This is a genomic window from Streptomyces sp. NPDC044106 (assembly GCF_056433985.1).
Genome location: NZ_JBWKFZ010000008.1, coordinates 1 through 225,860, shown reverse-complemented (window position 1 = coordinate 225,860; position 225,860 = coordinate 1). Strand labels below are relative to the sequence as shown.

General features: G+C 72.0%; 198 protein-coding genes and 2 pseudogenes (1 of these 200 running past the window's edge). 97 read left to right on the top strand and 103 right to left on the bottom strand.

What is annotated here, in order from left to right:
• The 5 genes from AC07DI_RS16465 to AC07DI_RS16445 all read left to right on the top strand — a co-directional run.
• A protein-coding gene (locus tag AC07DI_RS16465; RefSeq protein ID WP_478904975.1) for a VWA domain-containing protein crosses the window boundary here: on the top strand, nt 1–911 show its 3' portion. The gene continues 385 nt to the left of window position 1, outside the view; the window shows 911 of its 1,296 coding nt (coding positions 386–1,296); its start codon lies beyond the left edge, outside the window; its stop codon occupies nt 909–911.
• Entirely contained in the window at nt 911–1,708 is a 798-nt protein-coding gene (locus tag AC07DI_RS16460) for a hypothetical protein (protein WP_478904974.1), read from the top strand. Before AC07DI_RS16465 ends, AC07DI_RS16460 begins: the two co-directional genes overlap by 1 nt.
• 125 nt (nt 1,709–1,833) lie before the next feature.
• Entirely contained in the window at nt 1,834–2,439 is a 606-nt protein-coding gene (locus AC07DI_RS16455; RefSeq protein WP_384248257.1) for a histidine phosphatase family protein, read from the top strand.
• 108 nt (nt 2,440–2,547) lie between these two features.
• Nucleotides 2,548–3,453: a TIGR03619 family F420-dependent LLM class oxidoreductase gene (locus AC07DI_RS16450; protein WP_478904973.1), complete on the top strand. Its 906-nt coding sequence runs from the start codon at nt 2,548–2,550 to the stop codon at nt 3,451–3,453.
• A gap of 55 nt (nt 3,454–3,508) precedes the next feature.
• Entirely contained in the window at nt 3,509–4,138 is a 630-nt protein-coding gene (locus AC07DI_RS16445; RefSeq protein ID WP_478904972.1) for a hypothetical protein, read from the top strand.
• 139 nt (nt 4,139–4,277) lie between these two features.
• On the opposite strand, the gene AC07DI_RS16440 is transcribed toward AC07DI_RS16445, so the two are convergent.
• Nucleotides 4,278–5,771 (bottom strand): MFS transporter, encoded by a 1,494-nt coding sequence (locus AC07DI_RS16440; protein ID WP_478904971.1) that lies wholly within the window; start codon nt 5,769–5,771, stop codon nt 4,278–4,280.
• 279 nt (nt 5,772–6,050) lie between these two features.
• Here AC07DI_RS16440 and AC07DI_RS16435 point away from each other — a divergent pair, with 279 nt between their 5' ends.
• Complete coding sequence (locus tag AC07DI_RS16435) at nt 6,051–6,872, top strand: endonuclease I family protein (RefSeq protein WP_478904970.1); 822 nt, start codon at nt 6,051–6,053, stop codon at nt 6,870–6,872.
• On the opposite strand, the gene AC07DI_RS16430 is transcribed toward AC07DI_RS16435, so the two are convergent.
• A complete protein-coding gene (locus AC07DI_RS16430; RefSeq protein WP_478904969.1) occupies nt 6,842–7,798 on the bottom strand; it encodes an aldo/keto reductase in 957 nt (318 codons plus the stop codon). The genes AC07DI_RS16435 and AC07DI_RS16430 overlap by 31 nt on opposite strands.
• Before the next feature lie 98 nt (nt 7,799–7,896).
• On the opposite strand from AC07DI_RS16430, the gene AC07DI_RS16425 reads away from it, so the two are divergent.
• Nucleotides 7,897–8,592: a helix-turn-helix transcriptional regulator gene (locus AC07DI_RS16425; protein WP_478904968.1), complete on the top strand. Its 696-nt coding sequence runs from the start codon at nt 7,897–7,899 to the stop codon at nt 8,590–8,592.
• Between the two features lie 86 nt (nt 8,593–8,678).
• On the opposite strand, the gene AC07DI_RS16420 is transcribed toward AC07DI_RS16425, so the two are convergent.
• Nucleotides 8,679–9,074, bottom strand: a complete 396-nt coding sequence (locus AC07DI_RS16420) for a winged helix-turn-helix transcriptional regulator (protein WP_384248267.1) — start codon at nt 9,072–9,074, stop codon at nt 8,679–8,681.
• A gap of 103 nt (nt 9,075–9,177) precedes the next feature.
• On the opposite strand from AC07DI_RS16420, the gene AC07DI_RS16415 reads away from it, so the two are divergent.
• Nucleotides 9,178–10,626 carry an MFS transporter gene (locus tag AC07DI_RS16415; protein ID WP_478904967.1) on the top strand — a complete coding sequence of 483 codons (1,449 nt, stop codon included), beginning with the start codon at nt 9,178–9,180 and terminating at the stop codon, nt 10,624–10,626.
• 19 nt (nt 10,627–10,645) lie between these two features.
• Here AC07DI_RS16415 and AC07DI_RS16410 read toward each other — a convergent pair whose 3' ends face one another.
• From AC07DI_RS16410 to AC07DI_RS16400, 3 genes are all read right to left on the bottom strand, one after another.
• Complete coding sequence (locus AC07DI_RS16410; protein WP_478904966.1) at nt 10,646–12,097, bottom strand: S41 family peptidase; 1,452 nt, start codon at nt 12,095–12,097, stop codon at nt 10,646–10,648.
• Between the two features lie 158 nt (nt 12,098–12,255).
• Nucleotides 12,256–13,557 (bottom strand): phytase, encoded by a 1,302-nt coding sequence (locus tag AC07DI_RS16405; RefSeq protein WP_478904965.1) that lies wholly within the window; start codon nt 13,555–13,557, stop codon nt 12,256–12,258.
• A 151-nt stretch (nt 13,558–13,708) separates the two neighbouring features.
• On the bottom strand, nt 13,709–14,140 hold the full coding sequence (locus tag AC07DI_RS16400; RefSeq protein ID WP_478904964.1) for an ATP-binding protein: 432 nt from the start codon (nt 14,138–14,140) through the stop codon (nt 13,709–13,711).
• 156 nt (nt 14,141–14,296) lie between these two features.
• Here AC07DI_RS16400 and AC07DI_RS16395 point away from each other — a divergent pair, with 156 nt between their 5' ends.
• From AC07DI_RS16395 to AC07DI_RS16380, 4 genes are all read left to right on the top strand, one after another.
• On the top strand, nt 14,297–15,130 hold the full coding sequence (locus AC07DI_RS16395; RefSeq protein ID WP_478904963.1) for a helix-turn-helix domain-containing protein: 834 nt from the start codon (nt 14,297–14,299) through the stop codon (nt 15,128–15,130).
• Nucleotides 15,127–15,384, top strand: coding sequence for a DUF397 domain-containing protein (locus tag AC07DI_RS16390; protein ID WP_478904962.1), 258 nt, complete (start codon nt 15,127–15,129; stop codon nt 15,382–15,384). The genes AC07DI_RS16395 and AC07DI_RS16390 overlap by 4 nt, the downstream gene beginning before the upstream one ends.
• A complete protein-coding gene (locus AC07DI_RS16385) occupies nt 15,381–15,635 on the top strand; it encodes a DUF397 domain-containing protein (RefSeq protein WP_478904961.1) in 255 nt (84 codons plus the stop codon). Before AC07DI_RS16390 ends, AC07DI_RS16385 begins: the two co-directional genes overlap by 4 nt.
• Nucleotides 15,636–15,800: 165 nt before the next feature.
• Entirely contained in the window at nt 15,801–16,400 is a 600-nt protein-coding gene (locus tag AC07DI_RS16380) for a hypothetical protein (protein ID WP_478904960.1), read from the top strand.
• Between the two features lie 221 nt (nt 16,401–16,621).
• Here the strand turns inward: AC07DI_RS16380 and proP are convergent, their stop codons facing one another.
• On the bottom strand, nt 16,622–18,100 hold the full coding sequence (proP, locus tag AC07DI_RS16375) for a glycine betaine/L-proline transporter ProP (protein ID WP_478904959.1): 1,479 nt from the start codon (nt 18,098–18,100) through the stop codon (nt 16,622–16,624).
• 564 nt (nt 18,101–18,664) lie between these two features.
• Between proP and AC07DI_RS16370 the strand changes: the two genes are divergently transcribed.
• Complete coding sequence (locus tag AC07DI_RS16370; RefSeq protein WP_478904958.1) at nt 18,665–19,207, top strand: TetR/AcrR family transcriptional regulator; 543 nt, start codon at nt 18,665–18,667, stop codon at nt 19,205–19,207.
• Between the two features lie 130 nt (nt 19,208–19,337).
• On the opposite strand, the gene AC07DI_RS16365 is transcribed toward AC07DI_RS16370, so the two are convergent.
• Both AC07DI_RS16365 and AC07DI_RS16360 read right to left on the bottom strand, forming a co-directional pair.
• Entirely contained in the window at nt 19,338–19,700 is a 363-nt protein-coding gene (locus tag AC07DI_RS16365) for a hypothetical protein (protein WP_478904957.1), read from the bottom strand.
• A 171-nt stretch (nt 19,701–19,871) separates the two neighbouring features.
• A complete protein-coding gene (locus AC07DI_RS16360; RefSeq protein WP_478904956.1) occupies nt 19,872–20,627 on the bottom strand; it encodes an IclR family transcriptional regulator in 756 nt (251 codons plus the stop codon).
• A 328-nt stretch (nt 20,628–20,955) separates the two neighbouring features.
• Between AC07DI_RS16360 and AC07DI_RS16355 the strand changes: the two genes are divergently transcribed.
• On the top strand, nt 20,956–23,238 hold the full coding sequence (locus tag AC07DI_RS16355) for an alpha-N-acetylglucosaminidase (RefSeq protein WP_478904955.1): 2,283 nt from the start codon (nt 20,956–20,958) through the stop codon (nt 23,236–23,238).
• 20 nt (nt 23,239–23,258) lie between these two features.
• Here AC07DI_RS16355 and AC07DI_RS16350 read toward each other — a convergent pair whose 3' ends face one another.
• A complete protein-coding gene (locus tag AC07DI_RS16350; RefSeq protein WP_478904954.1) occupies nt 23,259–23,906 on the bottom strand; it encodes a DUF4360 domain-containing protein in 648 nt (215 codons plus the stop codon).
• A gap of 253 nt (nt 23,907–24,159) precedes the next feature.
• Here AC07DI_RS16350 and AC07DI_RS16345 point away from each other — a divergent pair, with 253 nt between their 5' ends.
• From AC07DI_RS16345 to AC07DI_RS16335, 3 genes are all read left to right on the top strand, one after another.
• Nucleotides 24,160–25,056: a chitosanase gene (locus tag AC07DI_RS16345; RefSeq protein WP_478904953.1), complete on the top strand. Its 897-nt coding sequence runs from the start codon at nt 24,160–24,162 to the stop codon at nt 25,054–25,056.
• Nucleotides 25,057–25,242: 186 nt separating this feature from the next.
• Nucleotides 25,243–26,199 (top strand): hypothetical protein, encoded by a 957-nt coding sequence (locus tag AC07DI_RS16340; RefSeq protein WP_478904952.1) that lies wholly within the window; start codon nt 25,243–25,245, stop codon nt 26,197–26,199.
• A gap of 18 nt (nt 26,200–26,217) precedes the next feature.
• Entirely contained in the window at nt 26,218–26,646 is a 429-nt protein-coding gene (locus AC07DI_RS16335; protein ID WP_478904951.1) for a nuclear transport factor 2 family protein, read from the top strand.
• A 10-nt stretch (nt 26,647–26,656) separates the two neighbouring features.
• Here the strand turns inward: AC07DI_RS16335 and AC07DI_RS16330 are convergent, their stop codons facing one another.
• Nucleotides 26,657–26,782, bottom strand: a complete 126-nt coding sequence (locus AC07DI_RS16330) for a hypothetical protein (protein ID WP_478904950.1) — start codon at nt 26,780–26,782, stop codon at nt 26,657–26,659.
• Between the two features lie 234 nt (nt 26,783–27,016).
• Here AC07DI_RS16330 and AC07DI_RS16325 point away from each other — a divergent pair, with 234 nt between their 5' ends.
• A complete protein-coding gene (locus tag AC07DI_RS16325) occupies nt 27,017–27,949 on the top strand; it encodes a scabin-related ADP-ribosyltransferase (RefSeq protein WP_478904949.1) in 933 nt (310 codons plus the stop codon).
• An 81-nt stretch (nt 27,950–28,030) separates the two neighbouring features.
• Here the strand turns inward: AC07DI_RS16325 and AC07DI_RS16320 are convergent, their stop codons facing one another.
• From AC07DI_RS16320 to AC07DI_RS16285, 8 genes are all read right to left on the bottom strand, one after another.
• Complete coding sequence (locus AC07DI_RS16320) at nt 28,031–29,386, bottom strand: nucleobase:cation symporter-2 family protein (RefSeq protein ID WP_478905098.1); 1,356 nt, start codon at nt 29,384–29,386, stop codon at nt 28,031–28,033.
• Nucleotides 29,387–29,725: 339 nt separating this feature from the next.
• The gene (locus tag AC07DI_RS16315; protein WP_478904948.1) at nt 29,726–31,129 is read right to left on the bottom strand and encodes an 8-oxoguanine deaminase; all 1,404 of its coding nucleotides are present in this window, start codon (nt 31,127–31,129) and stop codon (nt 29,726–29,728) included.
• A gap of 49 nt (nt 31,130–31,178) precedes the next feature.
• Nucleotides 31,179–32,606 carry a nucleobase:cation symporter-2 family protein gene (locus AC07DI_RS16310; RefSeq protein ID WP_478904947.1) on the bottom strand — a complete coding sequence of 476 codons (1,428 nt, stop codon included), beginning with the start codon at nt 32,604–32,606 and terminating at the stop codon, nt 31,179–31,181.
• Between the two features lie 64 nt (nt 32,607–32,670).
• Entirely contained in the window at nt 32,671–33,603 is a 933-nt protein-coding gene (pucL, locus tag AC07DI_RS16305; protein ID WP_306337172.1) for a factor-independent urate hydroxylase, read from the bottom strand.
• A 5-nt stretch (nt 33,604–33,608) separates the two neighbouring features.
• A complete protein-coding gene (gene uraH, locus AC07DI_RS16300) occupies nt 33,609–34,016 on the bottom strand; it encodes a hydroxyisourate hydrolase (RefSeq protein ID WP_384248298.1) in 408 nt (135 codons plus the stop codon).
• The gene (gene uraD / locus AC07DI_RS16295) at nt 34,013–34,555 is read right to left on the bottom strand and encodes a 2-oxo-4-hydroxy-4-carboxy-5-ureidoimidazoline decarboxylase (protein ID WP_478904946.1); all 543 of its coding nucleotides are present in this window, start codon (nt 34,553–34,555) and stop codon (nt 34,013–34,015) included. Before uraD ends, uraH begins: the two co-directional genes overlap by 4 nt.
• Before the next feature lie 179 nt (nt 34,556–34,734).
• A complete protein-coding gene (locus tag AC07DI_RS16290; protein WP_478904945.1) occupies nt 34,735–35,112 on the bottom strand; it encodes a helix-turn-helix domain-containing protein in 378 nt (125 codons plus the stop codon).
• Nucleotides 35,109–35,387 carry a YkoF family thiamine-binding protein gene (locus AC07DI_RS16285; RefSeq protein ID WP_355805625.1) on the bottom strand — a complete coding sequence of 93 codons (279 nt, stop codon included), beginning with the start codon at nt 35,385–35,387 and terminating at the stop codon, nt 35,109–35,111. Before AC07DI_RS16285 ends, AC07DI_RS16290 begins: the two co-directional genes overlap by 4 nt.
• Before the next feature lie 126 nt (nt 35,388–35,513).
• Here AC07DI_RS16285 and AC07DI_RS16280 point away from each other — a divergent pair, with 126 nt between their 5' ends.
• From AC07DI_RS16280 to AC07DI_RS16270, 3 genes are all read left to right on the top strand, one after another.
• Nucleotides 35,514–36,353, top strand: a complete 840-nt coding sequence (locus AC07DI_RS16280) for a TIM barrel protein (protein WP_384248303.1) — start codon at nt 35,514–35,516, stop codon at nt 36,351–36,353.
• Between the two features lie 44 nt (nt 36,354–36,397).
• Nucleotides 36,398–37,288 carry a 2-hydroxy-3-oxopropionate reductase gene (locus AC07DI_RS16275; RefSeq protein ID WP_384248304.1) on the top strand — a complete coding sequence of 297 codons (891 nt, stop codon included), beginning with the start codon at nt 36,398–36,400 and terminating at the stop codon, nt 37,286–37,288.
• 246 nt (nt 37,289–37,534) lie between these two features.
• A complete protein-coding gene (locus AC07DI_RS16270) occupies nt 37,535–38,992 on the top strand; it encodes a catalase (protein WP_478904944.1) in 1,458 nt (485 codons plus the stop codon).
• 700 nt (nt 38,993–39,692) lie between these two features.
• On the opposite strand, the gene gcl is transcribed toward AC07DI_RS16270, so the two are convergent.
• Nucleotides 39,693–41,480 (bottom strand): glyoxylate carboligase, encoded by a 1,788-nt coding sequence (gene gcl, locus AC07DI_RS16265; protein ID WP_478905097.1) that lies wholly within the window; start codon nt 41,478–41,480, stop codon nt 39,693–39,695.
• Nucleotides 41,481–41,786: 306 nt separating this feature from the next.
• Here gcl and AC07DI_RS16260 point away from each other — a divergent pair, with 306 nt between their 5' ends.
• Entirely contained in the window at nt 41,787–42,572 is a 786-nt protein-coding gene (locus AC07DI_RS16260; RefSeq protein ID WP_478904943.1) for a hypothetical protein, read from the top strand.
• On the opposite strand, the gene AC07DI_RS16255 is transcribed toward AC07DI_RS16260, so the two are convergent.
• Nucleotides 42,532–43,884 carry an MFS transporter gene (locus tag AC07DI_RS16255; protein ID WP_478904942.1) on the bottom strand — a complete coding sequence of 451 codons (1,353 nt, stop codon included), beginning with the start codon at nt 43,882–43,884 and terminating at the stop codon, nt 42,532–42,534. The genes AC07DI_RS16260 and AC07DI_RS16255 overlap by 41 nt on opposite strands.
• A 92-nt stretch (nt 43,885–43,976) precedes the next feature.
• Here AC07DI_RS16255 and AC07DI_RS16250 point away from each other — a divergent pair, with 92 nt between their 5' ends.
• Nucleotides 43,977–44,654, top strand: coding sequence for a GNAT family N-acetyltransferase (locus AC07DI_RS16250; RefSeq protein ID WP_478904941.1), 678 nt, complete (start codon nt 43,977–43,979; stop codon nt 44,652–44,654).
• Here AC07DI_RS16250 and AC07DI_RS16245 read toward each other — a convergent pair.
• Nucleotides 44,632–46,239, bottom strand: a complete 1,608-nt coding sequence (locus AC07DI_RS16245) for an AMP-binding protein (RefSeq protein ID WP_478904940.1) — start codon at nt 46,237–46,239, stop codon at nt 44,632–44,634. The genes AC07DI_RS16250 and AC07DI_RS16245 overlap by 23 nt on opposite strands.
• Nucleotides 46,236–47,936: an AMP-binding protein gene (locus AC07DI_RS16240; protein ID WP_478905096.1), complete on the bottom strand. Its 1,701-nt coding sequence runs from the start codon at nt 47,934–47,936 to the stop codon at nt 46,236–46,238. The genes AC07DI_RS16245 and AC07DI_RS16240 overlap by 4 nt, the downstream gene beginning before the upstream one ends.
• 189 nt (nt 47,937–48,125) lie before the next feature.
• On the opposite strand from AC07DI_RS16240, the gene AC07DI_RS16235 reads away from it, so the two are divergent.
• The gene (locus AC07DI_RS16235; protein ID WP_478905095.1) at nt 48,126–48,932 is read left to right on the top strand and encodes a response regulator transcription factor; all 807 of its coding nucleotides are present in this window, start codon (nt 48,126–48,128) and stop codon (nt 48,930–48,932) included.
• Between the two features lie 375 nt (nt 48,933–49,307).
• Here the strand turns inward: AC07DI_RS16235 and AC07DI_RS16230 are convergent, their stop codons facing one another.
• Entirely contained in the window at nt 49,308–49,814 is a 507-nt protein-coding gene (locus tag AC07DI_RS16230) for a carboxymuconolactone decarboxylase family protein (protein WP_384248312.1), read from the bottom strand.
• 307 nt (nt 49,815–50,121) lie between these two features.
• Between AC07DI_RS16230 and AC07DI_RS16225 the strand changes: the two genes are divergently transcribed.
• Complete coding sequence (locus tag AC07DI_RS16225; RefSeq protein WP_478904939.1) at nt 50,122–50,931, top strand: SDR family oxidoreductase; 810 nt, start codon at nt 50,122–50,124, stop codon at nt 50,929–50,931.
• Nucleotides 50,932–51,042: 111 nt separating this feature from the next.
• Here the strand turns inward: AC07DI_RS16225 and AC07DI_RS16220 are convergent, their stop codons facing one another.
• Both AC07DI_RS16220 and AC07DI_RS16215 read right to left on the bottom strand, forming a co-directional pair.
• Entirely contained in the window at nt 51,043–51,600 is a 558-nt protein-coding gene (locus AC07DI_RS16220; RefSeq protein ID WP_478904938.1) for a cytidine/deoxycytidylate deaminase family protein, read from the bottom strand.
• A 98-nt stretch (nt 51,601–51,698) separates the two neighbouring features.
• Nucleotides 51,699–52,880, bottom strand: coding sequence for a winged helix DNA-binding domain-containing protein (locus AC07DI_RS16215; RefSeq protein ID WP_478904937.1), 1,182 nt, complete (start codon nt 52,878–52,880; stop codon nt 51,699–51,701).
• A 384-nt stretch (nt 52,881–53,264) separates the two neighbouring features.
• Here AC07DI_RS16215 and AC07DI_RS16210 point away from each other — a divergent pair, with 384 nt between their 5' ends.
• Together AC07DI_RS16210 and AC07DI_RS16205 are read left to right on the top strand one after the other, a co-directional pair.
• Nucleotides 53,265–54,512 carry a magnesium and cobalt transport protein CorA gene (locus AC07DI_RS16210; RefSeq protein WP_478904936.1) on the top strand — a complete coding sequence of 416 codons (1,248 nt, stop codon included), beginning with the start codon at nt 53,265–53,267 and terminating at the stop codon, nt 54,510–54,512.
• A 218-nt stretch (nt 54,513–54,730) separates the two neighbouring features.
• A complete protein-coding gene (locus AC07DI_RS16205; RefSeq protein ID WP_478904935.1) occupies nt 54,731–55,045 on the top strand; it encodes a TetR/AcrR family transcriptional regulator C-terminal domain-containing protein in 315 nt (104 codons plus the stop codon).
• 131 nt (nt 55,046–55,176) lie between these two features.
• On the opposite strand, the gene AC07DI_RS16200 is transcribed toward AC07DI_RS16205, so the two are convergent.
• Entirely contained in the window at nt 55,177–55,665 is a 489-nt protein-coding gene (locus tag AC07DI_RS16200) for a hypothetical protein (protein WP_384248322.1), read from the bottom strand.
• 406 nt (nt 55,666–56,071) lie between these two features.
• Between AC07DI_RS16200 and AC07DI_RS16195 the strand changes: the two genes are divergently transcribed.
• On the top strand, nt 56,072–56,596 hold the full coding sequence (locus AC07DI_RS16195) for a hypothetical protein (protein WP_478904934.1): 525 nt from the start codon (nt 56,072–56,074) through the stop codon (nt 56,594–56,596).
• Between the two features lie 478 nt (nt 56,597–57,074).
• Here the strand turns inward: AC07DI_RS16195 and AC07DI_RS16190 are convergent, their stop codons facing one another.
• Nucleotides 57,075–57,725 carry a hypothetical protein gene (locus AC07DI_RS16190; RefSeq protein WP_478904933.1) on the bottom strand — a complete coding sequence of 217 codons (651 nt, stop codon included), beginning with the start codon at nt 57,723–57,725 and terminating at the stop codon, nt 57,075–57,077.
• A 722-nt stretch (nt 57,726–58,447) separates the two neighbouring features.
• Here AC07DI_RS16190 and AC07DI_RS16185 point away from each other — a divergent pair.
• The 6 genes from AC07DI_RS16185 to AC07DI_RS16160 all read left to right on the top strand — a co-directional run bounded on the left by AC07DI_RS16185 (nt 58,448) and on the right by AC07DI_RS16160 (nt 65,384).
• Complete coding sequence (locus AC07DI_RS16185) at nt 58,448–59,347, top strand: hypothetical protein (protein WP_478904932.1); 900 nt, start codon at nt 58,448–58,450, stop codon at nt 59,345–59,347.
• Nucleotides 59,348–59,582: 235 nt separating this feature from the next.
• The gene (locus tag AC07DI_RS16180) at nt 59,583–60,515 is read left to right on the top strand and encodes a LysR family transcriptional regulator (protein ID WP_478904931.1); all 933 of its coding nucleotides are present in this window, start codon (nt 59,583–59,585) and stop codon (nt 60,513–60,515) included.
• 212 nt (nt 60,516–60,727) lie between these two features.
• The gene (locus AC07DI_RS16175; RefSeq protein WP_478905094.1) at nt 60,728–62,284 is read left to right on the top strand and encodes an APC family permease; all 1,557 of its coding nucleotides are present in this window, start codon (nt 60,728–60,730) and stop codon (nt 62,282–62,284) included.
• Nucleotides 62,285–62,679: 395 nt separating this feature from the next.
• A complete protein-coding gene (locus AC07DI_RS16170) occupies nt 62,680–63,969 on the top strand; it encodes a cytochrome P450 (RefSeq protein ID WP_478904930.1) in 1,290 nt (429 codons plus the stop codon).
• 5 nt (nt 63,970–63,974) lie between these two features.
• Nucleotides 63,975–64,070 carry a hyalucidin A family RiPP precursor gene (locus AC07DI_RS16165; RefSeq protein WP_459178541.1) on the top strand — a complete coding sequence of 32 codons (96 nt, stop codon included), beginning with the start codon at nt 63,975–63,977 and terminating at the stop codon, nt 64,068–64,070.
• A 66-nt stretch (nt 64,071–64,136) separates the two neighbouring features.
• Entirely contained in the window at nt 64,137–65,384 is a 1,248-nt protein-coding gene (locus AC07DI_RS16160; RefSeq protein ID WP_478904929.1) for a cytochrome P450, read from the top strand.
• Here AC07DI_RS16160 and AC07DI_RS16155 read toward each other — a convergent pair.
• On the bottom strand, nt 65,356–66,216 hold the full coding sequence (locus AC07DI_RS16155) for an ArsR/SmtB family transcription factor (protein WP_384248337.1): 861 nt from the start codon (nt 66,214–66,216) through the stop codon (nt 65,356–65,358). The genes AC07DI_RS16160 and AC07DI_RS16155 overlap by 29 nt on opposite strands.
• A 184-nt stretch (nt 66,217–66,400) precedes the next feature.
• Between AC07DI_RS16155 and AC07DI_RS16150 the strand changes: the two genes are divergently transcribed.
• Entirely contained in the window at nt 66,401–67,294 is an 894-nt protein-coding gene (locus AC07DI_RS16150; protein WP_478904928.1) for a PhzF family phenazine biosynthesis protein, read from the top strand.
• Nucleotides 67,295–67,437: 143 nt separating this feature from the next.
• Here the strand turns inward: AC07DI_RS16150 and AC07DI_RS16145 are convergent, their stop codons facing one another.
• Complete coding sequence (locus tag AC07DI_RS16145; protein WP_478904927.1) at nt 67,438–69,744, bottom strand: tetratricopeptide repeat protein; 2,307 nt, start codon at nt 69,742–69,744, stop codon at nt 67,438–67,440.
• Nucleotides 69,745–69,770: 26 nt separating this feature from the next.
• Nucleotides 69,771–70,256 carry a hypothetical protein gene (locus AC07DI_RS16140; RefSeq protein WP_478904926.1) on the bottom strand — a complete coding sequence of 162 codons (486 nt, stop codon included), beginning with the start codon at nt 70,254–70,256 and terminating at the stop codon, nt 69,771–69,773.
• A 165-nt stretch (nt 70,257–70,421) separates the two neighbouring features.
• On the opposite strand from AC07DI_RS16140, the gene AC07DI_RS16135 reads away from it, so the two are divergent.
• The 3 genes from AC07DI_RS16135 (at nt 70,422) to AC07DI_RS16125 (ending at nt 77,740) form a co-directional block, all read left to right on the top strand.
• Entirely contained in the window at nt 70,422–74,351 is a 3,930-nt protein-coding gene (locus tag AC07DI_RS16135; RefSeq protein ID WP_478904925.1) for a wHTH domain-containing protein, read from the top strand.
• Nucleotides 74,352–74,662: 311 nt separating this feature from the next.
• Nucleotides 74,663–76,186: a glycosyl hydrolase family 18 protein gene (locus tag AC07DI_RS16130; RefSeq protein ID WP_478904924.1), complete on the top strand. Its 1,524-nt coding sequence runs from the start codon at nt 74,663–74,665 to the stop codon at nt 76,184–76,186.
• Nucleotides 76,187–76,438: 252 nt separating this feature from the next.
• Nucleotides 76,439–77,740, top strand: a complete 1,302-nt coding sequence (locus tag AC07DI_RS16125) for a phosphatase PAP2 family protein (protein ID WP_478904923.1) — start codon at nt 76,439–76,441, stop codon at nt 77,738–77,740.
• 26 nt (nt 77,741–77,766) lie between these two features.
• On the opposite strand, the gene AC07DI_RS16120 is transcribed toward AC07DI_RS16125, so the two are convergent.
• Entirely contained in the window at nt 77,767–78,792 is a 1,026-nt protein-coding gene (locus AC07DI_RS16120; RefSeq protein WP_478904922.1) for a DNA topoisomerase IB, read from the bottom strand.
• 144 nt (nt 78,793–78,936) lie between these two features.
• Here AC07DI_RS16120 and AC07DI_RS16115 point away from each other — a divergent pair, with 144 nt between their 5' ends.
• Both AC07DI_RS16115 and AC07DI_RS16110 read left to right on the top strand, forming a co-directional pair.
• Nucleotides 78,937–79,425, top strand: coding sequence for a DUF5709 domain-containing protein (locus AC07DI_RS16115; RefSeq protein ID WP_478904921.1), 489 nt, complete (start codon nt 78,937–78,939; stop codon nt 79,423–79,425).
• Nucleotides 79,426–79,512: 87 nt separating this feature from the next.
• Nucleotides 79,513–82,038 carry an ATP-dependent Clp protease ATP-binding subunit gene (locus tag AC07DI_RS16110; RefSeq protein WP_478904920.1) on the top strand — a complete coding sequence of 842 codons (2,526 nt, stop codon included), beginning with the start codon at nt 79,513–79,515 and terminating at the stop codon, nt 82,036–82,038.
• Between the two features lie 37 nt (nt 82,039–82,075).
• Here AC07DI_RS16110 and AC07DI_RS16105 read toward each other — a convergent pair whose 3' ends face one another.
• A complete protein-coding gene (locus tag AC07DI_RS16105; RefSeq protein WP_384248355.1) occupies nt 82,076–82,384 on the bottom strand; it encodes a hypothetical protein in 309 nt (102 codons plus the stop codon).
• A gap of 9 nt (nt 82,385–82,393) precedes the next feature.
• Nucleotides 82,394–82,783 (bottom strand): DUF3140 domain-containing protein, encoded by a 390-nt coding sequence (locus tag AC07DI_RS16100; RefSeq protein ID WP_478904919.1) that lies wholly within the window; start codon nt 82,781–82,783, stop codon nt 82,394–82,396.
• Nucleotides 82,784–82,861: 78 nt separating this feature from the next.
• Here AC07DI_RS16100 and AC07DI_RS16095 point away from each other — a divergent pair, with 78 nt between their 5' ends.
• Nucleotides 82,862–83,362, top strand: a complete 501-nt coding sequence (locus AC07DI_RS16095) for a DUF1360 domain-containing protein (RefSeq protein WP_478904918.1) — start codon at nt 82,862–82,864, stop codon at nt 83,360–83,362.
• A gap of 62 nt (nt 83,363–83,424) precedes the next feature.
• Here the strand turns inward: AC07DI_RS16095 and AC07DI_RS16090 are convergent, their stop codons facing one another.
• Nucleotides 83,425–85,083 (bottom strand): catalase, encoded by a 1,659-nt coding sequence (locus AC07DI_RS16090; RefSeq protein WP_478904917.1) that lies wholly within the window; start codon nt 85,081–85,083, stop codon nt 83,425–83,427.
• Between the two features lie 159 nt (nt 85,084–85,242).
• Nucleotides 85,243–85,512 (bottom strand): DUF6480 family protein, encoded by a 270-nt coding sequence (locus AC07DI_RS16085; protein WP_478904916.1) that lies wholly within the window; start codon nt 85,510–85,512, stop codon nt 85,243–85,245.
• Between the two features lie 208 nt (nt 85,513–85,720).
• Here AC07DI_RS16085 and AC07DI_RS16080 point away from each other — a divergent pair, with 208 nt between their 5' ends.
• Nucleotides 85,721–86,530 carry an SDR family oxidoreductase gene (locus AC07DI_RS16080; protein WP_478904915.1) on the top strand — a complete coding sequence of 270 codons (810 nt, stop codon included), beginning with the start codon at nt 85,721–85,723 and terminating at the stop codon, nt 86,528–86,530.
• Between the two features lie 19 nt (nt 86,531–86,549).
• Here the strand turns inward: AC07DI_RS16080 and AC07DI_RS16075 are convergent.
• From AC07DI_RS16075 to AC07DI_RS16055, 5 genes and pseudogenes are all read right to left on the bottom strand, one after another.
• Nucleotides 86,550–87,307, bottom strand: a pseudogene (locus AC07DI_RS16075) (glycosyltransferase family 2 protein); the annotation flags it as partial.
• A 44-nt stretch (nt 87,308–87,351) separates the two neighbouring features.
• Nucleotides 87,352–88,245: a glycosyltransferase family 2 protein gene (locus AC07DI_RS16070; RefSeq protein WP_478904914.1), complete on the bottom strand. Its 894-nt coding sequence runs from the start codon at nt 88,243–88,245 to the stop codon at nt 87,352–87,354.
• Nucleotides 88,242–89,276 (bottom strand): glycosyltransferase family 9 protein, encoded by a 1,035-nt coding sequence (locus AC07DI_RS16065; protein WP_478904913.1) that lies wholly within the window; start codon nt 89,274–89,276, stop codon nt 88,242–88,244. Before AC07DI_RS16065 ends, AC07DI_RS16070 begins: the two co-directional genes overlap by 4 nt.
• Entirely contained in the window at nt 89,260–90,297 is a 1,038-nt protein-coding gene (locus AC07DI_RS16060; RefSeq protein ID WP_478904912.1) for an NAD-dependent epimerase/dehydratase family protein, read from the bottom strand. The genes AC07DI_RS16065 and AC07DI_RS16060 overlap by 17 nt, the downstream gene beginning before the upstream one ends.
• A 175-nt stretch (nt 90,298–90,472) precedes the next feature.
• Nucleotides 90,473–91,219, bottom strand: a complete 747-nt coding sequence (locus AC07DI_RS16055; RefSeq protein ID WP_478904911.1) for an SDR family oxidoreductase — start codon at nt 91,217–91,219, stop codon at nt 90,473–90,475.
• A gap of 628 nt (nt 91,220–91,847) precedes the next feature.
• Between AC07DI_RS16055 and AC07DI_RS16050 the strand changes: the two genes are divergently transcribed.
• Nucleotides 91,848–93,146, top strand: coding sequence for an MFS transporter (locus AC07DI_RS16050; protein ID WP_384248702.1), 1,299 nt, complete (start codon nt 91,848–91,850; stop codon nt 93,144–93,146).
• 9 nt (nt 93,147–93,155) lie between these two features.
• On the opposite strand, the gene AC07DI_RS16045 is transcribed toward AC07DI_RS16050, so the two are convergent.
• The 12 genes from AC07DI_RS16045 to AC07DI_RS15990 form a co-directional block, all read right to left on the bottom strand.
• Nucleotides 93,156–94,208 (bottom strand): glycosyltransferase family 9 protein, encoded by a 1,053-nt coding sequence (locus AC07DI_RS16045; RefSeq protein WP_478904910.1) that lies wholly within the window; start codon nt 94,206–94,208, stop codon nt 93,156–93,158.
• A gap of 19 nt (nt 94,209–94,227) precedes the next feature.
• Nucleotides 94,228–95,640 (bottom strand): D-glycero-beta-D-manno-heptose 1-phosphate adenylyltransferase, encoded by a 1,413-nt coding sequence (gene rfaE2, locus AC07DI_RS16040; RefSeq protein ID WP_478904909.1) that lies wholly within the window; start codon nt 95,638–95,640, stop codon nt 94,228–94,230.
• Nucleotides 95,637–96,287, bottom strand: coding sequence for a D-sedoheptulose-7-phosphate isomerase (locus AC07DI_RS16035; RefSeq protein WP_478904908.1), 651 nt, complete (start codon nt 96,285–96,287; stop codon nt 95,637–95,639). Before AC07DI_RS16035 ends, rfaE2 begins: the two co-directional genes overlap by 4 nt.
• Nucleotides 96,288–96,453: 166 nt before the next feature.
• Nucleotides 96,454–97,740, bottom strand: a complete 1,287-nt coding sequence (locus AC07DI_RS16030) for a glycosyltransferase (protein WP_478904907.1) — start codon at nt 97,738–97,740, stop codon at nt 96,454–96,456.
• The gene (locus AC07DI_RS16025; RefSeq protein WP_478904906.1) at nt 97,737–98,702 is read right to left on the bottom strand and encodes a glycosyltransferase; all 966 of its coding nucleotides are present in this window, start codon (nt 98,700–98,702) and stop codon (nt 97,737–97,739) included. Before AC07DI_RS16025 ends, AC07DI_RS16030 begins: the two co-directional genes overlap by 4 nt.
• Nucleotides 98,699–99,856 carry a glycosyltransferase family 9 protein gene (locus AC07DI_RS16020; RefSeq protein ID WP_478904905.1) on the bottom strand — a complete coding sequence of 386 codons (1,158 nt, stop codon included), beginning with the start codon at nt 99,854–99,856 and terminating at the stop codon, nt 98,699–98,701. Before AC07DI_RS16020 ends, AC07DI_RS16025 begins: the two co-directional genes overlap by 4 nt.
• Nucleotides 99,853–100,578 (bottom strand): D-glycero-alpha-D-manno-heptose-1,7-bisphosphate 7-phosphatase, encoded by a 726-nt coding sequence (locus tag AC07DI_RS16015; RefSeq protein ID WP_478904904.1) that lies wholly within the window; start codon nt 100,576–100,578, stop codon nt 99,853–99,855. The genes AC07DI_RS16020 and AC07DI_RS16015 overlap by 4 nt, the downstream gene beginning before the upstream one ends.
• Nucleotides 100,575–101,675, bottom strand: coding sequence for a glycosyltransferase family 2 protein (locus tag AC07DI_RS16010; protein ID WP_478904903.1), 1,101 nt, complete (start codon nt 101,673–101,675; stop codon nt 100,575–100,577). Before AC07DI_RS16010 ends, AC07DI_RS16015 begins: the two co-directional genes overlap by 4 nt.
• The gene (locus tag AC07DI_RS16005; RefSeq protein ID WP_478904902.1) at nt 101,675–103,336 is read right to left on the bottom strand and encodes a carbamoyltransferase family protein; all 1,662 of its coding nucleotides are present in this window, start codon (nt 103,334–103,336) and stop codon (nt 101,675–101,677) included. Before AC07DI_RS16005 ends, AC07DI_RS16010 begins: the two co-directional genes overlap by 1 nt.
• Before the next feature lie 148 nt (nt 103,337–103,484).
• On the bottom strand, nt 103,485–104,486 hold the full coding sequence (locus tag AC07DI_RS16000) for an NAD-dependent epimerase/dehydratase family protein (protein WP_384248387.1): 1,002 nt from the start codon (nt 104,484–104,486) through the stop codon (nt 103,485–103,487).
• A 456-nt stretch (nt 104,487–104,942) separates the two neighbouring features.
• Complete coding sequence (locus AC07DI_RS15995; protein ID WP_478904901.1) at nt 104,943–105,311, bottom strand: DUF6479 family protein; 369 nt, start codon at nt 105,309–105,311, stop codon at nt 104,943–104,945.
• 289 nt (nt 105,312–105,600) lie between these two features.
• Nucleotides 105,601–106,317 carry a phosphodiesterase gene (locus AC07DI_RS15990; RefSeq protein WP_478904900.1) on the bottom strand — a complete coding sequence of 239 codons (717 nt, stop codon included), beginning with the start codon at nt 106,315–106,317 and terminating at the stop codon, nt 105,601–105,603.
• Between the two features lie 168 nt (nt 106,318–106,485).
• On the opposite strand from AC07DI_RS15990, the gene AC07DI_RS15985 reads away from it, so the two are divergent.
• From AC07DI_RS15985 to AC07DI_RS15960, 6 genes are all read left to right on the top strand, one after another.
• Nucleotides 106,486–106,746: a hypothetical protein gene (locus AC07DI_RS15985; RefSeq protein WP_384248391.1), complete on the top strand. Its 261-nt coding sequence runs from the start codon at nt 106,486–106,488 to the stop codon at nt 106,744–106,746.
• Entirely contained in the window at nt 106,733–107,209 is a 477-nt protein-coding gene (locus AC07DI_RS15980; RefSeq protein WP_384248393.1) for a Clp protease N-terminal domain-containing protein, read from the top strand. Before AC07DI_RS15985 ends, AC07DI_RS15980 begins: the two co-directional genes overlap by 14 nt.
• A gap of 73 nt (nt 107,210–107,282) precedes the next feature.
• Nucleotides 107,283–108,389: a serine hydrolase domain-containing protein gene (locus AC07DI_RS15975; protein ID WP_478904899.1), complete on the top strand. Its 1,107-nt coding sequence runs from the start codon at nt 107,283–107,285 to the stop codon at nt 108,387–108,389.
• A 283-nt stretch (nt 108,390–108,672) separates the two neighbouring features.
• Complete coding sequence (locus AC07DI_RS15970) at nt 108,673–109,887, top strand: S1 family peptidase (RefSeq protein WP_478904898.1); 1,215 nt, start codon at nt 108,673–108,675, stop codon at nt 109,885–109,887.
• Nucleotides 109,888–110,043: 156 nt separating this feature from the next.
• Complete coding sequence (locus AC07DI_RS15965) at nt 110,044–111,006, top strand: hypothetical protein (RefSeq protein WP_478904897.1); 963 nt, start codon at nt 110,044–110,046, stop codon at nt 111,004–111,006.
• A gap of 68 nt (nt 111,007–111,074) precedes the next feature.
• On the top strand, nt 111,075–112,139 hold the full coding sequence (locus AC07DI_RS15960; protein WP_478904896.1) for a PucR family transcriptional regulator: 1,065 nt from the start codon (nt 111,075–111,077) through the stop codon (nt 112,137–112,139).
• 32 nt (nt 112,140–112,171) lie between these two features.
• Here the strand turns inward: AC07DI_RS15960 and AC07DI_RS15955 are convergent, their stop codons facing one another.
• Nucleotides 112,172–112,624 (bottom strand): hypothetical protein, encoded by a 453-nt coding sequence (locus AC07DI_RS15955; RefSeq protein ID WP_384248400.1) that lies wholly within the window; start codon nt 112,622–112,624, stop codon nt 112,172–112,174.
• 380 nt (nt 112,625–113,004) lie between these two features.
• Between AC07DI_RS15955 and AC07DI_RS15950 the strand changes: the two genes are divergently transcribed.
• Nucleotides 113,005–113,802: a class I SAM-dependent methyltransferase gene (locus AC07DI_RS15950; protein ID WP_478904895.1), complete on the top strand. Its 798-nt coding sequence runs from the start codon at nt 113,005–113,007 to the stop codon at nt 113,800–113,802.
• Between the two features lie 24 nt (nt 113,803–113,826).
• Here the strand turns inward: AC07DI_RS15950 and AC07DI_RS15945 are convergent, their stop codons facing one another.
• Nucleotides 113,827–114,036 carry a hypothetical protein gene (locus tag AC07DI_RS15945; RefSeq protein ID WP_384248402.1) on the bottom strand — a complete coding sequence of 70 codons (210 nt, stop codon included), beginning with the start codon at nt 114,034–114,036 and terminating at the stop codon, nt 113,827–113,829.
• Nucleotides 114,037–114,619: 583 nt separating this feature from the next.
• On the opposite strand from AC07DI_RS15945, the gene AC07DI_RS15940 reads away from it, so the two are divergent.
• From AC07DI_RS15940 to AC07DI_RS15930, 3 genes are all read left to right on the top strand, one after another.
• Nucleotides 114,620–115,564, top strand: coding sequence for a YihY/virulence factor BrkB family protein (locus AC07DI_RS15940; protein WP_384248404.1), 945 nt, complete (start codon nt 114,620–114,622; stop codon nt 115,562–115,564).
• A gap of 118 nt (nt 115,565–115,682) precedes the next feature.
• Nucleotides 115,683–116,078: a DUF2267 domain-containing protein gene (locus AC07DI_RS15935; protein WP_478904894.1), complete on the top strand. Its 396-nt coding sequence runs from the start codon at nt 115,683–115,685 to the stop codon at nt 116,076–116,078.
• A 54-nt stretch (nt 116,079–116,132) separates the two neighbouring features.
• Entirely contained in the window at nt 116,133–116,738 is a 606-nt protein-coding gene (locus AC07DI_RS15930; RefSeq protein ID WP_478904893.1) for a VanZ family protein, read from the top strand.
• Between the two features lie 39 nt (nt 116,739–116,777).
• Here the strand turns inward: AC07DI_RS15930 and AC07DI_RS15925 are convergent, their stop codons facing one another.
• Nucleotides 116,778–118,283, bottom strand: a complete 1,506-nt coding sequence (locus tag AC07DI_RS15925; RefSeq protein ID WP_478904892.1) for a SulP family inorganic anion transporter — start codon at nt 118,281–118,283, stop codon at nt 116,778–116,780.
• 737 nt (nt 118,284–119,020) lie between these two features.
• Here AC07DI_RS15925 and AC07DI_RS15920 point away from each other — a divergent pair.
• Both AC07DI_RS15920 and AC07DI_RS15915 read left to right on the top strand, forming a co-directional pair.
• Complete coding sequence (locus tag AC07DI_RS15920; protein WP_478904891.1) at nt 119,021–119,902, top strand: YVTN family beta-propeller repeat protein; 882 nt, start codon at nt 119,021–119,023, stop codon at nt 119,900–119,902.
• Nucleotides 119,903–119,942: 40 nt separating this feature from the next.
• Complete coding sequence (locus tag AC07DI_RS15915) at nt 119,943–120,197, top strand: DUF6332 family protein (RefSeq protein WP_384248411.1); 255 nt, start codon at nt 119,943–119,945, stop codon at nt 120,195–120,197.
• On the opposite strand, the gene AC07DI_RS15910 is transcribed toward AC07DI_RS15915, so the two are convergent.
• Both AC07DI_RS15910 and AC07DI_RS15905 read right to left on the bottom strand, forming a co-directional pair.
• The gene (locus AC07DI_RS15910) at nt 120,078–121,403 is read right to left on the bottom strand and encodes an MraY family glycosyltransferase (RefSeq protein ID WP_478904890.1); all 1,326 of its coding nucleotides are present in this window, start codon (nt 121,401–121,403) and stop codon (nt 120,078–120,080) included. The genes AC07DI_RS15915 and AC07DI_RS15910 overlap by 120 nt on opposite strands.
• A gap of 134 nt (nt 121,404–121,537) precedes the next feature.
• Nucleotides 121,538–122,575 carry a hydroxyacid dehydrogenase gene (locus tag AC07DI_RS15905; RefSeq protein WP_478904889.1) on the bottom strand — a complete coding sequence of 346 codons (1,038 nt, stop codon included), beginning with the start codon at nt 122,573–122,575 and terminating at the stop codon, nt 121,538–121,540.
• A gap of 151 nt (nt 122,576–122,726) precedes the next feature.
• Between AC07DI_RS15905 and AC07DI_RS15900 the strand changes: the two genes are divergently transcribed.
• On the top strand, nt 122,727–123,536 hold the full coding sequence (locus tag AC07DI_RS15900; RefSeq protein ID WP_478904888.1) for a polysaccharide deacetylase family protein: 810 nt from the start codon (nt 122,727–122,729) through the stop codon (nt 123,534–123,536).
• An 80-nt stretch (nt 123,537–123,616) separates the two neighbouring features.
• Here the strand turns inward: AC07DI_RS15900 and AC07DI_RS15895 are convergent, their stop codons facing one another.
• The 6 genes from AC07DI_RS15895 to AC07DI_RS15870 all read right to left on the bottom strand — a co-directional run bounded on the left by AC07DI_RS15895 (nt 123,617) and on the right by AC07DI_RS15870 (nt 130,157).
• Nucleotides 123,617–125,482 (bottom strand): ABC transporter ATP-binding protein, encoded by a 1,866-nt coding sequence (locus AC07DI_RS15895; RefSeq protein ID WP_478904887.1) that lies wholly within the window; start codon nt 125,480–125,482, stop codon nt 123,617–123,619.
• 4 nt (nt 125,483–125,486) lie between these two features.
• Entirely contained in the window at nt 125,487–125,903 is a 417-nt protein-coding gene (locus AC07DI_RS15890; protein ID WP_384248418.1) for a lasso peptide biosynthesis B2 protein, read from the bottom strand.
• Nucleotides 125,904–126,019: 116 nt separating this feature from the next.
• A complete protein-coding gene (locus AC07DI_RS15885; RefSeq protein WP_478904886.1) occupies nt 126,020–126,283 on the bottom strand; it encodes a lasso peptide biosynthesis PqqD family chaperone in 264 nt (87 codons plus the stop codon).
• A gap of 14 nt (nt 126,284–126,297) precedes the next feature.
• Nucleotides 126,298–128,178, bottom strand: coding sequence for a lasso peptide isopeptide bond-forming cyclase (locus tag AC07DI_RS15880; protein ID WP_478904885.1), 1,881 nt, complete (start codon nt 128,176–128,178; stop codon nt 126,298–126,300).
• A 148-nt stretch (nt 128,179–128,326) separates the two neighbouring features.
• Nucleotides 128,327–128,434 (bottom strand): keywimysin-related RiPP, encoded by a 108-nt coding sequence (locus AC07DI_RS15875; protein ID WP_478904884.1) that lies wholly within the window; start codon nt 128,432–128,434, stop codon nt 128,327–128,329.
• 493 nt (nt 128,435–128,927) lie between these two features.
• Nucleotides 128,928–130,157, bottom strand: coding sequence for a cytochrome P450 (locus AC07DI_RS15870; RefSeq protein ID WP_478904883.1), 1,230 nt, complete (start codon nt 130,155–130,157; stop codon nt 128,928–128,930).
• A gap of 105 nt (nt 130,158–130,262) precedes the next feature.
• Between AC07DI_RS15870 and AC07DI_RS15865 the strand changes: the two genes are divergently transcribed.
• Entirely contained in the window at nt 130,263–130,694 is a 432-nt protein-coding gene (locus tag AC07DI_RS15865) for an SRPBCC family protein (RefSeq protein WP_478904882.1), read from the top strand.
• Between the two features lie 140 nt (nt 130,695–130,834).
• On the opposite strand, the gene AC07DI_RS15860 is transcribed toward AC07DI_RS15865, so the two are convergent.
• From AC07DI_RS15860 to AC07DI_RS15840, 5 genes are all read right to left on the bottom strand, one after another.
• Nucleotides 130,835–131,995 carry an XdhC family protein gene (locus tag AC07DI_RS15860; RefSeq protein ID WP_478904881.1) on the bottom strand — a complete coding sequence of 387 codons (1,161 nt, stop codon included), beginning with the start codon at nt 131,993–131,995 and terminating at the stop codon, nt 130,835–130,837.
• A gap of 46 nt (nt 131,996–132,041) precedes the next feature.
• Nucleotides 132,042–133,499 carry an NCS2 family permease gene (locus AC07DI_RS15855; RefSeq protein WP_384248430.1) on the bottom strand — a complete coding sequence of 486 codons (1,458 nt, stop codon included), beginning with the start codon at nt 133,497–133,499 and terminating at the stop codon, nt 132,042–132,044.
• Nucleotides 133,500–133,735: 236 nt separating this feature from the next.
• Nucleotides 133,736–136,117, bottom strand: a complete 2,382-nt coding sequence (locus AC07DI_RS15850; RefSeq protein ID WP_478904880.1) for a xanthine dehydrogenase family protein molybdopterin-binding subunit — start codon at nt 136,115–136,117, stop codon at nt 133,736–133,738.
• A 4-nt stretch (nt 136,118–136,121) separates the two neighbouring features.
• Entirely contained in the window at nt 136,122–136,745 is a 624-nt protein-coding gene (locus AC07DI_RS15845; protein WP_478904879.1) for a (2Fe-2S)-binding protein, read from the bottom strand.
• Nucleotides 136,745–137,635, bottom strand: coding sequence for an FAD binding domain-containing protein (locus tag AC07DI_RS15840; RefSeq protein WP_478904878.1), 891 nt, complete (start codon nt 137,633–137,635; stop codon nt 136,745–136,747). The genes AC07DI_RS15845 and AC07DI_RS15840 overlap by 1 nt, the downstream gene beginning before the upstream one ends.
• Before the next feature lie 387 nt (nt 137,636–138,022).
• Between AC07DI_RS15840 and AC07DI_RS15835 the strand changes: the two genes are divergently transcribed.
• Nucleotides 138,023–139,738, top strand: a complete 1,716-nt coding sequence (locus tag AC07DI_RS15835; protein WP_384248436.1) for a PucR family transcriptional regulator — start codon at nt 138,023–138,025, stop codon at nt 139,736–139,738.
• Nucleotides 139,739–139,924: 186 nt separating this feature from the next.
• The gene (locus AC07DI_RS15830; protein ID WP_384248438.1) at nt 139,925–140,686 is read left to right on the top strand and encodes a hypothetical protein; all 762 of its coding nucleotides are present in this window, start codon (nt 139,925–139,927) and stop codon (nt 140,684–140,686) included.
• An 18-nt stretch (nt 140,687–140,704) separates the two neighbouring features.
• On the opposite strand, the gene AC07DI_RS15825 is transcribed toward AC07DI_RS15830, so the two are convergent.
• Complete coding sequence (locus AC07DI_RS15825; RefSeq protein ID WP_478904877.1) at nt 140,705–141,472, bottom strand: GntR family transcriptional regulator; 768 nt, start codon at nt 141,470–141,472, stop codon at nt 140,705–140,707.
• Nucleotides 141,473–141,607: 135 nt separating this feature from the next.
• On the opposite strand from AC07DI_RS15825, the gene AC07DI_RS15820 reads away from it, so the two are divergent.
• Nucleotides 141,608–142,471, top strand: a complete 864-nt coding sequence (locus tag AC07DI_RS15820) for a (2Fe-2S)-binding protein (protein WP_384248441.1) — start codon at nt 141,608–141,610, stop codon at nt 142,469–142,471.
• Between the two features lie 179 nt (nt 142,472–142,650).
• Nucleotides 142,651–143,727, top strand: a complete 1,077-nt coding sequence (locus AC07DI_RS15815; protein WP_478904876.1) for a DUF2637 domain-containing protein — start codon at nt 142,651–142,653, stop codon at nt 143,725–143,727.
• Between the two features lie 86 nt (nt 143,728–143,813).
• Here the strand turns inward: AC07DI_RS15815 and AC07DI_RS15810 are convergent, their stop codons facing one another.
• On the bottom strand, nt 143,814–144,299 hold the full coding sequence (locus AC07DI_RS15810) for an ATP-binding protein (protein WP_384248444.1): 486 nt from the start codon (nt 144,297–144,299) through the stop codon (nt 143,814–143,816).
• A 177-nt stretch (nt 144,300–144,476) separates the two neighbouring features.
• Here AC07DI_RS15810 and AC07DI_RS15805 point away from each other — a divergent pair, with 177 nt between their 5' ends.
• On the top strand, nt 144,477–147,524 hold the full coding sequence (locus AC07DI_RS15805; protein WP_478904875.1) for an alpha-mannosidase: 3,048 nt from the start codon (nt 144,477–144,479) through the stop codon (nt 147,522–147,524).
• A 47-nt stretch (nt 147,525–147,571) separates the two neighbouring features.
• Here AC07DI_RS15805 and AC07DI_RS15800 read toward each other — a convergent pair whose 3' ends face one another.
• From AC07DI_RS15800 to AC07DI_RS15790, 3 genes are all read right to left on the bottom strand, one after another.
• Entirely contained in the window at nt 147,572–149,314 is a 1,743-nt protein-coding gene (locus tag AC07DI_RS15800) for a pyruvate dehydrogenase (protein ID WP_384248447.1), read from the bottom strand.
• A gap of 70 nt (nt 149,315–149,384) precedes the next feature.
• The gene (locus AC07DI_RS15795) at nt 149,385–151,520 is read right to left on the bottom strand and encodes a protein phosphatase 2C domain-containing protein (protein ID WP_478904874.1); all 2,136 of its coding nucleotides are present in this window, start codon (nt 151,518–151,520) and stop codon (nt 149,385–149,387) included.
• Nucleotides 151,521–151,604: 84 nt separating this feature from the next.
• The gene (locus AC07DI_RS15790) at nt 151,605–155,366 is read right to left on the bottom strand and encodes a S8 family peptidase (RefSeq protein ID WP_478904873.1); all 3,762 of its coding nucleotides are present in this window, start codon (nt 155,364–155,366) and stop codon (nt 151,605–151,607) included.
• A 239-nt stretch (nt 155,367–155,605) separates the two neighbouring features.
• Here AC07DI_RS15790 and AC07DI_RS15785 point away from each other — a divergent pair, with 239 nt between their 5' ends.
• Both AC07DI_RS15785 and AC07DI_RS15780 read left to right on the top strand, forming a co-directional pair.
• A complete protein-coding gene (locus AC07DI_RS15785; protein WP_478904872.1) occupies nt 155,606–156,610 on the top strand; it encodes a helix-turn-helix domain-containing protein in 1,005 nt (334 codons plus the stop codon).
• Nucleotides 156,611–156,651: 41 nt separating this feature from the next.
• Entirely contained in the window at nt 156,652–157,134 is a 483-nt protein-coding gene (locus AC07DI_RS15780; protein WP_384248453.1) for a DUF456 domain-containing protein, read from the top strand.
• Here the strand turns inward: AC07DI_RS15780 and AC07DI_RS15775 are convergent.
• The 3 genes from AC07DI_RS15775 to rsgA form a co-directional block, all read right to left on the bottom strand.
• Complete coding sequence (locus AC07DI_RS15775) at nt 157,111–157,395, bottom strand: hypothetical protein (RefSeq protein WP_478904871.1); 285 nt, start codon at nt 157,393–157,395, stop codon at nt 157,111–157,113. The two genes, AC07DI_RS15780 and AC07DI_RS15775, sit on opposite strands and share 24 nt — an antisense overlap.
• 226 nt (nt 157,396–157,621) lie before the next feature.
• Complete coding sequence (locus AC07DI_RS15770; protein ID WP_478905093.1) at nt 157,622–159,028, bottom strand: DNA-3-methyladenine glycosylase 2 family protein; 1,407 nt, start codon at nt 159,026–159,028, stop codon at nt 157,622–157,624.
• A 209-nt stretch (nt 159,029–159,237) separates the two neighbouring features.
• On the bottom strand, nt 159,238–160,368 hold the full coding sequence (rsgA, locus tag AC07DI_RS15765; protein ID WP_478904870.1) for a ribosome small subunit-dependent GTPase A: 1,131 nt from the start codon (nt 160,366–160,368) through the stop codon (nt 159,238–159,240).
• 19 nt (nt 160,369–160,387) lie between these two features.
• Here rsgA and AC07DI_RS15760 point away from each other — a divergent pair, with 19 nt between their 5' ends.
• The 3 genes from AC07DI_RS15760 to AC07DI_RS15750 all read left to right on the top strand — a co-directional run bounded on the left by AC07DI_RS15760 (nt 160,388) and on the right by AC07DI_RS15750 (nt 162,623).
• Nucleotides 160,388–160,873: a hypothetical protein gene (locus AC07DI_RS15760; protein WP_478904869.1), complete on the top strand. Its 486-nt coding sequence runs from the start codon at nt 160,388–160,390 to the stop codon at nt 160,871–160,873.
• 319 nt (nt 160,874–161,192) lie between these two features.
• Entirely contained in the window at nt 161,193–162,410 is a 1,218-nt protein-coding gene (locus tag AC07DI_RS15755) for a cytochrome P450 (protein ID WP_478904868.1), read from the top strand.
• Between the two features lie 9 nt (nt 162,411–162,419).
• Nucleotides 162,420–162,623 carry a ferredoxin gene (locus tag AC07DI_RS15750; RefSeq protein ID WP_478904867.1) on the top strand — a complete coding sequence of 68 codons (204 nt, stop codon included), beginning with the start codon at nt 162,420–162,422 and terminating at the stop codon, nt 162,621–162,623.
• Nucleotides 162,624–162,656: 33 nt separating this feature from the next.
• Here the strand turns inward: AC07DI_RS15750 and AC07DI_RS15745 are convergent, their stop codons facing one another.
• Complete coding sequence (locus AC07DI_RS15745) at nt 162,657–165,242, bottom strand: polysaccharide lyase family 8 super-sandwich domain-containing protein (RefSeq protein ID WP_478904866.1); 2,586 nt, start codon at nt 165,240–165,242, stop codon at nt 162,657–162,659.
• 163 nt (nt 165,243–165,405) lie between these two features.
• Complete coding sequence (locus AC07DI_RS15740; protein ID WP_478905092.1) at nt 165,406–166,086, bottom strand: pyridoxamine 5'-phosphate oxidase family protein; 681 nt, start codon at nt 166,084–166,086, stop codon at nt 165,406–165,408.
• Between the two features lie 272 nt (nt 166,087–166,358).
• Between AC07DI_RS15740 and AC07DI_RS15735 the strand changes: the two genes are divergently transcribed.
• A complete protein-coding gene (locus AC07DI_RS15735) occupies nt 166,359–169,238 on the top strand; it encodes a glycoside hydrolase family 2 TIM barrel-domain containing protein (RefSeq protein ID WP_478904865.1) in 2,880 nt (959 codons plus the stop codon).
• 23 nt (nt 169,239–169,261) lie between these two features.
• Here AC07DI_RS15735 and AC07DI_RS15730 read toward each other — a convergent pair whose 3' ends face one another.
• Complete coding sequence (locus AC07DI_RS15730; RefSeq protein WP_478904864.1) at nt 169,262–170,074, bottom strand: dienelactone hydrolase family protein; 813 nt, start codon at nt 170,072–170,074, stop codon at nt 169,262–169,264.
• A 63-nt stretch (nt 170,075–170,137) separates the two neighbouring features.
• On the opposite strand from AC07DI_RS15730, the gene AC07DI_RS15725 reads away from it, so the two are divergent.
• Nucleotides 170,138–171,565 (top strand): prenyltransferase/squalene oxidase repeat-containing protein, encoded by a 1,428-nt coding sequence (locus AC07DI_RS15725; protein ID WP_478904863.1) that lies wholly within the window; start codon nt 170,138–170,140, stop codon nt 171,563–171,565.
• A gap of 42 nt (nt 171,566–171,607) precedes the next feature.
• Nucleotides 171,608–172,366, top strand: coding sequence for a cupin domain-containing protein (locus tag AC07DI_RS15720; RefSeq protein ID WP_478904862.1), 759 nt, complete (start codon nt 171,608–171,610; stop codon nt 172,364–172,366).
• Between the two features lie 34 nt (nt 172,367–172,400).
• Here AC07DI_RS15720 and AC07DI_RS15715 read toward each other — a convergent pair whose 3' ends face one another.
• Entirely contained in the window at nt 172,401–172,811 is a 411-nt protein-coding gene (locus AC07DI_RS15715) for an NUDIX hydrolase (RefSeq protein WP_384248474.1), read from the bottom strand.
• 258 nt (nt 172,812–173,069) lie between these two features.
• Here AC07DI_RS15715 and AC07DI_RS15710 point away from each other — a divergent pair, with 258 nt between their 5' ends.
• On the top strand, nt 173,070–173,510 hold the full coding sequence (locus tag AC07DI_RS15710) for a VOC family protein (protein ID WP_478904861.1): 441 nt from the start codon (nt 173,070–173,072) through the stop codon (nt 173,508–173,510).
• Here AC07DI_RS15710 and AC07DI_RS15705 read toward each other — a convergent pair.
• Both AC07DI_RS15705 and AC07DI_RS15700 read right to left on the bottom strand, forming a co-directional pair.
• Nucleotides 173,499–174,233, bottom strand: a complete 735-nt coding sequence (locus tag AC07DI_RS15705; RefSeq protein ID WP_478904860.1) for a helix-turn-helix domain-containing protein — start codon at nt 174,231–174,233, stop codon at nt 173,499–173,501. The genes AC07DI_RS15710 and AC07DI_RS15705 overlap by 12 nt on opposite strands.
• Nucleotides 174,230–174,721: pseudogene (locus AC07DI_RS15700) on the bottom strand (helix-turn-helix transcriptional regulator); the annotation flags it as partial. The pseudogene AC07DI_RS15700 and the gene AC07DI_RS15705, both read right to left, overlap by 4 nt.
• Before the next feature lie 112 nt (nt 174,722–174,833).
• Between AC07DI_RS15700 and AC07DI_RS15695 the strand changes: the two are divergent.
• Entirely contained in the window at nt 174,834–175,337 is a 504-nt protein-coding gene (locus AC07DI_RS15695; protein WP_478904859.1) for a Rossmann-fold NAD(P)-binding domain-containing protein, read from the top strand.
• A 47-nt stretch (nt 175,338–175,384) separates the two neighbouring features.
• Here AC07DI_RS15695 and AC07DI_RS15690 read toward each other — a convergent pair whose 3' ends face one another.
• Entirely contained in the window at nt 175,385–176,575 is a 1,191-nt protein-coding gene (locus AC07DI_RS15690; RefSeq protein WP_384248482.1) for a YihY/virulence factor BrkB family protein, read from the bottom strand.
• 17 nt (nt 176,576–176,592) lie between these two features.
• Here AC07DI_RS15690 and AC07DI_RS15685 point away from each other — a divergent pair, with 17 nt between their 5' ends.
• From AC07DI_RS15685 to AC07DI_RS15615, 15 genes are all read left to right on the top strand, one after another.
• On the top strand, nt 176,593–178,227 hold the full coding sequence (locus tag AC07DI_RS15685) for an acyl-CoA dehydrogenase family protein (RefSeq protein WP_478904858.1): 1,635 nt from the start codon (nt 176,593–176,595) through the stop codon (nt 178,225–178,227).
• 267 nt (nt 178,228–178,494) lie between these two features.
• Nucleotides 178,495–179,793, top strand: a complete 1,299-nt coding sequence (locus AC07DI_RS15680) for a GAF domain-containing protein (protein ID WP_478904857.1) — start codon at nt 178,495–178,497, stop codon at nt 179,791–179,793.
• 99 nt (nt 179,794–179,892) lie between these two features.
• Nucleotides 179,893–180,480, top strand: a complete 588-nt coding sequence (locus AC07DI_RS15675; RefSeq protein WP_478904856.1) for a GNAT family N-acetyltransferase — start codon at nt 179,893–179,895, stop codon at nt 180,478–180,480.
• A 124-nt stretch (nt 180,481–180,604) separates the two neighbouring features.
• On the top strand, nt 180,605–180,688 hold the full coding sequence (locus AC07DI_RS15670; protein WP_317850486.1) for a putative leader peptide: 84 nt from the start codon (nt 180,605–180,607) through the stop codon (nt 180,686–180,688).
• A 147-nt stretch (nt 180,689–180,835) separates the two neighbouring features.
• Nucleotides 180,836–182,533: a nitrite/sulfite reductase gene (locus AC07DI_RS15665; RefSeq protein WP_478904855.1), complete on the top strand. Its 1,698-nt coding sequence runs from the start codon at nt 180,836–180,838 to the stop codon at nt 182,531–182,533.
• The gene (locus AC07DI_RS15660; RefSeq protein ID WP_478904854.1) at nt 182,530–182,709 is read left to right on the top strand and encodes a hypothetical protein; all 180 of its coding nucleotides are present in this window, start codon (nt 182,530–182,532) and stop codon (nt 182,707–182,709) included. Before AC07DI_RS15665 ends, AC07DI_RS15660 begins: the two co-directional genes overlap by 4 nt.
• On the top strand, nt 182,706–183,422 hold the full coding sequence (locus AC07DI_RS15655; RefSeq protein ID WP_478904853.1) for a phosphoadenylyl-sulfate reductase: 717 nt from the start codon (nt 182,706–182,708) through the stop codon (nt 183,420–183,422). The genes AC07DI_RS15660 and AC07DI_RS15655 overlap by 4 nt, the downstream gene beginning before the upstream one ends.
• The gene (gene cysC, locus AC07DI_RS15650) at nt 183,419–183,991 is read left to right on the top strand and encodes an adenylyl-sulfate kinase (RefSeq protein WP_478904852.1); all 573 of its coding nucleotides are present in this window, start codon (nt 183,419–183,421) and stop codon (nt 183,989–183,991) included. The genes AC07DI_RS15655 and cysC overlap by 4 nt, the downstream gene beginning before the upstream one ends.
• Nucleotides 183,988–184,923, top strand: a complete 936-nt coding sequence (gene cysD / locus AC07DI_RS15645; RefSeq protein ID WP_478904851.1) for a sulfate adenylyltransferase subunit CysD — start codon at nt 183,988–183,990, stop codon at nt 184,921–184,923. Before cysC ends, cysD begins: the two co-directional genes overlap by 4 nt.
• A gap of 2 nt (nt 184,924–184,925) precedes the next feature.
• Nucleotides 184,926–186,296, top strand: a complete 1,371-nt coding sequence (locus AC07DI_RS15640) for a sulfate adenylyltransferase subunit 1 (RefSeq protein WP_478904850.1) — start codon at nt 184,926–184,928, stop codon at nt 186,294–186,296.
• A gap of 238 nt (nt 186,297–186,534) precedes the next feature.
• Nucleotides 186,535–187,641 (top strand): ABC transporter substrate-binding protein, encoded by a 1,107-nt coding sequence (locus AC07DI_RS15635; protein ID WP_478904849.1) that lies wholly within the window; start codon nt 186,535–186,537, stop codon nt 187,639–187,641.
• Nucleotides 187,642–187,676: 35 nt separating this feature from the next.
• Nucleotides 187,677–188,468 carry an ABC transporter ATP-binding protein gene (locus tag AC07DI_RS15630; RefSeq protein ID WP_478904848.1) on the top strand — a complete coding sequence of 264 codons (792 nt, stop codon included), beginning with the start codon at nt 187,677–187,679 and terminating at the stop codon, nt 188,466–188,468.
• Complete coding sequence (locus tag AC07DI_RS15625; RefSeq protein WP_478904847.1) at nt 188,455–189,363, top strand: ABC transporter permease; 909 nt, start codon at nt 188,455–188,457, stop codon at nt 189,361–189,363. The genes AC07DI_RS15630 and AC07DI_RS15625 overlap by 14 nt, the downstream gene beginning before the upstream one ends.
• A 6-nt stretch (nt 189,364–189,369) precedes the next feature.
• On the top strand, nt 189,370–190,134 hold the full coding sequence (locus AC07DI_RS15620; RefSeq protein ID WP_478904846.1) for a sirohydrochlorin chelatase: 765 nt from the start codon (nt 189,370–189,372) through the stop codon (nt 190,132–190,134).
• Between the two features lie 11 nt (nt 190,135–190,145).
• Complete coding sequence (locus tag AC07DI_RS15615) at nt 190,146–191,003, top strand: SCO6745 family protein (RefSeq protein ID WP_384248506.1); 858 nt, start codon at nt 190,146–190,148, stop codon at nt 191,001–191,003.
• A gap of 91 nt (nt 191,004–191,094) precedes the next feature.
• Here the strand turns inward: AC07DI_RS15615 and AC07DI_RS15610 are convergent, their stop codons facing one another.
• The 7 genes from AC07DI_RS15610 to AC07DI_RS15580 form a co-directional block, all read right to left on the bottom strand.
• On the bottom strand, nt 191,095–192,105 hold the full coding sequence (locus tag AC07DI_RS15610; protein ID WP_478904845.1) for an aldo/keto reductase: 1,011 nt from the start codon (nt 192,103–192,105) through the stop codon (nt 191,095–191,097).
• Between the two features lie 104 nt (nt 192,106–192,209).
• Entirely contained in the window at nt 192,210–192,854 is a 645-nt protein-coding gene (locus AC07DI_RS15605; RefSeq protein ID WP_478904844.1) for a mycothiol-dependent nitroreductase Rv2466c family protein, read from the bottom strand.
• Between the two features lie 107 nt (nt 192,855–192,961).
• Nucleotides 192,962–193,357: a nuclear transport factor 2 family protein gene (locus tag AC07DI_RS15600; protein WP_478904843.1), complete on the bottom strand. Its 396-nt coding sequence runs from the start codon at nt 193,355–193,357 to the stop codon at nt 192,962–192,964.
• Entirely contained in the window at nt 193,350–193,901 is a 552-nt protein-coding gene (locus AC07DI_RS15595) for a DUF1697 domain-containing protein (RefSeq protein ID WP_478904842.1), read from the bottom strand. The genes AC07DI_RS15600 and AC07DI_RS15595 overlap by 8 nt, the downstream gene beginning before the upstream one ends.
• 73 nt (nt 193,902–193,974) lie before the next feature.
• Nucleotides 193,975–195,183 carry a S8 family peptidase gene (locus AC07DI_RS15590; RefSeq protein ID WP_478904841.1) on the bottom strand — a complete coding sequence of 403 codons (1,209 nt, stop codon included), beginning with the start codon at nt 195,181–195,183 and terminating at the stop codon, nt 193,975–193,977.
• Nucleotides 195,184–195,544: 361 nt separating this feature from the next.
• The gene (locus tag AC07DI_RS15585; protein ID WP_384248513.1) at nt 195,545–196,537 is read right to left on the bottom strand and encodes a CDP-alcohol phosphatidyltransferase family protein; all 993 of its coding nucleotides are present in this window, start codon (nt 196,535–196,537) and stop codon (nt 195,545–195,547) included.
• A 203-nt stretch (nt 196,538–196,740) separates the two neighbouring features.
• Nucleotides 196,741–197,193 carry a MarR family winged helix-turn-helix transcriptional regulator gene (locus AC07DI_RS15580; protein WP_478905091.1) on the bottom strand — a complete coding sequence of 151 codons (453 nt, stop codon included), beginning with the start codon at nt 197,191–197,193 and terminating at the stop codon, nt 196,741–196,743.
• A gap of 190 nt (nt 197,194–197,383) precedes the next feature.
• On the opposite strand from AC07DI_RS15580, the gene AC07DI_RS15575 reads away from it, so the two are divergent.
• The 3 genes from AC07DI_RS15575 (at nt 197,384) to AC07DI_RS15565 (ending at nt 199,368) form a co-directional block, all read left to right on the top strand.
• Nucleotides 197,384–198,457, top strand: a complete 1,074-nt coding sequence (locus AC07DI_RS15575; protein WP_478904840.1) for a hypothetical protein — start codon at nt 197,384–197,386, stop codon at nt 198,455–198,457.
• A 93-nt stretch (nt 198,458–198,550) separates the two neighbouring features.
• Nucleotides 198,551–199,135 (top strand): DUF2975 domain-containing protein, encoded by a 585-nt coding sequence (locus AC07DI_RS15570; RefSeq protein WP_478904839.1) that lies wholly within the window; start codon nt 198,551–198,553, stop codon nt 199,133–199,135.
• Nucleotides 199,135–199,368: a helix-turn-helix domain-containing protein gene (locus tag AC07DI_RS15565; protein ID WP_478904838.1), complete on the top strand. Its 234-nt coding sequence runs from the start codon at nt 199,135–199,137 to the stop codon at nt 199,366–199,368. Before AC07DI_RS15570 ends, AC07DI_RS15565 begins: the two co-directional genes overlap by 1 nt.
• Here AC07DI_RS15565 and AC07DI_RS15560 read toward each other — a convergent pair.
• On the bottom strand, nt 199,340–201,589 hold the full coding sequence (locus tag AC07DI_RS15560; protein ID WP_478904837.1) for an MMPL family transporter: 2,250 nt from the start codon (nt 201,587–201,589) through the stop codon (nt 199,340–199,342). The genes AC07DI_RS15565 and AC07DI_RS15560 overlap by 29 nt on opposite strands.
• A gap of 275 nt (nt 201,590–201,864) precedes the next feature.
• On the opposite strand from AC07DI_RS15560, the gene AC07DI_RS15555 reads away from it, so the two are divergent.
• Entirely contained in the window at nt 201,865–203,073 is a 1,209-nt protein-coding gene (locus tag AC07DI_RS15555) for a sensor histidine kinase (RefSeq protein WP_478904836.1), read from the top strand.
• Complete coding sequence (locus tag AC07DI_RS15550; protein ID WP_384248521.1) at nt 203,070–203,810, top strand: response regulator; 741 nt, start codon at nt 203,070–203,072, stop codon at nt 203,808–203,810. Before AC07DI_RS15555 ends, AC07DI_RS15550 begins: the two co-directional genes overlap by 4 nt.
• A 21-nt stretch (nt 203,811–203,831) precedes the next feature.
• Here AC07DI_RS15550 and AC07DI_RS15545 read toward each other — a convergent pair whose 3' ends face one another.
• The 3 genes from AC07DI_RS15545 to AC07DI_RS15535 are packed head-to-tail and all read right to left on the bottom strand — an operon-like array spanning nt 203,832 to nt 206,973.
• The gene (locus tag AC07DI_RS15545) at nt 203,832–205,151 is read right to left on the bottom strand and encodes an ABC transporter substrate-binding protein (RefSeq protein WP_478904835.1); all 1,320 of its coding nucleotides are present in this window, start codon (nt 205,149–205,151) and stop codon (nt 203,832–203,834) included.
• A complete protein-coding gene (locus AC07DI_RS15540) occupies nt 205,151–205,987 on the bottom strand; it encodes a carbohydrate ABC transporter permease (RefSeq protein WP_478904834.1) in 837 nt (278 codons plus the stop codon). Before AC07DI_RS15540 ends, AC07DI_RS15545 begins: the two co-directional genes overlap by 1 nt.
• Complete coding sequence (locus AC07DI_RS15535) at nt 205,984–206,973, bottom strand: carbohydrate ABC transporter permease (RefSeq protein ID WP_478904833.1); 990 nt, start codon at nt 206,971–206,973, stop codon at nt 205,984–205,986. The genes AC07DI_RS15540 and AC07DI_RS15535 overlap by 4 nt, the downstream gene beginning before the upstream one ends.
• A gap of 111 nt (nt 206,974–207,084) precedes the next feature.
• Here AC07DI_RS15535 and AC07DI_RS15530 point away from each other — a divergent pair, with 111 nt between their 5' ends.
• Complete coding sequence (locus AC07DI_RS15530; RefSeq protein ID WP_384248525.1) at nt 207,085–207,948, top strand: phosphotransferase enzyme family protein; 864 nt, start codon at nt 207,085–207,087, stop codon at nt 207,946–207,948.
• 47 nt (nt 207,949–207,995) lie between these two features.
• Here the strand turns inward: AC07DI_RS15530 and AC07DI_RS15525 are convergent, their stop codons facing one another.
• From AC07DI_RS15525 to AC07DI_RS15510, 4 genes are all read right to left on the bottom strand, one after another.
• A complete protein-coding gene (locus tag AC07DI_RS15525) occupies nt 207,996–208,700 on the bottom strand; it encodes a 3'-5' exonuclease (RefSeq protein WP_384248527.1) in 705 nt (234 codons plus the stop codon).
• 103 nt (nt 208,701–208,803) lie between these two features.
• Entirely contained in the window at nt 208,804–210,045 is a 1,242-nt protein-coding gene (locus AC07DI_RS15520; RefSeq protein ID WP_478904832.1) for an SAV2148 family HEPN domain-containing protein, read from the bottom strand.
• A 101-nt stretch (nt 210,046–210,146) separates the two neighbouring features.
• Complete coding sequence (locus tag AC07DI_RS15515) at nt 210,147–211,469, bottom strand: copper amine oxidase (protein WP_384248531.1); 1,323 nt, start codon at nt 211,467–211,469, stop codon at nt 210,147–210,149.
• Nucleotides 211,470–211,533: 64 nt separating this feature from the next.
• Complete coding sequence (locus AC07DI_RS15510; protein ID WP_478904831.1) at nt 211,534–212,325, bottom strand: Tat pathway signal sequence domain protein; 792 nt, start codon at nt 212,323–212,325, stop codon at nt 211,534–211,536.
• A gap of 158 nt (nt 212,326–212,483) precedes the next feature.
• Here AC07DI_RS15510 and glgX point away from each other — a divergent pair, with 158 nt between their 5' ends.
• Nucleotides 212,484–214,592 carry a glycogen debranching protein GlgX gene (gene glgX / locus AC07DI_RS15505; protein ID WP_478904830.1) on the top strand — a complete coding sequence of 703 codons (2,109 nt, stop codon included), beginning with the start codon at nt 212,484–212,486 and terminating at the stop codon, nt 214,590–214,592.
• Here the strand turns inward: glgX and AC07DI_RS15500 are convergent.
• Nucleotides 214,567–215,925 carry an MFS transporter gene (locus AC07DI_RS15500; protein ID WP_478904829.1) on the bottom strand — a complete coding sequence of 453 codons (1,359 nt, stop codon included), beginning with the start codon at nt 215,923–215,925 and terminating at the stop codon, nt 214,567–214,569. The genes glgX and AC07DI_RS15500 overlap by 26 nt on opposite strands.
• 90 nt (nt 215,926–216,015) lie before the next feature.
• Here AC07DI_RS15500 and treY point away from each other — a divergent pair, with 90 nt between their 5' ends.
• Together treY and AC07DI_RS15490 are read left to right on the top strand one after the other, a co-directional pair.
• On the top strand, nt 216,016–218,484 hold the full coding sequence (treY, locus tag AC07DI_RS15495; protein ID WP_478905090.1) for a malto-oligosyltrehalose synthase: 2,469 nt from the start codon (nt 216,016–216,018) through the stop codon (nt 218,482–218,484).
• 895 nt (nt 218,485–219,379) lie between these two features.
• Nucleotides 219,380–220,633, top strand: a complete 1,254-nt coding sequence (locus tag AC07DI_RS15490) for a M14 family zinc carboxypeptidase (protein WP_478905089.1) — start codon at nt 219,380–219,382, stop codon at nt 220,631–220,633.
• A 14-nt stretch (nt 220,634–220,647) separates the two neighbouring features.
• Here AC07DI_RS15490 and AC07DI_RS15485 read toward each other — a convergent pair whose 3' ends face one another.
• The gene (locus tag AC07DI_RS15485) at nt 220,648–221,199 is read right to left on the bottom strand and encodes an FHA domain-containing protein (RefSeq protein WP_478904828.1); all 552 of its coding nucleotides are present in this window, start codon (nt 221,197–221,199) and stop codon (nt 220,648–220,650) included.
• Between the two features lie 144 nt (nt 221,200–221,343).
• Here AC07DI_RS15485 and treZ point away from each other — a divergent pair, with 144 nt between their 5' ends.
• Entirely contained in the window at nt 221,344–223,089 is a 1,746-nt protein-coding gene (gene treZ / locus AC07DI_RS15480; RefSeq protein WP_478904827.1) for a malto-oligosyltrehalose trehalohydrolase, read from the top strand.
• 464 nt (nt 223,090–223,553) lie between these two features.
• On the opposite strand, the gene AC07DI_RS15475 is transcribed toward treZ, so the two are convergent.
• Both AC07DI_RS15475 and AC07DI_RS15470 read right to left on the bottom strand, forming a co-directional pair.
• The gene (locus AC07DI_RS15475; protein WP_478904826.1) at nt 223,554–224,690 is read right to left on the bottom strand and encodes a M24 family metallopeptidase; all 1,137 of its coding nucleotides are present in this window, start codon (nt 224,688–224,690) and stop codon (nt 223,554–223,556) included.
• A 118-nt stretch (nt 224,691–224,808) separates the two neighbouring features.
• A complete protein-coding gene (locus AC07DI_RS15470) occupies nt 224,809–225,612 on the bottom strand; it encodes a PDZ domain-containing protein (RefSeq protein ID WP_478904825.1) in 804 nt (267 codons plus the stop codon).
• Between the last annotated feature and the right edge of the window lie 248 nt (nt 225,613–225,860).

Below are 225,860 nucleotides of genomic sequence, written 5' to 3'. Positions count from 1 at the left end.
CGCCGACCGGCTGGACCCCGATCGGCCCGACGCTCCTCAAGGCCGCCGACGACCTGACGAAGGGCGACGACGCCGAGCGCAGCCGCCGCATCGTGCTGATCTCCGACGGCGAGGACACCTGCCAGCCGCTCGACCCGTGCGTGGTCGCCCGCGACATCTCCGCCAAGGGCATCCACCTCACCATCGACACCCTCGGCCTGGTGCCCGACGCGAAGACCCGCGACCAGCTGAGCTGCATCGCGGAGGCCACCGGCGGAACGTACACGTCGGTCCGCCACACCGATGAACTCTCCGGGCGCGTGAAGCAGTTGGTGGACCGCGCGGCCGATCCGGTCGTCACGCCCGTCGAGGCGAAGGGCGCCGCGCAGTGCACCGACGCCCCCGAGCTGAAGTCGGGCCTCTACACCGACCGCGAGAAGTTCGGCGAGCACCGCTGGTACCGCGTGAACGTCCCGGCGGGCAAGGAGCTGCGCGCCTCCGTGAGCGTGTCCGCGGACCGCGCCGTCAACCAGGACTACGGCGTGCTGCTGCGCGCCGAGACGCCGCAGGGCCGCGAGCTGGTGCGCGGCCAGGAGTCCGGCGACGGGCGCACCGACGTGATCTCGACCGGCCTGCGCCATCCGACGCCGGAGGCGGACGACGATGACGACGAGAACACCGCCGCCGAGACCGTCTGTCTGCGCGTCAGCAACTCGTTCTCCGCGCCCGCTTCCGTGAAGACGACGCCGGGCCTGCCGGTCGAACTCGCCGTCGACCTGGTCGACTCGCCCGACGAGGCGTCGGACGTCGCCTTCTTCGGGCTCGGCCACGGCTGGTGGCTGCTCGGCCTGCTCGTCCTCGTCGGCTTCCTCGCCGGTCTGGTCTGGGGCTGGATCTCACGCTGGCGCTTCGCGGTCTGGAGGACCAACTGATGCGTACGACACGTGTGACGGGGCGCTTCGCCGCCGTGGCCGGTGCCGCCCTGCTGGCCCTCTCCTGCGCCGCGGGGGTCGCGACGGCCGACGACGACGAACCCGCCGAGAAGGTCACGGAGGCGGGCACGTCCTTCCGTACCGCGACCGCGCTCCGCATCGACCAGGAGGCCTCGGCACAGGCCTCCACGGGCGACTACCTCTACTGGGCGTTCCCCGTGGACACCGGGCAGCGCGCCACCGTGCACGCGACGGTGAAGCTCCCCGACGCCGCGGCCCGGCACGCCGCGTCGACCTGGCGGGTCGACGTGTACGACGGGCTGCGGCGCCGCCAGGCCTGCCGGCTCGGCACGCCCGCGAAGACGGCCGCGCAGGACGCCGCGTCGGTGTCGCTCTCCTGCACGCTGCGTACCGTCAGGGCCTGGTCGGAGCAGTGGGCCAACGACCCGCTGCCGGGCACCTACTACCTGCGGCTCACGGTCGGCGACCTCAAGGCCGACGACCTGGGCCTTCCGGTGCGGGCCGAGGCGAAGGTCACCACGACCGACGCGGGCGGCGCGCAGGCGGTGGACGGCTCGCTCGGTGAGCCGCTGGTGCCGGGCGCGGGATCGGACGACGCGGGCAAGCGGCAGGCCGCGGCCGCCGTTGAGCCCGAGGACGGCTGGTCGGGCGGCTGGTGGTCCTCGCGCTGGCTGTGGACGGCGGCCGGCGGCGTCCTCGCGGCGCTCGCTGGCGTCGGCGGCTACGCCCTGACGCGCGGCTCCGGGCGTCCGGCGCGGGTGCCGCAGGGCAGGTAGCAGGGCAGGTCGGGGGACCCGCTTGCCGGGTCCCGCCGGGCGCGTGGTCCCCGGGGCGTGGCAGGCTCGGTGGTGGCGGTGCCGGACGGTTCCGCCACCACCGGAAGAACAGGAACGGCGCGACCATGGGTGATCTGCTCCTCGTCCGGCACGGCGAGACGGAGTGGTCCCTTTCGGGGCAGCACACCAGCTGGACGGACATCCCCCTCACGGACAACGGCAGGGAGCAGGCCCGCTCGCTCGCCCCGCTCATCGGCAGGTTCCGGATCGGGGCGGCGTTCACCAGTCCCCGCCTTCGCTCGCGGGAGACCGCGGAGCTGGCCGGCTTCGCGCACGCCCGGGTCGACCCGGATCTGAGCGAGTGGGACTACGGCGCGTACGAGGGCGTCACGACCGTCGAGATCCACCGCACCCGTCCCGACTGGTACCTCTTCACGGACGGCGTCGCCCCCGGCCCGCCGGAGCATCCCGGCGAGAGCCCGGAGCAGGTGGGCGAGCGCGCCGACCGCATGCTGGCCAAGGTCGACGCGGCGCTCGCCGACAACGAGGGCAGTGTCGTCCTCTTCGCCCACAGCCACTTCCTGCGCGTCCTCGCGGCCCGCCGCCTCGGCCTGCCCGCGTCGGGCGGCTCGATGTTCCTGCTCGCCACCGGCACGGTGAGCCGGCTGAGCACGGAGCACCGGCGGCATGTGGTGGCGAGCTGGAACCTGCGGCCGCAGCTGGTGAAGTGAACTGAGAGCGGCGGGGTTCCGCTTCCCGCGGGCCCCGCCGTATCCGACAGCCGCGATTCGACAGCCGCGCATTCGACAGCCTCGCCGATGATCATCAAGACTGCGCTCATGCGATACGGCGTGAACCTCCTCAACTTCGGCTCCGGCACCACCCCCGACTCCCTCCTGCGCCAGGCGGCCGACGCCCACGACCTCGGCCTCGAATTCGCGATGATCTCCGACCACATCGCGGTGACGCCCGACGTCCACGAGGTCTATCCGGCGCCGTTCTACGACCAGTTCGTGCTCGCCGCGTACCTCGCGGGCCGCGTACCGGGGCTGCGGCTCGGCACGACCATCACCGTCATCCCGTACCGGCACCCCCTGCAGACCGCGCGCATGGCCGCGAACATCGACCGGCTGAACGACGCGGGGTTCATCCTCGGCGCCGGGGTGGGCTGGTCCGCCGCGGAGTACGAGGTGCTCGGCGTCCCCTTCCGGGAGCGCGGCGCGATCACCGACGAGTACCTCGCGGCGATCCGGGCCGCGTGGAGCGAGGACCCGACGTCCTTCGACGGCACGTACGTCTCGTACGCCGGTGTCCGCACCGCCCCCGCCCCCGCGACCCGTCCCCGCCTGCCCGTCTGGGTCGGCGGCAACTCCCCCGCCGCGCAGCGCCGTGCGGCGCGCCTCGGTGAGGGCTGGCACCCGTTCATGCCGAGCCGGGAGCTGCTGCGTACGGCGCTTCCGCGCATGACGGCCGTGGCGGAGGCGGCGGGCCGTCCCGTGCCGGACCTGGTGCCGCGTCTGCAGATCCGGCTCGGGCAGCAGCAGGACACTCCGGAGCGTCCGCTCGGTCACGGCAGCGTGGACCAGATCCGGGGCGACCTGGAGACGCTGGCGGGTCTCGGCGCCACGGATGTCCTGCTTGACACGTACCCCGGGAGCCCCGGGGAGCGGGGGGACGCGGACGACGACCGGCGGGTCCTCGAACTCGTGATGTCAGTGGCACAGTGCACCATCACCAGTAGTTGACGGGACGAGTCGTCGGACAGGTCGACGGAACCGGCACCGGGGAAGGGAGCGTGCGATGAAGCCTCCGACAGCCGCGCAGCTACGGGTCATCGAGGCGGCGGACCCGGAGACCGGGCGCCTGACCGGCACCGAGAGCCAGCTCGCGGGCCTGGTGCGGGCACGCCTGGCCTTCCGCCATCCCCGGCCCCCGCACGCCTGCTTCCTGACGCCGGCCGGTCATCGCGTACGGGAGGAGGGCACCGCGCCCGCGCCCGTGGAGCCGCCGCGCCCGGCGTCCGACGGCGCCTTCGCCGCGCGCACCGGCACGGAGACGGAGCCGCCCGCCGCCGAGGGCCCCGCCCGCGCGCGGGAGGTGCGCAGCGCCTGGGAGGGCCTGGTAGAACTGCGCCGCATGACGAACCACGACGGCGCGCGGGACCGCCCCTGCGCCTGGGAGCGGTCGCATCTGGTGCAGGCGGCGGCGCTGGCCCTCGAAGCGGCGGGCTGCCGCCCGGCGGGCCCCGGCGGCGAGGGCTACCGGGTCACGGAGACACCGCAGCCGGAGGCCGTCGCCGTGCGGGACCCGACGCCGGAGGGGCTGCGCGGGTGCGTGGCCGCGCTGGAGCGGGCGGGCTGGCAGACCGGCGAACACGCCGAGCCGCGCAGGGGCGGTCGGTACGTTCTCGCATCGCCGCGCAGGAAGTGACGGGCGGCGCCGCCGTGGTGGAGGGAACGTAGGTTCGGGCCCGCGAGCCGCGCGCCGGTCGAAGGGCCTCGCGCCCCGCGCAGGTGCCCGAGCGCCCGGTCCCGCGCCGCGCCCCAGCCGCAAGATCACCTTGTCCCCGTCACCCTCCGGCCTCCGCCTCCGCCCCAGCCCCCGCTCCCGCGGCCGTGCGGCGCATGATCAGCCAGCACATGCACAGGACCGCCGCCACCAGCACCACGTCGATCAGCGCTGATGCCGTCATGGCGCGTGCGTAGTCCTGGGCGTCCGGTGCCCCGCCGAGCATGACGAAGAATGTGGCGCCGACCACCGCGACGCCCGCGGAACTCGCGAACTGCTGTGTGGTGGTGAGCACTCCGGAGGCTGCCCCCGCCTTCTCCGGCCGCACCTGGACGAGCGCGGCGCCGATCAGCGCGGGCAGCACGAGCCCGTTTCCCGCCCCGACCAGGCAGAGGCAGAGACAGAGGCAGGGCACGACCCAGGGGGCCTCGACGGACGGGCCGGACCCGTGGAGCAGCAGGGTCAGCGAGAGCAGTCCGCACGCCGTTGTCGCGCTGCCGACGAGGAGGATCCGCATCCCGTACCGGCCGATGAGCCTTCTGCCCAGCAGTGAGCTTGCGCCGAAGAGGATCCCCATGGGTGCGAAGACCAGTCCGGCGGCGAGCGGGCGGAGGCCGAGTCCGGACTGGAGCAGCAGCGTCAGGGTGAACATGAAGCTGCCGAAGTAGAGCTGGAAGGCGATTCCGGCGACCATCCCGGAGCTGAAGGAGCGGCTGCGGAACAGGGTGAGATCGAGGACGGGGCTGCCCGAGCGGCGGGTCAGGGCGCGTTCCCAGAGCAGCGTGCCGACCGTCACCGGCACGGCCGCCGCCATGCAGATCCAGGACCAGACCGGCCATCCCGAGGTCCTGCCCAGCGTGAGCGGCAGCAGGACGAGTACGAGTGCGAGGCAGACCCCGACGGCGCCCACCGGGTCGAGACCGGCGTTCCTGCCGGGAACCGGGGCGGGCAGGTAGCGGGCCGCAAGCACCGCGGCGACCGCGCAGACCGGCACGTTGATCAGGAAGATCAGCCGCCAGCCCGGCACGGACAGCCGCGGTTCGAGGAGCGCGCCGCCGAGTACCTGCCCGGCGATGGAGCCCAGACCGCTCGCCATGCCGTAGCCGGCGAGGGCCCGGGGCTTGGACGCCGCCGGAAAGTGGGCGGTGATCACGGCGAGCACCTGCGGAACCATCAGCGCCCCCGCGGCGCCCTGCAGGAGCCGCGCCGCCACGAGCTGCCCCGCGGTGGCCGTGACGCCGCACAGCAGGGAGGCGACGCCGAACGCGGCCATACCGATGACGAAGAGACGGCGGTGTCCGTAGATGTCACCGAGCCGCCCGCCCGTGATCATCCCGCTGGCGAAGGCGAACGCGTAGCCGCCAACGACGAGTTCGAGCATTCCCGCACCGGCGTGGAGGTCGCGTGCCAGTGAGGGCGCGGCCACGTTGACGACGAAGAAGTCGAACTGAACGATGAACATCGCCGACAGCAGCACGCCGAGCATCAGCCCGCTGCCGGGCGGCGCCGACGACCTGCCGCCTCGTCCGGTGGCAGAGGGGGCGTCAAGCAACATGGCTCCTCGGGGCGGAGGGAACTGGCGTCAGGGCGCGGCGACCAGGCAGCACGCAGCGTGCAGCACGCTAAGCCGATTCGATGGCCCACGCAACCAACTTCCACCCGACTGTGTACATGACATCGTCACCCAACCACCCCACACCGTTCACACGGCCGTACGCGCATCCGTGCGACTCTCCCGATGGTTGATTAGTCAACTCGCGTAGACCGCCCGCCGAATGGCCCCGAGCCCGGCGGACGGCACCCGCGAGGCCTCCGGGAAAGGACACACCCCCACATGCCCCTCCCGCGTGTACACCGCTGGAAACCACTGGCCCTGACCGCCGCCGCGGTGCTCGCCGGCATCACCCTGCCGGCCACCGCGACGGCCACGCCCTCCCCCACACCGGCGGCCGTCGGCGCCCACGCCACGTACGACGACACGTACTACAAGGACGCGCTCGGCAAGACGGGCCCCGAGCTCAAGGCCGCGCTGCACACGATCATCAGCGAGCAGACCAAACTCTCGTACGACCAGGTCTGGGACGCTCTCAAGACCACCGACGAGGACCCCGCCAACCGCTCGAACGTGATCCTGCTCTACAGCGGCACCTCTCGGAGCAAGAGCGCGAGCGGCGGTGACCAGGGCGACTGGAACCGCGAGCACGTCTGGGCCAAGTCGCACGGCGACTTCGGCACGGCGACGGGGCCCGGCACCGACGTCCACCACCTGCGCCCCGAGGATGTCACGGTCAACAGCATCCGCGGCAACAAGGACTTCGACAACGGCGGCAGCGCGGTCGAAGGAGCCCCCGGCAGCCTCACCGACGGCGACTCCTTCGAGCCGCGTGACGCCGTCAAGGGCGATGTGGCCCGGATGATCCTCTACATGGCCGTGCGGTACGACGGCGAGAACGGCTTCCCCGACCTGGAGCCCAACGACAAGGTGGACAACGGCAGCGCGCCCGCCATCGGCCGCCTCTCGGTCCTGAAGCAGTGGAGCGACGACGACCCGCCGGACGCGTTCGAGAAGAACCGGAACCAGGTCATCTTCGACAGGTTCCAGCACAACCGGAACCCGTTCATCGATCACCCGGAGTGGGTGGAAGCGGTCTGGTAGGAGAGTGCGGTGAGCTCGGCGAGGTCGTCGGCGCCGAGCCGCAGCCCGGCCGCCGCCACGTTCTCCTCCAGGTGGTCCGGCGACGACGTTCCCGGGATCACCAGCATCGCCGGGGAGATGCCGAGCAGCCAGGCCAGCGAGATCTGGGCCGGCGTGACCCCGTGCCGGTCGGCGACGCGTCGGAGCACCTGAAGATCGGGGGCCCCGACGCCGCCGAACGGGAAGTACGGGACGTACGCGATGTCCCGCCGCTCGCACAGGCCGACCAGTTCGTCGTGCTCGCGCGTCAGCGGGCTGAACCTGTTCTGCACGGCGGCCACCGGCGCGATCTCCTGGGCCTCGGCGAGCTGTTCCGGCGTGGCGCTGCTGACGCCGAGGTGGCGGATGAGCCCCTCATCGCGCAGCGCCGCCAGCGTGGCGAAGCGGTCCCCGCCGGGGCCGTCGCTCCGCAGGAACCGGAGGTAGACCAGGTCGAGGTGGTCGCGGCCCAGCTCGCGCAGGTTGCGGTGCACGGCCGCGCGCAGCTCCGCCGGGTCCGCCGGGTCCGTCCAGCTGCCGTCGGGAAGGCGCCCGGGGCCCACCTTCGTGGCGATGACGAGGTCGTCGGAGTAGGGGTGCAGGGCCTTGCGGATCAGGTCGTTGGCCGCGATGTCCTCGAAGAAGTAGAAGGCCGCGGTGTCGATGTGGTTCACGCCGAGCTCGACGGCGCGGCGCAGCACGGCGATGCTCCGCTCCGGGTCGTGGGCGGGCCCGTCCCACTGGGGCGCGGGCAGCCGCATCGCGCCGAAGCCCATGCGGTGGACGGGGAGGTCGCCGCCGATACGGAAACCCCCGGCGGACGCGGCCGGAAGGGGGTTGGTGCCCGCACTCGTATTGGTACTGGTGCTGGCACTCGTACTGCTGCTGGTGCTGTTCGTCGTCGCCATGGGGCAGATCCTCCGGCGTAGGCGTTTCACAAGCGAACGCATGGCCACTTGCTGCCAGCGTTGACCGCTTCCGCCGGGCACCGCAGACTGTCGCCACCATGGCGAGCACATCGAATGACGATCAGATCGTGTCCCTGCGGGGCGAGCGGGAACTGGTACGCCGAGCGGGCTCCCTGTTCACCGGGGCCCGCGAGGAGTTCCTGTGCGCGGCGGCGGACCTGGTGACCTTCTCCGCCGGGGTGAACGCCGCGTTCGCCGGCGGCAGGCGGCCACCGCTCACCCCCGGCGGCCTGGCGATGCGCAAGCTGTACACGCCGCGGGCGCTCGCCGACCAGGGGTCCGAGGAGCGGCTGCTGAGGATCGCCGAGTCGGGCGCGCAGGTACGCATCTCGGCGGCGCCGCTGGCCCACGAGGCGATTGTCATCGACCGGCGCGTCGCGATCCTGGCCGGCGCCCCGGTCCGGGGCGTGCGGACCTTCACGGTGATCCGGTCCCAGGTCGCGGTCGAGGGAGTCAGGGCACTCGTGTACGCCGCGTGGGAAACGGCCACCGACCTCGCGGAGTTCCGCCGCACGCGGCCCCCGGCGCTGGACGACGAGGCGCGCCGGGTCCTGCGGGCGCTGGGCGCCGGCCACACGGACGAGGTGGCGGCACGCGAGCTGGGCATGTCCCTGCGCACGTACCGCAGGCGCGTGGCCGACCTGATGACGACACTGGGCGCGACGTCGCGCTTCCAGGCGGGTTTGCGGGCGCGGGAGCTGGCGTTCGATGGGCAGACGGGCACGGGCGGCTGAGCGGAACGCTCGCGCCGCCGCGGCGCCGAGTGCGTCGGACCTCACCCGGAGAGCACCCGGCGCGACTCCGCCCACGAACGCCCGCTCTACGACTCCACCAGCTCCCGTCTCTCGTCGTACGCCGCCCGGGATTCCGCGATCGTCACCCGGTGCCGCTCCGCCCAGCCGGTGAGCTGCAGCAGTGTGCCGTGCAGTTCGAGGGCGACGGGTGTCAGTTCGTACTCGACCTTCGGCGGGACCGTGGGGTGCACGGTCCGTACGAGGAGGCCGTCGCGCTCCAGGTTGCGCAGGGTCAGGGTCAGCATGCGGCGGCTGATGCCCTCGATGGCGCGCTCCAGTTCCGTGAAGCGGATGGGGCCGTGGGCCGCCGCGATGAGGATCGGCACGCTCCATTTGCCGACCACCCTGTCAAGAACCTCGCGGACCGGGCACGCCTGCGCGTTCACCACCTGGGCGGTAACACGCGTGTTCCCCTGGGACATCAAAGTGCCTCCTTCTGCCGGCCCACCCGGTCACCCACGATGAGCCCCGTTACAAGTCGTGCACCTTTGCAGGTCAAGGGTGCCAAGTGCGGAGGTCGTCACCATGTCCCAGGTCCTGTCCGAGGTCAACACCCCGGCGCCGGCCGCGCCGTCGTCCCGTCGGCGCGCGTCCCCCTGGGCGTCGCTCGCCGTGCTGTCGTCCGGCGCCCTGATGACCATCATCGACGGCAACATCGTCACGGTGGCGATGCCCGCCGTCCAGGCCGACCTGGGCTTCACGGCCGCCGGGCTCGCCTGGGTCGTCAACGCCTACCTCATCGCCTTCGGCGGGCTGCTGCTGCTCGCCGGGCGGCTCGGGGATCTGGTCGGACGCAAGCGGATGTTCGTGTCGGGGCTCGCCGTCTTCACGACCGCGTCCGTGCTGTGCGGCGTCGCCACCGATCAGGGGATGCTGATCGCGGCCCGCGCGCTGCAAGGTGTCGGCGGCGCGATGACGTCGGCGGTCGTGCTCGGCATGCTCGTCGCGCTCTTTCCCGAGCCGCGCGAACAGGCCGGAGCCATCGCGGTGTTCAGCGCGGTCGGGGCGGCGGGCGGCGCGATCGGCACGTTCCTCGGCGGGGCGCTGACCGAGACCCTGAACTGGCACTGGATCTTCCTCATCAACCTGCCCATCGGCGTCGTCGCGCTGATCGCGGCGGTGCGCGTACTGGAGGGTGACCGCGGGACCGGTCTCGGCGGCGGCGCGGACTACCTCGGCGCCGCGCTCATCACCGGCGCGCTCATGCTCACCGTCTACACCATCGTCACCGCCGCCGAGCACGGCACGGTCGCGACGGCCGCACTCGCCGTCGGCGCCCTCCTCCTCCACGCCGCCTTCGCCGCCCGGCAGGCCCGCGCCGCCCGGCCCCTCCTCCGGCTGCGCCTCTTCCGCTCACGCGTCCTGACGGGCGCCAACGCCGTGCAGATGCTGATGATCGCCGGGATGTACGGCTTCCAGTACATCGGCGCGCTCTACCTCCAACGCGTCCTGGGCCTTGGTGAGTTGATGACCGGCGTGGCCTTCCTGCCCGCGCCCGTCGTGATCGGCGTCCTGATGCTGACCCTCTCGGCCCGGCTCATCGGCCGCTACGGCGCGTACCGCACGCTCCTCGTCGGCCTCGCCCTGATCACCCTCGGCCTCGCCCTCCTCGGCCGCCTGCCCGCCGACGGTTCGTACGCCGTCGACGTCCTGCCCGCGATGCTGCTGCTCGGCGCGGGGTTCGCGGCGGCGCTGCCCGCCGTGACGGGGCTCGCGATGGGCGGCGCGTCCGAGGAGGACGCGGGTCTGGCCTCCGGCCTCTTCAACACCACGCAGGTGGTGGGCGGTTCACTGGGCCTCGCGATCCTGACGACCCTGGCGGCGGGCCGCACCGAGTCCCTGACCGGCCGGGGCACGGAAACGCTCGCCGCCACGGCCGACGGCTACCGGCTCGCCTTCTGGGTGGCCGCGGCCATCGCGGCAGTGGGCTTGGTCCTCGCGGCGGCGATCCTGCGGCCGGGCAGCAGCAAGTGAACCCGGGCCGGGCCGCCGCTCAGGGCTGGTGAGGCTGGTGCTGGTGTCGAAGAACCGCGACCGCCTTGTCGAACGCCGAGTCGCGGTTCTTCTCGAACTCCTCCTTGGTGAAGACCGGCGTACGCAGGTGGGGCGGGATACCCGCGCCGTCGAAGGTCCGGCCCGTGCGGGTCAGGAATTCCTCGTTCGGGAGCCAGGCCTCCATGCCGTTCGGGAGCTTGCGGGTCATGACGTCCGAGAAGACGCCCTGCGTGGGCTCCCCGATGCGGACCGTCGTGCCGGGGCGGTCCAGCAGGGCCTGGGTGAAGGTCTCCCCCGCGCTGACCGTCGAGCCGCCGGTCAGCAGGGCGACCGGGCCCGTGTAGCGGGGAGTGTTCTCGGCGGGCCGTACGGGGACGGGCCGCGGGCGCGTGTACTGGGTGCGCTTGCGGTAGGCGACGTACGCCTTGTCGGTCAGGCGCCCGGCGATGTGCAGGCCGAGCGCGTCGGAACCGCCGCCGTTGACTCGCAGGTCGATCATCAGACCGGCGAGGGAGGTGGTGCGTTCGGGGGTGAGGACGGCGTCCAGGGCCTTGTCGAGTCCGGCGAGCTGGGCGGCGTACGCGGGGTCCTTCGCGTCGTACCCGGCGAAACCGGAGATGCGGAGGTATCCCAGCTTGCCGGAGCCGGAGCCGGAACCTGAGCCGGAGGCGGCGCCGTGACCGGACGCGGACCCGGAGGCGGGCAGGTCCGCGTAGCTGATGCGGCCATTGGCGAACTCCTGCGGCTTCTCGCCCTTGAGGTCGCGCCGCACCACGTACTTCTTGACCTTGGTGTCCAGCTTCTCGCTGGGCGCGGTCGTCCCCGGGCGGACCCGGTAGAACCTGCGCTCGCCGTCGAAAACGGCGACATGCGCGTCGTACAGCGGCTCCACCATCTCGCTGAACACGGCGAAGAGTTCGCGCCTCGTCGTGTCGGCGTGCACCCTGGGCCGGTAGGTGGCGCGCACGGCATGCCAGTCGATTCCCTTGGCGGCGAAGAACGGGTAGTTCTCCTCGAAGGACTGCCAGAAGACGTCGAACGCCGTCACCGGGTCCTTGGGCCTTGGCCGGTCGCGGTCGCAGGTCGCGGGGAGCGCCTGGACGCGCCGCAGCTGCCGGTCGCCCGCCGACCCGGACACGTGCAGCGACATGCGCGAAGACCCGGTCGGCCGGACGGTGAGGACCGTCTTGTCGGCACCGCGGTACGTGCCCGGCCCCGTCCGCTTCGCGGAGTCGCCCTTCATGCAGCTGATCCGTGTCGTCTGGTACTCCCGCAGCCGTCCGCCCTCGATCGTCAGGACGGCACCGTAGCCCGCCACGCGCCAGACGCCGTCGACGGACGCCGGTGCCCGCCCCGTCGACCGCTGGGCCGCCGCGGCGGGCGCCAGCACCCCGCCCGTGATGGCCAGCGCCACGGCCACCGTCGCGGCTTTGGAGCTCCTGTGTCGCACTGTCTTCCCTTCCCCGTACGCGCCTTGCGCCAGGGAATCGACGATCCCCGACCGGCCCGCCAGGGGCCATGCGGCAGGCCGGAAGATCAACAGGGGGGTTATCCCGACCAACGCTCGCAACCGTCAGCCGTCAGCCGACGACCGACAGCCGACGACCGTCAGTCGTCCAAGGCCGTCATGACCTTCCCGAGGTCGACGAACTTGAAGTTCGTGGACGGGCGGTCACCCTCTCCGGGAGCGTCATGCCCGTCCTGGACGACCAGCAGGCCGTGCGGGTACTTCGGCCCCAGCGGCTCGTTCAGCGCGGCTGCGCCGTCGCACTCCTCGGAGCCGTCGAGCGCGCCACCCGCGGGCGTGACGCGGAAACCGCCCTCGTACTCGTTGTGGTCGCTCAGTTCGCGGTCGTACGCGGCGAAGGTGTTGTCGCCCTGGCTGGAGGCGAGGAGGTAGCCGTCCCCGTCTGCTTCGTTGACGAGGGTGAGGCCCTCGACGTCGGCCGTGATCCGCTTGCCGCCGTACCCGGGGTCGGCGCCGGGCTCGCACTCCTCGGTCTCCTCGTCATAGACGCCGGGAACGCCGTACTCCCGTACCTTGTCGACGAGTTCGGGCTTGCCGGTCAGGTCGGCACGCAGGCGCCAGATGCCGACGTCCTCCTGCCCCGCGTAGAGCGTGCCGTTGGACGGGTCGACGACCATGCCCTCGACCTGCGGCAGTTCGCCGGGCTCGGCGCACGGCGTCCACGAGGTGCCGTTGGGCAGCCTGAACGACGACGGCAGGTCCAGCGTGCGGACCTTGCGGTACGTGACCTTGCCGCCCGCGGCCGGGAGGAGTTCGAGGAGCGCGACGCTGGAGCGCTCGCGTTGGCTGACCAGGGCGTACGAGCGGCCGCTCGACTTGTCCTGCCAGGTCGCGAGGCCGTACGCGGTGCGCTGCTCGTTGATCTCTGCCTGGTCGGCGGAGAAGACGGGCGGGACCGCCGGGTCCGTGACGTCGGTGAGCGGGCCGCCGGTGCGCTCGCGGTCGATGCGGTAGAAGCGCAGTCGGTCGTTGCCCCGGTCGCTGGTGACGGCGAGGTCGGCGCGGCCGGACGACAGCTTGAGGCCGTCCACCAGGTCGACGTTGTTGAAGCGGCCCGGCGCGTCGTCGGGCCCCTTCGCGGGCGGGGCGGCGACGGACTGGACGGGGCGGGCGTCCAGGTCGTAGGCCCTCAGCCCGCCCTCCTTGGCGGTGGCGATCACCAGGCTGCGCGCCGGGTCGGCGGTGTTGCGCCAGATCGCCGGGTCGTCGGCGTCGGCGTTGCCGCCCGCGTCGTCATCGTGCAGGACGGGAGTCTCGGCCCGCGGGGATATCCCCGGCAGCGGGTCGGCGGCGCCGGCCGTGGCGGAGGTCGCCGCGAGGACGGTGGTCAGTGCGAGCACGACCGAACCGATCGTTCGACGGGTCGGACAGTGTCTGGTCACGCGATGTCTCCTCGTTCCGGGAACGGATGGATCTTGCGTGAGACTGGGGCCCGACGGTGTCCGCGTGGCGTACGCAGCACGTCGGGTAACACCCCGCTCGAATGCACACAGGGTGAACTCCGGTTGTGATCCGGCGGGTTGAGGGCGGCGCTCATCGCTCCACGGGAAGCTCCGCCCACACCGTCTTGCCGACCTCGCGCCCGGCCACGCCCCACTCGGCGGCGAGCGCGGCGACGATCACGAGCCCCCGCCCCGACTCCCCTTCGAGACCCGGGGATTTGCGCGCGACGTGGGAGCCGACGTCCGAGCGCGCGTCGGCGACCTCGATACGCAGCGTGTCGGTACGCAGCGTCAGGCCGAGCTCGAAGTCGCGGCCCGGTACGCGGCCGTGGGTCACGGCGTTCGCCGCGAACTCGGCGACGATCGCCTCGGCGGCGTCGGAGAGCTCGGTGTCGTACGCGATTCCCCAGCCGTCCAGGTGATACCTGGTCAGCCTCCTCGCGAGGCGGGCACCCCGGGGCGTGGCACTGAAGCGTTGCGCGAAGGTACGGGGTGCGGCGGCGGGGCGCGCTTGCGTCGACATGGCGGCAACGGTGGCCGTACGCGGCCGGGGACACCAGGCACGAAACTCGTACGCTGCGTAAGTGTACGAGTGCGAAGGGTGGACAGTACGGGTAACCGAACGTGACCATGGGCGCGTTGGCGCAGACCGATAGCCGAGCGTCAGGGGATACCCGTGATGTCGTCAAGTACGACGGGCAGCAATGAGCCCGAACCGACCGATGGGCTCAAGGCCTTCGGCGCGGTCCTGAAGAGCTTCCGCAAACGCGCCGGGTACACGCAGGAGTCCCTGGCGCCCGAGATCGGCTACTCGGCCCATTTCATCGCCTCCGTCGAACAGGGCCGCCGCTTTCCGCCGCCGCGCTTCGTCGACCAGTGCGAGGTGGCGCTGGACGCGTTCGGGACGCTGCGGCTGGCGGCGAATCAGCTGTCGCGACAGCGGGGTCTGGCGTCCTGGTTCCGCCAGTGGGCGCAGTTGGAGCAGGAGGCGGTGGCGCTCTCCACGTACGAGTGCCGGTTGATTCCGGGCTTGTTGCAGACCAGGGCCTATGCGCGGACGCTCTTCGTCAATCAGCTTCCGCCGCTGGGCGACGACCAGATCGAGGCGCAGCTGGAGGCGCGTATCGAGCGCCAACAACTCCTCACGGAGCGGCCGAACACGGCGTACAGCTTCATCCTTGAGGAACACTTGTTCCTGCGCGGCATGGGCGGGCATGAAGTCACCATGGAACTCATCGACCATGTTCTCGGGCTTGCCGAGCGCCGGAACATCGAAGTTCAAGTCATGCCGGTGGTACGGACGAACCATGCGGGGATGGGCGGCCCGATGCAGTTGCTGGAAACACCGGAGAACCGTTGGTTCGCTTACGCCGAGGGGCAACGGAGCGGTCAGTTGATCTCCCAACCCAAGGAGATCAGCGTTCTCCAGATGCGGTATGCCAGGATGCGCGCACAGGCTCTCACGTTCGAGGACTCGGTGAGCCTGCTGGAGCGGATGCGAGGAGCGGCATGAGCACCCCCGAACTGGCCTGGTACAAGAGCAGCTACAGCAGCGGCGGCGACGGAGACTGTCTCGAAGTCGCACTCAGCTGGCGCAAGTCCAGCTACTCCAGCAGCGGGGACGGTGACTGCGTAGAGATCGCGTCCTGCCCCACTACCCTCCACGTACGCGACTCCAAGAACCCCGACGGCCCCCAACTCGCCCTGGCACCCCGCGCCTGGACGCAGTTCGTGGCACAGCTGGAGCGAACCCCGGGAGCGCCATGAACACCCCGAAACGGGCCTGGTTCAAGAGCAGCTACAGCAGCGGCAGCTCTGGCGACTGTCTCGAAGTCGCACTCAGCTGGCGCAAGTCCAGCTACAGCAGCGGGGACGGAGACGACTGCGTAGAGATCGCGTCCTGCCCCAGCGTCATCCACATCCGCGACTCCAAGCGCCCCGAAGGACCGCGGCTCGCTCTGGGCTCCCGCGCCTGGACGGAGTTCGTGGCGCACACCGGCGCCGATACACACTCGTAGGCTCACCAGAATTTGGACTTTGGAGCCAAAGTTTGATGATTCGGGCCATTAAAGGCATTTGATCAACCTTTGGAGTATGCAGCGCGTCGTACTTCCCTACGTTGGGACTGTCAGGCGGAGTATCTCTCCGCCTGAACAAGCGAAGGAAGTAACACCATGCGCACCATGCGCACGACCACTGCCAGGACATTCCTCATCGCCACGATCGCCGTGGCCGGTCTCGCCTTCACTCCCGCTCTCGCCTCCGCCCAGCCCGGTACGGGCGGCGGTCCTGCGCAGAGCCTCGCCGGGGCCCCCGGCAGCAACGGGGCGAACGGCGTCGGGACGCTCGGTGGCCTCGGTGGCCTCGGCGGCACCGGTGGCGCCGCGGGTGCCAATGGCAACGGCGGCAACGGAGGGGCCGGAGGCAATGCCAGTGGCCTTGCCAGCGTCGGCGGCCTCGGCGGCACGGGCGGAGCGGGCGGCGGCAACGGGAACGGCGGTAACGGCGGCTACGGCGGCGAGGCGAAACTCGGCGGCACCGGCGGCCAGGGCGGCGTGGGCGGCGTCGGCGATGCCGGTACCGGTATCAACGGCGGCAAGGGCGGCAACGGCGGAGCGGCTGTCGTCATGGGCGGCCACACGGGCGGCAAGGGCGGGGCCGGCGGCGCGGCCAGTCCGGTGTGCCCGGGCAAGCCCGGCGGCAACGGAACCGACGCCACGGCGTTCGCGAACGGCACCACCGGCGCCACCGGCGCCGCGGGCAAGACCACTCTCCCCTGCTGATCACCTTTGGTGAGCAGGGCACGACAGCAGGACCCAAGAGCGCCCGGCCGGAAATATCCCGGCCGGGCGCTTTCCGTCGTACGCGATCCCAGCAGTGGAGTTGCCTTGTCAGCGAGCAGTTGACCTCCGTCCGCACCAACTCCCTCGGTACCGACAAGAAGCACACGCCCCGGGCCACGCCCCTGCTGAACGGTCAGTCGAAGCAACCCGGAGGTCGCCTTTCACGCACCCTGACCGCGCTGCGCCTCCACCAGTTCCCGCGCCTCCTCGTCCGTCGCGACGGACGGCGGCGAGCCCTCCAGCGGCTTGCGGGCCGTCTCCTTCATCGCGGTGACCGCGATGATGCCGACCAGACCGGCGAGCATCGTGTAGAACGCGGGCATCAGGTCGTTGCCGGTGGCGCCGATCAGGGCGGCGACGACCAGCGGGGTCGTACCGCCGAAGAGGGAGACGGAGATGTTGAAGCCGATGGAGAGGGAGCCGTAGCGCACGTCTGTCGGGAAGAGGGCGGGCAGCGATGAGGACATGGCGCCCAGGTAGCAGACCAGGGCCAGGCCGAGGATGAGCAGGCCCGAGAAGACGGGCAGCGTGCCGCCCTGCTTGATGAGGAGGAAGGCGGGGAGGGCGAGCACGAAGAAGCCGATCGAGCCCGCCATCAGGACGGGCTTGCGGCCGATGCGGTCGGAGAGGCGGCCGACCGAGTTGATCAGCGCCATCAGGATCAGCATCACGACGACGATGGACATCAGGCCGCCGGTCTCGCCGAAGCCGAGCTGCGTGAGGTACGTCGGCATGTACGAGAGCAGCATGTAGTCGGTGACGTTGAACGCGGCGACGAGCGCGATGCAGAGCAGCATCGCGCGCCACTGGCCGAAGAAGGACTCCTTGAGGGACTTCTTCTGGCGTTCGGCGGCGGGCCCGTCGCCCTCCTCCATCTTCTGGAACGCGGGCGACTCGTCGAGCTTCATCCGCAGGTAGAGACCGATGAGGCCGAGCGGCGCCGCAACGAGGAACGGGATGCGCCAGCCCCAGGACTGCATGGCGTCGTCGCTGAGCCCCGCGGTGAGGGCGGTGACGAGGACCGCGGCGACCGTGTAGCCGATCAGCGTGCCGAACTCCAGGAACGAGCCCCAGAAGCCGCGGCGCTTGTCGGGCGCGTACTCCGCGATGAACGTCGCGGCGCCCCCGTACTCACCGCCCGTCGAGAAGCCCTGCACCATGCGGCAGAGGACGAGGAGGACCGGCGCCCAGACGCCGATCGAGGTGTAGCTGGGGATCAGGCCGATCGCGAGCGTCGCCGTCGACATCATGATCATAGTGAGGGCGAGGATCTTCTTGCGGCCCACGCGGTCGCCGAGCGGGCCGAAGAACATGCCGCCGATGGGGCGCACCAGGAAGGCAGCCGCGAAGGTCGCGAGGGAGGAGAGGGTCTGCGCGGTCTCGTTCCCGGAGGGGAAGAACTCCTTGCCGATGATGACGGCGAGGTAGGCGTAGACGCCGAAGTCGTACCACTCCATGGCGTTGCCCAGCGCGGTCGCCTTCACCGCGCGCTTGACCTGGGCCTCCTCCGTGACGGTGATGTCCGACTGGCGCAGGCGCGGGTTCTTGCGGCGGTGGATCGCCCGGAAGAGCGCCCGGTGCCGTGCAACGGCTTCGGGAGCCGGCGGTGCCGGTGCTTCAGGGGCTTCGGGCGCGCTCACTGGTCAGTCACTCTCTCTGTCGGCCGTGGGTCCGTGGGACGGACGTCGATCGTCGATCATTGATCGTCAACCGTCGATCAACATTGCCAATCCCAGGTCAGGGAACGTGCCCGCTGATGGTCCTCACGAACATGGCCTCAGGTCCCTGATCTCAGGGACCTGAGGCCCGTTTCACCACATATTCACCGGGTAGAAGCCACCGGGCGTACAACTGCGACCGCGGAATGACCTGCTGCTCCTGGCCCGGACTCGACCACAGCAGCTTCAGGTGCGCCTCACCCGTCCGCTCCGCGTACTCCACCATGATGGAGTGCCGCTTGCCCGCGGTGCGGATGCAGGACGCCGGCTTCTCGCCGTCCTGCGGGGCCCTGGGCGTCGAGGGCCCTACAGGCGGCAGCTGATCTCCATTCCGTCCTCCACGGGGAACGTGACGCTCTGGTAGCCGTTCCGGGGGTCGCGGACGTAGTCGAGGTAGGGCGCGAGGTCCGCCAGGTCGACGTCGTCGGCGACGACGAGGGTACCGGGCGCGAGGCGCGGTTCGAGGAGTCGCAGGACCGGCAGGCAGTGCTGGAGGCGGCCGACGATCTCTTGGTCGAGAAGGGTTTCACCGGCGTCACCATCGAGGGCATCGCCGCCCGGGCGGGCGTCGCCAAGCAGACCGTCTACCGCTGGTGGAAGTCCAAGACCGACATCCTCCTGGACGCCTTCCTCCAGGACGCGGCCGAAGCCCTGACCCCGCCCGACCACGGCGACCTGGCCCGGGACCTACGCGCCCACCTGCGCCAACTGGCTCTCTTCCTCACCCGGTCCGACGCGGGCGCCGTCTTCAAGGCCCTCGTCGGACACGCCCAGCACGATCCCGCGTTCGCCGCCGCCCTGCGCTCCGGATACCTCGACGAACAGCGCCGCCGCGACCGGCTCCCGCTGGAACGCGCGGTGGCACGCGGCCGGCTCGCCGCCGGACTCGACATGGCGGCGGAGATCGACCAACTCGTGGGGCCGGTCTACCACCGCGTCCTGGTGACGGCGGAACCCGTCGGCGAGGCTTTCACCGACCGACTGGTCGAGGCGTTCCTGCACCGCGTGGACGTCGGAACCCGGTCCTGAGTCGCCCCGGAAAGAGTTCGCCGCCGCCGTGGCGCGCGTGAGCGGCACACGGCGGCGGCATGTGGTGGCGGCACCGGCTACTCCGGGTGGCGTACTGCCCCAGAGCCCCGGGCCTCGCCCGTGGGACCCCTCAGTCGAAGACGAGTACGTCCGTACGCATCGGGATGGCGCTCCCCCAGCCGATATTGATCTTGAATACCACTTGGCCGGCCTGAGGGGCGATGCTCGACACGTCGAACGGTGCCGAGCCGACGAACCTCGTGCCGTTGCCGTCGACCTCGGAAGCCGTGATGACGACGGTCGAGTTCGCGTTGATCACGCTCCAGGGGATCGTCAGGTTCCAGGTCCCGTTCCCCGGGCCCCACCACCAGACGCCCCGCCACACCGCGCCGACGTTGCCGCCGACCGCCTCGGCGCTCGCGCCCCGGGCAGCATCCTGCTTGCTCCTGGTGACCCGGGGGGTGACGGCGTCGGCCGCCTTGACTGTGCTCATAGCTGTTCTCCGATTCGCGCTCGCGATGCAAGGACCGCCAACTCGCCTACACAGCCGCCGAGTTGGCGCCACACCCAGTGTTCTGGATGCGGCTCGTCCAGCGTTACGCCCCGGTGGCCGAACCCCCAGATTCCGGTCCACCCAGCGGAACACGCCCCGGAACGAGCCCTTTCAGAGCTCTCGGGCACGGGGCCGGCGTGCCAGGTTGGCGCTGAGCATCCGCGCCGCCCTCCGCGTCGCATCGACCATGTTGGCCGACGGCAGGCGGTGCCCCGGGAAGCGCACGCCGATGGCCCCCACGACCCCGCCCGAAGGGGCATGGACCGGTGCCACCAGACAGGACGCGGGCTCCTCGTCCTCGCAGTGGTGCAGGTCCACACCGTGCTCACGCACCTTGCGCAGGCGACGGGCCCACTCGCCCGGGGAGCGTTCCGGCGGCAGCGCCGTGACCGGCCGGTACGCGGACATGACGGCCTCGGCCGCGTTGCCGGGCGGCAGGACCATGCCGGGCATGTGGGGGAACGCCTCGTCCCCGGGACCGGGCATTCCGCTGACGACCACCATGCTGCCGCCGACAGGAGCCGCCAGGGCCACAGCGGCCCCGGTCGCTGCCGACAGGCGCCGCAGAGGCTGCACGGCGGCCCTGCCCAGCGGGTGACTGGCACCCCATGACCGCGCCAGGCGGGCCAACGCCGCGCCCATGTGGTAGCGGCCGGACGCGCGCTCGACCGCGCCGACCGCGGCGAGTTGGTCCAGGAGCCGGTGCGCGGTGGCCTTCGGCAGACCGGCGCCCGCCGCGAGGTCGGTCAGTCCCGCCTCGCCCTTTCTGGCGAGCTCGTCCAGCAGCAGGAACGCCCCTTCCAGTACGCCCCGGCCTGCCGGGATGTCGGTGCTGCTCTCGTGCGTGGGTGCGCGTCCGCGTTTCATGGTCTCCCCCGTTGGTTGGTACACGTTGCCCGTGGGCTGTTGCCGTTGCCCGGTGGTCGATACCCCGTTACCCGTGGGCTGTTGCCGTCGCCCCTTGCCTGCTGCCGGTCCCAGTCTGCTCCGCCGCACGGGGGTGGGGCAGGCCCATTTCCCGGCTCGATGCCCCCGCGAGCGCGTCTCCAGGAAGGCGTGGCCAAGGATCGGGCTGGGGAAGAGACACCTCGGGAACGCCCCGCGCCCCATGCCCCGCGTACCGCGCACTGGGGCTCGCGCCCGCATCCGCACCCGCATACGCACCGCACGCACCCCTCCCGACCCCGGAGCCCGTATGCCTCTCCCCCGCCGCACTCTCCTCACCGGTCTCGCCGGTACGGCCGGTGCCGCAGCCGCAGCCGTCGCCTGCTCCGGCAGCACGGCCGACGGCGCGCCCGCTCCGCGCCGGACGGCCGCCGCCGAGGCGACCCGGCGCCTGCTCCCCCGCCACTGGGACCAGATCACGTACAGGACCGTCCCCAAGGAATCCGGCGCCGACGACTCCTTCCGGATCACCGGACACCGCGGCCGCATCACGATCACGGCGACCGGCCCTGCCACCCAACTCACCGGTTTGCACCACTACTTGAAGCACGTCGGGCACGCCAACATCACCTGGGCGGGGAGCCGCACCGACCACCTCCCCGACCGCCTCCCGGCCCCTCCCCGCCCGCTCACCGGCGCCGCCAACACCCCCCACCGCTTCGTCCTCAACGACACCAACGACGGCTACACCGGCGCGTACCACGACTGGGACTACTGGGAGCACGAGATCGACGTGCTCGCCCTGCACGGCTACAACGAAGTCCTCGTCTACGCGGGCGCGGACGCCGTCCACCACCGCGCCTTCCAGGAGTTCGGCTACCCGGGCGACGAGCTGCGGGCGTGGATCCCCGCCCCCGCCCACCAGCCGTGGTGGCTCCTGCAGAACATGTCGTCGTTCCCGTACCCGGTCTCCCGGCAGCTGCTCGACGCCCGCGCGCGTCTCGGCCGCCGCATCTGCGACCGGCTCCGCGAGCTCGGCATGACGCCGGTCCTGCCCGGCTACTACGGCACCGTGCCGGACGGTTTCGCCGACAGGAACCCCGGCGCGGAAACGGTTCCGCAGGGTGACTGGGTGGGCTTCGGGCGACCGGACTGGCTGGATCCGCGCACCGGCCATTTCGCGCGCGTCGCCGCGGCGTTCTACCGCGTGCAGGACGAGCTGTTCGGACCGACCACGATGTACAAGATGGACCTTCTCCACGAAGGCGGAAGGCCCGGCGACGTGCCCGTGGGCGAGGCCGCCAAGGGGGTCGAGAAGGCCCTGCGGACCGCACACCCCGGCGCTACCTGGGTCATCCTCGGCTGGCAGCACAATCCACCGAAGGCCATCACCGACGCCGTCGACAAGCAGCGGATGCTCGTCGTCGACGGCCTCTCCGACCGCTTCCCGCACATCACCGACCGCGAGTCGGACTGGGGCTCGACGCCGTACACCTTCGGCTCGATCTGGAACTTCGGCGGCCATACGGCTCTCGGCGCCAACACCCCGGACTGGGCCGACCTCTTCGAGAAGTGGCGCACCAAGGACGGCAGCGCCTTGCGCGGCATCTCACTCATGCCGGAGGCCGCCGACAACAACCCCGCCGCTTTCGAGCTCTTCTCCGAACTGGCTTGGCGGGTGAGCGGCTTGGATCTCTCCGCCTGGTTCGCCGAGTGGTCGGCCTACCGTTACGGAGCCGCCGATCCGCACGCGTCGGCCGCCTGGGACGTGCTGCGCCGCACCGCCTACGGCACGACCCGCGCCGACGGGTGGGCCGAGGGCGCCGACGGACTCTTCGGGGCGCGGCCCGACCTCGCCGCGAAGTCGGCGGCGGCCTGGTCACCGAAGTCCCTGCGCTACGACCCGGACGACTTCGAACCCGCGCTCGGCGAACTCCTCGCGGTACGGCGGGATCTGCGGCGCTCGTCGGCGTACCGGCGCGACCTGCTCGACGTCGCCCGGCAGGCCCTCTCCCATCGCAGCCGCGTCCTGCTGCCGCACATCGAGGAGGCGTACGACGCCGGCAACACCGCCCGCTTCCACACGCTCACCCGCGACTGGCTCTCCCTCATGACCTTGCTCGACCGGCTCCTGGCGACCGACTCCCGTCATCTGCTGGGCCGTTGGGTCGCGGACGCACGTATGTGGGGCGTGGGCGAGGAGGAGCGGGATCGGCTGGCGTACGACCAGCTCTCCCTGCTGACGGTGTGGGGCGACCGCGCGGCCAGTAAGGCGGGGCTGCACGATTACGCCAACCGGGAGTGGGCGGGTCTGGTCGGCGGCCTCTACCGCCACCGCTGGTCCCTCTACTTCGACAAACTCAGCACCGCCCTCGCGGAGGGCCGCGCGCCCGCCGAGATCGACTGGTTCACCGTCGACAACACCTGGGCCCACCACCCGGGCCACCTGGCGACCCGCCCTTCGGGCAGCACGTACGCGGTCGCCGCGGTGGTGCGGGGGCGGCTCTCGGGCGGCGCCGTGCGTGGGGCCCGCAGGCCGGTTCACGACCCGCGGGCCCATCGTGGCCGAGAGCGCAGTTCCCCGCGCCCCTGAAGGGGCGCCGCGCTCAGGACTCAGGCGCGCGGGCACTCCTTCCACGCCAGGTGGTACACCGTGCTGATGTCCCCGTCCGTCGAGTCCATCGTCATGAAGCTCGACTTCGCCGGATCGGATGTCCCGCCGTCCACCCGCAGCTCGGTGTTGATGTTGAAGTTCCGCTTCACCCCGCACGGAGCCCAGACGAGCTGCGCCCAGTCCGTCGAGTCCGTCGCCTGCCAGTTGTCGCTGTAGGCGCCCTTGAACTCATGGCTGATGGACGTCGTCTGGGGTGAGCCCTGGAAGTAGTACGAGGCCTTCTCCTTACCCTTGGCGCCCGCCTGGAGCGAGGCGTAGCCGCGATAGTCGGCGCTGGCGATCGCGTACGTGAAGCCCTGCGGGACATGCACGATGAGGTTGAGCTGGCAGTTGCGACGGAAGGCCGTGGGGTCGGCCCCCGCACCCGTACGGGCGAGGTAGTCGCTGTAGGTGACCGTGAAGGCCGTGTTGTCCTGGGAGACGGCGACGGCCGCGGTGCCCAGCGGGCACCCGGAACCGTTCACCGTGGCGACCTCGATCACGATCTTGTCCGGGGGAGGGTCCAGGATCGTGGACGTGTCCTGAGCGGGGAGCGTCGAGCCGAAAAGCGCCACGAGGGCGCCGCTCAGCAGCAGTGCACCGGCCATGGTTCTCCATTCCATTTCTGAGGAGGGGGGTTGGAGAGCTGCCTGTGATGCGTGGAACGCATTGCGGTGCCTGGAGCGGATTGCGTGAGCGAGGGGGAGCGTACGGACCCGTGGGGCCGGCGGCCAGAGCGAGGTCCGGCCATTCGGTGCCGCGGACTCATCGTCGCTTGACGGGTATACGTCATCCCCAATCTCTGGTAGGAAACCTTCCTAACAGACGCGGAACCGTGAACTCCCTTATCTGGAGGCCCTCGTGGAGACCCCCCACATACGCCCGCGCACCACCGACACCCCCCGTAACAGCTCCCGCCGCAAGCTGCTCGCCTTCATGGGCGCCGCGGCCGTCGCGGGCCCGCTCCTCGCCACGCAGACGGCGAACGCGACCCAGACCTCGTCCCGGTCCACCTCGCCCCGGCCCACCGCCCCGCGGATCTCCGCGGGCGGGCTCGACGACCCGGCGAAGAAGGAGATCGCGATGCAGATCGTCTGCAGCGCGGAGAACTCCTCCCTCGACTGGAAGAAGCAGTATCGATACTGCGAGGACATCGACGACGGCCGCGGCTACACCGCGGGCATCATCGGCTTCTGTTCCGGCACCGGCGACATGCTCGACCTGGTCGAGCTCTACACGCAGCGCAAGCCGGGGAACGTCCTGGCCAAGTACCTCCCGGCGCTGCGCCGGGTCGACGGCACCGACTCGCACGACGGCCTCGACCCGAACTTCAAGCGCGACTGGGAGCGGGCCGCCGACACCGACGCGGAGTTCCGCAAGGCGCAGAACGACGAGCGCGACCGCGTCTACTTCAACCCCGCGGTCAAGCAGGGCAAGACGGACGGCATCGGCGTCCTCGGCCAGTTCTGCTACTACGACGCGATCGTCATGCACGGCGACGGCGGCGACTCCACCAGCTTCCGCAACATCCGCAAGCGCGCCCTGCGTTCGGCCAAGCCGCCGGCCCAGGGCGGCGACGAGGTGACGTACCTGAACGCCTTCCTCGACGCGCGCGTCTGGGCGATGAAGCAGGAGGAGGCCCACGAGGACACCAGCCGGGTCGACACCGCGCAGCGGGTGTTCCTGAAGAAGCGGAACCTCAACCTGGACACGCCGCTCGACTGGAAGGTCTACGGGGACCCGTACCACATCGGATGAGTCGGACGCGCGGGGCGCCCTCGGCGTCCCGCGCGCCCGCGCCCCCCTCTTGCCTCTTCCCTCTCACCTCTTGCCTCGCGGTGGTTGAACTGGGTACGGTCCCCGCCAACTTCCCGTCTACGCGCGTCATCACAGCCGTCCCTGCGTTCGACCTGCGCTCGATCCGCACCGAGGTGAGAGATCTCCATGTTCCTCCGTACGGCCACGACCGTGCTGACCGCGACAGCCGCCCTCCTGTCGGCGGGCGGCCTCACGGCGTCCGCGGCGCACGCCCCGAGCGGCGGCTGGCAGAAGGTCGGCGACGACATCAGGTCCGGCATCAGCGGGCTCGCCGTCACGAGCGGCGGCCACCGGCACGGGCGGACGGACGCCGTCGTCGTGCGCGACAACAAGAAGCCCGGCGAGAACCGCGTCGCCCGGCTGACCTACCGCCCCGGCGCCGACGGCGACCGCTCCACCGCCACCCACGTCACACCGCTCGCCTGGGCGGGCACCGCGGAGCCCGTCGACCTGGAGGCGATCGAGGCGGTGCCGGGCGCCCACGACGAGTACGTGGCCCTGGCCAGCCGCGGCCTGGTCTACCACCTCAAGGTGTCCGGGTCCGGGGTCGAGGTCCTCGACACCTCCCCGCTCCCCGGGATAGCCGACGGCGACAACTACGAGAGCTTCGCGCTGACCTCGCGGCACGGAGAGATGGCCGCGGTCTGGGCGGACCGGGGCGCGGGCAAGAAGCGTCCTGCGACGCTGCACGCCGCGCCCTTCTCCTTCAACCGGTACGGCGAGGCCGACTTCGGCCCGGTCGCCACGGCCCGGCTCCGCGCCCCCTACCCGACCGGTGACGTCCGGCACGCCTCGGACATCTCCGTCACGCCCTCGGGCCGCCTCGTGATCAGCTCGGCGTCCGACGCGGGCGACGACGGCCCCTTCGCCTCGGCGGTCCTGAACGCGGGCAAGCTTTCCGTGAGCCGCTCCGGCACGGTGCGGCTGTCCGTCGCCAAGTCCCCCGAGGTCGTACGGAAGTTCAAGGGCGTCAAGATCGAGGCGGTCGAGTGCGCGCCGGGCGCCGGCGGCAGGGCCGTGCTCGGCACGGACGACGAGAACGCGGGTGGCTCGGTCAACTCCGCGCCGGTGTGCGGGAAATAGGGGTGTTACGGTCCCGGCATGTCCGAGATCGAGATACCCGAGGCCGAGCACCCCAAGGCCGAAATCGACGCACTGACCGCCGAGTTCTTCGGGGCCTTCGACAACCGCGGCGGCAAGGCCGCGGACGTCGCCAGGATCCGACGGCTCATGCTGCCCGGCGGCGTGATCGTCGTGACGGGACCGCAGTACGCGGCCTACACCGTGGAGGAGTTCATCGAGCCCCGCGAGCGGCTGCTCACCGAAGGACGTCTCGTCGAGTTCGCCGAGTGGGAGGTCTCGGAACGCACCGACATCGCCGGCGACATCGCGTGCCGGTTCGGCGAGTACGCCAAGGCGGGCGTCATGGACGGCGAGCCGTTCGAGGGCGGCGGCACGAAGACGATGCAGTTCGTCCGCACGCCGGAAGGCTGGCGGATCGCCGCGTTCTCCTGGTACGACCACCCCTGAAGGCGGCCGTTCAGCCGAGGCTCGGGGTGGTCCGGGAGGACGTGATCCGCCAGGTCCCGTCCTCCTTCACCAGCACGTGCGTGAGGCGTCCCGCGGAGGCGGGCAACGGGGTCACCGCCTCAAGACGGGTGGCCACGTCGGCGAACGGTGACGTCCGTGCCTGACGCATCGCTACGCATGACGGCTCCCCGTGGCGGTCTGGAGCGGGACGCCCCCTGCGGGCTTCCCCGCTCCGCATCCTCGGACCTCAGGAACACGTGAGGTCAAGCGATCGGACCACGAGGACTGCACGCGATGCTGCCCTTCGGTTCCTGGCCCCGACGGGGGTCCTGAGGGCAGAGTGGGTCGCTCTGTACCTGGAGGAGTCCCGTTGCGCGACCATGACCACGCCGCAAAGCACGACGCCGCGAAGGCGCGGACCGCGGCCCGCAGACCCGCGGCCCCGGCCGACGCCCCGCTCCACGGGCTCCTCGCCCTGCAAGGGGCGGCGGGCAACGCGGCCGTCGTCCAGATGCTCCGCAAGGACGGCCGCGCCGGGGAGCAGGAGCAGCACCGGCACGGGGCGGGCTGCGGCCACCAGCAGGAGGAGCGGCCCGCGGTGCAGCGCGCGCCCGGCCGGGACCCCAACGCGATGGACGTCGACGCGCGGGACTTCTCCGACGCCGAGGAGCTGTCGGACGGCGGGATGGACTCGGAGGCGGACGAGTACGACTACGCGACGTTCATGGCGGAGCGCGGCAAGTACCCGCGCGAGACCACGCCGACGCCGCAGCCCGCGGTGGGGTTCGGGGAGAGTACGTACGGCCCTGATCCCGGCAAGGTGAAGTCGATGCGCGAGGACAGGAAGCAGGGGCGCCCGCTCCCGCCGTTGCGCTACCGCAAGGACAACGAGCTGCTTTACCGGTGGGACAAGCGGACGCCCGACGAGATCCTCGGCAAGGGGTTCGACGCCTGGAACGAGAAGCTGCCCGCCAGCCTGCGGCACTACCAGAAGCTGCTCCAGAAGACCGGTTTCGTCAGCACCACCCGATCGCCGGGCGGGTACGTGCCCGACTGGGCACGGCAGCCCGACGGCAGCGGCTACCGCTATGTGATCAGTGCTCCCGGCGGCATCGACCTGGTGGACACGCTGGGCACCACGGCCTTCGTCCAGCAGCAGGAGGTCATCTTCTGGCGTGGCATGCAGGCCGGCCACATCCTGCGTGCGGAGTTGTGCGACAAGAACGGCAACATCCTCAAGGTGATCCCGGCCGGTGGCGGTGCGGCGCCGGATCAGGCGGACGCCATGGACATCGACAGCTGAACAGCGGCCCCTCGCACGGCACTTGACCGCGCGAGGGGCCACCGCCCCGGAGGAGTTCGGACCGGGTAGGTCGCCGGTGGCTCAGTGCGCCACGGCCTGCCCCGGCACGCGCGTCTCGGCGATCTCCCTGCCGGGCTCCATCGGAGCCGTCACGTCGTCCTCCTCGCGGCCCTTGCCGATGTGGTTGAAGACCAGGTTCAGGAGCACGGCGGCCACGCAGCCCGTCGAGATGCCCGAGTCCAGGATGATCTTCGCGGTCTCCGGGAACGCGTGGTAGAACTCCGGCGCGGCGATCGGGATCAGGCCGACGGCCAGCGAGACGGCGACTATGAGGACGTTGTTGTCCCGCTCCAGGTTGGCCTTGACCAGCGTCTGGATGCCGCTCGCCGCGACCGAGCCGAAGAGCACGACGCCCGCGCCGCCGAGGACCGGGCGCGGCACGACCGCGATCAGCGAGGCGGCCATCGGGCACAGGCCCATCAGGACCAGGAAGCCACCGCCGGCGGCGACCACGTAACGGCTGCGGATCTTCGTCATCGCGACCAGGCCGATGTTCTGCGCGAAGGCGCTGCACATGAAGCCGTTGAAGAGCGGGCTGAGCGCGGAGCCGAGGGTGTCGGCGCGCAGTCCGGCCGCGATGGTCTTCTCGTCGGCGGGCCGCTCCACGATCTCGCCGAGGGCCAGCATGTCGGCCGTCGACTCCGTCATGGAGACGACCATGACGACGCAGAGGGAGACGATCGCGGCGGCTGCGAACTGGGGGGCGCCGAAGTGGAACGGCGTCGGGAAGCCCACGACGTCCGCGTCGCCGATCGGGCCGAAGTCGGTGGCGTCGAAGGGGATCGCGATGACGGTGCCGATGACGAGGCCGAGCAGGACCGCGATCTGCTTGACGAAGCCGGTGGTGAAGCGGCGAAGGAGCAGGACGACGACGAGGGTGATGCCCGCGAGGCCCAGGTTCTTCATGGAGCCGTAGTCGTGGGCGCCGGGGACGGGTCCCTGTGCCCAGCCGAAGGCGACCGGCATCAGTGAGATGCCGATGAGGGTGATGACCGTGCCGGTCACCACGGGTGGGAAGAAGCGGACCAGCTTCGAGAAGAACGGGGCGGCGATGAAGCCGAGCACGCCCGCCACGATCACCGCGCCGAAGATGAGCGGCAGCGCGTCGTCCTTGTTGTCGGTCGATTCGACGACCGCGAGCATGGGCGCGACACCGGCGAAGGTGACGCCGTTGACGAAGGGCAGCCGGGCGCCGATCTTCCAGAACCCGAGGGTCTGCAGGAAGGTCGCGAGGCCCGCGGTGAAGAGGCAGGCACCGGTGAGGAAGGTGAGTTCCTTGGGCGAGAGGCCGATCGCGGCACCCACGATGAGCGGCGGCGCGACGACGCCCGCGTACATGGCGGCGACGTGCTGGAGGCCGGTGGTCGCCATCTTCATCGCGGGGAGCTTCTCGTCGACCGGATGTATGGCGGTTCCGCCGTCGCTTCCGGGTGGCTCAGGGGTGGTGCCTTGCTTGGTGAACCTGGGCTGAGTGGCCACTGTGGCTCCTCCGGTTGTTTTCCGGTCCCGGCGGGGCCGCCGGCACTTTTCGCTTCTGGGAGGTGGTGCGTGGTGCAAGGACTTGCTCGGTGTGCAGTTGTGGGAAATGCGCCCAGGTAGTACTGACCGCCCCGGGAACGCGAAGCTTTGGGCCGCGTTCCGGGGCGGCACTTGAGCAGCCCGCTCGGCTGCTCAAGTCCGGTCAGGGGCCGTCCCCCCTGACCGGAGTTCTCGGTGTCAGCTCCCGGCGGCGATCCGCGCGAGTCGCTGCGCCTGGTCCCGCGTGGAGCGGGCGATGGCGTCCTCGTCGGCGTGCAGCAGGCGGCCGTCCTCGACGACCGGCCTGCCGTTGACGAGGGAGAGCGTGACCGGGGCCGCCGCGCCGAAGACGATGGCGGTCACCGGGTCGGCGATGGACGAGTGTCCGATGCCGTCGATCTTCCAGAGGACGAGGTCGGCGAGCTTGCCGGCCTCAAGCGAGCCGATCTGCGCGGCACGGCCGAGGACCTGCGCGCCGCCGTACGTGCCGAGGCGCAGCGCCTGACGGGCGGTCAGGGCGGCCTCGCGGTGGGCGCCGAGGCGGTTGATCAGCAGCGCGTTGCGCAGCTCGGTGTGGAGTTCGCCGGACTCGTTGGACGCGGTGCCGTCGACACCGAGGCCGACCGGGACGCCCGCCTTCAGCATGTCGGGCACCCGGGCGATGCCGGCCGCGAGGCGGGCGTTGGAGGACGGGCAGTGCGCGACGCCCGTGCCGGTGCGGGCGAACGCGGCGATGTCGGAGTCGTTCATGTGGACGCAGTGCGCCATCCACACGTCCTCACCGAGCCAGCCGGTCGACTCGAAGTAGTCGGTCGGGCCCTTGCCGAAGAGCTCGTGGCAGAACTTCTCCTCCTCGACCGTCTCGCTGCCGTGGGTGTGCAGGCGTACCCCCAGGCGGCGGGCCAACTCGGCGCCCTGCTGCATGAGTTCGGTCGAGACGGAGAACGGCGAGCAGGGCGCGACGGCGACCTGGGTCATCGCGTCGAAGGAGGCGTCGTGGTGCTTCTTGACGGTCTCCTCGGTCGCGGCGAGCGCGCCCTCCAGGGTCTCGACGGCGAAGTCCGGCGGCAGGCCGCCGTCCTTCTCGCTGCGGTCCATGGAGCCGCGGGCCAGGGTGAAGCGGACGCCCATCTCGGAGGCGGCGCGGATGATGGAGCCGGAGAGGTCGCCGGAGCCCCGCGGGAAGACGTAGTGGTGGTCCATGGCGGTGGTGACACCGCCGCGGGCCATCATGCCGAGGGAGCCCTGCGCGGCCGTGTACGTCATCTGCTCGTCGATGCGCGCCCAGGTCGGGTAGAGCGCCACCAGCCAGTTGAACAGGTTGTGGTCGGTGGCCAGGCCCCGGGTGATCCACTGGTAGAAGTGGTGGTGCGTGTTGATCAGGCCGGGGGTGACCAGGTGGCCGGTGGCGTCGACACGGCGCACCACGTTCGCCAGGCCCTCGGGGGCCTTGCCCGCGCCGATCGACTCGATCTTGTTGCCGGCGACGACGACGTATCCCGAGGCGTACTCGGTGTCGTTGGCGTCGACCGTCGCGATGGCGGCGTTCTCGATGACGATGCGCTCTACGGCGCCTTCCCGGGTTGCCGATGCTGCAGCCATGGTGCTTCCTTCTCTACTGGTGGCGATGCGATGTGGGCACGGCATGACCCTAGGAAGATTTGAGTGCCGCGGCCGCGCTCCGCGCGCCGCCACGGGTGCCGAGATGGTGGAAGAACAGGTTGAGCGAGACCGCCACGAGCGCACCGGCGCTGATGCCGGAGCCGAGCACGGTCTGGGCCCACGCGGGGAAGTCCGCGTAGAAGGTGGGCGCGGCGAGCGGGATGATGCCCGCCCCGAGCGACACGGCCACCAGGATGATGTTGGAGCTGTCGTCGAGGCCCGCCTCGGAGAGCGTACGGATGCCGCTGACCGCGATGGAGCCGAAGAGGACGATGCCCGCGCCGCCGAGGACCGGCATGGGGACCACGTTGACGACCGCGCCGAGCACCGGGAAGGCGCCGAGGACGATGAGCGCGCCACCGGCGACGGCGACGACGTACCGGCTGCGCACCCGGGTCAGCGAGACCACACCGACGTTCTGCGCGAAGGCGGAGGTCGGGAAGCCGCCGAAGACGGGGCCCACCAGGGTGGCGATGCCGTCGGTGCGCAGGCCACGGGTGATCGTCCTCCCGTCGGTCTTGCGCTCGCAGATCTCGCCGAGGGCGAGCATGCCGGCCGCGGACTCGGTCATCAGGACGAGCATCACGATGCAGAGCGAGAGGATCGCGGCGGGCTGGAAGACGGGCGCGCCGGAGGCGAACGGCGTGGGCAGGGCGGCGAGCGGGGCCGTCTGCACCGATGTGAAGTCGGCCATGCCGAAAGGGATCGCGGCGAGCGTGCCGATGAACAGCCCGGCGAGCAGGGCGACTTGCTTGAAAAAGCCGCGGCCGAAGCGCTGGAAGAGCAGGATCACGACGAGCGTGAAGGCGGCGAGCGCCAGGTACCTCATGTTGCCGAACGTCGGGTCACTCTCGTCGCCGCCCTGGGCCCACTTCACGGGCACCGGCATCAGTGTGACGCCGATGAGGGTGATGACGACGCCGGTGACCAGCGGCGGGAAGAAGCGCAGCAGCTTGCCGAAGAAGGGGCCGACGGCGAGGCAGAAGACGCCGGCGACCATCACCGCGCCGTAGATCGCGGGGAGTTGGTCGCCCTTGGCGTTGGTCTCGGCGATGGCGAGGATCGGCGCGATACCGGCCGAGGAGGCGGCGTTCACGAACGGCAGGCGGTTGCCGACGAAGCCCTTGACGCCGAGGGTCTGCAGGATGGTGGCGAGACCGGCGATCAGCAGACCGGCGGCGATCAGCCGGGTCTGGGCCACGGTCTCCAGGCCGCAGGCCTGGCCGATGATGAGCGGAGGGGTGACGACACCCGCGTACATGGCGGCGATGTGCTGGAGCGCGGCGGGGACGAGCCGCGAGGGGTGGAGCTTCTCATCCACCGGGTGACAGGGGGCAGTTGCTGCGCTGTCAGCTACGTCCGGTGGGGTGGAACACGGGCCTTCGGCTGGTGCCGGCCCCTTTGCAGGCTGTGCCATTGCTGTTCCCTCCGGTGTGGCGCGCCCCCGCCCACTGCGGTGGAGCGGGGGCGCGCATCCCGCGTCAGAGGTTGGTCATGTCGACCGGGATCTTCGGCTCGACGCCGTCCCGCAGGATCGTGGCCTCGATGAGGCCGTACGGGCGGTCGGCGGCGTAGTAGACGGCTCCGTCCTTGGCGGCGTTGTCGAGGCCGAAGGGCGAGAGGTCCTGACGGAAGTGGTGCTTGTTGGGCGCGGAGAAGCGGATCTCGTCGATCTCGCTGCGGTTGTTGATGACCCGCGAACCCATCTGGTACAGCGTCTGCTGAAGCGACAGCGAGTAGGTCTCCACGAAGGCGTGCAGGATGTGCTTCTTCGCCTGCTCGTAACTCCGCTCCCAACTCGGCATGCGCTGCTCGTCGTTGGTCCAGTTGTGCCGCCACCAGGTGGACAGGGAGGTGGCGAGGATGCGGTCGTAGTCTTCCTGGAGCGTCGTGTACTTGTCCTTGATGTAGCCCCAGAACTCGGAGTTCGTGGAGTTCATCACGGTCAGGTCCTTCAGACCCGAGAGGACCTCGAAGTTCTCGCCGTCATAGGTAATCTGGGCGAGCCGCGTCTCCTGGCCCTTGCGGACGAAGGAGTGCTTGACCTCGTCGGCGCCTATGAACTTGGAGTTGCTGTCGGAGCCGCCGATGCGCTCCCAGCTGTACTCCTCGATGCGGATGCGCGCGCGGTGGATCGAGGGCTGGCTGTCCACGAAGTGCCGGGCGAGGTGGATGCCGTACTGCTCGGCGGACTCGATGCCGTATTCCTTGGCGAACGCGAAGCAGGTGTTCTTCGTCGTGTCCGTCGGCAGGCAGTTGGCGTTCGAGCCGTTGTAGTGCACGTCGTCCAGGTCGCCGGAGAGGGCGACGGAGACGTTCAGGTCCTTGATGTGATGGGTGTCGCCGTCCCGCGTGATCTTTACGACCCGGTTCTCAGCCTTGCCGTACTGGTTCTGTCCCAGAATGGTGGGCATGTCTGCTAGCTCCCTCGGTAAACGGAGTAGCCGAACGGGTTGAGCAGCAGCGGTACGTGGTAGTGCTCGCCCGGCGTGACGGCGAACGTGATCGCCACCTCCGGGAAGAACGCTCCGGTCGCACCGCTGTCCCGATTCGCGGGGGCGTCCTGCTGCGCCTCGGCTTGCTGGTTGTTCTTGGTCAGGAAGTACGCCTCGGTCTCGAAGTCGAGACGTACGTGTGTGACACCTTCCGGCAGCGCCGGGAGGTCCTTGCAGCGCCCGTCCGCGTCGGTCGCGCTGCCGCCGAGCGCCAGCCACTCGGCGTCCGGGCCGCTGCGGGCGCACAGCGAGATGGCGACGCCCTCGGCGGGGCGTCCGACGCTGGTGTCCAGGATGTGCGTGGACACCGAGGCGGTCGTTTCCGTGCTCATGCGGCTTCCTCTTCCAGGAGGCGGGTCAGGCGGATGCGGTTGATCTTGCCCAGCTCGGAGCGGACGATCTCCCGCTCCTGTTCGGGCGAGTTGCCGATCCGCTCCTTGACCGCGTCCCGCATCTGCTCACCGGTGCGACCGGTGGCGCAGATCAGGAAGACGTGTCCGAACTTGTCCTGGTAGGCCAGATTCAGTTCGAGCATCTCGGCCTGGAGTTCCGCCGAGGCGCCCGCCATGCCCCGCTGCTCGCGGGACGAGGTCGGGTCCCCGGGCTTCGGGCGGCCGATCGGCGGGTGCCCCGCCATCGCCTCGGCGAGATCCTCCGCGGTGAGCTCGGCCATGGCGGCGTCGCTCGCGGCGAAGAGGGCTTCGGCGGTGGCGTAGGGGCGCCGGGAGAGCAGTTTGCTTCCCCAGGCCGAGGAGGCGCAGGCCTCGTGGAGCGCGGCGGTGGCCGCGGCCTCCTCCAAGGCGTTGAACCGGGTGAGACCCGCGGGGGGTGTGGGGGCTTCCCCCGCAAAGCGCTGTGTACTCGAAGTCACGGGGAGCCTCCGTGGCCTTGTGCTGGACGGGCTGCGGAACAGCTAAGACCTTCAACAACGCAGCGTCAACACTTTGTTGAAATAACTTGAACAAAGAAGCCGCCACCCGGCAATACGGGTGACGGCTCGGCTGCACAGCGTGACTCGCGGCAGAGGGGCAGCGGGGCAACTGGGGGCGGTCAGTCGCCCTTCGCGGCATTTTCCCTGTTCAGGTAGTTGTACACGGTGAAACGCGAGACGCCCAGGGCGCCCGCCACCGTCTCCACGCCGTGCCGGACGGAGAACGCGCCGCGCGCCTCCAGGATCCGTACGACCTCCTGCTTGGACTTGCGGTCAAGCTCAGAGAGGGGACGGCCCTGCTTGCGCTCAAGGGCGAGCAGGATGTGGTCGAGGGAGTCGGCGAGCTGCGGCAGCCGCACGGCCACCACGTCCTCGCCCTCCCAGCTGAGCACCACATCGTCGGTCCCCGCCTCGTCGGGCGGCACCATCTCGCCGCCCATGGCGTCCACCAGCGGCTTCACCGCGGCGACGAAGGGGTCGTCCCCGAAACCGGTCACTTATCCGCCTCCCCCGGGTCCGCCGGACCGCCCGGCTCGCCGATCACGTTGACCTGGAGCGAGACGCGAGTGGCGCCGGCACCCAGGGACCGGCGCAGCATGGCGTCGACGGCGGTCAGCACCGCGTCGACGTCCCCCTCCGCCGTATTGCCGAAGGGACCTACGTCCACGGCGTCCAGCGGGGCTCCCTGTATGACCTCGCGGGCCACCAGCGCATGCGCGGGTGCCTCGTCGAGATCGAAGGGTTCGGTTGTGAACTCCACTCTCAATCGCACGCTCAACAACCTAGCGCCGCCGCTCGAATTTTCGGCAGTCCCCTCTTGACAGCTTCCGCAGATCGCAGGCAGTCTTCCATCAAGCAGAAATGAACTTCCGCAATACGGAAGGAGCGCGGAAGCCCCATGGGATACTCCGACCAGCGCTTCAATGTGAACCTGTCGATCCTCTTCACCGAGCTCCCGCTCCTGGAGCGCCCCGCGGCCGCCGCGAAGGCGGGCTTCGGCGCGGTCGAGCTGTGGTGGCCCTGGGTCGACGCCCCCACCCCCGAGCAGTCCGAGCTCGACGCCCTGAAGAAGGCGATCGAGGACGCGGGCGTGCGGCTCGTGGGCCTGAACTTCTACGCCGGGCAGCTGCCGGGCCCGGACCGCGGCGCCCTGTCGATCCCCGGCGAGGAGAGCGAGAAGTTCCGCGCCAACCTCGCGGTGGCGGCGGACTTCGCGAAGTCCCTCGGCTGCACGGCGCTGAACGCGCTGTACGGCAACCGCGTCGACGGCGTGGACCCGGCCGTCCAGGACGAACTCGCCCTGGAGAACCTGGTGCTCGCGGCCCGCGAGGCCGACCGCGTCGGCGCGATCCTGCTGATCGAGGCGCTGAACGCCCCCGAGTCGCCCAAGTGCCCGATCGTGAGCGCCCCCAAGGCGATCGAGATCGTGGACAAGGTGAACGCGGCCACCGGCCTCGGCAACGCCAAGTTCCTGATGGACCTGTACCACCTGTCCATGAACGGCGAGGACCTCCCCGCGGTCATCGAGCAGTACGCGGCCAGGACCGGCCATGTGCAGATCGCGGACAACCCCGGCCGCGGCGCCCCCGGCACCGGCTCGCTCCCCCTCGAGGGCCTTCTCGACCAGCTCAAGAAGGCGGGTTACGACGGGTGGGTCGGCCTGGAGTACAAGGCAGGCGACCGCCCGAGCGCCGAGGCCTTCGACTGGCTGCCCGCCGAGGCCCGCGCCGCGCGCTGAGCGCCAACACCCCGACGTACGACAGCAGTTAGAGAGGCACCCTCATGAGCAACCTTCCCAAGATCGCGTGGATCGGCCTCGGCATCATGGGCTCCCCCATGTCCGAGAACCTGATCAAGGCGGGTTACTCCGTCACCGGCTACACCCTGGAGCAGGACAAGCTGGACCGGCTCTCGGCCGCCGGCGGCACCGCCGCGAAGTCGATCGCGGAAGCCGTCAGGGACGCCGACGTGATCGTCACGATGGTGCCCGCGTCCCCGCAGGTCGAGGCCATCGCGTACGGTCCTGACGGCATCCTGGAGAACGCGAGGTCGGGCGCGCTGATCGTCGACATGTCGTCGATCACCCCGCAGACCTCCGTGGACCTGGCCAAGGCCGCCAAGGAGAAGGGCCTGCGCGTCCTGGACGCCCCGGTGTCCGGCGGCGAGGCCGGTGCCATCGAGGCCGTGCTCTCCATCATGGTCGGCGGCGAGCAGGCCGACTTCGACGAGGCCAAGCCGCTCCTCGACGCCCTGGGCAAGACCATCGTGCTGTGCGGCCCGCACGGCTCGGGCCAGACCGTGAAGGCCGCCAACCAGCTCATCGTCGCCGTCAACATCCAGGCGTGCGCCGAGGCCGTGGTCTTCCTGGAGAAGTCCGGCGTGGACCTGAAGGCCGCGCTCGACGTCCTCAACGGCGGTCTCGCCGGCTCGACCGTGCTGACCCGCAAGAAGGACAACTTCCTGAACCGCGACTTCAAGCCCGGTTTCCGGATCGACCTGCACCACAAGGACATGGGCATCGTCACCGACGCCGCCCGCAACGTCGGCGCCGCCCTGCCGGTCGGCGCGGTCGTCGCCCAGCTCGTCGCCTCGCTGCGTGCGCAGGGTGACGGCGGCCTGGACCACTCCGCCCTGCTGCGCTCCGTCGAGCGCCTCTCGGGCGCCGAGCTCTAACCACCCGGAGCTCTCCCACGAACTTCCGGGCCGCGGTGGCGCTGACACCTGTCCTGTCGCGCCCAGGCGTCGCCGCGGCCCGGAACCCTCTGCCATGCCTCACGCCTCATCCTCACGCCCCATGCCGTGAACAAGACCCACCCAAAAACTTCAACAAACTGTTGACGTAGCTGCTCAGGGCTCCATACGCTCCCGAACACCGTCGTCAGTCGAAGCAGTTCCGTACGGAAGGTCAACCCCGCCACCATGTCGAAGCGTGTGCTCACGACCGAGTCCGGCGCCCCCGTCGCCGACAATCAGAACTCCGCCACCGCCGGCGTCGGTGGCCCGATCCTCCTCCAGGACCAGCACCTCCTGGAGAAGCTGGCCCGCTTCAACCGTGAGCGCATCCCGGAGCGCGTCGTGCACGCCCGTGGCTCCGGCGCGTACGGCTACTTCGAGGTGACCGACGACGTCACCGGCTTCACGCACGCCGACTTCCTCGGCGAGATCGGCAAGCGCACCGAGGTCTTCCTGCGCTTCTCGACCGTGGCCGACAACCTCGGCGGCGCGGACGCCGTCCGTGACCCACGCGGCTTCGCGGTGAAGTTCTACACCGAAGAGGGCAACTACGACCTCGTCGGCAACAACACCCCGGTGTTCTTCATCAAGGACCCGCTGAAGTTCCCCGACTTCATCCACTCCCAGAAGCGCGACCCCTTCACGGGCAAGCAGGAGCCGGACAACGTCTGGGACTTCTGGGCGCACGCCCCCGAGGCCACGCACCAGGTCACCTGGCTGATGGGCGACCGCGGCATCCCCGCCTCGTACCGCCACATGAACGGCTACGGCTCGCACACCTACCAGTGGACGAACGCCAAGGGCGAGGCCTTCTTCGTCAAGTACCACTTCAAGACGAACCAGGGCATCCGCTGCCTCTCCGCCGAGCAGGGCGCCGAGATCGCGGGCAAGGACCCCAACTCGCACCAGACGGACCTGCTCCAGGCCATCGAGCGCGGCGTGAACCCGTCCTGGACGCTGCACGTGCAGGTCATGCCGGCGGCCGACGCGGCGGACTACCGCTTCAACCCGTTCGACCTCACCAAGGTGTGGCCGCACGCGGACTACCCGCTGCAGCGCGTGGGCCGACTGGTCCTCGACCGCAACCCCGACAACGTCTTCGCCGAGGTCGAGCAGGCCGCCTTCTCCCCGAACAACTTCGTTCCCGGCATCGGCCCCTCCCCCGACAAGATGCTCCAGGGCCGCCTGTTCGCCTACGCGGACGCGCACCGCTACCGCCTGGGCGTCAACCACACCCAGCTCGCGGTCAACGCCCCCAAGGCGACCAAGGCCGACAACTACGGCCGCGACGGCCTGATGGCGTCCAACGCCTACGGCCGCGACCGCAAGAACTACGAGCCCAACTCGTACGACGGCCCCGCCGAGACCGGCCGGCCGCTGTCCGCGCCGCTCGCGGTCGCCGGCTACACCGGCACGCACGCGGCCGCGACCCACACCAAGGACGACGACTTCTTCCAGGCGGGCGAGCTCTACCGCCTGATGTCCGAGGACGAGAAGTCGCGCCTGGTGGCGAACATCGCCGGCGGCCTGTCCCAGGTCTCCCGCGACGACGTCATCGAGAAGAACCTCGCCCACTTCCACGCCGCCGACGCCGACTACGGCAAGCGCGTCGAGGAGGCCGTCCGCGCCCTGCGCGAGGACTGAGCGAGTAACTCCCAGGCTGCGCCGGTGAGTTGACGGGAGGTCGACTCACCGGCGCTGAGCCCGAGCCGATGTCACGGACCCGGATGAGGGGTGGTACGTGACGCGGCCGGGCAGGCACGGTCCGCGGCGGCTCTGCGAGCCAGTGCGGTGGTCAAGGTCCGACGGCTTCCTTCTCGACCTGAGGGGAGGAAACCCCCGGTCCAATCGCAGCCGCCGCGGTCCCGGCCGACGCCCCCTTCGGGGCCCACAGACTCCGCCCGGCAGCGCGTATGCATGTTCCGCCAGTCGCGCGCGGTCGGGCGGTCACAACTCAAGAGCTCATGGCCAGAGCGCCGAGTACGGACGGTCCCGTACTCGGCGCTCTTCTTTGTGTGCGGTACGGGTGTGCGGTCCGGGCGCACGGTAACAGGTGTGCGGTAGCGGTGAGTTGCTCGCTGGGGATGTCGTAGGCGTCGCGGGTGTCGGACGGCCGCCATGGCTACGGAGTCGGCCCTGTAGGCCTGCTGCGACCCATGGGCGGATGCCTGCGTGTAGATGTGCGTGTGCGTGTGGGCGCGGAGGCGTGTGTCGCAGCCGCTGTCGGTGCCGTACCGCTCTCCTGGCGCCCCGGAGCCCCCGGAGAGCCCTCGGAGCCTCCGCACGCCAAAGGGGCGGCCCACCCCCCACGGGTGGGCCGCCCCAGTCGGTGGGCAGGCCGGTGTCAGACCTTCAGCGGGCGGATCGCCGTGGGCGCGTGGCCCGGCTCCGTGGCGAGTTCCTCGAACTCCTTGACCGCGCTGATGTCGGCCGTGGGGCTCATCGCGATGTTCGTGATGCGCTCCAGGATCGCCTCGACGACGACCGGCACCTGGTGCTCCTGGGCGAGCTTCTTGGCCTGCTCGAAGGCGGCCGCCAGCTCGTTCGGGTCGGTGACGCGGATCGCCTTGCAGCCCAGGCCCTCGGCGACCTTGACGTGGTCGACGCCGTAGACGCCGAGCTCGGGGCTGTTCTGGTTCTCGAACTCCAGGTTGACCTGGAAGTTGATGTCCAGGCCGATCTGCGCCTGGCGGATCAGGCCCAAGTAGGCGTTGTTCACCAGGACATGGACGTACGGGATGCGGTGCTGCGCGCCGACCGCCAGCTCCTCGATCATGAACTGGAAGTCGTAGTCCCCGGAGAGGGCGACGACCTGCGTGTCCGGGTCGGCCTTCGCGACGCCGAGCGCGGCCGGGATGGTCCAGCCGAGCGGGCCCGCCTGGCCGCAGTTGATCCAGTGGCGGGGCTTGTAGACGTGCAGCATCTGCGCGCCCGCGATCTGCGAGAGGCCGATCGTCGTGACGTAGCGCGTGTCCTTGCCGAAGGCCTTGTTCATCTCCTCGTAGACGCGCTGCGGCTTCATAGGGATGTTGTCGAAGTGCGTGCGGCGCTGGAGGGTCTCCTTGCGCTCCAGGTGCGAGGCGACCCACGCGGAGCGGTCGGGCAGCTCACCGGCCGCCTTCAGCTCCTTGGCGACCTCGACGAAGAGTTCGAGGGCGGCCTTGGCGTCGGAGGCGATCCCGTAGTCCGGGGCGAAGATCTTGCCGATCTGGGTCGGCTCGATGTCGACGTGCACGAACTTGCGGCCCTCGGTGTACACGTCCAGCGCGTACCCGGTGTGGCGGTTGGCCCAGCGGTTGCCGATGCCGAGGACGAAGTCCGACTCCAGGAACGTCGCGTTGCCGTAGCGGTGGCCGGTCTGCTGGCCCACCATGCCGGCGTTCAGGTCGTGGTCGTCGGGGATCGTGCCCCAGCCCATCAGGGTCGGCACGACAGGCGTGTCGGTCAGCTCGGCGAACTCGACAAGCAGGTCGGACGCGTCGGCGTTGATGATGCCGCCGCCCGCGACGATCAGCGGGCGCTCGGACTCGACCAGGAAGCGGATCGCCTTCTCGATCTGGGCGCGGGTCGCGGTCGGCTTGTAGACCGGCAGCGGCTCGTACGTCTCCGGGTCGAACTCGATCTCGGTCTGCTGGACGTCGATCGGCAGGTCGATGAGGACCGGGCCCGGACGGCCCGAGCGCATCAGGTGGAAAGCCTGCTGGAAGACGCCGGGGACCTGCGCGGCCTCCAGGACCGTGACGGCCATCTTCGTGACCGGCTTGGCGATCGTCGCGATGTCGACGGCCTGAAAGTCCTCCTTGTGCAGGAGGTGCGTCGGCGCCTGGCCGGTGATGCAGAGGATCGGGATCGAGTCACCGGTCGCGGAGTACAGGCCGGTGATCATGTCGGTGCCCGCCGGGCCCGACGTACCGATGCAGACACCGATGTTGCCCGGGTCGGCCCGGGTGTAGCCCTCGGCCATGTGCGAGGCGCCCTCGACGTGGCGGGCGAGGGTGTGGTCGATGCCACCGCCCTCCTTGAGCGCCTTGTAGAAGGGATTGATCGCGGCGCCCGGCACACCGAACGCGTTGACGACGCCTTCGCGCTTGAGGATCTCAACTGCCGCGCGTGCAGCGGTCATACGAGCCATGGGGTTCTCCTGCTTCGACAGCTTCGACAGCTCTTCGGCTGCCGGATTCGGCTGGCGGATCCGGCTCCCGTCGCGCCCCGCGGTGAGCTTCTGTTTCCGCATTGTGGAAATTTAGTTCTGCTATATGGAAGCAATGTAAGCGGGTGCGCCCGAGAGCGTCAAGAGAGATCCGGTGATTCGCCCGTCGCTACGCCCCTACGGCGCCCGTCGCTTCACCCGTTGCCCCAACTTGCGGCGGGCCGCCACCGCTTGGGTGGAGGATGAGGGCGGCGGGACACGGCGGGTCGGCTACGGCAGGCGGTGGTGATGACGGTGACGGACAGTGGCGTGCCGATACGGTGCCCCGGCTGCCGGCGCGAGCAGCTGTACGCGCCCCCGGCCTACCCCTGCGCGTGCGGCGCCCTCGTGACGCCTCCCGTGGCGCGCGGCGCGACGGCGGAGCCGGTCACCGACCGCACGTGGGCGGAGGAGTGGGTGGCGGTGCGGTGCGGGGCCTGCGGCCGCCGGAGCGAGTGGCCCCGGCCGGAGCTGGACTGCGCCTGCGGAGCGGTGCTGCGGGTGGCCGTGGTACTCGGCGGGGAGGGGGTGGACGGAACGGGCGGGCTCGACGGAACGGGCGGGCTCGACGGAGCGGGACCCGTCGAGGAGGGCCCCACCCTCCCCTCGCACATCCCGCTCCCCCGCACCGCCCCGCGCCCGCGGCCCACCTTCCGCCCCATGGCGATCCGCGACGGCCGCGACGCCGTGACCGTGGCCGCCCTGTACCTGCGGTGGCTCGGCTACCTGAACACGCGCAGCGCCGCCCGGCGCCCGCCCTCGGGGGCCCGGATCGCCGCGCGCGGACTGCTGGCGCAGGTCGACCCCGCCTCGCGGCCCACCACCCTGCGGGACATCGAGTGCCTGTGGCTGACCGCCATGACCGAGGCCGACGACACCCCCGTCACCTGCGTCTGCTTCTCCCTGTCCGGGTACACGGCCGGGGCCCGCATCCGCGCGGAAGCGCTCGGCGTACCCCTGTTCACCCTGGACGCGACCGGCACGCCCCAGCCGGTCAACGCCCCCGCGGACGAGCTGTTCGCCTCCGGGGCGTGAGCGGGGCCCGGGGCGTGCGGGGAGCCCGGCCCGCGCCCCGCAGATGCGCCAGGTGCCGGGCGAGCGCCAGCGCGGTCATCAGTGCGACGAGCCCGCACACCCCCGGCCAGCCGAAGGCGCCGTACGCCCGTACCGAGAGCCAGGAGCCGACGCTTCCGCCCAGGTAGGCGCAGGTCATGTAGGCCGTGTTGAGCCGGGCGCGCGCCTCGTCGCTGAGGCCGAAGATCCGTACCTGGTTGGCGACCGTGCCGGACTGCATCGCCACGTCGAGCAGCAGCGATCCCACCGCGAGCGCCGCGAGCCCCACCGCTCCGCCGAGCCCGCCGGCGAAGAGGACGGCGGACGCCACCAGGACGGCGACCATGCAGACCAGATTGACCGCGTCGGACCCCCGCCGGTCCACCTGCCGCCCCGCCACCGGCGTACAGATCATGGTCGCCGCGTTGACCAGGGCCAGCACGCCGACCGCCGACGCGCCCATCCCGTACTCGGGACCGGTAAGGAGCAGCGCGACGCCGGTCCACAGCGCGGAGAACCCGCCGAAGATCATCGCCTGGTAGAAGCCGGAGCGGCGCAGGTCCGGTTCGGTGCGCAGCAGGCGGAGGGACTCGGCGAGGAGTGCGGGGTAGCTCTGCCGGGACGGCGCGGTCGACCTCGGCAGCGCGCGGACGAGGACGCACGCGATGATCAGGGTGACGGCCGACGTCATCAGGTACGGGGCCCGCCAGCCCAGCCACTCCCCCACCGCGCCGCCGAAGACGCGCGAGAGCAGCATGCCGCCGATCGAACCGCTCAGCAGGGTGCCCGCGACGGCGCCGCGGCGTTCCTCGGGGACGAGGCCTGCCGCGGTGGGCGCGATGACCTGGGCGACGACGGTGGTGACACCGACGAGGACGCTCGCGACGAGCAGCGGCGGGAGCCCCGGCGCGGCACCGGCGCCGAGCAGGCCGAGCCCGGTGAGCGCGAGAAGCGTGACGATGAGCGTCCGGTACGGGATGCGGTCACCGAGCGGCACGAGCAGGAAGATGCCACCCGCGTAGCCGAACTGGGTGGCCGTCACGACGAGCGCCGCCGTGTCGGCCGAGACGTGCAGACCGTCGGCGACCAAGGGGCTGGCGGCCTGCGGGAAGTAGACGTTGCCGACGGCGACGCCACAGGTGACGGCGAGGAGCAGCACCATGCCGCGGCTGAGACCGGGCGGGCGGACCTTCGCCCCCGTCGCCCCCGCCTCTGTCCCCGTACCCGTGCCCGTGCCCGTGCCCGTAGTACCCGTACCCGATCTCTCGGGCTCGCCGGTCTTCGGCAACTGCACACTCACCTCACGGGATCGGCTGACGGACCGGCCCACGATCGCCGGTCGGCCCCCGGCCGCACAACCGGTTTTGGCCACGGCATACTCGCCCCATGCGCATCCGCCCCGTCACCGCAGCCGACCTGCCCGCGCTCCAGGACATCGAGCGGGCCGCGGGTGAACCCTTCCGCGCCCTCGGCATGGCGGCGATCGCGGACGACGAGCCGCCCACCGTCGAGGAGTTGGACCGCTTCCGCCGCGCGGGCGGAGCGTGGGTCGCCGTCGACGCGGAAGAGGCGGGGGACGCGGCTGACGCGGGAATCGCGGACGACTCCCCGGTCGCGTACCTGATCGGTGAGCCGCTCGAAGACACCACCGCGGCGGCAGGCACCGACGCCGGTACCGGTACGGGTGGTACCGACCCCGGTACCACCCGTACCCGTACCGGCCCCACCGCCTTCCACATCGAGCAGGTCTCCGTACACCCCCGCGCCGCCCGCCGCGGCGTCGGCCGCGCCCTCATCGAGCACGCCGCCCGGCAGGCCCGCGCGCGGGGCGCGACCGCGCTGACGCTGACCACTTTCGCCGACGTCCCGTGGAACGCCCCGTACTACGCCCGCATCGGCTTCACCCCGCTCGCGGACGCCGATCTCTCCCCTGCCCTGCGCACGGTCCGCGCGCACGAGGCGGAGCTCGGCCTCGACCGGTGGCCCCGCCTCTGCATGCGCCGCGACCTCACGGGGACGGTTGGGGTTCAAAGACAGGACCTCACTCCCCGTACCGCTCCCTGAGCTCGATCTTGCGCACCTTTCCGGAGACCGTCATCGGGAAGGAATCCAGGAGTCGCAGCCCGGCCGGGACCTTGTAATGGGCCAACTGCCCCTCGCAATAGGCCTGGAGCTCTTCGAGCGTCAGCCCCTCGCCGGGGTCCCGCAGGATCACGCAGGCGAGCGGCACCTCTCCGTACCGCTCGTGCGGGACACCCACCACCTGGACGTCGGCGATCTTCGGGTGGCCGTACAGGAACTCCTCGATCTCCCGGGGGTAGATGTTCTCGCCGCCCCTGATGATCATGTCCTTGATGCGGCCGACGACCTGGACGTAGCCGTCCTCCCGTATCACCGCGAGGTCCCCTGTGTGCATCCAGCGCCCGGCGTCGATGACCTCGCGGGTCCGTTCGGGCTCGTCCCAGTAGCCGACCATCACGCTGTAGCCGCGGGTGCACAGCTCGCCGGACGCACCGCGCGGCAGCGTCACCCCGGTCGCCGGGTCGACGACCTTCACCTCGATGTGCGGCAGGACGCGGCCGACCGTGCCCGTGCGGCGCTCCAGGTCATCGGTGCGGCGCGTCTGGGTGGAGACGGGCGAGGTCTCGGTCATGCCGTAGCAGATGGACACCTCCTCCATGTGCATCTCGGCGACCACTCGCTTCATCACCTCGACAGGGCAGGGCGAGCCCGCCATGATGCCGGTGCGCAGCGAACTCAGGTCGTACGTCGCGAAGTCGGCGAGGTTCAGCTCCGCGATGAACATCGTCGGTACGCCGTACAGCGAGGTGCAGCGCTCCCGTTCGACGGCGTGCAACGTGGCGACGGGGTCGAAGGACGGCGCGGGGATGACGATGCACGCGCCGTGCGTGGTGGCGCCGAGGTTGCCCATCACCATGCCGAAGCAGTGGTAAAAGGGCACGGGCAGACAGATCCGGTCCTGCTCGGTGTAGCCGACCGTACGGCCCACCCAGTAGCCGTTGTTGAGGATGTTGTGGTGGGAGAGGGTGGCGCCCTTGGGGAAGCCCGTGGTGCCCGAGGTGTACTGGATGTTCACCGGGTCGTCGCAGCTCAACAGCGCCTCCCGGGCAGCGAGTTCGCCGGGGCCGACCGCATCGGCGGCGGCCAGGAGCGCGTCCCACGAGCCGTCCCCGATGTAGTGGACGGCGCGCAGCCCGGTACAGCGGGGCCGCACCTCGTCGACCAGCGCGCGGTAGTCACTGCTCTTGTGGGCCTGCGAGGCGATGAGGACGCAGACGCCCGCCTGGTTGAGGACGAACTCCAACTCATGAGTTCTGTAGGCCGGGTTGATGTTCACCATGATGGCGCCGATGCGCGCGGTGGCGTACTGCACGAGCACCCACTCCGCGCAGTTCACCGCCCAGATCCCGACGCGGTCCCCCTTGGCCACGCCCACCCCGAGGAACCCGCGCGCCAACTGCGCGACCGCGGCGCCGAATTCGGCGTACGTCCAGCGCGTGCCCGCGGCGACGTCGACGAGCGCGTCCCGCTCCGGCCAGGCCTCGACGGCCCGGTCCAGGTTCTGCCCGATGGTGTCGCCGAGGAGCGGGGTCCCGCTGGTCCCGTGCGCGTACGAGAGCTCTGTCACCGGAAGTCCTCCTCGCGGTACTCCGCGTCGGAGCCCGCCGCGGTCGCCTCGCGCAGCTCCACGCGGCGGATCTTGCCGGACACGGTCTTGGGCAGCGCGCCGAACTCCAGACGGCGCAGCCGCTTGTACGGGGCGAGCACCGCGCGGGAGTGCTCGAAGAGCGACTTCGCGGTGTCCGGGCCCGGTTCGAAGCCCTCGGCGAGCACGACGTACGCCTTGGGGACGGCGAGCCGCACCGGGTCGGGCGCGGGCACGACGGCCGCCTCGGCCACCGCCTCGTGCTCCAGGAGCGCGCTCTCCAGCTCGAACGGGGAGATCTTGTAGTCGGACGCCTTGAAGACGTCGTCGGACCGTCCGACGTAGGTGATGTAGCCGTCGGCGTCGCGCGAGCCGATGTCGCCGGTGCGGTAGTAGCCGCCCGCCATCGCCTCCGCGGTGCGCTCGGGATCGCCGTGGTAGCCGGCCATCAGGCCGACGGGATCGGTTCCCAGGTCGAGGGCGATCTCCCCCTCGGCCGCGCCCGGCTCACCGGTCACCGGGTCCAGGAGTACGACGGTGAAGCCGGGGGTCGGACGACCCATGGAGCCCGGCTTCAGCTGCTGGCCCGGCGGGTTGGCGACCTGCACGGCCGTCTCGGTCTGCCCGAAGCCGTCGCGGATGGTGACGCCCCAGTCGCGCCGCACCTGCTCGATGACCTCGGGGTTGAGCGGCTCCCCCGCGGCGACGACCTCGCGCGGCGGGGTGCGCAGCTGGGTCAGGTCGGCCTGGATGAGCATGCGCCACACGGTGGGCGGCGCGCAGAAGGAGGTGACGCCCGCCCGGTCCATCTCCGCCATCAGCCGCCCGGCGTCGAAGCGGGCGTAGTTGTGGATGAAGACGGTGGCCTCGGCGTTCCACGGCGCGAAGAGGTTGGACCAGGCGTGCTTGGCCCATCCCGGCGAGGAGATGTTCAGATGGACGTCGCCGGGCTTGAGGCCGATCCAGTACATCGTCGCCAAGTGGCCGACGGGATAGGAGACATGGGTGTGCTCGACGAGCTTCGGGCGTGCGGTGGTGCCCGAGGTGAAGTAGAGCATCAGCGGGTCGTCGGCGAGGGTGATCCGGTCGGGCTCGAAGACGTCGGGGGCGTCGTCGGCACCGGCGTACGAGAGCCAGCCCGCGCCGGAGGGGGCCAGGCCCTCCCCCTGCTCCCCGCCCACGACGATCCGCGTGTAGTCGCCGGGTACGTCGTCGAACTTCGCGGTGTCCTCGGGGCGCACGACCACATGCCGGGCGCGGCCCCGCTCGATGCGGTCCCGCAGGTCGGCGGGGCCGAGCAGCGGCGTCGCCGGGATGACGACGGCGCGCAGCTTCATCGCGGCGAGCGCGATCTCCCACAGCTCGACCTGGTTGCCGAGCATGACGACGACGCGGTCACCGGCGCGGACGCCGTGCCCGCGCAGCCAGTTGGCGACCCGGTTCGAGCGGGCGGAGAGCCGGGCGAAGGAGAACCGGCCCTCCCGGCCGTCCTCCTCCACGATGTGCAGCGCGGTCCGTGCGTTGCCGTCGGCGATGACGTCGAACCAGTCGAGCGCCCAGTTGAACCGCTCGGGCCGCGGCCAGGCGAAGCCTTCGTACGCGGTCGCGTAGTCCTCTCTATGCCGCAGGAGGAAGTCCCGTGCGGTACGGAACTGCTCCGTGGCGCTCGCCCCGGTCATCGTCATGTGCACCCCTACTCGATTACGCGGTCCCGCGTCGGCCGCTCCGGCCATTCCTGCCGCCGTACTCATTGCCGGACGCTACGTAACATCGTGTAATTCGTGATGCGGGTCTCACTACCCCCGGACGGGGGTGTCGCGAGGTGAAGGGGCGAACGCGTGGCGGCTGACGGCGGCGAGGCGGTGGAGATGCGGGCCGCTCTGCTGCGGCTGCGGCGCGGCACGGGGCTGCCGGTGGCGTTCGGCGGCCTCCTCGAAGGGGCGCGCCAGGTGCGGATCGGCGAGCTGAGCGGCACGGGGACGCGCGCCCTGAACGGCCTCGCCATCTCCTCGGGCAACGGCCTCGGCGGCAAGGCGGTCGCCCTGTCACGGCCCTGCGCGGTCACCGACTACCAGGTGTCGCGGCACATCAGCCACGAGTACGACGCGGCGGTCGCCGCCGAGGGGCTCAGGTCGGTGCTCGCGGTGCCCGTGGTGGTGCGGCGCCAGGTGCGCGGAGTGCTCTACGGTGCGCTGCGCGCGGCCCAGCCGCTCGGCGACCGGACGCTGTCGGCCGCGGTGTCGGCGGCCAGGGACGTGGAGCAGGCTCTCGTCGTACGCGACGAAGTGCGCTCGCTCCTCGCGGCGGCCAGGGAGCCGGTGGCGGGGCCGGGGGCGTGGGAGCAGGTCCGCGAGGCGCACGGCGCGCTGCGTGCCCTGGCCCCGCGCATCGTCGACCCGGTGCTGCGGGCCGAGCTCCTCTCGGTGTGCGGCCGGCTGGAATCGGCGGCGACGGTCCCTGACCGCGGCCGGGGCCGCCCCGTGTCGCTCGCGCCGCGCGAGGTGGACGTCCTGTCCTGCGTGGCCGCGGGCGTGACGAACGCGGCGGCGGCCGAACGGCTCGGGCTGCGCCCGGAGACGGTGAAGGGCTATCTGCGCTCGGCGATGCGGAAACTGGGCGCGCACACGCGCCTGGAGGCGGTGGTGGCAGCGCGGCGGGCGGGGCTGCTGCCGTAGGCGGTTGCGGTAGGCGGTTGCCGTGAGCAGTGCAGGGGTGGGTCTCGGGCGCTGTAGCCCCGCCCGGCGCGTCGGGTGTGCTGAATGTGACGGTGTGGCAGGTGTGGCAGGTGTGGCAGGTGTGACGGGTGTGCGCGGCCCCCATGGCCCCACCCCCGTGGGAGCCGCGTGGACCTGTCTACTTGTCGGCGGTCAGTTTGCCCGCCACGCCCCAGCTGCCCGTGGGCGTCTCGTGAATCGGACGGTGACGATGGGCATGGCTGAACTCCCTGTGATCAGCGCCGGTGTCGGGCGTACACGACCGTCCACTGCCGCACGACGCCCGCCCCGATCGTGGCGAGCCTGTCCTGCAGCGAACCGTCCCGAGAGCCGGTGTCACTTCCAGGGGTCGCTGAAGGAGCGGCCCGGCACCGGCTTGGCGACGAGTGCCACGGCGATGAAGAAGTTGACCTGGCCGATCGCGAACATCAGGGTGGCCAGCGCCTTTTCGTCATAGTGCTCCGCGACCTCGGCGTACAGCGCGTCGGAGACCCGCTCACCGTCCGCGGACGGCTGGAGAACCGCGTCCACGAGGGCCAGCGCGGCCCGCTCGGCACCGGTGAAGTACGGCGAGTCCTGCCACGACACCACCGACGTGATCCGCTCCTCCGACTCCCCGCCCTTGCGCAGGAACCCGGTGTGCAGAACGGTCAGATAGGTGCTGCCGACGATCTGGCCCGCACGCAGCTGCACCAGACTGATCGTGGAACGCGGCACCGAACCGTTGCCGGTGACCCGGAACAACGCCGCCGACACATCGGCCAGCTCGGGAACGAGCTGGGCGGGGTCCTCGGACATCCGCGGAACCATCGGAACCTCTGCGGTGAGAGAACGTGCGTTCATGGTCAACAACTCCTCGAAGTCTTGCCTCTGTCGTCATTCCGACGCCGTCGCCGCTCCGGCGTCGGCGTCACTTCCCTGACGGAGCCCGCCGCGGAGATGTGACAGGTGAGCGAGAAATCGTTTCGACGACTCGCCCGCCTGACCCCGGCCGCCCGCCCCTGTCACACTTCGGCGGGGCCGCGCGTCATCGCAGTGGGCCGACAGCGCGCACCGCCCGCAGGGGGAGCGCCTTCGGCCGACGAAAACCCGCTCGGCGGCGCGAGAAGCGAAGCCGGGCGGACCTGTGGTCGAACGTCGGGAGAGAACGTTGAAGACATCAGCCCCCATCCTGGTCACCGGCGGCACCGGCACGCTCGGCGGCCACGTCGTACCGCTCCTGCGGGAGGCGGGCCACGAGGTCCGCATCCTGACCCGGCACAGCCGTGCGGCCGAGCCCGGCATCGAGTACCACGTCGGCGACCTGCTCCAGGGCGAGGGCCGGGCGGATTCCGGAGGGGGTGCGGGTACGGGCGCCGGTACCAGCCTGGCCGCCGCGCTGGCGGGAGTGGAGACGGTGCTGCACCTCGCGGGCGGCCCCAAGGGCGACGACGAGGCGACGAGAAACCTGGTGCGGGCCGCGCGCACGGCCGGTGTGCGGCACCTCGTGTACATCTCGGTGATCGGCGCGGACCGCATCCCGCTGGCCTACTTCCGCGCCAAACTGGGCGCGGAGCGGGCCGTGGCCGAGTCGGGCATCCCCTGGACGACGCTGCGGGCGGCCCAGTTCCACGACTTGGCCCTGACGGTGGCGCAGAAGATGGGGAAGCTGCCCGTCGTCCCCGCACCGGGCGGGATGCGCTGGCAGCCGGTGGACGCCCGCGACGTGGCGGCCCGCCTGGTGGAGCTGGCACTGAGCGCCCCGGCGGGCCTGGTCCCCGACCTTTCGGGCCCGGAGGTGTACGGGCTGGGCGACCTGGTTCGCGGATATGTCGAGTCGACCGGCAGGCGGCGCCCCCTCGTACCGGTCCGCGTGCCGGGAAAGGTCGGCCGCGCGTACCGCGCCGGGGAGAACCTCGCCACGGCGGGCGTCACGGGCACGCGCACGTGGGAGGCGTTCTTGTCGGAGCGGGTGGGTTGAGGGCGGGGGCGGGGCGGGGCGGGGGCGGGGCGGCGGTACGGGGAGGTCGCGGGGCCGGACCGCGAGGCCGGACGTGAACCCGGTTTCGAGGCCGGTTGCGAGGCCGCCGCTTCAGAACAGGTGCCGGTTCGGGGCCTTGGCGGCGTCGGCGTACTCGGGCAGTTCGATGACGGTGACGCCGACGGCTTCGAGCCGCTCGGCCCCGTCGGCGTCGGCCTGGCCCGCAGTGCCTTCCTCCGCAGCGGCCCCCTTTGCGTCGGCTTGCTCCGCAGCGGTCCCGTCCGCGTAGGGCTCCCGCCAGCCGGTGACCACCCGACGGATTCCGGCCTTCCGGATCAGCTCCGCACACGGAGGCGCCCCCGAGGCACGCTCGGCACACGGTCCGGCCGAGCTGTAGAGCGTGGCGGTGGGCAGTCGCGGGTCGTCGGGGGCGAGCCGCGCGAGGGCGGCTTCGGCTGCGTGCTCGTCGGGTCCGTGCTCGCGCGCGCGGCCACGGGCGAGCTCGGTGCCGTCGTCGGCGAGGACGACCACGCCACCGGAGAGCTCCGTGCGCGAGGGCGGGCACTCGGTCGCGAGCCGGCAGGCCACCGCCAGCCAGGCTCGGTCGGCGGTGGTCGGCTCGGCACCGGGGCCGGGGCGTCCGCAGGTGTCATCGGTTGCGTGGGTCACCGGCGTTCCTTTCGTGGGCGTACGGGAGGAGTACCACGCTGTCGCCCGGTACTCCTCCCGATTCGCGTCGGCTCACCCGGACCCGGCAGCCGCCGACGTCAGGCGTCGATGACGGCCCCGAAGCGGATGTCGTACGAGGACGAGGTCTCGGCGATCCGCCGCAGCGTCCGCTCGGCCTCCCGCGTCAGCTCGTCCCGCTGGGCGCGGCTCGGCTTCCCGAACGGCTCGATGGTGAGCACGGCGGCGCCGCCTTCCGCACCCTTCCCTCGCTTCGTTTCCTCGACCAGCCGCCACACCCCGGCCAGGAACCCGTCGAGGAGGAACACGGAGAACGGGACGTTGCCCTTCCACGTACGCCCCTTGTACGCGGCGGGGACGACGCGGGTGCGGTCGGCGTGCGCGAGGAGGAGGTTGTCGTACTCGGGCAGGAAACGGGGCGGGGCCGGGGTGTCCGCGTCGGGGCGGGGCGCGTCGGGCAGGTCGAACAGCTCGACGCCGTTCTCGTCGCGGTACGTACGCAGCCGGGGCCGCAGCCGCTCGAAGACCTCCCGCATCCGGGTGAGCCGGGCCCAGGTCTGCATGTCCTTGACGGAGGCGGGCCCGAAGGCGGCGAGGTAGCGCAGGACGGTGTCGTCGAGCGTGACGCCGGGGGTTGCTCCTGACCGGCTGTCCGGTCCGTCGCCGAGCCACTGCTCAAGGGTGGTGAGGGCGACCTGCCCAGCGCGCCGCCAGAGCCCGCGCGGGGTGACCTGCACGAGGGGCAGCGTGCACCGGGCGGCTACGGCGAGGGCCTGCGGATCGGCGTCGGGCCACCGGACGAGCAGCGTCTCGCGGAGTTGCTTCATGGTGCGGGGCTCCGCCTCGACGGCCGCGCGGGCGAGCCCCGCGAGTTCGCTCAGGTCGACTCCCGTCAGCCCGTTGCGGAAGGCAGAGAGCTCGCGTTCGCGGGCACCCTGCACGAGCCGCCGCAGCGAGCGGGCATCGTCGGCGGTGTGCAGGTGAATGGTGGAGCGCAGTGTGACCATGCGGACCAGCTCGCGGGAGTCCAGGAGCGCGGAGAGCTCGCCGGGGTCGAACTCGGCGAGGCGCGCGGCGAGGGCGTAGTACGGCGGCTTGACGTTCTGCGCTTGGAGACCCACGAGGTGGGTGACGGCGTCCTTGACGGACAGACCCCGGGCCCGCCGCAGGAGGAGCTGCCGGTCGAGGGTGGCCCGGTTGAGGGCGCGTACTCCCAGTACGGGGGTGGTGCTTGCCGGTGCCCGGAGCGTGGTCTTGGTCATGGATGGCACGCTAGCGGGGGTAGCGGACAGGTACGGTCCGCGATTCTCGCCGCCCCAACCGGACGCGGCCCGGCCCGACCCAATCCAACCCGACCCGGTCGGGGCAGGTGCCCGGCAGGCACCGCAACGCGCGCCGATATACCCCCCCCCCTGAGCCGACGCGTCCCCTTCTCCCCCCTCCCCCCCTCGCCCCCCTCGTCCGCTTCGCCCGCTCGCGCCGTCTCGCCACGCCCACGTGCCCCGGGACGCATATCCTGCTCGGTGTCGATGTAGTGACCGTTCCGTGGCTGCTCCGTGGCCGCACCGCGGCCGCACCACAGGTGGCATCGGTCGTCCGCGGCCACATGGACAAGCGTTCGACACAGGACACAGGAGGCGGCCAGCATGGCGGAGCGCCGAGCCCGTCCGACACCGACCGCGAGGCACAACGCGTGGCGCCGCATGACGCGAGCCGCGGCGACGTCGTCCGCCAAACCGCCCAAACCGCCCAAGCCCCAGAAGTCCCCGAAGCCGCCCAAGCCAGCCAGGATCCCGAAGAACGCGGAGCCCACACCAGCCTCCCCAGGCGCCCAGCTCCCCGCGGAACCCACCCCGCCCCCACGGCCGAACGCCGACAGCGTCGTCGAGGCGGCGCTGTACCGCGACGGCGTCAGGGTGGCGACGCCCGGGTCCCTGGCGGACACGTTCCGCGACCTGCGCGACCAGCCGGACGGCATGGCATGGATCGGCCTCGCACGCCCGACGGAGAGCGAACTCCTCTCCCTGGCCGCCGAGTTCGACCTCCACGAACTGGCCGTGGAGGACGCCATGGAGGCCCACCAGCGCCCGAAGCTGGAGCGCTACGGCGAGACGCTCTTCGTCGTCCTGCGCGCCGCGCGCTACCTCGACGCGCCCGAGGAGGTGGACTTCGGTGAGCTGCACATCTTCGTGGGCCCCGATTTCGTCATCACGGTCCGGCACGGCGCGGCCCCCGACCTCACGGCGGTCCGCCGCCGCATGGAGGACTCCCCCGACCTCCTCAGACTGGGCCCCGAGGCGGTGCTCTACGCGATCCTCGACGCGGTCGTCGACGGCTACGCCCCGGTCGTCGCCGGCGTCCAGAACGACATCGACGAGATCGAGACCGAGGTCTTCGGAGGCGACCCCGAGGTCTCCCGCCGCATCTACGAACTCTCCCGCGAAATGGTCGAGTTCCAACGAGCCACCCGCCCCCTGGTCAGCATGCTGCACGCCCTGATGGCAGGCTTCGCGAAGTACGGCACGGACGAGGAGCTCCAGCGCTACCTGCGCGATGTCGCCGACCACGTCACCCACACCAGCGAACGCGTCGACGGCTTCCGTCAGGCCCTGACGGAAATCCTGACGGTGAACGCAACCCTGGTCACCCAACAGCAGAACGCGGAGATGCGGGCATTGGCGGAGGCGGGTTTCGAACAGAACGAGGAGATCAAGAAGATCTCGTCATGGGCGGCGATTCTGTTCGCTCCCACCCTCGTCGGCACGATCTACGGCATGAACTTCGAGACGATGCCCGAGCTGAAGTGGGCGGCCGGGTATCCGTTCGCGATCCTGCTGATGGCGGTGGTGTGCGTGAGCTTGTACTTCATTTTCAAGCGACGGGACTGGCTGTAGCAGCAGACTCGAACACCTTGATTGCGCAATCACCTCCCCCACCTGCTGTTCCACACCTGTCGTGAGCCTCGGCCCCAGTCGAGCACTTACCGTTGGCCGTTACCGAGAGTGGCTGGCGAGACGTTCGGCATCGGACGAAAAGCCGTTGCCTGCCGGTCGCTTTCCTGGTGCGATGCAGGGGTTTCGATGGCGGGAGGCGACGGTTTGGCAGTGTTCGGGTGTGCGGACGATCCACCACCGTCGGCGCCCTCACCTACTACGTACAGGGATACACGGGTGCGGAGAACGTATGGCGCACCCGGCAGCGCGATCCCGCCGCCGAGGGCGAACTGCGCCGCCAGGCCCAGGAGTACCTCGACCATCGCGAAGAGCTCTACCCCACGCCGGCCCGGCACGCCGAGCTGGGCAACGGTGACTTCGACGACTCCTTCCAGCTCGGCCTGGAGACCATCCTCGACGGGATCGCGGTCCACATCCGGGCCGCCGCAGGCCCAGGCGACTCTGCATCCGTATCAAGTCCCTCCGCCCCTTGAGCCCGTTGACTTACCGCATGGGCGCGGGGGCCGTCCGGTCCGACCGGACGCCGGTCGATGCGAGCGGTGGAGACGGTCGTGGCCACGAACTGTCCAGGCACCCATCGGTGGGCGGGCCGGAGGTTGCCAGGTCAGAACTGGGGCAGCGTGGCCGTGGCCTGCTTTCCGGACTGGACCTGCGCGATGCGCTTGGCGAACATCGTGGCGCCCTGCGTCAGCGTCGGTTCGCTCGCACCGCCTTCCACATAGGTGGTGGCGACCACCGTGCCGACGCGCATGGTGATGTACTCGCCCGTCAACCCTCCGCCTTCCTTGGTGTAGGCCCGGCTCTCATTTCCGAGGGTGGGCTTCGAGAGAGCCTGCTTGTCACCGACCTCGGCCTTCAACCCGGCCTTGGCGTCCTGCCTGCTGGTGTAGGTGACGATCTCGAAGTTGACGTAGTGCGTATCTCCGGACAAGGCGAACTTGTCGTGGCCGTACCACTTCCCCTTGCACTGCTGCGGACTCGGACAGTCGAGGTGCCCGTCCGCGGTGGTGACGCCCCCATTCACACCCTTCAGGCCGCCCATCGCGCCGACGTCCGGAAGTGCGCTTTCGACCTGCGCCTTCTGACTCAGCACCACATCAGAGTCCGGTATCGCAGACGTAGGGCCGCTGGTCGCACCGGTGGGTCCGTCGCCGTGCCCGGCATCATCGCCGCCCCCGCCTCCGCACGCTGTCAGAGCGGCGCACAGCACACTGGCCGCGATGGCCGCCGACAGCGTGAGACGCCGGGTCGTCCGGTTCACTCCTGACACGTCAGGTCTCCCCCGTAGAGATCAACTCGTCCGGCCAGAGCATAAGGGGGCACTGAGGTGCACTCGTACTCAGCGAGCAATCGCTACTACCGTGGCGAGTGCGCCAAGGAATCCACCTGCTGTGCCGGGCAGTTCTCTCTTCCGCCCCACCTGGTTCGGACTCGCCTGACGCAAAGCACGGGCATCGTCGTCCTGATGTTCCTGCCGCTGGGGATGATAGGGAGTATCCATGTGGCTACTTGATGCCAAGCGTCGACGGGCATGTCTCACCGGGCTGTTGTGCTGTGCCGTCCTGCTGCCGATCGCCGCGTGCAGCGACCGGCAGGACGCTACGGCTGCTTCCTCGTCGTCCCACCCGACCTCGTCGCAGCAACGAGGAGGGGCGTGCGACGACGCCGTGGTCCCGGCCTCCCGGCTGCCGGCCAAGTTGTCCGAGAAGGACATGAAGGCGGTCGGCGAGGGGACCATCTGGTTCATCGCCCCGCAGACCGACAACTGGAGCGACCTTCTGGAGACCCACGACGGCCACCTGCGGGGAAAGTTCCCGTTGTGGGTGGACACGAAGACACTGCCGAAGGTCTCGGTACGGCGGACCGACGGTACGCCGGGCACCGGACGAGCAGAGCTGACACCGACATCCGAGGGCCTTCCCGGAGCCCTGCCGATGGGCCTTGATCTGCCGGGCCCCGGCTGCTGGCAGGTGACGGCCGCCGGGCGCGAAGGCCAGGCCCGCATCCTCGTAAACGCGCGCTGACCGGCCCGCCAGAAGCCCACGCGTCACAGGGTAAGGGCCTCGGCTCATCGGGCCGGCTCTCGCAGGCGCAGATGCGACGTGACGATCAGGGGCCCGCTAGTGGCCAGAGCCGCAACAGCGGGACATGCTGCAGCTGCCGTTCCTCCTCGCGGCCCACCTGGGAGATCGAGGCCCAGCCGGTGTCACCAGGCAACGCCCCGACCGCATCACCTGGTTGTCCTATACCGAACGCCACGCTCACAGCAGGATCCTCCTCCCGGGCCAGCTCCGTCGAGACGGAAGCGGAGCCCGAATCCGTACGAGCGGTGACATCCCGCCACGCCTGCGGCCTCCCGCCCCCCGACGTGAAGGGCGGGAAAGGAGGGGCAGTCGGCCCGCCGTGCCGCCCGCACCCCTGGCTTGCATGAGGTGCCACAGCGGAGCCTGCGGGTGTCGCAACGGAGCCTGCGGTGTCACCGCTAAGCGTGTGGGCCAGGTTCTACTGCGCACGTACGGTTGCGGCGGTCTGGCCTGTCTTCGATCGGCCCGACCGTGCGAAGGGGAGCGCACGAGCGCTGTTGTCCGGCTGCTCCTGTTGCGCCTCATGGAGCACAGTGGTGGCGAGGTGACGCAGGGCGTCCGTGTGCTCGGTGAGGATGCTGTGGGTGTGGGGGTCGTCCGGGTCGGTGAGCAGCAGGCGGGCCGCGGTGTTGACGGCCCGCAGTCGTGGCTTCTGGCTGTCGCGGTGGTAGGCGGGGAGGCAGCGCCAGGCCGTGTTGGCGATCGTGACGAGCCGCCAGGTGGACGACGAGGAGGGCTCCACCTCGTAGAAGCGCAACGCATGGCGGCTGACGAGCCAGTACGAGAGTGCCAGTGACGTGCCGGCGACGGCGTCGAAGGCCAGCCACAGGTACGGGAGTCGGCGGTGTCCGGTCAGTTGGTCGGCCAGCCATGCGACGCCTGCGCCGCCCGCGCCGAAAACAATCAGGGCAGCCAGGGCGAAGAGGAGCACCGCAGGAAAGAGCCCAATACAATTATCGCTTTCCAGGCGGGTCAGCCCCTTCCAGTGGGGAGCGAGGTACCTGGCGTACCGCACGGATTTCGGGGCGGGTTCGATGACGGCGATTCGTCTCGCCCAGCTTACAGCCATAGCGATCTCCATCCTTGAGTTTGGGCCTGCGCATAGTGGGCATTGGGAGGAACGAGCGGAGTGTGCGCAAGGCTCTGCCCAATCAAGGGAATAACGTTTTTGCGCGGAATATTACACCGAATAGCGGGGCGCACGGAGGAGGTGCGGCACCGCGCGGAGCGGATCTGTAGGCATCTCCGGAAAATCCGTGTCACGGAATAGCGTTTATAGTGATTTTGGGGATGGACGCCGTCGGCCAGGACGGTGCATGCCAGCGATATGCGCGAGGGTCAAGGATTCCGTCTCATCCGGACCACGCGGGGCCCTGGGCCCGGAACCCGGGGCCATCCGTCCGGACAGCCGTCATACAAGCGCATATAACGAATCCTGGCCGGAGGAACCCTCACTCGTATGCCGCGCATCCGCAGGAACTTCCCCGCGTTATCCCGAATATGGCAAAGGAACCTCGGGGGTGCATCGCCTCCGCGCGTGTCAACCAGGCAACCCCAGTCGCGCGCGGAAGATCCAGAGTAGAGGCCCAGGGGGGCACTCCCGCTTCGGCGGCTTCGCCGATCATGGTCGAAGCTGTCAACGAGAACGAACCACCCATCATGATTTCGACGGAATCTCTTCTGTCGGAATTTTTGGACCACATGAACGCACTTGAATCAGGTCTCGCCGGACGGTGGCGCGATTCGACTTCTTGGTGCAGTACTCCCAGGCCGGAGTGATCTGATTCCGTTATGTGGAACGAGCAGCCCTACTATCACCCAGAATATCCAGATGATCGGCCATCTGGAGGCGACTACGGGGACCCGAACCCGTACGGTGGCCTCCCCGGTCAATACTCGGCTCTAGCTGATCCGCCTTCTCAGGCTTGGGATCCGGCCGAGGAGCTGGCATTTCTGCTCCAGGAATCGATCGCGGACCAGACCTCCTCGAACCCTTCGGTCGGTGAAGAGGCGCCCGTCGTGGACGCCGCGGTCAATTCTCCGCTTCGGGCACTGCAGGACATCACGGCGGAGCTGCCGCCGCTGAGAGCGAACCCGCAGAGCCATCGCAAAGTACGTGTCCAGTTCCGTCTGCACCCCGTCCGGACCGCGAGTTACGCCATGGCGGCGCTCGTCGCTCTCACCGCATCGGCGGTGAGCTTCTTCAGCACGGCGGTGGCTTACGACCCGTTGCGACTCGTCGCCAAAGGCCACACAGCGAGTTCGGTCACCTGGTGGCCCGTCCTCATCTTCGGTCCCCTGCTGGTCGCGTCCCTTTCCGTGCTGAGAGCCGCGCTGCATCAACGCCGTGCCGTCCACTCCTGGTGCGTGGTGATTGTCTTCTCTCTCATCGCCATGCTCCTTTGCGTCGCGCAGGCGCCCAAGGACGTCATCGACATCACCGCGGCGGTCCTGCCCAGCCTTGCTTCCCTGGCCTGTTTTCAGCAGCTGGTCCGGCAGATCACACTCACTCGGCCGCCTCGACGCGCTGCGCCTCGCCACCGCCTCGCGCAGCCCGATGCCCGCGTGCCGTCCGCCACCGATGAGGCAGCGCGCGCGGCGCCCGCCGGCGGGCCCTCCAAAACGGAGGTGCCACGGCCGCGCCCCGCCACAGGACTGGGGTCGCAGCAGTCACGTCCGAGGCATGGCTAGGCGGCTCGGACGCGAACGGCTGGCGCGGGCCGTGACCGGCATCCGGCGCCGAGCAGGGGAATTCCGCCAGAGCCGTACTACCGGCCAGAACGCGGGCGACGGAGGCTGCGACAGGGGCGTGAAAGCCCCTTCCCTAAATCGAGACGGAATTTCCGATGTGGCGATAGGGCAGCCCTTTCACCACCTCATCAGTCGGCGAATTGGCCGGTTAGGATGAGGCGCGGAGGTGGTCACTATGCGTGTGGAGCAATTGGAATACCTGACTGCGGTCACCAGGATGGGGTCATTACGCCGTGCGGCGGATGAACTGCACGTATCGCAGCCGGCGTTGAGTGAGACGCTCCGCAATCTGGAGCGGGAGCTGGGAGTGGAGCTCCTGGAACGCAGGCACTCCGGGGCGAAGATCAGTCATGAGGGTCGCGAACTGCTACCGCACATAGCCGGGGTGCTCGACGCGGTCGACCGGCTGCGCCGGGCAGCCGGTGAGCAGCACCACATCAGCCGTCTGCTGCGTCTCGGCACGGTCAACGCGGCCACGGTCACCTTGCTGGCGCCGGCCATCCGGGAGTTCCGTGCCGCTCATCCTTCGACACAGGTGGAAGTGGTCACGGACCGGCAGGACGGTGTCCAACAACGCCTCACGGAGGGCGGGTTCGACCTCGGGCTGGTCAGCTACCTCCGGGACGACGACCTTCCGCCCGGCCTGCACACCACCGAACTGCTGCGCGGGCGCCCGGTCGTCTGTGTCCGCCCGGACAGCCCGCTCGCCGCGCTCAACGCGGTCACCGTCACCGACCTGCTGACCCAGCCGCTGATCGTGATGCGGTCCGGCTACACCATGCACCGCTACATCCACCGGCTCCTCCAGGGCTCCACGCCGTCCTTCTCGTACTCGACCGAGGGCGCCGAGATGGGAAAGCTGATGGTGGCCGAGGGGCTCGGCGCCACCGTGCTGCCCGACTACAGCGTGCTCGGCGACCCCCTGGAACGCAGCGGCACGATCACCTGCCGCCCGCTGGCGGACGACACCACCGAACTCCGCGTCGTCATCCAGCGACGCCACACACGTTCGACGCCCAAGGCGGCGCAGGACCTGCACGCGATACTCGTCCGCCGCGCCGCACAACAGCGCACGAGACAGGCCCCGGCGCGGCGCCACCCGGCCTGACTCAAGGGCTGCCGCAACCCACAGCCACCCACGCCGGAGCGCGTCGAGCGGCCCTTCCGTCTCCGGCAGCCGTGAGCGGCGTGAGCAGTGTGAGCAGCCGTGACACTCTGACTTCCTCTGGGTCCGTGATTGTCGAGGAGGTTTGCCACGTGGCGCAGCAACAACCGGCGGAGACCGCCGATGCCCCGGACATCCGTACCGAGGAGAACCGGCTGCGCAAGGATCTCGGGTTCTGGGGTCTGACCGCGATCGGCTTCTCCAACATCCTCGGCTCGGGCTGGCTCTTCGCCGCCCTGTACGCCGCCCAGACCGCAGGACCCGCCGCGCTGCTCTCCTGGGTCGCGGCCGGTCTGCTCTGCGCGCTGGTGGCGCTGGTCATGGTCGAACTCGGTGCCACCAGGCCGGAGGGCGGCGGCACGGTCCGCTGGCCGCTGTACGCGAACGGCCGGCTGGTCGGCACGGTCGTCGGCTGGTCCGTCATGCTCTCCGTGGGCGGCACCGCGGCCGAGATCAGCGCGATCATGCAGTACGCGGCGCACTACGTGCCCGGCCTCTACCGCGGCGGCTCCCTCACCGCGTCGGGCCTGGGCGTCGCCACCGCGCTGAGCGTGCTGCTCACCGCGTTGAACTGGTTCGCGGTGCGGATGTTCGCGCGTCTGAACAACCTCGTTTCGGTGTTCAAGGTCGTCGTCCCGGTGCTGACGGTGGTCGCCCTGTTCCTGTCCGGGACCCATTCCGGCCGCCTCACGGACCACGGAGGGTTCGCCCCGTACGGTTACGCGGCCTGCCTCACCGCACTCGCCGGCGGCGGCATCGTGTACTCCGTGAACGGGTTCCAGGCCCCCCTGGACTTCTCCGGAGAAGCCCGCAACCCGCGCCGCAACGTCCCCGCAGCCGTCCTCACCGGAATCGGCCTCGCGGTACTCGTCTACCTCGGGCTCCAGCTCGCCTTCCTCTACACGGTGCCCGACTCGCTGCTCGCGCACGGCTGGCAGGGCGTCAACTTCGACTCGCCGTTCGGCCAGTTGGCCCTCGTCCTCAATCTGCACTGGCTCGCCACCCTGCTCTACGCCGACGCGGTGGTCTCCCCGGGCGGCTCCGCCTACGTGGGGGTCGCGATCGACGCCCGCCACACCTACGCCCTCTCGAAGAACGGCCTGCTGCCCCGCTTCTTCATGCGCATCGACCCCCGCTCCGGCATCGCACGCCGCGCCCTGGTCCTCAACCTCGCGGTCATCATCGTCTTCATGCTGCCGTTCGGCGGCTGGCAGGACATCGTGAGCGTGATGGGAGACATGTACCTGATCATCTACGCCGCCTCGGCGGTGGCCGTGGCCTCCTTCCGGGCGCACGACCGGGAGCGCGGCCTGCCTCTGGCGGACGGCCACATGCCCGGGGTGCGCTGGATCGCTCCGGTCAGTTTCGCCGTGGCGACCGAGTTCATCTACTGGTCCGGCTGGGACGACCTGCGGCTCGCGCTGCCTCTCGTCCTCGTCGGTGTCCCGCTGTTCCTGCTGCAACGACGCGGGACGGCGGGCAGCTCCCCGGCCGGGGAACTGCGGCGGGGCGCCTGGATCGTGTTCCACCTGGCGGCGCTCACCCTGTTGTCATGGCTCGGCACGTTCGGTGGCTCGGGGCGTCTGCCGGCGCCGTACGACTCGGTCGTGGTGGGTGTCGTCGCCTTCGCGGTCTTCGGCTGGGCGGTGCGTTCGGGCGTCGCCCACCTGCGCGCGGACCCCGCCCACCTCCGCGCGGACCCCGCTCACTGAGCGCGGGCAGTCACTCGGGCGGTCGGTCCGGGGAGGGCGGCAGGATCGCACCTTGCCCTTTCGGGCAGCCGTCCGTACCTAGTCTCTCCGTGGTCGGCTGCCCTACATAGCCGGGCCGAAGACGAGTCAGCCGGTGCAGGAGGCCGGGCGGACGGCAGGGGCGATGCGTCGTCCACCGCGTTTTCGCGAGCGGTGCAGCTCATGGGCCCCGGACCGGTGGTGCGACGCGGTCCGCGCAGGATTCCTTCGCCGGGCGGTGTGCGGCGAGGACGTCCCGAGGGGTGACACGCGGCCCCCACCGGAGCACGCTGGCCATCCGGCATCGGGGGAGCGGAAACATCGGGTGGGTGCAGTCCCATCACGCGCGGCCTCCCCTGCACAGTAGGGGCGGGGGCATGGAATCTTCGACTGGTGCGAAGGCTGGTGCGGAGACCGGCGCGACGTACGGCCGGCCGGTCCCGGAGCCCCGCGACGCGGCGTCCTGGCGCCGTGACCCGCTCTCCTGCCTGCGTGCGGAGTTCGACGGGCGTCAGGACATCTGGCGCTCCGCGTCCGGACGGCTGTGTGTGGCCGGCCCCGGGGCCGCTCGCGAGGTGATGGGCAACCGGCGCGGCCTGTTCGAGGAGACCTCGGATTTCTTCCACACCCGCTCGAGCGTCTTCGGCCCGCGGGACGCGCAGGTCGACATCGGCCGTGGCGCACGCGCGCTGCTGCGCCGTCGGCTCGACGCCGGCCGGGCCGAACTGCCCCGGCTGGTCAAGGACCGGCTCGTGCCGGTCAGCAGCTGGCCCGACGCCGGGAACCTGCTGGTCCGCGAGCACCTGTCAGACGTACTGCTGTGCCGACAGGCCCCGGCGCCGCTGCGGCAAGCCGTCGACGGCGTGGTGACCCGTGCGGTGCTGGCCGGCGCGCGCGAACGCCATTCGGTGGCCTCGCGATTCGTGTTCCGCCGACGGGTCATGCGGCTCCTGGCCTCGGAGATCCGGACGCGACGTACGGCCCTTTCGGCTTCCGCGAAGTGTGCGGGCGATCCGCGTGACCTGCTGGACGTGGTCGTCACCGGTGGCGGCCCCTCGGCACGGCCGGACGACCTCGCCGAGGTCTATCTGTCCTTCCTCTTCGCCACGGTGGGCTCCATCGGCTTCGCGCTGGGCTGGGCGGTCTACCTCGTCGGTACGGGACCCGGACCCGGACCCGGGCCCGGTACCGATACCGGCCAGTGCCCAGCCTCGGGCCCCGCCTTCGGCCTCGACGGCCCCGAACCCGAGTGGATCGTCCGGGAAGCGCTGCGGCTGTGGCCGGTGGCCTGGCTCTTCACCCGTAAGCCGAGCAGCGCCCACGACCTGGCCGGAGTCCCGGTCGGCCCGCGCGACGACGTGGACGTGTGCTCGTATCTGATGCACCGCCACCCGCAGCACTGGGACCGCCCCGACGACTTCGTGCCGGGCCGGTGGGCGACGCCCCCGCGCGATCCGGCGTTCATGCCCTTCGGGTACGGGCCGCACAGCTGCGCAGGCGCGACCGTGACGATGACGCTGCTGACGGACCTAATCCGCGTCATCACCCACGACCGGCACCTGTCGATCACCGGCGCGGGGAGCGGTCCCCAACTGGGCCCCGCGCTGGCTCCGCCGCGTTTCACCGCGCGGCTGAGCGACCGCACCGATTCACCTGGGGGGAGGTGAACTGCATGAGGAAGCTCTACCGCTCTGCCAAGTCGGCCCTCAACATCCGGTCCGGCTACGGCGGGGTCTATCACTTCTGGTACCTCTACCACCACATCTGATCCGTTCGGGTGCGCGGGAAGTCGCCCCCGACGGGCGGCTTCCCGTGCGGCGCGAGAGGCGACGCCATGACCACTCCGCACCATCCCGACGACTTCCTGCACGATCTACGCGACCGCAGCGCGGCCGAAGGCGGCGTCTTCTGGATCAACGACGACCTGCTCGCCGTCTTCGAGCCGGACGCGGCACGCAAGGTCAGCGCCGCGAACTGGCACGGCCTCCTCATGAACGACCGCTTCGTCGACATGCTCCGGCGGCGCGACAGCGCCACGGTGCCGTGGGCCCGCGTGCGCACCGAGTGGCGCACGCGGCTGCACGCGCTCGCCACCGCCGAGCACCATGGCGCGCTGATCGCCCGCATGGAACGGACCATCGACGCGCGCCTCGGCGACGACATCGACCTGGTCCTGCTCGCCCAGGACGTCGCCGTGCGGGCCCTGCTGCCCGTCGCCCTGTCGGGCCTCACCGCCCGCGAGAGCGCCTGGATCGTCCAGGACCTCGACCAGAAGCTGATGCGGTTGATCGACCGTTCCCCGGGGAGCGGACTTCGGCATCAACTCCACTTCGCCGCCGTGCAGTTCCGGGCGGGACTCGTCGTACGGCGGATACTGCGCGAGCGTGCCGCCGGGCACCGTGCGCGGGAGCACGACCTCGCCGATCCCTTCGTCGATCTGCTGCCGGAACTCGGCATGGACCGTGCGCTCGACGTGGTCACCGCCGTGCTCACGGCGATCGGCGGGCCGCCCGGCGCGGCGGCCGCGAGCGTGCTGTACGAACTCGCGCGCCAGCCGCGGTGGACCCGGCGGCTCACGGTCGAGCTGCGGGCCACCGATCCGGAGGCGTTCCGCGCCGACCCGGTCAAGGCGGCGCCGCTCACCCACCGGTTCGTCAAGGAAGTGCTGCGCATGTGGAGTCCGCCGCTGCTGCTCATGCGGCACGCCCGGACCTCCTTCGACCTCGGCGACACCACGCTGGCGGAGGGGCGCGGCTATGTGCTGAGCCCGCACATGATCCACCGCGATCACCGGTTCTGGCGCGACGCGGACACCTTCGACCCGGACCGCTTCCTGCCCGGCGCCCCGCACGGGCCCCTGGCCAGGGGCTGCTACGTGCCCTTCGGCTGGGCCCCCAAGAAGTGCGCCGGAGCCGACATCGGCACCGTCCAGCTGATGGCGCTGTGCTACCTGATGTGTACGCGCTACCACCTCGACGTACCCGACGCGGAGCACGTCACCATGGCGTACCGCTTCGCGCCCGTACCGCAGAAGTTCCACGGCCGGATCACCCTCAGCCGGGCCGGACATCAGCGACCGTGACTCCGAGCGTGCGCTCCAGGCCGTGCGCGCCCGCGTCGGTCAGGAGCACCACCCGCGGGGCAGGACCCCACCGCACCCAGTCCAGCGCGAACAGCCGCGCAGTGAGGGCCGCGCCGAGTCCTCCGGCCAGATGGTGCTTGTGTTCGCTCCAGTCGACGCAGTAGCGGATCGCGGGGCGGCGGGGCGGGAGCCGGTCCGGATCGACGCCCAGTTCGGCCAGGGTCGCGCGGCCCGCAGGGGTGAGTGCGTACTGGATGTCGTGCCCGTACGACGACGGGCGGTCGCGCAGGGCTTCGTGGGGCCGGTGCACACCGTCGTGACCGGTGAGTACGCCGCGTTCCAGCAGGCCTCGCATCAGCGCCACGCCGAGCCGCCCCGCGAGGTGGTCGTAGCAGGAGCGGGCGCGGTGCAGGGCGTTGGTGCGGTTGCTCTGCTTGAGGGAGGTGATGGCCAGCGGCGGCGCGATCAGTGCGAGGCACTCCATGGCGGCGCTCACGTCCGGGCCCGCGAGCCGGTAGAGGCGGTGCCTTCCGCGCCGCTCGACGGTGAGGAGCTCTCCCTCGACGAGTCGGGCGAGGTGGGCGCTGGCGGTCGCGGCGCCGATGCCCGCCTCGCCTGCCAGGGCGCTCGCGGGCAGCGCCCTGCCGTCGGCCAGGCACTTGAGGATGCGGGCGCGGGACGGGTCGGCGATGAGGGCGGCGGCGCGGGCGATGTCGGTCTGGTGCTTGAGCGGCTCCCCCTGGGCCCCACCCCGGCGCTCGGCCGGTGCGCCACCGGTCGGCGCGCCACCGACCGTCGAGCGCGGAGCGGGGACGCGGCTGGTGTTCGGCATGAACGCAGCGTAGAACAACGACACTTCGTCGGGCAGCGAAATATCTGACGGCGATGCTCTCTTTATGCAGGTGAGCACAGAAGCAGAAGCAGACACCGGCACCAGCACCAGCACCAGCACCAGCACCAGCACCGACACGCGTACGGACACGACCCTCCCCGCACCGCAAGGAGTTGCCCCCGCCATGACGACGACGCCCCACTCCGGCCCCGAGATCCTCCGCTACACCGCCTTCTCCGCCGACCCCTCGGGCGGCAACCCCGCCGGTGTCGTCCTCGACGCCACCGGTCTCTCCGACGACGAGCAGCTCGCGATCGCCGCCGAGCTCGGCTACAGCGAGACGGCCTTCCTGACCGCTCCTCCCGCGGAGCTCGCCGACCACCCCAGGGCGTACACCGTCCGCTACTTCTCCCCCAAGGCCGAGGTCTCCTTCTGCGGCCACGCCACCATCGCCGCCGCCATCGCCCACGCCGAGCGGCACGGGGCCGGCGAACTGCTCCTCGCCACCCGCGCGGGCACCGTCCCGGTGACGGTGACCGAGAGCGCGGACGGGGCGCTGCACGCGACCCTGACCAGCGTGGAGCCCGCCGTCCACGACGCGGCGGACAAGGACGTCACCGAGGCACTCGACGCGCTCGGCTGGTCCGCGGCCGAGCTCGACCCGGCCTTCCCGCCGCGGATCGGCTACGCGGGGGCGCGGCATCTGATCCTGGCGGCCGCGTCCCGCACCCGACTGGCCGACCTGCACTACGACTTCGAGCGTCTCAGGGACTTCATGACCTCCCTCGACCTCACCACGGTGCAACTGGTGTGGCGCGAGTCCGCGACGGTCTTCCACGTGCGCGATCCGTTCCCCGTCGGCGGCGTGGTCGAGGACCCCGCGACCGGCGCCGCCGCCGCGGCGTTCGGCGCCTACGCACGCGAACTGGGCCTGGTCCCAGAGCAGTCGGTCCTCGAACTGCACCAGGGCGCGGACATGGGCCGCCCGGGTCTGCTGCGGGTCGAGCTGCACGCCGGTGACGCGCGAGTGCGGGTGAGCGGGACGGGCACCCGGATCCCGGACCCGGGGCTGCGGTAGCGCTCCGGACGGTGGCGGGCCGGTGGGATTCGTGGTCCCGGCCCGCAACACCGGATCAGGACGTCCACCGGCCTCGGCAGCGTACCGACGGCGGAGGCCTTCGCCCGTGCCGGTGCCACGGTAACGGGCCCCCTGCGAAGGCCTCATGCCCGTTCGGACGGCCCAGCCTCCCGCCACCCGTCGATGTACGCCTCGGCGAGCCGCCGGTCCGATGCCAGCGCGCGCCGCAGGAAGTGCTGTCCCTCGCCGTCCCGCCCCTGCGCCGCGGCGAGGATTCCGAGGTGGACGAGCGCGCATACGTTGTCCGCGGCGGCCGCCCGGCGAACGAGCCGTTCCCCGTCCTCGGACCGCCCTTCGAGGATGGTCAGCGCGCCGAGGCAGTACAGCGCCTCGTTGCTTCCGGCGTCCGCCGCCCGCTCGTAGCGGGTCATGGCGCGGGACCTGCGGCCCGCCTTCTCCGCGAGGTCCGCCAGTGCCAGCAGCGCGTCCGGGTCCCCCCGGGCCGCGGCCGGGCGCCACGCCTCCTCCGCCTCCTCCCGGCAGCCGAGCCTCTCCAGCGCCAGGCCGAGGTTGTGCAGGCCGTGCGGGTCGCCCGCGTCGATCGCGGCGCGGTAGGCGGTCACCGCGGCCCGATGGCGGCCCTGGCGTCCGTGCAGGTTCCCGAGGTTGAACCAGGCGCGGGTGTCGCCCGCCCGGCCGCCGCTCTCGAACGCGCCGCACGCCTCCTCGTGCCGGGCCTCCTGGTTGAAGAGGTTGCCGAGGTTCAGCCAGAGGTCCGTCCGCCCGGCGGCGATGCCCTCCCGGTAGACGCGCCGGGCCGCCGCCGAACGCCCCAACCTCTCAAGGAGCAGGCCGAGTTCGCCGTAGGCGTCCAGGTCGCCGGAGGCGATGACATCGCGGTAGGTGTCGACCGCCTCCTCGAAGTGCCCGGCTTCCGCCAAGTACCCGGCCAGGTTGTAGGCGGCGTTCGGTACACCGAGGCCGACGGCCCGCCGGGTCGCCTCCACGGCGCCATCCAAATCGCCGCTCTCCGCCCTGAGTTGTCCGATCAGAGCCCAGGATTGCTGCACGCCCGCTTCCAGGGCGCGCAGGGCGGTCTCGTACGCGTCGGACGGCCGCCCGGACCCGGCGTACACGAGCGCCAGGTTGAACAGCGCCCGCGCCCGGGTCTCCGGCTCCCGGGCCGCCTCGCGGCAGACGGTCTCCGCCTCGGCGTACCGGCCCTGCTCCAGCAGCAGGGCGCCCAGGTTGACCCGCGCGCGGGCGACCCCCGCATCGGCCAGCGCCGTCCACAGGAAGCGGGCGACTGTCGGTTCCGACTCGCTTGCGTTCAGGGCGATGTGGAACGCCTCGCCGATGTCGGCGCTGTTCGCCAGTGCCTCGAACCACACGAAGGGATGTACGCCGGGCGCCTCGGCGTCGTCGCGTACGGCATCGGCCAGACCGCCGTAGGGCTGCCACAGGTCGGGAGAGACCAGATTGAGCAGGCCGACGGTGTGACGCGCGGGCCGCGCGGCCCAGGCGAACGCGTCGTCCGGGCCTTCCGGTACCGCCCGGTCACCGACCTGGTCGACCAGGTGGAACCGGTGTACATCGATGAGCAGTTGGCGGGAGTACGGGCCGGCGAGTCCGGCGCGGGCGAGGTCGACGGCGGCCGTGACGAGAGCGGCACCGCGCGGATTCTCCCCGGCGCGCCGGCCGTTCTCCCACCTGCTCCACAGGGCGGGGCCCGCCGCCAGGTACTCCGCCACCGGGGCCCGGACACAGCGCGTCGCCTCCCGCACCTGACCGTCCTCGCTCAGGCGCGCCCGCGCCACCTCCGCCGAGGTCCAGTGCCGCGCGAGGCGGATGGGCGACGCGTAGTTGAGTACCCGCGCCGCCCACCCGTTGCCGGGGAGCAGGTGGCGCGGTCCGGGGCCGCGGGGCGCGGTGAGCGCCTCGTACGACAGGGCGTCGAGCGTGGCGATGACGGGGAACCTCGCGCGGACGAGCTCACCGAGCACTTCGACGCACAGGCCGTCCGGTACGAGGAAGCGCTCCAGGCCGTCAAGCCAGATGACCGGCGCACGGCTCGTGGGAGGTGGTGGGCGGTCGGCGAGCAGCGCCAGATGGCCCGGCGCACGCGGCGCGAGGACCCGCCGGTCGGCGGCCAGGGTCCGAACCGCCTCGAACGCGGCCCGTGTCGCCCCTGCCGCGCCCTCGCCGACCAGGTACATGAACCCGCCCCCGTCGAGTGCTTCCTGCCATTGGGCACGGATGACGGCATCCATGTCCCGGGGCACGTAGGCCGGCAGCGCGCGGCCCTCCCGGGACGGGTGCGCGCGGTGCACACCGGCTTCGTACGGCTCCCACTCCCGTACGGGCAGCCATCGTGCGGGGTCGCGCAGGTAGCCGGACCCGGCCGAGGCGATGTCGCCGTAGACGTGCATCCGGCGGACGTCGCCCACCATGACGGTGGGGTGGCCGCCGGTGCCGCTCAGCCCCTCGCCGGGCCCGGCGCCGTAGGGTCCGGCGGGCCGCCGAGGTTCACCGTGCCCACCTGGAAGGCGGCGACCGAGCCGTCTCCCGCACTGATGGTCAGGTCCCGTCCGGCACCGGCCCACCGGCGGCCGTCGACCGGGGCCTTCGCCGTCGCGGCGCGTGGGATCAGGTCGATCAGTGCACGCAACTCCCGCTCGGCGGCCCGGCGTTCCGGTTCCGGGAGGGCATCGAGCAGGTCCTCGAACCTGGTCCGCCAGGCGCGGCTGAGATCCGCCCGCACCGCCCCGGACTCGGCGGACGCCACCTCGTCGAGGTCGGCCGCGGTCCGGTCGAGGCGGGCCAGCGTGCCCGAGTCGGTCTCGCCGCGCCCGAAGAGCCGGGCCACGCCCGCGCGGAGCGTCGTCCACGCGTCCGTACCGATCGCCTGCACGACGGCGCCGCCGCCCACGGCGGCCAGGGCCGCCAGAGAATCACTCAACATCAAATGCCGTTCATTGGCGCCCAGTTGGAGCGCTGCCGCTATCTGACGTCCCATGGAATCACGCGCACCGGCACGCCCGCAGGCTCCTACACTGACCGCACCGTCGCAGTGGCACGAGCCAAGGCGCAGGAGCCAGGGCGGACGAGCCGGGGGCAGGGGACGAACGTGCAGGGTGAGACGTGGAACTCGGTACGCGACTCGACGGTGGGCCACCTGGTCCAAGCGCACACCGTCGTCTTCCAGGGCGCCCGGCCCGACGACGACCTGTCCCCCTCCCCCTCCCCGGTGACCGGCCCCTGGGTCGACCTGGCCGTCAACTCCACCGTCTGGCACCACGTTTCGGGACGCCGTGACGCGGGCCTCTTCCAGCAGTACGTCGCGGATGTCGTCGCGGTGCAGGACCGGACGCGGGACGCCACGCGAGACGACGCGGGTGCCGATCCCTGGCAGGACGACGACGCCGTGCGGCGGTTCGTGGGGGCACTGGAGTGGCTGCTCGGCGAGCCCGATGCCGCACGGGAGCTGGACCTGTATCCGGCGGAGGCGGCCCTGCTCGTCCTCGTCCCGTTCCTCCACCGGATGCGGTGCCTGCGTCTGACGGCCACGCTCGCCCCGGCCGTCGAGCCGAACCGCCTCCGGCCGAGCCACCACGGGCCGAACCCGCTCGGGCGGACAGCGGCAGCGAACCCGGCGCGATCCGCCTTCGAGGCGTTCGCCGACAGCCACGACCTCCTGGCCGAGCGCGGCCGCCGGCACCCCGACGCCGAGGGGCCCATCGGCTGGTGGCTGTTCCACCGCTGGCTCGCGGAGAGCGAGGAGATGTCCGATCCCGCTGTGGTGGGCGGGTTCCTGCGGGACATCGGCGAGCCGACGGAGGCCCTGGGCCAGGTGCTCGACCCCCACCGCGTGGCCCGGCTCCTGCACGGCCTTCGCGTCGGCCCCGGCGTCTGCGACCCCGAACACCTCGGCGCCCTCCCCGTGGACGACGTGGTCCGGGCCCGGCGCGGCGGGCCGCAGCGTGTCCGGGACCAGCGCCTGGCCCTCCTCCTCGCGCTGGCGCACGGCATGAGCCGCGAGATCACCGCTCTGCCCAGCATCGTGGTGGAGCACGTCGGGATTCCGTTTCCCGTCGACCCGGCGGAGGTGCGGCAGACCTTGGCCGCCTCTCGGTGGGGCGGCTCACCGGAGCTGCCGGTGCTCGTGGCGCGGTGCGGGCACGAAGCCGTCGTCGAGGGTCTTCGCGGGTATGTGGCCTACGTCGACGGCCTGTTGGCGACCGTCCGCAACACCGTCCACGAACGCGTCAACCAGCCCCTGCCACCGCTGCCCGCCCGCCTCTCCGCCGAAGGAGTGCGTCCGGCGGAGGACGTCTTCAGCGGCTGGGCGGCCTTCCGCTTCGACGAGCGCCGGGTGCGTGAGCACTTCACGGGCATCCAGCTCTACAAGGAGCCCGAGCTCGCCGTGCGCGAGCTGTACCAGAACGCCCTGGACGCCTGCCGCCACCGCCGGGCCCGCACGCAGTACCTGGACCGGTCCGGGCGGTCCGGGCCGTCCGGCGGAGCGTCCGGCGCCTACGAGGGCCGCATCGCCATGGAGCAGGGCACGGACGCGGAGGGCCGCGAGTACGTCGAGTGCCGTGACAACGGGGTCGGCATGGGTGAGCAGCAGCTCCGCGGTGTCTTCAGCGAGGGAGGCTCGCAGTTCGTCCGCGAGCGGCACTTCACGGCTGAACGCGCGCGGTGGGCACAGGTGCGGCCGCCGGTCGAGTTCCACCCGAACAGCAGGTTCGGCATCGGTGTGCTCAGCTACTTCATGCTCGCCGACGAGATCCGCGTACGGACGTGCCGGATGGATTCCGAGGGCCGGCTCGGGCCACTCCTGGAAGCCCGCATCTGCGGTCCTGCGCATCTGTTCCGCATCGTCCGGCTGCGGGACCGCGGGGACGAGGCCGGCACCCAGGTCCGGCTGTACCTGCGGCGGCGACAGACCGAGAGGGCCTGGTCGTGCGTCGACGCCCTCGAACGCGTCCTGGGCATCGCCGAGTTCCCGACCGAGGCGGCGCACGGGTCCCGGCTTGCCCGGTGGGAGGAGCACCGCCTCAAGACCCGGAAGGCGCCCGCCCGCGAGCAGTACGGCATGGACGCGCACGGCGCGCTGGTGCCGTGGCGCCAGGCTCCCGAGGGGGTGCAGGTGATCTGGTGCGAGCACGGGGGCGGGATTCTGGTGGACGGCCTGGTCGTGCAGCCGGAGGTCCGCCGCGGAGTGCTGTCGAGCGACGCCTGCGGACTGACGGGCGCGGTGGTCAACCTGACCGGGGCCCGCTCGCCCCGGCAGCTCTCCGCCGACCGGCGCACGCTCCTGGACGACATGGCAGGCCAGCTCGGTGCCGTACTCGAACAGGCCGCGTCCGCCCTGGTGGCCGAGGACGGGCCGCTGCCCGATTACGCGTGGCTCTGCCGGGTGGCCGACCGGAGCATGCTGCTGGGCGACCTCCTGACGACAGCCGCTGCCGACGCCGGACGGCACGTGGAGTTCGGGAACCGGACGCTCGACGTGGCACGGGCCGGGTGCTTCATGGCCGACCCCAAGGTCGTGCCGGAGCTGTTCGGCGAACGGCGCGGCGAGGACCGATGGAGGCCCGACCCGTGGAAGAGCCCCCATGGGCACGCGCCCGACGCCGTGCTGCTGTGGCGTCTGCTGGCCCATCGCCCGAACCCGCTGCTGGCCCAGCTGGAGGAGGCGTGCCCGGATCTCGCCGAGGTCACGTCCGTACTGCCCGCCCTGCCCTCGGACAGGGACTTGCTGACCGCCGCGGCGGGCGACGATGACGATCTGTACTGGGGTTGGTCCTCGGACGTCGAATTCATCGTCAACCATCTGCACGACATGTCCGAGGCCACCGGGAAGGCCTTGCCCGTTCTGGTGTGCAGGGCACGGCAGTTGGGCGCTCTGCCGGACCGGCGAACGGCCACCTTCGACGAGCTGATGCGGGAATCGCACGGGCCCTCCCCGGACGTCAGGGCCCTCGCCGACCAGTGGCGCGAGTACGGCATCCGCGTACCGGAGGCATACGTCGGGCTTGCTGCCGCGGCACAGCACGACCCGGTTCTGCGGCGCGATCTCGGGGAAAAGGCGGACGCCTACGGCTGGGTGGACCCCGACGAGGCCGTCCCGGCCGGTCACATCGCGAAGGCGGCCCTGTGCCTCGGCCTCCCGGTGAGCGGGGTCTGCGCGCGTCTCACCGCTTGCGGGCTGCGTGTCGATGCCGCGGGGCTGCCGGAGCGGCCGGGCGCCGATGTGGCCGTCCTGCTCAGCCGCGACGCGAACAGCGTGTGGCCCTGGCTGGACCGCTCGAAGGAGGTGCCGCCCGGCCACGTGCTCGCCGCCGCGCGGGTACTGCGGTGTTCACCGCACGAGATCAAGCACCGGCTCGAAGGGCTGGGATTCGTCCCTCCGTCGGTGTGGCCCGAGGACGCGAGCGCCGATGACGCGGCCGTTCTGGTCGCCGAGAGGTACGGGCCGCTGTTCCCGGACGAGCCGGTGCTCTATACGCATGTCTTCGACGCGGCGCAACATCAGGACTGGCCGCTGCGGCGAGCGGCCGACCGGCTGCGCGCCTACGGATTCGACGTTCCCCTGCGGCCGCCGCTCCGTTTCGATGCTCTGGACGGGCAGTTGCTGTGTGTCGACATGGAGGACTGCCCTCTCATATGGACCAACGTCACCACCGCCGACGCCATGCCGTTCGCCCACGTGATGGCGGCGGCGCGCGATCTGCCGGCGCCCTATTCGGCATCGGTCCTGGTGGAACGGCTCACCGGCTACGGCGTCGCGGTCTCCTGCCCCGACGTTCCGCAGGGCCTGTCCTACGCGCGGGCCCTCGACCTGCTGCGGATCATCGATGACAGCGACATGTTCCTCACCATCGACTGTGAGATCGACCTGCACGACCTCCTGGAGAAGGCGGAGGCCTTGAAGGCGCCCGTCGCCCAGGTGGCCCGCTGGCTCCAGGAACTCGGCCTCGGCGTCCCTGATATGGCCCGGCTGCTCCGGGAGGCCGCCGTTCGGGTCCCCCGGCCGCTCGGCGGCGAGTAGACGCACCGGGACACCTGCGCCCACCCCAGCCACCCGGCCACCCGCACCGCCCGGACCACCGGATTCGTCGGCAAGTGGTACGACCACCCATTCCGACCCCGGCGCACAGGGACGAGCCCGAAGCGCCCGTCTGACCAGCGCCCCCGCGCCATGCGCCCCCGCAGGCCACCGTCCGGCACGCCGCCGGCCGCCCAATTGGTCTAGTCCTTACTTGGTTCAGACCATTGACATGTCTCTGACCACAGGGCTATTCCGTAAGCAACCCCAGTGCGTCACACCTGAGTTGACGCCCCCTCTCCTCTTGGATGGCCATGAGACGTATGCGCTCCCTCCGTGCCGCTGCCACCGCGGTGGCCACCGCAGTGGCCGCTCTGGGCCTCACCGCGGTCTCCGGTGCCCCCGCCCAGGCCGCGACCCCGCTCCCCGCCCATGTCTTCGCCCCCTACTTCGAGTCCTGGACCGGCGAGAGCCCCGCCGCGCTCAGCGCCCAGTCCGGGGCCAAGCACCTGACGATGGCGTTCCTCCAGACCGCGTCGAAGGGCTCCTGCACCGCCTACTGGAACGGCGACACCTCGCTGCCCGTCGCCCCGGCGTCCTTCGGCGCCGACATCAAGACGATCCAGGGGCGCGGCGGTGACGTCATCCCGTCCTTCGGCGGCTACACGGCGGACACCACGGGAACCGAGATCGCCGACAGCTGTACGGACGTCGACCAGATCGCCGCCGTCTACCAGAAGGTCATCACGACCTACGACATCCCCCGACTCGACATGGACATCGAGGTCGACTCCCTGGACAACGCGGCCGGCATCGACCGGCGGAACAAGGCGATCAAGAAGGTCCAGGACTGGGCCGCCGCCGAGGGCCGCAAGCTGGAGATCTCGTACACCCTGCCGACGACGACCCACGGCCTCGCGTCCAGCGGTCTCGCCGTGCTGAAGAACGCCGTGGCCAACGGCGCGCGGGTCGACGTCGCCAACCTCATGACGTTCGACTACTACGACAACGCCTCCCACGACATGGCGCAGGACACCAAGACGGCCGCCCAAGGTCTGTACGACCAGCTCGCCAAGCTCTATCCGGGCAAGAGCCCGACGCAGCTCTGGGCGATGATCGGCGTCACGGAGATGCCCGGCGTCGACGACTTCGGCCCGGCCGAGACCTTCACGCTCGCCAACGCCAGGGACGTGTACGACTGGGCGGTCGGCAAGGGGATCAACATGATCTCCTTCTGGGCGCTTCAGCGCGACAACGGCAGCTGCCCCGGCGGCGCCGCCGCGGACAACTGCTCCGGCATCGAGCAGAACACCTGGGACTTCAGCCACATCTTCGCGCCCTTCACCAGCGGCGGCACCGTACCCAGCGACGACTTCTCGGTGTCGGCGGCTCCGGCCTCCGGGACGGTCAAGGCCGGCGAAAGCACCACCGCCACGGTGAAGACCGCGGTGACCTCGGGCAGCGCCCAGACCGTCAAGCTCACCGTCAGCGGCGCGCCCGCCGGTGTCACCGCCTCCCTCAGCCCCACCTCGGTCACGGCCGGCGGGACCTCGACGCTCACGATCGGCACGACCGCGGCGGTTGTGAACGGCACGTACAAGCTGACGGTCAACGGCGCGAGCCCGTCCGCCGCGCACTCGGCGACGTACTCCCTGACCGTCACCGGCGGCAGCGGCAACCAGTGCACGGCGGCGCCCTGGGCGAAGGCGACGGTGTACACCGGGGGCCAGCAGGTCTCGCACAAGGGCCACACCTGGAAGGCCAAGTGGTGGACGACGGGCGAGGAGCCCGGCACCACCGGGGAGTGGGGCGTCTGGCAGGACCTCGGCGCCTGCTGAGCGGTCCGCCGGGCCGGGGCTCTCGGCCGCCCCGGCCCGGCGGCCGTCTCCGTGCACCCGTGACCAGCGGAACCGGCCGCGTTGCGCCAATGGGATGATCGGCTCTCGACCAGTGCCCTCGGAAGTGCCCTGGTGGCCCGTCCCCCATCGGTAACGACTAACAAAACGGTTAAGTAATTGATATCCAAAGCGTCACGGGTGTGCTCACGAACAGACAGCGGAACCAGCCATACCTCGCGGCCCCGGACACGAGTGGCCCTGTGGACCGCGGCCGGCGCGGTGGCCCTCGCGTTCCTCGTCGGCCTTGAGATCGCCGCGCGTCATTACGGCGGTCAGCCGGGACCGCTCACCAACCAGATGAGCGAGGTGATCCTCCCCCCGAAGCCGGGGCCGCTGTACGGGGGGCTCGCGCTGATGATGGTGGTACTCACGTGGCGTGAACGGTTCATCGCGGCGGGAGCGGCGATCGGGATCGACGTCGCCTTCCTCCTGGTGCGGTGGGCGGCGGGCCTCCATACGCCCGATGATCGGCTCTTCGGCAACGGCGCGCTGTGGGTGATGCTGGGCTGCGCGGTCATCGCGCTCACGCGCCGCACCGGAGCGGACCGCGTCCTGCTCCTGAAGGGCGTCGGCCTCGGCCTGCTCCTCGTGGCGGGCCGCAAGGCGGGCGACACCTGGCTGCTGATCACCGCCAAGACCCGCCCGAGCGTGCTCGACCCGTACGTGGCCACCGCCGACCACGCGCTCGGCAACCCGTCGTGGGTGGCGGGCCGCCTCCTGCGGGCCACCGACCCGATCGGCACCCATCTGCTCGACCTGGTCTACGCCCAGCTCGCGGTGGCCGCGATCGTCGTCGCCCTGTACCAGTTGCGCAACGTGTCCGGCGAGCGCCGCTTCCCCCGCCACCACCTGGTGCGCACCTTCCTGGTCATCGGCGTCGTCGGACCAGGCATCTACATGCTCTTCCCGGTGGTCGGCCCGATCTTCGCCTACGGTCCCGGCACCTCGGGAACCGGCGGCGTGCAGTGGGCGGTGGCCGACCTGTGGCCGCACACCCCGCCCGCGCTCACCGCCCCGCACCCGGTGCCGTACGACGGGATCACCCCGCGCAACTGCGTGCCCAGCCTGCACACGGCGTGGGCCACCGCGATCTTCATCCACTCGCGCAAGGGCCCGAGGCTGCTGCGGTACGCGGGGACGTTCTGGCTGGCCGCCACGCTCGGCGCGACGCTGGGCTTCGGCTACCACTACGGCGTGGACCTCATCGCCGGTGTGGTGTTCGCGCTCACCGTGGAGGCGGCGCTGCGCACGTTCGACCGCGGCTGGGAACCGTCGGGGATCCGCCTGGTCGCCTACGGCACCATCGTCTTCGCCGCGCTCCTGGTGTCCTACCGGTTCCTGCCGATGCGGATGGCCGGGCATCCGTGGGTGTTCGGCCCCCTCCTGCTGCTCCTCATGGCCTCGGTGATCTACGGCTACGTGCGGACCGTCGGGCCGTGGGAGCCGAAGGCCGCGCCCACCGTGCGGCCGGAACCGCAGCCCGCACTGATCTGAGAGCCTGAGGCGGTCCTGCGGCCGTCTCACGTGAGCAGTCGCAGGACCGCCTCCTCGGTGGGCCCCTGCGTCGCCGGATGGCCGAACGCGGCGCCGTCGCCCAGCGCGTCCAGGGCGCCGACGATCGTGCGGCCCTCGTCGAAGAGCTCGATGACCCGGGGGTTGATGTACGAGGCCCGGCACACCGCGGGCGTGTTGCCGAGGTACTGGCTGACCTCGCGGACGGCCCGGGTGACGGCGCGTTTGCGGGCGGCCTCGGACTCGTCCGCCACCCGGACCGACACCGCGAGGGCGACCGCCGCGAGAACGGTGGCGTGCCAGGTGCGGAAGTCCTTCGCGGTGATGTCCGTACCCGCGCGATCGCGCAGGTACTCGTTGAGCTCGGTGGCGTGCAGCTCGTGCCAGACGCGGCCCTGCCGGTACGCGAACAGGCGGGGGCCGCCGCCGTCGCGGCGCAGCAGGGCGCGCAGGACCCGGCAGGCGGGCGGGTCGACGAGGGCGCGCGTCTGCGTCTTGGAGTACTTCGCCGGATATGTGAGGCAGACCTCGCCGGAGCGGCAGGACGCGTGCTCCTTGAGCAGGGTGGTCAGTCCGTAGGTGCCGTTGTCCCTGCGGTAGGACTCGTTGCCGATGCGGAAGAAGCCGAGGTCGAGCATGCGGACGGCGCAGGCGAGGACGCGTTCGCGGCTGAGGCCCCGGCCGCCGAGGTCCTCGCTCACCTGCGCGCGCACCTTGGGGAGTACGGCGGCGACCTCCAGGACGTGGTCGTGCTTGGCCAGCTCCTGCTGCGCGCGGAACCGCGGGTGGTACAGGTACTGGCGTCTGCCCGCGGCGTCGGTGCCGACGGCTTGCAGGTGGCCGTTGGGCCAGGGACAGATCCAGACGTCGCGCCAGGCCGGCGGGATGACGAGTCGGCGCAGGCGCTCCTTCTCCGCGGGGTCGGTGACCGGGCGGCCCGAGGCATCCGTATAGCGGAATCCCTTGCCCGAACGGACGCGTCTGATTCCGGGGCCTTCGATGTGGCTCGTCCTCAGTCGCCGCTTCTCACGCATGTCCCAGGAATGCCCCCAAAGCACCGCGGCAGGCATCCGGACTGCGCGTTTGGCGGAGTGTGCCGCGGGCACTTCGAGGACCGACGCGCGACGATCGGAGGGCGAAGCGCGATCTCACGAGAACCACGAAGCGCGAGGTAGTTCATGAGCGACCAGAACATGGCGGACGACGCCTACCAGCCCACCGGCAGCAACGAGGAGCAGGAGGACGCCTCCCCGCTGGACCTCCAGGACGCGGTGGACGAACGTACCTACGACGACATGCTCGACGAGGGCTACTCGCCGCCCGAGAAGCCCCTGGGCGTCACCAAGACGGGCACCACGGCGGCCGAGCAGCACGAGGGCGAATCGCTCGACGAGCGCCTGGAGCAGGAGGTCCCCGACGTGCAGCCGCCCGTCGGTGACGGCGTCGGCGACCTGCCCGACGGCGAGGGCGAGCCCATCGACCCCGAGTCGGGCGAGCGGCGCGCGGGGCGGCTCGTGGCGCCGGACGAGGGCGCCCACGAGGACACCACCAAGGAGGTCGTCGCCACGGACGAGGGGATCGACGGGGGCGCGGCCGGGGCCGAGGAGGCCGCGATGCACATCGTCTCCGACGAGGACCTGCCGCCGGCGCCCGGCATCGGGGTCTGACGGGGCGGGCGACGGGGCCCGGGGGCGGGCACGACACGACCACGCACGAGGGTGTCCCGGCGGGCCGGGGCGCCGGAACGGATGGCTATGAGCAGCGGTTTCATCGGGTCCGAGGGGTTCGGGCAGGACCCCTTCGGCGAGCTCTTCGCGCGGTTCCTCGGCAGCGGCCGACGGCAGATCGACATCAGCCGCCTGATGAGCGGCCCGGCGCGGGAGCTGGTGGCCGCCGCTGCCTCGTACGCGGCGGAGCACGGCAAGAACAACCTCGACACGGAGCATCTGCTGCGGGCGGCGCTGACCATTGAGCCGACCCGCGCCCTGGTCGCGCGCTCGGGGGCCGACCCGGAGCAGATCGCCGAGGAGATCGACCGGCACTCGGCAGAGACCGAGGGCGCGGTGCCGACCCAGGCGGTCGCGCTCACCCCGGCCGTCAAGCGGGCGCTGCTCGACGCGCACGAGGTGGCGCGGGCCGTCGGCGCCGGGTACATCGGCCCCGAGCACATCGTCATGGCGCTGGCCGCCAACCCGGACTCCGCGGCGGGGCACATCCTCAACGCGGCCCGCTTCGACCCCGGCCCCGCCCCGCAGCCGCCGCCCGGCCAGCCGAGCCCGCCCGAGCAGCGGAGCGGGGGTGGCGGCGCGACGCCCGCCCTCGACCAGTTCGGGCAGGACCTGACGGCGCGGGCCGCGGAGGGCCGGGTGGACCCGGTCATCGGCCGGGAGGAGGAGATCGAGCAGACCATCGAGGTGCTCTCCCGGCGCGGCAAGAACAATCCGGTGCTCATCGGTGACGCGGGCGTCGGCAAGACCGCCGTGGTGGAGGGCCTCGCCCAGCGGATCGCCGACGGTGACGTGCCGGAGACCCTCGCGGGCCGCCGGGTCATCTCGCTCGACCTGTCGGGGGTGGTGGCGGGCACCCGCTACCGCGGCGACTTCGAGGAGCGGCTGAACGGCATCATCGACGAGGTACGCGCCCACTCCGACGAGGTGATCGTCTTCATCGACGAGCTGCACACCGTGGTCGGGGCGGGCGGCGGTGGCGCGGAGGGCGGCTCGATGGACGCGGGCAACATGCTCAAGCCCGCGCTGGCCAGGGGCGAACTGCACGTCATCGGCGCGACGACCCTCGAGGAGTACCGGCGGCACATCGAGAAGGACGCCGCGCTCGCCCGCCGCTTCCAGCCGATCCTGGTGGCCGAGCCCTCGGCCGCGGACGCGGTGGAGATCCTGCGCGGCCTGCGCGACCGCTACGAGGCGCACCACCAGGTGCGCTACGCCGACGAGGCGCTGCTCGCCGCCGTGGAGCTGTCCGACCGCTATCTCACCGAGCGTTTCCTGCCCGACAAGGCCATCGACCTGATGGACCAGGCGGGCGCGAGGGTGCGGCTGCGGGCCAGCACCAAGGGCACCGACGTACGCGCCCTCGAACGCGAGATGGAGCAGCTCGCCCGGGACAAGGACCAGGCGGTGGCGGCCGAGCAGTACGAGCGCGCCACCGAACTGCGCGACCGCGTCAACGACCTGGCCCGCAAGATCGGTGCCGGGCGCGGCCGTGAGCCCGGTGACGGGCAGATCGTCGAGGTGAGCGCGGAGGACATCGCCGAGGTGGTGTCCCGGCAGACCGGCATCCCGGTCAGCACGCTCACGCAGGAGGAGCGGGAGCGCCTGCTCGGCCTGGAGGACCATCTGCACCAGCGGGTCGTCGGGCAGGAGGAGGCCGTCGGCGCCGTGGCCGAGGCGGTCCTGCGCTCCCGCTCCGGTCTGTCCAGCCCCGACCGGCCCATCGGCAGTTTCCTCTTCCTCGGCCCCACCGGGGTGGGCAAGACGGAGCTGGCGAGGGCGCTGGCCGAGGCGCTGTTCGGCAGCGAGGAGCGGATGGTCCGCCTCGACATGAGCGAGTTCCAGGAGCGGCACACCGTCAGCAGGCTCGTCGGGGCGCCGCCCGGATACGTGGGTCACGAGGAGGCGGGCCAGCTCACGGAGGCCGTCCGGCGGCACCCGTACTCGCTGCTGCTGCTCGACGAGGTGGAGAAGGCGCACCCCGACGTCTTCAACACCCTGCTCCAGGTCCTCGACGACGGGCGGCTCACCGACGCCCAGGGACGCACGGTGAACTTCACCAACACCGTCATCGTGATGACCAGCAACCTCGGTTCCGAGGCGCTCACGGGGCGCGGCGCGACCCTCGGTTTCCGGGCCGACGGGTCCGAGGCCGACGAGGAGGCGCGGCGCGAGCAGGTGCTGCGGCCGCTGCGCGAACACTTCAGGCCCGAGTTCCTCAACCGCATCGACGAGGTCGTCATCTTCCGGCGGCTGACGGACGAACAGCTGCGCCAGGTCACCGAGCTGCTCCTGCAGGAGACCCGGCGCCGGCTGCACGCCCAGGACATCACCATCGAGTTCACCACGGAGGCGGTGGACTGGCTGGCCCGGCGGGGGCACCAGCCGGAGTACGGCGCGCGTCCGCTGCGCCGCACGATCCAGCGCGAGGTGGACAACCGGCTCTCGCGGCTGCTCCTGGACGGCCGGCTCGGCGCGGGCAGCCGGGTCCTGGTGGAGGTCGAGGACGACGGCCTGAGCATCCGGCCCGCGGCGCAGGACCCGGCGCGGTGACGGCCCGGCCGACCACCGGGCCGGACCGGGCCGGCGGTCACGGGCGGGGGTTGGTGCGCCGCCAGGGCGGCCGGGCGTCGGCCCCCCTGCGTCCGGCGACGGAGGCGCACCGCGGGCAGAGTCGCTGGACGCGGTCCGCGGCGCCGCCCGACTCGGGGATGACGTCCGTCCACGGCACGTGCGGGAAGCGGGTGAGCAGGGACTTGCTGAGGGAGAGCCCGCAGACGCTCTCGTTGCGGCCCGGCTCCCAGGCGTGCGCCTCACCGGCGGGCAGTCGCCGCCGTCCCTCCTCCTCGTCGGTCCACTGCCCGGAGGCCGCCACCGCGTATCGCGTGCGCGCCGCCACGGCGGCGCGTCACCGGTGCCGGGCGCGGTCGGCGCCGTCGTCGGAGGAGAGCGGCCTCAGCGGGTCGTGGCCGAGGGTCATCAGCCGGTGGCGCCAGTGCGCCTCGCCCGCCGTGGGCTCCATGTCGGCACCCCGCTCGGCGGTGACGGTGTCGACGACCTTGCGCATGACGCGCAGGTCGTCGGGGGTCAGGTCGACGCGGCGCTTGCCGAGGATCTCCAGGACGCGGCGGCCGTTCGGGGTGCCCGCCCGGTCCGGGACCTCCTCGGTCTCCTCGCCCGCGAAGCGGGTCTTGAGCCAGTCGCCGAGTTCGCGCGAGGTCATGTTGACCACCGTGTGGAACTCGTCCCACAGTCCGTCCTGCGGTCCCTCGGGTGCGGTTCCGGGCATGTCCGTCATGATCACTGATTCCTTCCGTGCACAGGGTTTGTCACGCTGTCGCGTCCGTTCCGTCCACTACTGCCCGCTGGAGGCGGCATGACCACCGAAGAGCCCATGGGGCAGAAGTACGACGAGCGGGGGGCCGTGCCCCTCGGGGGGTACGCCGCCGTGGCGGCCACGTTCGCGGCGGCGACCGGGGCGTTCCTGGTCGTGGCGCGCCGGCGCGGTGTCGTCCTGCCGGAGCGGGTGCCGCCGTGGGATGTGGCGCTGCTCGGCGTGGCGACGTACAAAACGGCGCGGCTGCTCACCAAGGACAAGATCACCAGTTTCCTCCGGGCGCCCTTCACCCGCAGGAGCGAGGACACGACGGCGGGCGAGGTGATGGACGAGCCGCGCGGCAGCGGCGTCAGGCTGGCGGTGGGCGATCTGGTGTCGTGCCCGTTCTGCGTCTCCGCCTGGACGGCCTCGGGCCTCCTCGGCGCCTATGTCCTCGCCCCCCGCGGCGCCCGCCTCGTCACCACCGGCCTCACCGCGATGACCCTCGCCGACTGGCTGCAGTACGCCTGGGCGTGGACGCAGGAGAACGCGGAGAGCTGAGAGCCAGTCCGTGAACCCGCGGCCGGCCTCGTCGTACGGCCGGCCGCGGGCGGGCGGGGCGCTCAGCGGGTGACGACGTGCCGCTCGTCGGGAACGCAGTGCGTCATCGTCAGGCCGCTGACGTCGCGCGGCGGGTTCTCCCCCAGGTTGGCGAGGCGCTTGCGGTCCTCCTCGGTCAGCTCCTGGCCCGCCAGCGGCTTCAGGTGCGCGACGTCCCGCGCGGCGATGCCGAGGCCTTCACCGATCCTCAGGCCGAGATCGTTCTCGACGAGGAGGAAGTGCCAGACCATCCGCTCCTGGACCGCCCGGTCGCACTGGGACAGCATGCCGGTGAGATTGTCCACGAGATCGTCGCGCTCCCACTGCTCCATCAGGAGGTAGCGCTGGCCCGCCTGGAGGTAGTCGTTGGTGCGCGGGATGCGCTTGCGGGTCAGCCTGCCGTGGATCTCCGGGCCCACCTCGTCGTGGGTCGGGTACCGCGCCTCGCGCAGGCCGCCGGTGATGGACGGCTCGTAGTTGACGATGGGGTTCTCGCCGCCGCCGTCGACGTGGTACGTCATCAGGCCGTCACGCTGGTTCGTCCGTACGGCGGCGTTCTTGGCCTGGTTGACGGGGAGTTGCAGGTAGTTGGGGCCGACGCGGTAGCGCTGGGTGTCGCTGTAGGAGAAGGTGCGGCCGACCAGCATCTTGTCGTCGGAGAAGTCGAGGCCGTCCACCAGGACGCCGGTGCCGAAGGAGATCTGCTCGTTCTCCGCGAAGTAGTTCTCCGGCATCCGGTCGAGCACCATCCGGCCGACCGCCTTCGGCGGGAAGTCCTGCTCGGGCCAGGTCTTGGTGTCGTCGAGCGGGTCGAAGTCCAGTTCGGGGTGGTCGTGGTCGTCCATGACCTGGACGAGCAGTTCCCACTCCGGGTGGTCGCCGCGCGCGACGGCCTCGTACAGGTCCTTGGTGGCGTGGCCGAGTTCACCGGCCTGTACGTTGGCCGCGTCCTCCTCGGTCATGCTGCGGACGCCCTGCTTGGGCATCCAGTGGTACTTCACCAGCAGCGAGTTGCCCTGCTCGTCGACCCACTTGTACGTGTTGACGCCGAAGCCCTGCATATGGCGGTAGTCGGCCGGGATGCCGCGCGGGCTGAACAGGTTGACCAGCATGTGCATGGACTCGGGCGTCTGCGACATGAAGTCGAAGATCCGGCGCGGCTGCTGCTCGTGGGTGACCGGGTCCGGCTTGAGGGCGTGGATGACGTCGGGGAACTTGATCGCGTCCCGGATGAAGAAGACGCCAAGGTTGTTGCCGACGAGGTCCCAGTTGCCGTCCTCGGTGTAGAACTTGACCGCGAAGCCGCGCGGGTCGCGGGCGGCTTCGGAGGAGTCGCGGCCGCCGATGACGGTCGAGAAGCGCACGGCGACGTCGGTGCGCTTGCCGCGCTCCTGGAAGAGCTTGGCGCGGGTGAAGCGGGCGATGGGCTCGTCGCCGAAGGTTCCGTACGCCTCGAAGTAGCCGTAGGCGGTCACGCCGCGCGCGTGGACGACGCGCTCGGGGATGCGCTCGCGGTCGAAGTGGCTGATCTTCTCGAGGAACTGGTAGTTCTCCAGCGTCGCGGGGCCGCGGGCGCCGACGGTGCGCTGGTTCTGGTTGTCGTAGACCGGGTGGCCCTGCCGGTTGGTGAGCGTCTCCCGGCCGTCGTCCGGGGCGGGGCCCTTGCTCGATACATCCGTCACGTTCGTCGACTCCTTCGGCCCGAATCTGTTCGTTTTGCTCGGGTTCACAACGCTATGCGAGGTTTCGGTCGAACGAGGGGTGGAGCGGGCCCGCCCGGTGGGCGCGTCGTCCGCGTGGCGTCACGGCGCGTCGCCCACGTGGTGTCACCGCGCGTCGGCTCACCGCAGCAGGACGAGCGCGTAGACGAGGAAGAACGCCGCGACCAGCACCGCGATGCCGATGATCAGACCCAGCGGCCCCTTCGCCCAGCCCTTCGGCGGATTGTGCGTCTCCTCGGGTCCCGCCCCCGGCATGCTGCTCTCGGCGGGCGGCGTCTCCCCCGGCGGCACGCCCCCGCCGGGTTCCAGTCCTGTGGCGTTCCCGGGCTCGGGGTCCGGGTCCGGCGGTTCGGGGTCCGGGGTGGGGTCCGGGTGTCGGGGAGGAGTCATGTGATCCAAGTTCGCACGCACGGTGCGCGCGCACCTCTCCACCACGACCGAACCGGTGCGCGCGGGGCGGTTGCGGCGCGCGCTCCGGGCGACCCGGGGACGTACGTGGCCGAATCTGGACACAGGACGCCGGGTGAGGGGCCCGGTGGACCCGCCGTACGCCGCCCCGGTGCCCGACAGGACCGGGCGCGACACCCAAGGAGGTTTCATGACCGACCGCACCGCTTCCGCCGCCGGAGCGGCCGTCGTCACCGGCGCCGACTCCGGTATCGGCCGGGCCACGGCCGTCCGGCTCGCCGAGGCCGGGATGGACGTCGGGATCACCTGGCACAGCGACCGGGAGGGCGCCGAGCGGACGGCCGAGGAGGTGGAACGGCACGGCCGGCGCGCGGCCGTCGCCCAAATGGACCTGACCCGGCTCCCCGATGCGGCGCAGGTGGTCGACGAGCTCGCCGAACGGCTCGGCCGGATCGACGTCCTCGTCAACAACGCGGGTACGGGCACCGCGACCCCGTTCCTCGATCTGCGGCACGAGGACGTCGTACGGGTCCTCGACGTCGACCTCGTCGGCCCGTTCCTGTGCGGCCAGCGCGCCGCGCGCCGCATGATCGAGCAGGGCGACGGCGGCCGCATCGTCAACGTGACCTCCGTGCACGAGCATCAGCCGCGCGTCGGCGCCGCCCCCTACTGCGCCGCCAAGGGCGGACTCGGGCTGCTCACGCAGGTGATGGCCCTGGAACTCGCCGAGCACGGCATCACCGTCAACGCCGTCGCGCCGGGCGAGATCGCCACCCCCATGACCGGGCAGGAGGACACCGACGTGCACGAGGCGCGACGCCCCGGCATCCCGCTCGGCCGTCCCGGTGACGCCCGGGAGATCGCCGCCGTCATCGCCTTCCTCGCCGGGCCCGACGCCTCGTACGTGACCGGCGCGTCGTGGGTCGCGGACGGCGGCATGGTGCAGATGGGGCCGCAGGCCGGTTCCCACCTGCGCAGCGACGAGTGGCGGCGGCCCTGACCCGCCGTCGGGGCCCCGCTCAGCCGACGTAGCGGCGGGCCGTGGAGTGCCGGCGCGCCTCCTCCAGAGCGACGAGGCGCGCCTCGATCGGGGCGGGGACCGGGGAGCGCTGCCTGAGCACCCAGGGCAGCCCCGCCACCGCGTGGCCGACGGCGCGCAGGGACGCCCGGTCGCGCGGCACGGTGCGCAGCAGCTGCCGGGTGCGGCGCAGCGCCGAGGGCCAGGGGCGGCGCAGCCAGGTGAACCACAGGGTGTTGCGCAGGCCGAGGACGCGCCGGTCGGTGCTGTCACGGAGCTTGGAGGCCGCGTGGTGGATGGTCAGCTCCGGCACGTAGGCCAGCCAGTGCCCGCGCGTCAGCAGGTCGGTGGCGAGGAGCTCCTCCTCCCCGCCGAGCCACAGCCCCGGATGGAAGCCGCCCGCGTCCCGGAAGGCGTCGGCACGGATCACCGTGGCGGCGGCGAGCCGAGGGCGGGGCCGGGCAGCCAGTCGGGGCCGGAGAGCGGCGAGTCGCGCAATTCGGCGACCACCGGGTCCTCCTCCCCGGACGGCTCGACGACGATGCGGGCGGTCACGGCCGCGAGCGGCGGGTGCGCGTCCAGGAGGTCCGCGGCGCGCCGCGGGGAGCCCGGCTCCCACCAGGTGTCGTCGTCGCAGAACGCCACGTAGGGCGTACGGACGTGGCGGACGGCGAGGTTGCGCCCCACGGCCCCCAAGTTGCGGCCCGGGCAGAGGAGTTGCACCTCGGGGAAGAGCCGCTGGACCGCCTCGGCCGTACCGGTCCGTCATCTGCGCTGTTCCTGTGGGTGGTTGGGGGTGGCGGTTACGAAGGGGCCCGGTCGAGGAGGCGGGCCGCGCTCTCGATCCGGGCGGGCAGCGGCTCCCTGGCCCTGAGCGCGGCGGGCAGCCGGGCGAGCACGCCGCCGAGGGCCTTCCCCGCGTCCCGTTCACCGCGGGCCGCCGCCGCGGCGAGGTGCGCGGTACCCCGCAGGGCCACGGTGACGGGGCGCCGGAGCCAGGCGGTGAGCAGGGCGTTGCGCCGTTGCACCGCGCAACGGCCGGGCCGTGTGCGGGGGCCCGGGTGGTGATGCGCCGTCACGGAGGGCTCGTACGTCACGCCCCAGCCGCGCGCCGCCAGATCGTAGGCGAGCAGGGTCTCCTCGCCGCCGAAGAACAGCACCCGGTGGTAGCCGCCCGCGTCCAGGAAGGCCCGGCGCCGGGTGACGGCCGCGCAGGCGAGGAAGCCCAGGACGGGGCGGCCCGGCAGGTCGGCGGCGGGTGGCAGGGGCGAGTCGGCGAGTACGCGGTTGAGCGGGTCCTCGCGGGCCCCGGGGCCGACCAGGGTGCGGGCGGCGATGAGGCCGAGGCGCGGGTGGGCGTCGAGGAGGTCGGCGGCGGTGTCGAGGGCGCCGGGGGCCCACCAGGAGTCGTCGTCGCTGAAGGCCACGTACGGCGTGGTGGCGTGCCGCACCGCGAGGTTGCGGCCGAGCGCTCCGGTGTTGCGTCCCGGGGCGACGACCCGGGCACCGACGGCGTGGGCGCGCACCGCGTCGGCGGTCGCGTCGGTGGAGCCGTTGTCCACGACGATGACGGGCGGCCGTTCGGGCAGTGCGGCGAGCCGGTCCAGGGTGCGGAGCACGCTCTCGCGGCGGTTCCGGGTGATCACCGCCACGGTGGTGCGCGGGGAGCCCGCGGTCACGTGCTCTCCCGCGTTCACGTGCTCTCCTTCAGAAGTTTCCGCACCGCGCGCACCACGTCCTCGGGCAGCGCCTCGGTCGGTCCCGGCCGCCCGGTGTCCGCGCCGGTATCGTCCTGGCCGCCGAGGAGGACGGCGGGCACGCCGTAGGGGCTGCGGCGCTCCGCGGGCACGGACGGGGAGCCGACGGAGACGACCGGGGTGCCCGTCGCGGCGGCCAGCTGGGCCGGTCCCGTGTCGCCCGCGACGACGACGTCCGCCGCACGCAGGATGCCCGCCAGGGTCCGCAGGTCCGTGCGGTCGCCGAGGTCGACGGCCGTGTCGCCGCCGACCCGCCGGGTCAGGGCGGACTCGGCGGGGCCGCCGGTGACGATCACGCGGTGTCCTGCGTCGGCGAGCAGGGCGACCGCCTCGGCCGCGTGCTCGGCGTCCCAGGCGCGGGCCGCGGCCCCGGCGCCCGGGTGCAGCACCACGTAGGGGCCGTTGCCGGTGAGGCCGGTGGTGTCGGGGGCCGGGAGCACGCGGAGCCGCCCGTCGTCGCCGGCCCCCGGCAGGAAGCCCAGGGCCGCGGCCGTGTCCAGCGCGGCCTCGGCGTCGTGCCTGCCGGGCAGCCGCAGGTGGGGTACGTCGATGAGGCTGCCCGCGTGGTCGGCGGTGTCGGCGCCGATGCGGGGGACGTGCGCCATCCGCAGCAGAAGCGCGGTGGGCAGCGGGCTCTGCGCGAAGGGGGTGACGATGAGGGCGACGTCGTACGCCGCCTCCCGCACGCGCCGCACCAAACCCTCGACGTCCGCCTCCTCCACCGTCGGCGGGCGGGTCCCCGCCCAGGGCGCCTCCCAGACGACGACCTCGTCGACGTGGGGCAGCAGCTCGGCGGCGGGCGCGCCGCGCGGCCCGCACAGCATCGTCACGTGGTCGGCGCCTGCGGCGACCGCGCGGACGGCGGGGCCCGACAGGAGCACCCCGCTCATGCCGTCCAGGCAGACGACGAGCGCCTTGCCCACGGAGGCCGCGAGGGCGCCGCCCCGCACGGGCTCACCAGGAACACGCATGGCGTACGCCTCCCTCGGCGCCCGGCGCGCTCCTGCTGCCGCTCTCCCGCCCGACGAAGTCGGCGACGGTGCGCCTGAGCCCCTCCTCCAGAGGGACCTTGGGCGTCCAGCCGAAGAGTTCGTGGGCGAAACCGGTCGCGGGGGCGGGCGGCTCGGCGTTCTCAGGGCTCTCGGGATTTTGACCGGTGTTCTCGGTGTTCTCGGTGTTCCCGGCGGACGTCCCGGTGTACTCCAGGCGGGCGTCGGAGCCGGTCAGGTCGAGGACCCGGCGGGCGATCTCCGCCACGGTCGGCCCGGGGTCGCCGCCGATGTCGACCGGCCGCACCGAGCGGCTCGCGGCCACCAGGAGGACACCGTCGACCGTGTCGTCGACGTAGCAGAGCGAGGGCCTGCCGCTGCCGTCGCCGGGCACGGTCACCGGTCCGCCGCTCAGGGCCTGCCGGATGAGCGCGGGGATCATCCGGCCGTCGGCGGGCCCCATGCGCGGGCCGTAGGCCGGGAAGACGCGCACGATACCCGCGTCGGCCTCGGTGGCGCTCACGAACGCGGTGGTCAGCGCCTCGGCGAAGCGCTGGGAGTCGCCGGGCGGGTCGCCGTGCAGGACGCAGGTGGAGGCGAGCAGGAACCGCGCGCCGTCCCGTTCGGCGACGGCGAGGGCGTTGCGGGTGCCGAGGCTCGCGGCGTCGAGTGTCTCCAGAGGGTACGCGAGGGCGTCCGCGGCGGGGCAGGCGGAGTGCAGTACGAGGTCGTAGGGGCCGGGGAGGGCTTCGGTGAGGTCCGCGCCGGCGAGGTCCGCGCCTGTCAGGTCCGGGGACAGGAAGCGGAATCCGGGGCGGTCCGTCAGGTGTGCGACGTTGCGGGACGAGCCTGTCGGCAGATCGTCCACGCAGTCGACGTCCACCCCGGCGTCGAGCAGGTGCTCGCACAGGTGCGAGCCGAGAAAGCTCGCGCCCGCGGTGACCAGGGCCTTCTTCCACGGAGGAGGCGGCTGCGGCGCCATGGAGAACATGGTGGGCGTCATGGGCGCAACCTTCCTTCCGCCGTCACGGGATGATCACTGTCTGCGAGGAGGGCTCCGGTCGGCCGGGGCCCCGCGGAGCACCGATGCGTCTGGTGCCCAGCCGTCCCGGCCGTATCCGTCCCGGTCGCATTCGTCCCGGCCGTATCCGTCTCAGCCGTATCCGTCCCCGGACCCGTCACGGCCAGGACGGCTCCCTGCGCGGCACGACGACCAGCTCGCCCACCACGCTGCCGGCCGGGACGGAGAGCGCGTACAGGACCGTGTCGGCCACGATGTCCGGGCTCTGGAGCATGGCCACGTCGGCGTCCGGGAAGCGTTCCATGATGAACGGGGTCTCCATGCCGCCGGCGATGATCCCCGTGACGCCGATCCCCACGCAGTCGCGCTGGGCCTCCTTGAACAGCGTGTGGGTGAACGCGCGCAGACCCGACTTGCCCGCCGCGTACGGGCCCGCCTCGGTCCAGGTCCGGTTCGCGGCGGTGGACAGGATGTTCACGATGTGGCCGCCGCCACGGGCGATCATGCGCCGGTACGTCTCCAGGCACAGATACATCGGCCCGAGGAGGTTGGTCTCGACGACCCGCGTCACCTCGTCGGCGCTCAGGTGCTCGATCGGCTTGGAGACGTCGACGGCGGCGTTGTTGACCAGGATGTCGAGCGGCTGATCCGCCGCATCCAGGTCCCGGAAGACGGCGGCGACCCCCTCGGCGTCCCGCACGTCCATCTCCACGAACCGGGCGTCGTGGCCCTCGCCGGTGAGCCCGTCGCAGAGCTCCCCCGCCAGGTCCTTGCGGATGTCGGCGACGAGGACCGTCGCACCGGCCCCCGCGAGCGCCCGCGCGATCGAGGCACCGAGGCCCCGGGCCGCGCCGGTCACCAGTGCCCGCTTGCCGTGGAGGTCGACCTGTGCCGCGCCGCCCATGCCCGTGCCTTCCCGTCGTGCCGGTTGCCGGGGCGGCGCGCTCCGCGACCGCCCCGCTTCCCACTGTGACGGCCGGTGCGCCGTCCGGCACCTCGGGCCGGTCGCGGGGCGCTCGGCGCGCGGACATCGGGCAGCTGTGTTCTCCGTCACCGCCGACGGACCGGAATCGCGGGCCGCGCCCCCGCACGAGAAGCGTGTGAGCAAGCACACCAGAAGCGCCAAAGCCCGGCAGGCGGGCGGCAGTTGGGGGCTTTCGGCGGTGCGGTCGGCCGAGCCGTCCCGAGGCGCGGCGATCCCGTCTGCCACGATGGTCGTCGCCGTACTCCGGAGCGTCCACGCGTCACTCGACGCGCCCTGCCGACGCCTCTCCCACAGCGCGGTGCCCCCGACAGATCCGGTGGAGTGACCGCGCAACGCAGCCGGTCCCGAACTCCCGCCGAGACCTCCCCTTGAGTCCCTGCGGGCTCACCCCGAGTCTTCGAGTGCCTCTGTGTCTTCCTCTCCCGCGCCTTCCGCCCCGCCTTCTCCCCCTGCCTCCCCTGCCCCGTCCGTGCCCGAGCATTCCTCCGCCGTCGAGAACGGCGCTTCCGCCTCGCGCTCGCCCTGGCGATCCCTGCGGTACCGCAGCATGCGCTGGTGGTCCGTCGCCAACTTCGTGTCGAACGCCGGCACCTGGATGCAGCTCACCGTGCAGAACCTGCTGGTGCTGCAGATCACCGGGTCCGCCGCCGCCACCGGCCTCTCCATGTCGGTGCAGGCCGCGCCCGCGCTGCTCATGAGCCTGGTCGGCGGCGCCGCCGTGGACCGCTGGCCCCGCAAGCTCACCGCCTCGGTCAGCCAGGCCCTGCTGGGCGCCATCGCCTTCACCACGGCCGTCCTCGTGGCGACCGGCGGGCTCGACCTGACCGTACTCATGGTGCTGGCCGGCGTAACGGGCGTCATCGCCACGGTCGACGGACCCGCCTGCGCCCTCCTCGGCAACGACCTCGTGCCGCCGGAGGACGTTCCCTCCGCCATCGGCGTGGGCTCGCTCGTCCACAGCGCGGGCCGCCTCGCCGGTGCCGCACTCGGCGGTGTCACGGTCGGCTTCCTCGGCACGGCCGCCGCCTACGCCGCCAACGGCGTGTCGTTCCTCTTCGTCGCCGCGGTCATCCCCTTCCTGCGTCCCGCGTACGGGGCGCTGCGGCAGGCCGGCGCCGACCGGTCCGTCGCCCCCGTACCGACCGGCCCCGCGCCGAGCGGGCCCACCCCCAGCGCCCCCATGACGGTCGGCGAGAACATGACCGTCCGCCAGGGCATCGCGTACTTCATGCGGCGGCCCCGGCTCGTGGCCCTCGCGGGCGTCACCGGTGTCAGCGCGGTCTTCGGCCGGAACTACAACCTCACCCTGGCCGTGCTCGTCACCGGGCCACTGGCGGGAGGCGCGGGATCGTTCGGCACGGTCTCCACCGTGCTCGCCGTCGGAGGCATCATCGGCGCCGTTCTCGGCGCCCGGCTGCGCAAGCCGTCCGTGCGGCTCGTCGGCACGCTGGCCGCCGCCGGCGCGCTGCTCCAGGTGGTCGCGGGGTTCTCGCCCTCGTTCGCCGTCCTGCTGGTCCTCGTCCTGCCGATGGCCGTGGTCGAGTCCGTCTCCGACACCGCGGGCACGACCGTCCTGCAGACCGACCCGCCCGCCCACCTGCGGGGCCGCGTGCTCGGCGTGTGGGGCAGCGTCAGCACGGCCTGGGGCCTCGGCGGCCCGCCCGCGCTCGGCCTCCTCATGGAGCTGGTGGGCGCCCGCGGTGCCCTGGTGTCCGGCGGCCTGATCATCGCCGGTTCGATCGGAGCGGGCTTCGTCCTCCGCAGGCGCGGGAGCACGGAACCGGTGCTGCTGCCGACAACGGAACGGGACGCCGCCAAGCGGTCGGCGCTGGGCGCGGCGGCCTGAGAGCCCGCGTCATCTCCCCGGCCGGGTGGCCGTCGGGGCCGTGCGCGGATGCGGCTCCGTCAGGTCCCGTGCCGCCGTGAGGACCTCCTCGGGGGTGATCCGCAGCAGCCGATCGTCCGGCAGGCGCCCGTGCGCGTCGCCGGGGCGGGCCGCGTCGTCGCCGTCCGGGTGCCACAGGACCCGGTGGCGGGCGTCCGCCGGAGGCCCCCACAGGCGGGGCGCCACCGGGCCGAACAGGACGACCGACGGCGTGCCGAGCGCCGTCGCCAGGTGGGCGAGGCCGGTGTCCCCGACGATGACGCAGCGGGCGTGCGCCACGAGCGCCGTCAGCTGGTCGAACGGCACGTCGGCGGCGCCGCCGAGCACCGCGTCGCCCGCCAGCCCCGCCTCTGACGCCACGTACCGCGCGGTCGTCCCCTCGCCCGCCCCGGCCGTCACCACGATCCGGTGCCCGCGGGCCGCGAGCCCCCGCGCCACGGCGGCGAACCGCTCGGGCGGCCAGCGGCGGGCTCCGGCGTCGGCGCCCGGGTGGAGGACCACCGCGCCCGGCGCCGGGGAGGGCGTCGCGGGCGGTGGGATCCGTACGTCCGCGGGGTCGGCCTCGATGCCGTACCAGGACAGCAGCCGGCACCACCGCTCCCGCTCGTGCTCGTCGTCCCGCCAGACGGGCCCCTCGATGCCGGGCGTCTGCGGATGCGCGTACGCCAGGAGTTTGCGGGGACGCAGCCGGTGGAGCAGCAGGTGGCTGGGCGGGCCGTTGCCGTGCAGGTCGACGGCGTAGTCAGGGGGCGGATCCGGCCAGGCGAGGTGCTCGGGCACCGCACGGGCCGCGGCGGACGCGGGCAGCAGCCGGTCGACCAGTCCTGTCGCCAGGGCGGGTGCGGTCAGCCGCTCGGGCGCGGCCAGCACGAGTTCGTGGCCGGGCAGCCGCCGCCGCAGGGCGCGCAGCGCCGGTACGACGGTCAGCAGGTCACCGAGTCCGAGCGCCCGCAGCACCAGCACGCGGGGGCGGTCCGTCGTCGGGGCGGCGGGGCGCGGTGGCCGTGTGGTCTCTTCGCTCACGGTCGGGGTGCCTCTCGGCTCAGGGTGCGGGCGGCCGGGGCGGCGTGGCGGACTCGGCGGCCCTGCGGGCGAGCAGGGTCGTGGAGCGGCCGTCGAGGTAGGGCAGGACGACGGCCTGCCCGCCCCACGCGCTCAGGGTCTGCGCCTCGGGGAGGTCCTGGACGGAGTAGTCGCCGCCCTTGACCCATACGTCGGGCCGCAGCCTGCCGAGCAGTTCGCGCGGGGTGTCCTCGGCGAAGACGGCCACGGCGTCGACGCTGCCGAGCGCCTCAAGGACGCGGACGCGGTCCGCCTCCCGGTTGAGCGGGCGCCCGGGGCCCTTGCGGCGGGTGAGCGACGCGTCGGAGTTGAGGCAGACGATCAGGCAGTCGCCGATGCGCCGGGCGCTCTCGAGCAGGCCCACGTGGCCCGCGTGCAGGAGGTCGAAGCAGCCGCCGGTCGCCACCACCGTGCCACCGCGCGCCCGCACCCGTTCCGCCAGGGCGAACGCGTCGTCGCCGGGTTCGCCGCCGAGTTCGTCCGTGGCACCGTCCGTGGGCGCCGTGCGCCACAGGTCGGGGTTGGTGGCGCCGCCCGCCGACACGAACGCGGCGGCCTCGGCGACGGCCCGCTGCAGGGCCTCCTCCGGGAGCGCCCCGTCGGCGAGCGCCACGGCCGTCGTCGCGGCGAAGCAGTCGCCCGCGCCGCACGGGTCGCCGGTGGCGCGGTACGGCGACGGCACGAGCATCGGCGTACCGGAGCCCGGCCTGGTGAGCAGGACGCCGCGCTCGCCCAGGGTGACGGCGACGCCGCCGACCCGCCAGCGGTCCGCAAGCTCGGCGCCCCGGGCGGCGTACGCGCGCAGCGTCTCGTCGTCGCCGGGGCACAGGGCGCGGGTCTCGGCGGCGTTGGGGGTGACGAGCCGCGCGCCCGGGACGGGGGCGTCGCCCTTGGGGTGGGGGTCCCAGACGAGCGGGGTGCGGGGGGCGACGGCCGCCAGGTGCTCGCGTACGGCGCTCGCGGTGTGCCGTCCGTAGTCCGCGACGAGGACGGCGTGCGCCCCGGCCAGCGCGTCCCGCACCGCGCCGTCGGGTTCGCCCGGTATGCCGCCGCCCCTGTCGATGCGCACCAGCGGGCGGCCGGACGCCAGGACGCGCGTCTTGACCGGCAGCGTGCCGTGCAGCGGAATCTCCACCAGCCTTACCCGGCCGCTGAGTTCGCGGCGTACGGCTTCGCTCGCGGGGTCGTCGCCCAGTGCGGTCACCAGGGTCACGTCGCGCCCGCCGCGTGCCGCGAGCGCGGCGGCCAGGCCCGCCCCGCCGGGGTGGCGCCGGTCGCCGGTGACGTCGACCACGGGGGCGGGGGCGTCCGGGGCGAGCCGGGTGGCGTCGCCCTCGATGTCCTCGTCGAGCAGGACGTCCCCGACGACCACGAGAGGCTTCGGCCGGGTCACGAGAGGCTCCCGTCGACGCGGACGACGTCGCGGGGCGCGATGCGGCCCGCGGTGGCCACGACGGGTTCGCCGAGCGCCGCGTCGAAGGCCTCGCACAGCAGGTGCACGGCGACGAGGTGGGCCTCCTGCACGGTCGCCGTGGTCTCGCCGTCGATGTGCAGCGCGTCGTCGGCGGCCTCCCCCAGCGGGTTCGGTCCGGGCCCGGTGAGCGCCCAGACGCGCAGCCCGGCGGCCCGGCCCGTCACCGCCGCCGTGATCAGGTTGGCGCTGCGGCCCGAGGTGGACAGCAGGATGAGGATGTCGCCGGGTCTGCCGTGGGCGGAGACCTGGCGGGCGAACACGTGGTCGAATCCGTAGTCGTTGCCGATGGCGGTCATGCTGGAGGTCTCCGCGTGCAGGGAGATCGCCGAGTACGCGGGCCGTTCCTTGCGGTAGCGGCCCACCAGTTCGGCGGTCAGGTGCTGGGCCTGGGCGGCGCTGCCGCCGTTGCCCGCGGCGAGGAGCCTGCTCCCGGCGGGCAGCGCGGCGGCGAGCCGCCCGCCCCACTCCGCCAGCCGGCCGAGCCCGTCCCTGCGCAGCCGGCCGAGGGCTTGCTCCAGCGACCGGCAGTGCAGATGCGCGGCGTCGAGTGCGGGGGATTCACTCATACGGATCGGGCATGCCGCGCCACGAGGACGGCGGGGGCCCGCACCTCCTTCGGGGGTTGGGGGCGAGGTGGCGAGGTGTCAGGTCATCGGTGCGTCGGTGCCACACGGGGTGGGTGAAGGGCGGCCGGGGCCACGGTCGGGAGCCCGGCGCCGGGCTCCCCGCCCCTCACACCGCCCCCACCCCCGTCACGACCGCGGGCTTCGCGTCCAGGACTTCGCAGTAGGCCGCCTCCGTGGCCGCCGCCACGCGGTCCCAGCCGTACCGGCGCAGGACCCTGCGCCGCCCCGCCTCGCCGCTCGCCTCGCGGAGCGCGGGATCGGCGAGGAGTTCGGCGACGGCGCGGGCCAGCGCCTCGGGGTCGCGGGGCGGGACGAGGCGGCCGGTGGCGGGGTCGGCGACCGTGTCCAGCTGGCCGCCGACCGCGCTGGCGACGACCGGTCGGCCGCACGCCATCGCCTCCAGGGGGACGATGCCGAACGGTTCGTAGTCGGCGGGGCAGAGCACGACGTCGGCCGCGCGCAGCAGCGGCGGCACGTCGGTGCTCGGTACGCCGCCGGTGAAGCGGACCCGGTCGGCGACGCCCGCCTCGCGGGCCAGCGCGCGCAGCCTGCGTACCTCCGGGTCGTCGGCCAGCCGGTCGGCGGGCGGGCCGCCGACCACGAGCAGCTCGGTCTCGGGCAGTCGGGCCAGCGCGGCGATGGAGACCGCCGCCCCCTTGCGCGGTACGAGGCGGCCGAGTTGGAGCACCTGGTGGCGGTGGGCGCCCCGCTCGGCGACCGGTCCGCGCGGGGTGAACAGCTCCGTGTCGACGCCGCACGGCACGACACCGACCTTGGCGGCGCGTACGCCCATCCTGCCGAGTTCGGCGACCTCGTCGCGGCAGGTGGCGATGACCCGGTCGCAGCCGAGGCCGACCTCGTGCTCCAGGGAGATCCGCTTGGGCGGGCTGGGGTCGGCGAGCTGCTGGTGGCGCCGCTTCACGGTGCCGAGGGCGTGGTACGTGTGCAGCAGGGGCAGGCCCAGTTCGCGCGTGGCGCGCAGCGAGGCGAGGCCGGACATCCAGAAGTGCGAGTGGACCAGATCGGGCGGCCGGTTGCGCCAGGTGCGTACGAGATGGCGGCCGAACTCCGGCATGTGGGGCAGGAGTTCGTCCTTGGGGATCTGCTCGGGCGGCCCCGCGGGCACGTGGTGCACCTCGACGCCCGGCCGCAGGGCGACGCGTTCGGGCAGGTCGGGTGTGTCGCGGCGGGTGTAGACGGTCACCCGGTGGCCGCGGTCGGCGAGCGCGCCCGCGAGGCAGGCGACGTGGACGTTCTGCCCGCCGGCGTCCACGCCGCCGAGCGCGGCGAGCGGACTCGCGTGTTCCGAGACGAGCGCGATCGACAGCACTCCGGGGCCGACGGGCTCCGCGCCGAGGGCGCCGGAGTCGAGGGGGCCGAGGGTCGAGGTCATGCGATCGCCTCCGTCAGCACGCGCTCCCAGTCGTCGAGGAAGCGCTTGAGTCCGTACCTTTCGAGAGCGGCCTGGCGGGCGCGGGCGCCGTCCTCGGCCGCGGCATCCGGTTCCTCGAGGTAGTGCCGGGCGGCCCGCGCGAGCACCTCGGGGCGGGTGGAGAGCGTGCCCGTGCCGCGCGGGACCGCCTCGACCGCCTCCGTGGTGGCGAGCGCCACGACCGGCATGCCCAGGTGCATGGCCTCAAGCAGGGAGAGCCCGAGGGAGGTCCAGCGCACCGGGTGCAGGTACAGGCGGCGCTCGGCGAGTGCCGCGTGCAGTTCGCTCTGCGGGAGGTCGGCGGTGCGGCACCGGTCCTCGGGGAGGCCCAGGTGCGCGGCGAGGCCTTCGGTGCGCATGCCGAAGACGTCGAGGGGGGCGGCCTCGCTCAGGGCGGGCAGCAGGTCGGTGCCGGTGTGACGGCCGCGCCTGACCGGTTCGTTGACGACGACGGCGGCCCGGTCGAGGCGGCCGGTGTACTGGTGGCCGGGGTCGACGATGCCGTGCTCGATGACTTCGGTGCGCGCCCGGCCGTTGTCCCAGAACAGCCGGTTGAAGTGCGTGACGTGGACGAGCGTCAGGTCGTCGCGGTCGGCGCACGGATGCCGGGTGTCGGGGACATCGCCGTCCGGTGAGTTGTGTTCGAGGTAGACGGCGGGCACGTCGCGTCCGGGGCGCCGGCCGCCGAGCCAGCGTTCGGCGAGCTCCGGTTCGTGCGGCCGCTGGAAGAGGACGAGGTCCACCTCCGCGTCGCGCAGCTCCTCGGGCGTGATCTCGCGCACCGAGTCGGGCCAGGCGAAGGTGCGGGCCCGGCCGAGTCCGTCGGGGCCGCGGTCCGGTGTGACGGGAACGAGGTAGGTGTGGGGGCCCTGCACGAACGAGGTCGTCCAGGAGCCGTGCACGTGCCACAGCAGGATGTTCATACGGTCGCTCCTCGTTGCGTACCGGGAGTTCCGGGCGTAGCGGGTGTGCCGGACGCACTGGGTGCGGCGGGCGTTCCGGCCGGCAGGCCGGACCGGGGGTCCGTTGGCCGTGGGCGCGTCCGGCGGATGGCCGGGTCGTCGGCGAGCGCGGCCACCGCGGCGAGCACCTCGGCGTCGCCGACGCCGTCGAGGCAGGGGTGGCCGGGTACCGGGCAGATCCGCGCCCTGCTGTCCGCGCACCGCTCGCGCTGGTCGCCGAGCAGGACGTGGCGTACGCCGTACGGCCCCCAGCGCTCGGCCGGCACCACCGGCGCGAACAGCGAGACGACGGGGGTACCCACGGCGGCGGCGAGGTGCCCGGGGCCGGTGTTGCCGACCACCGCGGCCCTGGCGCCCGCGAGCACGCCCGCCAGATGCGGCAGATCGGTGGCCCCACCGAGGTCGAGGCCGTGCCGCCCGGCGGCCCGCGCGGTCAGTCCGCGCTCGCCGGGCCCGCCGGTGACCACCACCCGGTGCCCGGCGGACGCGAGGGCCGCCACGGCGCGGCGCGCCCGGTCCGGGCTCCAGGCACGGGCGGGCACGGCGGCTCCGGGGTGGACCACCACATAGGGCTCGCTGCCGGTGAGGGCCGTGGTGTCGGGCAGGGTCCGCACCCGCAGCGCCCCGTCGTCGCCGTCCGGCAGCGCGAAACCGCCCGCCTCGGCGAGGTCGAGGGCCGCCTCGGCCTCGTGGCGGTGGGGCATCCTGTGGTGGCGCAGGTCGAGGAGGGCGCCGGGGTAGTCCTCGCTGTCGGCGGCCGTCCAGCCGATCCCGGCGAGCTTGAGGAGCAGCGCCACGGGGAGCGGGCTCTGGTGGTAGGAGACGAGGATCAGGGCCCGGTCGAAGCGGCGGACCGTCACCGCGTCGAGTATCCGGCGCGTCGCCTCGCGCGACACCCCGGCCGGTTCCAGGCCCACCCAGGGCGCGTCGTACACGAGTACGTCGTCCACGCCGGGCAGCAGCCTGCCCGCGTCCACGCCCTGCGGGCCGCAGAGCAGCGCGGTGTACGAGGATCCGGCGGCCACGGCGCGTACGGCGGGCCCGGCGAGGAGCACATCGCCCGCACTGTCGAGACGTACGACGAGGGTGCGCGGAAGAGCGGGAGTTCCGGTCACAGCCGCTCCCCCTCCTCCGCACGGACCACTGCCGCGCGGTCGGCCGCCGTGTGGTCGACCACCGCGCGGCGGGCCGCTCCCGGCGGGTCGAGGACGAGGCGGACGGCCGTGAGCAGGTCGGGGGCCACGGCGTCGGCCGCCTCGACCTCATCGGCGCGGGTGACGGGTGTGGGGACGAGGACGCCGCGGGCTCCGGCGGCGCGGGCCGCGCCAAGGTCGGCGCCGATGTCGCCGATGACGACGGCGCGTCCGGCCGGGACGCCGAGCCGTTCGCACGCGGCCAGCACGAGACCGGGCGCGGGCTTGCGGCAGCCGCATCCGTCGTCGGGTCCGTGCGGGCACATGGCCCAGACGGAGAACGGGCCGAGGAGTTCGTCCACGCGCCTGCGCACCGCGTCGACCTGGGACAGGGTCAGCAGGCCGCGTGCGACGCCCGACTGGTTGCTGACGACGCCGACCGGGATGCCCGCCGCCCGGACGGCGTCGACGGCGTCGCGCGCGCCCGGCGTCAGCCGTACGAGGGCGGGGTCACCGTTGTAGGGCACGTCCTCGACGAGGGTCCCGTCCCGGTCGAAGAGGACCGCCGCCGGGAGGTGCCGGTTTCCGTCGTACGGGGTGTCGTACGGGGCCGGGGGCGCCGTGGGCAGCGGGGGGCCGTCGATCAGCCAGGGCGCGGTCCTGCGGCCGGTGCCCCTGTGCGGGGCCTGCGCCGGGCGCCTCATCGGCGTACCCGATCCTCGTGGGCCGGGCGGATCGGTGGGCCCGGGGCGTGTCCCGGCCCGGCCGGGTGCGCGGCGTGCGGTGCGGCGCGCCGGTGCACGGCCTGCCCGCGCAGCCAGTGCCAGACGGCGGCGGGCGGGATGACCACGCTGGTCAGCGCCATGGCGGCCACTTCCGCCCGGTCCCGCGGGCCCGGCACGATCCGGGCGAGAGCGAACTCGGCGGTGCCCGCCAGCCATCCCGCGGCGCAGACGGTGGCGGCCCCGGGCCTGCGGAGCGCGACGCAGACGAGGGTTCCCACGGCCGCCGCGGTCACCGCGGCGTGCCGGGGCAGCCGGCCGCGCGGCGCGGCGGCGCGGTGCCACCAGTCGGCGCCGTGCAGTCGCGTCATGAGCACGTCGTCCGCGTTGCCCGCCTGGAGGCGGACGGAGATCCAGCGGCCCGCCGGGCGCACCGGGTGGGTGGTGGAACGTGTTCCCTCGGCCACCGTCCATCCCGCGGCGAGCACGCGCAGCGCGAGGTCGGCGTCCTCCCTGAAGGCGCGCCGGAACCGCTCGTCGAAGCCCTTGACGGCTTCCAGCGCCGTGCGGCGGTAGGCCATGTCGGCGGTGATCCAGCGGGCGGTGGCGAGCCCGGCGGTGTTGCGCTCCCAGTCCGTCGGCCTGCGGTCCGCGGGGAGCGGTACGTCGATGAGGGCGGTGACCGCCGCGGTGTCCTCGGTGGCCGCGGCGAGATCGAGGGCGAGATCGTCGCCCCAGGCGGGCCCCGGCACCACGTCGTCGTCGAGGAAGACGATCCACGGCACCCGCTCCGCCGCCCGCCAGCCGGTGTTGCGCGCCGCGGCGGGGCCGCGGCCCCTGCCGCCCACCACCGTGGTGACGGCGCGCAGGGCGGCCGGGACGTCGACCGGCAGCGGAGTCCCGGCGTCCGGGCCCCGGCGGTCGTCGACGAGGATCACCTGCTCCGGTCCGGGCCCCGCCGCATCGGCCAGCGCCCGCAGCGTCACGCTCAGGCTGGGCCGCCCGAGCGTGGGGATCACCACCGCGTATGTGCTGTCGGCGCCGATGGTGTCCCCGTTCTGCGTCTCGTACGCGGCCATCAGGCGTCGCCGCCCTCGGAGGTGCGGAAGAGGTCCTGGCGGCGGATCGCGTACGGGCCGATGGCCAGCAGGTCGACCGGCGAGGAGCCGAAGCACTCCAGCGCGTCGCGCGGGTCGTCCACCATGGGGCGGCCCGCCGTGTTCAGGCTGGTGTTGACCACGACCGGCAGCCCGGTGAGCCGCTCGAACTCGCCGAGCATGCGGGCGACCAGCGGCTCGCGCTCCGCGTCCACGGTCTGGATGCGGGCCGTCCCGTCGACGTGGACGACGGCCGGGATCCGGTCCCGCCAGGGCTCTGCCACGTCGTGCACGAAGAGCATGTACGGGCTGGGCATCGGCCCGTCGAAGATCTCCGGGGCGCGCTCGGCGAGCACCATCGGGGCGACGGGCCTGAACTGCTCGCGCCCCTTCACGTCGTTCAGCCGCTCCAGGTTGCCCGCGTGGCCGGGGTGGGCCATGAGCGAGCGGTGGCCGAGCGCCCGGGGGCCGAACTCGGACCGGCCCTGGAACCAGGCGACGATCCGGTTCTCCGCCAGCGCCTGCGCGACGGTCGCGGCGATGTCCGCGGGCCGCTCGAAGGTGACGGCGGCCGTCTTCAGCCAGGCGCCCAGTTCGGCGTCCGACCAGTCGCGGCCGAGGTCGGCGCCCGCCATGGGCTCCGGCTGGACGCCCTCGCCCGCGGTGAGCAGCAGCGCGCCGCCGAGCGCCGTGCCCGCGTCACCGGCCGCGGGCTGCACCCACACCTGCGAGAAGGGGCCTTCACGGGCGATACGGGAGTTGGCGACGCAGTTGAGCGCCACACCGCCGGCGAGCGTGAGCACGCTGTGGTGCGTCTTGCCGTGCAGCCAGCGCGCCAGGTCGAGCAGGGTCTCCTCAAGGACGGCCTGGGCGCTCGCGGCGACGTCCGCGTGGTCCTGCGTCCACGGCTCGTCCGCGCCGCGCGGCGGGCACAGCTCGTGCCACGGCACTGCGGTGGCGCGGAACCCGCCGTCGCCCGTCGGATACACGTGCTTGCGCAGTTCGGGGAGCATGCGCGGGGTGCCGTGGGAGGCGAGGGCCATCACCTTGAACTCATCGGAGGAGCGCAGGAATCCGAGGTGGTCCGTCAGCTCCTCGTAGACGAGGCCGAGGGAGTGCGGCAGGTCCTGGGCGTAGAGCGGTTCCAGCTTGTCGCGGACCCGTCGCGCGGCGAGGTGCGAGGCGCGCTCGCCCCGGCCGTCGAGGACCAGGACCGAGGAGTCCGCCGCGTCAGGCGCGGCGAAGGCGCTGGAGGCGGCGTGGGCCATGTGGTGCGGCACGAAGCGGACGATGCCGGGGTCGAGGCCGGGCAGCGCGGCCTTCAGGAAGTTCGGGGCCTCTCTGGCGTACGTCTGGCGCAGGTGGTCCCAGGGGTCGTCGAGCCCCATCGACTCGGCGGGGCGGGCGAGTTCGGGGTCGTAGGAGTAGGCGACCGCGTCCAGGTCCTCGGGCCGCAGACCGGCCCTGCTCAGGCACCAGGCGGCGGCCTGCTCGGGCAGTTCCCAGGCCGAGAACGGCAGCGGCCTCTTGCCGTGCTTGCGACGGGAGAACCGCTCCTCCTCCGCGGCGGCGACGGTCCTGCCGTCGATCACGAGGGCGGCGGCGGGGTCGTGGAAGAGGGCGTTGATTCCGAGGATGCGCATGGAAGATCCGACATTCTTTCGGCGGTCCTTGGCACGTGTCCCGATGCGCGGTGCACGTGGTGGGACCGCGGTACGGGGAACATGACCAAGCTGGGTCTGGGCAGACAGGTCTCCCGCGGCGCCCTGCGCCGGGTACGCGCCGCCCCGGTCAGTGATTCGCTGGGTCGCGGAACCAGTCGATGGTGCGCCGCAGGCCTTCCTCGGCGGCGACCTCGGGCTCCCATCCGAGCTTGTCGCGGGCGAGCGTGATGTCCGGGCAGCGCACCGCCGGGTCGTCCGTCGGACGGTCGATGAAGCGGATCTCCGAGCGCGAGCCGGTGAGTTCGATGACGAGGCGCGCCAGTTGGAGCATGGTGATCTCGGTGGGGTTGCCGATGTTGACCGGGCCGCGCATGCCGTGGGCGGCCGCCGCGAGGATGCCGCGCACGGTGTCGTCGACGTAGCACAGTGAGCGGGTCTGGTTGCCGTCGCCGGTGACGGTCAGCGGCTCGCCGTCCAGTGCCTGCCGCACGAAGGTCGGCACCGCCCGGCCGTCGTGGCCGCGCATCCGGGGCCCGTAGGTGTTGAACAGCCGCACGATGCCGGTGTCGGTGCCCTCGGCGTCGGCGTGGGCGGTGGTCAGGGCCTCACCGAAGCGCTTCGCCTCGTCGTACACGCTGCGCGGTCCGACCGGGTTGACATGGCCCCAGTACCGCTCGTCCTGCGGGTTCTGCTGCGGGTCGCCGTAGACCTCCGACGTCGAGGCGAGCAGGAAGCGGGCGCCGCAGCGGTGCGCGAGTCGCAGGGCGTTGCGGGTGCCGAGGCTGCCCGTCTCCAGGGTGTGCAGCGGCAGCCGCAGGTAGTCGGCGGGCGACGCCGGGGAGGCGAAGTGGAGGACGAGGTCGGGGGTTTTGCGGTCCGGGGAGGGTTCGACGGCTATCCCCTCGGCCACGTTGGCCTGTATGAGCCGGAAGCCGGGGCGGTCGAGGAGCGGCGCGAGGTTCTCCGGTCGCCCCGTGCTGAAGTCGTCCACGCAGGTCACGGCCGTGCCCGCGGCCAGGAGCGCGGTGCACAGATGCGAACCGACGAATCCTCCGCCGCCGGTCACGACGGCGTGCTCCCAGTTCCCCGACAGGGCTGTGCCCGTCCCTGCGCTCATCCCTGTGCTCATCCACATCTCCTCCGTACGCGGGGACGGCGTACCGGGTGCGGTGCCGACCGCCGGTCACACACGGCGCTCGGGCCGTCGAGTACTCGATCAGCCTCTGCCAGGTGAGCGCGGACGGCTCGGTGATGTGGGCCATCCGGGCGACGGTCCCGCCACGGAAACCGGGTGGGAGGGTGTGGAGCGGGGATGAGCGAGGCGTGAGCCGCGGGGGTGAGCCGGGGCACGCGAAAAGGCCCGCCCGTGCCTCGCGGGCGGCGGGGCATGGCGGCATCGGCCAGCATCGGCGGGGGCACGGGCGGGGGGGCACGAGGCGCCACGACGGACACTGAGCGGAAATGCGCAATTCCACTCCGTGGCGCTTCCTCGACGGCGCCCGGACCTATTGCGGCGGGGCCTGTTGGAGGCCTTGCGCGACCTATTGCGCACGGGTGTCGGCCAGGAGTGAACCGGCGGCGCGGCTCAGCCGAGACCGCCGCTGCCGAAGCTGCCGCTGTCGCCCTTCCTGTGGTCGGCCGGATCCTGCGAAGGGCTGCGGTGCGTGCTGGACGTGCCGTACCCGTTCTTGAGCTCGTACGGAGTGAGCCGGCCGCCGTCCTTCGGCACCTCGTCCGGCTCGCGGTACTCCCGCTCCTCCCGCGCCGGGCCGCCATACGGCCGTTTCGGCTGCTCCTCGGGGCTGACCGTGCGTGTCTCCCGCGCCTGAGCGCGTCGTCCCCAGAAGAAGGCGCCGAGCAGTACGGCGACCACGACGAGACCGGCGATCCACATCAGCAGGGCCGCGCCGGACGAGACAGCGAGTTCCATCGTTTCCATATGAGACTTGTCCATATATGGCTTGTACCCGCCCCGCCGGAAAATTAGCTGGTTTTCCCGCGCAAATGGGGGTCTGGGGGTCAGCCGCTTTTACCGGACGGGCCGCCCGGAGTTCCCTTGCCGCACGGCCACATGAACCCGACCACCGGCGGTCGCCAGGGGCGCGGGGAACTGCGCGACCAGCCACGTTCCATCCGCACACAAGATCCCGACAGGCCCCGTGCAGGCCGGCGACCATTACGGGATCGTCGCCGATCTCGTGGCCGACCCGGGAGCACCGTGACACCGGCGAGCGAGGGTCGCTTCACCGGCGCGGGCGCTCCCCGCCCCTGCCGCGGCGGGACCCGGCGTACGCGGCGGTGCGCAGCCGGCTCAGCCGCCGCGTGGGGTGGAGCCGGGGAAGGCAGTGCGCATAGGGGTCGTAGGAGAGGGTGCCGCTCGGCGTGTCGTCGCGTACCGCCCGGAGGGTCAGGGTGGCGATGGGGCACCAGGGCTCGTCGGGCGCGGCCGCGCACAGGTCGAAGCGGACGGGCCCGCGGGTGATCGCCTGCCGCAGGGCGGCGAGGTCCGCGCCCACCGTACTGGCGCCGCCCGCCGGACCCGGTTCGGGAAAGGCCGCCAGCACGCGCCGGCGGGCGCCCACACGGTAGGAGAGCAGGGTCGAATACGGTCCCGTCAGCGGCCGGGGGCGCGGCAGCGGCAGGTGGCGGGCCAGGCGGCCGGAGCCACTCGACGTGAACAGCAGGTCGAGGTGGTTGCCCGGCCCGTCGGCGTCCGGGACCCGCACGGCGAGGCCGAGCCCGTCGGGCAGCCGTCCGGGCAGCCCGAGCGCGCGGGACCAGCGTACGGACACCGGGTAGGAACCGGCCCGGTCCAGCCACGGCACGCCCCACTCGCCACCGGCGCCGCCCGGCACGTCCAGCGTCCCGGAGCAGAGCACACCGTACGGGTGCAGGGCCGGTGCCGAGCGCCGCCCGGCCAGCCGGGCGGCGGCTCCGTGAGCCATCTTGTCCAGAAACATGCGGGCACCTTCGGCAAGGGGGTCGGTACGGAGTGCGGGTCGCCTGCTCTTGAGTCTGGGCGCAACCGGCGTGTTCCGGCCACCGGTGGCATGCCGGTCCTCGCGGGCCGGGCCGGGCGACAAGCAACACAGGTTGACCAGTCCAGTTAGTCAACTACAGTTGCTTACGTGCCCGCCGCAGAGAACCCGAAACCCGCAACTCCCCTCCCCCGGGAGCCCGCTGACGCCCTGGCGGCAGTCGTGGCGTTGCGGCGCCTCGCCGATCAGCTGGAGGACGCCGCCGTCGAGCAGGCCATGCGAGCGGGCTGGAGCTGGCCGCAGGTCTCCGAGGCGCTCGGCGTCACCCGCCAGGCCGTCCACAAGAAGCACGCGAAGCGGCTCATCGCAAGCGGTGTCGAGCTGAGGAGGCGCGGCGATGACCGCGTTTGACGCGTATCTGCACGCGGTCGTCGTACGGGCGACGCAGGAAGCCCGCGAGGACGGATCGGCGACGGTCGACGCGCACCATCTCCTGCTGGCGATCGCCGCCGGGCCCGGGTCCGCGGCGCGGGATGCCCTGGCTTCGGCCGGACTCGATCACACGGCGGTACGTGAGGCGCTGGACCGGGAGTTCGAGCACAGCCTGAACGCGGTCGGAGTGTCCGCGACCTCCTACGCCCTGCCCAAGCCGAGCCACTCCACCCCGCGCCCCAGGATGGGCGCGTCCGCCAGACTCGCGCTGGACCGGAGCTTCGCCGCCACCCGCAAGAAGGACCTGCGGTCGACGCATCTGCTGCTCGGCATCCTGGGCGCCCGGTTCGGCACCGTGCCCCGCGCACTCGCCCTGGCGGGCATCGACCAGGACCGACTGGCGGCCCACGCGCGGCAGAAGCTGGACGGCCGGTCACAGTGACCGCTGGAACAGCGGTGCAGTGGCCGTCTTCGCCCGCCCCACCAGCGCACAACGACCCGGCAGGAGAGCCGACTTGACCCAGCGCCCCGCTCACCGGACCGTTCACGCCACTCACGCCACGATCCAGCGCATACTCGACCGAGCCGTCACCCAAGGAGGCGTCCCAGGCATCCTCGCCGAGGTCCGCGACAGCGACGGGCAGTGGTTCGGGAGCGCGGGAGTGGCCGACATCGGGACCGGCCAGGAGCGCTCGCGGCAGGACCGGTTCCGTATCGGCAGCATCAGCAAGACGTTCGTGGCCACCGTCATGCTGCAACTGGCGGCCGAAGGAAGGCTGAGCCTGGACGACAGTGTGGAGCAGTGGCTGCCCGGCGTGGTCGGCGGCCACCGCAACGACGGCGCCGGTGTCACCCTCAGGATGCTGCTCAACCACACCAGCGGGATCTTCAACTACACCGACGACCAGGAAGCGCTGAACCGTCACGAGACCCACTCCCCCGAGCTACTGGTGCGGATCGCCGTCTCCCGTCCGCCCGCCTTCGCGCCCGGCTCGGACTGGGCGTACTCCAACACCAACTACATCCTCGCGGGCATGGTCGTCGAACGGGCCACCGGCCGCGCGACGGCCGAGGAGATCGCCGAGCGCATCGCCCGCCCGCTCGGCCTGACCGGCACGTACCTGCCGCTCGGCGGCGACCCGGCGATCCGGGGTCCCCACTCCCGCCACTACACAAGGCTGTTCCGGACCGAAACCGACGCGCCGGTCCACGACGCGACCGCATTCGACTCGTCCATGTTCTGGGCGGCCGGAGGCATGATCTCCACCGCCGGGGACCTGAACCGGTTCTTCGGCGCCCTGCTGGGGGGCCGGATACTGCCGCCGGACCAGCAACGGGCCATGTTTCAGACCGTTCCCACCCGTGACTGGGTTTCCGACTCCGCATACGGCCTCGGTGTTTGCTCGGTGCGATTGCCCTGCGGGGAAACGGTCTGGGGAATGGGTGGTGCGCTCTTCGGTTCGTGGTCCTACGCCTTCGGTACTCGCGACGGTGAGCGGATGGTCACCGTGAACACCAACGGCGATTGGTGTGAAGGGCGTTGGAAAGACCCCATCGGCATCTTCACCGATCTGCTTCAGGCATGGTTCTGCGACTCCGGCGCCGGAACGAACGGGTGCTGAGCAGGGGAACGGCGCCTGGACTCAGGTGCACCGGTGGCGCATGCGTAAGGCAATGGCGAAGTGGGCTGTTTTAACAGTTCCCTTGGTCTTCTGTTAAAAGCTGCCATTGTCATGGACCTTGTCGACGGGTGATCGGCTGGGCCAGAGTTCATGCCGCGGCGAGCCCCACGCCCGCCGCCCGGCAGGAACTCCAACCCCCTTCGGCGATACACCCCCACGTGGACACACCCCCGTGTTTCCTCGTATCTCCGGGATTCCTGCCTGCCATTCGGAAGGAATCAGCGTGCCCCATTCCCGTAAATACAGATTCACCGTCGTGGCCGCCCTGCTTTCGGCGTCAGTGGCCGTCGGAACCCAGGCCACGGCACAGGCACAATCCCCCGCAAAGACACCGGCCGCCTCGGGCTACCAGCCGGAGATGGTGCGAGCGCTCGCCGCGTCGCTCGGCGTGAGCGAGAAGGCCGCGGTCGACCGGCTCGACCGGCAGGACGCACAGCAGGCCGAGCTCGCCGAGCTGACGAAGAGCGGGATATCCGCGGACGGCGCCTTCTTCGACGCCGCCGGCAAACTGACCGTCAACGCCGGTGACAGCGCCGACGCCGCCGCCATCGAGAAGGCCGGCCTGGCCGCCCGCGTGCCCGCCCGCGGCCAGGAGAAGCTCGACGGCATCAAGGCACGGCTGGACGCCGCGGCCGCCCGGCGCACCCCCGCCGGTGTCGTCGACTGGGCCGTGGACCTGGCCTCGGACAAGGTCACCGTCAAGGTCAACAGCGACCGCGGGGCCGCCGCCAAGGCGTTCCTCGCCAAGGCCGCGACGTACGGTTCGGCCGTCAAGGTCGTACGCGGCCAGGAGAAGCGCGCGCCGCAGGCCGCGATCGCGCCCGGCAGCAAGATGACGATCAACGACACCAACGGCTGGTGCTCCGTCGGCTACGGCGCCCGCGACCGCTCCGGCAACCAGTACCTCGTCACCGCGGGCCACTGTGTCGCCGGGCTGCCCACCCTGCGCTTCGACGGAGCCGCGTTCGCCGAGGGCGTCGACACTCGCTTCGCGGTCGGCACCCGCAGCGTCGACATGGGCGTCGCCGCCATCAATTCCGGCCACTCGATTACGACCAAGGTCGGGACCTGGGGCCAGGCGGGCAACGTCGCCGTCAACGGCAGCCGTCGCGCCGCGTCCGGCGCCGCGCTCTGCAAGTCCGGCGCGACCACCGGATGGACGTGCGGCACGGTCGGCTCGTACAACGTCTCTGTCACCTACGTCGACCAGAACGGCGGCCCCGACACGGTCGTCACCGGCCTCGCCACCTCCAGCGTCTGCACCGAGGGCGGCGACAGCGGCGGCGCGTACATCTCCGGCAACCAGGCCCAGGGCATGACCTCGGGCGGCCCGCTCCACCAGGAGTGCACCGGAGGCGTCAACTCGCGCGGCTCGTCCTACTTCCAGCCGCTGGACGACGCCCTCGCCCACTACGGGCTGACCCTCAACACCAACTGAGCGCTCCACCGGGGAAGACCAGGGGCCGCCCACCGGCTATGGTGGGCGGCCCCTGGCCGCCCGTGTGGCCGGAAACCGCCGTTGAGCCGCCGTCATCGGAGCGAGGGGCCACCGACCCGAGAGCCGATGGTGTCTCCCCGCCCGCCGAAAGACGCCATGCCGAACATCCCCCACGCCGAAGGGCCCGACGCCACCTTCGCGAGCGTATTCCGTCAGGCACTGCAGCGGCGTGGGCTGCCACTGGAACGCATACGCGACCACCTGCGGGCCCGGCAGATCACCGTCAGCCTCGCCACGCTCAGCCACTGGCAGCGCGGCCGCAGCCAGCCGGAGAGACCCCAGTCCCTGCGCGCCGTCGACGCGTTGGAGCCGCTGCTCAACCTCCCCACCGGCGCCCTGCGCTCCCTGCTCGGCCCGCACCGGCCGCGCGGCGGACCCCCACCGCTCGACCCGGCCGTCGCCCGCACCGTCTACGGCGAGAACTCGGATGTGGAACAAGCCCTCGGTGACGCGTTCCCGCACTTCAACGAGGGGCTGCGGCCCCTGACCATCCACGAGACGGTGAGCCTTGACGAGCACCGCTCCATTCACGAGACGTCGATCACCACCGTGGTGCAGGCCGTCCGCGACGCCGTCGAGCACCTGACCGTCGTCCATTTCCTCGACTCCCCCAAGGCGGGCACGGTCCACCTCACCGTCCCGTACGGGCCGCCCCCGCCCATCCAGTTCCTGCCGGAACTCGGCTGCGTGGCTGCGGACCTGCCCCTAGGGCGCCGACTGGCCAGAACCGGGACAGCGGTGGTCACCTACACGCTCCGGGCCGCCTCGGACGTCTCCCACCAGCACGAGCGCCGCGTCACCACGCCCCTGCGCAGCTACCTGCTGCAGGTGCGCTTCCACCCACGGGCGCTCCCCGTCAGCTGCTGGAGCTACCACCGCGGGCAGATCGGCGCCGAGCCCCAGCACCGCCACCGCACCACGCTCGACGCCTTCCACACCACCCACCTGCTGCCGACACACTGCAAGCCGGGCGTGTACGGGATCGAGTGGAGATGGCCGGACCGAGGCGGCCCCTTCTCTCCCGCACCCACACAGGGCGGTCCCGCCGACAGCAAGTAGGGTCGGCGACTGGCGCCGCGACCGACACTCGGCGCATTCCACGCAAAGGGCACAAGGAGAACGGACGGATGGCGGCGTCGGAGATACCGGACGATTTCCTGGAAGGCTATGCCCGGATACTGACGGCGGCGGCCGACACCGGCCGCCGCCTCACCCGTGACGAGCTCATCTCCCGGCGCGCCCTCGGCGAACAGGCCGCCGACGCCGGTCACGGGCTGCGGTCCCTCGTCGGCGCGCATCTCGCCGCCACCCGGGCCGCCTGGCCGCTCCGCGCCGGAGGGGCCGCCGCCGAGCACGTGCTCGCGGCCGTGGAACAGGCCATCGACGCGTTCGCCGAGGGGTACGAGCGCGCCCAGCGCCTGGCGGTGCGTCAGGAGGAGGCCGCGCGACGTGAGTTCATCGACGACCTGCTGTACGGGCGCAGCGACCTCGGGCGCCTCGCCGAGCGCGCCGAGCGGTTCGGGCTGCGGCTCGCGCACGCCCACGCGGTGGCGGTGGCGCAGGGCGTGAGCGCCTACGACGACGGCGACCCGGTGCCGCGCCAGGTGGAGCGCTCCCTCATCGGCCGGTTCGGCGACCGCAACATCCTGCTGACCACCAAGGACGGCCGGCTGCTGTGCATCGCGCCGGGCGACCAGGACGACGTTTTGGCGCACTTCGCCAAGCAGGCGTACGCCGCGACGGACGGCGGCCGGGTCGCCATCGGGCGTCCGCAGCCGGGTCCCGGCGGCGTCGTGCAGTCGTACGAGGAGGCGCTCAACGCCCTCGAACTCGCCGAGCGCCTGGACCTGGACACCCCCGTCCTGCGCTCCGCCGACCTCCTCGTCTACCCCGTACTCACCCGCGACCGGCAGGCCATGGCGGACCTGGTCAGCAGCACACTCGGCCCGCTGACCGCGGCCCGCGGCGGCCCGGGACCGCTGCTCGACACGCTGACCGCGTACTTCGACTCCGGCTGCGTCGCGGCGGAGGCGGCCCGCCGACTGGCCCTGAGCGTACGGGCGTTCACGTACCGCCTTGAGCGCATCCACAAGTTCACCGGCGCCAATCCGGCCGACCCCGCCGACCGCTACCGCCTGCAGACAGCCGTGATCGGCGCCCGTCTGCTCGACTGGCCGGAGAAGGCACTCTGAGGCCTCTGAGGTCTCTGAGGTCCGGTGGGAGGTCAGCCCGGCCCCGAAGCCCCCGAAGCCCCCGAGGCTCCCGGACCGGCGCACATCGCCCTATGCCCTGACTCCCGCCGCGACGGCCCGGGTTCATCGGCGAACAGCTTGGCCAGCGGGCGTACGGCAGCCCGTGCGAGCCACCAGGCGATGAGGAGGGAGAGCAGGAACACGCCCCCGTCCGCGACGAGACGGGCGACGCCCCGGACTTCGGACCGGGCGAGCAGCACCGCGCCGGTCACGCTGGTGAACCAGCCGATCACGACGATGAGCGACACGGGGACCGTCACCGGCACACCGCCGAGGCCCAGCGCCGCGAAGTCGGCGTCCTCGTCAAAGCCGTCCGCGTCGAAGCCGCCGAACAGCACGAGCAGCCAGAAGACGATGACGACCAGGAAGGCGGCGCTGAAGACGACGCCCGGGAAACCCGCGGCCGCGCCGAGCAACTCCCTCATCGTCCGTCCCCCGAACTTTCGCCACCACCGGGCGCGTGCCGGGGTGCCGGGTTCCGCTTCCGGAACCCGGCACCCGAACTCGCCCCCGTTCCTGCCTCCGCCATCCTGACCCGGCACGCGACCGTGGCGCATTGCCGGTGCCCGGCAATCTTTACGCGACGTTGATGCCGGGCAGCGCGGGGGGCGGCGCCCGGATCGCGCCCGGCTTCAGCGACCGCACAACCTCCAAATGTCAGATCGCATCTGCCGCTCCTTTTGGCCGATCAGCCAAGCATTCACCAGCCACCTATGCGATTGCCTGCCGCAGATGCAAGATGGAGGAGTTGTACGGGGAGTGGCTGCCGCCGCTGCCCCGGCCGGGCCCGAAAGGCGAGTTCCCCATGGCCATGCGCACCCACGACGCCAGGACCGAGGCCACCGGCCCCGGGCACGTCTCCCGCTCGGGGCACGCCTCCCGCCCCGGGCGCCCTTCCCCCCGCCGCCCCGACGACCGCATCGCCCAAGTCATCGCCCAGGCCCTCGGCGACGCACGCACGGTCCTCAACGTCGGCGCGGGCGTGGGGTCGTACGAGGCGGCGGCGCACTCGATCACCGCGGTCGAGCCCTCACTCGCCATGCGCGCCCGGCGTCCGGCCCGGCTCGCCACCGCCATCGACGCCGTGGCCGAGGACCTCCCCTTCGCCGACGGGCAGTTCGACGCGGCGATGACGCTCTTCAGCGTCCACCAGTGGGCCGACGCCGAAGCCGGGCTGCGCGAGATGCGACGCGTCACCCGCGGCCCCGTCGCCGTACTGACCTGCGACCCCGCACACGTACGGGACTTCTGGCTCTACGAGTACGCCCCCGACGTCCTGGAGGCCGAAGCCCGCCGCCACCCGTCCCTGGACCGGCTGACGGCAGCGCTCGGCGGCAGCACCACCGTCCGGCCCGTCCCGATCCCCTTGGACTGCACCGACGGTTTCAACGAGGCGTACTACGGCCGCCCCGAGCTCCTCCTCGACCCCGCGGCCCGCCAGGCCTGCCCGGCCTGGAGCTTCGTCGACGACCGCGCCCGCCAGGACTTCGACGCCTCGCTGCGCCGCGCCCTGGGCTCGGGCGCCTGGGACGAGGCCTTCGGCCACCTGCGCAACCGGCCGGTGTACGAGGGCTCACTCGTCCTCCTGCGCGCCACACCATGACGGCGAGCCGCCCGCCCCTTCCTCTCAGCGCTCCCTCTCATGCGGCTCGGACACGGTCGAGTGGCTCGGCCCCGGCCGCTCGGGAGCCGGCGCGGCCGTACCGCCATGGCCGTTGACGAGCCATACGCCGACGAGGAACCCGACGACGAGCAGGACCAGATGCCGGTTCTGCTTCCACCACGACGGCGACTTGGGCTTGGACAGGACGTATTCCACAGGCAGGGGCTTCGACATGACGTTTCCTCCTTCTCTCGTCGGGCGCCTCAAGGGGACGCGGGGGCGCAACAGGCGCCACTACGGGGCGGTTTCACCTCGTAACGGCTTGTGTTCAAGTGTGGGACACGGGGCGGCTCGGGTTCCACTGGATTAGCGGGGGCACTCAGCCCGAGCAGGCCTTGAATCGACTGAAGGCGGCCGAAGAGGACAGGGAGTACCCGCGGCTCGGACGATGGGCTAGGATGGATCTTGTTCCTCACGCCGGACTTCCGGTCGGAGGACCGGCGTTGGTCGTCCAAGGAAAGACGCCCCGCTTCCTGCGGGGAAATGCAGGTGCAAGGCCTGCCCAGCGCTCCGGACAAGCCCTGGACTCCATGTGATGGATGGAGTCCAGGGCTTCTGTGTTCCCGGGTGCGGGTTCAGGTGCGGGTGCGGGCACGGGCCCCACAGCTTCCGGCGGCCCCCCGCCCCGACGTACCCACACACTTTCGCTCCGGCGCACGCGTCACACCGCCCCGTGCCACGTGTCCGAAAGGGGGAACACGGAAAAGGGAACGGCAGGTGGCATCCGCGCCGCCGACATGCATGAAGGAGCAGCCCCATGGACATTCCACCGCCTGTGCGCGCGGCACCCGTCCAGCTCCCGCACGGTCGCGGGGCAGGCTCCTCCTCTACGGCAGGGGCCGCCGGTTCCCCCGGTGCGCCCTCCGACTGGGCCCTGCGGCGCACCGCCCTGCGCCGCACCCCCGTGTCGATGTGGGACGACGACGTGTCGGACTGGGCGGCGGCCCTGACGTACTACGCGATACTCGCCCTCCTCCCCGCGCTGCTCGTCACCGTCAGCCTCATCAGCCTCGTCAGTCCCGCCACCACGCAGGCGCTCATCGCCGAGGTCACCGACTGGGCGCCCGCGGAATCGGGCCCCTCCCTGCACTCCGCGCTCAGCGAGATGGCGGACGCGCGTTCCGCGGCGCTCACGGTCGTGATCGCCGGAGCGGTCAGCGCGCTGTGGTCGGCGTCCAGTTACGCGGCCGTGTTCCGGCGGGCGTTGCACGCGATGCACGGCGTCGAGGACGCCAGGCCCGCCTGGCGCAAGGCGCACCGTGTGCTGATGACCGCGCTGACGCTGCTCGCGCTGCTCGCCGCGAGCGCGCTGCTTCTCGTGCTCAGCGGTCCCATCGCCGAGAGTGTGGGGCGGCGCGTCGGCTTCGGTGGGGCGGGGCAGACCGCGTGGGCCGTCATGAGGTGGCCGGCCCTGGTCTGCCTGGTGGCACTGCTCGTCCTCGTGCTCTTCCGCAACGCGCCGCCCGAGGCCAGAGGCTGGCGCCACATCCTGCCCGGCGGGGTGCTGGCCGCACTGCTCTGGCTGCTCTCCTCGGGTCTCTTCACGCTGTACGCGGCCCAGTTCGGCACCTACGGAAAGCTGTACGGCTCCCTCGCGGGCGTCGTCGTCTTCCTGGTCTGGCTGTGGGTGTCCAACCTGGCGCTGCTCGCCGGGGCGCAGTTCACCGTGGAGATGGACCGCGCGCGGGCCGCCGTGCGGTGAGGCGCTTGCGCGCGCCGCCCGGGCACCGGCGCGCGCTGTTCCGGGCGCGCGCCACGCATCAGGTCGCCCGGCTCGGGTAACCGGAGCAGGAACCGGACCCGAGAGGCACGGAGTCGGCATGGGCAGCACATCCTTGGAAGTACTGCTGGACCAGGTGCGGGACCGAGGGGCCTTCGCCAGCCGTCAACAGGCGGCGGGGGCCGTCGAGAACGTACTGGCCATACTGGGCGCCCACTTGGTGGGCGACGACCGCACCGACCTGGCCCGACTGCTGCCCGAGCAGTGCGGGACCGTGCTGGCGGAGGCGGAGCCGGCCAGTGAGCCGTTGACCCCGCTGGAGTTCGTCGACGCGGTGGCGGCGCGGACCGGTGAGGACACGGCGGAAGCACGGCGCGCGGTCACCGCCGTACTCGGCACTCTCGCGAGGGCGGCGGACGACGCGCTGCTGCGCCGCATCCTCACACAGCTCCCGCCGGGTCACGCGGGCCTGTTCGGCCGCACCGAACCGATCTGACCGACGCCACGGCCGTACGACAGCCGAGAGGCACCGCGCTTCCTGGAGGCACTGATGGCACGGACAGCAGGCCGCTTCAAGAGGAGCGGCGCGCGACCGCGGAGTACGGATACGCGTGCGGGTACGAGCGGGGATACACGTACGGGTACGGCGCCCCGGCGCGCGGCGCCCCTGTCCCCGCTGGCCCGGGCGGTGACCATGCTGGTGGCCTTCGTGGGCATGGTCGCCTTCGCCGTGGTGCTCGCCCGCCTCACGCTGCAGCCCTCGGCGGCCTCGGAGGCGCTGACCCACAGCAACTTCCGCCCGGGCGACTCCATCGACGAGTACCTCGGGCAGCCCGCCTTCCGTGACACCGTCAAGCAGCTCGGCGGGAACATCCTGCTCGGCGTGCCCTTCGGGCTCCTGCTGCCCGTGATGCTCCCCCGCACCCGCGGGCTCGTCCGGGTCGGTCTGGCCACCGCGGTGACCATGGTGCTCGTCGAGCTGGCGCAGGGCGCGTTCGTGACCGGGCGCACCTTCGACATCGACGACGTCATCCTCAACACGGCCGGGGCGCTGCTCGGGTACCTGCTGCTGGGGCGTCGGCTGGGGCGTGCCGTACATCCGCGACGGCACCACTGGTGGCACCGTTTCACCCGGCGCGACGCGGCCGACGCCTGACCGGCAGCCGCTTCTCGTCGCCGGACGGCACAGGCTCTCTCAGCGTCCCGCCCGCAGCTCGCCGCTCAGGTTGTCGTGCAGTGTGGCGCTGTGCTCGTTCAGGCCGATGATCTCGACCGTCTTGCCGCGCTGTGCGTACTTTCCGGTGATGGTGTCCAGGGCGGCGACCGACGAGGCGTCCCAGATGTGGGCGGAGGTCAGGTCGATGACGATCCTGTCGGGGTCGGTGGCGTAGTCGAACCGGGTGACCAGGTCGTCGGCGGAGGCGAAGAAGAGCGCGCCGGTGACCGAGTAGACGACCCGGGTGCCGTCCGGGTCGACGACCGCCGTGACGTCGGCCAGGTGGGCGACGCGCCTGGCGAAGACGACCGTCGCGGTCACCGTGCCGACGACGACGCCGATGGCGAGGTTGTGCGTGGCGACCACGAACGCGACGGTGACGACCATGACGGCGATCTCCCCGGCGGGCATGCGCTTCAGGGTCTTCGGGGCGATGGAGTGCCAGTCGAAGGTCGCGAAGCACACCATCACCATCACGGCGACCAGGGCCGCCATGGGGATGTCGGAGACGACCGGGCCGAAGACGATGCAGAGCACCATCAGGAAGGCGCCCGCGAGGAACGTCGACAGGCGGGTGCGGGCGCCGGACACGCGTACGTTGATCATCGTCTGGCCGATCATGGCGCAGCCGCCCATCCCGCCGAAGAAGCCGGTGACGATGTTGGCGATGCCCTGGCCGATCGACTCGCGTCTCTTGGAGGAGTGGGTGTCGGTGATGTCGTCGACGAGCTTCGCCGTCATCAGGGACTCCATCAGGCCGACCAGCGCCATCGCGAGGGCGTAGGGGGCGACGGTCGTGAGGGTGTCGAGCGTGAAGGGCACGTCGGGCAGGCCCGGCACGGGCAGGGCGGACGGCAGGTCGCCCTTGTCGCCCACGGTCGGCACCGCGATCCCGGCGGCGACCGTGATGGCGGTGAGGATGGCGATGGAGACCAGCGGCGCCGGGACCGCCCTGGTGACCTTCGGGAAGAACACCATGAGGGCCAGGCCGCCGGCGATCAGCGGGTAGACGGGCCAGGGCACGTCGTGCATCTCGGGGACCTGGGCCATGAAGATCAGGATGGCCAGCGCGTTGACGAAGCCGACCATCACGCTGCGCGGCACGAACCGCATCAGCCTGGCCACGCCGAGCGCGCCGAGGACGATCTGGACGACACCCGCGAGGATCACCGCGGCGACCAGGTAGCCGAGGCCGTGCTCGCGGTTGAGCGGGGCGATGACCAGGGCGACCGCGCCGGTCGCCGCGGAGATCATGGCGCGGCGGCCACCGACGACCGAGATGGTGACGGCCATGGTGAAGGACGCGGACAGGCCGATCGCGGGGTCGACACCGGCGATGATCGAGAACGAGATCGCCTCGGGGATCAGCGCGAGCGCGACGACCAGGCCGCCCAGGATCTCGGTGCGCCAGACCTTCGGGTCGGACAGCCAGTCGGGGCGCAGGCCGCGCAGCCGAGCGGCCGGGGACAGTGCGGGGGAGGGCAAGAGAAGCGGAACCTGTCGTACTCGGGCACACACGGCGTCACCGAGGGAGCGGCAGCGGAGTGCGTGCGGAACAGCGCGGAGGGCCGGGGCGCAGCGGATCTGTTGAGTGACCGGCGATCAGCGATCAGCGAGACCGGCGGCTCGCGATCAGCGATCAGCGACCCGTCATGCGCGACGAATACATACTATCCGCCGCATGAAGTCGCTCGGCGCCGCGGAGCGCGTCGCCGAGCTGCGCGAGCAGCTGAGCCGGGCGGAGGAGACGCAAACGGCCATCACGCCATTGCGTTATGGGCAATGGGCAACTTGCCCCGGAATGGCCACGCGAAGGAACGAATTCGCTCGTCGACCGTGCAGGTCCAGTTATGTCGAGCGTTTGACCGTGCATGTCCGCCAAGGACCTTTCGCACGCCTCCTTTGCACCACGTTGTCCTCCACAAACGCCATACATAAAGGGTGGGTCCATGCTGAGATTTCCCGGATTCGACTCTCGGTCCGACGCTCATCGAGACGCGCACCGACACGCACGCCGACACCCTCATCGGCCCGCCTCCGTCGCCAGCCGCCGTTTCCGTTTCCGGCTGACGCTCGGGGTCGCGCTCGCCGCCATGGCGTGCACCTCGGCCGCGGCCTCCGCCGAGCCGCCCCCGCAACCGCATCCGGACCGGCAGCCGCAGTCACACGCGCGGCCACATGAGCAATCGGCGGCGAAGGGCACACCCGGCAAGGGTTTCCCCATGCGTATCGTCGCGTACGTGGCCAACAGTGGCTCGGCGACCGCTTCCTCCTTCGACGTCCGCCTGGAGAGGGCCGTCACCACCACGGCGGTGGGCAACGGGCCGACGGGCGTGGGCGCGGCCCCCGACGGCTCCCGCGTCTATGTGGCGAACGGCCTTTCCGACACGGTCTCCTTCATCGACACCACCAGTCATGAAGTCGTGGCGACCGTGCCGGTCGGTTCATATCCGTTCTCGGCCTTTCCCAGCCGTGACGGGCGGCAGGTGCTCGCGGCGAACTGGGGCAGCGACAACGTGTCCGTCATCGACACGGCCAGCCGTAAAGTCATCGCGACGCCTCGGGTCGGTGAACTCCCGCACAGCGTCGCCACCCTGCCCGACGGGACCGCTCTCGTCACCAACAGCGGCACCAACAACGTCACCGTGCTGTCCAAGGCGTACGAGCCCGTCGCCCAGATTCCTGTGGGCGATTTCCCCAGCGGAATCAGTGCCACCGCGAAGGGGGACACGGTGTATGTCGCCAACACGGGTTCCGGCAGCATTTCCGTCATCAACGCCTCCACCCGCCAGGTGACCGCCACCTGGCCGGTCGGCAAGGCGCCGCTCGGCCTCGGTGTCAGCCCCGACGGACGGCGGCTGTACGCCACGGACTCGGGGGCCGATACGTTGCTCGTCATCGACACGACGACCGGTCAGGTCCTGGCCCGCGTGCCGGTGGGCAAGACACCGCAGGGCGTCGCGGTCAGTCCGGGCGGCAGCCGGGTCTGGGTCACCAACGAGGACTCCGACACCGTCTCCGTGGTCGACCCGACGCTCACGAAGGTGCGGGCGACCCTGAAGACGGGGCACAACCCCGAGGGTGTGGCGATCAGCCCCAGGTGAAGGCCCGCCTTGAAGCCGAGGGGCGTGCGAGACTTCCTCCATGGACATGGGCCGCGAGTCGCGCTGGGAGAAGGACGCGATGACCGTCGAGATCATGTTCGCGCTCGTGAGCGCGCTGGTCGTCGGGCTCCTCGTGTTCGGTGCGGTGATGGCCCCCGGCCTGTTCTGGGATCTGTCACCGCGTCTCGGCAAGGGGCTGCGGTGGACCGGCGGGGCACTGGGCCTCGGAGCAGCTGTGTGGCAGGTGGTGCGCGTGCTGCGACGGCACGACCAGGAGCGGCGCGTCGGACGCTGAGGTCCGCGCGGGCAGGCCACGCCGCCGCACCAGCAGGCTCCGCGCGGGCAGGCCGCGTCGCACCAGCAGCCGCCCCGTCCGAAGCACCGCCGACGGCGAGAAGTTCGGGAGCATCAGGAGCACCATGCCCGTCGCGCTGACGGACAGCAGCCCCAGCAGGAGGAGCCTCGCTCCCCCGCCCGCGGCGACCGCCACCGTGCCGAAGGCGAACAGCGCCGCCCAGGCGTACATGATCAGTACGGCGCGGCGGTGCGAGTGGCCGATCTGCAGCAACCGGTGGTGCAGGTGCCCCTTGTCGGCCGCGAACGGCGACTGCCCGCGCCACGTGCGCCTGACGAACGCCAGCACGAGGTCGCTCACGGGAAGGGCGAGAACGGTCAGGGGCAGCAGCAGGGGGATGTAGAGCGGCACCATCACCTTGTTGGCCTCGTGCGTGCCGCCCGCCGCCTGGACGAACAGGGACGCGTCCACCTGGCCGGTCAGCGAGATGGCGCACCCGGCGAGGACGGTGCCGATCAGCATCGAACCGGAATCGCCCATGAAAATGCGCGCCGGGTGCACGTTGTGCGGCAGGAAGCCCAGGCACATGCCGACGAGAACGGCGGAGAGCAGCGCCGCGGGCTGGGCCGCCTCAATGCCGTATCCGAACACCAGGCGGTAGCTGTGCATGAGGAATGCCGCGGCCGCGATGCAGATCATGCCCGCCGCGAGCCCGTCGAGGCCGTCGACGAAGTTGACGGCGTTGATGGTGATGACGATCAGCGCGACCGTCAGCAGCGAGCCCTGCACCTGGTCGAGATAGAGCGTGCCGTAGCCGGGGATGGGCAGCCAGAGGATGACGAGTCCCTTGTAGACCATCACTCCGGCGGCGATGACCTGCCCGCCGAGCTTGATGAACGCGTCGAGTTCGAACTTGTCGTCCAGGACGCCGACCAGCCAGATCACCGAGGCGCCGCCGAGGAGTGCCTGGGGCTGGCCGGTGGGGAAGACGTCCGCGAGGCCCGGCAGCCGGGCGGCGACGAGCAGGCCCGCGCACAGACCGCAGAACATGGCGATACCGCCCAGGCGAGGCGTGGGCACGCGGTGCACGTCGCGTGCCCGGACCGCGGGAGCGGCCCCGGCGACGATCGCGAATTTCCTCACCGGCCCGGTGAGGAGACAGGTGACGGCCGCGACCACGCACAGAGTCAGAAGTAAATCCCGCACAGCATCCTTGCCCGAGTTCGGTGGGTGTACGGGGCACCACCCTAATCGGCCTGCGCGGGAGGCCTGTCAGGAGCCTTGTACGGCGTCCGACGGGTCCGAGGCGGAGGCCGGTGCCGTGCGGGGCACGCCGATGCTCACGCGAGGTACGGCAGCCTGTCGTGGCGGACGGGATGGGCAAAGCCGTCCCCCGCGGCCCAGCGGCGCACCTCGTCGACGGCGCGTTCGGCCAGGCGCCGCCACTCGTTGCCCTGGGAGCCCGCGATGTGCGGGGTGAGCAGGGCATGCTCGCAGTCCCACAACGGGTGGTCCCGCGGCAGGAGTTCGGGGTCGGTCACATCGAGCACGGCGCGGACGCGGCTCGCGGTGACGGCCTCGGTGAGCGCCGCCTGGTCGACCACGGCGCCGCGGGCGGTGTTGATGAGCACGGCGCTGGGGCGCATGGCGGCGAGCAGCTCGCGGCCGACCAGGCCGTGCGTGGCGGGCAGCAGCGGGGTGTGCACGCTCACGGTGTCGCTCTCCGCGAAGAGTGCGCCGAGCGGCACGAGTTCCGCGCCGAGCGCGGCGGCCTCGTCGTCCGACACGTACGGGTCGTGGAGCAGTACCCGCAGGTCGTACGGGCGCAGCAGCTCGATGACGCGGCGGCCGATCAGCGAGGCGGAGAGGATGCCCACGGTGCGGCGGTAGTTTCCGGTGCTCCGAGGAGTGCGCGCCCAGTCCACCTCGGTGCGCGCGGCGCGGAACTCGCGGGCGCTCTCCAGGACCCGTTTGCCGGTGAGCAGGATCATCGCGACGGTGTACTCGGCGACGGGCAGCGCGTTGGCCGCGGCGGCCGAGGACACCTCGATGCCGCGCTCCCAGCACGCGTCGGTGACGTGGGCGCGGATGGAGCCCGCGGTGTGGACGACGGCGCGCAGGGCCGGGGCGTGGGCGAGCACGTCGGCGGTGAGCGGCGGGCAGCCCCAGCCGGTGACGAGGAGTTCGGTGCCGGCGAGCACGGCCCGCGCGCGTTCGGTGGCGAAGTCGTCCAGTGCGGGTGGCGGCTCGAGCAGGGTGGCCTCGGCGAGCGAGGCGAGGGCCGGCGGTTCGAGGACGGCCTCGGCCGCCTTCTGCGACATGGCGAGTGCGGCGCGGGGCCTGGCGAGTGCGGCGCGGGGCCGGTGGGACGGTGACATCTTCCTCCTCGCGGAGCGGGCGGGCGAGCGGGCGGTGCGACGGCACGACGCTACGGCTCGCCGGAGCCCCATGGCGTGTCCCCGAGCCGGTCGGCCGCTCTGCGCATCCCGACTATGCACGGCATGTATACGCCCGATGTATAGTGATCGCATGTCAGCCTCGAACACGCACTCCCCCCGCAAGACGACGCTCTCCCCCCGGAGGTTGCGTCGCACCGCCTCCGTCCTCGCGGCGGGCGCGGCCCTCACCCTCGCGGTGACGGGGTGCACCAAGCTCGACACCACTTCGCCCAGCACCGTGCGCAAGGACGCCGTGAACCTGAAGGCGGCCGATCAGGGTGATCTGGGCACCGTCGACTGCCGCAAGGCCAAGTGCGTGGCGCTCACCTTCGACGCCGGCCCCAGCGAGAACACGCCCAGGCTCCTCAAGATCCTCAAGGAGAAGCAGGTCCACGCCACCTTCTTCACGCTCGGCAAGAACCACATCGAGAAGTACCCCGAGCTCGTGAAGCAGATGGACGCCGAGGGCCACGAGGTCGCCAGCCACACCTGGTCCCACAAGATCCTGACGAAGATCGACGCCGCGGAGGCGCGCAAGGAGCTCGAGCGCCCCAACAAGGCGATCGAGAAGCTCATAGGCAAGAAGCCGACGCTGATGCGCCCGCCGCAGGGCCGCACCAACGACGACGTCAACAAGCTCTCCAAGGAGCTCGGCCTCGCGGAGATCCTGTGGACCGTCACCGCCAAGGACTACACGACCAATGACTCCAAGCTGATCCAGCAGCGGGTCGTCGACCAGACGAAGCGGGACGGCATCATCCTGCTGCACGACATCTACAAGGGCACCGTGCCCGCCGTCCCCGGCGTCATCGACGAGCTGAAGAAGCGGGGCTACGTCTTCGTGACGGTGCCGCAGCTGCTCGCCCCGGGCAAGGCCGAGCCGGGCAAGGTCTACCGCTAGGACGCGTCCGCAAAGTAGGGGCACCCGCACGCTTGCCAAGATGAATGCTCCGCTGGCTCCGCCCACTTCGCAGACGCGACCTAGCGATTGAGAAGTTGCGTGTGCGCCAGTTCGGCGTAGAGAGCGTCATGTTCCATGAGTTCGCTGTGCGTGCCGACCGCTCGTACGCATCCCGCCTCCATGACGATGATCCGGTCGGCCGTGATGACAGTGGAGAGCCGGTGGGCGATCACCAGCACGGTGGTGCTGCGGGCGGCGTCAATGATCGTGTTGCGCAATGCCGCCTCATTGGCCGCGTCGAGTTGGGAGGTGACCTCGTCCATCAGGAGCAGTCTCGGGCGGCGCAGCAGAGCACGGGCGATCGCCACCCGCTGTCGCTCGCCTCCCGAGAGGCGGCTGCCGCGGTGGCCGACGTCGGTATCCAGCCCGAGGGGAAGGCGTTCCGTCGAGGTGTCCAGCCGCGCCATACGCAGCACTTGGGCGAGTTCTTCGCCGGAAGGGTCGGTGGCGCCGAGCATCAGGTTGTCCCGCAGTGTGCCGGCGAGGACGGGGGTGTCCTGTTCGACGTAGCCGATGGATGCGCGGAGCCGGCTCAGGGGCCACTGCCGTATGTCCTTGCCACCCAGGAGGATGCACCCGGCGTCAGGTTCGTAGAATCGCTCGATCAGAGAGAAGACGGTGGTCTTGCCTGCGCCGGACGGACCCACGATCGCCGTCAGCCCGCCGTTGGGCACGGTGAAGGAGACCTCGTGGTGCACCCTGGGCAGTCCGGGGCGGTAGGAGAAACGGACTTGACGGAAAGTCACGTCGAGTGCTGATTGGCAGCCTTCGGCGGCCGTGTCGGAGGAGTCGCCCCTCGCTGTCGCTCCCCGTGCATGCACGGCTGCGTGCTCAGGTTCCAGCTGTTCGGCCTCAAGCGACTCGATCTGCTCGATGCGGACAGCCGCGGCGGATCCGACCTGGAACTGGCTGACTCCTTCGACGAGTTGGCCGATGCGGGGAGCGAGGGCGAAGAGATACAACAGGAAGGCGACCAGGGTGGAGACGCTGATGGTGCCGGAAGCGACCCGTGCGCCTCCCACCCCGAGCACGACGAGGAAGCACACCTGAACGACCACCGCCGACGCTGTGGCGGACACCGCCTCCCACACCGCGGCCCGCATGCCTCTGCGGCGGGCGTGTTCGGCCGCACGGCGCAGCGCTTGGGCCTCCCAGTGCTCGGCGCCCGAGGCCTTGACCGTGCGAAAGGCCCCCAGGACGCGCTCCAGGGCGCCCCCGATGTGGCCCACCGCGTCCTGCGTCTGCCGGGTGGCGCGGCCGATGCGCGGAGCCACGACCGCGATGATGACGCCGACGAACGCGATCACGCCGAGAGTGACGCAGAGCAGCACGGCGTCGAGGAACCCCATGATGACGACGGTCGCGGCGGTGACCAGCGTGCCGGTGACGGCGGCGGACACCGCCTGGGGCGCGGTCTGGCGCAGCAGCGTCGTATCGGAGGTGACGCGGGCGATCAGGTCGCCCGGTTCGGTGCGCTCCACCACGGGCACCCGCAGGCGCAGCAGCCGCTCGGTCAGCCGGCACCGGGCGGCACAGATCATGGACTCGGCCGACCACTGCAACACGTAGTGTCCCAGCCCCGCCAGCACCGCGCCGACGACCACCAGCAGGCTGAGCACGAGGACGGGGCCGGCGGCCGGCTGTCCCTGACTCATGCCGTCCACCACACGCTTGGCCGCCAGGGGCTGGGCCAGACCCAGGACACTGCCGACCAGCCCCAGCAGGACACCTGCGGCGATGCGCCAACGCTGCGGGCGCAGATGGGTCATCAGCGCTCGCTGCGCCGCCCAGGAGCGGCCGGGACCCGTGTTCTCGTCAGGCGCATCGGAGCCGTCGGCGGGGCCGGTGGAGGGCCGGGGGCCCTCGATGCCGGGGGCCGTGGTCATCGGCTCATTCCACGGTGAAGAAGCGCTGGAAGTATGTGGGCGAGGCGTCTTCGCCCACGAGGACGCCCTCGGCTTCCACCCAGGCGTGGGCGGCGAACGGCGGCCGGCTGCGCACGCCCACGCACCAGGTGGGCCACTGGCCGTACCACCGGCAGAGCAGCACAGTGGCCAGGGACCTCGGAAGGCATCCCTTCTGTCCGCCGGCGGCCAGGCTTACGGCGAGTACCGTCTTCCGGGCCATTTCCGCCTCGGGGAGGGTGGCGGGCCGGGCGCCGCGACGCAGTCCGGCCAGGATGGTGCGGATGCGTCCTGGTGGCAGGGCGGCCAGTACATGGGCACAGCCCACGGCCACCCGGGCGGCGAAACGGCGTGCCGCCGGCACGGAACGCGGGTCGAAGGGGAGAGCTTCCGGGGTCGTCATGCGTGCCTCTTCCGTCGCAGGAGGGCGGGGCGCGGGGAAACGCTGGGTGTAGAGAGGCGGAGCGTCGGAAGGCCCGCAGGAGTCTGACCGCGGGCCGTGTCCGTCGCATGCGGGCGCTATGCGGTGAGGAGCCCCGCGGAGCGCAACTCGCCGACGATGGCGTCCACATCCTTGGCTGCTTCCTCGGTGTCGACGTCGTCGTACTGCGTGGTGAGCGCCTCGACGGCCCGCTCCGCGCCGCAGGCACGACCGTCCAGCAGAGTTCGCAGGACGAGGGCCGCCGTCGGGTTGAGGGTCCAGTATTCGGCGCTCTTCTGATCGAGCAGCGCCATGCCGTATTCGGTCTCGGTCAGCAGGACTCCAGGCCTCAAGGCGTGCACCGGGATCACCTCTCTCAGTCAGCGATGGGCTGGGCGGGGCGGGCGTTCCCAAGGGGCGGTGGTGTCATTTCGCGGGAGCGCAGCCAGACTTCACAGGCGATCGTCGGGTGCAGCAGGTAGCTCTCCGTCTCCGCGGCGAGAGAGCGGCGGCACCATTCACGCAGGGTGCCTTCGTCGATCAGGCCGAGCTGGGCCAGCCGCGAGTCGTCACACAGTGCCAGCAGTCGCCGACGATGCTTGCGCAGGCCGACCTCCTCCTCGAACGTGGCGTTGGCCTTGGTGTTGCGTGTCCGGCTGCCTTCCGGCACGACGCCGCGCATGGCTTCGACGATCAGGGGTTTGTACCGCCACGGTGTGATCCGTTCCTGTGGCCGCACGGCGAGGCAGGTCTCGATGACGCGAGTGTCGTAGTAGGGGGCGGCGACGGTGACGCCCAGGGGCGCCGCCATCTGGCCGATGTGCCGGGTCCACTGGGAGATGCCGTCCATCGCGACCAGTTCCCGGTGCTCACCGTGCCCCCTGCCCCGGGGCTCGATGCCGGACAGGTCGGCGCGTATGAGTTCGCGGGCGGCTGCGATGGCGTCGGGCGTGGCCCAGGGAGCCATCCGGGGTGGTACGGACCAGTCGAGCAGCGGTGTGTTCGGGCCGGGGGGCGGCCTGGTCAGGTCGCGGGCCACGCGTCCGAGCCAGCTCCGGTAGGAGCGCCGGTCCAGAAGCTGGCGCAGTGTTTCCCGCCGGGTCCAGCGGTACTTGGCGGCGTATCCGCGGATGTTGCGCAGTGCGGTCGAGGGATGGGTCAGTAACAGGGGGTGGAGCCGGGCGGGCGTGCCGGCGAGGAGTTCGTCGCCGCCCAGTCCGGTCATGTGCAGGCCGGATCCGCGGGCCGCGGCCATTTCCACGATGCCCATCCGGCGGTTGCGGTCGACGGTGATGATGCTGGGCGTGTCCAGTACGTCGTGGAGGGTGTCGATGCCGTCGAAGGTCATGGCCGTGTCCTGAGCCGGTACGACGTGGTGCTCGATGGCTTCGAGTTCCTGGACGGTGCGCCGGGCCCAGTACACGTCGTCGCCGGACTCGTCGTGCAGCGCGGCGGTGTACGCGACGACCTCGGTCTCGCTGAGGGCTGCCGTACAGCACAGGGCGGTGGAGTCCAGGCCGCCCAGATCCGCCGTCACCAGCTCACGCCCGCGGGTGCGTACCCCGACCGCCTCGGTGAGCGCCTCTCGCAGACGTCGGGCGCCCTCGGCGAGGGAGACGACGGGGTCGGGCGGTGACCACCACTGCCTGGTGGCGGCCCGGCCGTCGGCCTCGAGGGTCAGGCAGTGGCCTGCGGGTACGGCCCGCACGCTTCGCCACAACGGGGGCTCCGACAGCGGGTACGGCACGCTTGAGGTGAGTAGTTCGAGGGCGATCCGGCGTTCGTCGAGGTCGGCGTCGATCAGTTCGGCGAGTACGTCGGCCCGGTCGGAAGCCACGCTGACGGGGCCGTGGCCGAAGGTCGCGGTGTCGGTGTGGAACACGCGCCGCAGGTTCACGACGCCGCCCCGCACCCGTACTCGGCCGCCCCCACTGGCCACCAGGTGGAAGCTGCCGGGTCGGCGTGCGGCGCGCTCCAGGGCCGCCGACGAGGCGGAGCCGACCGCCGCGGCGTCCTGTTCCAGATCCTGCTCGGTGACAGCGTGCTCCCCGATCACCGCGATGCGTGTGCTGCCGCACCGCCCCACGACGGCCGTCCGCTCATCCCAGCGGCCCAGCAGCCAGGGTCGTCCGGATGCATGGGAGAGCGCCCGGGAGGCGTAGGGCTGCGCCCTGATGGCGAGGGGCGCGGCCGCGGCGGTGTCGGGCAACGCGATGAACCAGGCGGGTGCGGCCTGGAGGGAGAGGAGCGAATCCATGAGCAACGGCCTTTGGTCGGCGGTGAAGTAGGGCCCGGAGCAGAGGATCGGGTGGCGGCTGGACGCCACCACCCGACAGCCGGCCTGGGCTCAGGCCGGCGCACACGTCTTGCGACCCATGACCGTCAGCGGCCGGGGCCGTGCCCGATCAGAGGAGCTGCTTGCCGCCGAGGATGTCCTTGGGTCCGTTGTTCTTGATCCCGGTCACCTTGCGGAAACTGCCGACCTTGGTGAGGGTGGGACGCTCGTACGTCATAATCATTCTCCCTTTTGAGGGCGATACGCACTGGAAAATATGTGCGGCGAATTCAATTACCTGTCCATCTCGGGACAGTGTGCGGTCGAATCCACAGGACCCACCTAAGTACGAAAGGGGCAACATCACAACGCTTGCTCTGGATCGCGAGGCGGACATGGGGCGCACAGGGGGCGCACGTGGGGCGTAAAGGGCAGCGCGGTGGAAGTGCGCGTGTGCGCCCCCCTTTATGCGGCACATAGACGGTACCGAAATGCCTCATCTGGGCACATTCCCCTCCGCCGCTTGGCGGGATCTTTGCGTGCGGCCCTGAGGGAATGCTCTTCTGTTTATGGATGCCCAGTGCGCTCTTTCGGCGGCGTACGACCAATTCAGAACCGCACCAAACAATTGTGCGTAAGCGACTGTCCGGCAGGGTGAATCGTTTCTCCCGCCCTCATCGGCTCCCTCCAACGCCCTTTTGAAGACACGCCCCACGCCCCCGGTCAGCCCGTCACCAGGTGAGGTGCAGCGCCTCGGGAGCCCGGTGGATCAGGGTCGGCCGCATGGTGACGGCAGGGCGGTCGTCGGCGAGCCGGAGACCCGGCAGGCGCCGGGTCAGCAGCTCCAGCGTGATCCTGAGCTGCTCGCGGGCGAGCCGGGCTCCCACACAGGCGTGCGCGCCGAGGCCGAAGGCGAGGTGGCGGCCGCTCTGCCGCCGCTCGATGTCGAAGACGTCGGGACGCGGATGCCGGGCGGCGTCCCGCCCCGCCGCCCCGAACGCCACCAACACCTCACTCCCCGCGGGCAGTTCGGTGCCCGCCAGGGTCACGGCCCGGGTGGTGACGCGACGGAAGGCCTGGAGGGCCGTGTCGTAGCGGGCCGCTTCCTCGATCGCCGCCGGGATCCGTGCGGGCTCCGCCGTGAGCCGTTCCCACTGGTCCGGGTGGCGCAGCAGGTGGAGCACCGTGGTGCCGATCAGGGCGGTGGTGGTGAGGTGCCCCGCGATCAGGAAGTCCTGCAGCTGCGCGACGAGTTCATGGCGCTGTTCGATGGTGAGCGGCTCGTCGGCGGGTCCTGGCGCCAGGGAGGCGACGATTTCCGTGCACAGGTCCTCGCGCGGCACCGCCCTGCGGTCGCGCGCATAGCCGTCCAGAACCTGCTGCATCGTCACGATGTCCTGGGCGGCGGCCACTTGAGCGGCCTCGTCCAACGGCCGGAAGAGCAGCCGCTCGGCCTGGTGCCCGCCGTGCACGACCTTCGGTACGTCGGCGGGGTCGAGCCCGACGAGCCGCCCTGCGACCTCGCCGGGCAGGCGACGGGCGTACGCCTCCATCAGCTCGACGCGGCCCTGCCCCGCGAAGGAGTCGACGAGCGCCTCCGCCCGCTCCTCCACGTACGGCACCATGGTCGCGACCCGCACTGCCGAGAGCCCTTGGACCAGCGGCGCGCGCAGCCGCCGGTGCGCGGCGCCGTCCGAGCTCACCACGGTGCGGCGGCCACCGAAGCCCTCGCCGAGGACGGCGAACGCCTCGGCCGACGGGCGCACGTCGCCGCGCAGCACGCGGGCGGACGAGAAGTCGTCGGGGCGGCGCAGGACCTCCCTGATGTCGGCGTCGCGGGCCACCAGCCAGGCGTCGAACTCGGGGACGAAGGTGAGCCCGTCGGCCGCGCGGGCGCGGACGTAGAGCGGGTAGGGATCGCGCGTCAACTCGTCGAGCCTGTCACGTCGTTGACGGTCCACGAGGTCCTCCGGGTGCCGGTCGTGCCGTACTGACCGCCCATCGTCGCGGAGTCCCCGGCGGGGCGGAAGGGCGCATCGAGGCGTGGACCTGGCAGGCTCGGGGGCGTGGCTTACTTCCAGTTCATCAGGGACATGTCCCTGCCCCCGGCCGAGACCTGGTCCCGGCTGACCGTGTGGGAGCGGCATGCCGACGCGGTCCCGCTGACCCGGGTGCGCGTCCGTACGCCGGGACCCACGCGCGTCGGCACGGTCTTCGCCGCCCGCAGCGGGCTCGGCCCTCTCGGCTTCGACGACGTGATGGAGGTCGTCGCGTGGCACCCGCCACGGGACACCGCACCGGGCCGCTGCCGCCTGGAGAAACGGGGCACGTTCGTGACGGGCTGGGCGGAGATCGAGGTCTACCCGTGCGACACGGGCTCCCGCCTGATCTGGCGCGAGGAGCTACGGGTGCGCGCCCTGCCCGCCCTGTTCGACGCCCCACTGGCCGCGATCGCGACGCGCATGTTCACCCGGGCGGTGACCCATCTGACGGCGTAGGGGGGGGCGGGGAACTACGCAAGGGGCACGGGGAACCGCGCAAGGAGGGGAACTCCGCACAGGGGCGCGAAGCGACCCGCGGGGGGCGCGGGGAACTGCGCGCCCAGCCACAACAGATCCGCACTCGGCAACGAGCCCGTTCAGGCCACAGACCCGATCCGCCCCGAAGGACCCCGCGCTCCATCCGGATGGATGGGCGTGTGCGCCCCTGTGAGGGAGACCCCGCTTCCACCCCGCCGATTGGCGACGATCTCCGAGGCGATGGACAGCGCCGTCTCCTCGGGGGTGCGGGCGCCGAGATCGAGCCCGATGGGCGAGCGCAGCCGGGCCAACTCCATCTCAGTGACGCCCACTTCGCGCAGGCGCTTGTTGCGGTCCAGGTGGGTGCGGCGCGAACCCATCGCGCCGACGTAGGCGACGGGCAGCCGCAGGGCCAGGTGCAGCAGCGGCACGTCGAACTTGGCGTCGTGCGTGAGGACGCAGAGCACGGTGCGGGCGTCGACGTCGGTCGACTCCAGGTACCGGTGCGGCCACTCGACGACGATCTCGTCGGCGTCCGGGAAGCGCTGCGGCGTCGCGAAGACGGGCCGCGCGTCGCACACGGTCACGCGGTAGCCGAGGAACTTGCCCATGCGCACGAGCGCCGAGGCGAAGTCGATCGCGCCGAAGACGATCATGCGGGGCGGCGGGACGCTCGACTCGACGAGGACGACGAGCGGAGAGCCGCAGCGCGACCCGTCCTCGCCGATCTCCACGGTCGCGGTACGCCCCGCGTCGAGCAGGGCACGGGCCTCCGCCGCCACCGTGCGGTCCAGCTCCGGGTGGCCGCCGAGGCCGCCCTCGTACGCCCCAGGGTCGTCCGACGCGCGGACGAGGAGGGCGCTTCCGAGGAGGTCGGCGGGGCCTGCGGTGACGCGGGCGACGGCTGCCGCCTCCCCCGAGGAGGCGGCGGCGAGCGCGGCGCCGAACACCGGCCGCGACGCGGAGTCCGCGCGGACCGGGGTGACGAGGATGTCGATGACACCGCCGCAGGTCAGGCCCACGGCGAAGGCGTCCTCGTCGCTGTAGCCGAATCGTTCGACGACGGTGTCGCCGTCCTCCAGGGCCTGCCGGCAGAGTTCGTAGACGGCGCCCTCCACACATCCGCCGGAGACCGATCCGATCGCCGTGCCCTCGCTGTCGACGGCGAGCGCGGCGCCCGGCTGCCTGGGCGCGCTGCCGCCGACCGCCACCACGGTGGCGACGGCGAAGTCACGTCCCTGCTCGACCCACCGGTTCAGCTCGTCGGCGATGTCCAGCATGTTCGGCCTCCTCAAGGCTCTGCGGGTGTGCGGAGGGCTCAGCGCCTCAGTGGACGCCCAGCCATCCTTCGATGGGGTTGAGGGCGAAGTAGATGATGAAGACGAGCGTCAGGCCCCACATGAAGGCCCCGATCTCGCGGGCCTTGCCCTGGGCGATCTTGATGGCGACCCAGGAGATGACGCCCGCCGCGACACCGGTGGTGATGGTGTACGTGAAGGGCATCAGCACGACGGTCAGGAAGACCGGGATGGCGGTGGCCCGGTCGGCCCAGTCGACGTGCCGGGCATTCATCATCATCATCGCTCCGATGACGACGAGCGCGGCGGACGCGACCTCCTGGGGCACGATGGCGGTGACCGGCGTGAAGAAGAGGCAGCCCGCGAAGAACAGTCCGGTGACGACCGAGGAGAGTCCGGTGCGGGCACCTTCGCCGACACCGGTCGCGGACTCGACGAACACGGTCTGGCCGGAGCCGCCCGCGACACCGCCGATGGCGCCGCCCGCGCCGTCGATGAACAGCGCCTTGGAGAGGCCGGGCATGCGGCCCTTGTCGTCGGCGAGGTTGGCCTCGGTGCCGACGCCGATGATGGTGGCCATCGCGTCGAAGAAGCCGGCGAGCACCAGGGTGAAGACGATCATGCCGACGGTCATCGCGCCGACCTCGCCCCAGCCGCCGAACTCCACGTCGCCGAGGAGGGAGAAGTCGGGTGACGAGACCGCGCTGCCGTGCAGTTCGGGGGCGCCGTTCGCCCACTGCTTGGGGTCGATGACGTCGAGCGCGTTGAGCACGACGGCGACGACGGTGCCGGTGACGATGCCGATCAGGATCGCGCCGGGGGTGTTGCGCGCCTGGAGCATGAAGATGAGGAGCAGGGTTCCCGCGAAGATCAGCACGGGCCAGCCGGAGAGTTCACCGGCGGGGCCGAGCGAGAGCGGGGTGGCCTTGCCGGGGTGCACGAAGCCGCCCTTGACCAGGCCGATGATGGCGATGAAGAGCCCGATGCCCATCGTGATGCCGTGCTTCAGGGCGAGCGGGATGGCGTTCATGATCATCTCGCGCAGCCCGGTGACCACGAGCAGCATGATCACGACGCCGTACATCACGCACATGCCCATGGCCTGCGGCCAGGTCATCTCGGGCGCGACCTGGGACGAGATCACTCCGGACACGGAGAGTCCTGCGGCCAGGGCCAGTGGCACCTTGCCGATGAAGCCCATCAGGAGCGTGGTGACCGCCGCGGCGAGCGCCGTCGCGGTGATCAGGGCCTTCTGGCCCATGGTGTCGCCCGCGACGTCCTTGCCGCCGAGCAGGACGGGGTTGAGCAGGACGATGTACGCCATCGCCATGAAGGTGGTGATACCGCCGCGCACCTCGCGCGCGACCGTCGATCCCCGGAGGGATATGTGAAAGTACCGGTCGAGCCAAGACCTTCCGGCCGGGACGCGTGAGCCGGGGCCCGCGTCCTCTGCGGTGGTCTTGGGCTCCACTGACGACTGGGTCATGGTGCCTACTCCCAAGGTTCACAGGGGCACCCGCTCGAACGTTGCGGGATTTGGGATGGTGCGTGGGCTGCACGACCCGGGGGACGGCCCGAGACGAACGACGTCTCCCTCTGTACGAGGGGGAGTTGGGGCTCCGAGCGGTGTGGGCGGCGGGAAGTGTGACGTTCCTGGGAGGCACACACCGCTCGGAGAGCTCTGCTGGTCCCGAGCGGGGGACCGGGTTCCTCAGTGCGGGCTCAGGTGCCCGTGAGGTGTTCCGGGCGTACCGGCGTCTTGTTGAGCTCCAGGCCCGTCGCGTTCCGGATCGCCGCGAGGACGGCCGGGGTGGACGACAGGGTCGGGGCCTCGCCGATGCCGCGGAGCCCGTACGGGGCGTGCTCGTCGGCGAGTTCGAGCACGTCGACCGGGATGGTCGGGGTGTCGAGGATGGTGGGGATCAGGTAGTCCGTGAAGGAGGGGTTCTTCACCTTCGCGGTCTTCGGGTCGACGATGATCTCCTCCATGACCGCGACGCCCAGGCCCTGGGTGGTGCCACCTTGGATCTGGCCGATCACGGACAGCGGGTTGAGCGCCTTGCCGACGTCCTGGGCGCAGGCCAGTTCGATGACCTTGACCAGGCCCAGCTCGGTGTCGACCTCCACGACCGCACGGTGCGCGGCGAAGGAGTACTGGACGTGGCCGTTGCCCTGGCCGGTGCGCAGGTCGAAGGCGACGGTGGGGCGGTGGCGCCACTCGGCCTCGATCTCGACGGTCTCGCCCTCCAGGACGTCGACCAGGTCGCCGAGGACCTCGCCGCCGTCGGTGACGACCTTGCCGCCCTCCAGGAGGAGTTCGGCGGTGGCCCAGGCCGGGTGATAGGTGCCGAACTTGCGGCGGCCGATCTCCAGGACCTTCTCCCGGACCAGCTCACAGGAGTTCTTGACGGCGCCGCCGGTGACGTACGTCTGGCGCGACGCGGACGTCGATCCGGCGCTGCCCACCTGGGTGTCGGCGGGGTGGATCGTCACCTGCGCGACGCCCAGCTCGGTGCGGGCGATCTGCGCGTGGACGGTGACGCCGCCCTGGCCGACCTCGGCCATCGCGGTGTGCACGATCGCGACGGGCTCGCCGTTGATGACCTCCATGCGCACCTTGGCGGTGGAGTAGTCGTCGAAGCCCTCGGAGAAGCCGACGTTCTTGATGCCGACCGCGTAGCCGACACCGCGTACGACGCCTTCGCCGTGCGTGGTGTTGGACAGGCCGCCCGGCAGCTGGCGCACGTCGGCGCCCTCGCTGGACTCCCACTGGCGCTCGGGCGGCAGCGGGCGGGCCTTGATGCGGCGCAGGAGCTCAGCGACCGGGGCGGGCGAGTCGACCACCTGTCCGGTCGGCAGGAGCGTGCCCTGCTCCATGGCGTTGAGCCGGCGGAACTCGACCCGGTCCATGCCCACCTTGTCGGCGAGCTTGTCCATCTGGGCCTCGTAGGCGAAGCAGGCCTGCACGGCGCCGAAGCCGCGCATCGCGCCGCACGGCGGGTTGTTGGTGTAGAGGGCGATGGCCTCGATGTCGACGTCGTCGATCACGTACGGGCCGACCGAGAGGGAGGAGGCGTTGCCCACGACCGCCGGGGAGGCCGACGCGTAGGCGCCGCCGTCCAGGACGATCTTGCACTTCATGTGCGTGAGCTTGCCGTCCTTGGTGGCGCCGTGCTCGTAGTAGAGCTTCGCCGGGTGGCGGTGCACGTGGCCGAAGAAGGACTCGAACCGGTTGTAGACGATCTTGACCGGCTTGCCGGTGCGCAGCGCCAGGAGGCAGGCGTGGATCTGCATCGAGATGTCCTCGCGGCCGCCGAACGCGCCGCCGACGCCGGAGAGCGTCATGCGCACCTTCTCCTCGGGCAGGCCGAGGACGGGGGCGATCTGCTTGAGGTCGGAGTGCAGCCACTGGGTGGCGACGTACAGCTCGACGCCGCCGTCCTCACAGGGCACCGCGAGGCCGGACTCCGGGCCGAGGAAGGCCTGGTCCTGCATGCCGAAGGTGTACTCGCCCTTGACGATGAAGTCGGCCTTCTTGGCGGCCTCTTCGGCGTTGCCGCGGATGATCGGCTGGCGGTGCACGATGTTCGGGTGCGGGACGTGACCGATGTGGTGGTCGTCGCGGCCCTCGTGCACGAGTACGGCGTCGGGAGCGGTCGCCGAGGCCTCATCGGTGATGAGGGGCAGCTCCTTGTACTCGATGCGGATCTTGGCGGCGGCGCGGCGCGCGGTCTCCGGGTGGTCGGCGGCGACGATGGCCACCGGCTCGCCGTGGTGGCGGACCTTCTTGTGCGCGAGGACCGGGGTGTCCTGGATCTCCAGGCCGTAGTTCTTCATCGCGGCCGGCAGGTCGTCGTAGGTCAGGACGGCGTAGACACCGGACTGCGCGAGCGCCTCCGAGGTGTCGATGGAGACGATCTCGGCGTGCGCGACGGTCGAGCGCAGGGTGTGACCCCACAGCATGTCCTCGTGCCACATGTCCGAGGAGTACGCGAACTCGCCGGTGACCTTCAGGGTGCCGTCGGGGCGCAGCGTCGACTCGCCGATGCCGCCCTTCGTCTTGGAACCCTGCGTGATCTTGGTGGGTGTGCCTGTGGTTCCCATGGCGTCAGACCCCCTCGGACTGGCGCGCGGCCGCGAGGCGGACCGCGTCAAGGATCTTCTCGTAACCGGTGCAGCGGCAGAGGTTGCCGGAGAGCGCCTCGCGGATGTCCGCGTCGGAGGGCTGCGGGTTGCGCTCCAGCATCTCGTCGGCCGCGACGAGCAGGCCGGGGGTGCAGAAGCCGCACTGGACGGCGCCGGCGTCGATGAACGCCTGCTGGATCGGAGAGAGCGTCGCACGCGGGAAAACGCCACCGCCCTCGCTGGTCTGCGAGTCGGTGGCGCCCTTCTCCGGGTTGGCCTGCCACTGCTTGGCGTCCTGGATCGAGGTGCCGCACGCGCCGGAGGCGCAGCCGCCGCCCGGGTGGGCCTGCTCACGGTGCTTGGCGTAGTCGGCGAGGCCCTCGACGGTGGTGACCTCGCGGCCCTCCACCTGCCCTGCCGCGACCAGGCACGAACAGACCGGCACGCCGTCGAGACGGACGGTGCAGGAGCCGCACTCGCCCTGCTCGCAGGCGTTCTTGGAGCCCGGCAGGCCCATGCGCTCGCGCAGCACGTACAGCAGGGACTCGCCCTCCCACACGTCGTCGGCTTCCTGCGGGCGGCCGTTGACCTTGAAGTTCACGCGCATTATGCGACTCCCTCAGTGCTGCGGCCGTTGCCGCGGTACGACTCCCAGGTCCAGCCGAGCGTGCGGCGGGCCATGATCCCGACGGCGTGCCGGCGGTAGCTCGCCGTGCCGCGCACGTCGTCGATCGGGTTGGCGGCACCGGAGGCGAGCTCCGCGAACTGCTTGGCGATCGAGGGGGTGATGATCTTCTTGCTCTCCCAGAAGCCGCCCTCGTCGAGCGCGGCGTTCAGGAACTCCTCGGCCGCCTTCGCCCGGATGGGCGTGGGGGCGGCGGAGCCGATGCCGGTCCGTACGGTCCGGGTATCGGGGTGCAGCGCGATACCGAAGGCGCACACGGCGATGACCATCGCGTTGCGGGTGCCGACCTTCGAGTACTGCTGGGGACCGTCCGCCTTCTTGATGTGGACGGACTTGATCAGCTCGTCCTCGGCGAGCGCGTTGCGCTTCACGCCGGTGTAGAAGTCGTCGATCGGGATCAGGCGGGAGCCCCGCACAGACTCCACCTCGACCTCGCAATCGGCGGCGAGAAGGGCCGGGTGGGCATCGCCCGCGGGGGACGCGGTGCCGAGGTTGCCGCCGACGCCGCCGCGGTTGCGGATCTGCGGCGAGGCGACGGTGTGCGAGGCCAGCGCGAGACCGGGGAGCTCGGTGCGCAGCTCCTCCATGATCTGGGTGTACGGGACGGAGGCGCCCAGCTGGACCGTCTCCTCGCCCACCTCCCACTCGCGCAGCTCGACGATGCGGTTGAGGTCAAGCAGGTACTCGGGACGACGGTGGTCGAAGTTGATCTCGACCATCACGTCGGTGCCACCCGCAATCGGCACAGCCGTGGGGTGCTCGGCCTTGGCGGCGAGCGCCTCCTCCCAGCTGGCGGGGCGAAGGAAGTCCATGAGGCTCTCTTCTTCTTCGTGTCGAGGGTCTTTCGCTTCGAGGGGCCGGGGATTTCCGTCTGCGGGGGTATCCGTCTGCGGGGTATCCGTATCCGGGGATTCCGTTTCGGCCACCAGGGCCGTTGGTCCCTCGACTGCTCGTTCATGTGCTGTTAACGCGGAGTGGGGCAAGTACACCGCTCGCTCGTCCGATGGGGTCAGTCACCGAAACACTGAAGGAGTTGGCTGGCCAAGGCGCGCGTCTTGTAGATTCGTATGAAGAACGGGCCCCAGAAACCTCTTGGGTTCCCCCCGGAAACCCCGGCCACCCCGGGACAGCGGGCCCCGGCGCTACAGGGCGCACATGTTTGTACACACCATTCGAGACAGATCGGCGGCGACGACACCATGCGGCTGCGCGCACTCCTGGACACCGACGCGCTGGGCCTGCGGCTGCTCGGCGGCGAGGACGAGCTTGACCGCACCGTGCGCGGTGTGATGACCACGGACCTGCGGGACCCCAGCCGCTACCTGGCGGGCGGCGAGCTGGTCCTCACCGGCCTCGCCTGGCGCCGCGACGCCTCGGACACGGAACCCTTCGTACGCATCCTCGCGAGCGCGGGGGTCGCGGCGCTCGCCGCCGGTGAGGCCGAGCTCGGGGACATCCCCGACGACATCGTCGACGCCTGCGCCCGGCACCGCCTGCCGCTCTTCGCGGTCAACGAGTCCGTGGCCTTCGCGACGATCACCGAGCACGTGGTGCGCCAGGTCTCCGGCGAGCGCGCCGGGGACCTGGCCGCGGTCGTCGACCGGCACCGCCGCCTGATGACCTCGGGCCCCACGGGCGGCGGCCCCGACGTCGTCCTCGACCTGCTCGGCACCGATCTCGACCTGCGGGCCTGGGTGCTCTCCCCCGCCGGGCGCGTGGTCGCCGGGTCGGGCGCGGCGGGCGCCGCCCTGCCCGGACCGCTCTGCGCGCGCCTCGCCGGAGAGCATCTGGCGGCCGTCAGGACGGGCCGGCGCGGGCCGCACCGGGTGACGGTGGACGGCGTCACGTACTCGCTGTTCCCCGTGCGGACCAGTGGGCGCGGAGCGGCCGGCGCCTCGCGCGACGTGCGCGAGTCGGTGCTCTCCGACTGGGTGCTCGCCGTGGAGGCCGACGCGGGCGACTGGCCCGAGGAACGCCTCGACCTGCTCCAGGGCGTGACCCAGCTGATCGCGGTCGAGCGCGACCGGCGCGACGCGGCCCGCACCGTGCGGCGCCGCCTCGCCCAGGAGGTCCTGGAACTGGTGCAGACGGGCGCGGCGCCCGCGGAGATCGCGGCACGCCTGCGCGTCGCCGCCCCGGTGCTGCTTCCCGGCCTCGGCGCGGCCCCGCACTGGCAGGTCGTGGTGGCCCGGGTGGAGTGGGAGGGCGGCGAGATCGACGGCGGTCCTGTCGCCCAGTCGCTCCTGGAGGAAATCCTCGTCGACCCTTCAGCAAGTTCTCGAACCGACTCGAACAGAGGAGGCCCCATCGCGGCGGGCCCCGAGCCGTCCGACCGCATCGCGGTCGCGCACACCGGCGACGAGGCCATCGCACTCGTACCGCTGCCCGCCGTCTCCACCGAGCACGACGGCTCGGAGACGGGTCTGATCGCGGACGCGCTCCTCGCGTCCGTCCACGACCCGCTGTCGGCCGGCCTCGACGGCGACGGCCGCCTCACGCTCGGCGTCAGCGCGTCCGTGCACTCGGCGGAGGGCCTGCGCGGCGCCCTCGAGGAGGCGCGGCACGCCCGCCGGGTCGCCGCGGCGCGGCCGGGGCGGGTCTGCGCGGCCGGCCACCAGGAACTGGCCTCGCACGTCCTGCTGCTGCCCTTCGTCCCCGACGACGTGCGCCGGGCGTTCACGGCGCGGCTCCTGGACCCGCTGCGCGAGTACGACTCGCGCCACCGCGCCGAACTCATCCCGACCCTTGAGGCGTTCCTCGACTGCGACGGATCGTGGACGCGCTGCGCCGCGCGACTGCACCTCCACGTCAACACATTGCGCTACCGGGTGGGCCGTATCGAGCAGTTGACGGGTCGTGACCTCTCGCGCCTGGAGGACAAGCTCGACTTCTTCCTCGCCCTGCGGATGAGCTGAGGTCATCGGGCACGGGGCCGGCCGGCGGTGCGCAACCGCCGACCGGCTTGATCGCCGTTCCTTGCCCGCCCTTTGTGAATTCTTTCACCCAGCCCCTTGGCCGGACGCCGCGATCCATGCTGAGATTCGCCCACGACTCAACAGCTCAATGGTGTGCTCGGGGAGGGCAACGTGGCGCATACCGCCATGTCTGGTACCGGAACGACTGCAGGGGACGATCCACTCCAGACCGCGGTATGGCGGCTGCGCTCGCGCGGCTGCTGGACCGACGCCGCGGCGCTGCTCGCCTCGCGGGCCGGGGCCGCGGCGGCACTCCAGAGGACGGCGCTGCTCGTCGAGCGGTGCCTGTTCACGGGGGACGGCTGGGGCGAGGCGGAGGACGGTCTGCGGACCGCCGAGGCGATCGCCGAGAACGACGACGACCGGGGCGCCGCGGCCTGCGAGCGCGGCCAACTGGCGTACGCGTCAACGGTTTTGGGGGTACGCGACCGGGCCGACGAGGCGCGTACGGCGCTCGGCAGGGCAGCCGCGCTGCTCGCCCCGAACGCGCCCGGACGGCCGCTGCTCGACTTCCGCAGGGGGCTGATCGCGGAGCACATCGCCGACTCGCCGCAGTCCGCGAAGGCGGCGTACCGCAGGGCGCACGCGGGGGCCACGGTGCACTCCGACTCCCTGCTGCTCTCCTTCACCTGGCGGCATCTGGCCGGACTCGCCCTGCGCGACGGGGAGTTGGCGGAGGCGCGGCACGGTTTCACGGAGTCCCTGCGCATCCGTGAGGAGCTGGGCTACCTGGTCGGTACGGCCCCCGCGCTCGCCGCCCTCGCGGACGCGGAGCCGGAGCCGGAGGCCACCCGCCTGCGCGCCGAGGCCACCCGCCTCTTCCGCCTCCTGGGCGGCGTACCGTCCTGGCTCGCGCAGCACCTGCAGCCACCGGCCGCCGCGGTGTGATCCCCGCGGGAGCCGCCGTCAGGCTCCTGAGCCCATGAAGTGCTCCTGCACCAGGGACGCGACCACACCCAGGTCCTGTGCGGCCAACGCGTCCAGGAGCGCGGCGTGTTCGGCCGCGTCCGCGATCAGGTCGGCCCTGCCGCCCGCGACGGGGCCGCTGACCAGGGGCCACTGCGAGCGCCGGTGCAGATCGTCCGCGACCTGCACCAGCTGCTGGTTGCCCGACAGAGAGAGCACCGCGCCGTGGAAGGCGCGGTCCGACTCGGCGTAGCGCGCGAGGTCGCCGCCGGCCGCCGCCGTCGCGGTCGCCTCGGCCAGCGGCCGCAGCTCGGCCCAGCGCTCGGCGGGGACCGTGCGGGCGAGCCGGAGCAGCACGGGAACCTCGATCAGCGCCCGCACCTCGGCCAGCTCGGCCAGCTCCCGCACGCTGCGCCCGGTGACCCGGAAGCCCCGGTTGGGGACGACCTCCACGGCGCCCTCGACGGCCAGCTGCTGCATCGCCTCGCGGACGGGTGTCGCCGAGACGCCGAAGCGCTCGCCGAGGGCCGGCGCCGAGTACACCTCGCCGGGGGCGAGCTCACCGCCGACGAGAGCGGCCCGCAGCGCGGCGAGGATCTGGCCGCGTACGGAGCTGCGCCGGATCGGGCGGCGCGGACCCGGCACGCCGTGCTGGTGGTCGCCCCGGGCCGCGCGGGGCCCGCGACCCCCGGCCTTCGACTGCTCGGGCACGCGGACGCGCGGCGGCCCGGCGAGGGACTCCCCCTCGCGTGCTCCGGTCTGCTCCACGACTTCCGCCCTGCTGGTGGCTGCTGAGAAAGGTACGACAGGCACCATAGGCGGACACGACCGGAGTTGAAACCTCGATCACGTCGGGTAAGGTAAGGCTTACCTGCTATCGATCGCGATTCGGTGGTCCTCCGCATGTCCGTCCCCACCTTGGCCGCACCCGCCCAGGGCGCCCGCAGCGCCGTAGCGGACGCCTACGCCCGCCTCCACGAGGTGTACTCCGGACTGCGCATCACCGAGCTCGCTCCCGGGGAACAGGCGCCGCGGGGCGACGGCTGGGTCTGCGCCGCCCGGCTCGCGGAGGGCGGGGCCGACCTGGACGCGTTCCTGGCCTGGGACGACGCCCAGGTCCTGAAGGACTACGGCACCCGGGCCCGGCCGGACGTCGTCGCCAGCTTCGGCCTGCACCGCTACGCCTGGCCCGCCACCCTGCTCATCACCGTCCCCTGGTTCCTGCACCGCCGCGTCCCCCGCTTCCCCGTCGCCGACGTCTCCTTCCAGCGCACGCTGGGCCGGATGGCCGTACGCCCCGACAGGTTCGCCTGCCTCCCCGGCGACCCGGCCGCGGCGTTGCCGGGCGCCCGCGTCGTACCGGACGAGGAGGCGCTGCGCGCAGAGGTGCGGGACGCGGTCGCCGAGCACCTCGGGCCGCTCCTCGACACCTTCGGTCCCCGGATGCGGCGCCGCTCGCGCGCCCTGTGGAGCCTCGCCACCGACGAGATCGTCGAGGGCCTCTGGTACGTCGCCCACCTCTTCGGCGAGGAGCGGCGCGCGGTGACCGAGCTGGAGAAGCTGCTGCCCGGCGCCACCAAGCCGTACGTCGGCACGGCCGGCTTCCGTGAGCTGACGGGCCCCGACGGCGAGGCGCTGCCGACCCGCGACCGGGCGAGCTGCTGCATGTTCTACACGCTGCGCCCCGACGACACCTGCGTCACCTGCCCGCGCACCTGTGACGCGGAGCGCGTCGCCCGGCTCAGCGCGGCCGCCGCGACGGGCTGACCGCGCCCGTCTAATCGAACTCAACGCCTGGTCCCCCGCCACGAGTTCGAGCAAAATACGCCGTGCGTGCCCCCTCGCACCCCCCTTGGCGTTCTCTTGCCCCGAAACCCCCTGCACGACATCGGGGTTGGGTCAATATGGCGGCCGATACGCCCTACCGCAACGCAAGGGACCCCCAGATGAGACTGACCGACATATCGCTGGACTGGCTGCTCCCCGGTGGCGTCCTGCTCCTGGGCATGCTGGTGGCGGTGGCGGTGCTCGCGCGCGGCAGGCGAGGCCATGGCAAAGCGGCCAAGGGGGGCGCGGGCGACGACTCCTGGGAGCGCACCGAGGAACGCCGCAGGCGCAAGGAAGCGGTCTACGGCACCGCCTCCTACGTGCTCCTGTTCTGCTGCGCCGCCGTCGCCGCCGCGCTCTCCTTCCACGGCCTGGTCGGCTTCGGGCAGCAGAACCTCAGCCTCTCCGGGGGCTGGGAGTACCTGGTCCCGTTTGGCCTCGACGGCGCCGCGATGTTCTGCTCCGTCCTCGCCGTGCGCGAGGCGAGCCACGGCGACGCCGCGCTCGGCTCGCGGCTGCTCGTGTGGACGTTCGCGGGTGCGGCGGCCTGGTTCAACTGGGTGCACGCGCCGCGCGGCCTCAACCACGCCGGTGCTCCGCACTTCTTCGCCGGAATGTCGCTGTCGGCCGCGGTGCTCTTCGACCGCGCGCTGAAGCAGACCCGCAGGGCGGCACTGCGCGAGCAGGGTCTGGTGCCCCGGCCGCTGCCGCAGATCCGCATCGTGCGGTGGCTGCGCGCGCCCCGGGAGACCTTCGCCGCCTGGTCGCTGATGCTCCTCGAAGGCGTACGCACCCTGGACGAGGCCGTCGAGGAGGTGCGGGAGGACCGTCGCGAGAAGGAGCGCACGCGGCTGCACCGGCGCGACAAGGAGAAGCTGGAGCGCGCGCAGCTCAAGGCGCTCAGCCGGGGCCAGCGGAACTGGCAGGGCCGCGGCGGCGGCCGTCAGGTCGAGGTGCAGGCCGTCGCGTCGGCGACCGGGTCGCCGCAGGTCGGCGCGGACCCTGCCATACCGGCGCAGGAAGAGCTGCCGGTACGCTCCCGCCCCTCCCTCCAGGCCGTCAGGAACGGCCCTGACGGCGCCGAACCCGTCACCCCTGTCACCGTCGACCTGACGGCGGAGGACGACACGCAGGCACTGCCCCGGCTCGACTCGCTGGAGCAGAAGCTGAAGGACCTGGAGCAGCAGTTCGGCTGATCACTTCGGGCGCGATCGTCCGGTCGACTCGGCTATCGCGAACATCTGGTGACGGCCCGTCAGAACCTGTGGGGCGGCGGCGCGACTCAGTCCGTGCCGCCGCCGTCCAGCTCGAACCACACCACCTTCCCCACCCCGTGCGCCCGCACGCCCCACGCGTCGGCGAGCGACTGCACGAGGACCAGGCCCCTGCCGTTCGTACCGCTGTCGGCGTCCGGTACCCGCGGCTCGGGGTGGCTGCCCACCATGTCCCGCACCTCGACACGGAGCCCTCGCGGGCCCACCGTCGCGGTGACGAACGCGTCGTGGTCGGTGTGCACCAGTGCGTTGGTGACCAGTTCGCTGGTGAGCAGTTCGGCTATCTCGGATCTTCCCGGCTTCCCCCAGTGCCGCAGGAACTCCCTGAGGGCCTTCCTGACCTCGGACACCGCACGCAGATCCGCTCTTCCCAGCCTTCGCGTGAGCCGACCGCTCTCGGGTCCGCCGGGCGCTTCACCGGTCCTCTCGTCCCGTTCGTTCGGAGAAGAGGCCCCGATTCTTCCGGGACCGCCCCCACGTGACTGCCTCGTCATGACCCCCGCCCACAAAGCGATGGCTCTGCCTCCCTGCTCGAACAACCTCACGGGATGCATGCCCAGGGCCGGTGGCGGCACGCTTGTCGAATCATCAACCAACGGTCCGGGGGTGCGCCGCGGGATTGCGGGGAAGTGAAGCGGTGGACCCCACCGCTCACGCCCCGAGGAGCCCGAGTGCACGACGACAGACTGCTGGTGGAAGGGCGCCTGGAGCGGGCGCTCCGCCAGTTCATCCGCCCCGCCCAGTACGCGCGGCGCACGCCGCTGGCCCTCTCCGTCTGGCACGCGCCGGGCGAGCCGGTGCCGGTCGAGACCGCCCTCGAAGCCGCGTACGAGCCCTTCGAGACCGGCACCGCATGGGGAAACCCCTGGTCCACCAGTTGGTTCCGGATTCAAGGACGGGTGCCCGAGGAGTGGCGGGGGCGCCGGGTCGAAGTGGTGATCGATCCCGGATTCACCGGCGAGGGTCCTGGCTTCCAGGCGGAGGGCCTGGTGTACGACGCGTCGGGCGTACCGCTGAAGGGTGTTCACCCGCGCAATCGGCATATTCCGGTGGCCTCCCCCGCCGAGGGCGGTGAATCGGTGCACCTACTCCTGGAAGCGGCGGCCAATCCCGCCGTCCTGCACGACTTCATGCCGACACCACTGGGCGACGTACTGACCGCGGTCAATAGCCCGATCTACCGATTCGCGTCTGCCGATCTCGCCGTACTCGACGAGGACGTGTGGCGGTTGACCTTGGACATCGAGGTCCTCTCCGAGCTGATGCGCGAACTGGACCCCGAACGTCCACGTCGGCACGAGATCCTGCGCGCCCTGGAGGACATGCTCGACGCCCTCGATCTGCACGACGTGTCCGGCACGGCGAGCGCGGCGCGCGCCGCGCTCGCCGACGTCCTCGCGCGTCCCGCGCACGCCAGCGCACACCGCGTATCGGCAGCCGGCCACGCGCATATCGACTCGGCGTGGCTGTGGCCGCTGCGCGAAACGGTGCGCAAGGCTTCGCGCACCTTCGCGAATGTGACGGCTCTGGCCGAGGAGTATCCGGAGCTGGTCTTCGCCTGCTCGCAGGCCCAGCAGTACGCCTGGGTGAAGGAGCACCAGCCGCACATCTGGGAGCGGATCAAGAAGGCGGTCGCGGACGGCAACTGGGCGCCGGTGGGCTCGATGTGGGTCGAGTCGGATGCCAACATGCCGGGCGGCGAGGCCCTCGCCCGGCAGATCACGCACGGCATGCGGTTCTTCCGTGCGGAGTTCGGCGTCGAGACGCAGGAGATCTGGCTGCCGGACTCCTTCGGCTACACCGCCGCGTTCCCGCAGCTGGCGAAGCTCGCGGGCGTCCGCTGGTTCCTCACCCAGAAGCTGAGCTGGAACCAGTCCAACAAGATGCCGCACCACACCTTCTGGTGGGAGGGCATCGACGGCAGCCGGGTCTTCACCCACTTCCCGCCCGTGGACACCTACAACTCGCAGTTCCACGGCGCCGAACTCGCCCACGCCGAACGGAACTTCGCCGAGAAGGGGCGCGCGTCCCGCTCCCTGGTGCCGTTCGGCTGGGGCGACGGCGGGGGCGGCCCCACCCGCGAGATGATGGAGCGGGCGCGGCGGCTGCGCTCCCTGGAGGGTTCGCCGCGCGTCGAGATCGAGAAGCCGTCGGCGTTCTTCGCGGCGGCCGAGGAGGAGTACGGCGCCGAGGCGCCCGTCTGGTCGGGCGAGCTGTACCTGGAGCTGCACCGCGCGACGTACACCACCCAGGCGGCGACCAAGCGCGGCAACCGGCGCTCCGAACACGCCCTGCGCGAGGCGGAGTTGTGGTGCACGGCGGCAGCGGTGCGCGATGAGGCGTACGTCTATCCGTACGACACCCTGGACCGGCTGTGGAAGACGGTCCTGCTGCACCAGTTCCACGACATCCTGCCGGGCTCGTCGATCGCCTGGGTGCACCGGGAGGCACGCGAGACCTACGAGCGGGTCCTCGCCGAGCTCGACGAGCTGACCGCGGCGGCCGTGCGGTCGCTCGGGGCGGGCGGTCCCGTGGCGCTGAACGCCTCGCCGTACGCCCGCAGCGAGGTCGTCGACCGGGGCGACGGCACGCCGGTGCGCGTCGACGTCCCCGCGCTCGGCACCCGGAGCCTGGACGACACCGCGCGGGACACCGGCCCCGGGGCGGTCGCGCACACGACCGGGGACACGATCCTGCTCACCAACGAGCATCTGAACGTCACCGTCGACGCCGCCGGGCTCCTCACCTCCGTGACGGACCTGGCCGCGGGCCGCGAGGTCCTCGCCGCCCCCGGCAACCTCCTCCAGCTGCACCCCGACCACCCCACGCACTACGACGCCTGGGACCTCGACAAGCACTACCGACGCCGGCACACCGACCTCACGGACGCCGAGTCCGTCGAGCTCGTCGAGGACGGGCCGCTGCGGGTCGCGGTGCGCGTGGTGCGGTCCTTCGGGCGGTCGCGGATCACCCAGGAGATCCGCCTCGCGGCGGGCAGCCGGCGCGTGGACATCGTGACGGACGTGGACTGGCGCGAGTCGGAGAAGGTCCTCAAAGCCGCGTTCCCGCTGGACGTGCACGCCGAACGGTCGGCCGCCGAGATCCAGTTCGGCCATGTGCACCGTCCTACGCACGCCAACACCGGGTGGGACGCGGCACGTTACGAGATCTGCGCGCACCGCTGGCTGCGGGTGGCCGAGGAGGGGTACGGCGTCGCGGTGCTCAACGACTCCACGTACGGCCACGACGTGTCGCGCACGGAGCACGGCGACACGCTCGGCACGACCGTGCGGCTGACGCTGCTGCGGGCCCCGCACAGTCCGGACCCGGAGACCGACCAGGGCGCGCACCGCTTCACGTACGCGCTGCTGCCCGGCGCTGACACCGGTGCCGCGGTCGCGGAGGGGCTCGCGCTCAATCTGCCGCTGCGGGTGGCCGACGCACCCGCCCTGCCGTCGCTGGTGAGCGTCGACCACCCGGGGGTCACCGTCGAGTCGGTGAAGCTCGCCGACGACCGCAGCGGCGATGTCGTCGTACGGCTCTACGAGTCGCGCGGCGGGCGCGCGGCGGCGGTGCTCGGCACGTCGTTCCCGGTGGCACGGGCCGAGGTGACGGACCTGCTCGAACGGCCGCTGCACGAGGCGGAGACGGGCGAGACCGGCCTGCTGCTCGCGCTGCGGCCGTTCCAGATCGTCACGCTGCGGCTGCGGCCGGCCTGAGCCTGTCTTCGGCCCCCCGGGCGGGCCTGCCCGTGCCGGGGCCGGTGTCAGGGCCTCGGCACGTTCCGCAGGTTGGAGCGGGCCATCTGCACCATACGGCCCACTCCGCCGTCCAGGACGATCTTGCTGGCGGAGAGGGCGAAGCCGGTCACCATGTCCGAGCTGATCTTGGGCGGGATGGAGAGGGCGTTCGGGTCGGTGACGACGTCGACGAGGGCGGGGCCCTTGTGCGCGAAAGCGTCCTTGAGGGCGCCCGCGAGCTGCTTGGGCTTCTCCACGCGCACGCCGTAGGCTCCCGCGGCGCGGGCGACGGCGGCGAAATCGGGGTTGTGGTTTCCCGTGCCGTACGACGGCAGACCGGCCACCAGCATCTCCAACTCGACCATTCCCAGGGCGGAGTTGTTGAACAGGACGACCTTCACCGGCAGGTCGTGCTGGACGAGGGTGAGGAAGTCGCCCATCAGCATCGTGAACCCGCCGTCGCCCGACATCGAGACGACCTGGCGCCTGCGGTCGGTGAACTGGGCGCCGATCGCCTGCGGCAGCGCGTTCGCCATCGAGCCGTGGCTGAAGGAGCCGATGATGCGGCGCCTGCCGTTGGGGGTGAGGTAGCGGGCGCCCCAGACATTGCACATACCGGTGTCGATGGTGAACACGGCATCGTCGGCGGCGAGTTCGTCGAGGACGGAGGCGACGTACTCGGGGTGGATCGGGATGTGCTTCTCGACCTTGCGGGTGTACGCCTTCACCACCCCTTCGAGAGCGTCCGCGTGCTTCTTCAACATCTTGTCGAGGAACTTGCGGTTCGTCTTCGGCGAGACGCGCGGGGTCAGGCAGCGCAGCGTCTCGCGCACGTCACCCCAGACGGCGAGGTCCAGCCTGGAGCGGCGCCCGAGGTTCTCCGGGCGCACGTCCACCTGGGCGATCCGCACGTCGTCGGGCAGGAAGGCGTTGTACGGGAAGTCCGTGCCGAGCAGGATCAGCAGGTCGCACTCGTGGGTGGCCTCGTACGCGGCGCCGTAGCCGAGCAGGCCGCTCATGCCGACGTCGAAGGGGTTGTCGTACTGGATCCACTCCTTGCCGCGCAGGGCGTGGCCCACCGGAGACTTGATCTTCTCGGCGAACTCCATCACCTCCGCGTGCGCGCCCGCCGTGCCGCTGCCGCAGAAGAGGGTGACCTTGTCCGCCTCGTCGATCATCGCGGCGAGCTTCTCGATCTCCGCGTCGCCGGGGCGGACGGTGGGCCGGGACGTCACGAGGGCGGTCTCAGCGGCCTTCTCCGGGGCGGGCTCGGAGGCGACGTCGCCGGGCAGCGACACGACGCTGACGCCGCTCTGCCCGACGGCGTGCTGGATGGCGCTCTGCAGCAGCCTCGGCATCTGCTTCGGGCTGGAGATCAGCTCGCTGTAGTGGCTGCACTCCTGGAAGAGCCGGTCGGGGTGGGTCTCCTGGAAGAAGCCGAGGCCGATCTCGCTCGACGGGATCTGCGAGGCGAGGGCGAGAACGGGCGCCATGGAGCGGTGCGCGTCGTAGAGGCCGTTGATCAGGTGGAGGTTGCCGGGGCCGCAGGAGCCCGCGCAGGCGGCCAGGCGGCCGGTGATCTGGGCCTCGGCGCCGGCCGCGAAGGCGGCGGTCTCCTCGTGCCGCACCTGGACCCAGTCGATCCCCTTCGTGCGGCGGATGGCGTCCACGACCGGGTTGAGGCTGTCGCCGACGACTCCGTACAGCCGCCGCACGCCCGCGCGGACGAGGATGTCGACGAACTGCTCGGCGACGTTCTGCTTGCCCATGCTGTACGCACCTTTCGACGGCGGTCCTTCGGCTCCGCTCCTCGCAACCATGAAGTCACAGGTGCGGCGGTCATGCCTCCCAGACCGCGGCGGCCGTCCGGTCGTCGGCGTACCCCTTGACCCTGACCTGGATGTCGGCCAGGAAGGCGGCGAGCCCAGGCGGGCCGCTCTTCCGCCATCTGCGGGTGAGGTGCTCGGCCAGCTCCGGTTCGCCGCGCAGGGGCTCGGCGAGTCCGCTGCTGCACAGCACGAGCGCATCACCCGGACGGGCGACCGAGGCGCGGAAGCGGAAGGGCTCGCGGGGCGGCTCGGGGGCCGGTTCGTAGGGGCTCGGCGGGGTGGTGATGCCGAGGTCCATGGTGAGGTGCTCGGCGTCCGGCGGCGGCTGCGCGGGCAGCGATCCGAAGCCGACCACGGCGTCGCCTGTGGCCTCGGCGACGCGGGGCTCGATGTCCTGCCACGCGCCGTCCCGCAGCCGGAAGAGGCCGCCCGCGCCGACGCCGAAGAAGACGCGGGTCCGGCACCGGGGGTCGGCGGGCAGCAGCAGGCAGCGCAGGTCCGCCGCGTACTCCTCGGGCTCGAGGCCGAGGTCGACGGCGCGCGCACGGAGCTTGCCGAGGCTGCGGTCGGTGAGCCGGTGCAGTCCCGACTTCAGGTCGCCGCGCCGGGCCCCCCTGATGTCCTCGGCGAGCCGCCGGTGGCTGCGGCCCACGGCCCGGCCGATCCACGCGCAGGCCTCGGCGGCGGCCCGGTGCGCACCCGGCGCCGCGCGGGCGCCGGTCGCCATGGCGACGAACACCAGGGAGTCCTCGCCGGCCCCGAAGCGCGCGGTGAGCAGGGCGTCGCGGCGCGGCTCCCCGCGGTACCGGGCGGAGTCCCCGCGCACGGAGACGGCCCGCAGCGTACTGGCCCCGCACCGTGCCCCGTCGAGCACGGTGTCGGCGACGAGATCACCGAGGTCGTCGGGGTCGGCGGCGGGCAGCGCGGTGGGCTCGCCCTCGTAGGTCGGGGGCCCGCTTCCCACGTAGGTGGTGGGGGCGGGGTCGGCGGGTGGCGCGGACCGGCTCCCGGGTGCGGCGGATGCATCGGGGCCGCGCGAGGCGCGTTCGTCGCCGCGGGGCACTTCCACCGACGACGCCGTCGACGGCGCAGGGTGCGCGTCGTCCGTCGCCTCCCCCTTCCCCGCACCTCCCGCCGGGAAGGTCACCGGCCCGCTGGGCTTGGCGGCGGGCGGCGCCCAGGGGGCGGGGGCGCTGAACGTGGGGGTACGGGGTGGCCCGGAGGGAGCCGGGGGCGGGGGTTCGGGGCTGCGGCTCTGCCCGGGAGGCCGGGGCGGGCCCGGAGGCTCAGGCGGGGCGGCGGGCGGAGGCACGTGACGGGGCCGGGGCGGATCAGGGGGCGCGAGAGGCTCCGGAGGCACACCGTCCGCGGCCACGAAGGGCCCTGCCTCGGGGCCGGGCAGGTGGCGCGGGGCGGCGTCCGTGGCGCCGGGTGCGTGGCGGGGAGCGGCACGGGTGGCGCCCGCGGGATCGGACGCGTCAGGCGGGACGACGTCCGAGGCACGGGGCGGACCGGCTTCGGCGGGGGGCGGTGGAGGCGGGGCGGGGGGCGGAGGCGCGGTGTCTGGGGCGGATGCAGGAGATGCGGCACCCGCGCCGGAGGCCGAAGGCGCGGCTCCCGGCCCGGAGGCCGAAGGCGCGGCTCCCGGCCCGGGTCCCGGAGGCGCGGCTCCCGGGCCGGACCCCGCAGACGCAACATCCGCGCCGGACGGCGAAGACGCGGCACCCGGGGCGGAGGCCGGAGGCGCGGCGGTCGTGTCAGGCGCTGGAGGCGCGGCACCTGGGTCGGAGGCCGAAGGTGTCGCGGACGTCGGGGGCTTGGCGCCCGGACCCGGCGACGGAGGCGCGCCCGACGCGGACGGCGAAGGCGCGGTGTCCGGCTCCGGTGCCGGAGGGGTACCGGCACCGGGCCCCGTGGCCCACGGGGTCGACGAGGGGTCGCGGGGCTCCGGGACCCCTTCCCCCACCGCATGCGCCGCCGAGGCGAATCTGTCGTCCAGGGTGTCCGGTGCGGGTGTCGGGCCCGTGTCCGGTGCGGCGTCGTCGTACAGCTGTCCCCACCAGTCGTCGTCGTGACCGGTGGGCCTGTCCCCCTGCTGGCTCATGCCCCTATTTTCCACCGCGGAGGCCGTACGAAAACGGTGCATCCGGAAATTCCGGCCATCTCGGCGAAGGAGACCGCCGGGCGGGCCCACCCCCCACAGGAGGACCGCCCGGCGGGGCTCGTGTGGCTACCGCACGTCGTACGCGCGGGCCACCGTCTGTGTGACGGAGTTGCCGTGCTCGTCCGTCAGCCGGGACCTGAGCCAGACCTGCTTGCCGGACGCGCCCGTGTGGTTCACGGTCGCGCGCCACGTGCCGTCGTGCTCGGCGGTGGTGGCCGCCTGCCACGTCCTGCCCTCGTCGTAGGAGTACGACAACTCCGCCTCGGCGAGCGCTCCCGGCTCGTAGCCCGCGTGCCCCGTCGCGCCGAGTTCAATCCGCAGCCCGTCCTTCGCGGGCAGGGTTTTCGGGCCGTCCTCCGGGAGACGGTAGACCGGGAAGAGCATGGGGATGCCCTGCGAGTACACGCCCTCGTCGAGGTGCGAGCGGAACGACCAGGTCGTCTCCGTCCCCGTCGACCGGCGCCACACCCGCGAACCGATCTTCTGGGTGGCGAGGGTGAGTTCGTACGCGGAGTCCTCGGCCGGGACCGTGAACACCCCGGACGGCCAGCCCGACTCCCCCACGACCTCGCCGTTCCGCTTGAGCCGCACGGAGCCGATGTCGCCGAAACTCCCCTGAATTCCCGCGTGTCCCGCGGCGTCCGACCAGAAGCCGGGCGCGACTCCGATCAGGTTCCCCTGCCGCTCCCCGGCGAGCGCCGGCCTGCCCGCGGCGTCGCGCGGCGTGCCGGGCACGAGGACCCCGTCGTACCAGGTCTCGTCACGCCGCTCCCCCTTCTCGTACGTACGCACCGGGTCGAGCATGAATTCGCCGTACGGGAAGCTGCTGGAGACCTGGTGGCCCCAGCCGGTCGGGCCGGCCGAGTAGTACTCGGTGCGCCTGCCGGGGGCGGGCACGGACGCGAGGTCGCCGAAGTAGATCCCAAGGCCGCCGGGCCGGGCGGCCGAGGGCAGGTCCACGTAGTCCGTGGTCTCGCCCATCGCCCGGTACGTCGCCCGGTTCGCGGCAAGGTCCTTGTCCCGGACGCGGTAGGTCCGGTCGTCGCGGATCTGCCCCTTCTCGGGGAACGCCAGATTGTAGACGTACGGACTCTTCGCCGTCGCCTTCCACTTCAACTGGACCTGACCGACGTGCAGTTGAGCCAGCAGAGCCGCCGCCTCGTCCGTCGGGATGCCGAGGACCGGCAGCGGGGAGCCGGTGAAACCGGCCGACGGGTACCAGCGGCCGGGGGCCGCGCGGTGGGCGATGACGGCGCGCGCGCCCGCCTTCTTCGCGTCGGCCGCCACGGTGGCCGCCTGGCCACTGTCCGGGACCCTGACGAGGGCGATCCTGCCCTTGACCCCGGCGGCGGCGAGCTCGTCCGGCGTGCCGGACCCGGCGTCGACGAGGACCGCCCTGCCGGTGCCGTCCAGGTTGGCGGAGCCGGTCGAGGCCGTCACGGGGTGGAGTGACTTGCCGCCCACGACGGCGAGTTCGGATATCTGGGGAGCCGCCGTGCGCCAGTAGCTGCCCGACTCGAAGGTGCCGTCGGACGGCTCGCCCTCGACGGACTGGTAGTAGCCGCGGATCGTACGGGGCCCGGCCGCGGTGCCCGCGTGCAGCCAGTGGTCCTTGCCCCAGGAGCGGGCGAAGGCGAGGGTGGCGCCGCGGACTTCGGACGCCTTGTCGGTCCGGACGGCGACGCGGTGGGCCTTGCGGGCGTCGAGCGTGACCGTCGTGTCCTTCGTGATCTCGAGCTGGGGGCGGGCGATGTGCGTGAGGGAGTCCGTGAGGGTGCCGCCGGACTTGTCGCCGGTCGCGATGAAGCTCGTCAAGAAGTGGGCGCCGGGGTGCACTTGGTACGTCTGGTCGTTCGCGCCCTCGTTGAAGCGGCGCTCACCGCTCGCCGTGTCGGTGCCGATGAGGTCGACGGACGACGCCCCGTCGGCGGGCCTGCCGTTGCGGTCGACGAGCTTCACTCGGAGGCTGACGGTCTCCGGCTGGACGTAGAGGGAGAAGGGCGTGGCGACGTGGGTGCCGCCGGCCGCGGTGGCGAGGACGCGTCCCGTGATGTCGCCGTACTGGGCGCGCTTCAGGTCCGCGTCGGGCGTGAGCTCCAGCGGCACCTTGACGGTGGCTCCGGCGGGGACGGTCGCGGAGCGTCTGGCGAGCCGGGCGACGCCGGAGTCGACGGCGGAACCGTCGTTGCCGGTGACGCCCGCCACCGACAGCTTCAACTCCACATCCGTGTCAGTGGTGTTGGTGTAGGGAACGTCGACCGTGGTGCGGTCCGAGGAGTCCTGCGGCCAGCCGAAGCTGCCGCCCCGCACGGCGGGTGAGCCGAGCACCTTCTGGTCGATCGCGGCCTTGGCGTCGAGCCGCCCGCCACCGGTCTCGCGCGCGTCGCCGGGGATGCCGCTGTCCGCGGACGACACGAGGGCCGCCTTGATCTGCCGCGCCGACCAGTCCGGGTGGCGCTGCTTGACGAGGGCGGCGGCGCCCGCGACGTGCGGGGTCGCCATCGACGTACCGCTCATGGACTGATACGCGTAGACGCCACGCCCACCGGCCGCCGCGGCGGAGATGCCGACGCCGGGCGCGGCGATCTCCGGCTTGAGGGTGTGCGAGCCGTACGCGGGGCCGCGGCTGGAGAAGGGGGCGGTGGTGTCGTCGCGGTCGACGGCGCCGACGGTCAGGACGCCGGGTACGCAGCCGGGTGAGGAGACGGAGTTGAGGCCCGGTCCCGTGTTGCCCGCCGCGATGACGAAGAGGGTGTCCTTCGCGGACCGCGCCAGCTCCTCGGTCGCCGTGCTCATCGGGTCGGTGCAGTCGGTCCGCGCCGGGTTGCCGAGGCTCATCGAGACGACGTCGGCCTTCTCGTCGACGGCCCACTGCATGCCCGCGATGATCCATGAAGTGGCGCCAGAACCACTGTCGTTGAGGACTTTGCCGTGCAGCAGTTCGGTCCCGGGGGCGACGCCCTTCTTCCTGCCGCCGCTCGCCGCGCCGGAGCCGCCGACGGTGGAGGTGGTGTGGGTGCCGTGGCCCTGGCGGTCCTCGTCGTCCGGGGAGTCGGTGAAGTTCTTCCGCGCTCCTATACGGCCCTTGAGGTCGGGATGCTCGGCGTCCACGCCGGTGTCCAGGACGGCGACCTTGGTGCCCTTGCCGTCGTAGCCGGCGGCCCAGGCCTCGGTGGCGTGCACCTGTTTGGTCGACTTGTCGAGAGTGGCCTCGACCTTGGCGTCCAGCCAGAGCTTCTTCAGGGCGCCGCCCGCACGGGACGCGGGGCTCGTGACGTCCGCCCAGAAGGCGGCGGCCTTCTTCTTGTCGGCCTTCAGGGCCACGCCGTCGACGGGTTCGAGGACGAGGCCGCGCTCGGCGCCGCGCGGGGTGCGGGGCAGCGCGCGGGTGACGTCGACGGACTTGTCGTACACGCCGATGAGCGGCAGCTTCCTGGTGTGCGCGTCGTCGTAGCCCTGCCGGACGAGCCCGGTGACGTTGAACAGCTCCTCGTCGACGAGACCCTCGGCGATGGCGTGCTCGGCGCCCTCGGGGTAGACGTACAGGTCCTTGCCGGACTGCCGCGTCTGGATCAGCGGCACGGAGCCGTCCGCGCCGGGCAGCGCCGCCGCCCCCGCCGCCCCGCCTTTCCCGCCGGACGACACCAGGATCCGGTCGCCGGTGACGAGGGTGACGACGGAGCCGCCCCCGTCCCGTGCGGCGCTCCCGGTCAGCGGTGGCCGTTCCGCCGCCGACGGGCGAGGCTCGGCCACGGACGGGACGGCCGCGGTGACGGCGAGGACGACGGCGGACGCCGCCCCCAAAGCCGTACGCGATATCGGGCGCATCGCTCTCCCCAGGGTTGACGGGCACGCGGAACCACAGGCCGATACGGCCCAAAGGCCGCGAAGGCGGCTGCGGTTGGTGCTGCGGTGGCGTCACCTTGGCAGAGAGACGGGTGGTGCGGGGATGATGTCCCGGGGCGGGTTTACGCCGTGGCTGTTTCCCGCCATGGCGCCGCCGGAACGACAGCTTCGGCCGGAACGACAACTTCGGCCGGAACAGCTTCGGGGAGGGACGCCGTCGCATGCTGGCAGCGATCGGTCTGGACGAGACGCACGAGTCGGCGTACCGGGCGCTGGTGTCGGTGGGCGCCGCCGATGTCGCCGACCTCGCGCACCGGCTCTCTCTCGGCGAGCCGGAGACCGAGCGGGCGCTGCGCCGTCTGGAGCGGCACGGGCTCGCCGCGCAGGCGTCCGGCAGGGCGGGCCGCTGGGTGGCGGCGCCGCCCGGCGTCGCGCTCGGCGCGCTCCTCACCCAGCAGCGCCACGAACTGGAGAAGGCCGAACTCGCGGCCACGCTGCTCGCCGAGGAGTACCGCGCGCGGGCCGCCGAACCCGCCGTCCACGACCTGGTCGAGGTGGTCACCGGGGCGGCGGCCGTCTCGCAGCGCTTCCTCCAGTTGCAGCTGGGCGCGAGTGACGAGGTGTGCGCCCTGGTGACCGGCAGCCCCGTCGTGATCACCGGCATGGAGAACAGCGCGGAGGAGCAGGCGGCGGGCCGGGGCGTGCGCTACCGCGTGGTGATCGAGCGCACGGTCCTCGACCTGCCGACCGGCCTCGTGGAGCTGTCGGCGGCGATCGGCCGTGACGAGCGGGTGCGGGTCGTGGACCGCGTCCCGACCAAGCTGGTCATCGCCGACGGTTCACTCGCGATGGTCCCGCTGACCTCGCGCGCGGCGGAGCCCGCGGCGCTCGTCGTGCACGCCAGCGGTCTGCTCGAATCGCTGACGGGCCTCTTCGAAGCGGTCTGGGGCCAGGCGCTGCCGCTGCGCCTCGGCGAGGACGGCGGCACGCTCACCGAGGACGCCCCCGAAGGCCCGGACGGCACCGACCTGGAGATCCTCTCCCTGCTCCTCGCGGGCCTGACGGACGCGAGCGCCGCCAAACAGCTCGATCTGGGGCTGCGCACGGTGCAGCGCCGGGTGAAGCGCCTGATGGAGCTCGCGGGCGTCACGACACGGCTCCAGCTGGGCTGGCACGCGTACGAGAGGGAGTGGGTGTCACGCCGTCCCCGGCCGCCCCAGAGCTGAGCTGACCTGCGGTTTCGCCAGATCTGATGCACGCTTGGAAGATGGGAGCGTGGGAACTCCTGCTGGTCGGCGTGGTGCTGCTGCTCGGCCTGTGCGGAGTGCTGGTGCCCGGGGTGCCGGGGTCGTGGCTGGTGTGGGCCGCGGTCCTGTGGTGGACGCTGTACGACCCGAACGGCCTCGCCTGGGGCATCCTCGTCGGCGCGACCCTGGTGCTGCTGGCGGCGCAGGCCGTGCGCTGGCAGCTGCCGCCCCGGCGGCTGCGGGAGAGCGGCGCCACCCCACGGATGGCGGTCTTCGCCGGGGCGGGCGCGCTGCTCGGATTCTGCGTGGTGCCGGTGCTCGGGGCGATCCCCGGGTTCATCGGCGGGATCTACACCGGGGAGCGGCTCCGGCTCGGCCGCCACGGCGAGGCGGCGACGGCGACGCGGACGGCCATGCGTATGGGCGGAAGCAGTGTGCTGACCGAGCTGTTCGCGTGCCTGCTGATCGCGGGGGCGTGGCTAGGGGCGCTGATCTGGGGCTGAGCGGTCGGCGGGACGCACGACCCCATGCTGCTCCCCCTCCCCCTCCCCGTCGCTGTCGCCCTCGCCCTCGCCCTCGTTCTCATCCAGGTCGATGTCGATCTGGTCCCTGATCAGCTGGTGCGTGCCGCCGTCGCCGGGGCCGCGCGGCGCCGGGGCCTCCTGGGCTACGGCGGGAGGGTGCCGGTGGTGAAAGGGAAGGGCGGCAGGAAAGGCCGCGCCTGTCGTCCCGGCCGGCACGGCGGCCCCGGCCAGGGCGATCACGGTTCGTGGAACTCTTCCGACTGGTGCGTGCGGCACGGGCACCTCCACCTTGTGCGGTGACGATGCCGGCCAGTCTGCCCCGTCGACATAAGAGGGCTTCTTAGAGGTCGTTGAGGTCGTTGAGGTCGTTGAGGTCGTTCGGTTGTCGATCGACATCCGCGCCGCCGACCGGGCTGCCCGCACGAAGACCAGGGCCGGGATCCTGGTTCCGCTGCGGGTGAGGGCCTCAGGAAGCGGTCAGGGACAGATGGCGCAGCGCGTACGAGCGCCAGGGGCGCCAGGCGTCGGCGGTGGCCGGTTGCGTGCCGTCGGGCAGGGCGACGTCGGGGTCGCCGAGTGCCCGCATCCGGATGACCGCGGCGGTCCGCGCGTCCACGCCGGGCAGCGCGCGGAGCGCCGCCTCCGCGTCGTCGCGGTCCGCGCCCGCGTCCAGGCGCAGGGAGCCGTCGGCGAGCGCGGTGGCCAGCGCGCCGAGCGGTCCTGGCTCGGCCGTCAGCTCGGCCGGTGCGGGGAAGACGTGGGTGAGCCGCCCGCACGCGGCGTCGAGCGCCTTGCCGTACCGCCCCACGAGTCGCTCGGCGCCCGCCCGCCCCGTCAGCGCGCGCACCGCGAACTCGTCCGGGTCGGCGGCGCCGGGCGACCTGAGCCCGGGCCTGGCGGCGACGAGCGGGGCGAGCCGCGGGTCGGCGGCGAGCCGCTCGTCCACGGCGTACGGGTCGGCGTCGAGGTCGAAGAGGCGGCGCAGGCGCTGCACGGCCGTGGTGAGATCGCGCAGGTCGGTGAGGTGCAGCCGGGCGTCGAGCCAGCCGCCGCGGTGCACGGCCCCGGTGCTCGACCCTCCGCCGGCCGCGGTGGTGGCGTCGTTGTGCGCCTCCTCGACGGCCACGATGCCGGTGCCGTAGGGCAGTCGGAGCGTACGCCGGTAGGTGCGGGCGCCCCGCTCCCCCGTGACCTCCTCGATTCCCTCGACCGCCTCGTCGGCGAGCAGGTCGAAGACGGCGTCGGCGCGGTAGGGGCCCCGGTGGGCGAGGCGGAGCGGGATGCCGGCGGCGGGTGTGGGGCGGGCCGAGCCCTGTCGGGGGCCGGCGGCGCGCAGTGCGGTCGGCGTGAGCGCGTACACCGCCTTGATGGTGTCGTTGAACTGCCGGACGCTGGCGAATCCGGCGGCGAAGGCGATCTCCGTGATCGGCAGCTCGGTGGTCTGCAGCAGGACGCGGGCGGTGTGCGCGCGCTGCGCCCGCGCCAGGGCGACGGGTCCCGCGCCCAGCTCCGCGGTGAGCTGGCGCTGCACTTGGCGGGCGCTGTAGCCGAGGCGCCCGGCGAGCCCCGGCACGCCCTCGCGGTCCACGACCCCGTCGCCGATCATGCGCATGGCGCGGCCCACCACGTCGGCGCGTACGTTCCAGTCGGCGGAGCCGGGGACGGCGTCCGGCCTGCACCGGCGACAGGCGCGGAAGCCGGAGGTCTGGGCGGCGGCCGCGGTGGTGTAGTAGCGGACGTTGCGGCGCTTGGGGGTGACGGCGGGGCAGCTGGGCCGGCAGTAGATGCCGGTGGTCTCGACGGCGAAGAAGAACTCCCCGTCGAAGCGGGCGTCCCTGCTGCGCACGGCCTCGTACCTGGTCTCTTCATCGATCACCCCTCCATTGTGAAACGGCCCCACCTCCACGGCTGGCGGATTTCGGACACGACATTTCGCGGGGTACGGCGCGATGTCCCCAGGGGCGCGGGGAACTGCGGGACGCCCCAGGGGCGCGGGGAACGACGCAATCTTTGAGGGGCGCGGGGAACTGCGCGACCGCCGAAACGGCCCCGCAGCCCCCACCCACCCCACACCGCTCAAGCTCAGCGCAAGCGCCCCCGCTTGACGTCCAGCGCCGCCCTCCCCTCCGCCCCCCGCAACCGCCACTGCCTCCGCATCTCCGCCCGCGCCCGCACATCCGTCTTGGCGACGATGCGCTGGTTCTCGCGGATCAGCTTGCGGTAGCTGTCGAGGCGGCGTTCGGGCAGCGTGCCGTCCTCGACGGCGGCCAGCACCGCGCACCCCGGCTCCACGCCGTGGGCACAGTCGTGGAACCGGCAGCGCTCCGCCAGCGCCTCGATCTCGGAGAAGACCTGTCCGACGCCGCTCTCGGCGTCCCACAGGCCGACCCCGCGCAGTCCCGGGGTGTCGATGAGGACCCCGCCGCCGGGCAGCGGGATGAGGTTGCGGGTCGTCGTGGTGTGCCGGCCCTTGCCGTCGACGTCACGGATGGCCTGGACCTCCATGACGTCGCTCCCGGCGAGCGCGTTGGCCAGCGTCGACTTGCCGGCGCCGGACTGGCCGAGCAGCACCGAGGTGCCGCCGGAGACGACGGCGGCGAGGATGTCGACGCCCTCGCCGGTGGCGGCGCTGACCGGCAGCACCTGCACGCCGGGCGCCGAGGCCTCCACGTCCTCGACGAGGTGCCCGAGCGTGGCGGCGTCCGGCACGAGGTCGGCCTTGGTGAGCACGACGACGGGCCGGCCGCCCGACTCCCAGCCGAGCGCCAGGAAGCGCTCGATCCGGGCGAGGTCGAGCTCCACGGCGAGCGGCACCGCGATGATCGAGTGGTCGACGTTGGCGGCGAGGATCTGCCCCTCGGACCGCTTGGACGAGGTGGAGCGAACGAAGGATGTGCGCCGCTCCAAGTACGCCTGTACGTAGCGGGGATCGGCGCCCCGCGGGTCCACGGCGACCCAGTCGCCGGTGCACACGACCTTCAGCGGGTCGCGCGGGGTGACGAACTCGGTGTCGGCCCGCACGGTCCCTTCGCAGGTGACGACATCGCACTGCCCGCGGTCGACGCGGACGACGCGCCCGGCGACCAGGCCCCGGGCCGCGTAGGGCGCGAACTCGGCTTCCCAGCCCGCGTCCCAGCCGTACGGGGCGAGCGGGTGCGGGGCGGACGGGGAGGAACCCGCGCTGGAGGAGAACGGAAGAGAGGAGGAAGACAAGGGGTGACCCTTCACAGGGGTGGCCCCGGCGTCCGCGCGCGAGTCGGCGCGGGAGAGGAACAGGTCAGCCGGTGGTGGCCACGGAGGTGGACTTGATGAACTTCCGGATGCGGGCAGCGCCCATCGCAACGACAGCCATCGGTCGACACCTCCAGTTCCTGCTGGGTCGGTCCAGGCGGCCGGTCGGCCACCTGCGAACAGCGCAGAGCCTAGCGACACCCCCGAAGACATCGCCACCGCTTTTCCACCCCGCCCGCGGCCCCTCCCCCACGGCGTCTGCAACGCGCGCCGACGCCGGGTCGCCCCCTCCTACGGGTACGACCTGGTCCCCGTCCTCGCCCACGCCTGGCGCGCCTGGTGGCTGTCCACGGTCGAGGACGCCCTGTTCCTCGCGCTCTTCTGCGCCGCCTTCGTCATGCGGCCCGCCGCCGCGTTCTTCGCCACGGCCGTACTCGTCGACCTCGCGCTCCTCGGCTCGGTGGTCCGGCGCCTCTCCAGGCCCTGACCGTCTTCTGGCTCAACGGACATCTCACATGGCCGCTGGTCACCGTCTCCCTGGTCGAGGGCGCGGGGCTCGTGGCCCTCGGCATCCAGATCGCCCGCTACGCCGACCTGGCACGCGACTGACTCCAGGACCCCAAGGCCCCGAGCCCCAAGGCCCCGAGCCCCAAGACCCCACAGCAGCGCGCGGCGCGCGTGGAGCGAGTGATTCCGGACAGATGTCGGCCCACGGCGATCTGGCTGGTCTTGCCGTGTACGGGATAGATGCCCCAGGCATCCAATGGGGATGGATAAGGGAAGAACTGCGCTTGCGAGGTACTTTCATGACGGAGTCAACGAAGGTGACGGAAACCGTCTCCTTCCCCCAGGACCGCTCGTGCCCCTACCACCCGCCGACCGCGTACGCACCGCTGCGCGACGCCCGCCCGCTCTCCCGCGTCACCCTCTTCGACGGCCGCTCCATCTGGGCGGTCACCCGGCAGCAGGCGGCCCGTGAGCTGCTCGTCGACCCGCGCCTGTCCTCCGACCGCCAGCTCAGGACGTTCCCCGCGCCGACCGAACGCTTCGCCCGCCTGAGCGACCGGCGCATCGCCCTGCTCGGCGTCGACGACCCGGAGCACAACGCCCAGCGCCGCATGCTGATCCCCAGCTTCTCCGTCAAACGCATCGCGGCCATGCGCCCGCGGATCCAGCAGACGGTCGACGGACTCCTGGACGCCATGGTCGAGCAGGGGCCGCCCGCCGAGCTGGTGAGCGCGTTCGCGCTGCCCGTCCCCTCCATGGTGATCTGCGCCCTGCTCGGGGTGCCCTACGCCGACCACGAGTTCTTCGAGGAGCAGTCGCGGCGGCTCCTGCGCGGCCCCACGGCCGACGACAGCCAGGAAGCACGGGACCACCTCGACGCGTATTTCTACCGATTGATCGACCACAAGCGGCAGGAACCGGGCGACGGACTCCTCGACGAGCTGATCCAGCGGCAGCTCACCGCGGGCGCCGTCGACCGGGAGGAGCTGGTCAGACTGGCCACGATCCTGCTGATCGCCGGGCACGAGACCACGGCCAACATGATCTCGCTCGGCACGTTCACGCTGCTCCAGCACCCCGAGCGGCTCGCCGAACTCCGCGCGGGGCTGCGGGCCGAACCGCCCCTGATGCCCGCCGCCGTCGAGGAGCTGCTGCGCTTCCTGTCCATCGCGGACGGGATGTTCCGGGTGGCCAGGGAGGACATCGAGTTCGCGGGCAGCACCATCCGCGCCGACGACGGCGTCGTCTTCGCCACCTCCCTCATCAACCGCGACGACATGACCTACGAGACGCCCGAGGAGCTGGACTGGCACCGCCCGAACCGGCACCACGTCGCCTTCGGCTTCGGCATCCACCAGTGCCTGGGCCAGAACCTCGCACGCGCCGAGATGGAGATCGCGCTCGGGACCCTCTTCGAACGGCTGCCGGGGCTGCGCCTCGCGGTGCCCGCGGGGGACATCCCCTTCAAGCCGGGCGACACGATCCAGGGGATGCTCGAACTCCCCGTCACCTGGTAGGAGTCGGCCATGGCGAGCACGGTGATTCACGTCGAGAAGGACCGATGCGTGGGCGCGGGCATGTGCGCGCTGACCGCGCCGGGCGTCTTCACCCAGGACGACGACGGCCTCAGCGAGGTGCTGCCCGGCCGTCAGGACGGCGGCGGCGATCCCTTGGTGCGGGAAGCGGCGCGGGCGTGTCCGGTGCAGGCCATCAGCGTCACGGATGGATGACGAACCGTCAAGCGCCGCATCGGGTAAGGGAGTTCATGGCTTCAGTGTTGCCGTGAAGCCTCTGCCGTACGCGTGATGCGTGTCGACCTCGATACGTGTGCCGCCCGGTGCCCTGCTCACCCGGACCCCCGGGTCCGCGGTGACCTTGCGCAGCGGGCGGCCGCGCAGCAGCACCGTCACGGTGTCCCGGACCGTCGTCGGGTCGGACACCGCGACGGAGGTGGTCGCGCCGCGCCGCCCCCGGCGCACGATGACCGAGGCGGGCCCGTGCACGCGCAGGTCCGCGGCGCCGTGCCACCCCGTCGCGAAGGCGTTGGCCGCCGTCAGGCCGAGCCCGGCATGGGCGACGGCCTGTAGGCGTGCGGAGTTGGCGAGGACCTTGAGCGGCCCGTTGTGGTGGGCTCGCAGCCGGTCGTCGTCGGCATTCGGCACCAGCGCGTAGGCGAACCGGCCGGGCCGGGCGCCCGCGGGCCCGTCGAGCGTGACGCCGAGCACCGAACGGGTCACGGGCGTATCGGGGTTGGCGGTGCGCACGGTCCGGCGGCTGCGGGTGACCTCGTCCAGGGCCACCCGTACCGGTGGGGCGTCGAGGAAGACATAGCCGACGGCGGTGCCCTGGGTGACGTTGGCGTACCGCAGCCAGCGCAGGTCGGCGGTGCCTGGGCCGGTCCAGGGGCTGCCGTCGTGGCGCATGCCGGTGAGCGAGACGCGGTCGCCCACGGCCGCGGTGCGGGCGTCGACCGTGGTGGTGACGGCCCGGCCCGCGAGGTCGCCGACGTCCGCGGCGAGCACCACGATCTCGTCGTCGAGCAGGAACCACGACTTCGTGGCCGTCGCGCCCCGGTACACCACGAAGTCGGCGGGCAGCAGGTGCCGGTCGCGGTAGGCCGCGTCGCTGGACTGCACCATGCCCGCGGCGCCGTACGCGCCGAGGACGGCGCCGCCCGAGTGCCGGTTGGTGCCGCGCGGGAAGTAGACGTACGTGTTCTGCGACTCGGACGACGAGGTGAAGTGCAGGGGGTGGTCCGGGTTGTCGTAGTACGGCTTGCCGTACAACTCCGGTACGGTGCGCCGCTGTTCGACCGGCGCGGTGACGCCGGCGAGTCCGTACGGCGAAACCGTGGTGTAGTAGTCGACGCCGTACGCCTGCGTCTGGTCCTGCCCGGACAGGTAGAGGTAGTATGCGCCGTCGCCCTGGAACCACGGCATCAGGTTCTCGCCGCTCATGTACTCGTACTTGCTGATCCGCTCCGAGCTGCGCGCCAGCGCGAAGGCGTAACCCGGCCTGCGGTGCACGGTCTTGTCCATGGCGTTGAAGGCGACGCTGCGCGCGGCGGCGTTGAGGTCGGCGGCCGGGACCGTGGTGTCGGCGACGATGTCGGCGTAGCGCGCGATGCTGACCGGCGAGACGAAGCGGCCCGGGTCCAGGGCGGCCTTCGAGGTGGCCCTGACGTGCTTGACGTAGCCCTTCAGGGCGGTGGCCTCGGCGCCCGTCGCGAGTGAGGAGAGGTCGACGACGGCCTCCACGACCACCGCGGCATCGGTGTAGCCGGAGTCCGTGCGCGACACCGCCCGACCCTTGACGATCTCCATCATCCAGCCCTCGAAGATCAGCGGGGCGAATCCGTTCCGCACCCAGCCGAAGACCGTCGGCACCAGCTCCTCGCCGTGCGCGAAGCTCGTACCGTCAAGGATCTTGAGCGTCTGCACGACGCGGGTGAGCAGGCCCTTGCCGTACGAGCCGGTGTAGGCGACGGAGCCGTGCTGGATGAAGGAGCCGTCCGCGTAATGGCCGTCCGTCACCCGGTGCGCCAGCTGGTACGGGTCGATCGTGACGAAGACCGTCAGCTGGTCGGTGAGGGCCTTGCGGATGCGGTCCTGCCCCGCGTCACCGCCCAGGAGGGCGCCCTGCAGTATCCGGTTGGTGGTGATGTCGGCGAGGTTGGCGCCGGTGTGGAAGCGCGAGTCGAGGTCCACGTCGCCGCCGGTGCCGTTGCGGAGGTAGGCGTCCATGGAGGCGACGTAGGTGGCCACCAGCTCTGGGCGGTGGGTGGCCGCCGCGTCGGCGAGCAGGACCAGGGTCCTGCTGATGTGCTGGGAGATGCCGATCTCCCAGTGGAACCAGTTGCCGTAGTAGCCCTTGGCCTGGTCGCCGTAGTAGTGCTCGTGCAGCCAGGCCAGGCCGTCGAGCGCCCGGCGCTGTACGGCCGTGTCGCCGTAGAGGGCGATTCCTGGCGTGCGGGTGGCGAGGGCGATCTCGTACAGCTTGCGGTAGGCGGTGTTCAGGTTGGTCTCGTCGGTGCCGAGCGTCAGGCCGGCGAAGAGTTCGCCCTCTCCGGCGTCGTCCATCGCCTTCAGGCCGGCCCGTGCCGTCTTCTCGACGGCGGCGAGCTTCGCGGCCGTCTCCGGGCGGGCGTTGGACTCGGCGGTCCCGGCGAAGACCGCCACGGTGTTGGCGCGGAGCCGGGCGCGTCCTTCGTCGGACCCGGCGGCGCTCGCCCGGCCCGCGCCGAGGCCCGGAAGTCCCGGGTCCGCAGGAACCACCGCCAGGAGACCGGCGGCCGACAGGGCGGACATCAGGCGCCTGCGGGTGACGCCGACGGTGCGGGTGGTCTCCATGGCGGCCTCCAACGAGTACGTGGGCGGCGTTCCGGGGGCGTTCGGCGAGCGGAGTCAAGCAGACGCCCCGACCGCCGACAAGGTCCCGGGCCCTCGCCCCGTCCGAACGGCCCAAGGACGGCGCGGCACCCGCTCGTCCCGGTGAGCCTGCCGCACCGGACGCTCAGAGCCTGTCTCCGGCCCCCCGCCGGGTCCCGCCGCGCCCGGCGATGTGCGGTGGCGGCGCGATCCCGGCGGGCAGCAGCGGGTCGGGCACCGGTTCGCCCCACGTGGCGGTGAGCGGCAGGTTGCCTGCCCAGATCCCGAGCCCGGCGTCCGGGCCGTCGCCGTCGTCCGGCGGGCCCGCCGCGACCTTGACCGAGGCCTCCGCCAGGGAGAGGGAGAGCAGGGTGGTCGCCGCGAGTTCCTTGCGGCTCGGACGGCGGGCGTAGTCCCACTGGCCCGGTGCCGCGTGCTCGGTGAGCAGGCGCAGGCCGCGCAGCTTCTCGTCGGGGTCGGTCACCCGGCGCGGGACGCCGTGGATCATCGCGCTGCGGTAGGTGACGCCGTGCTCGAAGACCGAGCGGGCGAGTATCAGCCCGTCGACGTGGGTGACGGTGACGCAGACGGCCGACTCGGGATCGGTGGCCAGGCTGCGGCCGGCGACGGAACCGTGCAGGAAGAGCTGTGTGTCGTCGCGGCCGTAGACGGTGGGCACGACCATCGGCCGGCCGTCGACGACGACGCCGAGGTGGCAGACGAAGCCCGCGTCGAGGATCGCTTCGAGGTCGGCGCGCGACAGGCTGCCCTGCTCGCGCAGGCGGCGGTGGCGGGTGCGGTCGGTGACGGGGAGCGTCGCGGGCAGCGGGGCTGTGGAGAGCGGGGTGGCGCCGTCGTGGTCGGATCCGGTCGAAGAGGGCCGGGGCGGCGGCTGTTCGGGGTGATGGTTCACGACGCGACAAGTTACCGATATCGCGCGGACGAAGCCAGAGTACGACGAAATTCGCTGCCAAGGCCCGGCCGCACCACGATTTCCGTATCCGTCCAGCGTCGCGTCCAAGCCACCGACCGAGAATCCAACGACTCCCCGCCCCGAACGATGGCGGCCCCCGGCCCCCGCGCGGTCTGATGGAACGCATGGAGCTTCCCCACCACGAGGACGTGTCCCCCGGCACCGGCAGCCTGCCGCCCCGCGCCCGGTACGCGGCCTCCGACGCCGCCACCCTCTCCCTCAACGGCCGCTGGCGCTTCCGCCTCTCCCCCACCGCCGACGCCGAGGACGAGACCTTCGCCGCCGAGGGGTACGACTGCGACGCCCCGGGCGCCGAGGACACCTGGGACGAGATCGCGGTCCCCGGCCACTGGGTGCTGCAGGGCCACGGCGCGCCCCAGTACACCAACCAGCTCTATCCGTTCCCGGTGGACCCGCCGCGCGTACCCACCGAGAACCCGACCGGCGACCATCTGCGCACCTTCGACCTGCCCGCCGACTGGCCGCGCGACGGCGCGGCCGTGCTGCGCTTCGACGGCGTCGAGTCCTGCGCCCGCGTCTGGCTCAACGGCACGGAGCTGGGCGACTTCAAGGGCTCCCGGCTCCCCCACGAGTTCGCCGTCGGCGAGCTGCTGCGCCCCGCGGGCAACGTCCTCGCGGTCCGCGTCCACCAGTGGTCCGCCGGATCGTACCTGGAGGACCAGGACCAGTGGTGGCTGCCGGGCATCTTCCGGGACGTGACGCTGCTGCACCGCCCCGAGGGCTGCGCCCGCGACTTCTTCGTGCACGCCGCGTACGACCATCGCGCGGGGACGGGCACGCTGCGCGTCGACTCCGAGGTCCAAGGGCGGCTCACCGTCGTCGAGTTGGGCATCGACGTACCGACCGGGGAGCAGGTCACCGTGGCCGTGGAGCCGTGGACGGCCGAGACGCCGCGGCTGTACGACGCGACGCTGGCGACGCCCGGCGAGCGCATCGCGCTGCGTGTCGGTTTCCGCACGGTGGCCGTCGAGGACGGCGTCATCACGGTCAACGGCCGCCCGGTGCTCTTCCGGGGCGTGAACCGCCACGAGTTCCATCCCGGGACGGGCCGCACCCTCGGCCTCGACACCATGCGCGCGGACGTCCTCCTGATGAAACGTCACAACATCAACGCCGTCCGCACCAGCCACTATCCGCCCCACCCCGCCTTCCTCGACCTCTGCGACGAGCTCGGCCTGTGGGTGATCGACGAGTGCGACCTGGAGACCCACGGCTTCCACGCGGTGGGATGGCGCGGCAACCCCGTCGACGACGACCGCTGGACGCCCGCCCTCCTGGACCGCGCGGCCCGCATGGTCGAGCGCGACAAGAACCACCCGTCGGTCGTCCTCTGGTCGCTCGGCAACGAGTGCGGGACGGGGCGCGGCCTGACCGCCGTGGCCGACTGGATCCGGGCGCGGGACGGCAGCCGGCTGCTGCACTACGAGGGCGACAGGTCCTGCGCGGACACCGACGTGTACTCGCGGATGTACGCCGACCACGCCGAGGTCGAACGCATCGGGCGGGGCGAGGACGAGGGCCCCGAACACCGCCGCCGACTCCCGTTCATCCTCTGTGAGTACGCGCACGCCATGGGCAACGGCCCCGGCGGGCTCAGCGAGTACCAGCGGCTCTTCGAGACCTACGAGCGGCTCCAGGGCGGCTTCGTCTGGGAGTGGATCGACCACGGCATCGCGCACCCCGCGTACGGCTACGCGTACGGCGGCGACTTCGGCGAGGAGCTGCACGACGGGAACTTCGTCTGCGACGGCCTGCTCTTCCCCGACCGGACGCCGTCCCCCGGCCTGATCGAGTACAAGAAGGTGATCGAGCCGGTCAGGATCGAGGGCGACGGCCGGGCCGGAACGGTCACGATCACCAACCTCCACGACTTCGCCGACCTCTCGGGCCTCGTCTTCACCTGGTCGTTCGAGAAGGACGGCCGAACGGTCGCGGACGGCGTGCTCCCGGTGCCGCCGGTCGGGCCCGGCGGGCGTACGCAGGTGAAGCTGCCGCCCGCGCCGCGCCGGGACCCGGACGCCGAGACCCAGTGGACGGTGCGGGCGGTGCTCGCCGAGGACACCGCGTGGGCGGCCGCAGGGCACGAGGTGGCGTGGGCCCAACTGCCCGTCGAATGGGGCATGGACCTGCCCCTGCCGGGCGGCGCGGCACCGGAGCGGGGCGCGGCGGGGCGCCGGATCTCGCTCGGCGCCGCGACCTTCGACGCCCGCACCGGCAGGCTCCTCGCCTTCCGTGACCGCGAGATCAGCGAGCTGCGCCTGGACGTGTGGCGGGCCCCGACCGACAACGACAACGGCATGCCCTGGCGTCCCGAGCCGTCCGTGGCCGCCCGCTGGCGCGCGCGGGGCCTCGACCGGATGCGGCACCGCGTGGAGGCCGTCGAGTTGACCGACGACGGGCTGACCGTACGCACCCGGGTGGCGCCCGCGGCCTGCGACCTGGCGCTGCGCACGGAGTACCACTGGGCGTCGAACGGCGTCGTGCTGCTGCTGCGGATGACCGTGACACCCGAGGGCGACTGGGACGTGCCGCTGCCCCGCGTCGGCATCCGCTTCGGGCTGCCCGGCGCGGGCGACCGGGTGCGGTGGTTCGGCGGCGGCCCCGGCGAGGCCTACCCGGACACGGCGGCCGCCTCCCGGACCGGCGTCTGGGAGGCGGACGTCGCCGCGCTGCAGACCCCGTACGTGCGGCCGCAGGAGAACGGCGCCCGCGCGGACATCCGCTGGGCCGAGGTCGGCGGGCTCCGCGTCGAGACCGACGACTCGCCCGCGTTCACCGCGCGCCGCTGGACGACCGAGCAGCTCGACGCGGCCCGGCACCGCACCGACCTCACCCCCGGCGACACCGTCTGGGTCAACCTCGACATCGCCCGGCACGGCATCGGCACCCAGTCGTGCGGCCCCGGCGTACTGCCGCACCACGAACTCCGCGCGGAGCGTGGGCCGTTCGGGCTCACCTGCGTCTTCTCGCGCACGGACGGGTGAAGAGGGGCACCGGGAGCGGGCGTTCAGCCGACGGGGGTCAGCCGCTCCCGCAGGAATGCGACGACCCGCTCGCGCGCGGCGTACGCGGGGTGGCCCGGCTCCTCGCGGACCTCCTCCGTGAGGACGGAGTGCGCCGTCCTGGCGAAGCCCGCCGCGTTCCCGGGCGACGAGTCGAGCTCGATGACCTCGAACGCGTCGCCCAGGTGACGGCGGAGCGTGGCGAAGCGGTCGCCCGGCACCAGCTTGTCCTCGGTGAAGCGCAGGCCGAGCGCGCACAGGCCCTCGTTCCTGGTGCGGGCCACGACCGTGTCGAACTCGGCGCGGGACATGCCCGGGTCGACCTTGCGGGCGCCGCTGACGGGCAGCGGCAGCGAGGGCTGGCTGAGTACGGGGGCGATGACGGAGTCGTCCGTGGCGGCGGCCAGCGCGAAGCCGCCGGTGAAGCACATGCCGATGACGCCGACGCCAGGCGCCGGGGTACGGGAGGCCAGGTCGCGGGCCAGAGCACGCAGATAGTCCGCGAAGGGGCGCCGGGCGTTGGTCGCGAACGCGCGGAACTCGGCGGAGATGCAGGCGCGGGGGAAGACGTTCAGCGCGTACGGCACGGAGACAGGGCGGCCCGGTTCGCCGAAGGGCGACGGGATCGCGACGGTGAAGCCCTCCTTCACCAGGTGCTCGCCGAGGCCCAGCACTCCCGGGTGGACACCGGGGATTTCGGGAACCAGCACGACACCGGGGCCTGTCCCCTTCTCATGGACGTCATGCGTGATGCCCGCCCCGGTGAACGGGGCCCTGCTCCAGCCGGTGAGGTCCGCTGTCGGTTCCGAACCGGGCACAGTGCCCACTCCCTTTCGTCACAAGTGTCTTATGGGTAGGTGAAGTTCATGCCTACAGCACCCATGCGTGGAAGCACAGACCCCGCCGGGCGTCCCGTGCCACCCGGGCCACCGGCCCCGCCGCCGCCCGAGCCGCCGTCCGGGCGGCTGGTGGCGTGGCTGGGCCGGTTCGGCCCGCTCGCCCTGGGTTACGCCGTGTTCCAGGCCCTGGTGGGTCTGCTGCCCGGCGGGCTCTTCGGGGACACGGCGCGCTACGCGCTCGCCGTGGTCAGCGGCGCCGGGACGGGCATCGCCGCCTGGCTGGCCGGCGCGCTGTTGCGGGCCAGGGCGGCGGCGGCCGACGGACCTGGCGGCGCCCTGGACGGCGTGCCGTCGCCCCGCCGGCCCTCGACGGGCGCCGCGGCGCCGGGCGCGGGGGACCCGGCGCCCGGCCCGCTGCCGGGGCTCTCCGCCGCCGCGTACGCGACGCTCGCCGACCGTCTGACCGTTCTCGACGATCCGCTGCGCGGCCGCCTCAAGGGCTGGCCCCACGCCCTCGACGAGCAGCCGGGCCCGGTGCGGCCCACGCCGACGGGCACCGCGTACGGCCTGCACATCGTCCTCGAACTCGGCATGCCGGACGGGCGGCTGCGCGCGGCGGAGCTGGTGGAGACGCTCTGGCGGCTGCGGCTGCCCGAGGGCGGCTGGGCGGCCCGCTCGCAGGGCGCGGTCGGCAGGCCCGAGGTGACCGGCCTCGTGCTCGGCGCGCTCGCGCGGGCGGGCGCGGACCCCCGGCTGCTTGCCGCGGAGGCGGAGCGGTGCACCGAACGGTTCAGCCGCGACCTCGAGCCCGCGGGCACCGAGCTGACCCATGTCGTCACCACGGTCCTGCGCGGACTGCTGCGCGCCGCGCCCGACTCGCCCGCCCTGCCGCTGCTTCGGGACGCGCTGGTCGACGGGGCCGTCACCGATCCGGCGCGCGGGCACCGGCGCTGCTGGGGCTCCCGGCTCACGCCGCCGCACGGCAGGGCGGTCGCGCCGTCCGCCGTGCACACCGCGCAGGCCGTCGTCGCCCTGGACCGGGCGGCGCGGGTGCTCGGCGAGGACACGAACGCGCGGGCCACGCGCGAGGAGGGCATCCGCTGGCTGCTCTCCTGCCCCGGCGCCGCGCACGACGGCTGCGACGACCTGGAGAGCGGCCACGAGACGGTGCGCCGCCAGCACCCCGTCGACGCCTCGCGCCACGAGGTGCTCTCCGTACGGCACTTCGCGGCGGCCTGGGTGGTACGGGCGCTGCTCACGCCGGGCGCCCCAGCGGTCGCCGCCGACGAGGACCGGGCGGCCGTCTGGCAGGAAATGCTGTCCGGCGCCGCCGCCTGTGTGTGGCGGCAGCAGGAGAACGGGATCTGGACGTGGGACGGTGGCGATCTCGCCCACCCGCTGTGGATGACCTATCAAGGCCTTTCCGCACTGCGGGCACATGCCGTATGGATGTATCAGCCGGGGATCTGAGCCCCCGGCGCGGCGCGTGCGCGCGGACGAGGGGAGAGTGCATTGGGTGGTCGGCACGTCCACGACGCCAGGCGTCTCCTGACGAAGTTCCTCGACGGTCCGGCCGGTGACGAGCTGGTGCGGGCCGCCCGCGCGGCCGTGACCGAACTGGCCGCCCCGGGGCTGCTGTTGCCGCTGGTCCGGGAGCTGGCGTCCGGCGTCGGCGACCCCGCGGGGTGCGCGTCGCTCTCGTACCGCCACGTGCTCGGCTTCGACAAGCTGCTGCTCATCGACGGCGGGCCGCGGCACATGCTGCGCGCCCACGTGTGGCATCCCGGCCGGGGCACGCGGGAGGACATCCACAACCACCGCTCCCCGCTGGCCTCCTGCGTGGTGCGGGGCGCGCTCGGCATGGAGCTGTACGAGCCGGTGGACCCCGGCGCGGCCGAGGGGGTCGCCACGGCCTGGTACCGGGAGTCCCTCTCGGGCGGGGAGGCCGACTGGCTCCTTGAGCCCGCGGGCGGGGCGCGGCTGCGCCTGACGCAGAGCGCGCGGTACGCGGCGGGGAGCGGCTACGCGCTGCCGCCGCACGTCCTGCACCGCGCCTGGTGCGCCTCGTCGGGGCCGACGGTCACGCTGTTCGTGGAGACGGGGGCGGGGCGGCGGCGGTACACGGACGTGTTCACCGGTCCCGGCACGGAGGCGGACGGCGACGTGGAGGTCCCGGGCACGCAGGCGGCCGGGCGCGCGGTGGCGAAGAAGCCGCTCGAAGTGAACGACTACCTGGCGGAGCTTTCGGCGCTGGCCGATCTGCTGGGCTGAAGGGCTGACGGCCGGAGCGGTGCCGGGTCGGCGTTCAGCCGCAGGCCTGGCGGACGATCTCGCGGTTGTAGTCGTCGATCTCGACCTTCGCGAGGTCGGTGGGGGCGAGCCAGCGGTGCTCCTGGTCGGGCAGGGGCAGCGACACGTCGAAGGTGAGGGGGCGGACCAGGAAGTTGTCCTGCCAGTTCTTCACCTCGTGCCCGCGGTAGGTGCTGAGGAAGGAGGATTCGCCGACCTTGCGGAGCACCTGGCCGAGCAGCCCCGTCTCCTCCTTGAGCTCTCTGAGGACACCGTCCCTTGGGCTCTCGTCCGGCTCCAGCTTTCCGCACGGAACGCCCCAGACGCCGGGCAGGAACCGCTCGGTCTCGCTGCGTCGCACGAGCAGCACGCGGCCGCGGAACTCCACGACGGCCGCCGCGAGCCGGTTGTCACCGGGATAGTCCATGTCCTCCAACGTAGCGGGGATCGGGAGGCCGTGACAGTCGGGACAGCGGCACTCGGCCACCGTTTCGCGTTCTCCCTGGTCGCGCCGGAGCGGAACGTAGACGTCCGTCAACAGGGTGCCGTAGTCCTTCACCCACACGCGTCGACGGAGCCGGTGCCGTGCCGGTGTCGTGCCGGTGCCCGCACGAGCCCGCGTACCGGTGGCGAGGTGTCCGATTCCTTCAAGACCGGCCTTCGGCCCCCTGCCTACGCTGCCGGCATGAACAGCACACCGACCTCACCCACTGCCACCCCCACCCCCCGCTTCGGCCTGATCGGTCTGGTCGTCTCGGACATGTCCGCCTCGCTCGCCTTCTACCGCAGGCTCGGCCTGGAGTTCCCCGCCGGATCGGAGAGCGCGCCGCACGTCGAGGTCGCGCTTCCCGGTGGTGTGCGCATCGCCTTCGACACGGAGGACACCGTCCGCTCCTTCCACCCGGGCTGGCGGCCGCCCGCGACCGCGGGCCGGATCGGGCTCGCCTTCCACTGCGCCACGGCCGCCGGGGTCGACGCGGTGCACGCGGACCTGACGGACGCCGGGTACCCGAGCGAACTCAAGCCGTTCGACGCGTTCTGGGGGCAGCGGTACGCCGTCGTGCTCGACCCCGACGGCAACGGCGTCGACCTCTTCGCGCCGTCGGCGTCCGCCTCAGCCCAGTAGCCGCGTCAGCGCCAGGCCCGTCAGCTCCTTGACGTCGCGGGCGAGGTGGGCCTGGTCGGCGAAGCCCGCGGCAGCCGCCGTGTCCGCGTAGGGCAGCCCGCCGCGGGCCAGGGCGAGCGCCCGCTGCAGACGCAGGATGCGGCCGAGCGTCTTGGGGCCGTAGCCGAAGGCGGGCAGTGAACGGCGGTGCAGCAGGCGGACGTTGACACCGGCCGCCGCCGCGGCCCCGTCGACCGAGCCGCCCGCGGCGAGGGAGGCGACGACGTGGGCGATGAGCGGGTCGGGCGGCCCGGCGTCGGCGGCACGCTCGACGGCGACCGACTCCAGGGCGGCCATCGGGTCGCGCGCGGCGTCCACCCGCTCGGCGAGGCGTCGCGCCCGGCCCGCGCCCCACAGGTCGGCGAGGTCCACGCGCACGTCGCGCAGTTCGTGCGCGGGCACGCCCAGGAGGGCCGGGGCCGCGCCGGGGAAGAAGCGGACGCCGACATACCGGCCGGGCCCGCCGCCGGGATCGTGCGCACGCGTGTCCGGGCCCGCGACGAACAGCCTGCCCTCGGTCCACAGCAGGTCCATGCAGCCGTCCGGCAGCACGGGCGACGGCCGGCGCCCTTCGCCGGGAGCGTCCGAGGAGGCGCGGGTCCACACGACCGCGCCGGTCAGCCGGGACGGCCGCTCCCGGTAGGCCCCCGGGGCCGGGGCGCCGGCGCCGGTCTGCTGGATCATGTGCGAAAGGCTACGCCGCCGCGCCCTCGGTGCTCCTGCGGGCTGACCCCGTAGACCCGCTTGAAGGCACCGGAGAGCGCGAACGCGCTGCCGTACCCGACGCGGCGGGCTATGGAGGCGATGGTCAGCTCGCTGTCGCGCAGCAGGTCGGCGGCGAGCGCGAGCCGCCAGTTGGTCAGATACGTCATCGGGGGCTCCCCCACCAGCTCCGCGAACCGCCGGGCCAGCGCGGCCCGCGAGACGCCCGCCTTCGCCGCGAGGTCCGCGATGGTCCACGGGTACGCGGGGTCGTCCTGGAGCAGGCGCAGGGCGTGGCCGACGACCGGGTCGCCCATCGCGCGGTACCAGGCGGGCGCCGCCGCCTCGGGGCGGGAGAACCAGGCGCGCAGCGCGGCGATCAGGGGCAGGTCGAGGAGCCGGCCGAGGAAGACGGACTGGCCCGGCTCGTCCTTGCCGATCTCCTCGGCGACCAGCGGCGTGAGCGGGCACGCGGCCGAGACGGTCGGCGCCTTCGCGCGGCAGGCGGCCGAACTCGGCGTACGGCACCTCACGCTGCTCTCGGCGCGGGGCGAGCCCCAGGCGCACGCGACGGAGCGGGCGGTGCGGGAGGCGGGCGCGCGGTGGACGGTCGTGCGGGCCAGCTGGTTCGCGCAGAACCTCAGCGAGGGGCCGCTCCTGGACGGGATGCGGGGCGGGGAGCTGGTCTTTCCCGCCGGTGAGGTCCTTGAGCCCTTCATCGACGCGCGGGACATAGCGGATGTGGTGGTCGCCGCGCTGACGGGCGGCGACCGGTTCGCGGGCCGGATCCTCGATCTCACCGGGCCCCGGCTGCTTTCGTTCCGGCAGGCGGTGGCGGAGGTCGCGGCGGCGGTGGGGCGGGAGATCGCGTACGTCCCTGTGCCGGCGCGCGACTACGGGGCGGCGCTCACGGAGTTCGGGATTCCGGCCGCGGAGGCGGAGTTCCTGGTGGAGCTGTTCGAGACGAACCTCGACGGCCGCAACGCGAGGCTCTCGGAAGGGGTACGCGAGGTGCTGGGCCGGGAGCCCAGGGACTTCGCGGACTTCGCCGGGGAACAGGCCGCGGCGGGCACCTGGAAGAGGTGAGGCCGGGCCCGACGGAGCGAGGTCGCGGGGCTTCGAGGCCCCGCTCCTCAACCGCCGCAGGAGCCGTCTCCGCCGCTCCCCGTACCGTTGCGTTTCGCGTGTTTCGGCTGCTTCGTGGGCTTCGGGGGCGTACGCAGCCGGGACGACACGTCGTCCGGCGGCAGGAAGCGCGACCACCGTTCGGGGTACTCGGACGGCATCTCGGGGTCCTCGGGGTCGTCGTCGAGTTCCGCCATCGCCTCGCGCGCGGCGGCCGCGCGGGCCACCACCTCCACGGCCTGCGCCTCCCTTATGCGGTCGTTGGCGGCGCGCGCGGCCTTCGTCGCGACGGACGGCCAGACGCGGTCGATGGCCGCGTTGACGGCGGCGCCGACCAGGACCGCGAACGCCGAGACGCCGATCCACAGCAGCACGGCGACCGGGGCCGCGAGCGAGCCGTAGATGGTGGGGCCCTCGACCGTGCTGGTGAGGTAGATGCGCAGGAGGAAGCTGCCGAGCACCCACATGGCGAGCGCGATCAGCGCGCCGGGCATGTCCTCCACCCACGGCGAACGCACCGGCACGGACACGTGGTAAAGCGTCGTCAGGAAGACGACGGAGAGGATGACGACGACCGGCCAGTAGAGGATCTGGACGACCGTCGTGGAGCCCGGCAGCAGGTTCACCACCGCGTCGGGGCCCGCCACCATCAGCGGCAGCGCGACCGAGCCGATGAGCAGCGCCACGATGAACAGGCCGAAGGACAGCATCCGGGTCTTGACGATGCCGCGCACGCCGTCGAGACCGTACATCACGGTGATGGTGTCGATGAAGACCGCCACGGCGCGGGAGCCGGACCACAGCGCGAAGAGGAAGCCGATGGAGATGATGTCGGGCCGGCTGACCCGCAACACGTCGTCCAGTATCGGCTCGGCGATCTGACTGACACCTTTGTCGGACAGGACCGTGCGGGACGCCTCCAGGATGTTGTTCTGGACGCTGGCGATGGTGTCGGCGCCCGTCCACCGGTCCACGTAGGCGAGCAACCCGATCAGGCTGAGGAGCAGCGGCGGCACGGAGAGCAGCGTGAAGAACGCCGCCTCGGCCGCGAGCCCCAGGATGCGGTACTCGACGCACGAGTTGACGGTGTCCTTGAGCAGCAGCCAGGCGGTCCTGCGCTTGGAGACGTTCCGGTAGAGAGCGCGGGCCCGTTTCCAACGGCCAGAGGGCCGCCCGGGTGTTTCTTTTGCCTGGTGCACCTCCTTACCGTAGCGGCATGGCAGCCAGCACCCACACAGTGACCAACCAGGCTCCGCCCCTGGTGGGATATGACGTATTCACGTCCGACCGGGCCCTCGTGGAGGGCGTCGAGCGGCATCTGGACCCGGCGCTCCTGGATTCCGCCCGCGACGAACTCGCCCTCCTCGGCCGCTCCGCGGGTTCCGCCCAGGCACAGAGGTGGGGAAATCAGGCCAATGAGAATCCTCCCGTTCTGCACACACATGACCGCTACGGCCACCGGATCGACGAGGTCGACTTCCATCCCGCGTGGCACCGGCTGCTCGGCAAGGCCGTCTCCGCGGGTCTCACCGCCGCCTGGTCGCGGCCCGGCGGACATCTGCGGCGGGCCGCCGGCTTCCTGGTGTGGACGCAGGCCGAGGGGGGTCACGGCTGCCCGGTCTCGATGACGCACGCCGCGGTGCCCGCGCTGCGCGCCGACCCCGCGCTCGCCGCCGAGTGGGAGCCGCGGCTCACCTCGACGGTGTACGACGAAGGGCTGCGTCCCGCGTCGCAGAAGGCCGGTGTCGTCTTCGGGATGGGGATGACGGAGAAGCAGGGCGGCAGCGACGTACGGGCCAACACGACACGCGCGCAGGCGCTCGCCGAGGACGGGACGTACGCGCTCACCGGACACAAGTGGTTCTGTTCCGCGCCCATGTCCGACGGGTTCCTGGTGCTCGCGCAGGCCGAACGGGGGCTGACCTGCTTCCTGGTGCCGCGGGTCCTTGAGGACGGCTCGCGGAACGCCTTCGCCATCCAGCGGCTCAAGGACAAGCTGGGCAACAGGTCCAACGCGTCCAGCGAGGTCGAGTTCGACGGGACGTGGGCGCGCCGGGTCGGCGAGGAGGGGCGCGGGGTGCGCACCATCATCGGGATGGTGGCGGCGACCCGGCTCGACTGCGTGATCGGTTCGGCCGCGCTGATGCGGCAGGCCGTGGTGCAGGCGGTGCACCACACGACGCACCGGGAGGCGTTCGGCGGCAAGCTCGTCGACAAGCCGCTGATGCGCAACGTACTGGCCGATCTGGCCCTCGAGTCCGAGGCGGCCACGACGCTGGCGCTGCGGCTCGCGGCGGCGTACGACGACGGGAGCGAGCAGGAGCGGGCGTTCCTGCGGCTCGCGGTGCCCGCCGCGAAGTACTGGGTGACCAAGCGGTGCACGCCCATGGTCGGCGAGGCCCTGGAGTGCCTCGGCGGCAACGGCTATGTGGAGGAGTCGGGCATGCCGCGGCTGCTGCGCGAGGCGCCGCTCAACTCCATCTGGGAGGGGTCGGGCAACGTCCAGGCGCTGGACGTGCTGCGCGCGCTGCAGCGCGAGCCACAGGCGCTCAACGCGTTCCTTCAGGAGGTCGGGGCGGCGCGCGGCGCCGACCACCGCCTGGACGGCGCGATCAAGGACCTGCTGACCGAACTGGCCGACCTCGACGGCATCGAGGGGCGTGCGCGCCGCCTGGTCGAGCGCATGGCGCTGGTGCTTCAGGGGTCGCTGCTCGTGCGGTACGCGCCTTCGGAGGTCGCCGACGCGTTCTGTGCCTCACGGCTCGGCGGGGACTGGGGCACGGCCTTCGGCACGCTGCCGCACACGCTGGATCTGGCCGCGGTGGTGGAGCGGTCCGCTCCGGCGCTCTAGAGCCGCTCCGGGCCGATACGGGGGTGGTGCCGCGCCGACACGGCACCACCCCCGTCTCTCAGGCCCCTTGAGGAGCGTGAACACCGCACGGGCGGTGTTGTCGTCCACACTTGAGGACCGCTCAGCCGTTGGCCAGAGTTGCAGGAGGTTGCAACTCGCTGTGACGTCCGCCCGCTTCCTCGCCGATGCATCCCCCAGGGACGTGCCCAAGAGGCACGATGGAACGCCCCCCTACACACTGGTCTGGCCGGAAAGGACCCAGTGGTCATGAACGCCCCGCCGACGATCGACCTCGCGCGGATAGCCGGGATGGACCTCGCGCACGCCGCACGGCTCCTGACGGGGGTGCGCGACGCCACGCTCTCCGGCCGGCGGCCGCGGGTCCTGCCGCGCCCGGTGATCGGCGACTCGTGGGGGCGGATGATGCTCGGCGGGGTCGACCCGGACCGCGACGTCCGGTCCCGGCTGCTCAGTGAGGAGGAGCTGGAGAAGCGCCGCCGCGCCTCGCCCCTCGCGGAGGTCCTGCCCGTCCTGCGCGACGCCCTGGTCTCCGTGGCGGACGCCGCGCAGCACATCATGGTCGTCTGCGACGCGGACGCCCGGGTGCTGTGGCGCGAGGGCAGCGCCGCGGTGCTGCGCAAGGCGGACTCGCTCGGCTTTGAACTGGGGGCGGACTGGGGGGAGAGCGTCGTCGGCACGAACGGGATAGGCACTCCGCTGGTGGTGCGCAGACCGGTGCAGGTGTTCTCCGCCGAGCACTTCGTGCGCACCCACCATGCCTGGACGTGCGCGGGCGCCCCGGTGACCGATCCGCGCGACGGCCGGCTGCTCGGCGTCGTCGACGTCAGCGGGCCGCTGCGGACCGTCCACCCCGCCACGCTCGCCCTGGTCGACTCGGTGGCCAAGCTCGCCGAGGCCCGGCTGCGGGACCGGCACGTGACGGCGCTCGGCCGGCTGCGCGCGGTGGCGGCCCCGGTGCTCGCCAGGATCGAGGGGCGGGCGCTCGCGGTGGACGTGCACGGCTGGACCGCCGCGGTGACGGGCATGCCTCCGGCGGACCGCCTGGCTCTGCCCAAGGCCTTCGGCGCGGGCCGCACCTGGCTCCCCTCGCTCGGCTCCTGCGTGGCGGAACCCCTGCCAGGGGGCTGGCTGCTGCGGCTCGACGACCCCGGCGACACGCCGCGCCCGGTCGCCGCGACCCGGCTCGTCCTGGACGTCAGCAGCCCGCGCCGGTGGACGCTCGCGGTGCTCGGCGGCGCCCGCGACTGGACCCACGACCTGAGCCCGCGCCACGCGGAACTGCTCTATCTGCTCGCCACCTGCCGCACGGGCCGCACCGCTTCGGGCCTGGCCGAGGACATGTTCGGCGACCCGGCGCGCACGGTGACGGTCCGCGCCGAGCTCTCCCGGGTGCGGCGCTACCTCGGCGGTCTGCTCGCCCACCGGCCCTACCGCTTCCCCGAGGACGTCGACGTCGAGGTGATCATGCCGGAGCGTCCGGTGGACCTGCTGCCCCACTCGATGGCGCCTGCGGTCCGCGCGGCGCGGCACGGGGCGGAACCCTGAGCGACGCCCGCACGGCTCCCGCGCCCCGTGAAAGCCCCCGGCCCCCCGCGCGAGCCCCCAACCCCGTGACGCCCGCGGGCCCGTGATTCTCTGTGCCCCATGAGTCTCACTGTCACCACTTGGTCCCTGGAGCAGACGTCGCCCGCCGACCTGCTCCCGGCCGCCGCACCCGACGGCGACATCCGGATCGTGCGCGCCGAAGTGCCCTCGCCCGAATTCAGCAGGTTCCTGTACGCGTCCGTCGGCGGGGACATCCACTGGACCGATCGGCTCCCGCTCACCTACGCCGAGTGGCAGAAGCTGCTGGACCGGCCGGGCGTGGAGACGTGGGTCGCGTACGACAGGGGGACGCCCGCGGGGTACGTGGAGCTGGCCGCGCGGGGTGAGCAGGGGGACGCGGCGGAGGGCGTCGTCGAGATCGTCTACTTCGGGCTGCTGCCCGCCTTCCGGGGGCGGCGCATCGGCGGCCACCTCCTCTCGTACGCGACCGCGCGCGCCTGGGACCTGGCCGAGCGGTGGCCGGGCCTCGCGCCGACGGAGCGGGTCTGGCTGCACACCTGCTCCAAGGACGGGGAGCACGCGATGGACAACTACCGGCGGCGCGGCTTCACGCTCTTCGACACCAAGGTCGAGCAGGAGGCCGACGCGCCCGCGCCGGGCCCGTGGCCGGGTGCCCACCGCGGCTGACCCGCTCCATGGAATGCCCCGGTCCGCTGTGACCGACGACACCCCTGCCCACACTTCGGGACAGGGGTGTCCACATCTTGGATAATGCTGGACTGGGCCGAAAGTCCCGTGACACGCTTCCGGCATGGACCGCACTGGAAACGCCTTGGTGAGTCGACGTCACGTCGACCTCGGCCGCATGTCCAGCGCCATGTGTCCGGCTTGCTGATCGACTCAGCACCGCCGCTCCCCGCTTCCTGATTCCGCTCTCCGCGCAGCGTCGCGCGCGCATTTCCGCATGTGTCAGAGCTTTGCGGTCATGTGCCATACCCGCAGGTCAGAGCTGCTAACCCGCTGCCCCGAAGGACTTACCACCATGGCCGCCACGCCAGAAAAGCCTGCCCCAGCCACGCCCCGTCGCAAGGCGAGCCGTCACCGCGGTGAGGGCCAGTGGGCCGTCGGTCACTTCACGCCGCTCAACGGGAACGAGCAGTTCAAGAAGGACGACGACGGTCTCAATGTGCGGACACGTATTGAGACGATCTATTCGAAGCGTGGATTCGACTCCATCGACCCCAACGACCTGCGCGGACGCATGCGCTGGTGGGGCCTCTACACCCAGCGCAAGCCCGGGATCGACGGCGGCAAGACCGCGATCCTGGAGCCGGAGGAGCTGGACGACGAGTACTTCATGCTCCGGGTGCGCGTCGACGGCGGCCGGCTGACCACCGAGCAGCTGCGCGTCATCGGCGAGGTGTCCCAGGAGTTCGCGCGCGGCACCGCCGACCTCACCGACCGGCAGAACATCCAGTACCACTGGATCCGCATCGAGGACGTCCCCGAGATCTGGCGCCGCCTCGAAGCGGTGGGGCTCTCGACGACCGAGGCCTGCGGTGACACACCCCGCGTGATCCTCGGCTCGCCCGTCGCCGGTGTCGCCGAGAACGAGATCATCGACGGCTCCCCCGCCATCGACGAGATACAGCGCCGCTTCATCGGCAACCCCGAGTTCTCGAACCTGCCGCGCAAGTTCAAGACGGCGATCTCCGGTTCCCCGCAGCTCGACGTCGCGCACGAGATCAACGACGTCGCCTTCGTCGGCGTCGACCACCCCGAGCACGGACCCGGCTTCGACCTGTGGGTGGGCGGCGGCCTGTCCACCAACCCCAAGCTCGGTGTGCGCCTCGGCGCCTGGGTGCCGCTCGACGAGGTGCCCGACGTGTTCGGCGGCGTCATCGGCATCTTCCGCGACTACGGCTACCGCCGCCTGCGCAACCGCGCCCGCCTGAAGTTCCTCGTCGCCGACTGGGGCCCGGAGAAGTTCCGGCAAATCCTTGAGGACGAGTACCTGCTGCGCAAGCTCGTCGACGGGCCGGCGCCGGAGCAGCCCGCCGACGTCTGGCGCGACCACCTCGGCGTCCACCGCCAGCGGGACGGACGCTTCTACGTCGGCTTCGCGCCCCGCGTCGGCCGCGTGGACGGCGCCACCCTCACGAAGATCGCCGAGGTCGCCGAGGCGCACGGCTCGGGCCGGCTCCGCACCACCGCCGAGCAGAAGATGATCGTGCTCGACGTCGCGCAGGAGCAGGTCGACCCGCTCGTCTCCGCCCTTGAGGCGCTGGACCTGCGGGTCAACGCCTCGCCCTTCAGGCGCGGCACCATGGCCTGCACCGGCATCGAGTTCTGCAAGCTCGCCATCGTCGAGACCAAGGCGCGCGGCGCCTCGCTCATCGACGAACTGGAGCGCCGCATCCCGGAGTTCGACCAGCCGATCACCATCAACATCAACGGCTGCCCCAACGCCTGCGCCCGCATCCAGGTCGCCGACATCGGCCTCAAGGGCCAGCTGGTCCTGGACGACGAGGGCAACCAGGTCGAGGGCTACCAGGTGCACCTGGGCGGCGCGCTCGGCCTGGAGGCCGGCTTCGGCCGCAAGGTCCGCGGCCTGAAGGTCACCGCCACCGAGCTGCCCGACTACATCGAGCGGGTCCTGGGGCGCTTCCAGGCCGAGCGCGAGGACGGCGAGCGGTTCGCCGCCTGGACGGCCCGCGCGTCCGAGGAGGCCCTCAAGTGAGCGAGCGTGCCACCCCCTTCCACTGCCCGTACTGCGGCGACGAGGACCTGCGTCCGAACGAGACCGGTCACGGCGCCTGGGAATGCGCGGCCTGCAATCGCGCCTTTCAGCTGAAGTTCCTCGGGCTGCTCGCCCGGGGCGTTCAGCACACCAGCGGTGGAGAGGACCGGACATGACGACCGCTCAGGACCAACTGCGGTACACCGAGGACGAGTTGAAGGCACTCACCGAGCAGGCAGGGCGCGACCTGGAGGACGCGTCGGCCCTGGAGATCCTCCAGTGGGCCGCCGACACCTTCGGCGCGCGGTTCTGCGTGACCTCGTCCATGGAGGACGCCGTCGTCGCCCACCTCGCCGCGCGGGCCAGGCCCGGCGTCGACGTCGTCTTCCTGGACACCGGCTACCACTTCCCGGAGACCATCGGTACCCGCGACGCCGTCGAGGCCGTGATGGACGTCAACGTCATCACCCTGACACCGCGTCAGACCGTCGCCGAGCAGGACGCCGAGTACGGCCCGAAGCTGCACGACCGCGACCCCGACCTCTGCTGCAGGCTGCGCAAGGTGCAGCCCCTGACGGAGGGCCTCGAGGGGTACGCGGCATGGGCGACCGGGCTGCGCCGCGACGAGTCGCCGACCCGCGCGAACACCCCGGTCGTCGGCTGGGACGAGAAGCGCCGCAAGGTCAAGATCTCGCCGATCGCCCGCTGGAGCCAGGACGACGTGGACGCGTACGCCGCCGAGCACGGCGTCCTCACCAACCCGCTCCTGATGGACGGCTACGGCTCGGTCGGCTGCGCCCCCTGCACCCGCCGACTCCTCGCGGGCGAGGAGTCCCGGGCCGGCCGCTGGGCCGGGAACGCCAAGACCGAGTGCGGGATCCACGGATGACCGCGGCACAGCGAGAAGTTCAGGAGAAACACGTGACGACCGGAGCCACCGTCTGGCTCACCGGCCTGCCCAGCGCCGGCAAGACCACCATCGCGTACGAACTGGCGGGCCGGCTGCGCGCGGAGGGCCGCCGCGTCGAGGTGCTCGACGGCGACGAGATCCGCGAGTTCCTCTCGGCGGGCCTCGGCTTCAGCCGCGCGGACCGGCACACCAACGTGCAGCGCATCGGCTTCGTCGCCGAACTCCTCGCCCGCAACGGCGTGCTGGCGCTCGTACCGGTCATCGCGCCGTTCGCGGACAGCCGCGAGGCGGTCAGGAAGCGCCACCAGGAGACCGGCACCGCATATGTCGAGGTGCATGTCGCGACGCCGGTCGAGGTGTGCTCCGTACGCGATGTGAAGGGCCTGTACGCCAAGCAGGCGACGGGCGAGATATCCGGGCTCACCGGTGTCGACGACCCGTACGAGGAGCCCGACTCGCCCGATCTGCGCATCGAGTCGCAGGACCAGACCGTGCAGGAGTCAGCGGCGGCCGTGCACGCGCTGCTCACCGAGAGGGGTCTCGCATGACGACCGTCGCAGGCGTCTCCGAGGAGACGGACAGCCCGTACGCGCTCAGCCACCTGGACGCCCTGGAGTCCGAGGCGGTGCACATCTTCCGCGAGGTGGCGGGCGAGTTCGAGCGGCCGGTGATCCTCTTCTCCGGCGGCAAGGACTCCATCCTCATGCTGCACCTGGCGCTGAAGGCGTTCGCCCCGGCGGCGGTCCCCTTCTCGCTCCTCCACGTCGACACCGGGCACAACTTCCCCGAGGTCATCGAGTACCGCGACCGCGTCGTCGCCGAGCACGGGCTGCGGCTGCACGTCGCCTCCGTGCAGGAGTACATCGACGCGGGCAAGCTGCGCGAGCGCCCGGACGGCACCCGCAACCCGCTGCAGACCGTGCCGTTGACGGAGAAGATCCAGAGCGAGCGGTTCGACGCCGTGTTCGGCGGCGGGCGGCGCGACGAGGAGAAGGCGCGCGCCAAGGAGCGGGTGTTCTCGCTGCGCGACGAGTTCTCGCAGTGGAACCCGCGCCGCCAGCGCCCCGAGCTCTGGCAGCTCTACAACGGCCGGCACGCGCCCGGCGAGCACGTCCGCGTCTTCCCGCTCTCCAACTGGACCGAGCTGGACGTCTGGCAGTACATCGCCCGCGAGAAGATCGAGCTCCCGGGCATCTACTTCGCGCACGAGCGGGACGTCTTCAAGCGCTCCGGGATGTGGCTGACCGCCGGGGACTGGGGCGGCCCGAAGGAGGGCGAGACGGTCGAGCGGCGGCTGGTCCGCTACCGCACGGTGGGCGACATGTCCTGCACCGGCGCCGTCGACTCCGACGCGACGACGCTGGAAGCCGTCATCACCGAGATCGCCGCGTCCCGCCTCACCGAGCGCGGAGCCACCCGGGCCGACGACAAGCTCTCCGAGGCCGCGATGGAAGACCGCAAGCGCGAGGGGTACTTCTAACCATGAGCAACAGCACCACCGAGCCCGTACAGCCGCTCTCCACCGAGCAGTTGTCGGCCACCACCCTGCTGCGGTTCGCCACCGCGGGCTCCGTCGACGACGGCAAGTCCACCCTGGTGGGCCGCCTGCTCCACGACTCCAAGTCGGTCCTCACCGACCAGCTGGAGGCCGTGGAGCGGGTCTCGCAGGACCGCGGCCAGGCCGCCCCCGACCTCGCGCTGCTCACCGACGGCCTGCGCGCCGAGCGGGAGCAGGGCATCACCATCGACGTCGCGTACCGCTACTTCGCCACGGCGCGGCGCCGGTTCATCCTCGCCGACACCCCGGGCCACGTGCAGTACACCAGGAACATGGTGACCGGCGCGTCCACGGCCGACCTCGCCGTGGTCCTCGTGGACGCCCGCAACGGCGTCATCGAGCAGACCCGCAGGCACGCCGCCGTCGCCGCCCTCCTGCGCGTCCCGCACGTCGTCCTCGCCGTGAACAAGATGGACCTCGTCGCGTACGAGGAGAAGGTGTTCGCGAGGATCGCCGAGGAGTTCACCGCGTACGCGAGCGAGCTGGGCGTCCCGGAGATCACCGCCATCCCGATCTCGGCGCTGGCCGGCGACAACGTCGTGGAACCGTCCTCCAACATGGACTGGTACGGCGGCCCGACCGTCCTGGAGCACCTGGAGACGGTCCCGGTCAGCCACGACCTGGCCTCCTGCCACGCGCGCCTGCCCGTGCAGTACGTGATCCGCCCGCAGACCGCCGAACACCCCGACTACCGCGGCTACGCGGGCCAGATCGCGGCCGGCACCTTCCGCGTCGGCGAGTCCGTGACGGTGCTGCCGTCCGGCCGCGGCTCGACGATCACCGGCATCGACCTGCTCGGCAAGGCGGTGGACGTGGCCTGGACGCCGCAGTCCGTCACCCTGCTCCTGGCCGACGACATCGACATCTCGCGCGGCGACCTGATCGTGCCGAGCGGCGACGCCCCGCCGACCACGCAGGACATCGAGGCGACGGTCTGCCACGTGGCGGACACCGCGCTCACCGTCGGCCAGCGGGTCCTGCTCAAGCACACCACCCGTACGGTCAAGGCGATCGTCAAGGAGATCCCGTCGCGGCTCACCCTCGACGACCTCTCCCAGCACCCGGAGCCCGGCCGGCTCGTCGCCAACGACATCGGCCGCGTGCGGGTCCGCACCGCCGAGCCGCTCGCGGTCGACGCGTACGCCGACTCGCGCCGCACCGGTTCCTTCCTGCTGATCGACCCGGCGGACGGCACGACGCTCGCGGCGGGCATGGCGGGCGACGCGTTCGCCGCGGCCGCCGACGCCGCGGTGGAGACCGCCGCGCCCGCGGACGACGAGGGCTGGGACTTCTGAGATGAGGTACGCCGACGTGTTCGCGACGTTCGCCAAGGAGGGCGGCCGCATCGGCAGCGGCGCCCTCGGCAGCGGGCAGGGCGGGGTCTCCCGATGTGCGCGCTGACGTACGCGCACCGCATGCGCGCCCTCGCCCGCCCCCGCTCCGGGGGCCGCTCCGTACGACGACGAAGACCTGCCGACCTCCCGGCCACGCCCTGACGGCGTGCGTTCCGGGCCGACGAGAGGACCCCCTCCCGTGCCTGCCCCACGTACCCGAATCGCCGCCCTGACGGCGCTCCCCCTCCTTGCCCTGGCGCTCGGCGCCTGCGGATACGGCTCCGACACCGACTCGGCCGACGAGGGCAAGGCCAAGGTCGCCGCCGGCGCCAAGAAGATCGACGGCCTGGACAGCGTGAAGATCGGGTACTTCCCGAACCTCACCCACGCCACCGCCCTCGTCGGCAACCAGGAGGGGCTCTTCCAGAAGGAACTCGGCGGTACGGAGGCGAAGTACTCCCAGTTCAACGCCGGGCCCTCGGAGATCGAGGCGCTCAATGCGGGCTCCATCGACATCGGCTGGATCGGCCCGTCGCCCGCCATCAACGGCTACACCAAGTCGCAGGGCAAGAACCTGCGGATCATCGGCGGCTCGGCGTCCGGCGGCGTGAAGCTCGTGGTGAACCCCGAGAAGATCAAGTCGCTGAAGGACGTCAAGGGCAAGAAGATCGCGACGCCGCAGCTCGGCAACACCCAGGACGTTGCCTTCCTCAACTGGATCTCCGAGCAGGGCTGGAAGACCGACGCGCAGAGCGGCAAGGGCGACGTGTCGGTGGTCCGCACCGACAACAAGATCACCCCGGACGCCTACAAGTCCGGCTCGGTCGACGGCGCCTGGGTCCCGGAGCCGACCGCGTCCAAGCTGGTCGCCGAGGGCGGCAAGGTGCTGCTCGACGAGGCCGACCTGTGGCCGGACAAGAAGTTCGTGATCACCAACATCATCGTGCGGCAGGAGTTCCTCAAAGAGCACCCGAAGGTCGTGGAGGCCGTGCTGCGCGGCGCCGTGAAGACCAACGCGTGGATCGCGAAGAACCCCGAGAAGGCGAAGGCCGCCGCGAACGCCCGCCTGAAGGCCGACGTCGGCAAGCCGCTGCCCGCGGGCGTGCTCGACCCGGCGTGGAAGTCGATCAGCACGACCGACGACCCGCTGGCCGCGACGCTCGACGCGGAGGCGGACCACGCGGTCAAGGCCGGTCTCCTGGAGAAGCCCGATCTCAAGGGCATCTACGACCTCGGCCCGCTGAACAAGGTCCTGAAGGCCGCGGGCAAGCCCCCGGTCGACGACGCCGGCCTCGGCGTCAAGTAGCCCCGCAAGACGACCGTTCCCAGGAGGTGACGACCATGGCTACCACTCTCGCCAAGGCCGCGGAGGACGTCCGCACCACGGCCGCGCACGCCGCAAGGATCGAGCACGTCTCGAAGTCCTTCGGCGGCCCCGCCGGGCCCCAGCTCGTCCTGGACGACATCACGCTCGACGTCGCGCCGGGCGAGTTCGTCACCCTCCTGGGCGCCTCGGGCTGCGGGAAGTCGACGCTGCTCAATCTGGTCGCCGGGCTCGACAAGCCGTCCGCCGGCGCCATCACGACGGATGGCCGCCCGGCGCTGATGTTCCAGGAGCACGCGCTCTTCCCGTGGCTGACCGCGGGCAAGAACATCGAACTCGCCCTGCAACTGCGCGGCGTGGCGAAGGCCGAGCGCCGCCCGAAGGCCGAGGAGCTGCTCGAACTCGTCCGGCTGCGGGGCGCGTACGGCAAGCGGGTGCACGAGCTGTCCGGCGGCATGCGCCAGCGCGTCGCGCTGGCCCGCGCGCTCGCCCAGGACAGCAGGCTGCTCCTGATGGACGAGCCGTTCGCGGCGCTCGACGCGATCACCCGCGACGTGCTGCACGACGAACTGACCCGCATCTGGCGCGAGACGAACGTCTCCGTCCTCTTCGTCACGCACAACGTCCGCGAGGCCGTGCGCCTCGCGCAGCGCGTCGTGCTCCTCTCCTCGCGTCCCGGCCGGGTGGCGCACGAGTGGCGGGTCGACATCGAGCACCCGCGCCGCATCGAGGACACCGCCGTGGCGGAACTGTCCGTCGAGATCACCGAACAACTGCGTGGGGAGATCCGCCGCCATGGCAAGGACTGAGACGACCGGCCCGGTCAAGTCGGCCGGGGACGGCCAGGACCTCGCCGGTCTCGAGGCGGGTCTGGACGCGCTGGAGTCGAACGCCGGGCCCACCCGTACGCCGGTGCGCGAGGTCCTGGTGCAGAAGGTCCTGCCGCCGCTCACCGCCGTGCTGCTGGTGCTCCTCGTGTGGCAGGGGCTGGTCACCTTCGACATCGTCGACGACCCGAGCAAGCTGCCCTCGCCGTCCGCCGTCTGGGACGAGGTGCACGCGGCCTGGGTGCAGGGCACGCTCCTCGACTACATCTGGACCTCCGTCTCGCGCGGGCTGCTCGGCTTCCTGCTCGCCCTCGCGATCGGCACGCCGCTCGGCCTCCTCGTGGCCCGGGTCCGGTTCGTCAGGGCCGCGATCGGGCCGATCCTCTCCGGCCTTCAGTCCCTGCCCTCCGTGGCGTGGGTCCCGCCGGCGGTGCTCTGGCTCGGTCTCGAGAACAGGATGATGTACGCGGTCATCCTGCTCGGCGCGGTGCCCTCCATCGCCAACGGCCTGGTCTCCGGCGTCGACCAGGTGCCGCCGCTGTATCTGCGCGCGGGCCGCACACTCGGCGCGACGGGCCTGCGGCACACCTGGCACATCGTGCTCCCGGCGGCGCTGCCCGGCTATCTCGCGGGGCTCAAGCAGGGCTGGGCGTTCTCCTGGCGCTCGCTTATGGCCGCCGAGATCATCGCCTCCTCGCCCGAACTTGGCGTGGGCCTCGGCCAGCTCCTGGAGAACGGCCGCAACGCCAGCTCCATGCCCATGATCTTCCTGGCCATCTTCCTCATCCTCATCGTCGGCATCGCCATCGACCTGCTCATCTTCAGCCCGCTGGAGCGGCGCGTCCTGCGCAGCCGCGGCCTCCTCGTGAGGAGCTGAACCGCCGTGAACCGCCCCGTACTCCTCCTCATCGCCCACGGCAGCCGCGATCCGCGGCATGCCGCGACCGTGCGCGCTCTGGTGCGCCGGGTGCGCTCACTGCGCCCGGGACTGCGGGTGGAGACGGCCTTCCTGGACTTCAACGCACCGACCGTTCCCGATGTGCTGGAGAGGCTCGCCGCCGAGGGCGTGCGCGACGTGGTGGCCCAACCGCTGCTGCTGACCCGGGCGTTCCACGCCAAGTCGGACATCCCCTCGGTGCTGCGCGAGGCGCCGTCCCGCCTGCGCGTCCGCCAGGCCGCGGTCCTCGGCCCCTCCCCGCTGCTCCTGAGCGCCCTGGAGCAGCGGCTGTACGAGGCGGGGCTCGACCCTGCCGACAAGCCCTCGACCGGGGTCGTGCTGGCCTCGGCGGGGTCATCGGACCCGGAGGCGATCGCAGTGATCGCTGACATCGCGCGGGAGTGGCGGCACACCGGTTGGTGCGCCGTGCGGCCTGCGTTCGCCTCCGCACCGCTGCCCCGCACGGAGGACGCCGTGCGGGCACTGCGGGCCGTGGAGGGGGTGCGGCGGGTGGCCGTCGCGCCCTACGTCCTGGCTCCCGGCTTCCTGCCGGACCGCATCGCGCGGGGCGCGGCCGACGCCGACGTACTCGCCGACGTGCTCGGTCCCGCTCCCGCGGTGGCCCGACTGCTCCTGCGGCGCTACGACGAGGCCTATGCCCCCGGCACCTGCCCCGTTGGTCCCCTGGCGCGGATTCCCGCACTGGCCTAGCTTGTGGGTTCATGACCCCGAGCCGATCGCGCACACTGTGGCTGCGGACCGAACCCCTGCACGCGGTGGTCTATTTCGAGGAGCGCTGCCGCGGTCTCGGCAGATCCGTGGGCCTCAAGGGCTTCTGGATGGGGTACTTCGCCGCCCGCACCGCACCGATGGGCCGGGTCGGCCCAGGAGTGGCGGCCGCGGCACTCGGTGTCTTCGCGCCGGGCATGGTGGCCCGCTCCCTGCCGTCCGCCTGGGAGTACGCGTCGCCGGACCGGGTCGTCGAGGAACGTGCCCGCCTCACCGCTGCCGCCCTGCGCCGCCTCGTCCCGTCCGTCGACGCGCTGGCCGCCGCGGTCGACGCCCCGCTGACGGCGATGATCGACGACGCCCCGTCGCTGGCCCGCCCACTGTTCGCCGCCAACCGCGACCTGGCCCACCGCGCCGACCCCGTCGAGCGCCTGTGGCAACAGGCCACCTGCGTTCGCGAGTTCAGGGGCGACGCGCACGTGGCGGTCCTCGCCGACCACGGCCTGGACGCCCGCGAGAGCCTCGTCCTGGCCGCCGCGACCAACCGGGTGGACCCGGCCGGCATCCGACAGGACCGGGGCTGGAGCGAGGAGGAGTGGGCGGTGGCCGTGGACCGGCTGCGCGGCCGGGCACTGCTCGACGCGACGGGTCGCGTCACCGAACGCGGTTTGACCGAGCGCGAGTTGATCGAGGACGACACGGACCGCCTCGCGGCCCGGCTGCTTCGCCCCCTGGCGAGGGCCGAGACGGACGACCTCCTCACCGCGCTGGAGCCCGCGGCCCGCCACATCCTGGACTCCGACGTCCTGCCGTTCCCGAACCCGATCGGGCTGCCGCGGGCGGTGGGGTGAGGCGCCGGGGTCTCGGCGACCGGCGGGGGAAACCGCTTGCCGTGCGAGCGTCCGCCCCCTCACCTCGTCGAAGGCCCGGCGGTAGCCCGGCCTACCGGGAGCCCGCCACAGGGCGCGACTTGTAGAAGGACTCCTCCAGGTAGGCGGCCTCGTGCGGCTGGTAGGGCTCCTCCAGGCAGGCGGCCTCGTCCTCGTCGAGTTCGACGTCCACCGCGGCGACCGCGTCGGCCAGCTGGGCCGGCTTGGTGACTCCGACGATGGGCGAGGTCACCGCCGGGTTGCGCATGACCCAGGCCAGGGCGACCTGAGCCGGGGACAGACCCCGCTTGCCCGCGATCTCGTGGACGCGCTCGGCCACAGCCTCATCTCCATCGCGGTAGAGGATCTTGCCGCCCGGGTCTGTCGCGGCACGCGCCGTGGTGGTGTCCCGGAGCCGCGTCAGCCTGCCCCGCGCAAGCGGGCTCCATGGGATCACGCCGATGCCCTGGTCGGCGCAGAGCGGGAGCATCTCCCGCTCTGCTTCTCGGTGGATGAGGTTGTAGTGGTCCTGCATCGACACGAACCGGGTCCAGCCGTTCAGGTCAGCCAGGTACAGGGCCTTGGCGAACTGCCAGGCGTACATGGAAGAAGCGCCGATGTAGCGGACCTTCCCCGACTTGACCGCGTCGTGCAGCGCCTCGAGGGTTTCCTCGATCGGGGTGTCGTAGTCCCAGCGGTGGATCTGGTACAGGTCGATGTAGTCGGTTCCCAGCCGCTTCAGGGAGGCGTCGAGCTCGGCGAAGATCGCCTTGCGGGACAGCCCGGCGCCGTTGGGGCCGGGCCGCATCCGCATCCAGACCTTGGTGGAGAGAACGACCTCCTCGCGCCGGGTGAAGTCCTTGACCGCCCGGCCGACGATCTCCTCGCTGCTTCCGGCGCTGTACCCATTGGCCGTGTCGAGGAAGTTGACACCGCTCTCAAGGGCCTGCTTGATGATGTCCCGGCTGGCGTCCTCGCCCAGCGACCAGGGCTCGCCGCCCCGGTCCGGCTCTCCGAAGCTCATGCAGCCGAGGGCGATGGCGGAGACTTCCAGGCCGGTCGTTCCGAGTTTGATGTATCGCATGCGCCGAACCTAGGAGTTGGAGTGCGCTCTCACGCAAATTCGGAGGCGTGGGGCATGCGCGCTCTGTCAGCCGGCCGCGGTCGGGCATGACCTGGGTTCCGGCGTCAGGAGAAGTCCAGGCCGCCGGTGCGGGTGCGCTTCAGTTCGAAGAGGTCCGGGTGGCCCGCGAGGACGCGGAAGCTGTCGAAGAGGCGGGCGGCCTCCTCGCCGCGCGGGATGGCGCGCAGCACGGGACCGAACCAGACGGTGCCGTCGACGTGGATCGTCGGCGTGCCGACATAGCCGTCGGCCTCGGGGTCCTTGCCAGCGTCGTGGCTGCGGCGCAGCGCCTCGTCGTACGAGGCGTCGTGTGCCGCGGTCGCGAGGTCGCCCGGCAGTCCGAGTTCGGCCAGGGCCTGCGCGGCGACCTCGTCGAAGTCCTCGTTCTTCTCCTGGTGGACCCGGGCGCCGAAGGCGGTGTAGAGGTCGCGCAGGACCTCCTCGCCGTGCCGGTCCGCGACGGCCGCGGCGACCCGGGTGAGGGTGAGCGAGCGGTCGACCAGGTCGCGGTACCAGTCGGGCAGTTCGTTGCCCTCGTTGTGGAAGTAGAGGCTCATCACGTGGAACCGGACGTCGAGGGCGCGGTGGCGCTCGACCTCCAGGATCCAGCGCGAGGTGATCCAGGCGAACGGGCAGGCCGGGTCGAAGTAGAAGTCGACCCGGGCCGGGGCGTGAGCGGTGGTGCCGACTGCTGCGGCCGTCTCTGTCATGCCTCGACAGTAGCCAGTGAATGGCACGCGTTTGTGGGCCATTCACAGCCCCTTTGCGCGGGCCACTTTCGCATGTATGGGCCGTCCGGGCCTTCCCGGCTCCGGTCTCAGTCGTCGCTGAACAGCGTCCCCTGGTGGAACCAGAGCCGCCAGCCGTCCCCCGTGCGCCGCCACAGTGAACTGCGGTGCGCCGTGCGGCCGTTGTTGTCCGCGTCGTAGGTCAGGTGCACCACGTCGTCGGCGAGCTGGGCGCCACGCATGCGGGAGACCGTGGTGGGTCGGCTGCCGGGGTCCGGGCGCGCCGTGAGGACCTTGACGATCGACGCGCGGTCCCACCGGGTGCCGGACGCACCGAACTCGGTGAAATCCCGGTGCAGCAGCGGCCCGAACAGCTCGGGCGATGAGCGCACCTCGGGGTCGAGGAGGCGCAGTTCGGCCTCAACGGCGGCCTCGACGGCGGCTTCGACGGCGGGGGTGCGGCCGGCCGCGGCGTGCTCAGTCACGGGTCATCTCCACGAGCCGGGTCACCGTGTTCCAGTTGCGGCTGGTGGCGATGACCCCCTTGGTCAGGCCGGGCCTGGACAGTTGCTCGGCGAGCTTGGAGCGGCCGAGGCCCTCGGGGGCGTACAGGTACAGGGCGCGGTCGCCGAGCTTGAACTCCTCGGGCAGGAAGGAGGGTTGGTCGATGGGGGCGAAGCGGGGCGGGGTGACGGGCGCGGAGAAGTAAGTGACGTGCAGCTGCTTCGGCGCCAGGTCGGCCGCCGGGAACGGGCACGCGTCCGCGACCGCCTTCAGATACGCGCCGTCGCGCACCAGGACGTCGACGGCGAAGCCGAAGTGCTCCTCGATCGCCGCCCGCACCTCGGCAGCGAGCGAATCCTCGTCGCCGTGGTCCGCGGTGAAGACCGCGTTGCCGCTCTGCAGATAGGTCCCTACGCCGCCGTGCCCGAGCCCTTCGAGGAGGGTGCGAAGCTGGGCCATCGGCACCTTCTTGTGGCCGCCGACGTTGATTCCGCGCAGCAGCGCCGCGTATCTCCTGATCGCCATACGGACACGATAGAGCGGCCGCCGTGCCCCGTGGGGGTGGGCACGGCGGCCGCGGTTCAGCGGGTCGCGAGGACTACTCGACGACCTTCAGGAGCTTGTTGGGCGTGCCCTCGCTCGGGTTGGAGATCTTGTCGGCGGTCGCGCCGTCGGTCAGCGCCTTGGCGACGTCCGCGGGCTTGGCGTCCGGGTGGGCCGCGACGTAGACGGCGGCGGCGCCGACGACGTGCGGGGTCGCCATCGACGTACCGGAGATGGTGTTCGTGGCGTCGTCACCGGTGTTCCAGTCGGACGTGATGTCCGAGCCCGGGGCGTAGATGTCCACGACGGAGCCGTAGTTGGAGAAGTCGGACTGCTTGTCGTCCTTGGTGGAGGAGGCGACCGTGATCGCGTCCTTCACGCGGGCCGGGGAGCCCTGGGAGGCGTCGGTCGACTCGTTGCCCGCGGCCACCGCGAAGGTGACGCCCGAGTCGATCGCCTTCTGGACGGCCGCGTCGAGCGCTTCATCCACACCGCCGCCGAGGCTCATGTTGGCGACGGAGGGGCCCTTGTGGTTCTTGGTGACCCAGTCGATACCCGCGACGACCTGCTCGGTCGTGCCGGAGCCCTGGTCGTCGAGGACGCGGACCGCGACGATCTTCGCCTTCTTGGCGACGCCGTGCGCGTCACCGGCGATGGTGCCGGCGACGTGCGTGCCGTGGCCGTTGCCGTCGTCGGCGTTGTCGTCGTTGTCGACGGCGTCGAAGCCGGAGGTGGCGCGCCCGCCGAAGTCCTTGTGGCTGACGCGGACGCCGGTGTCGATGACGTAGGCGGTGGCGCCCTCACCCGCGGCGTCGGGGTACGTGTACTTCTTGTCCCCAGCGGTGTCCGCCTGGTCGATGCGGTCCAGGCCCCACGACGGCGGGTTGTCCTGGGTGGCGTCGATGGTGAACTTCTTGGACTGGACGACCTTGCCGACGGCCGGGTCGGCGGCGAGGCGCTTGGCCTCGGTCTCGCTCAGCCCCTTGGCGGAGAAGCCGTTGATCGCGGAGGAGTAGTTCCGCTTGAGTTCGCCGCCGTACTCCTCGGCGAGGTCGGACTTGGCGTCGTTACCGGCCTTCTCGTCGAGCATCACGATGTAGCTGCCGGCGACGGCGCCCTTGGCGTCGAGGCCGTAGACCTTGCCCTCGGCGGGGGTGGACGCGCCGGCGAAGGAGGTGGCGAAGACCGTCACACCGACCGCGGTGGCAGCGGTGGCTATCGCCGCGGTGAGCTTCATCGTGCGGGCACGCTTGTGAGTTGCCATGAAGAGGGGTCTCCTCGTGGTGAATGTGGGGGGATGTGGGGGGGTATTCAGCTGTGTTGCCAAAGGTTCGCCGCAGCAACAACTTCGTCGCCACGTCCCTTGGGGGCCGGAAGATCTCCGGGTGTTGGGACGAAACCCTGTCTGATTGACGGGCGCAGATCAATACCTACATACAGCTGTGACTTGTTCAACAAGGTTCTGTAATAACAAACCGGATCTGTTGCACCTGAACGGACATCCCGGGCCACAGTGTCCCCAACTCCCGGTAACACCAGCAACTTTGAGCCTCACACGCACCACCGGGCGGGCTGGAGATTCCAGCCCGCCCGGTGCGCGGAAGGAACGCGGCGAAGAGCACGGTTCAGACCGTGGTCAGAACCTTCTCCGCCTCGAAGGAGTCGATGGTCCGGGTGAAATCCCGGGTCGAGAGCAACAGTTTGTAGATGATGGCGAGTTCGAAGACCAGAAGGAGCGCGCCGGAGACGATCGTCGCGGGCATCACCACGTCGAAGAGCGGGCCGATCATGAAAACGCCCATCTGGAATTCGATGCCGCTCACCAGGTGCGCGCGGATGCGGTGGCGCAGCAGGAAGGAGCGGACCCGCAGGTAGGCGGGGAACTTCCGGCGGAACTCCTGGTGCAGGTCGATCACTTGGGGCTTGGGGGCGGGCGCCGGGGCCGCCTCCCCGTCGGCCGCGCCCTCCTCGGCCGGCTGCGCGTAGGGCGCCTCACCCGCGGCCCGTTGCAGGTCCTGCTCGATGTCCGCCGACGGGTTGTCCCGCAGCAGGTCCTCCATGAAGGCGAGCTCCGCCTCGTTCTGCGCCCGGCGCGCGGCCCGCATGCGCGCCTTGATCTGCTTGCGCATGGTGTGCCGGATCTTGAAGATCTCCAGCGAGTTGATGTAGCGCAGGGTGTCGAGCGCGACGACGGCGAGCGCCAGCCAGATGTAGAGGGTGTCGTCGGTGCGGTCGTACTGGCCCCACATCAGCGCGACGCCGCACACCATGACGCGGATGCGGTCGAAGACGAAGTCCAGCCAGGCGCCGAAGACCGAGCCCTGGCCGGTGAGCCTGGCGAGCTTGCCGTCCATGCAGTCGAAGATGAAGCTGAAGTGGTAGACGACCGCGCCGAGGGCGAGCCACTTCCAGTCGCCGAGCGCGAAGCACGCCGCCGAGCCGAGGCCGAGGATGAACGCGCCCCACGTGATCTGGTTGGGCGTGACTCTCGTCCGCATCGCGGTGAACCGCACGAGCGGCGTGGCGACCGGGTCGACCAGCAACACGGTCCACCACGCGTCGCGCTTCTTCTCGGTGATGCGGCGCACCTCGGCGAGGGGCGGTATGTCACGACGCATGGGGGTCAACTTCCTGGCGTTCGGCGTAAGTTCACCTCAAGCTAGGGAGGAGTTCACCCGAGGGACAAGATCTCACCCGTGCAACCTTTGGCCGGAGGTAACGGTCAACCCTTCGGGGTGAGTCAATGCCTCTCCCACGGCGGTGCCGCGTTACCTGAGCGTTACCGAATGACCGGACCGTTACCGAAACACGTCACGGAGCGTTACGTCGGACCGGGCGCCCCGCCGTCCGCCCCCTCGACCACCCTCTCGGCCGCCTCGTCGGCCGCCGTCTCGGCCGTCGCCTCGTTGTAGCGCAGCAAGTACCCCGCGAACCGCGCCAGATCCGCCTCGCTCCATCCCCCGAGCCGCTCCCGGAAGGCGACGCGCCGCGCCGCCCCGACCTGCTCGAGCACTTCCTCGCCCCGGTCGGTGAGATGCAGGACGTGCACCCGGCGGTCGGCCGGATCCAGTCGCCGCTCGACGAGCCCGGCCTGTTCGAGCACCCCCACCTGCCGGCTGATCGTCGACTTGTCGAGCGTGTAGTGCGCCGCGAGGTCGGTGGCCCGGCAGCCGCCCTGGTCTTCCAGGTGGCTGAGCAGCGTGAAGGACACGAGCGAGAGCTCGGGGTGCATCCGCGCGGCGGTGGCCCGCGCCCGCCGGGCGAACGCGGTCATCTCCCGCTGGATGATCTCGATGGACTCGTCCCACGCCTGGGGCGGGGACCCTTCTCGACCGGTCACGATTTCTCCCTCTCCGCGAATGGTTGTAGAGTACAACAGAAAGTAGAGTTGTATATGCCAACCGTCCGCCCAGCCATCCGGCCGTCCCCCGGCCGCCCACCCGCCCAACATCCGGAGAAGCCCCATGTCCGCCACCGCGGAACCCACCACCCGACTGCGCGACGCGCTGCGCCACGTCCTGCTCCACCTGGTCACACCCCTACTGATGTGCCTCGGCATGGGCCTCGCCTACATGGGCGCGTTCGTCACGCCCGAGCCGAACGACCTGCCCGTCGCCGTCGTGGGTTCCGGCCAGCAGGCCCAGACCCTCGCGCGGGCCGTCCAGGACAAGGCGGGCGACGCCCTGGACGTACGCACCCTCGCCTCCCGTGAGCAGGCGGTCGACGCGCTCGAGTCCCAGGACATAGCGGGCGCCTACCTGCCGGACGCGAAGTCGCCCGAGCTGATCGTGGCCAGCGCGGGGTCCGACATGAGCGCGACGGCGACGCAGAAGATCTTCACGCCCGTCGCCGCCAAGCAGGGCCTGCCGCTGAAGGTGACCGACGTGGCCCCGCCGGTCGGCGACGACCCGACGGGCCAGGGGATCTTCTTCCTGCTCGTCGCCGTGAGCATCGGCTCGTACGCGTCGGTGGCGGTACTCGGCGCGGCGGGCGCGGGCCTGCGGATGCGGGCCCGCGCCGGGCTCGTCGTGGGCGTCTCGTTCGCCGTCAGCCTGATCGGCGCGGCGCTCGCGGGGCCGGTCTTCCACCTGGTCCACCAGGGACTGTGGGGCGTGTGGGCCATGGCCTGGCTGTACTCGGCAGGGATCCTCTTCATCGGCGTCGGGCTGCACACGTTCCTGAAGCGCTGGACGACGCTGGCCATGATGGTGCTCTTCGTGATGCTCAACTTCACGACGTCCGGCGGGCTCTTCCGGCCCGAGCTGCAGAACGGCTTCTTCGGCTCCCTGCACGCGTTCTGGAACGGCGCGGGATTCGTCGAGGGCATCCGCAGCCACCTGTACTTCGGCGGCCACGAACTGGCCGGGCACGTCTGGACGCTGGCCGGCTGGCTGGTCCTCGGCCTGCTCGTCGTCGGCGCCGCGGCCCTCCGGGAGCGGCGCGGACGGACCGCGGCGACCGCCGCCGCCGGATCGCGCACGGCCGTCGCGGAACGGGAGGCGCGGGAGGAGGAGATGGAGGAGTCGGTCGCGGTGTGACGCCCCGGCCGCGGGCGCAGGCGTCACGGACTTGTCGAATATCGATATGCTCCCCTACCGTGGGCATATCGATATTCGATAGGGAGCGACGCAATGAACTCACGACTCACGAGGGCCCTGGCCTCGGTGACCTCCGCGCTGGCGATCCTCACCGGACTGGCCTTCGCCGGCACGGCGGTCACGCACCTGCTCGACGACGGTGCGGTCTGCGCCGAGACCGGCTTCTGGCAGAACGCCTCGCTCAAGGACGACCTGGGGACCGCCCCGGGCGTGCAGGCCGCAAGCAGTGCCGCGCGCCTCTGCCAGGACGGCCCCTCCGCGGCGCAGCGCGCCGCCGAACTCGGCGGCGCGCTGCCCTGGCTGCTGTTCCTCGCCCTCGCGCTGCTGCTCTTCTCCCGGCTCCTCGGGGCGGTCGTGCGGCAGGGGCCCTTCACGGACGCCGTGGCTCAACAGCTGACCAGGCTCGGCTGGTTCGTCACCGTCGGCCTGCCGGTGGCCAGTCTCGTCGTCGGCTGGTCCCACTCCTGGCTCATCGGCAGCATGGCGCCGAACGCGGGTTCCGGGCCGGAGTTCGCCGGATCGCTGATGCCCGTTCTCGCCGGCCTCGCCGCGGTGATCATGGGTAAGGTCATGCGCGAGGGTGTTCGTATGCGAGAGGACCTCGAAGGGACCATCTGATGCCCAAAGAGGAATCCCACTCCATCAGGATCCACCTGGACCGGGTGCTCGCCGAGCGCGGCATGACGCTCACCGAACTCTCCGCGCAGGTGGGCATCACCGTCGTCAACCTCTCCGTGCTCAAGAACGGGCGGGCCAAGGCCATCCGCTTCTCGACCCTGTCGAGGATCTGCGATGTCCTGCGTTGCCAGCCGGGGGACCTGATCACCCACGACCCCGCTGATCCGACCTGAGCAGGGCGGTGTCCAGCTCGCGGTCCCACTGGGCCTCTCCGGGGCCTGGGACGGGGGCGCCGAACGGCTCCCGCCGCGCGTGGCCGCGGCCCGGTGCCCGCTTGGGCCTACGCGGCCACCACAGCCCGCGGCCGAGGAGCGCGGCGAGCGCGGGCACCAGCACGAGGGAGAGCACCATCGAGGAGAGCAGGATGCCGAGGCCGGTGGCGAAGCCGATCTCCTGAGTGGCGGGGCTCGCGGCCAGACTGGCGAAGGATCCGGCCAGCACGATGCCTGCCGTGGCGATGGCGGGCGCGGTGTGCCGCACCGCCTCGGCCACCGCGTGCCGCGCGGTCACCGGCTTCGCCATCTCCTCCCTGATCCGGTCGGTGATCAGGATGTTGTAGTCGGTACCGAGGGCGACGACGAAGAGGAACAGCACCAGCGGCAGCGTGAACGAGACGCCGGGGCGGTCGAGGCCGTGCTGGAAGAGAAGGGTGCTCGCGCCGAGGGTGCCGAGGAACCCGAGCCCCACGGCGATCATCAGCACCACCGGGGCGAGCAGGGAGCGCAGCAGCAGGAAGAGGATCACCGCGATCAGCAGGGCCGCGACCGGGAACACCAGGCGCAGGTCCTTCTCCACGGCCGCCGAGATGTCGGCGAAGACGGCCGCCGTTCCCGTGACATGGGCCTCGGTGCCCTCGGGCGCGGTCCGCGCCACCGTCTCTCTGACGGGGCCCGAGACCAGGTCGCGCGCCTTCTGCGTGGCGGACTCCACGCTCAGGAACAGGTCGACCCGTGCGGCGGTGCGGTCCTTGCTGAGCACCGGCCTGCCCACCTGCCCGACGCCTTCCGTCCTGCCGAGGGACCGGGTCATCCCGGTGAGCGAACTCGCCTTGATCTCACCGCCGTCGGTGCTGCGGACGTACACGGTGTGCGGATCCGAGACGCCCGCGGGCAGGCTGCGGGAGATCCGCTCGGCCGTCGTGACCGCCGCGGTCTCGTGCAGACCCTGCTGGTCGTAGCTCATCCTCATGCCGAGCGCGCCCGCGCCGAGCGCGCCGAGCAGCACCAGGCTGCCGAGGGCGTAGCGCAGCGGCCGGCTGCTCACCGCGTGGCCCAGGCGCGCGGCGAACCCGCCGGTGCGCTCCTTCTTCCACGCCCGTGCGGGCCAGAACATGCCGCGGCCGAACACGGCGAGCAGGGCGGGCATCAGCGTGAGGCTCGCCAGGAGCATCACTAGCACCGCGATCGCGATGGCGGGACCCAGGACCCGGAACTGTCCGAAGCTCGCCAGGCCCAGCGTCGCGAAGGCCGCCACGATGGTGAGCGCGGCGGACGTGATGGCGCCGCCCACCCGCCCGGTCGTCTCGGCCGCCGCCGTCCGGGCGTCCTGTCCGGGATGGTTCCGCAGCTGCTCCCGGAACCGGAACATCAGGAAGAGGAAGTAGTCGATGCCTATGCCGAGGAGTACGACGCCGATCAGCGAGGGAGTGGACGGGTCGAGGTCGATGCCGGAGAGCTTCGCCGCGCCGACCACCGCGCCCGAGGCGACACCGCCGATCAGCGCCACGGCGATCAACGGCACGAGGGCGGCGGCGAGGCTGCGGAAGACCAGCACGTTCAGCAGGACGACGAGGCCCATCGTCAGGGTGCCGACGACCTTCCCCGTGGACTCCTCGGCGTCCGCGTCGTCCACCGTCGAGGCGATGCCGCCGGTGAACCCGGCGCGCAGGCCGTCGTCCGCGAACTCCTCCCGCGCGAAGTGCCGGAACTTCTTGTAGACGTCCTGGAGGCCCGGGTCCTGCGCGTTTCCGTCGAGCGTCACCGTCAGGAGCCGGAAGCTCCTGTCCGGGGCCACGGCTGCGGGGGCGACCCGCGGGGTCTGGGAGTGGTCCTTCCTCAGCGGCTCGGGCCGGGGCGCGACGATGCGCCGGTGGCCCAGGTCGGCCGCGGTACCGGTGATCCGCCGCTGGTCGGCCTCGGTGAGCCTGCCACCGTCCGCTCTGGCGACCAGGACCGTCAGGGCGTTGCCGTCGGGCTTGGTGCCGAACTTCTCCTCGGCGGTACGCAGCGCCACGGCCGAGTCGTACTGCTTGGGCAGGAAGTTCCCGGACTGGGAGTCGGTGACGTCGTACATCAGCGCCTGGCCCACGAAGGACAGCGCCGCCCCGAGGACGGTCCAGACGACGACCGTCAGCCATCGATGCCGGGTGGAGAACGAGGTCAGCTTGCGGATCATGAGGTCTTTTCCCTGTTTTCCCGGGCGGTGGAGCGGCCCGCGAGGGATTCCCGGGGCTCTCCACAGGCCATCACGCCGGGCCCCTCGCGGACGTCGGCCGCCGGAAGGGGACGCGGCCGGGACCCGGGTCCGGTACGGCGCCCCGGCCAGTACTCCGGTACTGGGCGGGAGAACCGCCCCCGCGCCGATCCGGGCGCCCGGCGGCCGGGATGTAATGGTGCGCAGAGATCGGGACGCCAGGGCCCGGCCGACCGGCTCGACTTGGAGGCGCGCGGATGCGCCGCGACTTCTTCCCGCCCGCGCCGCCCACCGGCGGGCCGCGGCCGACGTGGGGCGACGCACTGCTCACCGTCGTCGTGACGGGGCTCGACATCCTCGCCTACCTCGCCCCCGGCGATGAGGGCCTGCCGGGGACGCGCTTCACCGTGCTCGGTGTGCTGCTCGTCGTCGCCGCCGCGCCCCCGCTGCTCTTCCGGCGCCACCACCCCCTGCCGGTGCTCGGCGCGGTCCTCGCCGTGCAGACGGCCGTCAACCTCGGGCTCGCCGTCGACCCGGGCACTCCCATGGTGAACAGCTACGGCGGCGCCGTCACGGTGGCGCTGTACACGGTGGCCAGGTACAGCGGGCCGCGCGCCGTGGCGCTCGCCGTCCTGGCCGCCCTGCCCGTCCAGCTCGTACGGGGCGTGCTCGGCGACCTGCCGGTCGCGAACATCGCCATCGACGTACTGGTCACCCCGGCCCTCGTCGTCGGCGCGGGCCTCGGGGTGCGGCAGTGGAAACGGCAGCTCGACATCAACCGCGGACTCCTCGCCGACCGCGCGGTGGGCGAGGAGCGGCGCCGCATCGCGCGCGAGCTCCACGACATCGTGGCCCACCACATCACCACCATGTACCTGATGTCCGGCGGGGCCAGAGCGACCCTGGACCGCGACCCCGAGACCGCCCGCGAGGCGCTGGTGACCCTGGAGGAGTCCGGCCGTACGGCGCTGCGCGAGATGCGGCAGCTCCTCGGGGTGCTGCGCAGCACCGACTCCCCCGAGGAGACGTCGTCGGAGCCGCAGCCCGGGGTGGACGGCATCGAGCGGCTCGTCGCCGACACGACCGCCGCGGGTCTGCCTGCCGAACTCCACGTGAGCGGCCGGCCCCGCCCGCTGCCGGAGTCGGTCGGCCTCACCCTCTACCGAATCGTCCAGGAGGCGTTGACGAACGCCCGCAAGCACGCGGGTCCGGCCCGCGCCACGGTGCGGCTCGGCTATCTCCCGGACCGGGTCACCGTCGAGGTGGCCGACGACGGCGCCGGTGACGGCGGGCCGCCCGGCGGGGGCGTGCGGGGCGGCGGGTACGGTCTGGTGGGCATGCGGGAACGGATAGCGCTGCACGACGGTTCGCTGCGTGCCGGCAACCGTACGGAAGGCGGCTTCGAGGTGGCCGCGAGCGTGCCGCTGCCCGTCGACGCGTACGACAAGGAAGGCACCGTCCGATGACCTCACCCACCGGCCCCGGCACGGGAGCCGACAGCGCGTCCGGGACCGGCGCGGAGTCCGGCCGGATCACCGTGCTCATCGCCGACGACCAGCCGCTGGTGCGCCGGGGACTGTCCCTGATCCTGCTCTCGGACCCCGCCGTCGAGGTCGTCGGCGAGGTGGGCGACGGCGAGCAGGCCATCGCTGCCGCCCACGAACTGCGCCCCGACGTGGTCCTGATGGACATCCGCATGCCGGTACTCGACGGCGTCGGGGCCACCGGGCGCCTGGCCGCCGAGCTGCCCGGGTGCCGAGTCCTCGCGCTGAGCACCTTCGACATGGACGAGCACGTGGTCGGCGCGCTGCGGGCGGGCGCGGCCGGTTTCCTGCCCAAGGACGTCTCGCCCGAGGAACTGGTGGCGGCGCTGCGCACGGTGCACCGCGGCGAGGCCGTCGTCGCCCCGCGCCTGCTCACCCGCCTGCTCGCCACCTTCGTGACACCGGCCCCCGCCGCACATCCGCCCGGCGAGGACCTCTCGAGCCTCACTCCGCGCGAGGTCGAGGTCCTCCGGCTGATCGCCGCGGGGCTCGACAACTCCGAGATCGCGCAGCGCATGCGGATCGGCGTGCAGACCGTCAAGAACCACGCCACCGGCATCTTCGCCAAGCTCGGGGTGCGGGACCGCGCGCAGGCGGTGATCGTCGCGTACGAGTCGGGCCTCGTGCGGGCCGGGCAGGGCAACGGACCGCGGGGCTGAGCGACGGGCTCTCGGGCCGGTCTACTGCCGCTGGTACCGCGCGAGGACCAGGTTTCCGTCCTTCACCAGCCGTTTCCGCAGCTCGTCGATGTCGATCGCCCCGCTGTAGTACTCCTGGAGCGCCGGGGTCGCCACCTTGTCCTTCCACTCCGGGTAGCCGCGCACCGTCTGCGCGGGAGCCGGGCGCAGGCCCTTGGCGAGGGCGGTGCCCGTGGCCCAGCCGTCCTTCTGCGTGCGCAGGGCGGGGTCCTTCAGCGCCTGCTTGCCGGTCGGCAGCATCCAGTCGCCGCGCGCCAGCTTCACCATGTTCGCCGGCCGCAGGAGGAAGTCGATGAACTCGACGGCCTCCTTCTTGTGCGGGCTGTCCTCGGCGATGGAGAGCGTCTGCGGGCTGACGCCCTGCGCGGTCCCCTCCTTGCCCGCCGGTGCCGGGAGCACCTGCCAGTCGAAGCCCTCGGGCGCCTGCTGGACGATCTGCTGGCGGTAGGAGAAGCCGAGCGGGACCATCGCGTACTTGCCGCCGAAGAAGCCGGGCAGGGTGTCGGAGCCGCCCATGCCGAGGGTGCTGTCCGAGGCGCTTCTGTCGGTGTTGACCTGGTCGTGGACGGTACGCGGCATGACCGCGTCGGCCGCGTCGAAGCGGACGTCGACCTTGCCGTCGGCTCCGCGGTGGAACATCCGGCCGCCGGTCGACAGGGAGAGGTTGAGCGTCGCGGAGACCGGCTCCTTGAGCGGCCAGGCGACGCCGTACCTGCCGTCCTCGCCGTCGCCCAGCTCCTTGGCGATCCTGCGGAACTCCGGCCAGCTCCACGGCTTGGCGGGGGTCGGAACGCGTACGCCCGACTTCTTCAGCCAGGTGGAGTTGGCGATCAGGACGCGCGGCTCCTGGAGGAACGGCACGCCGTAGATCCCGTGGTCGAACGTCGCCGTCTCCCAGCTGCGCCGCGGAATGTCGGACTTCAGCCGCTCGGGGAGCAGTTCGCCGATGTCCGCGAGATACCCGCCGTACGCGAAGTCGGCGAGGTCGTCCGACGCGTCGTGGATGATGTCCGGCGCCTCGCCGCCCTCGAAGGAGGTGAGCAGCTGGTCGTGGACGCTGTCCCAGCTGCCCTGGACGAACTCGACCTTGACGTCCGGGTGGGTGGCATTCCACTCCTCGACCAGCGCCTTGTTGGCGTCGACGGATTCCTTCTGCCAGGCGAGGGACTGGAACTGGAGGGTGATCTTCCCGTCGTCGTCGCCGGAGTCGCCGCTGCAACCGCCCAGCAGCAGGGCGAGCGCGGCCGTGGCGGCGGCCGCGGTCAGCAGACGCGGGCGGAGGCGCGGGCGCGGGCGGCGCATCAGGCCTTCACCGCCCCGGCCAGCATGCCGCCGGTGATCCGCTTCTGGATGATCGCGAAGATGACCAGCGAGGGGATGGTCGCGAGGAACGCGGCGGCGGCTAGCGGCCCGAGGTCGGCGACGCCCTCCGTGCCGATGAAGCGGTTGAGGATGACCGGCAAGGTCTGCTTCTCCGGGGTCTTGAGCAGGACGAGCGCGAAGAAGAACTCGTTCCACGCGGTGATGAAGGCGAACATCGACGTGGCCACGATGCCGGGCGCGAGCAGCGGCGCGACGACCGACACGAACGTCCGCACCCTGCTCGCGCCGTCCACTGCCGCGGCCTCCTCCAGCTCGGCGGGGACCGCGCGGACGTACCCGACGAGCATCCACAGCGCGAACGGCAGCGACCACACCACGTACACCAGGATCAGGCCGAGCAGAGAGTTGATCAGGTGGAGGTTCTTCAGGACCAGGAAGAGCGGGATGATGATGAGGACGAACGGGAACGCCTGGCTGATCACCACCCAGCCCGTCGCCGCCTTCGCCAGGCGGTTGCGGTGCCTGGCCATGACGTACGCCATGGGGGTCGCGATGACGACCGCGATCAGGGCCGCGCTGAGCGCCGCGATCAGCGAGTTGCCCGCGGCCCGCAGGAGGGGCTGCTCGTCGAAGGCCTGCCGGAAGTTGTCCAGCGTCGGGTCCTTCGGGATCCAGGTGGGGTGCAGGCTGCCCAGTTCCCGGGTGGGCTTGAAGGCCGTGGAGATCAGCCAGAGGAACGGGAAGGCGAGGAAGACGAGATAGGCGGCGAGCGCCGTGTACTGCGCGGCGCGCGTGGTCCTCTTCGTGCGCATCATGACTCGTCGTCCCCCTTCAGGCGGCCCACGAGGTAGACGGCGAGGATCACCGAGATCACCGCGACCATGACGCAGCCCATGGCCGCCGCGTACCCGAACTGGCCGTAGCGGAAGGCCTCTTCGTAGGCGAAGAGCATGGGCAGCCGGGTGCGGCCGCCGGGGCCGCCCTGGGTGAGGACGTAGACCAGGGCGAACGAGTTGAAGTTCCAGATGAAGTTGAGCGCCGTGATGGCGAGCGCGACCGGCTTGATGGCCGGCCAGGTGACGGTGCGGAAGCGGCGCCAGGCGCCCGCGCCGTCCATCGCGGCGGCCTCGTGCAGTTCGCGCGGGGTGTTCTGGAGCCCGGCGAGGAGGGCGACGGTGGTCTGCGGCATGCCGGCCCAGATCCCGACGACGACCACGGCGAGGAGCGCGGTGCCCGTGCCGGTCAGCCAGTCCTTGCCGTCCCCGAGGCCGAGGTCGGTGAGCGTCTCGTTGAGGACGCCCGCGTCCGGGTGGTAGACGAGCCGCCACATGATGCCGACGACCACCTCGGGCATCGCCCACGGGATGATCGCCAGCGCCCGCGCGAGCCAGCGCAGACGCAGCGGCTGGTTGAGCAGGAGGGCGAGGCCGAGGGCGAGGAAGAACTGCGGCACGGTGACGCCGAACGCCCACAGCAGGCCGATCCGGAACGAGTCCCAGAAGAGCGTGTCGTGCAGTAGGTCCTGGAAGTTGAGGGCGCCGATCCACTGCGTGGGCTCGGTGCGGCCCGACTGGGAGTCGGTGAAGGCGAGCGCGATGCCGTAGAGGAGCGGCCCTACGCTGAGGACGAGGATCGGGATCAGCGCGGGCAGCACCAGGAACCACGCGCCGTGGTCCGCGGACCCGCTGCCCGGTGTGCCTCTCGCTGACCGCTTCGTCGCGGTCGCGGTCGCCAATGTCACGGAAATCGGCTCCTTCGGGCGGCTCGGCCGGCGTTCGACCGCCCGCGCGGCCTCCGTCATCGTGCTGATGTGATCTTGATACGTCAAGCAGCCGGGCGCCCGCGCACATCGGTTGGCCTGTGCGAATGCGAGACTGTCCGGCGAACGGGGCAACGGGTGCGGGAGGCACGGATGGACGAGGCGCGGGCGCGGGACGTACTGGAGGCGACGGGTCTGGCGGTTCCGGTGGGCGGGGCCCGGCTGCTCGCCCTCGGCGAGAACGCGGTGTTCGCCCTCGGCGCCCTGGTCGTCAAGGTCGGCCGCGCCGACCCCGAACTCCTCGCGCGGGCGCGGCGCGAGCTGGCGGTCGCCGGATGGCTGGAGCAGGCGGGCGTCCCCGCCGTGCGGCCCGCCGAGGCCGAGGCCCGGCTGGTGGACGGGCATCCGGTGACGCTCTGGCACCGGCTCCCCGAGGCCGTGCGCCCCGCCGAGCCGCGTGACCTCGCGGCGCTGCTCCGTCTCGTGCACGAACTGGACTCGCCCTCCTTCGAGCTCCCGCGCCGGGAACTGCTCGGCGGCGTCGAGCGGTGGCTGCGGCTCGCGGGTGACGCGGTCGATCCGGCGGACGCGGACTATCTGCGGGCGCGCAGGGACGGCTTCGCGGCAGCCGCCGCCGCGCTGACCCCGCGCCTGGCGCCGGGCCCCATCCATGGTGACGCGCTGCCCCGCAACGTCCTGATCGGTCCGGACGGCCCGGTCCTCGCGGACCTGGAGACCTTCTCGGCCGATCTGCGGGAGCACGACCTGGTCGTCATGGCGCTCTCCCACGACCGCTACGGGCTCTCCGCACAGGCATACGACGGGTTCGTGTCGGTCTACGGGTGGGACGTGCGGGAGTGGGAGGGGTGTGCGGTGCTGCGGGGCGCCCGGGAGACGGCCAGCTGCGCGTGGGTCGCGCAGCACGCGCCGGCCAACCCGAAGGCGCTGGCCGAGTTCCGGCGCCGGGTGGCGTCCCTGCGGGACGGCGACACGACGGTCCGCTGGTACCCGTTCTGAGCGGCTCCCTCGAACCCCTTTAGGCGCCCGCGGTCCGGTCGCGCAGCCTAGTCGCGCAGCGGCCAGAGGCCGTCCACCACCGCGTCCTCGTTCCCCTTCTTCCGCAGGAAGTTCTGGAAGTCCGCCGCCCAGGCCGCGTACCACTCGATCTGGCGGCGGTGCAGTTCCGCCGGGCCGAGCGAGGCGACCTTCGGGTGGCGGTCGGCTATCGCGCCGGCGAGGCGGGCCGCCGCCTGGGCGTCGGCCGCGGCGTCATGGGCGGACTCCAGGACCACGCCGTACTCCGTGCAGACCGCCTCCAGGTTCCGCTTGCCCCTGCGGTAGCGGTCCACTGAGCGGTCGATCGTGTAGGGATCGATGACGGGGGCCGGGTCGCTGCCGCCGAGGCGGTCGCGCAGGGACGGCAGGCCGTGCCTGCGCAGTTCCGCGGAGAGCAGGCTCAGGTCGAAGACCGCGTTGTACGCGACGACCGGGACGCCCGCCTGCCAGTACGAGGTGAGGACGTCCGCGAGCGCGTTCGCCACCTCGGCGGCGGGCCTGCCCTCGGCCGCCGCCCGTTCTTCCGTGATGCCGTGCACGGCGACCGCGTCGGCCGGGATCGGCACGCCCGGGTCCGCCAGCCAGGTGCGGTGGCCCAGCGTCTCGCCGTCCTTGACCTCTATCACCGCGGCGGTGACGATGCGTGCCTCGCTCGGGTCCGTCCCCGTGGTCTCCAGGTCGAAACCGATCAGCAGCTCCCGGTGCCAGCCCATGGCCGCCCCCTCTTCTTCGTGGTGCTTTCCCCCAGTGGCCACCACGATCGCATGCGCCACTGACAATCCGAGGGCCGCGTTCCGCTTCGCCCCGGCGGGGAGGTCACGACACCGGCCGCGAGTCCGCCCAGGCCAGCTCGAACTCCTCGCGATACGTCACGAAAAGACCGCCCTCGCCCGGATCGCCCGACTTCACCACCCGGCTGCCGCCGCGCAGCACGAGCACCGGCGCCTCCATGCCCCGGGTCCCGCGCAGATAGGACTGGATGACGGCGATACCGTCCGCGCCGTCCCCGTCGACCAGGTACGCGGTGAAGCGCGGGGTCTCGTCGAAGACCTGGATCTCGAAGGCGCCCGGGTCACGAAGGCGCGCCCTGACCCGGCGCATGTGCAGGATGTTCGTCTCGACGGCGCGGCTCAACTCGCCCTTCCTCAGGCCCAGTTCCCGCTCCCGGCGCTTGACCGCGCTGCTCGCCGGGTTGATGAAGAGCAGGCGCGCCCGGCAGCCGGACTCCGCGAGCCGCACCAGGCGCCGCCCCGAGAAGTTCTGCACCAGGAGGTTGAGGCCTATGCCGATCGCGTCGAGGCGGCGGGCGCCGCCGAAGATGTCCTCGGCGGGGAACTGCCGCAGGAGCCGCACCCGGTCCGGGTGCACGCCGACCACGTCCGCGTACCGGTCGCCGACCAGGTCCTCGACGGCGTCGACGGGAAGGCGCCGCGCGGAAGGCGTGTCGGTGCCCGCGCCGAGTATGTCGAGGAGTCTGGCCGAGGCCCGTTCGGCCTGGGCGAGGACCGCCTCGGAGAGGGCGCGGTTGCGGGAGACGACGTTCCGGGTGACCTCCAGCTCGTCCAGGGCCAGCTCGACGTCGCGCCGGTCGTCCAGGTAGGGCTCGAAGCACGGCCAGTGCTGCACCATCAGCTCCCGCAGCTGCGGGAGCGTGAGGAAGCTGAGGACGTTGTCGTCGGCCGGGTCGAGCAGATAGCCCTTGCGGCGGCTCACCTCGCGTACGGCGACGGCCCGCTGGACCCACTCCTGACCTGCGGGCCCCGCGGCGGCCACCACCCAGTCGTCGGCGTGGACCGGCTCGTAGACCGGACGCAGAACAGCGGCCACGACCGCGCGCAGCCGCTGCTCCACCAGATTCAGCCAGATGTAGGCCCGCCCGGCACGCTGTGCGCGCGTACGGACCTCGCGCCAGGCGTCGGCATCCCAGTCCAGTTCGGGTCCGATCTGAGATCCCATCTCCATCGGCCGTGCCAGAGACACCGCTCCGGGAGGTACGTCCGCGGAGCCCCCCTCGTGACCCTCGTCACCAGGGGTCAGCTCCCGACCACCCGAGCTCACCCGCGCACCGCCTTCCGCCCCCGAACACTCCCCCGGTCAACGATCAAGGAAGGGTACTCCGGGAGCGGCGGGCGGTGCAGCCCGATGGGCGGGGTGGATTCTCAACCGCCCATCGGCGGCTGGCCGTTCTGGTTCGCGAGATCCTGCGGAGTGAGCGGGCTCATAGCGGTGACGTCGCGCGCGGCCAGCGAGAAGCCCTGCCAGTGGACCGGCATCGGCTGCTGGTCCTCGTCGCGCGCGATGTGGTGGAAGCCGATGTGCACCCAGGTGACGGGGTGGTCCAGGGTCTGGCCGTTCACCCACTTGTCGACGCTGGTCGGCACGCCGTTGCCACAGCTCGGATTGTCGCTCGCGTACTGCTCGCACGCCTTGTACTGGGTGAAGTACACGTCGTGCTTGGTGAAGGGCCGCCCTGCGTGCTTGTTGCTGGGTCCCGGCACGATCTCGTACGAGCGCGGGTGGCCGTCCTTGTTCTTGCCGGTGTTGCTGACCACGCGCCACCAGCGCATGTCCTTGCGGTCACCGGCGAGCTCCTTGGTGACCTTGGTGCGGGTGGTCTTCGTGGTGGGGCTGCCGTCGCCGGTGGGCGGGGTGACCGTGGAGTCGTACTGCTCGACCCTGGACTTCGGAGAGCCGTCCAGGCCGAAGTTGAGCCGCCAGAAGACGTTGTGGGCGTGGCTCTCGGCCTTGGCCTGGTCGCCCTTGCCTATCGGCCAGCCGCGGTCGTCGCCGCCGTCGTAGTCGTACGGCGAGAGGCTGCCGGTCGCGCCGACGTTGGACGTGATGGTGCCGTCCGAGGAGAACCGCCACTCGGTGATGTACTCGTACCAGGAGGCCTTGTTCACCGTGTAGACGAGCAGGTCCTTGGCCTGGGCGGTGTAGACCTTGCCGGTGCCGCCGGTGGACTGGTCGTCGTTGAGGCGGTAGGCGTGCCCACGCGCGCGCGTGGTGGTGCACAGGCCCTTCACGTCGCCCCGGTGCGGCACCTTGACGGTCTTGATGGTGCCGCCGGGACACTCGCCGGCCTTGAGGTTCTGCAGGGCCTGGCCGAAGTCGGTCCCCGTGACGTCGTTGTACTCGGCCTTGCCGTCGTCGTAGGGGACGTGCACCTGGGCGAGCCGGGCACTGGTCAGGACGGGTATGGGCTTCGGCTCGCCCTTCGGCTGGTAGCTGATCTTGTCGAGTATCAGGCCGGAGAGCGTGTTGTAGTGCCAGCACATGCGCCAGGTCGTGCCGCCGTCGACGGTCTGCTCGATCTTGTAGGCGTCACTGCAGTCGGCCGCCGCGGCGGGCGCGGCGGACGGCGCCTGGGGCGCGGCCGATGCGGGTGATGAGGCGACGGTCATGGCGCCGCCGAGGAGCGCGGGGACCGCGAGGGCCATGGTGACCCGTTTGCGGGCGCGCGAAGCTCTGTTGACGTGCATTGCGGAGTGGACTCCCTCGTGCGAGGAGAAGGTGGCGTGTGGTGTCGTGCGTGGGCGGCGCGTCTCAGCCGAGCCGGTCCACGGTGCGGGTGCTCAGGTCGACGACGAGGGACCGGGTGTCGATCCACGGGCCGCTCTTGACCTTGGTGATGACCTGCAGACACCGGTGCTTGCCGCACTCGGCGAGGTCGGACGGCACATGCTTCACGGTCTCCTTGCGGAAGACCATGCCGCTCAGCTCCAGCTGCCCGGGGCCGGTCAGCGCCTTGCCCGTGGCGTGCTGGAAGTCCTTCTTCAGGCCGTTGCCGAGCTGGTCGGCGATCAGCAGCTTCGCGCCCTCGGTGAGCTCTTCCCGGCTGGGCGGCGGCTGTACGTTCTGAGTGGTGGTCGTCCCCGTCACCTTGCCGGTCTTCACATCGACCGTCTTGGTGATGACGGCGTCCTTCTTGTAGTCGTAGTAGACGACTTCGGCGCGGCGCGGTGGTGCGGCCCCGCTGTCGCCGGGCTCCGGCTCGCTGAGGTTCGTGGACAGCAGCTGCGGGCCACGGTCCCCCTCGACGTCGCGGGCGCTGGTGCGCAGTTGGCCCGATTCCGAGGCCTTCTCGACGCGTGCCATCTCGTCGTCGGTCAGCGGGTCGCTGCCTATGCCCGCCGAGCCCTCCTCGGGCGCGGCCTCCACGACGCCGTCCTTCGCGATGGCGTCCTGGTCCGCCGCTGCCGCGTTGGCCTGGCGGTCCCCCGAGCCGCCCGCCCCCGATCCCGGCAGAGCGACGCCCACCAGCACAGCGGTGGCGGCCGCCGCTACCGCCGCGCCCGCCACCACCTTCCCGAGATGGCGTCTGACTGTTTCTCGCACTTACTCCCCCTACTCCCCTGGCACCCCTCTGGTGGGCATGCCGAGTATGTGGTCGGTCGGTTAGACGGGCTCAACTGCGGGGTGGTTGCCCCACTTTCGGGCAGACTCTGGCCAAAGTGGCCCCGACTCGAGGGGGCGTGAGTGGAAGAGTCGTATACATGCAGGTCTGGCCTGGGCAGGCGTATCCCTTAGGTGCCACGTATGACGGAGCCGGTACGAATTTCGCGGTCTTCTCCGAGACCGCAGAGCGTGTGGAGCTGTGTCTGCTGCACGACGACGGCGCGGAGACAGCCATCGAGCTGCGCGAGTCCGACGCGTTTGTGCGGCACGCGTATCTGCCCGGCATCATGCCGGGACAGCGGTACGGCTTCCGGGTGCACGGCCCCTACGCACCGGAGCAGGGGCACCGCTGCAACTCCGCGAAGCTGCTGCTCGATCCGTACGCGCGCGCGGTCAGCGGGCGCATCGACTGGGGCGAGGAGGTGTACGGCTACCACTTCGACCGGCCCGACGCGCGCAACGACCTGGACTCGGCGCCGCAGATGATGACCTCGGTGGTGGTCAATCCGTACTTCGACTGGGGCGACGACCGCCCGCCGCGCACGCCGTACCACGAGACGGTGATCTACGAGGCCCATGTGAAGGGCCTGACGATGCTGCACCCGGACCTTCCGGACGAACTGCGCGGCTCTTACGCGGCGCTCGGGCACCCGGCGATCATCGAGCACCTCACCGGACTCGGCGTGACGGCGCTGGAGCTGATGCCGGTCCACCAGTTCGTGAACGACCACCGCCTGGTGGACATGGGCCTGAACAACTACTGGGGCTACAACACCATCGGCTTCTTCGCCCCGCACAACGCGTACGCCTCGTGGGGCGACCGTGGCGAGCAGGTCCTGGAGTTCAAGCAGGCCGTGAAGGCGCTGCACGAGGCGGACATCGAGGTGATCCTCGACGTCGTCTACAACCACACGGCCGAGGGCAACCACCTGGGCCCCACGCTCTCCTTCAAGGGCCTCGACAACTCCTCGTACTACCGCCTCATGGACGATCCCCGCTACTACATGGACACCACGGGGACCGGCAACTCCCTGCTGATGCGCTCGCCGCACGTCCTTCAGATGATCATGGATTCGCTGCGGCACTGGGTCACGGACATGCATGTGGACGGGTTCCGCTTCGATCTCGCGGCGACGCTCGCGCGCCAGTTCCACGAGGTGGACCGGCTCTCGTCGTTCTTCGACCTCGTGCAGCAGGACCCGGTGGTCAGCCAGGTGAAGCTGATCGCCGAGCCCTGGGACGTCGGCGAGGGCGGCTACCAGGTGGGCAACTTCCCGCCGCTGTGGACCGAGTGGAACGGCATGTACCGCGACACGGTGCGCGATCTGTGGCGGGGCGAGCCGCGCACCCTCGCGGAGTTCGCGTCCCGGCTCACCGGCTCGTCCGACCTCTACCAGGACGACGGCCGGCGCCCGCTCGCGTCGATCAACTTCACCACCTGCCACGACGGGTTCACGCTGCACGACCTCGTCGCGTACAACGACAAGCACAACGAGGCCAACGGCGAGAACAACCAGGACGGCGAGAGCCACAACCGCTCCTGGAACTGCGGCGCGGAGGGCGAGACGGAGGACGAGGGCGTCCTCGCCCTGCGCGCGCGCCAGATGCGGAACTTCATCGCCACCCTGATGCTGTCCCAGGGCGTGCCGATGCTCAGCCACGGCGACGAGTTCGCGCGCACCCAGGGCGGCAACAACAACGCGTACTGCCAGGACAACGAACTGGCGTGGGTGCGCTGGCCGGACGGCGAGAACTCCCTGCTCGCCTTCACCCGGACGATGGCGATGCTGCGGCGCGACCACCCGGTCTTCCGCAGGCGCCGGTTCTTCCACGGCCGCCCGGTCCAGGGCACGCGCGACGAGCTGTCCGACATCGCCTGGTTCACGCCCGAGGGCGCGGAGATGGAGCAGAGCGACTGGGACGCCTCGCAGACGCGGGCGCTGAGCGTGTTCATGAACGGCAACGCCATTTCCGAGCCGGGGCCGCGCGGTGAGCGGATCGCGGACGACTCGTTCCTGCTGATGTTCAACGCGGCGCCGGAACCGACGGAGTTCGTGGTGCCGGTCAACCACGGCAGGCAGTGGCAGATGGTGATCGACACGGCCCTGGAGGACGGGGTGCCGTCGGACGGCGGACCGAAGGTGCGGGCAGGCGACCGGCTCACGCTTGCGGACCGGAGCCTCATGGTGCTGCAGCGTCCGGCGTGACGGCGGCGCGGGGCGGCTGAGCGGAGGCGTCGGCGGGGGGCCGTCGGTGGTGGGGCGGTTCGTGGCGGGCGGTGTCGGCGGGGGGCTGTCCGTGGTGGGGCGGTTCGTGGCGGGCGATCAGGGCCACCGCGAACGCCGCCGCCGCGGCCGCGCTGCCGAGGGCGAACGCCGCCCCCGCGCCGTGCGACTCCGCGAGGCGCCCCGCCACCGCAAGCGTCACCGCCTGCCCGCCGACGAAGGCGCTCGCCGCGAAGGTCATGCCCTCGGCGAGCCGCTGCGGCGGCACGGCGCGCTCGGTCAGCGCGAAGCCCGTGATGAGGTTCGGGGCGTAGACCGCGCCGAAGAGGGTGACCACTGCGTAGAGGCCCAACAGGCTGTCGGTCCACACCAGGGGCAGCGAAAGGAGCGTCGCGGCGGCCGTTGCCACGCGCCAGCGCGCCGGCAGCCCGAACCGCTCGGGCACCGCGGCCATGGAGACCCCCACCACGGCGCTCATGACCCCCATCGCCGCGTACACGAGCCCGGCCTGCCCCGGCTGCCCCAACTCCTTCGTGAGCTCGGTGATGCCCGCCCCGCAGGCGCCGAGCAGCACTCCCAGGAAGAGCAGCCCGACCCGCACCACGTACACCGGGCGTGGCAGTCGCGGACGCGCGCCACGCGCGCGTGTGCGCGTGTGTCCCCCGGTGTCCGCGGTGTCCGCTGTGCCCGTGGTGTCCGCCCCGGTGGTCCGGCCCGTAGGGTGCAGCGCGAAGGCCGTGCCGCATCCGGCGACAAGGAGCGCGGCCGCCCCGAACGCGTACTCCGGATGGCCCGCCACGGAGGCGAGCCCCACCAAAGCGGGGCCGAGCACGAAGGACAGCTCGTCCATGGTGCTCTCCAGGGACAGCACGGTGCCCACGAGCCGGTCGTCGCCGCCCGCCGCCCGGATCAGCGGGACCACCCTCGCGCGGGCCAGCGGGCCGATGCCCGGGATCGTGGCGCCCGTAAGGACGCCCAGGGCGACGAGGGCGGGCGTCGGCAGCCCCGCGACGGCGCCCAGGGTGTAGGCCGTGATCGCGACGGCGTTGAGGAGCGAGAAGGCGAGCACCACGGGGCGCTGGCCGCGCCGGTCCGCGAGGCGTCCGACGTACGGCCCCAGGGCCACCTGGCCCAGCGCGAGCGCGCAGGCGACGATTCCGCCGGTGGCCAGCGACCCGCTGGTCTCGGCCACCAGGAGCACGCTGCCGAACTGGATCATGGCCACGGGCAGCCTGCCGAGGAACGAGACGACGGGGAGCAGGACCCCGGTCGTCCGGAGCACGGTGCGGTACGCGTCCCGCGTGTTCTGAGCCATCGTCCGAAGCTAACGACGCGGTGGCGTGGGCACGCATGAGTCAATGACACGAAAGCCGCCGAGGGGGGTACGTACGTTCACATGACGCGCATGACGCCGGAGCGCCCCGGACCCGCGGTCCCGCCGCCCACCGCCACCTACCGGCTGCAGCTGCAGCCGGACTTCCCCTTCGCCGCCGCCGAGGAGGCCGTCCCCCATCTGGCCTCACTGGGCGTCTCTCACCTGCATCTGTCGCCGGTGCTCGAGGCCGTCCCCGGGTCGACCCACGGCTACGACGTCGTGGACCACGCGCGCGTGCGCGATGAACTGGGCGGCGAGGAGGGGCTGCGGGCCTTGTCGCGCGCCGCCCGCGCGGCCGGGCTCGGTCTGGTCGTGGACATCGTGCCGAACCACATGGCGGCGGCGCCGCGCCACAACCACGCGCTGTGGGAGGTGCTGCGCGAGGGCCCCGGGTCGCCGTACACGGGCTGGTTCGACATCGACTGGGAGGCGGGCGGCGGGCGTGTCCTGCTGCCCTTCCTCGGGGGCAGGCTCGGCGACGAGCTCGGGCAGCTCCGGGTCGACGGCGATGTCCTTCGCTACCACGAACACGCGTTCCCCCTCCGGGAGGGCACCGCGCGGCTGCCGCTTCCCGAGCTCCTGGACGCGCAGTGGTACCGCCTGGCCTGGTGGCGCCTTGCCCGCACGGAGCTCAACTACCGGCGCTTCTTCACCATCTCCGATCTCATCGGCGTGCGCGTCGAGGACCCGGACGTCTTCGACGCGACCCACCGGAAGATTCTGCAGCTGCTCCGCGAGGGCGTCGTCGAGGGCCTGCGGATCGACCACCCCGACGGCCTCGCGGACCCGGGCGCGTACCTCCAGAAGCTGCACGAGGCGACCGGCGGCCGCTGGACGGTGGTGGAGAAGATCCTCGCCGACGGCGAACACCTCCCCGCCGCCTGGCCCGTGGCCGGCACCACCGGCTACGACGCGCTGCGCCACATCGACGGCGTCTTCACCGACCCGGCGGGCGCCGGTGAGCTGCTCGGCCAGTACCGGCGCTTCGCGGCGCCGCCCGTGGACCGGGGCGGCGACTGGGACGCCACGGTACGCCGCGCCGCGTACAAGGTCGTCACGCACGAACTGGCCGCCGAGGTCGACCGCCTCACCCGGGTGGCGGCCGGGATCTGCGCGGCGGAGCCCTCCTTGCGCGATCACGCGCCGTGGGCGCTGCGCACCGCGCTCAGGGAGCTGCTCGTGCGGCTCCCCGTCTACCGGCCCTACGTCCGCGGGGGCGACGCCCCGGAGACGGTCCTCACCGAGGGCGCGGCCGACGAGGCCAGGGCCGCCTTCGGCGTGCCCGAGGAGGCCGCCGCGGTCGACGTCGTACGGGACCTGGCGCTGGGGCGGGCGCGCACGGAGCGGGACCCGAAGGTGCGGGCGGCGGTGGCGGAGTTCCGCGCGCGGTTCGCGCAGACGTCGTCCGCGCTGCGCGCCAAGGCCGTCGAGGACACCGCGTTCTACCGGCACGCGCCGCTCCTTTCCTCGGCGGAGGTGGGCGGCGCGCCCGAGCGTCCCGCGGTGCCCATGGAGGAGTTCCACGCGTACTGCGCGCGCGTGCAGCGCGACTGGCCCTACTCGGGCACGGTCCTGACGACCCATGACACCAAGCGCAGCGCCGATGTGCGGGCGGGCATCTCCGTCCTGTCCCAGTGCCCCGAGCGGTGGGCGGACCTCGTCGCCGAGCTGACCGAGCAGACCGCGCGCGTGGGCGGCGCCTGCGCGCCCGATCCGCAGCTGGCCTGGGCCGCCTGGCAGACGGCGGTCGGCTTCGGCATCCCCTACGACACGCGGTTGCGGGACGCGCTCCTGAAGCACGTGCGCGAGGCGGGCCTGCACACCAGCTGGACCGAGCCCGACGCGGCGTACGAGAAGGCGGTGGCGGCGTTCGTGGAGGCGGGCCCCTGCGGGCCGCCGCTGCACACGGTGGCGTCCTTCGCGCAGGAGCTGGCCGACCATGTACGGGCGACCGTCCTCGGGGCAGCGCTCCTGCACCTGACGATGCCCGGAGTGCCCGACGTCTACCAGGGCACGGAGAGCGAGTACCGCGCCCTGGTCGACCCGGACAACCGGCGGCCCGCGCACTTCCAGCCGCACGTCCTTGAGCGGCTCGACGCCGAGCCGGAGCGCGTGGACCTCGCGGAGGAGAAGCTCGCGCTCACCGCGGCCGCGCTGCGGCTGCGGCGCGGGCGGCCGGAGCTGTTCGGGGGCGCGGCGACGTACGAGCCGCTGGCCGCCGAGGGGCCGGGCGCGGCGCACTGCGTGTCGTTCGCCCGTTCCGGCGAGGTCGTGGCGGCGGTGACGCGCCTCTCCCTGCGCCTGGCCGACGCGGGCGGCTGGCGGGATACGCGTCTGGCACTCCCGGCGGGCCGGTGGACGGATCTGCTCGCCCCGGGGCGGGAGTTCGAGGGACACGCGCGCGTGGCGGAGCTTTTCGCGGCGTCGCCGGTGGCGCTCCTTGAGCGGGTCGCCGAGGGCGGACGGGTCGAGTCCGGGAGGCGTGGGGAATCGGCCTGACCGCCTGACCGGCCCGGGATTCAGCGCAGGGCGCGCGGACCGTTCTCGGCGGGGCGGGGCGAGGCAGGGCCAGACGGGGCGAGGCCGGGCGGGGCGGGGCGGGGCCGGGGCGGGGCGAAGCGGGACGAGGCGAGACCGGCCGGGGCCGGGGCGGGGTGAGGACGGGGCGGGGCGACGCCGGGCCGGGCGAGGCGGGGTGAGGCGGGGCCGGGGCGGGGTGACGCCGGGCGAGGTCGGGGCCGGGCGAGGCCGGGGCCGGGCGAGGCGAGACCGGGCGAGGCCGGGGCGGGATTTGAGGACGGGGCGGGGCGACGCCGGGGCGGGCGAGGCGGGGTGAGGCCGGGTGAGGCGGGGTCGGGGCCGGGGCGGGGTGACGCCGGGCGAGGCCGGGGCCGGGCGAGGCGAGACCGGCCGGGGCCGGGGCGGGATTTGAGGACGGGGCGGGGTGAGGACGGGGCGGGGTGACGCCGGGGCGGGCGAGGCGGGGTGAGGCCGGGTGAGGCGGGGCCGAGCAGGGCGGGGCGTGTGCGGCGCCCCGGGAGCCGTGGCCGGGCCGGGTCCGCCGCCTGTGCGGGCCGTGCGCCCAGGGCGGGCGCAGGCGCCGCGGTGGGCTCCGGAAGGGGCACGGACGGCGGCTCGGCGGCCGACTTCCGGGGTGGTTCCGGGGGCGGGCGAGGCGCTGGTGCGGCGCCCCGCGGGCTCCGACCTGGGCGTCGGCGCGGCGAATGGTCGCGCGGGGCGGTCCGGGACCGCTGCCGGACGGTGCCCGGCGCGAGCCTCACAGGCGGTACGGGTGGGGCCGCGCGGGGCGCCGCCCCCCGTGCGTGTTCTTGACACGTCCCAAGGGGCGTGGCGTACTGCGATTGCCTCAGTGGTGGACCGGACGGGGGGCCAACTGGCGGTGCAGCACTATCCCAGCGTTCCTGAAATCATCCTGGCCGCACGCCGGTTGACAGCCCATCGTCCCGAACTGAGCGCCCTGCGCGAAGTGGGTGCCTCGCGCGCGGGGCGGCCGTTGCACCTGCTGTCGGTGGGGCGCTGCGCCCGAGCGGTCCTCGTCGTCGCGGGGGCGCACGCCAACGAACCGGCGGGCGGCTCGACGCTCCTGCACCTCGCCGAGCTGACCCTGCGCGATCCGCGGCTGCGCGCCGACACGTCCTGGCACTTCCTGCTCTGCGCGGACCCGGACGGCGCGAGCCTGCACCGCACGCCCGCCCCGCGCTCGCTCCTGGACTATCACCGGCACTTCTTCCGCCCCGCGGGCCCCGAGCAGCCCGAGTGGTCGCCCTCCGTGCTGCCGCCCGACCGGCTGCCGCCCGAGACCCGCGCGCTGACCGCCGTCATCGACGAACTGCGGCCCTACTTGCAGGTCTCGTTGCACGGCACCGATCTGGGCGGCAGCTGGGTGCAGCTGACGAAGGACATCCCCGGCCTCGCCGAGCCGTTCGCCAAGTCGGCGGCGGAACTGCGCATACCGGTGGAGACCGGGGCGTCCGACGCGGCGGGCTGGCACGTCTCCGGGCCGGGCGTCCACGTACTGCCCGACATCGGCGCGGCGGCCGCGTACCCGAGCCTGCCCGAGGACGCCCGCCTCACCACCTGGCACCGCACCCACCGGTACGGCGGGCGTACCGCGATCGTCGAGGTGCCGATGTGGGCGAGCGATCTGGTGGACGACCCGGCGGCGCACCCGGCGCCGGTGCGGGCGATGCGGGCGCTCGCGCGGCGGCTGCGGCGGGACGCGCGGCTCGTCGAGGAGGTCCTCGGCGAGGCCCTGCCGCGGCTGCCGGGCGCCGACGGGCCGCTGCTGCGGGCGGCGCGCTGGGCGCTCGCCCTGGTGCCGGGCCTCGCCGACGACTGGTGGCGGCTGCCGCCCGCGGGCACGTCCATGGCGTACATCGGGAGCGTCGACGCCTTCGGCAGGCGCCTGCCGCTGCGGGCGGCCGCGATGCTGCTGCGGGTCCTCGACGAGGCGGGCGACCGGGCGGCGCCGCGCCTGGAACGCCTGGTGACGCAGTGGAGCGAGGCGTTCGCCGAGCGGTTCAGGGCCCGGTGGGTGCCTCTGGAGCACCAGGTGAAGCACCAGTCACGTACGACGGTCGCCGCCGCCCGGTACGCGCGCGTGGAGGCCGACCACGACCGCGGGTGACCGTGGCGGCGCGGTCAGCCCGTGGCGAGGCGGAAGGCCATCCGGCCGAAGCTGACCAGGTCGCCGTCCTGGACGAGGGCGGCGCCGGTCACCCTGCGGCCGTTGACGGACGTGCCGTTGGTCGAGCCGAGGTCGCGCAGCACCCACTTGCCGCCCTGGCGGCGCAGTTCGGCGTGGACCCGGGAGACCGTGTCGTGGCTGAGCCGCAGGCCGTTGGCGGGGTCGCGGCCGATGCGCAGCGGGTAGGGGCTGTCGGGCGACGGCAGCAGCAGCTTCGGCAGCCGCTCGGCCTGCCAGGCCCTGCGCAGCTTCATCGTGAACCCGGAGACCGCGCCGACGCCGCCGAGCACCAGGCGCGTCCAGCGCCCCTCGGTCCGCAGGTCGGCGGTGAGCGCGGCCAGCTCGTCGGGCCTGCGGGCGGCCAGTACGAGCTCCATGCGGCGCAGGAACGTGTCGTGCGAGAGCCTGCCGACGGCCGCGCCCTCCTTGAGTGCGTCCAGCGCCCGGTCGCGCTCGGCGTCCGTCACCCGCGCGGGGTACGTGGAGAACTCAAAGGAGGAGGTCACCCGGAGATTGTCGGCCAATTGCGCCCCGGGTGTCCAGAAGGGCAGGAACGCGGCACGATCGATCACTTCTCCCTCCGCACGGCCGGTTTCTGACGCACCATGGGACGCACGGTGTGACGGACAGCGGACGAAGGGGAACCGTCGGTGAAGTTCGAAGTGTGGGCGCCGGAGGCCGAGCGGGTCGTACTGGAGTGTGCGGGGGCCTCGCGCGCGCTGGAGCGGGACGCGGACCGCGCGGGGTGGTGGTCGGGCGAGGCGCCGGCCGAGGACGGCACGCGTTACGGCTTCGCGGTGGACGGGGGCCCGGTCCTGCCCGACCCGCGCTCACGGCGCCAGCCGGACGGGCCCGACGGGCTCAGTGCGGTCGTCGACCACGGCCGGTACGGGTGGCGCACGCCGTGGGCGGGACGCGACGTGCGGGACGCCGTCCTGTACGAGCTGCACGTGGGTACGTACACGCGCGAGGGCACCCTTGACGCGGCGGCGGACCGGCTCGGGCACCTCGCGGAGCTCGGTGTCACGCATGTGGAGCTGATGCCGCTGTGCCCTTTCCCGGGGAAGTACGGCTGGGGGTACGAGGGGGTCTCGCTCTGGGCGGTGCACGAGCCGTACGGCGGACCCGAGGCGCTGAAACGATTCGTCGACGCGGCGCACGCGCACGGGCTCGGCGTCGTCCTCGACGTCGTCCACAACCACCTCGGCCCGTCCGGCAACCACCTGCCCGCCTTCGGCCCCTACTTCACCGAGACGCACCAGACGCCCTGGGGCGCTGCGGTCAACCTGGACGCGCCCGGCTCCGACGAGGTGCGCGCCTACCTCGTCGGCAGCGCCCTCGCCTGGCTCGACGACTACCGCATCGACGGTCTGCGGCTTGACGCGGTGCACGCGCTGCGGGACACGCGCGCGCTGCACTTCCTGGAGGAACTCTCCACTGCCGTCGACTCCCTGGCCGGCGAGCTCGGCAGGCCGCTGGCGCTGATCGCCGAGTCCGACCTCAACGACCCGCGGACCGTCACCCCGCGCGCGAGCGGTGGCCTCGGCCTGCACGCGCAGTGGAACGACGACTTCCACCACGCGCTGCACACCGCGCTCACCGGTGAGGCGCAGGGGTACTACGAGGACTTCGCGAGGGCCCCGCTCGCCGCCCTCGCCAAGACGATGACCCGCGGGTTCCTCCACGACGGGACGTACTCGACGTTCCGCGGCCGCGCCCACGGCCGCCCCGTGGACCGGGCACGGACGCCCGCGTACCGCTTCCTCGGCTACACGCAGACCCACGACCAGGTCGGCAACCGCGCGCAGGGCGACCGGCTCTCCGCCTCGCTCTCCCCGGGACGGCTCGCCTGCGCGGCCACTCTCATGCTCACCGGCCCCTTCACGCCGATGCTGTTCATGGGTGAGGAGTGGGCCGCCTCGACGCCCTGGCAGTTCTTCACCGACCACACCGACCCCGAACTCGCGGATGCCGTGCGCCGGGGCAGGCGGCGGGAGTTCGCGGCACACGGCTGGGCCGAGGAGGACATCCCCGACCCGCAGGACCACGGCACGCGGGAGCGTTCCTGCCTCGACTGGTCCGAACCCGCGGAGGGCCACCACGCGCGCGTGCTCGCCTGGTACCGCGAGCTGATCACCCTGCGGCGCACCCGCGGCGACCTGACCGACCCCGACCTGGCGGCGGTGCGGGTCGCCTACGACGAGGAGGCCCGCTGGTTCGCGTACCGGCGCGGAGACCTGCGGATCGCGGTGAACCTCGGCAAGGAGCCCGCCGTCGTACCGCTGGACGGGCGCCACGCGCGCGTGCTCGCCGCCTGGGAGCCGATTGCCGCACCCGGCGTGGACGGCGTGGTACGGCTGCCCGCCGAATCGTGCGTGATCCTGGCCACCGCATAGGGCACGCACGTCCCACACCCGTTACTGGGGCAATACCGAGGGCGGAGGGTATCCAAGCGCGCCGTGGAGCTCTGCGCCGTGGAGCTTCGCGCCGTACACCGTTCTGCCGCGAAACGACTCCCGCTCAGTAGGTAGACCTGGTGGGACCGACGTCATGCCGGTTGAGGCATCGGCGGTGATCGCCGCGGCGACTGCCTCGCTGCGCAGTCGACGTTCGGTACGTGTTCTCGGTCGGCGAGCTGTCGGCGTACACGGCTCAACCCTCAGTCCGCCATGGACATCTCGGAGGCGATTTGCCTTGGCGTGGCCCCGGCGCGAAGTGCTTCTGCCCGGGCCAGAGCGGCCACCGTCGAAAACCGCAGAGGTAAGGACGAGCGCTCAAGGCGGTCCCGGATGGTTTCCGGGGTCAGCAGTGTCGGGCGCCCGTCCTGGACATCGTCACCTGGCCCCCGCCCCGTCGCCGCCTAGTCGACGATCGCCATCTCGCGGGCGGTGGTGTTCAGCCGTCGGCCGCCCTCCTCGGTGACCGTGACGATGTCCTCGATGCGCACTCCGAAGCGGCCGGGCAGATAGATGCCCGGCTCCACGGAGAAGCACATGCCCGGCACGAGCGGCTGCTCCTCGCCCTCGATCATGTAGGGCGGTTCATGGGTGGTGACGCCGATGCCGTGCCCGGTGCGGTGGATGAAGCGCTCGCCGTAGCCGAACTCGGTGATCACGGCGCGGGCCGCACGGTCGATGTCCTGGCAGGCGGCGCCGGGCCGTACCGCCGCGCAGCCCGCCGCCTGCGCCTCGCGCACCACGTCGTGGACACGCTGCTCCTCGGCGGTCGGCTCGCCGACGTGGACGGTGCGGGAGGTGTCCGAGCCGTAGCCGTGCAGCAGGCCGCCGAAGTCGAGGACGACCATGTCGCCGTGGCCGATGACGCGGTCGCCCGCCTCATGGTGCGGGTTGGCGCCGTTGGGGCCCGAACCGACGACGGTGAAGTCGACCTGGGAGTGCCCGAACTGCCGCAGCAGATCCGCGAGATCGGCGGCGACGTCCGTTTCCCTGCGGCCCGCGAACCGGACCTTCTTGATCTCCTCGTACGTCGCGTCGGCCGCCGCGCCCGCCGCCGCGAGGCGCTCCAGCTCGGCCGCGTCCTTGACGGCACGGAGCATCGGAAGCCCCTCGGTGAGGGACACGTACGAGGTGTCGGGCAACGCGTTCTGGAAGCCGAGCAGATGCATCGCCCAGCCGTTGTCGCTCACTCCGAAGCGGCCGGACACGTCCAGGAGCGGGGCGGTGACGGCGTACGGGTCCTTGCCGTCGGTCCAGTCCCGCAGGGTCAGCGCGGGCGCACCGGCGGCGCGCGCGGCGTCCGGCGCCTCCAGGGTGGGCACGACGAGTACGGGGTCCTGTCCCGCCGCGAGCACCAGGACGGTCAGGCGCTCGGTCGTCGCGGTCGGCTGGTAGCCGGTGAGCCACACGAGGTCGGGGCCCGGAGCCACGAGGAGGCCGGCGAGGCCCGCCTCGGCGGCCGTGGCGGCGGCACGCTCCATACGGGCCTTGTAGTCGTCGGCGGTGAAGGGGGCGGGCGCGGGCGCGGGCGCGGTGCTCATGAAGACCTCCTGTTGGGTACGCCTGCATCTTGCCTCCCGCCATGGACGTTCGCGAGCGTGTTGCCGGGGTGCTGGTGGACGGGCGTGGGAGGGCTGAGAGTCAGGGGTGGGTGGTCGTTCAGGTCACGACTCCCGGCCTGACCGGCAGGAGCTGGCGTCCGCCGCCCTCATGGCGCACCGTCAGGGCCACCGCCCTGCCGGGTCGCGCCGCGCCGATCACGGAGGCGAGCCGGGCCGCCGACCCGATGCGCGTCCCACCGAAGGCGAGCAGGGTGTCGCCGCGCACCAGCCCCGCGGTGTGGCCGGGCCCGGGAACGTGCACGCCGACCAGGAGCGCCCCCGCTCCTCCGGGGGCGTCGACGGCCTCGATGCCGAGCGTGGCGGTGGTAGCGGTGGTGGCGGTCGTGGCCGTCCTGCTGCGCGGCGCGGGTGGGTGCGGGCCCGGTTCGGCGGATGTGGGTGGCTTCGCGGTCGGGGCGGGAGCGCCGGGCTTCTGGGGTGAGGCGCCGGGCTGCGGGACGGGAGCGCCGGGCCGCGGAGCGGGGGCAGCCAGGTCTCGGACGGCGGCACCCGAGTCTTGCGCGGAGGCACCCGCGCCCCGCGCCGCCTTCTGCGTCTCGGCGAGCTTGCTCATGCCGATGACCGTGGCGCTCACCGTGCCGAGTCCGACGCCGCAGAGCACCAGGACCACCGCGCACAGCAGCCCGAACAGCAGGGTCGTCAGACGTCGCCCGCGGCGCCGGGCGGCATGCGGTCGACGGCTCTTCTCGGGCCGCTTTCCCGTATCGGGCCGCCATTTCACAGAACGCCTTCCGGGGTCCGGGACCGGGTTCTGGCCGTGGTCCGGGACCGGGTTCTGGCCGGGGTGCTGGCCGGGCTGCCTGCCCGGCATCGGCTTGGGACGCAACGTGGTCTGATCCATGGCTCGCCTCCGGCCACAGCTCTACCCGGAGTCACCCGGCGGCGACGCCTCACGAACGGGTGACGTCCAGCTGTGCGGCCAGGGCCACCGAGTACCCGCGCAGCACGCCCGCGTGGAGCAGCTCCGTGCGGTGGACGCACGCGGGCGTCCCTGCTAGAGATCGTCTTCAAAGGGTCAGATCCAGAGCAGGAGTGAGGCGATGGTGACGGTGGCCTGGTAGGACTCACGGGTCTTGTCGTAGCGGGTGG

What these genes read in the sequence shown, in the direction of transcription:
- AC07DI_RS16155 (WP_384248337.1), bottom strand. Translation starts at nt 66,216, where the DNA reads ATGCCGAACACCAGCCGCGTCCCCGCTCCGCGCTCGACGGTCGGTGGC.
- AC07DI_RS16395 (WP_478904963.1), top strand. Translation starts at nt 14,297, where the DNA reads ATGTCGTCAAGTACGACGGGCAGCAATGAGCCCGAACCGACCGATGGG.
- AC07DI_RS16055 (WP_478904911.1), bottom strand. Translation starts at nt 91,219, where the DNA reads ATGGGCGGCGCGGCACAGGTCGACCTCCACGGCAAGCGGGCACTGGTG.
- AC07DI_RS16110 (WP_478904920.1), top strand. Translation starts at nt 79,513, where the DNA reads ATGAGCAGCGGTTTCATCGGGTCCGAGGGGTTCGGGCAGGACCCCTTC.
- AC07DI_RS15750 (WP_478904867.1), top strand. Translation starts at nt 162,420, where the DNA reads ATGGCGAGCACGGTGATTCACGTCGAGAAGGACCGATGCGTGGGCGCG.
- AC07DI_RS16145 (WP_478904927.1), bottom strand. Translation starts at nt 69,744, where the DNA reads ATGGTGGGCGACGTCCGCCGGATGCACGTCTACGGCGACATCGCCTCG.
- pucL (WP_306337172.1), bottom strand. Translation starts at nt 33,603, where the DNA reads ATGCCCACCATTCTGGGACAGAACCAGTACGGCAAGGCTGAGAACCGG.
- AC07DI_RS15955 (WP_384248400.1), bottom strand. Translation starts at nt 112,624, where the DNA reads ATGAGGGAGTTGCTCGGCGCGGCCGCGGGTTTCCCGGGCGTCGTCTTC.
- AC07DI_RS15830 (WP_384248438.1), top strand. Translation starts at nt 139,925, where the DNA reads ATGTCTGGTACCGGAACGACTGCAGGGGACGATCCACTCCAGACCGCG.
- AC07DI_RS16170 (WP_478904930.1), top strand. Translation starts at nt 62,680, where the DNA reads ATGGAATCTTCGACTGGTGCGAAGGCTGGTGCGGAGACCGGCGCGACG.
- AC07DI_RS15965 (WP_478904897.1), top strand. Translation starts at nt 110,044, where the DNA reads ATGCCGAACATCCCCCACGCCGAAGGGCCCGACGCCACCTTCGCGAGC.
- AC07DI_RS15535 (WP_478904833.1), bottom strand. Translation starts at nt 206,973, where the DNA reads ATGACGGAGGCCGCGCGGGCGGTCGAACGCCGGCCGAGCCGCCCGAAG.
- AC07DI_RS15655 (WP_478904853.1), top strand. Translation starts at nt 182,706, where the DNA reads ATGACGACCGCTCAGGACCAACTGCGGTACACCGAGGACGAGTTGAAG.
- AC07DI_RS15980 (WP_384248393.1), top strand. Translation starts at nt 106,733, where the DNA reads ATGACCGCGTTTGACGCGTATCTGCACGCGGTCGTCGTACGGGCGACG.
- AC07DI_RS15940 (WP_384248404.1), top strand. Translation starts at nt 114,620, where the DNA reads ATGGACATTCCACCGCCTGTGCGCGCGGCACCCGTCCAGCTCCCGCAC.
- AC07DI_RS15670 (WP_317850486.1), top strand. Translation starts at nt 180,605, where the DNA reads ATGGACCGCACTGGAAACGCCTTGGTGAGTCGACGTCACGTCGACCTC.
- AC07DI_RS15920 (WP_478904891.1), top strand. Translation starts at nt 119,021, where the DNA reads ATGCGTATCGTCGCGTACGTGGCCAACAGTGGCTCGGCGACCGCTTCC.
- AC07DI_RS16415 (WP_478904967.1), top strand. Translation starts at nt 9,178, where the DNA reads ATGTCCCAGGTCCTGTCCGAGGTCAACACCCCGGCGCCGGCCGCGCCG.
- AC07DI_RS15845 (WP_478904879.1), bottom strand. Translation starts at nt 136,745, where the DNA reads ATGCGCGTGAACTTCAAGGTCAACGGCCGCCCGCAGGAAGCCGACGAC.
- AC07DI_RS15515 (WP_384248531.1), bottom strand. Translation starts at nt 211,469, where the DNA reads ATGCACGTCAACAGAGCTTCGCGCGCCCGCAAACGGGTCACCATGGCC.
- AC07DI_RS16390 (WP_478904962.1), top strand. Translation starts at nt 15,127, where the DNA reads ATGAGCACCCCCGAACTGGCCTGGTACAAGAGCAGCTACAGCAGCGGC.
- AC07DI_RS15960 (WP_478904896.1), top strand. Translation starts at nt 111,075, where the DNA reads ATGGCGGCGTCGGAGATACCGGACGATTTCCTGGAAGGCTATGCCCGG.
- AC07DI_RS15815 (WP_478904876.1), top strand. Translation starts at nt 142,651, where the DNA reads ATGAGACTGACCGACATATCGCTGGACTGGCTGCTCCCCGGTGGCGTC.
- AC07DI_RS16210 (WP_478904936.1), top strand. Translation starts at nt 53,265, where the DNA reads ATGGCGGAGCGCCGAGCCCGTCCGACACCGACCGCGAGGCACAACGCG.
- AC07DI_RS15580 (WP_478905091.1), bottom strand. Translation starts at nt 197,193, where the DNA reads ATGACCGCGTTCGCCCGGCGGGCGCGGGCCACCGCCGCGCGGATGCAC.
- AC07DI_RS16365 (WP_478904957.1), bottom strand. Translation starts at nt 19,700, where the DNA reads ATGAGCACAGTCAAGGCGGCCGACGCCGTCACCCCCCGGGTCACCAGG.
- AC07DI_RS15525 (WP_384248527.1), bottom strand. Translation starts at nt 208,700, where the DNA reads ATGGGCTGGCACCGGGAGCTGCTGATCGGTTTCGACCTGGAGACCACG.
- AC07DI_RS16050 (WP_384248702.1), top strand. Translation starts at nt 91,848, where the DNA reads ATGCGCTGGTGGTCCGTCGCCAACTTCGTGTCGAACGCCGGCACCTGG.
- AC07DI_RS15605 (WP_478904844.1), bottom strand. Translation starts at nt 192,854, where the DNA reads ATGACAGAGACGGCCGCAGCAGTCGGCACCACCGCTCACGCCCCGGCC.
- AC07DI_RS16320 (WP_478905098.1), bottom strand. Translation starts at nt 29,386, where the DNA reads ATGAAGATGGCGACCACCGGCCTCCAGCACGTCGCCGCCATGTACGCG.
- AC07DI_RS16240 (WP_478905096.1), bottom strand. Translation starts at nt 47,936, where the DNA reads ATGACCGGGGCGAGCGCCACGGAGCAGTTCCGTACCGCACGGGACTTC.
- AC07DI_RS16000 (WP_384248387.1), bottom strand. Translation starts at nt 104,486, where the DNA reads ATGAGCACAGGGATGAGCGCAGGGACGGGCACAGCCCTGTCGGGGAAC.
- AC07DI_RS15895 (WP_478904887.1), bottom strand. Translation starts at nt 125,482, where the DNA reads ATGACCACGGCCCCCGGCATCGAGGGCCCCCGGCCCTCCACCGGCCCC.
- AC07DI_RS15905 (WP_478904889.1), bottom strand. Translation starts at nt 122,575, where the DNA reads ATGTCACCGTCCCACCGGCCCCGCGCCGCACTCGCCAGGCCCCGCGCC.
- AC07DI_RS15855 (WP_384248430.1), bottom strand. Translation starts at nt 133,499, where the DNA reads ATGACCCAGTCGTCAGTGGAGCCCAAGACCACCGCAGAGGACGCGGGC.
- AC07DI_RS15665 (WP_478904855.1), top strand. Translation starts at nt 180,836, where the DNA reads ATGGCCGCCACGCCAGAAAAGCCTGCCCCAGCCACGCCCCGTCGCAAG.
- AC07DI_RS16430 (WP_478904969.1), bottom strand. Translation starts at nt 7,798, where the DNA reads ATGGCGACGACGAACAGCACCAGCAGCAGTACGAGTGCCAGCACCAGT.
- AC07DI_RS15945 (WP_384248402.1), bottom strand. Translation starts at nt 114,036, where the DNA reads ATGTCGAAGCCCCTGCCTGTGGAATACGTCCTGTCCAAGCCCAAGTCG.
- AC07DI_RS15780 (WP_384248453.1), top strand. Translation starts at nt 156,652, where the DNA reads ATGGGAGCGTGGGAACTCCTGCTGGTCGGCGTGGTGCTGCTGCTCGGC.
- AC07DI_RS15545 (WP_478904835.1), bottom strand. Translation starts at nt 205,151, where the DNA reads ATGCGCCGCCCGCGCCCGCGCCTCCGCCCGCGTCTGCTGACCGCGGCC.
- AC07DI_RS15555 (WP_478904836.1), top strand. Translation starts at nt 201,865, where the DNA reads ATGCGCCGCGACTTCTTCCCGCCCGCGCCGCCCACCGGCGGGCCGCGG.
- AC07DI_RS15795 (WP_478904874.1), bottom strand. Translation starts at nt 151,520, where the DNA reads ATGCACCGTTTTCGTACGGCCTCCGCGGTGGAAAATAGGGGCATGAGC.
- AC07DI_RS16010 (WP_478904903.1), bottom strand. Translation starts at nt 101,675, where the DNA reads ATGGCCGCGTACGAGACGCAGAACGGGGACACCATCGGCGCCGACAGC.
- AC07DI_RS16425 (WP_478904968.1), top strand. Translation starts at nt 7,897, where the DNA reads ATGGCGAGCACATCGAATGACGATCAGATCGTGTCCCTGCGGGGCGAG.
- AC07DI_RS16165 (WP_459178541.1), top strand. Translation starts at nt 63,975, where the DNA reads ATGAGGAAGCTCTACCGCTCTGCCAAGTCGGCCCTCAACATCCGGTCC.
- AC07DI_RS16420 (WP_384248267.1), bottom strand. Translation starts at nt 9,074, where the DNA reads ATGTCCCAGGGGAACACGCGTGTTACCGCCCAGGTGGTGAACGCGCAG.
- AC07DI_RS15630 (WP_478904848.1), top strand. Translation starts at nt 187,677, where the DNA reads ATGGCTACCACTCTCGCCAAGGCCGCGGAGGACGTCCGCACCACGGCC.
- AC07DI_RS16340 (WP_478904952.1), top strand. Translation starts at nt 25,243, where the DNA reads ATGTTCCTCCGTACGGCCACGACCGTGCTGACCGCGACAGCCGCCCTC.
- AC07DI_RS16005 (WP_478904902.1), bottom strand. Translation starts at nt 103,336, where the DNA reads ATGCGCATCCTCGGAATCAACGCCCTCTTCCACGACCCCGCCGCCGCC.
- AC07DI_RS15685 (WP_478904858.1), top strand. Translation starts at nt 176,593, where the DNA reads ATGGCAGCCAGCACCCACACAGTGACCAACCAGGCTCCGCCCCTGGTG.
- AC07DI_RS16160 (WP_478904929.1), top strand. Translation starts at nt 64,137, where the DNA reads ATGACCACTCCGCACCATCCCGACGACTTCCTGCACGATCTACGCGAC.
- AC07DI_RS15835 (WP_384248436.1), top strand. Translation starts at nt 138,023, where the DNA reads ATGCGGCTGCGCGCACTCCTGGACACCGACGCGCTGGGCCTGCGGCTG.
- AC07DI_RS16380 (WP_478904960.1), top strand. Translation starts at nt 15,801, where the DNA reads ATGCGCACGACCACTGCCAGGACATTCCTCATCGCCACGATCGCCGTG.
- AC07DI_RS15640 (WP_478904850.1), top strand. Translation starts at nt 184,926, where the DNA reads ATGAGCAACAGCACCACCGAGCCCGTACAGCCGCTCTCCACCGAGCAG.
- AC07DI_RS16015 (WP_478904904.1), bottom strand. Translation starts at nt 100,578, where the DNA reads ATGAGGCGCCCGGCGCAGGCCCCGCACAGGGGCACCGGCCGCAGGACC.
- AC07DI_RS15565 (WP_478904838.1), top strand. Translation starts at nt 199,135, where the DNA reads ATGCCCAAAGAGGAATCCCACTCCATCAGGATCCACCTGGACCGGGTG.
- AC07DI_RS15530 (WP_384248525.1), top strand. Translation starts at nt 207,085, where the DNA reads ATGGACGAGGCGCGGGCGCGGGACGTACTGGAGGCGACGGGTCTGGCG.
- AC07DI_RS16260 (WP_478904943.1), top strand. Translation starts at nt 41,787, where the DNA reads ATGACGGTGACGGACAGTGGCGTGCCGATACGGTGCCCCGGCTGCCGG.
- AC07DI_RS16025 (WP_478904906.1), bottom strand. Translation starts at nt 98,702, where the DNA reads ATGAACATCCTGCTGTGGCACGTGCACGGCTCCTGGACGACCTCGTTC.
- AC07DI_RS16060 (WP_478904912.1), bottom strand. Translation starts at nt 90,297, where the DNA reads ATGACGCCCACCATGTTCTCCATGGCGCCGCAGCCGCCTCCTCCGTGG.
- AC07DI_RS16235 (WP_478905095.1), top strand. Translation starts at nt 48,126, where the DNA reads ATGCGGGCCGCTCTGCTGCGGCTGCGGCGCGGCACGGGGCTGCCGGTG.
- AC07DI_RS16120 (WP_478904922.1), bottom strand. Translation starts at nt 78,792, where the DNA reads ATGCGTGAGAAGCGGCGACTGAGGACGAGCCACATCGAAGGCCCCGGA.
- AC07DI_RS16350 (WP_478904954.1), bottom strand. Translation starts at nt 23,906, where the DNA reads ATGGCCGGTGCACTGCTGCTGAGCGGCGCCCTCGTGGCGCTTTTCGGC.
- AC07DI_RS16150 (WP_478904928.1), top strand. Translation starts at nt 66,401, where the DNA reads ATGACGACGACGCCCCACTCCGGCCCCGAGATCCTCCGCTACACCGCC.
- AC07DI_RS16185 (WP_478904932.1), top strand. Translation starts at nt 58,448, where the DNA reads ATGTGGAACGAGCAGCCCTACTATCACCCAGAATATCCAGATGATCGG.
- AC07DI_RS15930 (WP_478904893.1), top strand. Translation starts at nt 116,133, where the DNA reads ATGGCACGGACAGCAGGCCGCTTCAAGAGGAGCGGCGCGCGACCGCGG.
- AC07DI_RS15785 (WP_478904872.1), top strand. Translation starts at nt 155,606, where the DNA reads ATGCTGGCAGCGATCGGTCTGGACGAGACGCACGAGTCGGCGTACCGG.
- AC07DI_RS16195 (WP_478904934.1), top strand. Translation starts at nt 56,072, where the DNA reads ATGTGGCTACTTGATGCCAAGCGTCGACGGGCATGTCTCACCGGGCTG.
- AC07DI_RS16360 (WP_478904956.1), bottom strand. Translation starts at nt 20,627, where the DNA reads ATGAAACGCGGACGCGCACCCACGCACGAGAGCAGCACCGACATCCCG.
- AC07DI_RS15810 (WP_384248444.1), bottom strand. Translation starts at nt 144,299, where the DNA reads ATGACGAGGCAGTCACGTGGGGGCGGTCCCGGAAGAATCGGGGCCTCT.
- AC07DI_RS16335 (WP_478904951.1), top strand. Translation starts at nt 26,218, where the DNA reads ATGTCCGAGATCGAGATACCCGAGGCCGAGCACCCCAAGGCCGAAATC.
- AC07DI_RS16180 (WP_478904931.1), top strand. Translation starts at nt 59,583, where the DNA reads ATGCGTGTGGAGCAATTGGAATACCTGACTGCGGTCACCAGGATGGGG.
- AC07DI_RS15875 (WP_478904884.1), bottom strand. Translation starts at nt 128,434, where the DNA reads ATGACGTACGAGCGTCCCACCCTCACCAAGGTCGGCAGTTTCCGCAAG.
- AC07DI_RS16085 (WP_478904916.1), bottom strand. Translation starts at nt 85,512, where the DNA reads ATGACTCCTCCCCGACACCCGGACCCCACCCCGGACCCCGAACCGCCG.
- AC07DI_RS16115 (WP_478904921.1), top strand. Translation starts at nt 78,937, where the DNA reads ATGAGCGACCAGAACATGGCGGACGACGCCTACCAGCCCACCGGCAGC.
- AC07DI_RS15500 (WP_478904829.1), bottom strand. Translation starts at nt 215,925, where the DNA reads ATGGCTCAGAACACGCGGGACGCGTACCGCACCGTGCTCCGGACGACC.
- AC07DI_RS16385 (WP_478904961.1), top strand. Translation starts at nt 15,381, where the DNA reads ATGAACACCCCGAAACGGGCCTGGTTCAAGAGCAGCTACAGCAGCGGC.
- AC07DI_RS16435 (WP_478904970.1), top strand. Translation starts at nt 6,051, where the DNA reads ATGCCCCTCCCGCGTGTACACCGCTGGAAACCACTGGCCCTGACCGCC.
- AC07DI_RS16140 (WP_478904926.1), bottom strand. Translation starts at nt 70,256, where the DNA reads ATGTTGAGTGATTCTCTGGCGGCCCTGGCCGCCGTGGGCGGCGGCGCC.
- glgX (WP_478904830.1), top strand. Translation starts at nt 212,484, where the DNA reads ATGCAGGTCTGGCCTGGGCAGGCGTATCCCTTAGGTGCCACGTATGAC.
- AC07DI_RS15675 (WP_478904856.1), top strand. Translation starts at nt 179,893, where the DNA reads ATGAGTCTCACTGTCACCACTTGGTCCCTGGAGCAGACGTCGCCCGCC.
- AC07DI_RS15800 (WP_384248447.1), bottom strand. Translation starts at nt 149,314, where the DNA reads ATGGGCAAGCAGAACGTCGCCGAGCAGTTCGTCGACATCCTCGTCCGC.
- AC07DI_RS16215 (WP_478904937.1), bottom strand. Translation starts at nt 52,880, where the DNA reads ATGACCAAGACCACGCTCCGGGCACCGGCAAGCACCACCCCCGTACTG.
- AC07DI_RS15745 (WP_478904866.1), bottom strand. Translation starts at nt 165,242, where the DNA reads ATGGAGACCACCCGCACCGTCGGCGTCACCCGCAGGCGCCTGATGTCC.
- AC07DI_RS16100 (WP_478904919.1), bottom strand. Translation starts at nt 82,783, where the DNA reads ATGACGGACATGCCCGGAACCGCACCCGAGGGACCGCAGGACGGACTG.
- AC07DI_RS15725 (WP_478904863.1), top strand. Translation starts at nt 170,138, where the DNA reads ATGCGTGGAAGCACAGACCCCGCCGGGCGTCCCGTGCCACCCGGGCCA.
- AC07DI_RS16035 (WP_478904908.1), bottom strand. Translation starts at nt 96,287, where the DNA reads ATGAGTGAATCCCCCGCACTCGACGCCGCGCATCTGCACTGCCGGTCG.
- AC07DI_RS16080 (WP_478904915.1), top strand. Translation starts at nt 85,721, where the DNA reads ATGACCGACCGCACCGCTTCCGCCGCCGGAGCGGCCGTCGTCACCGGC.
- AC07DI_RS15705 (WP_478904860.1), bottom strand. Translation starts at nt 174,233, where the DNA reads ATGATCCAGCAGACCGGCGCCGGCGCCCCGGCCCCGGGGGCCTACCGG.
- AC07DI_RS15625 (WP_478904847.1), top strand. Translation starts at nt 188,455, where the DNA reads ATGGCAAGGACTGAGACGACCGGCCCGGTCAAGTCGGCCGGGGACGGC.
- AC07DI_RS16065 (WP_478904913.1), bottom strand. Translation starts at nt 89,276, where the DNA reads ATGCGTGTTCCTGGTGAGCCCGTGCGGGGCGGCGCCCTCGCGGCCTCC.
- AC07DI_RS16460 (WP_478904974.1), top strand. Translation starts at nt 911, where the DNA reads ATGCGTACGACACGTGTGACGGGGCGCTTCGCCGCCGTGGCCGGTGCC.
- AC07DI_RS15915 (WP_384248411.1), top strand. Translation starts at nt 119,943, where the DNA reads ATGGACATGGGCCGCGAGTCGCGCTGGGAGAAGGACGCGATGACCGTC.
- AC07DI_RS16250 (WP_478904941.1), top strand. Translation starts at nt 43,977, where the DNA reads ATGCGCATCCGCCCCGTCACCGCAGCCGACCTGCCCGCGCTCCAGGAC.
- gcl (WP_478905097.1), bottom strand. Translation starts at nt 41,480, where the DNA reads ATGGCTCGTATGACCGCTGCACGCGCGGCAGTTGAGATCCTCAAGCGC.
- AC07DI_RS16130 (WP_478904924.1), top strand. Translation starts at nt 74,663, where the DNA reads ATGAGACGTATGCGCTCCCTCCGTGCCGCTGCCACCGCGGTGGCCACC.
- AC07DI_RS15715 (WP_384248474.1), bottom strand. Translation starts at nt 172,811, where the DNA reads ATGGACTATCCCGGTGACAACCGGCTCGCGGCGGCCGTCGTGGAGTTC.
- AC07DI_RS15995 (WP_478904901.1), bottom strand. Translation starts at nt 105,311, where the DNA reads ATGGACAAGTCTCATATGGAAACGATGGAACTCGCTGTCTCGTCCGGC.
- AC07DI_RS15575 (WP_478904840.1), top strand. Translation starts at nt 197,384, where the DNA reads ATGTCCGCCACCGCGGAACCCACCACCCGACTGCGCGACGCGCTGCGC.
- AC07DI_RS15595 (WP_478904842.1), bottom strand. Translation starts at nt 193,901, where the DNA reads ATGGCGATCAGGAGATACGCGGCGCTGCTGCGCGGAATCAACGTCGGC.
- AC07DI_RS15840 (WP_478904878.1), bottom strand. Translation starts at nt 137,635, where the DNA reads ATGGACTTCCTTCGCCCCGCCAGCTGGGAGGAGGCGCTCGCCGCCAAG.
- AC07DI_RS15890 (WP_384248418.1), bottom strand. Translation starts at nt 125,903, where the DNA reads ATGACGACCCCGGAAGCTCTCCCCTTCGACCCGCGTTCCGTGCCGGCG.
- AC07DI_RS15935 (WP_478904894.1), top strand. Translation starts at nt 115,683, where the DNA reads ATGGGCAGCACATCCTTGGAAGTACTGCTGGACCAGGTGCGGGACCGA.
- AC07DI_RS15585 (WP_384248513.1), bottom strand. Translation starts at nt 196,537, where the DNA reads ATGCGTCGTGACATACCGCCCCTCGCCGAGGTGCGCCGCATCACCGAG.
- AC07DI_RS15570 (WP_478904839.1), top strand. Translation starts at nt 198,551, where the DNA reads ATGAACTCACGACTCACGAGGGCCCTGGCCTCGGTGACCTCCGCGCTG.
- AC07DI_RS16315 (WP_478904948.1), bottom strand. Translation starts at nt 31,129, where the DNA reads ATGGCTGCAGCATCGGCAACCCGGGAAGGCGCCGTAGAGCGCATCGTC.
- AC07DI_RS15615 (WP_384248506.1), top strand. Translation starts at nt 190,146, where the DNA reads ATGACCCCGAGCCGATCGCGCACACTGTGGCTGCGGACCGAACCCCTG.
- AC07DI_RS15680 (WP_478904857.1), top strand. Translation starts at nt 178,495, where the DNA reads ATGAACGCCCCGCCGACGATCGACCTCGCGCGGATAGCCGGGATGGAC.
- AC07DI_RS15900 (WP_478904888.1), top strand. Translation starts at nt 122,727, where the DNA reads ATGTCAGCCTCGAACACGCACTCCCCCCGCAAGACGACGCTCTCCCCC.
- AC07DI_RS15540 (WP_478904834.1), bottom strand. Translation starts at nt 205,987, where the DNA reads ATGATGCGCACGAAGAGGACCACGCGCGCCGCGCAGTACACGGCGCTC.
- uraH (WP_384248298.1), bottom strand. Translation starts at nt 34,016, where the DNA reads ATGAGCACGGAAACGACCGCCTCGGTGTCCACGCACATCCTGGACACC.
- AC07DI_RS16095 (WP_478904918.1), top strand. Translation starts at nt 82,862, where the DNA reads ATGACCACCGAAGAGCCCATGGGGCAGAAGTACGACGAGCGGGGGGCC.
- AC07DI_RS15950 (WP_478904895.1), top strand. Translation starts at nt 113,005, where the DNA reads ATGGCCATGCGCACCCACGACGCCAGGACCGAGGCCACCGGCCCCGGG.
- AC07DI_RS16230 (WP_384248312.1), bottom strand. Translation starts at nt 49,814, where the DNA reads ATGAACGCACGTTCTCTCACCGCAGAGGTTCCGATGGTTCCGCGGATG.
- AC07DI_RS15470 (WP_478904825.1), bottom strand. Translation starts at nt 225,612, where the DNA reads ATGGATCAGACCACGTTGCGTCCCAAGCCGATGCCGGGCAGGCAGCCC.
- AC07DI_RS15590 (WP_478904841.1), bottom strand. Translation starts at nt 195,183, where the DNA reads ATGGCAACTCACAAGCGTGCCCGCACGATGAAGCTCACCGCGGCGATA.
- AC07DI_RS15820 (WP_384248441.1), top strand. Translation starts at nt 141,608, where the DNA reads ATGTCCGTCCCCACCTTGGCCGCACCCGCCCAGGGCGCCCGCAGCGCC.
- AC07DI_RS16455 (WP_384248257.1), top strand. Translation starts at nt 1,834, where the DNA reads ATGGGTGATCTGCTCCTCGTCCGGCACGGCGAGACGGAGTGGTCCCTT.
- AC07DI_RS15755 (WP_478904868.1), top strand. Translation starts at nt 161,193, where the DNA reads ATGACGGAGTCAACGAAGGTGACGGAAACCGTCTCCTTCCCCCAGGAC.
- AC07DI_RS15560 (WP_478904837.1), bottom strand. Translation starts at nt 201,589, where the DNA reads ATGATCCGCAAGCTGACCTCGTTCTCCACCCGGCATCGATGGCTGACG.
- AC07DI_RS16440 (WP_478904971.1), bottom strand. Translation starts at nt 5,771, where the DNA reads ATGTTGCTTGACGCCCCCTCTGCCACCGGACGAGGCGGCAGGTCGTCG.
- AC07DI_RS15790 (WP_478904873.1), bottom strand. Translation starts at nt 155,366, where the DNA reads ATGCGCCCGATATCGCGTACGGCTTTGGGGGCGGCGTCCGCCGTCGTC.
- AC07DI_RS16190 (WP_478904933.1), bottom strand. Translation starts at nt 57,725, where the DNA reads ATGGCTGTAAGCTGGGCGAGACGAATCGCCGTCATCGAACCCGCCCCG.
- AC07DI_RS16270 (WP_478904944.1), top strand. Translation starts at nt 37,535, where the DNA reads ATGTCGAAGCGTGTGCTCACGACCGAGTCCGGCGCCCCCGTCGCCGAC.
- AC07DI_RS16275 (WP_384248304.1), top strand. Translation starts at nt 36,398, where the DNA reads ATGAGCAACCTTCCCAAGATCGCGTGGATCGGCCTCGGCATCATGGGC.
- AC07DI_RS15610 (WP_478904845.1), bottom strand. Translation starts at nt 192,105, where the DNA reads ATGCGATACATCAAACTCGGAACGACCGGCCTGGAAGTCTCCGCCATC.
- AC07DI_RS16310 (WP_478904947.1), bottom strand. Translation starts at nt 32,606, where the DNA reads ATGGCACAGCCTGCAAAGGGGCCGGCACCAGCCGAAGGCCCGTGTTCC.
- cysD (WP_478904851.1), top strand. Translation starts at nt 183,988, where the DNA reads ATGACGACCGTCGCAGGCGTCTCCGAGGAGACGGACAGCCCGTACGCG.
- AC07DI_RS15735 (WP_478904865.1), top strand. Translation starts at nt 166,359, where the DNA reads ATGGAGCTTCCCCACCACGAGGACGTGTCCCCCGGCACCGGCAGCCTG.
- AC07DI_RS16400 (WP_478904964.1), bottom strand. Translation starts at nt 14,140, where the DNA reads ATGTCGACGCAAGCGCGCCCCGCCGCCGCACCCCGTACCTTCGCGCAA.
- AC07DI_RS16445 (WP_478904972.1), top strand. Translation starts at nt 3,509, where the DNA reads ATGAAGCCTCCGACAGCCGCGCAGCTACGGGTCATCGAGGCGGCGGAC.
- AC07DI_RS16280 (WP_384248303.1), top strand. Translation starts at nt 35,514, where the DNA reads ATGGGATACTCCGACCAGCGCTTCAATGTGAACCTGTCGATCCTCTTC.
- AC07DI_RS15990 (WP_478904900.1), bottom strand. Translation starts at nt 106,317, where the DNA reads ATGTTTCTGGACAAGATGGCTCACGGAGCCGCCGCCCGGCTGGCCGGG.
- AC07DI_RS15550 (WP_384248521.1), top strand. Translation starts at nt 203,070, where the DNA reads ATGACCTCACCCACCGGCCCCGGCACGGGAGCCGACAGCGCGTCCGGG.
- AC07DI_RS15850 (WP_478904880.1), bottom strand. Translation starts at nt 136,117, where the DNA reads ATGGGAACCACAGGCACACCCACCAAGATCACGCAGGGTTCCAAGACG.
- cysC (WP_478904852.1), top strand. Translation starts at nt 183,419, where the DNA reads ATGACCGCGGCACAGCGAGAAGTTCAGGAGAAACACGTGACGACCGGA.
- AC07DI_RS16355 (WP_478904955.1), top strand. Translation starts at nt 20,956, where the DNA reads ATGCCTCTCCCCCGCCGCACTCTCCTCACCGGTCTCGCCGGTACGGCC.
- AC07DI_RS15475 (WP_478904826.1), bottom strand. Translation starts at nt 224,690, where the DNA reads ATGAGCACCGCGCCCGCGCCCGCGCCCGCCCCCTTCACCGCCGACGAC.
- treY (WP_478905090.1), top strand. Translation starts at nt 216,016, where the DNA reads ATGACGCCGGAGCGCCCCGGACCCGCGGTCCCGCCGCCCACCGCCACC.
- AC07DI_RS15880 (WP_478904885.1), bottom strand. Translation starts at nt 128,178, where the DNA reads ATGGATTCGCTCCTCTCCCTCCAGGCCGCACCCGCCTGGTTCATCGCG.
- AC07DI_RS15710 (WP_478904861.1), top strand. Translation starts at nt 173,070, where the DNA reads ATGAACAGCACACCGACCTCACCCACTGCCACCCCCACCCCCCGCTTC.
- AC07DI_RS16030 (WP_478904907.1), bottom strand. Translation starts at nt 97,740, where the DNA reads ATGACCTCGACCCTCGGCCCCCTCGACTCCGGCGCCCTCGGCGCGGAG.
- AC07DI_RS15860 (WP_478904881.1), bottom strand. Translation starts at nt 131,995, where the DNA reads ATGCTGGACATCGCCGACGAGCTGAACCGGTGGGTCGAGCAGGGACGT.
- AC07DI_RS16450 (WP_478904973.1), top strand. Translation starts at nt 2,548, where the DNA reads ATGCGATACGGCGTGAACCTCCTCAACTTCGGCTCCGGCACCACCCCC.